The sequence below is a fragment of the Nonlabens sp. genome (assembly GCF_039941875.1).
GTDB lineage: Bacteria > Bacteroidota > Bacteroidia > Flavobacteriales > Flavobacteriaceae > Nonlabens.
This window is the reverse complement of the sequence record NZ_JBDVDQ010000023.1, coordinates 1-219271: the sequence shown is the minus strand read 5'-3', so window position 1 is coordinate 219271 and position 219271 is coordinate 1. Positions and strand designations below refer to the sequence as shown.

The window sequence follows — 219271 nt, the reverse complement described above, 5'->3', positions numbered from 1 at the left end:
AAATCTTATCGCAAATCTTCACGATTTACTAACTGATCTTTTAACCTATCTGAAGAACATTTGCCTTGTTAAACATTTAGCTGTTTTCCTAAGCGGCTGCAAATATACAACCCCTTTTCTCTAACTTCCTAACTTTTTATTAAAAAAATCGAAATAAAAATGAAAGAATTAATCAACCATTTAGCAAACAACAGTTTACATTATGTTTAAATTTAAGAAAAAACTTTATTAAATAAAAAACCTATTCAAAATCATATTCTCCTACCATACCAGTTGTCAGCAAATACCTATATCGATAATACATTAATGCGAATGAAAGTGTTAAACCAGTTAATAACCCTATCCAAATCCCTTGCAAGCCTAAATCAATATATTGACTTAGCACATATGATATAGGTAAACCGATTACCCAATAAGATACAAAACATATAAGACTAGGAATCCAAACATCCTGTAACCCTCTTAGAGCACCTAACATTACTACTTGAAAACCATCACTAAGCTGAAAGAAGGCAGCTATTAAAAGAGCTCCTGCTGCTAGTTGCACAACCTCCCAATCATCAATATATAAGTACGGAAGCTGGTTTCTAAATACAATAAAGCATAATGCAAAAAACAGTTCCACTATAAGAGTCAATAAAAATATAGACTTAACAATCCTCTTCAATTCGTCAAATTGATTCAATCCTTTTTGATTACCTACTCTAATAGTTGCCGTCACACCTAACCCTACTCCAACCATAAACGTTAGTGCTGATAGATTTAAAGCTATTTGATTTGCGGCCTGACTACTAGTCCCTAGTAAACCAGATAAAATTATCGCTGCTGTAAACAACCCTACCTCAAAAAACATTTGTAGTGCGGTGGGAAATCCTAGATTTAACAATTTAGAAGTTATACCAGTAGATTTGACTTTTATGAAAACGAGATACTGTTTTAATTCCTTTTTAGTTAACAAGAAAGCTAGAACTATCAACACCATAACTATTCTAGAGATAAACGTACCAATCCCTGCACCTTCTACCTCTAATCTGGGAAAACCGAACTCTCCATATATAAATAAAAAATTCAAAAACACATTTATCAAATTAGCTATTATTGAGGCAGTCATGGAGTAGACCGTTTTTGATAAGCCATCGATAAATTGTTTAATAGCCTGGAACATCATTAACGGAATTAATGATAACGCAACCCATCTCATATAAGGAATAGCTAATTCAACAACTTCCTTAGGCTGATCTAACATGGATAAAATAGGTTCACAAAGAAGAACCACCAATGTCAAAAGAACACCTATGATCGTGGACAAAACAAAACCTTGCTTAAAAATTGCACCTATTCTACCCACATCTTTTTTGGCATCTGCTTCTGAAACAAGTGGAGTTATCGCAAATGAAAAACCTATACCTATAGAGAGCGCTATAAAAATTAATGTATTCCCCAAAGATACAGCCGCAAGTTGTGCCTTACCCAACTTACCAACCATAACGTTATCTGCTAGCGCCACTAGTAAATGCGCTATTTGCCCTACCATAATCGGTACAGCTATTTTTAAGTTTGTAGAAAACTCTCTTGTATAATCTTTTAGTGCCATCTTGAATTGTAAAGGGGCACAAAAGTAGTGAGATTCAAGATCTATACAACCATCTAATCCATGCTATTATCAACCACTCCATACTGGTCAAAAAGATATATTAAGCTAGTCATTGTAGCTGCCCCTAATTCTAATTCTCTTTTATTAACAGCATCAAAAGTATCATTTGCCGCATGATGAAAATCAAAATATCTTTGAGAATCGGGACGCAGACCTGCTAGTACTGTTCCACTATCTTTTAGTGGACCTACATCTGCACCACTGCCGCCTTTTTCAAAATAATGAATTAGGTAAGGTTTGAAAAGCTCTTTCCAAGAATGAACAACCTCCATTTGATCATCTGTTGCATCAAAGCTAAAACCTCTAGGTGAAAAACCACCTGCATCACTTTCTAAAGCAAAAATATGTTGTTCATTTTTTGCCTTAGCCTGTTTTGCATATTCTCGAGCTCCTTTTAATCCATTTTCTTCATTCATGAATAACACAACTCTAATCGTTCTCAAGGGCTGGTAATCTAATTTTTTCAATGTTTCTAAAACCTGCATAGATTGCACTACACCAGCACCGTCATCATGACTACCATCACCTAAGTCCCAAGAATCTAAATGACCACCTACAACAATTACTTCATTAGGATACTTAGCTCCCTTGATTTCTCCTATTACGTTGTAACTCTCTACGTCTCCCCAAACAGTACAATCTTGTTTTAAGAAAAACTGAAGATTCTTATCTAAAGCTAGGTAAGTATGTAATTTTTCAGCATCGTTTGTACTTATTGCTGCAGCCGGAATATAATTCTCTACATCTAAATCGCCATAACTCATTGAGCCTGTATGAGGATAATCGTCGAGTCTTAAATTCATAGATCTCACTATAACACCTACAGCACCATATTTACCAGCTTCTTCTGCGCCACTGTATCTTTGATCTACGCAGCCACCGTAAGCCTCAAACGTTTGTATTTTTGTAGGATCCATAGGTCTGTTATAAAACACTATTTTACCTTCTACTTCTTTTCTCCCTAACTGAGCTAATTGCTCTAAAGAAGTAACCTCTACCACTTCCGCTTTTATGCCTGCTTCTCTAGTAGGAATAGAACCTCCTAATGCACAAACATTTACATTAATAGTTGAAAAATCATTTAATTGCATGTATGCAAATTCTGGTGTACCACGTGTCCATTTAGGCACCATTACCGACTGTAATTCTGTGCGAGAAACAAATTTTGCCATTTCCTTCTCTGTATACTCAACAGCTCGTTGGGCCTGTATAGAACCAGATAATCTTCCTCCTATATTATTAGAAAGATAATCTAACCACTCATAACTTTTGGACTCTGTAAGGCTGTAGTCATAAATACTCTTAAGCATTAATGAATCTGCTTGAGATGTTTGTACTAGTTGCGCTTTCGCGAAAGCGGAACACAACAAAATAAAGAATCCAATAGTATGTAGTTTATTCATTTTCTAGCTCTTCAATGTATTTTTTAATATTTCCTGAAACCTCATCATCTATTTGAGGTGGCTGAATGTACTCTTTTTGAGTAAGAGCATCCACCAGTATTTTTGCGACTAACAATCTTGCCATAGGTTTATCATCTGCCGGGATGATGTGCCATGGGGCAACGTCCGTATGCGTGTGTTTAATAGCCTGTTCATAACAGTACATGTATTTATCCCAAAGTTTACGTTCTTTAAGATCGTCTTTTGAAAATTTCCAATTCTTTTCTGGTGTTCTTAATCTTCTTAATAAGCGTCTTTTTTGTTCTTCTTCGCTTAAATTAAGGAAAAACTTAAAGATAAAAGTCCCGTTTTGAGTTAGTTCTTTTTCAAAATTATTGATCTGGTTGTAACGCATTTGCCAAAAGTCTTCTGTAGCATCTTCTGGACTATTAAAATCAGGCAAATTTTCTGCCATGAGATATTCTGGATGCACACGAGTAACTAAGACGTTTTCATAATGTGTTCTATTAAAAATACCAAAATGCCCCTTAGAAGGTAGTGCTATATAGTGTCTCCATAGATAACCATGCGACAATTCTAAATCTGTAGGAACTTTAAAACTGTGCTGTATAACGCCTCTTACATTAAAATCTTTAAAAACCTCTCTTACAAGGCTGTCCTTTCCAGACGTATCCATCCCTTGAAAACACACCAGTACTGCATGTTTATCATGTGCATAGAGTCTTGCTTGAAAATCTGCAAGTTCTCTTCTCACTTTTTCAAGTTCCTTTTTGGCTTCTTTTTTTGGTAGCACCTCATTAGGTAACGTAGAATGTTCTTTAAGCTGGAACTTTGTAGATGCTTTGAATTCTTCTGAATGAATTTTATACATATTATTTACTTGCAAAAAGTTTTACATCTGTCTCACTAATTTCTTCACCTCCTAATATAATGAGTCGTTCTACAACGTTGCGCAACTCACGTATATTACCTGTCCAATCGTATTCTTGTAACAGTTTAAATGCTTTGTTCTCAAATTTCTTTGCGGCATTCCCTTGCTCTTTGGCAATTTTTGCCGCAAAATGATTAATCAGTAATGGAATATCATCACGTCTATCATTAAGAGCAGGTACATTAATTAATATTACTGCTAGTCTATGATAAAGATCTTCTCTGAATTTTTTATCTTCTATCTCTTGTTTAAGATCTTTGTTAGTTGCTGCAAGAATTCTTACATCTACCTTTATATCCTTATCACTACCTACACGTTGTATTTTATTTTCTTGAAGAGCCCTTAATACTTTGGCTTGTGCTTTGGCACTCATATCCCCTATTTCATCTAGAAAAATAGTACCACCGTTTGCTGCTTCAAATTTTCCTGCTCGGTCTTTATTTGCACCAGTAAAACTCCCCTTTACATGACCGAATAACTCACTTTCTATTAACTCACTAGGTATAGCCGCACAATTCACCTCTATGAAAGGACCTTTTGAACGGTCACTTTTTTCATGTAACCAGTGTGCAACAAGTTCTTTACCAGTACCGTTTTCTCCAGTGATTAAAACCCTAGCGTCTGTAGGCGCTACTTTTTCAATGATATTTTTGATAATAACGATTAACTCGCTTTCTCCTATCATCTCATAGTTTTTACTTACTTTCTTCTTGAGACGTTTATTCTCTACGACTAGCTTTTTATTATCTAGCGCATTACGTACGGTGTTTAAAAGTCTATTTAAATCTGGCGGCTTTGAAATGTAATCAAAAGCTCCTAAACGCATCGTATTAACAGCTGTGTCTAGATCTCCATGTCCTGAAATCATGACAATAGGGATTTCTGGCTTTATTTTCTTAACAGCCTCTAAAACCTCAACGCCATCCATTTTAGGCATTTTTATATCGCAAAGAACAAGATCATAATCGTTATCCTTTAGCAACTCTATACCTTCTAGTCCATCTACTGCCTCTACGACATTGTAATCTTTACTTTCTTCAGATAATATTTTACTTAAAACGCGACGTATCGCGCCTTCATCTTCTATAAGGAGAATATTTGCCATTATTATATTTTAAACTTTATTCCTATTCTAGAATAAAACGTATTAGTATCATTAAGTGTTACCACGTCATCACCATTATCATCTCTAAGTCTGATGTCATTGATAAATGTGTAACCTGCATAAATATAAGCCGAAATATGCTTAGTAAAATTATGCTGGTAACCAGGCCCAAACATTGCCACTGTCATTGAAACATCTTCTGCAACACCTCTTGTGGTAGGTTCGTCATTTTGAATATTTGCATAAAAACCATCTAGACGTGCATATAATTGTACATCATTTTTTTCATTAAATCTATACTTAAGATTCATTTTAGGTGCCCCTAAAGTAAAACTCCAGTTTTCATTAAGTTCTCTATAGTAATTAAGATATGGTAATGGGAAAGGCCTACCAGCTGTGGTAGAGTATTGCACTCCTACCACTAGTTGCCATGGTTTACCGCCATCTTCTCTTTTCTTCTCGTTTTTAATAAAGTAAACACTACCTACAAAAAAGTAGTCATCGCTACGTGCTTTTCCTTCATCAAAATTTGATGCTACTAAAACACCAGTCCTAGATCCAAAACGCCAGTTATTTTTCATAGGAAATGTATAACCCAGCGCGACTTGAAAACTCTCGTATCTATCAGAGCCAAAATCTGTGGCTCTAAAATTATCTTTAACTATATATTCTACGTTTCGGTATTCTAGGTAAGGAACAAGATAATTAGCTTCTCCTACTTTAAGCGGTACATTTACAAAAGTCCTGAATCTTCTAAAACTGTTATCAGAATTACTTTGAGGAAAGTATGTGTACTCTGCTCTAAAAAGATCTGTTCCTTGTGAGTACGCTTTCGCGAAAGCGAAAACACAAAATACTATACAACTAGTTCTAATTATTTTATTTAATCTAGTCATTGTTCCTATTGTTAGATTCTTCATTTGCTGAAGATGTATTTATAATATGAATATCTCTTTGCGGGAAAGGAATACTCACGTTGTTTGCTCTGAATGCTTTATCGATGTCAAATCGTATAGCACTTTTAATACGAGGCTCTGTAAAAGCATCTCTTACAAAAAAGTAAACCGAAAAGTTTAATGAACTATCACCAAATTCATTAAACATAACAAATGGCTCTGGACTGAGCAGTACACCTTTTTGATTACTGACACATTCTATAAGTAATTTTTCTATTAATCTCGTATCGCTACCATAAGCGACACCTACATTTACTTGCTCTCTAGTCTTGGGATGGTTTTGAGTATAATTATAAACTATTTCTGACATAAAAAGATGATTAGGTATAATCAATATTTTATCGTCACGAGTAATTATCCTAGTACTCCTTAATTTTACTTCAAAGACACGACCTACTTTGTTATTAATTTCTATAACATCATTTACTAGAACAGACCTGTCGGTTAAAATAGTTACCCCAGCAATTATATCTTTAAATAGATCTTGCAGTGCAAAACCTAAACCTACAAATAAGGCGGCACTAGCAGTTAAAAGCCCTGTCAGGTTTACACCACTAGAATGCAAGACTGATATAATTACAATTATATAAACTATGTAATTAAAGAACTTAAAGGCACTCTCAAATTTAAGTTTATCTGGAATATCCATCTTGCGTGTAACTACCTTTCTAATACCTCTCAATATCAGTGTAGTTAATAAAATAGCGACTATAGCAAGAATAAGCATCCAGGTATCAAAATGGAAGCCTCCATTTTTACCAGATGGTATAATCTCATAAGTGAGAAACTCTTGTATTTTATCCCAGTTTAAACTCATAATTAGTATCGCAGCCATTTATACAACTCTTTCCAATTGGTCTTTTTACCGTACATTAAAATTCCTATCCTATAGATCTTTGCAGCTAGCATTGCTACACCTATTATACTGATATATAATAATAACATACTTAATGCTATTTCCCACCAAGCAATCTCACCAAAAGGGATTCTCATTAACATCACTATAGGTGAAGTTAATGGAATGTATGAAAATATTACTGCTACCGTTCCATGAGGATTATCCATTACCGAAAAGAAACCTACATAAATAGCTAGCATTAATGGTAAAATTACTGGCAACATAAACTGTTGTGTATCTGTTTCATTATCTACCGCAGCACCTATCGCTGTATAAATAGAGGCGTATAAAAAGTAACCTCCCATGAAGTAAATAAAGAAACAAATCAATATTTTGAGAATAGGCAGTTGTGCTAAGTCGTTTGCAATTAACTGAAACTTATTAGGATCTTGTGCTTGAGCAAGCACATCTGCATTGGCAGGTGTAGAAAATGCATCTACCCCAAAGAAGGTCGTCGCAACTATCATTAATATAAAACCGACTATTACCCAAATTAAGAATTGAGTTATTCCTGCTAGCGAAGTTCCTGTTATTTTACCTATCATAAGATAGATAGGTTTTACACTACTTACTATAATCTCTATAATACGATTTGTTTTTTCTTCTATTACAGATCGCATCACCATATTACCATAGATGATAATGAACATCATCAATAAATAACCAGCGATACCACCAGCTGCTATTTTAACCCAGCCAGACATTTTACTGGTCTTTTCCCCTGTAAAATTCTGTACTTGAATCACCTTAGTTACTTTACGCCTATTGATCACATTAATATCCATACCTGCATCTTTCAAATTATTAGCGGTAGCCTCTTTATTAATTTTATCTTCAATAGATTCTAAAAAACCTTGTGATGGAGAGTCGTCAGAATAGAAACTTAAGTCAGCTAGTTGCCCTTTCTGCGCTTCTATTAATATCAAACCGTAATAATCTGCTTCTTTACTTGCAGTTATGGCAGCTTCTTTAGAAATACCATTTAATTTGATATACTCGTTGCGCTCGTTTGATTCAAATAAAGAGATGTAATTATCTTCTGTTTGATCTAATATGGCAATTTTTCTGCTCGTATCTGAATTTATACTAGTAAGCCATCCTATGAGTAAAGCGACACCTACGAATATTAATGGACTCACAAAAGTCATGATAATAAAGGTTCTGTTTCTTACCTTATTAAGGTATTCTCTTTTTATGATAAGCCACAGTTTATCCATTTTGCTGTACAGTTTGAATGAAGATATCATTAACACTAGGTATCACCTCACTAAAATGTGTTAATTCACCTAATTGGGTTAAGCGATTTAATGCACTAGGTACATCTATATGAATAGGTATTTGTATTTGCACATCTAGCGTGTTATCTAATCCTGATAATACTATAGGTTGCGCATTAAATTCTATCGGTATTTGTTGGAAAGCCAAATCATTATTTTGACAAATTAAAGACACCGCATATTTACGATCTCTGTAGCGCTGTTTTACATCGCTCAATTTACCTTGTAAAACAAGGTTAGACTTATTAATAAGTGCTATATGGTCACACATCTCTTCTACACTTTCCATACGGTGCGTAGAAAAAATGATAGTTGCTCCATCATCTCTTAGTTTTAAAATTTCGTCTTTAATAAGATTTGCATTTACTGGGTCAAAACCAGAAAATGGTTCATCAAAAATCAATAAACTAGGCTCGTGCATGACAGTAACTATAAATTGTACTTTCTGCGCCATTCCTTTAGAAAGTTCTTCTAGTTTTTTATTCCACCAGCCTTCTATACCTAATCTATCAAACCAGTATGTAAGTCTATCTTTTGCCTCTGCCCTTGAAAGACCTTTAAGTCTAGCTAGATAAATGCACTGCTCACCTACCTTCATAGATTTATAAAGCCCACGCTCTTCTGGCATGTACCCTATATCTTCTATATGATTAGGTTTTAATTGCTCACCATTAAGAAGGATCTTCCCTTCGTCTGGCATTGTAATTTGATTTATGATTCTTATAAGTGACGTTTTACCAGCACCATTGGGTCCTAATAAACCATAAACACTTCCTTTGGGTACTGAGATAGATACATCATTTAATGCTGTATAATCCCCATATACCTTTTTTATATGTATTGCTTCTAACGCGTTTCCCATCAAAATATTAATTGTGCTAAATTAACAAGAAGGATATGGTATTGCTAAGGATTTAGAATAAATTAATAGGAATGCGAGTTAAAAAAAATTACAGATCATAATAATATGTAGGTTCTTCAATATAATACCCTAATAGTTACAAAAGGTCATAAAAAAACCCACCTCCCTAAAATAGGGAGGTGGGAAAAATTGCTATGAAAAAGAAAAATAACAAATGGTTGGTTGACCATTCGTTGGCATAAATATATACTATTTTTTCTAATTCATTAAGTTTTCTTTAAGAAAACATGTCTTTCACTTTTTCAAAGAAAGATTTATCTCCTTTTTCAGGTGCTGGATCAAAATTTGAATCTGTCATCATGCTTTCAAAAAATTCTTTTTGCTCCTTAGTTAAATTACGAGGTGTCCATACATTTACATGTACTAATAAATCTCCCGTAGCATACCCATTAAGATTAGGCATTCCTTTACCACGTAACCTTAAAATCTTACCACTTTGTATTCCTGCTTCTACCGGTATGCGCACTTTCCCTGTTACTGTTTGGATTTCTTTAGAAGTTCCCAGAACAGCTTCAGGTACACTTACATATAGATCATAATGAAGATTATTTCCCTCACGCTGTAATTCTGCATGTGGTTTAACTTCTATATCTACCAGTAAATCACCACTTACACCATTACCTGGTGCATCGTTTCCTTTTCCTGTAACTTTAAGACGCATGTCAGACTCTACACCTGCTGGTATTTGAATAGTTACTGTTTCTTCAGTAGCTATCATACCTTGAGCATCTGCTCCAGCTGGTTTATTATTTAAGATTTGACCTGCACCACCACATGTATTACAAGGCGCAGCAGTTTGCATACGACCTAATATTGTGTTTTGAATTCTAGTTACCTGCCCACTACCATTACATGTAGTACAAGTTTTATAAGAAACTCCAGGAGCTTGCTTTTTACGTTTTACCTTTACTTTCTTATCAACACCATTTGCAGCTTCTTCTAGAGTAAGAGAGACACGTATACGTAAATCTTTTCCTTTAACTCTGCGCTGGCCACCACGACCAACGCCGCCGAAACCACCAAAACCGCCGCCACCGCCGCCGAAAATATCGCCGAACTGACTGAAAATGTCATCCATGTCAAAACCACCTGCGCCACCGCCGCCGCCAAAACCTCCTGCGCCACCAGAAGTATATGCCTGGTGACCTAACTGGTCATAACGAGACTTTTTTTGTGGATCACTTAAAGTTTCATAAGCCTCTGCAGCTTTTTTAAACTTCTCTTCTGCAGCGTCATCTCCAGGGTTCTTATCTGGGTGGTATTGGATCGCTTTTTTTCTATAAGCTTTCTTTATCTCTGCAGCTGTCGCACCTCTTTGAATATCTAATATGTCGTAGAAATCTGCCATAATTATTGTCCTATAACTACTTTAGGAAAACGTATGATCTTGTCTCCTAGTTTATATCCTTTTTCTATTACGTCTACTATTTTACCTTTCATATCATCACTAGGTGCTGGTATTTGAGTAATAGCCTCGTGTACGTCTGCATTAAAGGTATCTCCTGCTCTCACATCAAATTCTTCTAAACCTTTACTATTTAAGGTATTAGTTAATTTATTTGCTATTAATTTTACACCACTTGTCAGTTGCTCATCTTCAGATTTATTAATCTCGACCATTGCTCTGTCAAAATCGTCTAGAACTGGCAGCATGTCTCTTAAGACACCTTCTCCTGCAGTTTTAAATAACTCGATGCGCTCCTTTGCAGTACGTCTTTTAAAGTTCTCAAATTCTGCAAACAGACGTAAGTATTTATCTTTTTCTACTTGTAATTGATCTTCTAAAATTTCTACATCACTGCGCTCGTCTTGCACCTCTTCAGTTACTTCTTGCTCCACAACCTCAGGTGCTTCCTGATCTTTCAAGTCTTTTTCGTTTTTATTCTTTGCCATCTTCTGACGATATATTTTAAATAAATTCAACACTTTTTTATCGAGGTGTTTTTTAATGGTTACGCTTTCGCGAAAGCGAGATAGCCACAATAATTTTCACCTACCTAGACGCGATAAGGCAAAAGTGTTGCCATTTAAATATGTGTGTCAAAATGTCACCGAGAATAATTAATATAGATTTAACGATGTTATTTGTATATACATTTAGTTTTGTGATTCAATCTAATTTAAGAATAATGAAACGTAATTTTTTAAAAATCGCAGGTATGGCACTAGTTGTTGCTTTTACCGTAGCTTGTAAAGAAAGTAAGAACGAAGTAGAAGCATTGGATAGTGAAGAAGCTGCTGTTGCAACTGTTGAGGCTGTTACTTATAATGTAGACACTGAAGCTTCTAACGTCGCATGGATAGGTTCTAAACCTACTGAAGATCATACTGGTAACATATCTCTTAGTAGTGGTGTGGTAAAGGTAAATGGTGATGTTGTTGAGAGTGGTGAATTTATTATAGACATGACTTCTATCGAGGTTACAGACCTAGAAGGAGATGCTGCCGGTAATCTAAAAGCACACTTAGAAGGTACTGTAGAAGGTAAGGAAACTGATTTTTTCAATACTCCTAAATACCCTACTGCAAAATTTGTAGTAACTGGTCTTAATACTATGGAGAATAAAACGACTCTAGAAGGTAATCTTACTCTTAAGGATGTGACTAAGAAAATCGCTTTTGACGTTACTGTAAAGTATGATGGTGATAAAATGATGCTTACTAGTGAAGACTTTACTATAGACAGAACAGACTGGGGTATCCAGTATGGCTCTAGTAACTTTACTGATATAGTTGCTAACAAAGCAATATCTGATGATATTACATTAACTCTAAACATAGTTGCTACTAAGTAATTATTAGTTTAAAGTTTTAATTTTAAAAGCCTTGTAATCTACGATTGCAAGGCTTTTTTATTTATGGGTAAGATGGTATTTTTACTCTCTCAACTTCTTACATGAAAAACTTTCTACTCTCCACGCTTTCTATACTTTTCTACTTCACTACTACTGCACAAGAAGTAGAGTTTATGGATGCTGATTTAATCAACACGTTATATGATTATGAGCAGGTAGAGATAGATTCTATTCTTTCTATACAGTTACCATTTGATTTTTTTGAAAGTACCGAAAGTGAAGATGGTATAGAGTCTCACTACTGGTTCGGTTATGGAGAGAACGACGAAGTTTTCATGGTACATCGTGCTAGAATAGATGAAAGAATATGTTTATCTAATAGAAGAGAGATGAAAAGTTATTATGATAATACCTTAAATGACTGGACCAAAGATGAGGAAATCAAAGTGGTCAAAGACGAACGTGTTGTAGAAAACGACGTATATCAGGCTTATTACATCTATAATGAACTGGATGAAGACGGAGAAGAAATGCTCCAAAACTCTTATAGATTAATACAGATTAAAGAAACTCTTTACCAGATAGGTGTAACACAACCTTTAAAAACTAAGGACAGATCTGTGGATGAAGATTTTTTTAATAGTATAGTGATACAACCAGATTTTGCCTTAAAAAATCAATATACGGCATGTGGTACTTTTGATCTAATTTTTGGCGATGAAGATGACGACTCTTCTACTACCGCTTATGAAATAGGTGAGATTTTAGGTGGCTTTGCTTGTGTTGCTATATTCTTATTACTATTCGGTCTAGTAATATTTTTTATGGTTAGAACTAATAGAAAGAATAAGCAAAAAGAGTGGGATCAATTTAATAGTTAAGCTACTGCCCTAATCTAAATAATTTTTTAAAGCTCCTTCTAATTCTGGATATTTAAAAGAATAGCCTTTTTCTTCTATTTTTGAACTACTAGCATGCTGACTGGCAAGAACTATAGAAGACATTTCACCTAGCATTAATTTCATAATAAATTCAGGCACATTGGGAAGAAAAACTGGTTTACCCATGACTTTTCCTATGCTATTCATCATAGGTCTATTTCTTACAGGATGTGGAGCCACACCGTTATAAACACCTTCTAGCTCATGATCCAGTATGTGTATAAATATGCCTGATAAATCGTCTATAGCGACCCAACTTTGCCACATTTTACCGTTTCCAAATCCTGATCCTGCATAAAACTTAACCGGTTTAGACATTTGTTCTAATGCACCACCTTTTCCAGACAGTACTATCCCTATACGCACGATGCCATGAGTAAGGCCTAGTTCTTTGAATTGAGTTCCTATTTTTTCCCACGCGATACAAACATCTGCTAAGAAATTTGTTGCCGTAGGTGGTATATCGTCTTCTCTCAGTGCTTTACCGTTTTGATCATCTGGATAAATACCTATCGCACTTGCTGTGACCACATGCTTTACTTGATGTTCATTTTCTTTAAGTAAATTTAAAAGCAAATTTGTACTGTCTATACGACTATTGAGAATGCGTTTTTTTGCAGCGTCTGTCCATTTTTGAAAAACAGTCTCACCTGCTAGATGTACAATAGCATCTACACCATCTATACACTTTGCATCTATAGTCATCTCATTTACATTCCATAAAAAGCCTTTATGATTATTGCTGCTTTTTATGGCGCTCTGTCTGGTAGTTAAATAATGAACCGTATGTCCTTGAGATAGTAAATCTTCTGATATTTTTGAGCCTACTAGGCCAGTCGCTCCTGTAATAAGTATAACCATGCTACGAAGTTAATTCTCAAACTAATGCGATACCATTATGTTTTAAATTAATTAACAACAAATAATAATCCTGACCCAATGCGCTTTAATAAAAGTAGATGGGTCAGGTGTAAGAATATTATAATCGTACTGCAATTTCTTTATCGCTTTCTATAGTAATTTTTGCATCATCCCAAGAAGGTGGACCATAACTCATAGGGTTATTACTCATACCATAAGCCTCTTTAGGCATTCCTTGATCTGTAAAATCCATTTGATTATTACCGTTTTTATCGTGTAATACCATGATCGCATATTCTCCTGCTGGTATGTTTTCAAATATCGCAACAGCAACACCGTCTTTAATTTCTATAGTTGCAGATTGCAATGGTGCAGCTTTCATAAATTGGTTCTCTGTACTTAGGCTATAAACCATAGTACCATTATCACTTTTTGCATTATCAACAGTAACTTTTAAAGTAAAAGTTTCTTGTGCACTTAGAGCCATAGAGAATAATAAAACGAGGATACTAGTAAAAAGAGTTTTCATAATAAAGTATTTTAATTTGTTAGACAGGACAAATATGCAGCACTTTTCTAGTTAAGAATAATTGCAGTAACCCAACTGTAATATTTTACTACTCAATTGTAAAATATATGTTTCTATCATTAATTGTATAAATTCCTTAACATAGAAACCGGTGTAGGAATGGTCTTTATTATCTTTACCTTATGAATAAATATGTACTCGTTTTACTTTCGTTTTTTACTTTGATCTCCTGCCAGAATCAAGAACAGAAGATAGATACATCTACTGTATTTAGGTATAATGAGCATGCCAATGTGACCAGCCTAGACCCAGCTTTTGCAAAGGACCAGCGTAACATATGGGTATGTAATTTGCTTTATAACGGCTTAGTAAAATTAGATAATCAGCTAGAAGTGGTTCCCGATCTTGCTAGCCACTGGCAAATCGATAGTACTGGTACTTCTTATAAATTTTATATTAAAGAAGGTATTTATTTTAATGACGCTTTCGCGAAAGCGAGAACAGTAACAGCAACAGATTTTAAATATTCTCTAGAACGATTAACAGATCCCACCCTAGCTTCTAATGGTGCATTTGTAATGAAAAATTTGACTGAAATTAATGTATTAGACACACTAACTTTAGAAATAAAATTAAAGCAACCGTTCCCTGCTTTTCTAGGCTTGCTCACCATGAAATATTGCAGTGTCGTACCAGAAGGAAGTTCTAATTTAAGAGAGCAACCCATAGGTACGGGACCTTTTTATCTCAAAAAGTGGCAAGAAAATGTAAAAATGGTATTGCGTAGAAATAATAACTACCATGAAAAGGATACGGATGGCAATTCTTTACCCTATCTAGAAGCCGTTGCGATTACCTTTAAAACCGATAAGCAAAGTGAATTTCTAGAATTTGCTCAAGGCAATTTAGATTTTATAAACGCTATAGACCCAAGTTACAAAGATGAACTATTAACTACTAGTGGAGAATTAAAAGAAAAATATATCTCTAACGTAGAGTTAAAGAAAGCTCCTTTTTTAAACACAGAATATCTTGGCTTAAAGATAGATTCTAAAACCCCAGAATTACAAAGTAAGAAATTAAGACGTGCTATAAACATGGGTTTTGACAGAGAGAAAATGATCAAATACCTACGTAATAATATAGGAACTCCAGCTGTACATGGTTTTATACCCAAAGGAATACCAGGTGGCGGCATAGTAAAAGGGTATTCTTATGATCCTGCACAAGCTAGAAAACTAGTACAAGAATACATAGCGGAATCTGGTAATCCATCCCCATCGATAACTATAAGCACTGGTGCAAATTACCTAGACTTATGTGAGTTTATTCAAAAAGAATTACAAAAAATAGGAATAAACACTGCCGTAGATGTGATGACACCATCTACATTAAGAGAAGCTAGAAAAGCTGGACAGTTGGACATTTTTAGAAGCAGCTGGATCGCAGACTACCCTGATGCCGAAAATTACCTATCACTCTTTTATTCTGATAATTTTACTCCTAACGGTCCTAATTATACGCATTTTAAAAGTAAAGCTTTTGACTCCTTATATAATGTAGCATTATCTACCGGAAGCGCTTCAACTAGAAAAGAGTTATACATTAAAATGGATAGTATCATTATTAAAGACGCACCTATTGTACCATTATACTATGATCAAAGTGTCCGTTTTATATCAAAGAATGTAGAAGACCTAGAGAGTAATGCAGTAAATATGCTCGATTTAACTAGAGTGAAAAAGAAATAATTATAAATTACACAATCTATAGGAAAAAACGTACACGTCAACCGTTCTCATAAAGTTATGATAACTATAAGCATCTAATCATTTAAAATTTAGATATTTATAATATTAGTGGTATTCTACAAACTTACTTTTAAACCATTTAAAAATCTTAACCTTACCGATAGCAGGGCTTAAAGAGATAAAAATGGATAAAAAAGAGCTTAAAATAAGAAACTGTAAAGCAATCTATACCTTATCTTTCCGCCTATGATGGTCAACAATGTATTATTTGATTTTGATTCTAAAAGCGATTTAGAAAATTGGAGTGTCTTAAACGATACAGTAATGGGAGGTACTTCAAAAAGTTCTTTTGAACTTAATGAAGAAGGTCATGCCGTTTTCAGTGGTAAAGTTACTCTTAAAAATGACGGTGGTTTTGCTTCGGTAAAATACGACTGTCCAGACACTAAATTAGGAGACACATCTATTGCAGTCCTAAGAATCAAAGGTGATGGTAAAAATTACCAGCTACGTTTTAAAGAAACAGAATCGGACTACCATTCTTACATTATCGCATTCCCTACTACTGGAGAATGGGAGACTGTAGAACTAGAAGTAGATGAGATGATACCATCTTATAGAGGCCGTCAGTTAAATATGGAAAACTTTCATCATACCATGATAGATGAATTAACGCTTTTCATAGGTAATGGTGAAGAAGAAACTTTTGAACTTCTTATAGATAAGATAGAGTTTAAGTAAAATCAGTTTGAGAGATTTATTTTATAACACATTATATAACTATACTAATGATATAGATTATATAAATGAATGCTATAACTATATCATAAATCAATACAACTCTAGTTCTAGATTTTATCATAATAGAAATCACTTAAGATTCATGCTCAAGGAATTAGCTCAATCGAGTATTATTCCTTTAAACAGTGATGCGTTAATTTTAAGTGTTTTTTACCACGATGTTATTTATAAGTCTACTAAAAAAGATAACGAATATCAAAGTGCACTGATTCTTGAAAAGCACCTTTCTAAAACTGATTTTAAACATATAGAGCTATGTAAAAATCAGATAAATGCCACTAAGAATCACGCAACGAGCTTAACAGATCCGGATACTAATCTTCTTATAGATATCGATCTGGCCATTTTAGGTCATAAAAACAACGTTTATCAACTATATACTGAAAACGTAAGAAAAGAATACAGCATCTACCCTAACTTCATCTATAACCCTGCACGTAAAAAAGCTATGCAGCATTTTTTAGAACAAGATCGCATTTTTAAAACCGATGAGTTTTATAACCTTTATGAATCTAAGGCTAGAGATAATATCACTAGAGAAATAAATAATTTATAAGAGTCCATACTGAGACAGACTCTTATAAATTTATCTATTATAATTTAAGGCTTAAAGCAACAATAATTTGCTCTGGTCTAGTATCTATAGTTACCGGTCCTCCTATGGATATATTATTATTTATAAAAGAAACCTCGTTGTCATTAAAACCACGTTCATATCGCACATCTATACCTAGATTACCTATATTAACACCTACACCAAATTGAGCTCCAACAGTAAAATCTTCTGACACATCACTTAATTCTACGTCTTCTAAATCTGTATCAAGTACATACTGTAAAGACGGACCGGCAAATACATGAAGTGGACCTATAACATTAAACCCTACTAAAATAGGAGCATCTAACTTCTGTAAGTCAAATGTTACTCCATTATACTCATTACTCAATTTTGTATATTGTATTTCTGGTCTTAAATAAATAGGTCCTAAATCTAGTTTACCGAATACTCCTATGTGATATCCTAACTTTTCATCTGGATTATCAATAATGGTTCTTCCATTCTCCTTTAAATCACCAGTAGACCCATAATTTAATCCAGCTTTGATACCAAAACCGTCATCCGTTTGTGCTACACCCATCGTCCCAATAAGTAATAAGCAAATCATTAAATACTTTTTCATAGTCGTTTAGTTTTAATTATAACGTTTCTAACATCTCTATTATTGAGTAAATGTCGTAATCAAATTACGCAATATTTCTTAACATTTTTGTAAAATCAACTTTAACATTTTCATATCATTAAATCAGTAAATCTTAAATATATTTGTACCAACAATTAATACAATAGTAAATAACTAATATGAGTATAGATGATTCTTCTATTCCGCTTTCGCGAAAGCTAATAACTACTATCATAAAGAAAGGAGCCAAAGTCACTGAGACCATAAGCTCTACAGTTAAGGAACAAGGTATCACTTTACAACAGTTTAACGTTTTACGTATTTTAAGAGGTCGCAAAGGGAAAGCTGCAAGTTTACAAGACGTGAGTAAAGATATGATTCACGCAAATTCAAATACAACAAGAGTTATCGATAAACTAGTCGATAAAAAATATGTAGATCGCAAACAGTGTCCTAATGATAGAAGACAAATAGAACTTACTATAACAAAGAAAGGGCTAGATGTACTAGCCATTCTAGATGATAAAGTTAATACCGCCGAAGCCGAAATAACTAAAGACTTAAATGAAGATTCTATGACCGCTTTAATTAATGAATTAGAAAAAATATAAAACATTTACCCTAATACTTGTACAAACAAATAACATATAAACAATTAATTTAATACCTATGAACATTATTTTTAAATCAGCTATGATACTTGCCGTTGTTGCAGGAACAAGCTTAATCAACAAAGAAGTTAAAACAGTAAATACCGAGACGAGTACTGCTATATGGACCGGTAAGAAATTTGGTGGTAGTCACAACGGTACTATCGACTTAAAATCTGGACAGCTAGAATTTAATAACAACCAGCTTACTGGTGGAGAATTTATTATAAATATGAGCAGCCTAGAGGTAACAGATCTATCTGGTGATAATAAAGCAAAGTTAGAAGGACACTTAAAAAGTGACGACTTCTTCTCTACTGCAACACATGACACAGCTACTTTAAAAATAACTAAAGTAGATAATACAAGCTCTCCATATAAAGTTAGTGCTGACTTAACTGTAAAAGGTATCACAAATTCCATCACCTTTGACCTTACTACTGCAGAAGACACTGCCACAGCACAAATAATAATAGATCGCAGTAAGTATAATGTAAAGTATGGCTCTAGGAGTTTCTTTTCTGGATTAGGAGATAATTTTATATATGACGATTTTGAAGTAGACGTTACTTTAAAGTTCTAATAATTATAAAAACTCATTAAAAATCTCAAAAGCAATTTTGAGATTTTTTTTGTTTAGTGCTTACCTTTATTTTAGAATACCTCTTCCCTATCTTTGATGTTTAACCTTAACTATGATTCCGTTTTTATTCTTTAGTGGAATGGCTGCATTGTATTTTTTAGGCACTGCTAGTCGTAATGCTTTTAAAAGAACCAACAAGAAACGAGATTATGAGAAGAGATTTTATAAACGACGCAATGAAAATATATACTAAGACAGGAGACAAAGGTACTACAGCACTATTCGGTGGTACACGAGTACCTAAGCATAATTTAAGAATAGATAGTTACGGTACTGTAGATGAGCTCAACTCATGGATGGGACTTATAAGAGATCAAGAAATATCAGCACATACTGGTAAAATTATCAATCTCATTCAACATCATTTATTTACACTAGGCGCTATTCTTGCTACTCCACCAGAAAAGGAAACGCTTAAAAATGGCAAAGACCGACTTAACATCTCAAAAATTAGTGATGAAGAAATAAACATGTTAGAAACCGAAATGGACGATATGGATAAGGAATTGCCACCTATGACTCATTTCATACTACCTGGCGGCCATCCATCTGTGTCATATTGTCATATTACAAGAACGGTTTGTCGTAGGGCAGAACGCTTAGCCTCAGAACTTAATGAGATCACGCCTATAGATCCACAAGTTTTAAGATATCTCAACCGACTATCTGACTACCTATTTGTATTGGCACGTAAATTGTCTAAAGACTTACAAGCCGAAGAGATAAAATGGATCCCAAATAAATACTGATTTTCATTTTATTCAGAAACTGTAACTAGCGCTCGTAAGTCGCGATAACAGTAACATCTGTATAAAAGAAAATAACAATGTGGGGCAACTGATGAGCATTTTCAGCAAACATTTTGATTTTCAAAAGCTTAGACGCTCTTGTAAATCTTGAAATCAAAGTAAAAATAACTTGCATAAATCGACGAGAAGTTTATTTTTGCAAAAAACTTAACGAGTAAAAATATGTATTGGACACTAGAACTGGCATCTTATTTAAGTGATGCGCCTTGGCCTGCAGAGAAAGATGAATTGATTGATTATGCAATTCGCACTGGAGCACCTTTAGAGGTAGTGGAAAATTTACAAGCCATTGAAGATGAAGGTGACTTATATGAGTCTATTCAAGAGATCTGGCCAGATTATCCTACAGACGACGATTACCTCTGGAATGAGGACGAATACTAACGATCATAGTATCGGATAAAAAGTCTCCAAAAGAGGCTTTTTTTTTGCTTTAATTTCAGATATTAGCACGAGCAGTTTGTATTTTTTAAACTGTTATAAATCAAATAAATAAAAACCATGGGACTATTAGATTCCGTTTTAAAAGTATTCGTAGGCGATAAGTCTAAGAAAGATATAAAAGAATTACAGCCTATTGTAAACAAAATTCTCAAATTTGAGCCTCTTCTAGAGAAGCTTACCATTGATGAATTAAGACATAAAACGGTAGAGTTTAAAGAAAAAATTGCCGCTGCAAAGGCTGACACGCTTTCTAAAATAGCTTCACTTAAAGAAACTGCAGAGAACGAAGAAGACATCGATAAACGTGAAGAAATCTATAATGAAATAGATCAATTACAAGATGTAGCTTATGAGCAAACTGAAGCCGTTCTTAACGAGATCATGCCTGAGGCATTTGCTGTAGTTAAAGAAACTGCAAAACGTTTCTTCCATAATTCTGAATTAAGAGTAGCCGCTACCGCTAGAGATCGTGAATTATCTGGTACAGTAGACTATGTTAGCCTAGATAACGATCATGCTATATGGCAAAATTCTTGGGATGCTGCTGGTAAAGCAATCACTTGGGACATGATTCATTATGATGTTCAATTAATAGGTGGTGCAACTTTACACAGTGGTAAAATAGCCGAAATGCAAACTGGAGAAGGTAAAACACTTGTTGCCACCTTACCTGTTTACCTTAACGCACTTACTGGTAATGGTGTACACGTAGTTACCGTAAATGATTACCTAGCAAAACGTGATGGTGCATGGATAGGACCTCTTTTTGAATTCCACGGTCTTTCTATAGACTGTATCGATTATCACAAACCTAATTCTGAAGAAAGACGTCAGGCATATCTTGCAGATATTACTTACGGTACTAACAACGAGTTCGGTTTTGATTACCTACGTGATAACATGGCGCATGCGACTAAAGATTTAGTACAACGCAAGCATAACTATGCGATTATTGATGAGACCGATTCTGTTCTTATAGATGACGCTCGTACTCCATTGATTATTTCTGGACCAGTACCACAAGGTGACCGTCAAGAATATGATGTATTAAAAGCTCCAGTAGATAACATCGTTAATGTACAGAGAAAAGAACTGGTACAAACTCTTGCACTAGCTAAAAAGCTTATTGCAGACGGCGATGCAAAAGAAGGTGGTAAACAATTACTACGTGTTTTCCGTGGATTACCTAAAAATAAAGCATTAATCAAATTCTTAAGTGAAGAAGGTATCAAAACCTTACTTCAAAAAACAGAGAATTTCTATATGCAAGATAACAACCGTGAAATGCCTAAAGTAGATGAGGCACTTTACTTTGTTATAGATGAAAAAAACAACCAAGTAGAACTTACTGATAAAGGTATAGAATTCTTATCTGGTGAAGACCAGCCTGATTTCTTTGTTATGCCAGAAGTTGGTATGGAAATTAACCGTATCGAGAATGCAGGCCTATCTGCAGAGGAAGAAGCTGAGAAGAAAGAAGAGCTTTTCCGTGAATTTTCTGTAAAGTCAGAACGTATTCACACCCTTAACCAATTACTTAAAGCCTATACTCTTTTTGAAAAAGATACAGAGTATATCGTACAAGGTCAAGATATCAAAATTGTAGATGAGCAAACTGGTCGTGCTATGGAAGGACGTCGTTACAGCGATGGACTACACCAGGCTATTGAAGCAAAAGAGAATGTAAAAATTCAAGATGCTACCCAAACCTTTGCCACTATTACTTTACAGAATTACTTCCGTATGTATAGAAAGTTATCAGGTATGACTGGTACTGCGGTAACTGAAGCTGGTGAATTCTGGGAAATCTATAAACTAGATGTAGTAGAAATACCTACTAACAGACCTATCGCACGTGATGATAGACAGGATCTTGTTTACAAGACAAAACGTGAAAAGTACGGTGCTGTTATAGAAGAAGTAACTAAGTTAAAAGCAGCTGGACGCCCAGTACTTATAGGTACTACTTCTGTAGATATTTCAGAGCTTCTTAGTAGAACATTACAAAGAGCAGGAATAGATCATAACGTATTGAATGCAAAGCAGCACAAACGCGAGGCAGACATCGTTGCTGAGGCTGGTAATCCAGGACAAATAACTATTGCAACAAACATGGCTGGTCGTGGTACAGATATTAAATTATCCGACGAGGTAAAAGCAGCTGGTGGTCTTGCTATTATAGGTACAGAGCGTCATGACTCTCGTCGTGTAGACAGACAGTTACGTGGTCGTGCTGGTCGTCAGGGTGATCCAGGAAGCTCTCAATTCTATGTATCTCTAGAAGATAACTTAATGAGACTATTTGGTTCTGAGCGTATGGCTAAGACTATGGATAGATTAGGAATGAAAGAAGGTGAAGTAATTCAGCATTCTATGATTTCTAAATCTATTGAACGTGCACAATCTAAGGTGGAGGAAAATGCCTTCGGTGTTCGTAAAAGATTATTAGAGTATGATGATGTAATGAACGCGCAACGTGAAGTAATTTACAAGCGACGTCACAATGCATTATTCGGTGATCGTCTTGCGGTTGATATCGCAAACATGATTTATGATATATCAGAGAACATTACTAACGGTAATAAACAAGCTCAAGACTTCAAAAACTTCGAGTTTGAATTAATCCGCTATTTCTCAATGAGTAGCCCAATATCAGAAGAAGAATTTGCTGCCAAAGATGATAAGACGATAACAGATATTATATACTATGCCGCTTATGAACACTATAAGCAAAAAATGGAGCGTACTGCTTCTGAGGTATATCCTGTCATCAAAAACGTAATGGAAAATGACGAGCGCAACTATGAGCGTATCGCGGTTCCTTTTACAGACGGTATTAAAACTCTTAATGTTGCGACTAATTTACAAGAAGCATATGATTCTGAAGGACGTTCTTTAGTAACTGACTTTGAGAAAAATATCACCCTTGCCATTATAGACGAAGCGTGGAAAACGCACTTACGTAAAATGGATGAGTTAAAGCAGAGTGTACAACTAGCTGTTCACGAGCAAAAAGATCCTTTACTTATCTATAAGTTTGAAGCTTTTGAATTATTCAAAGTAATGATTGACAAAGTGAACAAGGACGTAATAGGTTTCATGTTTAAAGGTGATTTACCATCTAGAGATGCCGCAGCAATAAGCGAGGCAAGACAGAAACAAGTTGAAAAGACTAACACGCAAAAAGAAGAAGTTCTCAATAGTGACGAGCAGGCTGCTAAAGCTAGAGCCGTAGGAGCTGGTGCGAGTCAACAGCAACAACGTCCACAAGTAACAGAAACTATCACTCGCGACCAACCTAAAATAGGTCGTAACGATAAGGTGATTATCAAAAACGTGATGACAGGAGAAACTAAAGAAGCAAAGTATAAAGCTGCGCTACCTTTAATCAATTCTGGACAATGGGTTTTAGATAAAAAAGCTTAGTTGGAATAGATTTCCGCTTTCGCGAAAGCGAGAACAAAAAATGCCTCTCTGAAAAGTGAGGCATTTTTTTTTATAAAGAAATTTAGAATAATCTAACTTACTTTTTTCTTAAACAAACCATCTAATGACCAGCTATTCAAATGTAAAAACCAAATTAGAAATGCAAAAAATGCGGCGTGGATCAATTGCGAATTTATAACTACCCAATTCTCTACAAGACAACTGCCAAAAATTAAAGAGATCATTACCACCATACCAGCTACCGAAGCTTTTTTAGTAAACAAACCTAGAACTAATAGAATTCCTATAGCAAACTCTGCAACGGTAAGTGCATACCCAAAAGGAGAAACAATAAAATCCGGCAGCATAGAGTCGGCAAATTTCTTTGCCATTCCTTCACTAAACTGGGCGATTTTAGGCAAGCGTACCAGCCCATGGCCTAGCATACTTACTCCTATTGTTATTCTAGTTAAAACGTAAACAAGGTTTTTATTTTCCATCATATTAAAATTTAAACAGCAACATTACTTCTATTTGATCAAAGCTGATAAATATCTCTGTTATATGACAACCGAGAAACAGCCTTTGTCTTATTCGATAATATGTAAAACTGTTTTATCAATTCATAAAGTTAAAACAATAATGGTTTTAAGGTTTCATGATTAACATTTTGGTATGATTTTATAACAGTTCGTTCTGTCATCGCCTTTTCTAAGGCAAGGAGCAATTAAAACTCTAGATACTCAAAAGCTCCTTTCCTTAGATAAGGAAAGGTGGGTCTCGGCAAAGCCGAGACTCGGAAAGGATCGGCGCGATGTTTGAAATGATTCTAAGACCTTTCTAAATACAAACACTTTTCAACCACTCCTGATTGCATCACGGCTGGTGCCGCGAGGCCAATCTGTCCTCGCCTTTTCTAAGGCAAGGAGCCATTTAAACTCTAGATACTCAACAGCTCCTTTCCTTGGATAAGGAAAGGTGGGCAAAATGAGCAGTAGCGAGTTTTGGTCGGAAAGGATAGACGCGATCTTTGAAATAGTCGTGACGATTTTATTATATTCATATCATGAAGCAAAGAAAACCTATTCATGATTTACCACATCTTAAAAATCATCGTAAATCTTTGCGTAAAAGCTTAACACCGGCTGAGGCATTTTTATGGACTCAGCTCAAGACTCAAAAGATTCATGGTCTAAAATTTAGAAGACAACATTCTATCAAAAATTTTATTGTTGATTTCTATTGTGCAAAATTCAAATTGATCATCGAGTTAGATGGTAATTATCATGATGAACCTAATCAATTTCAGAAAGATGAAAAAAGAGATGCTGATTTAACCAATTTGGGTTTCACTATTTTAAGGTATGAAAATAAGTATGTCTTTGAAGAATTAGATCATGTACTATCAGATATTAAGAAGCATTGTCGTCTAGAATGAACTTAGTTAGTGATTTCCATCATCCTTCAACCACTCCTGATTGCATCACGGCTGGTGCCGCGAGGCCCATCTGTCCTCGCCTTTTCTAAGGCAAGGAGCCATTGAAACTCTAGATACTCAAAAGCTCCTTTCCTTAGGTAAGGAAAGGTGGGCAAAATGAGCGGTAGCGAGTTTTGGTCGGAAAGGATCGACACAATGTTTGATATGATTCTAAGACCTTTCTAAATACAAGCACTTTTCAACCACTCCTGATTCCATCACGGCTGGTGCCGCGAGGCCAATCTGTCCTCGCCCTTTCTAAGGCAAGGAGCAATTAAAACTCTAGATACTCAAAAGCTCCTTTCCTTAGATAAGGATAGGTGGGTCTCGGCAAAGCCGAGACTCGGAAAGGATCGACACGATGTATGAAAAGAATCTAAAACCATGAAAAAGAAAAGAGCTATTTTTAAATCCTAAATCAACTATTATGAAACCTCTTTTTAGAAATATTATCGCCATTATCACAGGCTGGCTTATAGGTAGTGCCGTAAATATGGGTTTCATTACTCTCGGTCATAAGATCTACCCTATAGAAGGTTTAGACCCTAACGATATGGAGGCTTTTGCACAGATTATGCCTACTCTAGATGCTCAATATTTTATATTTCCATTTCTAGCACACGCACTGGGTACTCTGGTAGGTGCTATCATTGCTGCACTTATTGCGGCAAATCATAAAATGAAATTTGCTTTAGCTATCGGTGTACTGTTCTTATTGGGCGGTATTGCCGTAAATATCATGTTGCCTGGACCGCTATGGTTTACCGTGCTAGATGTAGTAGCAGCTTATATTCCTATGGCTTTTATAGGTGGGAAAATCGCTTTAAGTTTTACTAAAAAATAAGAACATAACTCTTATTAAGAAAAGGATGATTGTGATCTCGCTTTCGCGAAAGCGGAATCTAAAAACTCTTTTAAATCAATAAAAACTTATTAGGTAGATTAGGCAAATTTCTCTTTCAACTTAGAAATATTCCTAGCCAGTTTTGGAGTAAACTGGGATTGTGCATATTGGGTGTAGAAATGATGATTTTCTAAAAAGGATAGATTTAAATCTAACCATTCCTGATCTGTGAAATTTAAAGACATCGTGTGCTGCCACTCTGCACGTAAATTGCTGTTTAAATCCATAAAATTCACGCTACCTAAATGGCTCAAATCAGAATCACACATGATTTGTTCTAAGTGGTTTTGTGGTGTTTGAGATAGTTTAGTCACCTTAATTAAATTCTTTATGATAAGGATTTTATCTTCTGGATAATCATGCTTTTTTAGAAATCTCTCGGCAAATGTGCAACTCAACTCTTCGTGACCTTCTATAGTTATCGCGTTACCTGTATCATGAAAATAGGCCGCGATAATAAGTAACTCTCTAGAGGTATCATCCATTTCTTCTTGCTGTGCAATTTGAGAGCAAGCAAGAGCGACATTGCGAGTATGCAACCAGTTATGAAAAGAATAGTTTTTACAATGACTATTTTCAATTAGATTTTTACAATACTCTTTTACTATTTTTATTAATTTAGAATTCATGAAAATCCACTTTATAAATAAGTCTCTATTAGTAATTGATTATAAGACCAAGTTTTTAACAGCCATTTATGGTGTATATTATTTGAAACAGCAGATTTTATCGTAAGAATTCCCTCCAGTTATATGTAATATACCCATAAGTATTTCATAGAAAATTTAAAGGGCTTCTTTAATTTCTATAACTTCACTTAAATTTGTGAATCAATCAGCCTTTAAACACCACCTACTTGTCTCAAAATTCTCATATCAATCCTAATTTAAAACGTAAAAAAGAAGCGGTAAATGTGGAGCAACTTTTTAGCGAGCTACATTCTGGTCACGTAAGTGCATTGAGTCGTGCGATTACTTTAGTGGAGAGTACTGCTGGTGGTGATTCCGCTTTCGCGAAAGCGATTATACAACAAGCCCTACCCTATTCAGGAAAATCCTTTAGACTAGGAATAACAGGAGTGCCAGGCGTAGGAAAATCTACCTTTATAGAATCAATAGGAAGGCAGCTCATAGAACACGGCAAGAAAGTAGCCGTGCTAGCCATAGATCCATCGAGTAACATATCACGAGGCAGTATTCTAGGCGACAAAACAAGAATGGAAGAATTGGTTAAAAGCGACCAAGCTTTCATAAGACCTAGCCCTGCAGGAACAACTTTAGGCGGCGTGGCACGCAAGACACGTGAGGCAATCATACTTTGCGAGGCAGCAGGATACGACTTTATCATAGTAGAAACTGTAGGTGTGGGACAAAGCGAGACCGCAGTCCACTCCATGACCGACTTTTTCCTACTCCTCAAACTCGCAGGCGCAGGCGATGATTTACAAGGTATAAAACGCGGTATTATGGAAATGGCAGACGCCATAATCATCAACAAAGCAGATGGTGATAATCAACTTGCCGCAAAGCACGCCAGACGCGAATTCAAAAATGCGGTACACCTCATGCCACAAAAAGACCATGAGTGGCCTACACAAGTATTTACCTGCAGCGGATTAAATGGAATAGGTATTACAGAAGTCATAGAAGAAATCAACAATTACAAAGCACACGCAACCGATAACAAAAGCTTTACAAAAAAACGCAACGCACAAGAACTCTACTGGTTCCATCAGACCATAGAAGACGCCATTAAAACCAACTTCTATAACCGCCCAGAAGTGATCTCAAAACTCGTAGTTCTAGAGAAAGAGGTTTTAGGTAAAGTAAAAAGCCCTTTTGACGCGGCTGGAGAATTGTTAAGGTTGTGATTTGACTTTTATTGAAAAAAGGAATCACAAGTGTTTAACATCCAAAACTGGATAATTTAAGATTTAAATTTATTGATATGACAATTCTAGAAAAACTAATAATGTTATTACTTGTTGGAATTATCATATACATATGGAATAAATATGTCGTAACCACTGTGATTAAAAAAGTTCCTAAAAAAAATCCAGATAATAAGCGTATGGCTGATATCCAACCTATATTCATAAAATGTTTTCAAGCATTTTAATGGCTTGGCTACTTGGGATTATGGATTGCACTTTTTACCGAAAATGTAATAGCCCTTTTTTGAAGAGAACTAAGGTCTTTAAAACATTCCACGTATGCCACGCACGTATTAAACCTAGCATATTTAATATGACATCATACATTTAAGAAAACGTAATCTTATCTTAGCACTATCAAAACCTCACAAATGAAAAATACCTTTTTTCTATTTCTAGCAACCCTATTCATAATTACAAGCTGTCAAGAAAATAAACAATCCATAGAAGTCATCAAGGAAGCAAAAACCTACCTAGAAGAATCCCATTCTTACGCACAACCTAACGATGCCGTGACGACACATCTAGATCTAGATATTAATGTAGATTTTGATACACAAATAATTAGCGGTACCGCAACTTATGATGTTATAAATAATGGTAGTAATCAAATCATTCTAGACAGTAAATTTTTAGAAATTGAAAGCGTAACCGCAAATGGTGTAGCGACTACTTTTAAATTAGGTGAGATGGATGCTACTTTAGGGCAGCCGTTAACTATTGCCATTAAAGGAGACACTCAGAAAATAGCGGTTACCTATAAAACCACTGCAAAAACAGAAGCTTTGCAATGGCTCACTGCTCAACAAACGGCAGACAAGACGAATCCGTTTCTATTTACACAAGGTCAAGCCATTTTAACACGTACCTGGATTCCTATTCAGGACAGTCCGCAAATACGTATTACATATGATGCGACTGTAAAAGTTCCTTCACGGCTTATGGCAGTTATGAGTGCTGAAAATCCTAAAGAGAAAACAGCAGATGGCGTTTACAAATTCAAGATGGAACAGCCTATACCAGCATACCTCATTGCGCTTGCCGTAGGTGATATAGAATACAAAGCGATAAGCAAACGTACTGGTGTTTATGCTGAGAAATCAATGCTGGACAAAGTACACGAAGAGTTTTCTGATATGGAAAAAATGGTTGTCACGGCAGAGAATTTATACGGTGCTTATGATTGGGAACAATTTGATGTGATTGTGCTGCCACCTAGTTTTCCTTTCGGTGGTATGGAAAATCCTCGATTGACCTTTGCTACGCCTACAGTTATTGCAGGAGATAAAAGCTTGACTTCTCTTGTGGCACATGAGTTGGCTCATTCTTGGTCTGGAAATTTAGTAACTAACGCAACTTGGAACGATTTCTGGCTCAATGAAGGTTTTACCGTTTATTTTGAAACTAGAATCATGGAAGCGCTTTACGGTAAAGATCGCGCAAATATGCTTGCGTTAATCGGTCGTCAGGATCTTGAGGACGAGTTAGAAGCATTGAGCGAGTCACCTAATGACACAAAATTAAAACTAGATTTAAAAGGCCGCAATCCAGATGATGGTATGAACAGCATCGCTTATGATAAAGGTTATCTGTTTTTACGCACGCTGGAAGAAAAAGTAGGTCGCGAGCAAATGGACGCTTTTCTAAAATCATATTTTAAGAAGAACGCTTTTTCCACCACTAATACAGAAGACTTTATCGTTTACCTCAATGAGAACTTAATAGATAAAAACAACATCTCTTTTAATACGGAAGAATGGATTTATCAACCAGGCATTCCAGATAATGCAGCTGTCATAGAATCTGATGCATTTTTTAATGTAGAAAATACACTAGAGCAGTTTTTAAAAACAAATAAAATAGACACTGCTGCAACACAAAACTGGACACCACAAGAATGGGTTCATTTCGTACGCAATTTCCCTCCAAGTATAACTTTAGAGCAAATGAAACAACTGGACGACAGCTTTGATTTTACCAACTCTAGCAATTCATATATCAGTATGGTATGGTTTGAGCAGTCTATTTTAAACGGTTATGATGGTAACGATGTTGATTCTAAAATTTCAGAATTCTTGAATACCGTAGGAAGACGTTGGTATGTTACTACTCTTTTTAACGCTTTCGCGAAAGCGGACAGAATAGACGAAGCCCTAGAAATTTACAAAACCGCTAGAGGCAACTATCACAGTGTGACCGCAAATACGGTGGATGAGATTTTGGGAGTAAAATAGTTTAATTCTAAATTCACTACTCATTCTAAAAGCTCCTTTCCTTATTTGAAGAAAGGTGGATACGGTGTTGGTAATTAGATCTAAGTATTTTCTTTTTACAAACATCTTTCAACCACTCCTGATTCCATCACGGCTGCCGCCGCGAGGCCAATCTGTCCTCGCCTTTTCTAAGGCAAGGAGCCTTTCATATCCTTAATACTTATTGAGCACCTTTCCTTAGGTAAGGAAAGGTAGGTAAAATGAGCAGTAGCGAGTTTTGGTCGGAAAGGATAGGCGCGATATTTGAAATGATTCTAAGATCTTTCTTAATACAAGCACTTTTCAACCACTCCTGATTGCATCACGGCTGCTGCCGCGAGGCCAATCTGTCCTCGCCTTTTCTAAGGCAAGGAGCCTTTCATTTCCTTAATACTTATTGAGCTCCTTTCCTTAGGTAAGGAAAGGTGGGCGAAAGGAGCGGTAGCGAGTTATGGTCGGAAAGGATAGGCGCGATATTTGAAATGATTCTAAGATCTTTCTTTTTACAAACATCTTTCAACCACTCCTGATTCCATCACGGCTGCTGCCGCGAGGCCAATCTGTCCTCGCCTTTTCTAAGGCAAGGAGCCTTTCATATCCTTAATACTTATTGAGCTCCTTTCCTCAGATGAGGATAAAAGAACTCTACTCATAGAATACGTTAAATATTGGTGCATAATTAATTTTTAAAGTATCTTTTATCATTCTTAAAAAAGCATTGATAATTTAAAATTAAAACCATGTCAGTTTCCATACAAGATCCCTTATTACCATTTTTACCTTTATTATATATTGCATGGGCTGATGGTATTCTAGAAGAGACCGAAATAAATTTTATCAATAAAAAAATTAATGAGAACAAAACCATAAAACCAGAAACCAAAGATATGGTTTGTAAATGGTTGAATCCTCAAAATCCGCCGTCTGCTCGAGTACTGGCTTATTGGAAAAATTACATAAAGCAAAATGCAGATCTATTAAATCCGTCTGAAAAATCAGATTTATTTTCCATTGGTACACAACTTGCAAAGAAGGAAGACACAGAAGATTGGGTAAATGATGAAACTAAAGAATCGCTTCATTTAATAGAAGATTATCTGGGAATAGTAAGTCGTGAAGCATTGCGATCTGTTTATGAAAACGATCCTGTAACTTCTACCTACTTACCTACAGAAGACTTATCTAAAAAAGCGTATTCTGAACCTTTAAAAGCTCTTTTACAACATGGGCATCCAGACATTAAATCTAGAGTACAAAGTATTCTTGATCTTCATAAAGAATCTATAGAAAGTTATGATGACGATTTAAAAACGCGAAAAGAGAAAGTACTAAAATGGTGTAAAGAATTAGCAAACGCAGGTTTAGGAAATCTAGCCTATCCACCAGCTTATGGAGGATCTGGCTCTATGCCAAAATATGCTGCTGTTTTTGAAGAGATATCTAAGTATGATTTGAGTCTAACGATCAAGTTTGGGGTTCATTTTGGATTATTCGGTGGTAGTGTAGAATCGTTGGGTACTAAGATGCATCATGATAAGTACTTAAAAGATATAGGTACGATGGCATTGCCAGGTTGTTTTGCCATGACGGAAATGCATCATGGTAGTAATGTAAAAGCATTACAGACCACAGCTATATATCAACCGGATGATAAAACCTTTATCATAAACACTCCATCTCAACACGATAGAAAAACTTACATAGGTAATGCTGGCATGCATGCTCAAATGGCAACCGTGTTTGCTCAACTTATAGTGAATGAAGAAGAGCATGGTATTCATGCTTTTCTAGTCCCTATACGAGATAGTAAAGGAAATACCTTAGATAATATTACCATAGGTGACAACGGTCATAAGATGGGATTAAACGGTGTCGATAACGGTACATTACATTTCAAAGCGGTAAAAATTCCAAAAGAAAATTTACTGAATAAATTTGGAGATATTGATGAAGACGATAAATACACCAGCCCTATAAGCAGTTCTTCTAAACGTTTCTTCACCATGCTAGGAACTCTAGTAGGTGGAAGACTTTGTGTACCTATAGCAGGACAATCTGCTGCAAAAAAGGCTTTGAATATGGCTGTTTATTTTGCACTAGATCGCAAACAATTCGGACCACCAGGGAAAGAAGAGCAATCTGTTATGGATTATCCTACACATCAAAAGAAATTGATGCCGTTAATTGCAAATGTCTTTGCTTATGACTTTGCTCATGATTTCTTATTAAATGATTATTCAAATAATAAAGAAGCAGATAGCCAGCAAGTAGAAGCACTTGCAGCAGGATTAAAAGCTCTGAGCACATGGAATACTACAGAAACTATACAGATATGTAGAGAATCTTGTGGAGGAAAAGGATATTTAAGTGAAATGTATTTTGATCTACTTAAAGCAGATACAGACATATTTACCACATTTGAAGGAGATAATACTGTGTTATTACAACTCACAGCTAAAAGTCGTTTAACCTATTTTAAAAAGCAATTTGGTAAAATGGACTGGTGGGATACTCTCAAATATATATCTAGTATTGCTTCTACTAATTTAAGTGAGTTGAATCCTATCGTAACTAGAGATACGTCAGAAGATCATTTATTAAGCAACGAGTTTCAGACCGATGCCTTTACATATCGAGAAGAGTTCTCTTTACGCTCACTTGCTATGCGATTAAGTAAAAAAATTAAAAATGGAATGGATAGTTATGACGCCTTCCTAGATGTTCAAGTACATTTAATTGATATGGCAAGTGCCTATATAGATCGAGTGGTTCTAGAACGATTTATTGTTACTATTGATGAGCAAAAAGATGACAGCGTAAAAGAAGTACTGACATCTCTTAAAAATTTATATGCATTGCATCTCATAGAAAAAAATAGAGGATGGTATCTAGAACATGATTACATATCAGGATCAAAATCTTTAGCCATAAATAAGCTTGTTGCAAAACTTTGTAAAGAGTTAAAAGAAGAAAGCCAGCAATTAGTTGATGCTTTTGATATACCTAGACACATGACAGAAAGCGCTTTGAAGTTTTATTAAAATCAAAAAATCCATCTTTAAAAACGAGATTTAAATCTTGTTTTAAAGATGGATTTTATAATAAGTAATTAAAGATTATTGTTCGTTTTGTAATGTCTTTACATCTGCTATAAGATGGTTAATCGATGTGGTGTTTAAACCATTATAAATACCTCGTATATGACGATTTTTATCTACTAGAATAAAGTTCTCTGTGTGTAAAAAATCATCATTACTTTTTATTTCTCCCAGATCTTCTTCTACAAAGTACTCATTTCTTCCTAAATTATAGATTACTTCTTTATTACCTGTAACCAGATGCCATTTATTAGGATTCACCTTTTTTCTTTCTGCATATTTCTGTAAAATCTCTGGCGTATCAAAATCTGGAGTTACGGAATGAGATAGTAACATAACATCATCACTCTGTAAAAACTCCTCTTGAATACGAGTCATATTTTCTGCCATTTTAGGACATATACCTGGGCATACTGTAAAAAAGAAATCTGTAATGTAGATTTTATTATCAAAGGTCTTATTAGTAACAACTTCCCCATTTTGATTAGTCAACTCAAAATCTGGGATTTTATGAAAGTCTTTTAGAGAATCACTATCACTAGAAAACCAGTGTGGAGTAAAACTAGCCTCGCCATAATATGGTAATGCTTCTACTCTACTTTCATTTTGTTGTACTCTTAATGTCGTTGTTTCTTCCGGTTCTGTTTTACAACTAGAAATAAATAAAACACTACAAAGTATCAGACACCACAGACTGGTTCTCGAGGTTAAAGCAAAGAGTTGCTCTTTTAAGACCAAAGATTCTGCCATTTTTTGCTTCATAATTATTGTAGATTTTTCCGTTTTTGCGATAAGCGGTTTGCATACCATCTTCACGTCCATTGTTAAGGTTCATTTCCTTAAAAATAGAACCTGACTTGTAATATTGGGTTTGTTTACCGTGTGCTATACCATTTTCAAATAAAGCTACAGATCTCAAATTCCCATTGCTCCACCACGATCTGGTTGTACCGTCTTGTAAACCGTCTTTATAATTAGATTCAAAACTGAGTAATCCAGTTTCAAACCATTTTTTATAAATCCCATTACGCTTGCCATTAAGGTAAGCGATCTTCTCTGCCATTACATCATTATGATAATATTGCACAGCATATCCTGTAAAGGGCTGCTCTTTAAAAAGAAGAAGCCCTTCATTAGGTTTTAAAATCAATTCCTTTTTATCCACTTCTACTAGCTGTATTGAATTCTCTATTTGAGAATCATTTTTACAACCTATCATTAAAGCGATAAAAAATAGAACTAAACTACTGTATGTTATTTGCTGTACCTTGATAATCTCCTGGGAATATAATGTAGTATTGACTTAAATATAACTCGTTTTGAATATGGTAATGATATTCACCATCTGCATTATGAGGTGTTGCCCCAAAATGTCCACCAGACGCATCTAAATCTGTTGGATAATTTCCAGAAGGATAATCTTTTCTACCATAGATAAAGAAACCATCGCTTATAATACCTATTAAGGCGTCATCATCATCAGAAAAAGCTTTAGGCTCTAAATGATAGTGATAACTCTGTGGGCCTGTATGTGCAGCTGTATAATCTAGAGAACCTACTGCATTATCCAGAGGTACATTGGGACCTTCTTCGTCATTATAAATAACAGAACCACTTACTGCGATTCCTATTGCTCCTAATCCTGTAGCAGATGAGTTAGAAGCTAATGCTGGAGATGCAGGAACTGTTAAAGTATAAGAACCATTAAAGTCGTCTATATTTCCAGGGGCCATTTCTGCCTCACTCGTTACCGTAGGGTCTACATATAAGATATGGTCTGCAGCTGCTGGACCAGTTACAATAACGTTTCCATCTGGACCAGTTAAAGAACGTGTGTTTGTATTAGACCAATAAGGTGAGGTATGATTAGGTAAACCATTAGTTTCTATTACAAAACTAGAACCGCTCACCATAGCAGTCACATTATTTGAATCAAAGTCTGCAAAGGCTGGGTGTAATTCTGTGGTTGCAACACCACCATCATCGTCTGTTGTGGTTGCAGATCCTTCATCGTCAGAGCCACATGAAGTTAGTAATGCTCCAGAAGTTAACCCTACAAGCATAAGGTTCAACATTATTTTTTTTGAGGGTAGTTTCATAGTCAACAATTTAAATTGATAGAAGTACTTCGTGCACCTCTTCACATCTTAAGACTAGAAGATTTTTAAAAAGTTTAATCAACTCTTAAAAAAATCATAAAATTTTAATTTCTGATTGAATTGAGATTTCAAAATTAACTGAATTTGCGATAAAACAAAGCTGGTGTGCTTTGTCATGCAGACGTATAGCTAGTGTTTTTTGATTCTTATTTTTAATGGTAACTACAGGATTTAACTGTACTGCTGTAAAACCACCGCTAGAGTCTGCACGTAATTCTAGTGTACCCACTGCGGTATCTTTATAATCTATAATTTCTATGCCTTGCTGCTGGCATACATAAAAGTAAGACATCATATGACAGGAAGAAAGTGCACTAAGTAATAAATCTTCTGGATTGCGTTTATCTGGCTCTCCTTTAAATTCTCTAGCGGCACTTACGTTCATACTTTCCTTTCCATCAATGGTAGAAGTATGAGTTTTAGGATTAACAAATTGATCTTTTTGCCATTGGGTATGGACTTCAAAATGGAATTTACTTTTCAAAAATGGTTAATTTATAGTGGTAGATATTCCGTATCTCGCTTTCGCGAAAGCGTACAACCATACAAATATTAAACCTAGAATAAGCCCCATAAACGCGCCCATGAGCACATCACCTAGATAGTGAACCCCTAGATACACACGGCTATAGGCTACTAATACTGACCAGACGATCATAACGATACCTATCGTTTTATGTTTTCTCTTTAATAGAAACCACAAGAATGTGGCTAGCGCAACGGCGCTGCTGGCATGACCGCTATAAAATCCATAAGTACCACCACTCTTACCTACTTTAGAAATAAGTCCTTCTAACGCTGGCTCTCTAAAAGGACGGAATCTTTCCATACTATCTTTAAAAAAACTAGCTAGTTGGTCGCTACAAGTTATTAATAACGCGATAGCTATTAATGCAATAATTAGATTCCGTGTACCCAGTTTCTTATATAATATATATAAAACAAAGAGATATAAAGGAATCGCATACAACTTATGAGTAACAACGTTGAAGAATAAATCTACAGCATCATTACCCCAATCGTTAAGAAAAAGCGTTGCGTCCCAATCTAATTGTTTGATATCTTCCATTTACTTTTCGTAAAGTTCCATTTGCTCATCGTAGAATCTGCTTGCTTCTTCGATAAGGTTTTTAGTTTCTTCTTCTAGCTCTTCGGCATCTTCTTTAGTCACCTCTTCTAGAAACTCTACCTCATCATCTTTGAGGTTGATGATAAATCTTGGGTAATCTAGGTGAATGACAAAAATATCTTCAGGATAATGAACGTTATCGCCCATAAGAAATCTAGGAAGTTCCATTAGTTGTTTTTATTAGGTAAAAATATCGTTTTAGTATCGAATAATCTCTTCTTAAACTGGCTTTACCTTATTTAATGATGCAATCTAATAAATTCTGAATATAGAATTCACTATATAGAATTGAAAAAACTAAATTTGTTCCATGCGAAAGAAACTAAGAGCTGATAATTTACAGAAATCCTATAAAGGTCGTCCGGTAGTTAAGGGCGTGTCTTATGAAGTGAATCAAGGAGAAATAGTAGGATTACTAGGGCCTAATGGTGCTGGTAAAACCACTTCTTTTTACATGACCGTAGGACTGGTAAAACCTACTGGTGGTGACGTGTGGCTGGACGATAAAAAAATCACACAATACCCTATGTACAAACGTGCACAGAATGGTATAGGTTATCTAGCGCAGGAGGCTTCTATCTTTAGAAAACTAACTGTAGAAGAAAATATATTAGGGGTATTACAACTGACTGACCTTTCTAAGAAAGAACAAAAAGAACGTTGTGAGAAACTTCTAGAAGAATTTAGTCTACAAGACCGTCGCAATAGAAATGGTGATTTATTGAGTGGTGGTGAGCGACGCCGTACAGAAATAGCTCGTGCGCTAGCAACAGACCCTACTTTTATATTACTAGATGAACCATTTGCAGGTGTAGATCCAGTCGCGGTAGAAGATATACAGAGAATAGTTGCACAACTGACTAAGAAAAATATAGGTATTCTTATTACTGACCATAACGTACAAGAAACGCTCGCTATTACTGACCGCACGTACTTAATGTTCGAAGGTAAGATCTTAAAACACGGTTCTCCAGAAGAACTTGCTGAAGATGAAGTGGTACGTCGTGTTTATCTAGGACAGAATTTTGAGTTGAGAAAGAAGAAGATTTTTGAGTAGGGTTTTGTTTAGTATTTGATAACTTATTAAAAAAGTATAAATCAGGAACTGCACGCTAACTCCTACTTGTATAAATATTAAACAAAGATGGATGGTACTACTAGAAAATCTTAAATTGAAATAATCAACAGTAAATATGGATAAAGCTTATCACCGCGGCCATGGTAAGCATTAAAATTAAACCATAATCTTTAATGATTTTTGTCTTTAAAATGATCTTATTTGGTTGTTTCTCTCCAAACCATTTCAACCATCGTACGTGAATAAACATTACGATAAACGCAAGGCCTAGAAATATAAATGGTAGATATAACTCCAATTAGCTGCGCTTCATCACATTATTCACCACACTCATCAAAATATAAATTACAATAATACAAGGTACTGCATAAATTTGAAGTGTTCCTATTAATGTAATACACAAAGCGATAAAGATCCAGCGTATTTCATTTCCTTTCCAGCCGAAGCTTTTAAACTTTAAAGCAAATAGAGGCAATTCTGCATTAAGAATATAAACACTGAAAATAGTGATAATCGTTAATACATAAGGATTAGTCAGCGCCTCTGTCACCCAGCCTGCGTTGTAATCTTGTGCGATAATACCTAATGAGATGATTAAAATGGCATTTGCCGGTGTAGGAACTCCTATAAAAGAGTCGGTCTGTCTGGTGTCTATATTGAATTTGGCCAGTCGGTAACAACTACCTAAAGTGATTAAGAAACCTAAAATAGGAATCCATGTGTAATTAAACAATTCATGATTACCTATAAGTTGATTTCCATTTAACTGAATAATATTATTACCTATTGCATCGCTCAACATTTGATACATGACAATTCCTGGTACAAGACCACTAGTAACCATGTCTGCAAGCGAGTCCAGTTGTTTGCCTAGCTCGCTAGAAACGTGGAGCAATCTCGCGGCAAGACCATCAAAAAAGTCAAAAAATATTCCTGCTGCTACAAAAATACCAGCCAGAATAAGCTCGTCATTAAATGCATAAATAGCTCCTATACATCCACAAAGCAGATTCAATAATGTAATAATATTAGGTACCCAATTCTTCATGATACAAATATGCAGTTTTTTACTGATGTGTTTTGCCTACTTTTGAGGCAATATCCACAGATTATCATAGTTATTAACTCAGAAACTAAGATATTTGCGACTTACTAAAATTTGTACTTGAAAAATTATTACTTTTTACTATTTGCTTTATGCTCTGTATGTGCCCAAGCGCAGACATCTAGAGCATATTCTAACGAATTTCTAAACATAGGAGTAGATGCTGCAGCTCTAGGAATGAGTAATGCGGTAGTCGCAAGTACAGATAATGTAAATTCTGTTTACTGGAATCCTGCTGGATTAATAAGAATGGAAGAGCAAGAACTATCTTTAATGCACTCTAGCTACTTTGCAAACATTGCCCAATTTAATTATGGAGCATATGCCATGCCTATAGATGATCAAAGTGCTTTTGGCTTTTCAGTGATACGATTTTCTGTAGATGACATTTTAAACACCACACAGCTTATAGACGATCAAGGAAACATAAATTACGATCGTATTTCTACCTTTTCTACTGCAGACTGGGCTTTTACGTTCTCCTATGCCAGAGAAGCAAAACTAGATGGCTTTTCTTATGGAGCAAATGCCAAAGTTATACGCCGCGTCATAGGTGAATTTGCAAACTCTTGGGGTTTTGGATTTGATGTAGGATTACAATTTAAACGCGGCGACTGGCAGGTAGGTTTCATGGCGCGCGACATTACGACTACCTATAACACATGGGCTATTGACGAAGAGAAGTTTGCAGAAATAAGTGGTGCTGTAGAAAATCAAAATCAGGAATTACCAGAAACTACCGAGATTACATTACCTAAATTACAACTAGGACTCGCGAGAACCTTTACATTTCACTACGATCATGTTCTAACTGCCGAGGTAGATTTAAACATGCGTTTCATACAGACTAATGATATTATCTCCAACAGTGCTGTAAGTGCTACACCAGCGCTAGGTCTAGAATATGGTTTTACAGACTTAGTATTTGTACGAGCAGGAGTAGGTAATTTTCAAAACGTGCAACAACTAGACGGCAACGATAGTGTCACCTTTCAGCCTAATATAGGTATAGGTTTTAAATACAAAGGCATCGCCGTAGATTATGCCCTTACCGATATAGGAGACTCTAGCGAGGCGCTGTATTCTAATGTCTTTTCAGTGAATATCGACCTATCTGTTTTCAGTAATTAAAAGATTAACTTTATATCCATTTTTAGTTGACTGCAAAGACCTTAACTTAGCATCAGATTAATTTATACATGAAACTTACCAGTATATTACTAGCCGTTTTATCAGGAATTCTATTATGGTTAGGGTGGCCTACTTATGGGTTTGCAGGGTTATTATTTGTTGCATTCGTCCCATTACTTATTTCAGAACGCAAATTGCGTTTAAGCGACTGTAAAAAAATCGCAGGAAAAGTATTCCTTCACTCCTATCTCACTTTTTTTATCTGGAATATCGCAACGACATACTGGTTGTATTTTTCTACACCATTCGGTATGTGGTTTGCTGTTTTAGTAAATACAGCCTTAATGAGTCTGGTTTTTTTAGGATATCATTACCTAGCTAGAAAAGCAACACAAGGCGCAGCACTCACCTTTCTAGCCTGTTTATGGATCAGTTTTGAGAGATTGCATTTGGACTGGGATTTTTCGTGGCCTTGGCTCAATTTAGGTAACGGTTTTAGCGAGACTACCTCATGGATTCAGTGGTATGAGTATACCGGTACATTTGGTGGTTCTTTATGGATATGGCTGGTTAATATATTTATTTTTGTTGCTGTGTTACGCTTTCGCGAAAGCGGACTTACCATAAAGCGCAAATTCATTATCAAACGCTCTCTAGTACTTACAGCTATAGTCATAGCTCCTATAATTATTTCACAAGCCCTAGTCATAGATATCATACCTTTTCAAAAAGGTGGTGGTACTAACGTAGTGATCGTACAACCTAATATTGATCCATATGAGGAGAAATATAACCTCACTAACGATAGTATTATTCATACTATTATGAGTCTGGCAAAACCAGAAATGGATCAATCTACCGATTTAATTATTACACCAGAAACCGTACTGGCAGATGACGTGCGACTGAATAATCTCACTCAGCTTAAATTTCACCCTACCGTACTTTCCTTAAGACAAGAATTATACGATTACCCTAATGCCAATTATCTAGGTGGGATTTCTATAGATGAAGTGTTTACAGATAAACGTAGAGCGACCGGTCAGACTAATTTATTTAGAGATGGGAGAACGCTTTACAATAGTTACAACAGCGCTATGTTTCTGTCTGCTAGTGGGTCATTAGGACTGTATAATAAGTCAAAACTAGTCGTAGGTGTTGAAAATTTCCCCTACAAGAGTATACTGCAACCTATACTAGGTGATGCTATGTTAGATTTAGGTGGTACCGTTTCAACTAAGACCACTCAAGAAGACAGAACTGTATTTACGACTATAAATTCTACTGTGGTCGCTCCAGTAATATGTTATGAGTCTGTTTATGGAGAGTATGTAACTGATTATGTAAAAAACGGAGCACAAATTCTAGCTATTATTACTAATGATGCATGGTGGAATGATACACAAGGACACAAACAACATTTGAGTCTGGCTAGATTGCGAGCCATAGAGAATAGAAGATGGATAGCGCGCAGTGCAAACACAGGTATAAGCGCTATCATTGATGACCGTGGTGCGATTAAACAATCACTAGGTTATGAAGAGCAAGGTGTTTTAAAAGGAACATTACTGCCCAAAACAGAACTCACTTTTTACACTACTCATGGAGATTACATTGCTAGAATAGCTACAGTGATGGGGTTGTTTGTACTTCTCTTCAGTATTTTTAGAAGAGGAAAAATGAAGCGAAAATAATTACTGACCTTTAAAAAAGATTACCGTACTCAGTGTTTTTACTATTATTCTTATATCTAAAAACACACTGCGCTTTTTGATATAAAATAGATCGTACTGTAGTTTTCTTAAATGATCTTCGTCAGTAACGCCATATTTAGTCTTCACCTGTGCCCAACCTGTTAAACCTGGTTTTACGACATGGCGCGTTTCATAAAAAGGAATTTTTTCTGACAGTTGTTCTACGAAAACTTCTCTTTCTGGTCTAGGGCCTATCACACTCATATCCCCTTTTAGAATATTTAAAAACTGAGGGAATTCATCTATACGAGTGGCTCTTAAAAACTTACCGAATTTTGTAATACGTGCGTCATTCACAACAGCAAACTGTGCTCCAGATTTTTCTGCATCGGTAACCATTGTTCTGAATTTAATAATCTTGAATAATTTCCTATTAAGACCTACTCTTTCTTGTGTATAAAATAACGGACCTCTATTACCAATTAAATTCCCCAAAAAAACAAATGGAACTAATGCTAAACCTATAAAAATACCCAAGATAGAAGCAATCATATCAAATAAACGATGGTATACTAAATACAATCTATTTTGATTATTACGTGCAAATGGAAAGTACCTATAAAAATCTTTACCTACATATTGTACCGGTACTCTATCTGTCATTTCTTCATACACTTGAGTGTATTCTCTAACAGAATAGCCATTTTCTACCAGTTCAATAAGCCATTTATAAAGATTAGAAGTTATCCCTTCTACCTCATTACTCGCCACAACTACCTCTGTCACAGACTGATCATGTAATAACTCATGGGCGTCTTTTATACATATAGATTTCACACCTACTATATGACCTTGCTCTATAGCAGGACCTGTGTTGATAAAGCCGCTAATATTATAATTGGGATCTACGTCCTGCAATGTTTGAGCAACCATAGCCGCATCACTAGCGTCTGCAATGATTATGATATTCTTATTAAATCTAGAACTAGCAAATAACTTGATATAAAGAGCCCTCCATAAAAGTAATGGTACAGTAACCGCTAGATAAAAGTAAAGAATCTGTATTCTATTTTCTGGTAATACTGGTGTGAAAAACGGTGTCAATAAATATACTAAGGACGTTACCGAACCTGTACTTACAGCACTTCTTAAAGTACCAGTAATACGACTGGCTCTTTGAAGGTTATACATTTCAAAAACTGTGGCAAAAAACAATAAATAACCTGCAAGAATCACAGACCACATCCATTGCTGCTCATTAATCAAAAAATAATCAAATTGAAAAATGACTCCTAATAAATACAAAGCACTTAAGACCACAATAACATCTATGATACGCAGCAGTATTTTGCGTTCAGACATTTCAAAATGAATAGGCTTTGACACTTTGGTTAAGTTTTAAGCATGTAAATATACATTTTTATGCGTCTAGCAAGGCATTCCAATCTTTACTTACTTCGCTCCATGAAAATTGATAAGCGTACTTTCTTGCTGTTTCAATGATGGTGTTACACTCTAACGGACTAGTTATCAATTCATCTACCGATTCTACCATCGCATTAACCTCATTATCAGGAATTAATTTACCATTAATTCCATTATCAATAAGGTAAGAAATACCACCTACATTAGTAGATATGATAGGTAAGCCTAGAGCCATAGCTTCTATTAAGCTTACTGGTAAGTTGTCAAAATGCGTGGTATTGATAAATATGTTGTGTGATTTACTTAATTCTATCCATTGCTTTTTAGATAACAATCCTGTAAAAGTCACCTTTATATCCAGACTATCAGCTAATTTTTTACACGCCACTTGAGTACCGTCTTTATCTGGACCTACCATGGTTAGACTAGCATTAGGATATTTTTCTTTAAGTTCTTTTAAAACCATTACCGCCATTTGCGGATTATAAATTTCGGCAAATGAACGTACCCAAAGTAGCTTTGGTTCTTCAAATGTTCTTTCTAGAAAAGGGTAATTTTCTAACTCAATAAAGTTATTGATCTTAATAATATTATTATAACCTGCATTTAAAAAAGCTGAACTTAAAAAATCACTCGGGCTTACCACCTTGTAGGCATTATCTAAAAAATGTTTAATCGCTTTAGGATTTTTGTCTAGTCTACTAGGTAAATTACCACCATGCAAAATGGGGATATATTTAATATTTAAAGACTTACAAATACGCGAGATAGTAATCGCATACCAAAAGTTTTTAGTGCTGTACGTATCTATCAACACTACGTCTGCCCATTTTCTATTCAAGTAGGTCATGCGCATCATGTGCAACATACGCTTACTTATATTTTTAATAGAAGAGGCATATCTAACCTGATAACCTTCTTTTTGTAATAGTGGCCCTAAGGTGTCTATAGTGGTGGCTGTTGCACCATGCTCAACTAGTTTATTACCTATGTAAAGAATATTCTTCATTAAGCAACTGCGATAATGGGAGATTCTAACTCGACTTTTTGTTTTTTCTTAACCTTAGGTTTAAACACATAAAGTAATGATAATCCATAGAAAAAAGCAGGTGCCGCAATACGCATCGCACTGTGATTAATAGTCGCAATCCAGAAAATAAGAAACCCATAAAAGTAAATATTGCCTTTATGTGATAAGCGAAATATAAGCGGTGTAAATATTAAAACTAATAAAGACATGATACCTATGCTCCCATGTTCAGAAAGCAATCTACTCGTCTCATTATGAGAAGCTGCTAGAATACCATCTTTTTTTGCCCTATAGTATTTTACCTGTCCCGCACCTATACCTGCGATAGGATTTTCTAAAAAAGCCTCAATTTCTACCGATATTAATTTTGCCCTTCCAGTAGATAAATCAGACTTTGCCCTTCCTGCCGCGTCTTCATTTGCATATCGTTTATCTATAAGACCATTAGTTACAAGAGAAGTAAAACCCCATGCTAGTAATAGCCCTAAACCTATTACCGCTAACTTGGGTAAAAATGAAATCCTAAACTCTGATCTTTTTAAAATAAATAAGGTTCCTATAACGGCTATAATCATTAAGAACGCCGTAATAACTCCACCACGTGAAAAGGTAACCCATCCCCTATATGTCATTCCTAAAAAAAGTGTAATATCCATGACATTGTACCACAAATTTTTAATACGTAAAAACCGTACAAAGCATATAAACATACCTATACCTAGTGCGGTTGCTACCTGATTAGGTCCATAACCACCAGAAGCTGCAAAGTTAGATGCGGTATCTGTAATTACATCACGTATATCTGGTGTGACTACAAATAGATAAAACATAAGCATAACTATGGGTCCTACACTTAGCTTTAAAATCTCGTCTAGTCTATCAGTACTTATCCTACGCTGGAAACAGTAAATTGCAACTATACCTAGTGTTACGGGACCACTTAGATTAAATGCTACCGCTTTTCTTAAAGATTCTGATATAGGTATATTTTGTGACGCGACTACGATACTGGGGACCAGGAGCAACAAATAAAATACATAAGGAATGGATTTAAGTGAAAAACCACGCAGTAAAATACCAGCCACCATAAAGGCTATCACTAGATATTTAATCATCTCGTAGAAAAACAATGCGCTATTCATACGCAAGAATACCTCTAAGCAAGATAAATAACAACAGGCTAGTATCACCTCCATGTTTTTATCTGCACTAGTAAATAATCTTAAAGTAAAATATACAATTGCTCCATAAAAAAACACCTTAACTAAAAATGGAAAAGCGATCATGAAGATCGTGATCAGAATATGTCCTGCTATTAAAATAGGATAAGGCAGTTTCTCAAACTTGATCATTAAAAATGGTAGAAATTAAGTGTCATCTAAAAACGCAAATTTACTGTAATAAAAGTAAGGCTTGCTATTTTTGATAAATCAAGATTATAACTGTGCTTTAATTTTAAGCAACTCTGCTTTTACATGCTCTAGTTTACTTATTATTTCAAAGGTGTTGAGCTCGTTCTTATGATTCTTCATATAATCCTGAGCACCGTCTAGAGTAAAACCTTTTTCCTTCACTAGGTGATAGATGGTTTTAAGATTTTCTATATCAGTTTTAGAAAACTTGCGGTTACCTCTTGAGTTTTTCTTGGGCTTTAAAACATCAAATTCTTTTTCCCAGAAACGCACCAAAGATGCATTTACTTGAAATGCTTTGGTTACTTCTCCCATGGAGTAGTATAATTTTTCTGGAAGTTCTATATGCATAGTTTACTTATAACGTGTTTAAATATACTTTCATATTAATCTAGAGAAATATTTTCTTGTTGCGATTTTTGTAGCAACGCATTAAACTCATCTGGTGTTAGATTACCATAATAAAAATTAATAGGATTAATACGTTCTTTGTCCTTAAACACCTCATAATGTAAATGTGGCGCTTGCGACCTACCAGTACTACCTACATAACCTATAATATCTCCTCTCTTCACCTTTTGTCCTGGACGTACATTATAAGGTTTAGATCTTCTTAAATGTGCATAAAGCGATACATAACCAAAACCATGATCTATCCTTATATGATTTCCATAACCAGAGCTATTAGCATCTGCTCTTTCTACTACACCATCACCAGTTGCAAATACTGGTGTCCCTCGAGGTGATGTAAAATCCATCCCAAAATGAAATTTTCTAGTCTTATTAAAAGGATCTGTACGATAACCATAACCACTCGCCATACGAGTTAAATCCTGATTACGCACTGGCTGTATAGCAGGTATAGACGCCAGTAATTTTTCTTTATCTTCTGCTAGAATTGCTATTTCTTCTAGCGATTTTGACTGTATAGCTGTTCTTTTTTTAAGCCTATCTATAGATTCTCTTAACGCAATAATCTTTTTTGCACTAGGTTCTCCCTCATATTCCTTGTAACGATTCACACCACCGAAACCTGCCTGACGCTGCTCTGCAGGAATAGGATTTGCATCAAAATAAATGCGGTAAATATTATTATCTCGATCTTCTATATTTTCAATAACCGTAGACAGTCTAACCACATCTTCCTGTACATCATCTAGTTGTAGTTCTAGATATTCTATTTTATCACGTGATTTTTTTAATTCTGGAGATTCTAAGAAAGCATCAGCAAAGAAAAAACACCCCAAACCGAAACAAAAACTCACTACTAAAAACAGCAAGCTGCGGAAAAAAAACCTCCTTTTCTTAGTCTCTACCTTACGGTAAGAAAGCGTTTCAGAATCGTAGTAATACTTGACCTTTGACATATGGTTTATTATGCTATTTTTGTGACACTCTACGAGATAAAAATAAGTAGAAAAAAGTTAGTAATTGTTCCGCTTTCGCGAAAGCGAGATCATAACCTACTTTATCACGTATAGCAAAAATAAGAAAATTGAATTAACCGCTAGTATAGCCAGAATGAAGTCAAAACAAATACGCCAAACATTTCTTGAGTTTTTTGAAAACAAAAAACACCAAATCGTTTCAAGTGCACCCATGGTGATCAAAAATGATCCTACCCTGATGTTTACTAACGCCGGTATGAATCAATTTAAAGAATACTTCTTAGGGAATTCTGATCCTAAAAGTAACCGTGTTACAGATTCTCAAAAATGTTTGAGAGTAAGTGGTAAACACAACGATCTAGAAGAAGTAGGTGTAGATACTTACCACCACACGATGTTTGAGATGCTGGGTAACTGGAGTTTTGGCGATTATTTTAAGAAAGAAGTAATTTCATGGGCGTGGGAATTATTAACTGAGGTTTATGGCATTGATAAAGACTGTCTTTATGTAACCATATTTGAAGGTGATAAAAGTGAAAATCTAGATCGCGATACAGAGGCTTATGATTACTGGAAAGAACTCATAGCCGAAGACCGTATTCTTAACGGTAATAAAGCAGATAACTTTTGGGAAATGGGTGCGCAAGGACCTTGTGGACCGTGTTCTGAAATTCACGTAGATATAAGAAGTAAAGAAGAAAAAGCAGCAGTAGATGGTGCTACTCTTGTTAACATGGATCACCCTCAGGTGGTAGAGATCTGGAATCTAGTTTTCATGCAATACAACCGCATGGCAGACGGTTCTCTTAAAAACCTACCTAACCAACATGTAGATACCGGTATGGGCTTTGAGCGTCTTGCTATGGTATTACAAAATGTACAGTCTAATTATGACACAGACGTTTTTACACCTCTTATTAGAGAAATAGAGACTATAACCGGACATACATATGGAAAAACAACTCAAGAAGATATCGCAATACGTGTTATTGCAGACCATTTAAGAGCTGTATCTTTTTCTATTGCAGACGGACAACTACCTTCTAATAACGGTGCAGGTTATGTAATACGTATGATATTGCGTCGTGCGATACGTTATGGATTTACTTACCTAGGTAAAAAAGAACCTTTTATTTACCAGTTAGTAAATACACTTTCTAAGCAAATGGGTGATGCGTTCCCAGAGCTTAAATCTCAAAAGAACTTAATACTTAATGTGATTAAAGAAGAAGAAGCTTCTTTCTTAAGGACACTAGAAAATGGACTTACTCTTCTAGATTCTATGATCGCAGGCATGAAGTCTGACGGTTCTAAAACTCTAGATGGTAAAAAAGCATTTGAGCTTAATGATACTTATGGTTTTCCTAAAGAATTAACGCGTCTTATATTAAGTGAGCAAGGTCTAGAAATGGACGAAGAAGGATTTTCCATCGCTCTTAAAAAACAACAAGACGACTCTCGTAAAGCTAGCGCGACAGAAACTAGTGACTGGACTGTTCTAGTAGATGACGATACTCAAGAGTTTATAGGTTATGATAAACTAGAGGCAGACGTGCGTATATCTCAATACCGTAAGGTAACGAGTAAAAAAGATGGCGAATTATACCAGATTGTATTTAACATGACTCCGTTTTATGGGGAAAGTGGTGGACAGACTGGTGACAAAGGTTATCTAGAAAGTGCTAGTGGTGACACCGTATACATCGTAGATACTAAAAAAGAGAATGGACAGACCGTACATTTAACTAAGAATTTACCTAAAGAAATAGGTGGTACTCATAAGGTAGTCGTAGATGCTAATCAACGTGCGCGCACTGCTGCAAACCATACAGCGACTCACCTACTACACCAGGCGATGCGTAAAATATTAGGTAAACATGTAGAGCAAAAAGGTTCTATGGTAAGAAGTGCTAGTTTAAGATTTGACTTCTCACACTTTTCTAAAGTAAGTCCAGAAGAACTAGTAGAAATAGAAAACTTTGTAAACGCACGTATTAGAGAGCAATTATCTCTAGAAGAAAATCGCAATAACACTTATGACCAGGCTATAGAAGATGGCGCTATAGGGTTATTTGGTGAGAAATACGGTGACGTAGTACGTACCATTAAATTCGGTGAGAGTAATGAACTTTGTGGTGGTACTCATGTAAAAAATACTGGAGACATCTGGCATTTTAAAATTACAAGTGAAAGTGCTGTCGCATCTGGAATACGCCGTATAGAAGCGATAACTAGCGATGCGGTTAAAGATTTCTTTACAGAGCAATCAAAAAGCTTTGAAGAAATCAAAGCCGTTTTAAAGAATCCTACTAAAAACCCAGCAGAATCTATTGTTGCGCTGCAAGATGAAAATGCTTCTTTGAAAAAGGAAATCGAGCAACTTCTTAAAGCAAAAGCAGGAAACCTAAAAGGTGATTTAATAGCTAGTGCAAAAAGCATTAATGGAGTGAACTTTATCGCTACAAAAACCGATCTAGATGCAAAATCTGTTAAGGAACTTGCTTTTAATATCGAGAAAGAAGTGGAAAATCTTTTCTTAATCATCGGAGCAGCAAATGGAGATAAAGCAACCTTAACGGTAATTCTAAGTAAGAATCTAGTTGAAGAAAAATCACTAGACGCTGGTAAAATAGTTAGAGAACTAGGTAAGCATATTCAAGGTGGTGGCGGTGGCCAGTCTCATTTTGCTACTGCTGGTGGTAAAAATGCTGCTGGAATCGATGCCGCGCTTGCTGCTGCTGAGGAATTGATATAATCTCCCTTTTAAAGTTACAAAATGAAAGAAGTAGAGATAAATTATAGAGTTGAAAAGAAGGAGTTTGTTAATCATAGGATGCGCATGCTCTTAAAACCAAGAACTATCATAATTTTCGGTTTATTTATAATACTCCTACTATCGCTTAAATTTATCGTACCGTTAATTAACCCAGCGCAAAATGTGACATCTGAAGAAGATTTAATGTCGATAATTATAAGTGTTTTACCACTTATTATCGTACCTATTCTGATTGTTCTATATTTACGGTATCAGTTTAAAAAAGTTTACGATAATAACGCAGACTTTCATCATGACGTAAAGGTCGTTATGGATGAGAACGGTTATTTTGGAAAGTCTGCCTCTTCAGAAGGAAGAAAAGATTGGAGTGCTATCCATAAAATTGTTCGACAAAAAGAAATGCTAGATATATATTTTTCTAAACAACTTTGTTCTTCTATTCCTATGAGATTTGTGAGTTCTGAAAAAATTAAAACCTTGAAAGAAATTCTCAATAAAAATCAGGTAAACAACAACCTATAAAACAAAGGGTCTATTTTTAATTAAATAGACCCTTTATTTTATCACGTCACAGGCTGTAACATTTCTTCATTAAAAGCTACTCATATTATATGGGAGTAGCCACTAAACATTTACTAGATAAAATAGACCGCATACGTGCAAAGGGTGACCAGCGTAGAGCAGACCGTATACATGATGCTCGTTTTGCTACTACATCATTGTACAAAACAGCTGGTACATGCAAGGTTTTTACTCCACAAGAAGTAGCTGCTGCCAAAAAAGCGTTTCAACAAAAATTACAGAAAAGTAGAAGAAAACACAAAATCGCCTGGATTTTAACCATAATCCTAACCCCTGTGTGCTTTTATCTAGGCTATCTTTTTCTATTCATGTTTCACTTTTAAAATTATAGATTATGGGTTCTTTAGCATTTATTACAGCCATTAAAACTAATGCAAAACAGTTAAAATCTAGATCTAAATTTAAAGGACTAGATGCTGACACTGGTATCTATAAAGGAAATATTAATGAAAAAGACTTTACACCAGAACAAATACAGACCGCAAAAGATACCTTTCAACTACAGGTAAAAGCAGAGAAAAAGAAAACTCTTATAGTACTACTGCTCACCATAGTTTTAGTCCCAATATTGATATACGGACTCATAAAACTCTATTTATTTACATTTGTTTAAAGCTTAGATTAAGATCGTACCTTTGAATGAATTGATCTTAATATCCCATGAAACTTAGCACACCTGTTCCTGTTTTAAAACTAACTAGCCCGATAGATTATAATTCTAAAGTAGTTCTACTAGGCAGCTGTTTTACCGAGAACATAGGTTCTAAACTTTCTTATTATGGCTTTGATACGACTATAAATCCTTTTGGGATTATTTTTAACTCCACTAGTTTGAGAGTATTAATAGATCGAGCTATTCATCATATTCCGTTTACACGAGAAGATATAGAGGGTGACTATTCTTATCTAGCCCATTCTGATCTTAATAACAAAGATCAACAACAGCTTCTAGATCAATTAAACAACGCATTAAAAAAGCTGGAAACAGATTTAAAACAAGCTTCTCATCTATTTATAACTCTAGGTACTGCATGGGTTTATCGTCATATAGATAAAGATATAATCGTTGCTAACTGTCATAAACAACCGCAACAATTATTTACTAAAGAACTGCTCACTACAGAAACCATAAATACCGATCTAACCAGTATTTATAACTGGATTAAAAAGGTGAATGCAAAAATTAATATCACCTATACCCTATCGCCGGTGCGTCATATTAAAGACGGTTTTATAGAAAACACACGTAGTAAATCGAGATTACACGACGCGATACAGACTCAAGTAGATTTAAATAAAGCCACTTATTTCCCTGCTTATGAAATTGCGATGGACGAGTTAAGAGATTATAGATTCTATGCTCGTGATATGGTACATCTTAATGAGATAGGTGTAGATTTTATATGGTCTCGCTTTCGCGAAAGCGGACTTAACAACAACACTCTAACACAACAAAAAACGGTAGAAAAATACAGAAAATTATCTCAACATCGTGCTACAGATGTAAAAGCACATCAACTGCAAATAGAACAAATGCGTGCTAAAATAAACTCGCAGTACCCTGAAATAAAATTATAATGAAAGACATTTTTAAATACATAATCAGTGGTGTAATAGCGGTGGGTATATTTTATTTCGGATCTATGTTCCTAGATAGAAATGAAGATCGTGAGTTGTTACTAGCACAAACAGCACTGATACAAAAGGAGATTAAGAACACGAGTAAACTGGTCGTCACAGAAATGAAATATGCTAAGGTTTATACCTATGAAAGCACTAAGTCTTATAGTTGGGACTTTTTTAAAAGTCAAAAAAGTGCAATTATAATTTCAAATGCCGAGGCTCAAATATCGTATGACCTTAAGCAGTTGAAACATGAACTAGATCCTGAATCAAAAACTATTTTTATTACTTACATACCTCAGCCAGAAATTAAGGTTAATCCCCATCTAGATTATTTTAAAATGGACGATGGTATATTAAATAAATTTGAAGCTAAGGATATCAATAAGATAAACAGACAGATAGAGGCAAAACTCAAAGATGATATTAAAAAAGATGAAGTTATAAAAAATGCTCAAAACAGATTATTAACTGAATTGAGCAATATTTATTTATTGAGTAGTTCTATGGGCTGGAAACTGGTTTATAATGACACAGAGATTAACAGCACAAAAGAAATGAATTCTATTTTATTCTAGAAGTATTATTCTGTGATCTCATAAGCCTCTGCAGCTTTATCAAATTCTGCTTCTAGTAATTGGTAATATTTATTATAGATCTCTTTTTTAATATTACACAATTTACCATTGCTCTCTAATGCGGTAGAAAATTCTTCTTGTGTAATTTTCTTATTCATAAAGTCTGTAGTTAACTGTGGACGTTCTTGTTTACAAGCTGCATAATTGTTGTACGCCTGTACATATAACTTATACGTTTCACTGCTTTTTATAGGATCTTGTGTATCAGTTTGAGAATCTGAAGGTGCTGTGTTACAGCTAGCAAATAATGCAATACAAAGAATGATAAGAACTCTTTTCATAGGTATAGTTTTATGTGTTAAAAATAATGACTTGTTATTTTTAATCAAAATTAGAACAACAAAAAATAAGTCCTAAAAGCGAAAATCCCTTTCTGTATTAACAGAAAGAGATTTTCTAAACTAACCAAACCAAATTTATTTATTACGTCTACGTTCTTTGTATTCTCTAATCATCTTACGCCTGAAATCTAATTCCGCCTTTTTTAATTTAAGAAATCTCTTTGCGCCTATTACTTGTATTATTTCATTATGATTATAATCTAAGTTAGTAGCACCTATTTTTTGATCTAATTGAACCATTTGATCTACATAAGATATTGCCTGCTTTTCAGTCATGGAATCAAATTCTCCCTCTAACTTATTGATAAGCTTTCTTTTTTCCTTTTCTAGGCGGTCGCGTTCATCTTTTACTTCATTATATAAAGGCCAGAATTTTTCTGCTTCTTCAGAAGATAGATTTAATTCTTTATTAATGTATGCTATGGCAAGGGTTTTAATCTTATCATGCATTTCTTTATTGCTCTGTCTACTGCGATCCTTTTCTGGACTTTGTGCTTTTACCATAAAGGAGAAAAGCAGTACGAATACTAATATTAAATTTTTCATTCTCTTATAATTTGATCTAATGTTGTGTCTTCCATAAGGTAGTCTAACAACTCGTTATCTGTAAATTCTTGTTCTATTTCAGTATCGTTAAGTATGCTATTATCGGCATATAATATTTCTACAGACTCTTCATCTTGTAAAAAATTAACGTCTACTATGTAATCTCTCAACTCTTGATCGTTAAGGTCTGCAAAAGTAACTTCGTCTTTAGAAAACAGGCTATTAATAGTTACAAAACCTATAAATACAGCTGCCATTGCTAGTAATGGGTACAACCATGTATTATTTTTTGAAGTTTGAAGAGTTACAACTTTCACCTCTTTTTCATCTTCTTGTACTTCTTTTAAAATACGATCTTCTAGAGTAGAAAAATAATCTTTAGGAACACTAAAACCAGCGTGTTCTACGATCTCGTCTTTTTGTGTGTTTTCTAACACACGATCTGTAAGTGAATCAAAGTAACCTTCTGGTACTTTAAACCCTGCTTGTGTATGTTGATTATTGTTTTTCATATCCTTATGACTGTGTTTAAGTCAATTAGTTTAATTCACTTTAATAAATTGTTCTACTTTCTTTGCTGCTATGTGGTACGTACTTTTCACAGCACCTTCACTTAGGTCCAGTATAGTTGCAATATCTTTAAACTTAAGGTCGTCATAATATCTAAAGTTAAAAACCTCTCTCTGTCTATCTGGTAATTGTGCTAGTGCCTTTTTAAGCGCTAGTTCTATCTCATCACTTGTAAAATAAACATCTGCCTCTAATTTTTCAGTTAAATGATCTTGTAGTTCTTGAGAAGATATTTGTAAAGTCTTGCCTTTCTTAGTTAAAAAAGTCATGCTTTCATTATAGGCTATCCTAAACATCCATGTAGATAATTTACTATCTCCTTTAAAGTTTTTTACTCCTTTAAAGATTTTAATAAACACATTTTGCAATACATCGTCAGCGTCATCATGGACTATGACTATTTTCCTAACTTGCCAGTACAACTGTTCTTGATATTGAGATACCAGCAGCCTGAACCCTTTATTAGCCGTAGCCTCATTAAGGATCAAAGAAATTATTTCTTGGTCTGGTGTTTTACTCATATATATATGACTCGCGCAAAGTGCAAAGGTTTAACAACCATAAAAATAATTTAAATCATTCATTAACATAAGGATAAAACAATATAATTATCTTCACGTTTTAATATAACTATGAATCAAGACCACACACCACATTACGACACCTCTTTCCAGCCACTATCTATAGTGAATGACGAGGCAAGAGCTATTTTTTATAAGAAGACTTATGGACATGTTGCTATCGCTACATTACTATTTGTCATAATAGAAGCTGTTTTACTGCGTATAGATCCTCTAGTTAACTTTATGTTTAGTCTAACACAAGGCTGGACATGGTTATTAGTATTAGGCGCATTTATGATGGCTACTTCTTATGCAGAAAAGATGGCACATAAATCACATGACCGCACGCAACAGTACCTAGGCCTATTGTTATTTGTAGTCGCAGAGGCTGTTATTTTCCTGCCACTTATTGCTATGGCATTACAATATCAGGCAGCTCTACAAGGTGGAGAAAGCAATTTATTAAGTCAGGCAGCCATACTTACATTAGCACTTTTTGCAGCATTAAGCGCTGTAGTTTTAATTACAAAAAAAGACTTTTCTTTCCTTAAAAGTATTTTATCTGTAGGTTTTATTATCGCAATAGGATTAATAATTGCAGGTATGATTTTCGGATTTGACTTAGGGCTTTTCTTTAGTGGTGCTATGGTAATTCTAGCTGCTGGTTCTATACTTTATCAGACATCTAATCTGGTACATAAATACCATACAGACCAATACGTAGGTGCTGCATTAGGTTTATTCTCTTCTTTGATGTTACTTTTTTGGTACATCTTAAGAATTTTCATGTCTCGCGATTAATTTCTTAAACCTCATATCGTTACAGGCAAACCCTAATAGTGAAACTTTATGGATGGGCCCTTATGTCATAGCAGGTATGATTATAGGGCTATTTCTGGTTATAATTCATTTAAGTCTACGTGTTCTTCAAAGAAAGCGAGACTTTATATGGTATAGACAGTTATGGAGTAATGCACGGTTACCGCTTTCGCGAAAGCGAGTCCTAGAAACATATCCTTTTTACAAACATCTATCTGAAAAATATAAAAAGCAATTTGAACATAGAGTTGCTACTTTTATAAAACGAAAAGATTTTAAAAACAGATATCAAGACGCTGTAACTGATGAGCAAATCGTTTTAATAGCCTGTGTTGCATGTCGCTTAACCTTCGGACGTCGTAATTACCTTTTCCCTAAATTAAACACTTTATTGCTTTTTCCCGAACCTTTTTTAAGTCCTGCTACTCAAGAATATCATAAGGGAGAATACAATCCTATAGCAAAAGTTCTAGCTTTTTCATGGCCCGATTTTAAAGAAGGAATGGATATCGTAAATGATAACCTGCACTTAGGCCTACATGAATTTACACACGTACTTCATATAGAAAGTGAGCGCAGTAGCGAGATAGATGCTTTACGTTTTAAAAAATTTACACGTAATATTCTTAAAGAACTCATGAAGCCGGCAGTGCGCAGCAAACTAGACAACACAAAGTTTTTCAGAGATTATGCGTTTACAAATCAGTATGAATTTATGGCGGTTCTAGTAGAATACTTCTTTGAATCAAATAAGGATTTTAAAGAACAATTCCCTTTAATGTACAATCATCTTACTAAAGCATTGCTTTATGAAGAAGAATGGATTATCAATTAATACTTAAAACATATAGAGGCACAACTAACCGATAACTGATAATCTGCTCTGGTAATTTTCTAAGATAACGCATTAAAAAACCCCAAAGGTTTTAAAAACCTTTGGGGTAGTTATATAATTACTTAGAAAAGAACTAGTCTCTAGTTAATTTCTTGTAACGTATTCTCTTAGGAGCGTGATCACCTAAACGTTTTTTCTTATTCTCTTCGTACTCTGTAAAACTACCTTCAAAAGAATAGATTTGAGAATCTCCCTCAAAAGCAATGATATGCGTACAAACTCTATCTAAGAACCATCTATCATGCGATATAATTACCGCACAACCTGCAAAGTTATCTAGACCTTCCTCTAGTGCTCTAAGAGTATTTACATCTAGATCGTTAGTAGGCTCATCTAGCAACAGTACGTTACCTTCTTCTTTAAGAGTCATGGCTAGGTGTAAACGGTTGCGCTCTCCACCAGAAAGCGTAGACACCTTCTTATTTTGCTCACTACCTGAGAAGTTAAAACGACTTAGATATGCTCTAGAATTGACCATTTTACCACCCATCATGATCATGTCCTGACCATCAGAAAAGTTTTCCCAAATAGATTTATTTGCATCGATATTAGAGTGCGATTGATCTACATAAGCCAGTTGTACTGTTTCTCCTACCGTAAAAGATCCTTTGTCTGGTTGTTCTTGATCCATGATCATTTTGAAAATGGTCGTTTTACCAGCACCGTTAGGTCCTATAATACCTACTATACCATTTTGTGGCAGTACAAAGTTTAAGTCTTCGTAAAGTAATTTATCACCAAAGGCTTTACTTACTCCATTTGCTTCAATAACATTTGTACCTAGACGTGGACCATTAGGAATGTAGATCTCTAGTTTTTCTTCTTTTGCTTTTTGATCTTCATTTAAAAGCTTGTCATAGTTGCTAAGACGTGCTTTTTGTTTTGTCTGGCGACCTTTTGCTCCCTGACGTACCCAGTCCAGTTCTCGTTTAAGAGTTTTTTGTCTCTTAGATTCAGACTTTTCTTCTTTTGCAAGACGGTCTCCTTTTTGCTCTAACCAGCTAGAATAATTCCCTTTCCATGGAATACCTTCTCCACGATCTAGTTCTAGAATCCAGCCTGCAACGTTATCTAAGAAATATCTATCGTGAGTTACCGCAATTACAGTTCCTTTATATTGAGCAAGGTGTTGTTCTAACCATAATACAGACTCTGCATCGAGGTGGTTAGTAGGTTCATCCAGTAATAAAATTTCTGGCTGTTGTAATAATAATCTACATAATGCTACGCGACGTCGTTCACCACCAGACAGGTTTTTAATTTCTGCCTCTCCTGGAGGAGTACGTAAGGCATCCATGGCTATTTCTAGTTTAGTATCTAGCTCCCATGCGTTTAATGCGTCTATTTTATCTTGAAGAACAGCCTGACGATTCATCAGTTTCTCCATTTTATCGGCATCAGTATAAACCTCTTCTAGGCCGAAGTCATCGTTGATCTTATTATACTCATCTAATACAGCAACAGTCTCTGCCACACCTTCACGTACTATTTCCATTACGGTTTTAGTCTCGTCTAGTTGTGGTTCTTGTTCTAGGTAACCTACATTATAACCTGGTAAGAAATTAATATCACCTTGATAGTTCTTTTCTATCCCAGCGATAATCTTCATCAGTGTAGATTTACCAGAACCGTTAAGTCCTAGAATACCTATTTTTGCACCGTAGAAAAAACTAAGGTGAATATTTTTTAAAACTTGTTTTCCAGTACTTTGATAGGTCTTTGAAAGACCTGACATGGAAAAAATTACTTGTTTATCGTCGCTCATTTGATGTGCTTTTTTCTTGTAATATTTTATGTAATTGGGTTAAGGATTTGTCTTGGTATCGCTTTCGCGAAAGCGTAACCGCATCCATCCCTTTTGATTTAATATAAAGACCTTTTTCAGAAAGATCTAGTTGTTCTAATTCTTTAAAGGTAAAGCCAAAAGTTTTTCTACCTATTAATTTTACAGTGATCGATCTGCGACTGTAAGAAACAGAATTGCGTGTTGTAAAACCATCAAAATTAAGGAGGTAAAATAACGTTACAGCTATAAGTGCTGTTATAGAACTGTAAATTCTTAAATCATTAAAAAAAAATACCGCTGCGCAAATAAGCATTATAAAGGCCAAGCCTAAAATAATCCTATGTCGCAAGGTGTTTAAATCCTTAAAATGGATAACTTCTTTATTCACTTACACTCTTCCTTTTAGTGCATTAAAAACCCAAGCAATAGAAAAAAATCCAACACCTACAGCTGCAAAACCATATCCAGCAACTTCTTGATATTTAAATGCGCCTAAACATATAAGGCCTATACCTACTATAATCATAATTAAAGTAGCCCAGCCTAATACTCCATTCTTATTCAATGCCATAGTTCAAAATTAGTTTGCAAATATACACAGTAAACGGAAGCTTTACATCTTTTAACGTGCCGTTAAACGGTAATTTATATCGATTAAAGTGGTCTCATCATTTTAAAATAAAAACATGTAATTAATTGATAAACAGCTAATTAGGTGTTTAAAAACATTAGCCTTATGTTAAAACTAATTAAACAGTTGTAAATTAAACTACTTTTTATCGCTTTAAAATGTATTTAATCGGTAGTTTAACAAAATATTAATAAAATAATATGTCTAATTAAAATTACAGCCCTTGAAACATACTACTCTATATAAAAAGACTGTTTGCTTAATTTACTTACTTATCGGCTCTATTAGTTATTCTCAATTAATTAATACCTCCACTAACTTACCAGTGGATCAATTAGTTTTACAATCGCTAGGTAATGATTGTGTAGAAATAACAAATGTTACCTCTAACATGAATGGTAGTGTGGACGGCCTGAATAGCTTTGGTAGTTTTACTCAAGGCGCTTCTTCTTTTCCATTTTCTAGCGGATTCTTTTTAAGTACAGGTAATGGAAACCGAACAGGAAACACTTCTATTACTACAGATTTGAGCGATGGAACTACCGCATGGACTGGAGACAGTGATCTTGAAAACACATTTGGTATTGCTAACACGGTAAATGCAACGGTAATTGAATTTGACCTTATCAGTACAGCAAACATGATCAGCTTTAATTACATTCTAGCATCTGAAGAGTATCAACAAAATTTCCCTTGTAATGTAGGTGACGGATTTGCTTTACTTTTAAGACCACAAGGTGGTACTTACCAAAATATAGCTGTTTTACCTAACAGCTCTACGGCAGTAGGAATAGATACCGTCCACCCAGAGGTAGTAGGACAATGTCCTGCCGTAAATCAAAATTTCTTTACAGGACAGTCTATAGGTGATACAAATTTTGAAGGACGCACAGTAGAACTTACGGCAGCAGCGGCTGTAATTCCTAATACGGTTTATCATCTTAAAATGGTTATTGCAGACCAGTCTAGCTTTGATCCCACAGCATATGATAGTGCTATTTTTATAGAAGCTGGCAGTCTACAAGCTGAAGTAGATTTAGGACCAGATCTTTTTCCATGTGTAGATGCTACCCTAGATGCCGACATAGGCAATAATATAGCTACCTATAAATGGTTTAGAAATAATACAGAATTAATAGGTGAAGTAAACAGTACTATTCTAGCAAATGTTACTGGTAATTACCGCGTAGAAATAACCGTAGCGCTTACTGGGACTAACTGTATTATAACAGATGATGTAGTTGTTACTATAGACCCAAACCAGCTTAATATCACTATCGCAAACCAATCGTTATGTGATGACGCTAGTGCAGACGGTTTTGAGACCTTTGATTTACAAGCTATAGGTAGCAATGCTTTGAATCAACTTCCTACTGGTAATTATGATTACAAATTTTACATGGATCAAAATGATGCTCAAAGCGATGTAAATGAATTAGCTAACATGTACACAAATCAAAGTAACCCTCAAACAATTTTTATACGCGTCATTGATTTAAACACTGGTTGCCAAAACATAAGACCAGTTGTACTAGAAGTAAATGATGTTCTTCTAGCAACGGACTATACTTTTACCACTTGTGATGAAGATCTAGACGGTAGTACAACTATAAATCTATCACAGTTTGATAATGAAGTTGCTATGACAGCTAATAATGTGACTGTTTCTTATCATTCTAGTGCAAATGCAGCTATTAATAACACAGGCATATTATCTAACTCTTATACTAATAGCGCAAATCCAGATACAGTTTATGCCAGAATTACAAATACGTTGAGTAATTGTTTTGCTACTAGCGAGGTGACTATAAATATTGTAATACCACCATCATTAAACAGCGCTCTAGAAGAAATAGACGCTTGTGATAGCGATGGAGATGGTTTTGCCACCTTTGATATAACTAGTGTCGTTCCTGAATTTACAACAACAGCTAGTGAATATAACATAACCTACCACCTATCTGAATTTGATGCGGTTGATAATTTGAATCCTATTTCTAATCCTAACTCTTTTAACAATACAACACCTAGAATACAGAGTGTGTTTATAAGATTTGAATCTATAGCTACAGGTTGTGCAAGCACTGGAACTGTTGTTTTATATTCTAATCTTTTGTTGGATAGAACTAATATTCAAAACGTACAGATATGTGACGACATTAGTAATGATGGTTTTGAAACTTTTAGCTTTGATCTTATTGCCATAGGCTTTATTAACGGTCTTGAAAATGTAGATATAGAGTTCTTTGAAACTGAGGTAGATCAAATGGGAGATGTAAATCAAATTGATACTTCTATCGGTTACACTAACTTAACTAACCCACAAACTATCTACATAAGAATAAACAGCCCTACGTGTACAGAGTTTTCAGATTTTGAAATATCTGTCGCACCGTCTTTTCAATCAAGTATTATTGTGGATCAAACGTATTGTGATGAAGATCAAGATTTAATTACCACCGTACCACTTAATGAATTTGATAATGCGGTGAGAGGCTCTTTTGGTAACGATCATGCGGTACTTTATTACTTAACGCAAACAGATGCTGATAACAGAGCAAACCCTATTACCACAATTACAAATACGGTAAATCCATTTACGGTATTTGCAGAGTTAATTGCACCGACAGGATGTAGTGATAACCAAGAATTACAAATCACTATTTTACCAGCACCTGTTTCAGGAACACCTATAGATATTATTATCTGTGATAATGATCAAGATGGGTTTTCTGTGATAGACATTACTTCTCAAGAGTCTCAAATAACAACAGATGCAAATAGAGCGATTACTTATCATCATAATTTCTCTGATGCTGAGATAGGTGTCAACCCTATAAACAATTCAACTGGTTATAATGCACAGACAGAAACTATTTTTGTAAGAGTAGAAAACTTAAATAATGGCTGTGAAACCGTGGTACAACAATCTATTATAGTAAACACATTACCTGTTTTTACTAACATAACTACCTATCAACTATGTGAAGCAGATGGTAATGAAATAGAAGATTTCTTTCTATCTACAAAGGATAACGAAATCTTAAATGGACAGACTGGTAAAAGCACTTCTTATTACCGCAGTTTTACAGAGGCAGATACTTCTACAAACAGCATAAATAAGCTCAACGCATTTCAAAACACAAGTAATCCACAAACTATTTGGGTGCGCGTAGAAAACGATTCTGATCCTTCTTGTTATGGAGTAGATTCTTTTTTATTGCAAGTAGATGAATCTCCAGTTTACAATGTTCCTGCAGACTTAAGAATCTGTGATGACAATAATGATGGAATCTCGACCTTTGACTTACAACAATCTATTGATATGATAAGAAGTGGAATTAGTACAAATCTCACTGTTTCTTTTCATGAATCTGCCCTACAGGCTAATTTAAATAACCATCCATTACCACTTGTTTTTACTAATACTATAAACCCTCAAACTATTTATGCTCGTATAGGTAACGACGTTAGTTGTTATGAAGTAGAAGAGATACTTTTCAACGTTATAGACAGTCCGTTAACTAACACGGTAACACCTTCTATCTCTTGTGATATGGATCAAGATGGCTCTACCTCTTTTGATTTAACCTCTAGAGAAGCAGAGCTAGTAGGGACAAGACCTTTTAACTCTACCTTATCCTGGCACACCAGTATTATCGATGCTCAAAATGATGTAAATCCCATATCAAATGAAACGGACTTTATAAATACTACGAACCCACAAACGGTATATTTAAGATTCTATAACACCGTATCCAGATGCTATGATGTAGGCAACTTAGAACTAATCGTTAATTTGCCACTTCAACTTAACCCTGTAAATGATCTATTAGTTTGTGACAACCCTATACAAACGGCCAATTTAAATGAGGTTGTCCCACAATTCATAGATCCATTACCAGCTGGTTTTTCAACTAGTTTCTATCGCACTAACTTAGATGCTATAAATCAAACTAATGAACTGAACAGTAATTTTAATTACACAGCAAACAACACGACTATTTTCATAAGACTTGAGAATACCGTTTCTGGTTGTTTTTCTATAAGTAATTTTAATTTAAAAATTCAGGCAGCACCACAAATAGCCACTCCAGGCAGTTATGAATTAAGATCTTGTGATACTGATTTTGATGATCAACATAGCTTTGATCTTTCTACTAATAATAGCATTATATTAAATGGTCTAGACCCTAGCATGCATACCATACAGTATTTTACATCATTATTAGATGCAGAAGATGATATCAATCCACTAACTAACCATACCGTAAGTGTTACTGTTCAAGACACCTATTATGTAAGAGTAACTAATATAGCTTTAGGATGTTTTAGTGTAGGAGAATTTGAGGTAATCGTAGATTCATTACCCATAGTTCTAGTTGATCTAGAATACGTAATATGTAACAACGGCTTTGTTACCGTAGATGCATTTTCAGAAACATCTGGAGAGAGCTATCTGTGGTCTACCGGAGAAGTCTCAAGTTCTATAGATATTAATGAACCAGGCAGCTATTCTGTACAGGTAACTAGTTCTCAAGGTTGTGTATTTAATCCTATAAACTTTACAGTCTTTGCATCACAAACACCAGCGGTAGAATTTATTACATCCACTAACTTTGGTGACCCTAATACGATTACCGTTACCGTTAATGGCACAGGAGATTACCAGTATGTATTAGATAATGGTGTACCACAAAACAGTAATGTCTTTGTAGATGTATCTAGAGGCTATCATGAAGTAAGAGTTATAGACCTTAATGGCTGCGCACCTTCTCCTCCACAACAAGTGCTCATTATAGACTATCCAAGGTTTTTTACTCCTAACAATGATGGATTTAACGACACTTGGTATGTAGATCAAATCAATACTTTTGATAGTGCTACATTTTCTATTTTTGATAGATATGGAAAATTATTAAAAAGCTATGACAAGGACCATAATGGATGGGATGGATTATATAATGGCAGCCCTATGCCGTCATCAGATTATTGGTTTTTACTAGAAATTAAAGATTCTAGAGGTGATATGGAAATTAAAGGACACTTCTCCCTAAAACGGTAAATGACACTTTCATAGAATAAAAAAATCCCTTAATAGTATTAAGGGATTTTTTTATGTCCGCTTTCGCGAAAGCGGAATTATATCAATTTTCTTACCAACTACCACCAGCACCACCGCCGCCAAAACCGCCGCCGCCGAAGCCACCAAAACCTCCACCGCCGAAGCCACCTGAAGAACCGCCACCGAAGCTACCGCCGCCAAAACCGCCGCGCCCCATATTACTTAAAATAATAATATCTAGTAATGAACCACCAGAACCTCCTCTACCTCCATTATTACCGTTTCCTTTGTTTTTAACATTCATAATAATGAAAAATATAAACACTCCAAAAACTAATAAAACACTCCATGGAAATGGTTGTGAACTGCCTGCCGTACCTTGAAATTCACCTTGTAAGGTTTCAAAAATAGCATCTGCTCCTAGATTTAAACCGTTGTAATAATTGCTGTTCTTGAAATTAGGAATTAAAACCCTATTCACTATACGCTCTGCATCTCTATCAGACATTCTAGATTCTATACCATAACCTGTATTGATATCTACCTGTCTATCATTTATAGCGAGAATGAGTAATATTCCATTATCCTTTCCTTCCTGTCCTATACCCCATTCTTGTCCCCATCTAGCACCTAAAAGGTCTAACTCTTCACCATTTGAAGACTTAATGGTTGCAAAAACTAGTTGAGTAGAAGTAGTGTCTGCATAGCGTTTTAATTTGTTATTAAGAGATGTTCTTTGAACAGGTGTAAGCACTTGTCCAGCATCATAAACATATGGTGTTTGCGAACTGTTACCTGGCTTTTCTGGAATGGTGAACTGTCCAAAAGCAAGATTTGAAAATCCTATGAATACGATTAAGATTTGGAATAAATACCTCATTAACTTACAGAGATTTCGTCAGGTAGTTCATTTACATCATTCACATCCCATGGAAAATAAGTCGCAAGTTTTTCACCCACGAGCTCTATTCCTTGAACAAGTCCGTTTTGGAATTCGCTTTCGCGAAAGCGAGACAAAACAACATCTCTTACAGACGTCCAGAAGTCATCTCCTACTCTAGCGTGTATACCTTTGTCACCTATGAGGGCAAATTTCTTATCATCTACGGCAACATAGAAAAGAATTCCATTCTCTTCTTTAGTATTATCCATTTTTAATAAATGAAACAACTCTTGAGCGCGAGTGACAGGCTCTTCACAGCGCGATTCTAGATGCACACGTATTTCACCACTGGTCAGTGATTCTGCTTTGCATATGGCTTCTACTATTGCTTTTTCCTGCGCAGCTGTAAGGAAATCTTCTACTTTTACTGACATGATTAATCGTCGCCAAATAAGTCACCTACATCTGGAGCTTTTTCTGAACCTGCGTCTGCCTGATAGAATCCTGAAGGATTAAAATCAAATATGCCTGCTAGTAAATTACCAGGAAATCTTTTTATATGAATATTATAAGATCCTACAGCACCGTTATAGCGATTACGCTCTACGTTAATGCGGTTTTCAGTACGCTCTAATTCATTGATCAACTCAAAGAAATTCTCGTTTGCTTTTAAATCTGGATAGTTTTCATAAGTAGCGAGTAGTCTACTTAAACCAGAACTCACCTGGCTTTGCGCCTGAGAGAATGCCGCTAGATTTTCTTCAGTAAGATTAGTTGCGTCTACATCTATGGCTACTTGAGTAGCTTTGGCTCTTGCTTCTATAACACCTATTAAAGTTTCCTGCTCAAACTCAGCATACTTTTTAGCTGTAGAAACGATGTTAGGAATCAAATCATTACGACGTTGGTAACTGCTCTCAACATTTGCCCACGCGCCGCCCACGTCTTCACTTAAACTTACAGCACTGTTGTACCAGTAAATACCATAAATAACTATTAATCCTAGTATTATTCCTGCTAGACCTAATCCACCACCTATTTTTTGCATCTATATATTTTTTAATTCTTTTATTTATTCTAAAATCAAAGTTACATGAAAATTAGAAATTTGTTTTTCTTAAATAGTTAAGTCGGTATTTTTAGGTTGCAATCCTTTAAGGTATTCTGGTGTTTTTAATAATCTAGAACCATACCAAGAGAACAACTCACCATCTACCACTTTAAAATCTGGTGTAACGTTAGGTTTTATTGGGTCTTGAGATGGCGCTGTTAGAAAGGCTAGTTTCATCTCGGCAATATCATCTGTAGTAAATGGATAAGGCTCTGAAGATAAGAAAACAGCATCTGGCTGTAACTTAATCATCGCTTCCATGTCTAGCTCTGGATATCTAGTAAGATCTAGAGCTGCATTAGAAAAACCTGCTCTAGCCAGCATGTCATTAATAAAAGTACCTGTACCGACTGCCATGTATGGCTTTTTCCATATCAGGTAAAGTGCTTTATGGTTTACTTCTGGTTTTGGCAAGGTCTTAAATGCGCTAGAAATATTGCGTATCAGGGATTTTGCTTTGAACTTAGTTCCTGTTATCTCTCCTACATCTGCTATCATCTCTAGAGCTTGTTCCAGAGTATCGATATCTGATACATAGGTAGGTGCTATGTGATCACAAAATTCAACGATCTTTTGGTTATTTTCTTCTCGATTACAAATAATAAGATCTGGCTGTAATTCTATTATGCGAGATTCTACTATTTTTTTAGTTCCACCTACTACGGTTTTTTCATCTATTAATCCTGCTGGATGTATGCAATAGCGAGTGACACCTACGAGTCTATCTGCTAGACCTAAGTCTATAAGCAATTCTGTCTGAGATGGTACAAGTGATATAATACGTTGTGGTAGCTGATCTAACTCGATCATTCTACCTAATTGATCTGGTATTTTACAAAACATTAATCTAGTGCGTTTTTAGTTACCCATAATTTGTATCCAAAAATTGCCATTTGCAATTTACTTGCTTTAGCTAGATCTAATCGCTTTTTTGTAAAGCTGGGTAAAACCGCTTTATTTAATCGAGCTAGTATTTTGAATACATCTTTCTTCATACATCAAATGTAAGGTTTTGTAAGCCTTTACTTAAGTATTAAATAGTAAAACCCATTCTAAAGGCTAGAATGGGTTTTACAGGTAATCCAAATGAAGTTTTAATTACTTAAACGGCACCATGCTTATAGATGGCGAGTCTGATCCATTTTTAAAGACAATTTTTAATTCTTTATAACCAGCAGTAGATTGATATGCATATTGAGAACCATCGATTTCAAATTTTAATTTAACCAAGCGATCGTTTTTCATACGATGCGTTTTTAATTTAAAAGTATGCCCAGCATCTTCTAGATCTTTTTTAAGATCATCAAATTTCTTTTCAGAAACATCGGTAAGGTAAAATGTTTCTACATCAGTGTTATCAGTATCTGTCTGTGGAAAATCTCCTTGAACAGAGTTCTTAACAACTCCTACTTCATAAGTATATCCTCTTTCTGGTCTTAAAGCATTGAGCACCTCTTTAGGAGTTTCTCGCATTATAACAGGTTCATTTATCACCTCTGCTTTACCATTGTAATAATTACCATCTTTATCAGATAAAGTAATGAAGGCGTTATGCACTTTTACGTTTAAAACTTTATTTTCTAGAGTTATTGAATCAGAAATATCATTTTTTCCATTCATTACACCATTTATAGAAAATATTTTAATTCCCCAACGATTGTAAATTTCGGTACTTTTCCCTTTTACTTGATAATAATGAACTTGACCATTTATATAAGCATAACTTGAACCTTCTGGTTTATTTACATCATTACCTGAAGACTGATACTGAACATCACTACTATATTCAACCTTACTTTTCTTCATTTCTGCTCGCTTTGCTTCCATCTCTGCACGTCTCGCTTCTTTGATTTCCGATCTTTTATTAATTAAAGAATCTCTTCTTTGTTGGTATTGTGACCTTCTTCCTTCTTTAATTTCTGTCCTTTTACTTATTAAGGAATCTCTACGAGCCGCATAACTAGTTTTCATTTCTTCACGTCTCTGAAGCATTTCTTGTTTTTTAGACATTATCGCCGCTCTACGATTATCCATATCGGCATTTTTTGTGGTAATAAGAACGACACCATTCTTTGCCCCATTTCCATAAAGAGAAGTCGCTTCTTTATCTTTTAATACAGTTACACTCTCAATAAGCTTAGGGTCGATAAGGTTGGCTATTTCTGCAGCGGTCTCTTTTCCATTAATTATCATTAAAGGTGGATTTTCACCTAAATCTAACTTTTCAATACTAACATTTTCTGTTATAGTAGTAGAAACACCGTTCTTGTTCGTGTGCACAGTTTTTGGTAAATCAAAATAGATAACATTTAAAGAGTCCAAATGAACGTTTTTCAATCGTGCTTGTATCTTATTTTTAAGAGAATCTACATCAATAAACTGAAATGAATCACTGTTTAACAAACTATCTATATTTTTGCCATTAGTAGATTCCATCATTGAAAAAATAACTGCATTCCTTGCTTCTTCTAGAGCAATCAGCTCTTCCATTTGTGCTAGAGTTATTAAGCTATCACCACTTTTTACTAAAGAATCAGAATCTGATGAATAGGTGTAAGATGAAGTAATTGTAGAATAAGAGTTTTTATTTGCAACACCAGTGCAATCACCCATGCTCCAGGACTTAGAATCTCCCTTAATCACTCCTTTAACACAAATCGATTTTATACCACCTGTAGCACTGTATTCCTGAGAACCTTTATAACCGTTATTGTCATCTATAGAAATCTTGATTCTTACTATTTTCCCTCTTTTTATTTTCAACTTACTGTAGTCAAAATCTACATTGTATTCTTTCTTTAAATAGGTTTTCTTTTCTTCAAGATAATCTTCTGTAGAGGTAGGTTCTATTGAGAAGTTTATGGTGTGATCAAAATCTAAAATAGGATCTTCATTCCACAATTCTTGTGCTGTTTCCACCTCTTCTTCTGCAGTAGTTCTTGCGTTTTTAATTGCATCAATAATAGAGGAATCATCATTATTATTTGTTACAGAATCCATTTGTTGAGCATTTTCATTTTTTACATACTCTATCTCTTCCACCACGTTAAAACTGTAGAGAAAAAGTACGATTACTGGTAATATCAATGCATATTTATAAGCATTCCAGTTGGCTGAAGCTTCTTTTTGTAACATAACAATTCGTTTTTTTATAAAAGGTGTGAAAAAATTATTAGCCAGTGCTGGTTGCATATGGCTTGCGGCGGTACTCAATAATGTGCGCTCGTAGCTTATTCCTGTGGTGTTTTTAATCTTGGCTTTTGAGTCGGCAATAAATTCTAGGTTTTCACCTATCTGCCTCTTTAACAACCACACTAATGGATTGATCCAAAATAAGGCTTTAAAGAGATGCGACGCTATTAAATCTACAGAATGCCATTCTCTCGCATGGACTTTCTCGTGTTCTAAAATCAAATCCAGTTCTGGTGATTGCTGGTCTGACGTAGAGTAACATATATAGTTAAAGAAACTAAAAGGTGTCAGCTTTCGCGAAAGCGTAACTATAACAAACTTACCAGATCTCTTTTTATCACCAGAGCTTATTAAGCTGCGCAGCGAACTTAATTCTACCGTCATTTTACCTATGAAAAATATAGAAATAGCGATGTATAGATAGAAGAATAGCATGGCATAGTCAAAGGTTACTACAGTTTCTTCTACAAAAGGCTGCTGTAAAACAGATGCCATGGGTGTTGCTAGTTGTTGAGGTAAATAAACTATTTGCTCTGGCTGTTCTACATAAACGGTTTGGGTAATTTCTACTAGTGGAAACAGTATACTTGCTGCAATACCTGCTAGCAAAAACCATCTATTTGCGTTAAAAAATGTGAGCCTGCGTAGTAAGAAATGATAAACAAGTACAAATATGCTGAGTACTCCAGCGCTTTTTAAAAGATATTCTATAGCTGTTTCCATCTTATTTTTCTTTAGATTCTATCATTTCTAAAATCTCTCTCAGCTCTGTCGCGCTTATTTTCTCTTCTTTGGCAAAGAAGGAAACCATGTTTTTATAAGAGTTATTAAAGTAACTGGTCATGGCGTTATTTACAAACTTGTTGCGATAGTCTTCTTTTTTAACCACTGGAAAATAACGATGTGTTTTACCGAATGCTTCATAACCCACATACTTCTTCTCTTCTAGCTTGCGCACGATAGTAGAAACGGTGTTATAATGATTAGTTCCCTTTAAATGAGGCACTATTTCTTTTACAAAGGCTTTTTCTAGATGCCAAAGCGTCTGCATTACCTCTTCTTCTTTTTGCGTTAATTTTTCCATTTCTATAAGATTTACCTTGAAACTACTTTTATTGATGAAACAAACATATAACTATTATTATAGTTATCAAACTATTTATGTAGTTATTAAACTAATCGTATAGTTAATTATTGTTATTGACTGTTTATTTTTCTTTTAACAACTTACAATTCATTTAACTTTGCATTAAAATCAAGTATCGTGCGCATAGACATTATAACCGTATTACCAGAATTAATAAGAAGTCCCTTTGAAGCATCCATTTTAAAACGTGGTATAGAAAAAGGTCTTGTAGAAGTACACATGCATGATTTAAGAAAATACGGACTTAATAAATATAATCAAGTAGACGACTATCAATATGGTGGTGGCGCTGGTATGGTAATGATGATAGAGCCACTGGATAAATTAATACATGAGCTTAAAGAAGGTCGTGAGTATGATGAGGTTATATATATGACACCAGATGGTGTGACTCTTAATCAAGGAATGGCCAATCATTTATCGCTCAAGGAAAATATCATGATCATATGCGGTCATTATAAAGGAATCGATCAACGTGTAAGAGATCTTTATATTACTAGAGAGATTTCTATAGGTGATTATGTGCTGTCTGGTGGTGAGTTAGGTGCAGCAGTTTTATGTGATGCATTGATAAGATTAATTCCTGGCGTGATTAGTGATGAGACTAGTGCATTAACCGATAGTTTCCAAGATGGCTTACTTGCTCCACCGGTTTACACGCGTCCTGCAGATTACAAAGGACACAAAGTACCGGATATTTTATTAAGCGGTCACTTAAAAGCGATAGAAGAATGGAGAGAAGAAAAAGCCTTTGAAAGAACACGTGAACGAAGACCTGACCTTTTAAATGAGGATTAGTATCAAAAATTGGTTAAAAAGTTTTAACTTTACGATACAATATTATTATGAATAGAATTTTACTCTTTATTTTATTAAGCGTTTTTACGTTATCACAGAGCACTGCTACTTCACAAAAAGACAGCAATGACTCTACTATTACTGTGAAAACAGATAAGGAAAAAGAAAAATTGACCGTTCTTACTAATCCTGTAAAGGATGGCTATTTAAAAATAACTTTTACTAGTACTCATAGTAATGACATTACTCTTACGATAATTAACTCGTTGGGAAAACAAGTATATAATGCAAAAAGAGGTGTAAACAGCGATGTACAAACCTTTGATGTTTCTAAGCTTACTGCTGGTATATACTTTTTAAGAGTGAGTACTTCTTCTTCTAACTTTGTAAAAAAGCTGATCATACGATAATTGATATTTAAAAACTCTAGTTTTTATTTGTCAGTTTATAACAAGTTTGTATTTTTGCAGCTCGTAAAAATTAACCTCTGACGATAATCGTGCATGTTATTCATTACTCAATCTAATTAATTCCTATTTAAATGGAAAAGTTAATAAAATTCGTACAAGACGAATTCGTAGAAAAAAAAGATTTACCTAAATTCTCAGCTGGTGATACGATCACTGTATTTTATGAGATTAAAGAAGGTGAAAAAAGTCGTACTCAGTTCTTCCGTGGAGTTGTTCTTCAATTAAGAGGTACTGGAGCTACAAAAACTTTTACAATTAGAAAAATGTCTGGTAACATAGGTGTAGAACGTATCTTCCCATTAAACTTACCAGCTATTCAGAAAATCGAAGTGAACAAGTATGGAGCTGTACGTAGAAAGCGTATCTTCTACTTCAGAGAACTTACTGGAAAGAAAGCACGTATCAAAGAAGCGCGCAGAAAGTAATCTTTCTACCACATATATTAAAAAGCTGTCCAGATCGGGCAGCTTTTTTTTGTGCTCAAAATTTAAAATTGGTAATCAACTAACTCACCTTGACTTTTTATCACATAGTTCTAGTATGAAAGAAATTGCGTTTTTAATTCAGCATCGAGCTAACAAACTTATAAAATCACACATCGATAAAATACAGAGGAAAAATGCGTTCTTATTTTTAAATTAATAAAATAACAGCCCTGATTTTATCAATCTCATAATTCATATCACATTACTAAGGATAAGCTAAATCAGTTTTAAAAACCTTACCAAAACCTTATATTTGTCTACTGCACATTTACATCGCAAACGATTGAATATGCTACATTAATTTTTAACCTTAACCCTATACAACATGGCAGATCAACCTAAGATCATATATACAAAAACAGATGAAGCACCAGCACTAGCAACTGCTTCTTTCTTACCTATCATTAAAAAATTTATCGCTCCTGCAGGAATTGATATTGAGACTAGAGACATCTCACTTGCTGGTAGAATACTTGCTGTTTTCCCAGAAAGATTAAAGGAAGATCAAAAACACGATAATGCTCTTGCAGAGTTAGGTGACTTAGTAAAACAACCTGATGCAAATGTTATCAAATTACCTAACATATCTGCATCTGTACCTCAACTTAACGATGCTATAGAAGAATTACAGGCAAAAGGATATGATATTCCTAACTATCCTGAAGATCCACAAACGGACGAGGAGAAAGATGCTAAGTCTCGTTATGATAAAATAAAAGGTAGTGCGGTAAACCCAGTATTACGTGAAGGTAACTCTGACCGTCGTGCTCCTAAACCTGTAAAGCAATACGCTAGAAATAATCCACACTCTATGGGTGCGTGGAGTAGTGATTCTAAATCTCATGTTTCTACTATGACAGCAGGAGATTTTGCTCACAATGAAAAAAGTTTTACCACTAGCAAAGCTACTACTGTAAACATACAACTGGTAGATAAAGCAAACAGAACTCACGTACTTAAAGAAGGTCTTGAATTATTAGAAGGTGAAATTCTAGATGGTACCTTTATGAGTAAAGATGCTTTAATAGAATTTCTAGAAGAACAAATAGATGACTCTCTTGAGAAAGATGTACTTTTCTCTTTACACATGAAAGCAACTATGATGAAGGTTTCTGACCCTATCATCTTTGGACACGCAGTAAAAGTATTTTTCAAACCTTTATTTGATAAATACGCTACAGTATTCAATAAATTAGGAGTAGACGTAAATAATGGATTTGGTGATCTATTAAGTAAACTTCATGAATTACCTGAATTAGAAAGAGAAGAGATTCAAGACGAAATACGCAAAGTATTAGAACACAGACCATCTCTTGCTATGGTAAATAGCGACCATGGTATTACTAATCTACATGTACCTAGTGATGTAATTATTGACGCTTCTATGCCAGCAATGATTAGAAACTCTGGTCAGATGTGGAATAAAGAAGGTAAATCTCAAGATACTAAAGCCGTTATTCCAGATAGCTCTTATGCTGGTATTTATGACGCAACTATAGAGTTTTGTAAAAAGAACGGTGCCTTTGACCCTGTAACAATGGGAACAGTACCTAACGTAGGACTTATGGCTCAAAAAGCTGAAGAATACGGTTCTCACGACAAGACATTTGAAATCGGTTATGGTGGTAAGGTACAAGTAGTAGATGCAGACGGTACTGTATATCTAGAGCACGATGTAGAGGCTGGAGATATATGGAGAGCATGTCAAACTAAAGATGCACCTATCCAAGACTGGGTAAAGCTAGCTGTTTCTAGAGCTCGCGCTACTAATGATCCTGCTATTTTCTGGTTAGATGAGAACAGAGCTCACGATGCAGAAATCATTAAAAAAGTAAATCTTTACCTTAAAGATCACGATACAGAAGGACTAGACATTACTATCGCATCTCCTATTAAAGCTACAGAGCGTACTTTGAGAAGAATGAAAGATGGTGAAGATACTATCTCTGTAACTGGTAATGTATTGAGAGATTACAATACAGATTTATTCCCTATTCTAGAAGTAGGTACTAGTGCAAAAATGCTTTCTATCGTTCCATTAATGAATGGCGGTGGGCTTTTTGAAACTGGTGCTGGTGGTAGTGCTCCTAAGCATGTACAGCAGTTTGAACAAGAAAATCACTTGCGTTGGGATTCTCTAGGAGAGTTTCTTGCTCTAGCGGTTTCTTTAGAACACCTTGCTATTTCTAATAAAAATGAAAAAGCACAAATCATTGCTGACGCGCTAGATAGAGCTACTGAAAAGTTCTTAACTAATAGAAAATCTCCATCTCGTAAAGTAAACGAGCTAGATAATAGAGGTTCTCATTACTACCTTGCAACATACTGGGCACAAGAACTAGCAGACCAAGATCTAGATGAAGAACTTGCTGCACAATTCTCTCCTCTTGCAAATAAACTTGTTGAGAATGAAGAAACGATTACTAGCGAATTAATCGCTGTACAAGGAAAAGCGATGGACATAGGTGGTTATTACCTACCTAATCCAGAAAAAGAAGAAGCTGCGATGAGACCTAGTGCTACATTAAATGCTATCATAGACTAATTATAAAGGCACAAAAGCTTTATATAATTATCGGTTTTAAAAATCCCCAAGCTTCGCTTGGGGATTTTTTTTATCTCTCGATATGACAATTGAGTAACCTATTTATACAAGTCAGACCATTTAAAAATATTAAAGCTGCTTAACACATCTATATTTGACAGAAAACCTAGAACATGCAAGATCACTACTCTACGCTTTATTATACATTAATGTACATACATTTACTCACAGTAATTCCGTGTGTATTTATAGGCGCCTACCTTTTACTCTTTAGCAAAGGAACTAAATGGCATAGATCGTTAGGTAAATATTATATGATCTCTATGATGGTAACTGCTATTGTTTCCTTGTTTATGCCAGCTATGGTAGGACCACAATTTCTCAGTCATTTTGGATACATTCACTTATTCAGTATTCTTACTTTATGGTCTGTACCTACGGCATATATAGCGGTTAGAAAAGGTCAAATCAAAAAGCATAAAATTAAAATGGTTTTACTTTATATAGGCGCTTTAATGATAGCTGGCGGCTTTACATTCGTACCTGGTCGTTTTATGTACGAGGTCTTTTTTGGGTAGTATGATTCTGTAGATCTCGCTTTCGCGAAAGCGGAATAAACATCATTATCTTACTAAAAATACTGTCCTATCCCAAAGACAAAACCCTGCGTAGCATCTGGCGTGACACCTACTCCATAATCTATTCTAAAAATAGTATTGAAGATACGTTTATGAATAAAACGCAAACCTATACCTGGATATACTCTTATATTTTGAGACTCGCCAAAATCGGTTAATTCTCCTCCTGGATTTCTCCACGTCCCAGCATCTAAAAAGGCATTACCCTGCAGTACAAACCAGTCCTTATCTATAAAAGAATGACGGTATTCTGTATTTAAAACAATTGCCGCCGTACCTCTATCGATGGTATTACCGACACCGCGTATATTCAAATTGTTATCTACCGCAAATGGCGCAAAAGGAGAATCGTCATTAGTAGAAAAACCTACTCTTAAACGATTTGCCCAGTTACCACGCTCTCCTATTCTATGAAAGTACGTGAAATCATTTCTCCATATAGTAAAACTAGGCAACGCACTATCAGAACTATCTACGTATTGTAAATTAAAGAGACTCTTAAACCCTTCATGATACTGGTAGTAACTATTTACACCATTATATTCGTAAATAAACTTAGCTAGAAATTTACTTACTTCTAGATTTTGTGGAACTGTAGTAGATGTAGCGCCGCTTAAGTAATTGTATTTCTCAGTAAAGGTGCTCAAGGCTACCTCGGCACGATGGTTTAAACTTAACTGATGTAGAACTCCTGCGGTAAAAGAGACATTATTATATTTATACTGTGCTACCTCATTATTAAAGAAAACAGGTTCTTCTGTTGTGAGCGATTGTGCCATAAAGGATAATCCCCACTTTTTATTAATTAAATAAGGCGCTCTTATATTAAGACCATAAGAATCAAAAATGTCTTTTTGATAGAAAATACCTAAAGCAATGCCTTTTCCTAAAGTATTAAATTCGGTAACACCTAGTCGGTAAGCCACCTCATCTTCATCTGTGGTATAAAAATTAAAATATGGGATAATGGTAAAATTCTCTTGTACACCGTACACTATTTTATAATCGCTTTCTACTTTATGCACTTGATAATAAGCATGTGCAATCCCAGCTTCACGTTTTAGTCTTATGATATCATTTTCTAATAGCGTGCTATCTAGTTGCTGTCCTATCTTTAAATTAATGATAGATTTTATATAAGATGTTTTAGTCTTTTTATTATCCTGTATTACTATTTCTTGGATAATCTGACCATATGAAAAGACACTTACCAATAGCAACGCTAGAGTGATAAGTGTCTTAAATTCTTTATGAAACAATGTTTCTTTTTTTAAAGTACAAGTCGCAAACCTAAATTAAAAGTCTCTCCTAATCCTGTATTATTACCTCTTACAAAGTTAGTATAAAGTGTCTCTACATTAAGCTCTTTAGTTAATTGATATTTAAGACCACCACCTAATGCAGTAAAATCTTGTTCAAAATTATTTCCTAAATCGATACGCTGCGAGTGTTGCGCTAGTGCTAGAATAGTAAATTTAGAAGAAGGGAAATAACTTAAGAATATTCCTGGTGTCAAGTTTAAACTGTTATTTGCAAAACTACCATCTACTTGTACTCCATCGTTATTAAATTCTGCATCTTTACCTAAACTGAATTCAGAATTCAACTCAGCAAATATTTGCCAGTCCTTACTTGGGAATGTGTAATCGTAGAAAAATCTATTCTGAATACGAAAACTTTTCTGAGCTAGAAACACACCATCTTTCACCTCATCTTTAACTAGCGGTATAAAAACAGAACTCTGAATAGAAAAATTATTTATAGATTTAAAAGGAACAAATTTTACAGACGGTGCAAAAGCTGTAAGACCAGACGCTCGCTCACCTTCTATATTTTGAAAACGCAAAGCCTCTAACGGCCATTTATCACGTATAACATTACTACGCAACTCTAGAATAACACCTACATTCCATTTCTTATTATTACCTACTCCGGTATAAGCCTCTAAAGTAGAAGTGAAAAATGTCTGTCTTGCTTCTCTCCCATCACTGAAGGTACTTTCTGTTTGAGTATAAAGGTTATTGAACCATTTAATATCATACTGCCCTTTACCTATCAACTTTGACGGTGTTAGAGTTTGTATTACAGATCCTTCTTCTTCATTATCTTCTTGTGCTTGTACTGTGCATAATGTAAGTACAAATGCTGCTAGCAGCCATAGGTTGGTTGTTTTAATCTTCATGGTTTTACTTTTTATTGATTTTCCAGTTGTATGGATAATATTTGATTTTAGTATTTGCTGTAAATGGTACTTTTCGATATTTATTTATAAAATCTATAGTTTTGCCATCTTTCTCAAAGTCTGCTTTGTACCATTCAAATATTTGGGATACCGCTACTTTTTTACCTGGCTTAATAAATTTATCGTTATTAATAGCAAGCTTAGTCTGTTGCTCTAATTGAGCATTTAGTGTAGATGGTAAATAAGCTTTAGATATTAAAGGTGGACAGCCCACTGCTCCACATACTAATACAAAATGAAATCTTGCATCCTTAAATTTTGCACGTAACATCTTATTCTCGATATCATTTAAAGTAATATTCTCACCAGCAATAGAGTATTTTGTTTTATCAAAAAAACCAGCTTTATCTAGTGGAGAAGAAATAGGGTAATTATCTACCAAACCTTTTATCACATGCAGATTATAAGCATTTATCCAGAATGCCTGGAAATCATTTGCGCTAGATGAGCTTACTCTTATCTCTTGAGATAAAGTAACTAATTGATCTAATTCACTTCTATCAGCATGTATAGAACTGTAATCTACTTTACCACTTTTCACATGTTTCCCTAAAAAGGAATCTAATTTATTGTGAAAAGAACTTAAATTCTGTGCGGTTCCTATACTTCCTATTAGTAGTATTATTAAGAAACTATATAATTGGTTTTTCATGTTTTTAATTTTTATCAAAATTAGACTTGTTTGTTATTACTAGCATTCTTTAAGTTATCATTTAAACTTCAAGTATTATCACAAGAGTATAACAGTTAACTACCATCTTACTAGTGACGCTATGTTACGCTGCAAACATAGTTTCATATACCTGTTTCTATTTGACATATTATGCCTTTACGATGCTATATTTTTCCCGTTTAATGGATTCATGGAGTGTAATTTTAAGATATCCGCTTTCGCGAAAGCGAGAACAACACCATCTACACCTCATTTTAAGACATAAAAAAAGAGAAATACCACTTGAGTATTTCCCTTTAGATTAAAAATATGTAAATCCTTGATTATTCCGTAGCTGCTGGATACCAGTTTAAAAGAGTTACCTCTATATCACTGTTGGTATCATTAATCATTTGTTTGAATTTTTCCACATCTTGAAATCCTTCTGTACCACGGTAATGATAAGGTACTACTTCTTTAGGCTGGAATTCTAAAACAGCATTTGCTGCCTGATCTATATCCATCGTGTACGGTAAATTCATACATACGAAGGCTTTGCCTATGTTCTTCAAGGCTCTCATTTCTGGAATATCTTCTGTGTCTCCAGATATATAGATACGGTATCCGTTTTTCTCGAGTACATATCCATTACCTCTTCCCTTTACATGTTTATCTAATCGACCTTCTGTAAGGTTATACATAGGTATCGCTTCTATTGTTAAATCATTAACCGTAGTGGTCTCTCCATTATTGATTACAAATGCAATTTGATCTTCTTTAATCTTTTCATTAACAGCACTAGGAACAACTAACTCTGTTTTTTCACCTCGCACAGCGGTCAAAGTTTCTGCATTTAAATGATCTCCATGAATATCTGTTACTAGAATAAGATCTGCAGCAGGCATTCCCTCAAAGGCAGCGGCTCCACCTATTGGGTCTATATAAATAATCTGCCCATTCCAGTCTATTACAAATGTGGCATGTGACACAGGCATTACCTTTACGTCATTAGTCGCAACAGCATCTTTAATATCTACTTGTTCTGTTGTAGAGCTCGCGTCTTCTATAATAGTCTCTTCCTTGTTTTCTTTACAAGACATCGCCATAATAGAAGCGGCGGTTAATGTGATCCATACTTTTTTCATCGTTCTTATTTTAATTAATCCAAAATTAAGAACACCACAATAGGTTTTACATAAAAAAAACTAAAATGATTGATTTAACAACTAACACTTTAAGATTAAGTAAGATAAACACATTTCATAAACCTTAAATTAAAATAGATAACCATTCTCTAACTTAAAATCACGCGATCGATAACAAATTTGTAAAACAAGCTTCATCTTCAGTTCTCATGTTTTAAATCAGTTAAAAATAAATTTGGCCAACTAAAAAACAACTAATAAAATGAAAACAAAATCTTTACTTTTTGCAGCTGCAGGAATAATAGGGCTAACAGCATGTAACGATGACGATAATCAAGTTATTAATCCGCAGGCTGAAAATGTAGAATTAAGAGCACATTCAGTTACACCTAATTTCTTAAAAACTACTTCAGAATTTTCTTCTGTAAACGTTTACCCTATTCTTTCTAGTCAGGATCAATTGAGTGAAACTCCAGAATTCGTTTACGGTTCTATGGCAGACGGTTTAGGATTAATTTATAATGCAGACCAGCAAGACTACACTCTAATTAACAATATTGAGGCAGACTATTCTATCGCTCGTTTAACTTTAGATAATACTTTTAAACCAGTAGCTGGAGAATACATATTAAATGAAGAAGCAACAGGTTCTACAGCACAGTGTTCTGGTTCTTTAATTACTGTAGATGAGCATGGTTTCGGCCCACTTTACCTTTCTGGTGGAGAATGGGGTGGCGCTTCAAAAGGTGTTTTTGCCACTGAAATAACTAAACACACCTCTTCTAGAATGTTTCCAGAAATGCTTACAGCTATGGGACAGTGGAGTACAGAAAATGCCGTTGCTATAGGTAAAGATGCTTATAATGATAAAACAGTAGTATTTATAGGTGATGACCACTCTGATAACAATATCCCATCTGGACAGTTAGGTATGTATGTAGGTGATCGCGGTGATTTATATAATGGTAGTGTTTACGGTTTAAAAGTAGATACTGCAGGAATCAACTTTGAAGTTGATATGGTAGAAGGACAGTCTTATGATGCCTCTTTTGTAGAATTAACAGAAAAAAACATAGACCTACTAGATGCTGAAGCTAAGAGCAAAGGAGTTATGGGATTCTCTAGACTGGAAGATATAGACTGGAGACGTGGCGATAGTGATAATCAGAGAGAGATTTACTTTGCAGTAACTGGACGTAAACAAGACGCTCTAGTAGGTAAAGGCTCATTATACGGTCGTGTATACCGAGTAGAATTAAACGATACAGACCCTACTGGACCTGCAAAAATAACTTGCGTTCTAGATGGTGATAAAATAGGTGGCGCTGCATGGGGTTTCCATAGTCCAGATAACATTCTTGTGACAGAGAACTATGCTTATATTCAGGAAGATCCTAACGGTTATTATGATGATGCTGTAAGAAATCACTACGCTAGATTATATCAGTATAATTTAAACACAGGTGAACTTAAAGTAGTCTTAGAATGTGACCAGGTTAGTGCAACTGCAGCAGGAATAGGTAGTGAAACAAGTGTATGGGAAATAACCGGAATGATAGACGTATCTGACCAAGTAGGAATAGATGGCACTTTTATGGTAGTTACCCAAAATCACGGTTGGGAACCTGCAGACGGTAGCGCTTTCTCTGACCCTAATGCAGTAACTAACATGGCTAGCAGTAGAAAAGAAGGAAGTATTTTATATGTTCTAACTGGATTAGATAGATAAGATGACATTATTATATTTAAACATCATAAAGAAGACCTGCTTTGCCGCAGGTCTTCTCTTATTAATGATATCTTGCAAACAAGAGTCACCTCAATACGTTACACAAGTAGAGCTGCAGCCCTCTTTGCAACTGCAAGATTTATTTATCAATGACCTTATCTCTTGCGATAGCTATATAGATTCTCTTAGATCTACTAGTAACGTAGACAGTTTAAAATTTTATTATAAAAAAGCACGTGTAGAATTCAAAAAGATGGAACCTATACTGTCGTTTCAAGATTTGAACAACTATAATTTCTTAAACGCTCCTAACATTATTAAAGTAGAAGAAGAAGATCTTACAGATATAAAAATTAGCAATCCTAGCAGTTTTCAGACACTAGAAGAAAACATCTTCAGCGACACACCAGACGTTGTATTTATACATAAAACAGCTGGTAAATTACAGTCTAGATTACAGGTTCTCATTAGAAATACGGACATAAAATTCTTTAAACCTTACCATATTTTATGGTTAGTACGTAAACAATTTATACGCACTGCCACTACAGGTGTTACTGGTTTTGACTCACCTGTATTAGAAAATAGTTTGATGGATGCTGTTACCGCTTTCGCGAAAGCGGAACAAATATTAAACCTCTATGATCATAACTTTAAAAACGATCAATTAAAAAATACTTGGAAACAAAAATTCCATGACTCAAAAGAATTTCTAGAAACTAGTAATTTTGAAGAATTCAATCGATACGAATTCATAAAATTACACATAGATCCAATGTTGGTTTTATGGAACAAAACCGCAAAAGACTGGCAGGTTAATTTCCCTTTACAAATGGCTATCGATAATAACGCAAGTAGTTTATTCTCTAAAGAAGCACTGTCTATAGATTATTTTGCAGGTCATAAAGTAACACCGTTAACAGAGGATAAAATAGCTTTAGGAAAACGCCTTTTTAATGATAATAATTTGTCGTCTTCTAAAGAAATAAGTTGCGCTACCTGCCATAAAAGTGACCTAGCCTTTTCTGACGGACTAGCCATACCCAAAGGTCTTACTCGCAATAGTCCTAGTCTCACATACAGTGCATATCAACAAGATTTTTTCTATGATAAAAGAGCCGGTAGCCTAGAAGGACAAATAGTATCTGTTATTAATAATACACAAGAATTTCATTCAGATTTAAAAGGCTTTACAAAGTATATCCATGAAGACTCTGATTATATAACAGCCTTTAAAACAGCTTACAACACTACCATTAATCAAAATACGGTAAGAACAGCAATTGCAAATTATGTACGCAGTCTTAATTACTGGAATTCAAAATGGGATCGCAACATTAGAAATGAGGTCAACACACTTACCTATTCAGAGATTAATGGTTTTAACCTCTTTAATGGTAAAGCAAAATGTGCTACTTGTCATTTTGCCCCTATATTTAATGGTACCGTTCCACCAGATTTTATGGAAACCGAATTAGAACATCTAGGTGTACCATCAAAGTCTGTCACAGAAAATGCCATTATTGATGAAGATCTTGGAAGATTTAATCTATATAAAACTGAAAATAGAAAACACTTCTTTAAAACGCCTAGTCTTAGAAATGTAGCATTAACTGGTCCGTACATGCATAACGGAGCATACAAAACTCTAGAAGATGTGATAGAATTTTATGATCTAGGCGGTGGTTATGGTATAGGTATTACAGATCAAGAATACCAAACGCTACCGACAGACCCATTAAACTTAACAGATCAAGAAAAAACAGATCTTATTAACTTCATGAATACACTTACTGACCAAGAGTTTCTAAAAGAAACCTACACCGCTAAGTAAATTAAACTTATTTAAGAAGCGCAGTTTAAAAAATTGCGCTTCTTATCTATTGTTTTAGTATAAAGTAAACAGCTATATATAAAAGTGTACCGACTATAAAAGCAATTATAGAACGCCATATATATTTCTTCTTTAAATCCTTGAGCAGCAACACACCTAATTCTGAAGATCTATCTCTTCTCTCCATTTTTTGAAACTCTTTTCTAAAAGAAGACAAGTTTTTTAAAACATAAAGCAACCAGAAGACAATTAAAAAAACTGGCAAAAACATAAACTGCCATTCTTCTATAAGCGTAGTAGACTTCATCATATTATGGAAGGTCATTAACTAGAGTAGCAAGCGCTTTACCTACCTGATTTGGATAACCATACTTAGGCGCTGCCTCACAAATATGAATGTATCTAGGTAATCGATTTGCTTGCTTTATTATTTCGTTAATTAAACTTCGCATTTCCTGAAAAGAATATCCCACAGGTGATTGTGCACTGGATGGAAAATTTGCAACAGCGTCCATATCTACTTCTAGAGCAAAATAATTAGAGTCTATATGCCTTAATGCCTTTTCTACTTCTCCGTTTACATCTAGATATTGGGCGTTAAACCTACTGTAATTAACAGCATCACTCTTACTTATAAAATCAATCATAGGCTGACTCAAATAATTCTCTTGAATTCCTACCATAAAATAAGATTTCAAATACCCTTCTTTAATCGCATGACTAAAACCGTTACCGCTATGTCTTCCTTTTGCAGCTCTCAAATCTGTATGAGCATCTATGTTGATACAGTCTATAGGTTCTGTATAACCACATGCTCTCAATAATGGATAACAATTATTATGTCCACCACCCATGACTACCGGTATTTTACCTGCTTCTATAATTTTTATGGCAATTTCACTCACACGTTGGTCCAGCACCTGTACAAGATGACTTAATTGAATCCTATCCCTATGTATGGAAGAATCTAGACCTGCAGCCTGTGACATAAGATCTTCGGTAATAACATTTCCTAAAACGCAAAATCTACTCACAGCGTTAAAAGATGTATTCTGTAAACCTAAAAAGGAATTTAAAAAAGAAGACCATGCCTCACTCGCTCCTGCTCTACCCAGATTTGCTCGCACTCCTATATCTTCAGGTATTCCTATTAGAATATAGGTAGCTTTTAAATCACTTAGATTTTCTAGACCATCACTCAACTCTATTTCTTGAGCATAAGTTCTAGAACTATCTTCTAAATTAGAAACACTGTTTTCATTAAGATCAAATCGTTTAGAAATATATTGATTTAATTTCTCCCTTGTAAAAAACTCAAAATGCGACTTCATAGACTTTAAATAAATTCACCATCAACAACCACCTGATCAATAATTACTTGACCAAAGTTATATGGAACAGCAGCTATGCTATCTATATTCTTAAAAATCATTAAATTAGCTCTTTTGCCTACAGTGATACTACCCAACTCATCATGAACTTCTAACGCATGTGCTGCATTAACAGTCAGCGCATTAAAAGCACGTTGTGGTGTCATTCTCATTTTAATACAAGCTAGAGAAAAAACAAAATTCAAATTACCTGACGGTGTACTACCAGGGTTATAATCACTGGCAAGCGATACCGCAACACCTTTATCTATCATTTCATTTGCAGGAGCATAATCCAGACTTAGAAAAAATGAACAACTAGGTAAAGCTGTAGCTACCGTTTTAGCACCACTTAAAGCTGTAAAATCAGTAGACTCCATAACCTCTAGATGGTCTACGCTTACTGCACCTGCTTTAACTGCAGCATCTATGGCACCTAATGATGTGAATTGATTCACATGTACCTTAGACTTAAGACCATAAGCACTACCTGCTTCTATAATACGCAGCATTTCATCTACAGTAAAATAATTTTTCTCACAGAATACATCTATATAATCTGCCAGTTGCTCCTCAGCTATTTTAGGCAGCATCTTTTCGATTATTAGTTTGATATATCCTTCGCGATTTTCTTTATACTTTAATGGAAAAGCGTGCGCTCCCAAGAATGTAGCTTTAATAGGTATAATATGATTACTACTTGTACCACTTTTTTTCAATCGTGATATGACTCTTAAAATTTTTAATTCGCTTTCTACACTTAATCCATAACCACTCTTAATCTCTATAGCCGTGGTCCCTTGTGCAACTACATTATCTAGCCTCAAGCGTGCTTGTTCAAAAAGCTCATCTTCAGTCATTTTTTCTAATGAGGCAGCACTATTTAAAATTCCGCCACCTCGAGCAGCTATTTCTTCATAAGTAAGACCATGGATTCTATCCTCAAATTCTCGCTCACGTGTACCTGCAAAAACTAAATGGGTATGACTATCCACATATCCAGGCGTTATAATTTTATCTTTACAATCATAAACTTCCTCAGCAGGATGTGGTAAAAAATCATCCATGCTACCATAATCCTTTATCAGACCATCTTCTAACCATAAATAGGCATTTTTAATAGATGGTAAATCATCCATTTCTTTCCCACGTAAAGGCTCAATAGTTGATTTTCTAACTTGGACTAATTCTTTGATATTTGTAAATAGTATGCTCATACTGTGAAGATAATTAACTCTTCAATAAATTAGGGAATATTATACCAGCTTTTCTTTGCAAAATTTCGATTATATATTTCACTTTTAATTTACATTTAACAAGAACTATGTTATTAATTTCGGCAACATGAAAGAAAAACACAATCATAACTACCTCTGTGTTCACGCAGGTCAGCTTAAAGATGACGTTTACGGTGGTGCAACTGCTCCTATATATACCTCAACTGCTTATGATTACCGCGGCGAGGGAACAAATTTATATCCCAGATATTTTAACACACCTAATCAAGTAGCGCTAGGTAAGAAAATGGCAGCATTAGAAAATACTGAGGCCGGTATGATATTCGGTAGCGGTATGGCAGCTATTAGTGCCGTTTTCTTGGCATTTCTTAAAACAGGTGATCATGTCATCATTCAACGCGCTATTTATGGTGGTACAGCTCATTTCATCACAGCCGAATTTAAAAATCTAGGCATTGAGTACACCATGATAGAACATGTAGATCAACAGAGTTTAGATGCTAGCAAGCAGCCTAATACTAAAATGATCTATATGGAGACACCTAGCAACCCTTTATTAGAGGTCACAGACATGGATTTGGTTTCCGCTTTCGCGAAAGCGAACTCTTTAACCAGTGTCATTGATAATACATTTGCCTCACCAATTAACCAGAATCCTGCAGATTTTGGAATCGATATCATCATACATAGCGCAACCAAATATTTAGGTGGTCACAGCGATATTTGTGCTGGTACCGTTAGTTGCAGTCAGTTAAATATGGATAGAATATGGAATACTGCAAAAAATTATGGTGGCAGTTTAAGCGATCAAACAGTATGGTTATTAGAACGTAGTATAAAAACTCTTGCATTGAGAGTAAAAACACAATCTAAAAACGCTAAGAAAATTGCTAAGTTCTTAGAAAAACATCCAGATATTAAAACGGTTAATTATCCAGGTTTAAAATCTCATCCGCAATATCACTTGGCCAAAAAGCAAATGAGAGCCTTCGGTGGTATGATGTCTTTTGAATTAAAAAATCATATTAATCAAACTGAGTTTTTAGAAAACTTACAAATTATATTTCCGGCACTTAGTCTTGCTGGTGTAGAAAGTACCATTCTTGCTCCTAGTACAACATCTCATAGTTTATTGACTCCACAAGAAAGATCCGAACAAGGCATTTCAGACAAATTGCTTAGATTTTCTGTAGGTATTGAAGAAGTCGATGTTCTTATAGATGACTTAGAAAGCGCTATGGAAAAGAGCCGTAAAAAAAAATAATATGAAATTAGATATACTCGCCATAGGTGCGCATCCAGATGATATAGAATTAAGTTGTGCTGGTGTATTACTTAAAGAACAGTCTTTAGGAAAAAAAACAGGAGTACTAGACCTAACGAGAGGTGAATTAGGTTCTAGAGGTAGCGCTGAAATAAGAGATCAAGAGGCTGCCGCTGCTGCAAAAATTCTCAAACTATCTGTTAGAGAAAATCTAGCTTTTAAAGATGGATTCTTTACTAATGATGAAGCACACCAATTAGAGATCATAAAAATAATAAGAAAGTATCGTCCAGAAATCATACTTTGTAATGCTATTAAAGACAGACATCCTGATCACGCTAAAGGTTCTGAATTAACCAGTGTCAGCTGTTTTCTATCAGGATTAAAAAGAATAGAAACCACTTTAGATGGCGTCGTACAAGAACACTGGAGACCTAAACATGTCTATCATTATATTCAATGGTTAGACGTAGAACCAGATTTTGTAGTAGATATATCTGGATTCATGGATCAAAAAATGGCATCGGTTCAAGCTTATGGAACACAGTTTTTTAATCCTAATGATAATGGCCCTAAAACACCTATCAACTCAAAGAACTTTTTAGATTCAATAATGTATCGCAGCGCAAATTTCGGCAGGCTTATTGGAACTGAGCATGCAGAAGGCTTTACATCTGAAAGACATCCTGCAGTAAATAGTATTTTTGATTTGAAATAAATTTCAAAAAAAAAACAAGAATTTCATTCACAGTATTAAGAATTGTATTAAATTTGCATCCGCTAAACGCGAGTGGTTGAATTCTAGAGTTCCACTTTAAAAAACTCACATTGATATGGTGGTTGTAGCTCAGTTGGTTAGAGCGCTGGTTTGTGGTGCCGGAAGTCGCGGGTTCGAATCCCGTCTTCCACCCTAAAAGGTCTTAGTTTTTACTAAGACCTTTTTTTATTTTATATATTTTCGAACTACAACACCCTATCTCTACTCTTTAAAATAAACAAATTGGAACCTAACGCAGTTCTTTTATTATTTTTAAAATACTAACTTCTCTATTATCATACCCTCAACATTATCTGTCAAAATCAAAATATTCTAAAAGTGCCTACTTGATTAAATAAACGCACAAATGATTATTAATAAAACGATTTATTATAAGTTAATTCAAACCTACCACTTACTATAAATTAACATTTATTCAAAATACACAAATCCTGATCATGTTTCTAACTAAGAAAAGACTTAAAATTCATACATATTTATCAATATCTAAACTCTGAGTCATATAGATTAAGCGCTTATTGACGGAATTATCAATTCAAATATTTTAAACCCTACTAAAACGATAGGGTTTTAGTTTGAAATCACTTAACCATAGATAAATTTTAACATGCTTATCGATCGTGAATTTTATTCATAAAAGGTACTTCATCGAAAAAAAAGCATGTTTAAAAGTCACAAAAACCACTTGAATCTACTATGCTTATTAGGAATACGGCAATAATTCCGTTAAATATTTCAATTTCAAGTTTTCTTCAGATCTTAAAAATTCATAAGAAATTTCCTATAATTTTAAATCACCAAATAAATAATTTTATAAACCCTTAATTTTTTTATTATGAAAAAATCACTAATCAAACTTTCATTAATCGGACTAGCATCCTTTGCAATGATCTTAACTTCATGTGAACAAGATCAAGAACTTAAAGCTGATCAAACAACGAGCACATTAGAATTAGCTAAAAAACACGCTGAAAAAATAGGCTATAATCCAAATGACATTGACATACGAGATTTTCATTACCCAGATGGAACTACCGAAAAAAGAATCTATATAGAAGATGATATAGCGCTATTAGAAGAACAGTTTTTTGCTCTAGAACAAATTAACAGTTTTACAAAGCAGTTCAGAACTAACAACCTGGTAACAGGTAATAATAAAACTATTGATATAGTTGGGTATACTGGAAACAACCAATACGGTCTTTCTAGCAAAGCTCAAACTGGTCTTAGATGGGCAGTAGCTAACTACAATAGACTTAACAATGTGACCTTAAATTTCAGATTAACTTTCGGAACCAATTTAAACAATGCTGACATGTATGTTTACGACACTTCGTTTAACACTTCTGATCAGGGTGGTGTTGCAGGTTTTCCTGATTCTAGTGGTAGACCTCATGACGCTATTCAAATTTACAACCTGGAAAGCTTTTCAACTAATGTAAATGAACACGTAATCACTCATGAAATAGGTCACTCTATAGGGTTTCGTCACAGTGACTGGTTTTCACGACAGTCTTGTGGTCAAAGTGGTGAATCTGCAGGAACAAATGGTGCTAACTACATAAGTGGTACTGTGAATGGATGGGATCCTACTAGCTTAATGAATGCTTGCTTCTCTGCTCAAAGTGACGGAGAATTTAATTCTAATGATTTAATTGCATTAAATCAAATGTATTAATCCAAAAGAAATCAACTGTCAGTTTGTTAAAAGCTCAACCTTCATAGGTTGAGCTTTTTAATTCTATAGATTCAAGTTAAGCACAATAGTCTCCATATTTCATTTCTGAAAATCCAATTACTAGCTATTTAATTTCAAAATATTACTCAAAAACAACCTACTCTAATTCGTCCGTTATCACACTAAATAACTTTTTTAACAATACCTTATGCGTTAAAGGTTCGGTTTGTTCCGAACTTAATTAATACTTTTGCACCGTAAACATTGAACTTATAAATAAGTTTTAAAAAATGGAAAATCAAGTTTGTAAAAAAAGAATGGATTTAGTTGAAAAACTAGGCGTGCATTTAGAAGGCAGAGAGCAACTAGCTCCTGTTGCAGCACGAATTTTATCCTACATTATACTTACTGGCAAAAAAGGAACCACATTTGAAGATATGGTGATTACACTTTGCGCTAGCAAAAGCACAGTTTCAACACATTTAAATCATTTACAAGATTTAAATAAAATTAAATACTTCACCAAAACTGGCGATCGCAAAAAATATTTTGTGATTAACAAGGATACCATTATACAACACATTGATAAGATGGTTAAACACTGGCGTGAGGAGCGTGAAATTCATGAGGAAATTAAAGAGTATAAAAAACTACAAAATATAAATAAAATCGAAAATGAAGATGAAAAGTTTGACTTGAGTTTTCATGATGATTATATAAACTTTATAGAAGAAGCAAGCGCCTCTATTCAAGCTTTAAGAAAAAAAATAACTGAAAATAAAATCAATATTTAAATATAAATATCCATGAAAAAGAATAATATATATGTCATTCTAATACTTAGTGTGTTTTTCACTTTGACAAGCTGTGGTAATAAAGAAGAACAAGCTCTACCACAAGCTCCGCCTCCTAGCCTGCCGGTAACTTCTTTAGAATTAAAAACGGTGACCGGCTACACGGATTATCCAGCAACTATAGAAGGTATTGTAAATAGTGATGTAAGAGCCAAAACAACTGGATATATCGAAAAGGTATATGTAGACGAAGGTCAAAAAGTTCGCAAAGGACAGCTTCTTTTTAAACTAGAGACTCAATCTTTAAGTCAGGATGCAAGTGCCGCAAAAGCCCTTATCAATGTAGCACAAGTAGAAGTTGACAAACTTATTCCTCTTGTACAGAAAAACATCATTAGTCCTGTACAATTGGAAACAGCTAAAGCAAATCTCGCTCAAGCCAAAGCTAATTATAGTGGGGTATCTGCAAACATTGGATATGCTACTATTAAAAGTCCTATTGATGGATATGTAGGTTCTATAAATTTTAGAGAAGGTGCTTTAATAAGTCCTAATGACGTAAATGCATTAACCACGGTAAGTGAAATTGATCAAGTTTATGCCTTTTTCAGCTTTAATGAAGCACAATACATAGATCACCTACAACGATCTGAAGGCAAGAGTAAGGAAGAGCGTATTAAAAACTCTCCAGACCTTAGCTTAATATTAGCTAATGGTAAAGAGTATTCTGAAAAAGGACGTATTCAGACTAGCACTGGTCAGATTAATCAAAACACTGGTACAATTCAGATACGAGCAGCATTTGACAATCCTAACGAAATATTGACCAACGGTAATAGCGGTAAGATAAGATTCCCTATAGAATATAAAGATGCAATAGTAGTCCCACAAAGTGCAACTTTTGAGCAACAAGGCGATATTTTAATATTTAAGTTAGATGAAGACAACACAGTTTCTACTGCTATATTAAAAATACAAGGAAGTGTAGACAATTTGTATGTTGTTGAATCTGGATTAGAATTAAGTGACAAGATTGTTATTTCAGGTGCTAGTAAATTGAAAAACGGAATGACCATTTCTCCGGTTGAAACGTCTTTTGAAGAAGCGACTAAACCTGTACCAACCTTATTTAGAAATTAGATTATAACTAAACATATTTATCATGTTAAAAACATTTATTGAAAGACCAGTACTTTCAACAGTTATTTCTATAATCATAGTTTTGTTAGGTGCTATAAGCATCGGCACATTACCTATAGAAGAATACCCAGATATTGCTCCTCCGACTATTAAAGTAACTGCTAGTTACACAGGAGCAAATGCCGAAACCGTATTAGAAAGTGTAATTATTCCGATTGAAGAACAAATCAACGGTGTAGAAGGGATGACCTACATCACCTCTACAGCATCTAACACAGGAACAGCAGAAATCACTGTTTATTTTGATCAAGAAATAGATGCAGATATTGCTGCGGTTAACGTTCAAAACCGTGTTGCTAGAGCAACACCTTTATTGCCACAAGAGGTTACTCAAACAGGTGTAATTACTCAAAAACAAGAAACGAGTGCATTGATGTTTATATCAATGTATTCTGACAGTGAAAACTACGACGCTACATTTATTCAGAATTATCTAAAGATTAATGTAATTCCTGCTATGCAACGTATTAGTGGTGTTGGTGATGTATCTTTATTCTCACAGCAAGATTATGCTATGCGTATATGGTTAAACCCAGAAAAGCTAGCGTCTTACAACTTAATCCCTTCTGATATTTCTGCTGTATTAGCTGAACAGAATTTAGAAGCTGCAGCTGGTTCATTAGGTGAAAATAATGGAGCCTCATTCTCATATGCTCTAACCTATAGCGGTCGTTTTAAAGACGAAAGTCAATACAGCGACATTGTAATAAAAGCACTTGGAAACGGTGAGTTTTTAAGATTAAAAGATGTTGCAACCATAGAATTAGATGCACAATCTTATTCTTCAAATGCAATGAGTTTAGGCCACCCTGCAGTTTTCATGGGAATTTTTCAAACTAAAGGTTCTAATGCGCAGGAAATTATAGAAAACATAAAAATAACATTAGACGGGATTGAAAAAGATCTTCCAGATGGTTTAAATATTTTTGTCCCTTATGATACCAGTTTATTTTTAAATGCATCCATTGAAAAAGTAATTCATACATTATTAGAGGCATTTGTACTTGTATTCTTAGTAGTTTTCTTATTCCTACAAGACTTTAGATCTACTTTAATACCTGCGATTGCCGTACCAGTTTCTATAATAGGTACCTTCTTCTTCCTAAATGTTTTTGGTTATTCAATTAACTTACTGACGCTATTTGCATTAGTCCTCGCGATAGGTATTGTGGTAGATGACGCCATTGTTGTAGTAGAAGCGGTTCATGCCAAACTAGATGAAGGTGAAAAGAATCCTAAAAACGCTACTCTAACTGCGATGAATGAAATCTCAGGTGCTATTATATCGATCACATTGGTAATGGCTGCTGTATTTATTCCAGTAACGTTTATAACTGGTCCTACAGGTGTATTCTATGAGCAATTTGGTGTTACTTTAATTATTGCAATTCTTATTTCTGCTGTAAATGCATTAACTCTTAGTCCTGCCCTTTGTGCGCTATTATTAAAAGGCCATAATGAAGATGAAGAACTGAAAAGCAAAGGTCCGGTAAAACGTTTTTACGCGTTATTTAACCGTGGATTTAATGCTACTATAGAAAGATATGGAAGATCAATTCAGTTCTTATATAAAAAGAAATTCATATCTGGAATATTATTAATCATTGCTGTAGTAGGAATCTATTGGGCAGCAAATACTACACCTTCTGGTTTTGTACCTAATGAAGACAGAGGTATAATCTTTGCCAATATTGAACTTCCAGCTGGAGCATCATTAGACAGAACAGATGCTGTAGCGAGACAACTCTATTCAAAAATTGAAGGTTTAGAAGGTATAGTAGGTGTTAACTTCATTAAAGGTAGAAGTATCATTAATGGTTCTGGAAGTAATTATGGTTTTGGAATAATTAAATTAGAAAACTGGAGTGATAGAGAAGATCCGTCACTTTCTGCACAAGCTATTACTGGAAAATTATTTGGAATTTCAGCAAGTATTCCTGAAGCAAATATTATTTTCTTCTCACCACCTAGTATCCGTGGATTTGGTAATGCATCTGGTTTTGAGGTGAATTTATTAGATAAATTTGGAGGTGAATTCAAAGACCTGGATCAAGCAAATAAAGATTTTGCCGCTGCGTTAATGCAACACCCAGAAGTGAAGTATGCACAATCTGCATTCAGCACTAACTATCCACAATACGAAATGGAAGTTAATGTACCATTGGCTAAAGAAAAAGGAGTATCGGTATCCACTATATTCTCTACATTACAAGGATATATCGGAGGTGTTTATGCATCAGACTTTTCAAAATTTGGTAAACAATTCAGAGTATACATTCAAGCATTACCAGAAGACAGAGCAGATGCTAGTGCATTAAATAGTATGTATGTTAGAACAGACTCCGGTCAGATGACACCTATAACTCAGTTCGTAAATTTAAAACGTGTTTACGGTCCACAATCGGTAACTCGTTTTAACTTATTTAACTCTACAAGTATTACCGGTGCCACTAACGATGGTTTTAGTACAGGTGATGCCATTAGAGTGATTGAAGAAGAGGCTGCAAAATTACCGAGTAATTATACGATTGCCTATTCTGGTCTAACTCGTGAAGAAGTGAGTGCTGGTAGTCAGACCATTTTCATATTTATATTAAGTATCGTATTTGTTTACTTCTTGCTTAGTGCACAATATGAAAGTTACTTACTACCATTTGCAGTTGTGCTATCCCTTCCTTTTGGAGTGTTCGGAGCGTATATAAGTACAAAGGTTTTAGGACTAGAAAACAATATCTATTTTCAAATAGCACTGATCATGCTTATTGGTTTGTTAGCTAAAAATGCCATACTTATTGTGGAGGTGGCTTTACAAAAACGTAGAAATGGGGAATCTATAGTGGATGCGGCTATAGATGGAGCTAAATCTCGTTTACGTCCTATATTAATGACATCATTTGCTTTTATACTAGGACTGATGCCTCTTGTACTAGCATCTGGTGTAGGGTCAGAAGGAAATAAATCAATAGGGACTGGTGCAGTAGGCGGATTGCTTATAGGTACCTTAATTGGTGTATTTGTTATACCTATCCTATTTATATTATTTCAATGGTTACAGGAAAAAATTTCTGGACAACCACAGATAAAAACTATTGAAGATTAAGAACTATGAAATTTAATATATCACATAGAAGTATAAATAAAGGCCTTTTATTATTAATCGTTATGGCAACACTGCAAAGCTGTTTTGTTGCCAAAGATTATGTAAGACCTGAACTCACTAAAGAGACAGAAGCTCTTTACCGAACTGAAAACTTACCTACCGATAGTGTTTCCATAGCAAATCTATCTTGGAAAACCATGTTTAAAGACCCATACCTTCAACAATATATTGAAGATGGTTTAAAAAACAACATGGATGTACGTATCGCGATACAACAAATGATCGCTGCACAAGCCTATGCAAAACAAGGTAAAGCAGGATACTTACCTACATTGAATGTCGGTCCTAATTACACGAGACAGGAGTTTTCTGAAAATAGTCAGTTTGGTTCTATTTTTACTGGTGGGCTAGACACCTATGACGTTACTGCAAATCTATCATGGGAAGCAGATATATGGGGTAAAATAAGAAGTAACAAAAGAGCCACACAAGCATCTTATTTACAAAGTGTTGCGGCTCACCAAGCAGTTAAGACTCAGCTTATATCTAGTATTGCCAATACATACTATAATTTATTAGCACTAGATGCTCAGTTAGAAATAACTAAAAAGACTATTGAAACGAGACAAAGTGGTGTAGAAACTATAAAAGCATTAAAAGATGCTGGACAGGTAACGCAGGTTGCTGTAGATCAAGATATTGCACAATATAATAATGCAAGAGCATTACAAGTGGATATTGAAACAGCTATTTTCAAAACTGAAAACATGCTTAGTATTTTGTTAGGTAGATCACCTCAACAATTTGAAAGAAGCTCTCTAGATCTTCAAAAACTAGAACAAGAAACCATGTTAGGCGTACCAGCAACACTGTTGAGTAATAGACCAGATGTAATGGCAGCAGAGTATAGTTTAATTCAATCTTTTGAGTTGACTAACGTAGCTAATAGTAGTTTCTACCCATCGTTAACACTAACTGCATCTGGAGGTTTACAAAGTTTACAGCTAGAAGATTTATTTAAAACAAATTCTTTATTTGCCAATATAATAGGTGGTTTAACACAACCACTCTTAAACCAGCGTAAACTTAAAACTCAGAAAGAAGTAGCCCTAGCAAATCAAGAAAGCGCTCTTATCAATTTTAAGAAAACGCTATTGACCGCTGGTAATGAGGTGTCAAATGCTTTATACAGTTATGAAAATGAAGTCAAAAAATTTGAGTTCAGAAAAAACGAAGTTGAGGCATTGAGAACAGCCGAAACAAATTCTGAAGAGTTACTCAAAAATGGGTACGCTACCTATTTAGATTTATTAACAGCTAGAGAAAGTGCCTTAACAGCAGAACTTAATGTAATCGACAGTAAACTATTACAGCTTACATCTATAGTAGATTTATATGAAGCTCTAGGTGGTGGATGGAGATAATAAGCAAGTGAGTAGTATATTTATTGTACTAGCTAACAATATAAAAGGAGGATTGGGTATGATTAGTCACACCAAATCCTCCTTTTTTTTACTTTATTCCAAGTTTTATAAGATCACTTATATGAAAGAGCATGGCTTACATTAAAATAATCACTCAATTCCATTAAATATTACATAACAATAATTCCTAGAATCAAAATTCAAGACATAAAAAAAGACTTATCATTTAACATGATAAGTCTTTTGTTGTGACCTCGACAGGATTCAAACCTGTAACCTCTTGAGCCGTAATCAAGTGCGCTATTCAGTTGCGCCACGAGGCCATTTTTAATTACTTTAAGGTAGTAATCTAAAATAAGTTTTAAACTTATCACCTTTGCCTCCAAACATATGATTCTTTAGCGGCTGCAAATATAGTTTAATTTAAAAATACAACAAGGCTTTTTTCTAAAAAATTTGAAAAAATAAATTTCAGAGTATTAATAACCTCTCCTACCTCTAATTAAATACCACTTCATAACCTTATACCGTAAACCCTTTTTTATATTTATCGCATGAATAATACAACTCTCTCTAAATTTATTAAAGACATACCTAACTTTCCTAAAGAAGGAATCGTTTTTAAAGATATCTCTCCACTTCTAGCCTCAAAAGAAGCGAGAGAATCGATGACTCAATCTCTTATCGCTCCTTTTAAAGATAAAAATATAGATGTAGTAATAGGCATAGAATCTAGAGGTTTTCTTTTTGGAATGTTAATGGCCGATGCTCTAAATGCAAAATTTGTAATGATGCGTAAACCTGGTAAATTACCAGGCCAAATCATATCTCAAGAATACCAATTAGAATACGGTACCGATACTCTTGAAATACAAAAAGGCAGCTTATCATCACAAGATAATGTTTTAATCCATGATGATGTGCTTGCTACCGGTGGTACTGCAGCAGCAGCTTTATCTTTAGTAGAACAAACTGGTGCTGCAACAGTAGGCTACAGTTTTATAATAGAACTAGACTTTTTAAACGGTAAGGATCTTTTAAAAAACCCTCACGTTCATTCTATTTTACACTATTAATCATTAGTTAAAAACCAAACTACTCCAGCTAGATTTAAAGTCTTTATCAAACAAGACAACTTTGTGCTTTGTAGTTCTTAATCCTTTATATCTTTTAAACTGTTTAGGGCTTAAGAACTGTATCGCACTTTTATTCATTCCTAATGCGCTATTAATTTTGGTACGTTGTAAATCACTTAACGGTAAATATTTATAATCGCTATGCTTGAGGTAATAGTCTTCATCTTTGCTAGATGCATAGTAAGATTTATCAACACCTATTAATTTCATATCTCTACGGCTGGCAAATTGATCTAGCTGCGCATTACTAGTCACAGTATTATCATAAGTTACCTTTACTACCTCATGTCCTTTCATAAAACCAGCCTCTGTATTCAACACGCCTAGTTGTGAACCCAGTTCTTTCTCTCCGGTCCAGAAACAGTACATACTATAATAACGATCTTGCTGACTAGCACTACTCACATGTAGCTCTTCTCCTAACAATTTCATATAAGCAGGCACTTCTTTCTTATAAATAACTAGTGCCTCTTCCATAGCTGTGTAAAGCCCTTTTGCAGTATAATTACCTGCTACACGCTTCACCATTTTATCACCTTTATCGTTTACTATATTGACCACTGGATTATTCCAAGCGCTTTCTGTATACTTTTCTAGAATTTCACGATCCTTACCACCTTTATTATTATAAATAGCAAGCGGTATAAATTCGTTCTCAATAACCTCGGTCATTAAAGGATTACTTAATACATTCTTACCATAATTTTGGCAAGTAGAGCAGCCGGGCACCTCTTGAAACAAAATTAAAACTGGCTTTCCAGACTCTTTAGAACTTTTAAGAGCCTGATCATAATCTCTATACCATGAAACTTTACCTAACTCTGTAGGTTGATTAGATGGATTTGTACGTGTTTGCGCTGTGGACGTTGCTACACCAATTAATAAAAACGCGCAACATTGAATTGTCTTTAAAATATTCATATCTTTTTCCTTTGATTTAAAGGTAAATGAAGAATATATAAGAAGTATCACGGTAGTATAAACTTTGTGCTATCTATTATGTTTATTGGGTTTCCGCTTTCGCGAAAGCGAGAATAAATCTAACCCTATTCATCTAACACTTCTGACGCCCACCCGATAGCTTCTAAAACAGTAGAAGCTACCATAAACCTCTTTGCATAGAATTTACTTTCAAAAAGTGCTGTTTTCTTACCTATTAAGGAAGTAGTGATAATACAAACTCCTATAAGGTTATCAATTTTTGAAGTTTCTAAGTAAGTTATAGGATTTACAGTATATTCCATTGTGCGATTAGAAATGTACACCCATTTTTTATCTGTAAAATGGTTCAAAATAATATCCCGCATTTCGTTATTATTCTCAGGCTTAAGAATAACACCTTCATTTATTTGAGCTATTACATAATTCTCAAATATGAAAAGCTCACCATAATCTAGATTATGATATAAAATTCGTGACATAAATAGGCTGGTTTATTGATAACAAAATTAGCATTAACTTTTTTACCAACCTCTTCTATTGCACTTAATAGCAATTAATTAACATTTAATATTACCGTTATCGATCTTTTTCAATGACACGATCCATACAATTAATCCCATCTATCCCAGCACTAATAATACCACCGGCATATCCTGCACCTTCTGCACAAGGATACAACCCTTTAACATCAACATGTTCTAGACTCATAGGATCTCTAGGTATATTGATAGGTGAACTGGTTCTGCTTTCTGGGGCATGCAATACAGCATCATTTGTATAATACCCTTTCATCTTTTTACCGAATGCTACAAAAGCTACCTTTAAACGACTCGCTAGCATATCTGGCAAGATTTTATTTAAATCTACACTAGTTAATCCAGGATGATAAGAAGTTTTAGGAAAATCTGTAGACACCTTTCCTTCTACAAAATCCATCATGCGCTGGGCAGGTACACGTTGTGTTTTTCCTGCTGCTACCCAACAATCGTATTCCACTTGTTTTTGAAAATCTAGTGACACAAATGGATCGTTAGGATTATTAGGATCGTAATTAGGAAGATCTTCAGGAGAGACACTTACCACTATCCCACTGTTAGAATATGGATTATTACGTTTACTAGGGCTCCATCCATTAGTAACTACCTCTTCTGTATCTGTAGCACAGGGAGCAATTATACCGCCAGGACACATACAGAAAGAATAAACACCCATTCCATCTACTTGCTCTACTAGGCTATAACTAGCTGGTGGCAAGTAAGGATTTTGATCATCTCCATGGTATTGAATCTGGTCGATAAGCTCTTGTTGATGTTCTATCCTTACTCCTATGGCAAATGGTTTTGCAAGAATTTTTACATCTCTTTTATGTAGTAAATTAAATATATCTCTAGCAGAGTGTCCAGTAGCTAGAATCACATTATCGTATTCCTTCCACTCTGCATCATTAATTTGTATCGCTTTAATTTGATTGTTCTCATGACGTAGGTCGGTCATTTTTGACTCAAAATGGACCTCTCCACCAGCCTCAAGAATTGCCTCTCTCATAGAGGTAATAATTTGTGGTAGTTTATTAGTCCCTATATGTGGATGCGCATCTACTAAAATATCTGGTGTCGCACCAAAATCTACAAACCATTCTAGCGCTTTAAGTACGTTACCTCTTTTCTTTGATCTGGTATACAGTTTACCGTCACTATAAGTACCTGCTCCACCTTCTCCATAACAGTAATTTGATTCTGGGTTTACAGTATGATCCTTATTAATAGCTGCAAGATCACGTCTTCTAGAACGCACATCTTTACCTCTTTCATAAACTATAGGTTTAAGGCCACCTTCTACAGCTCTTAAAGCGGCATATAACCCAGCTGGTCCAGCACCTATTATAGCTACTTCTTTTGCCCCAGATACATCTTGAATTTCATAGACTTCTCTTTCAGGAATTTCTTCTCCTGTAAGCCACAATTCTATTTGCAAGTTATACTTTACCTTCTTTTGTCTCGCGTCTATAGATCTTTTTCTAACGTTCCATTTTTGAACGTCATCCATCCGCAGGTCTATTTTTTCAAAAACCTTATGTAGTATATGATCTTCGTCTTCAAGGTGATGCGGTAAAACAGAAATTTGCACTAGTTTGCTCATGGGACAAAGGTAATAGAGAACATACCAATAAAAGGAAAACATATAAATGAAAAAAAGCCTTTCCCACAAATATGAAAAAGGCCTTTCTTACAATAAGTTATAAATCTACTTACTGTATTTCTTTAAATTCTCTATTTGTGTTTCTATGGCTGTTTTAAATTCGGCCTTCATTCTATTGAGCAAATCAGTTACTGGCACAGAATCTTTAATAGTAGCACTACCTTGTCCTGCGCTCCATATGGTCTTCCACGCTTTGGCCTCGGTATTCATTTCTTTACCAAAATCGATCTTAACCTTGGCTTTCATTTGTTCTTCTGTAATACCAGCTGCATTTAAACTAGCTCCTAAAAAGTTTGCATTAACTCCAGAAATAGCAGCCGTATAAACTATATCGCTACAACCGGCCTCGATAATCATCTCACGATAATCATCTGTCGCCTTAGACTCATCTGTATTTATAAAACGAGTACCCATGTAAGCGAGATCTGCACCCATTTGTAATGCGCTAGCCACATCCTGACCAGAACTCATGGCTCCAGAAAGTAAAATAGTCCCTTTAAAAAACTCTTTAGTCTCTCTTATAAAAGGCATAGGATTATTAGTCCCAGCATGACCACCTGCTCCTGCACAAACTAATATTAATCCGTCCACACCAGCTTCTTGAGCTTTTTGAGCATGACGCTTCTTTATTACATCATGAAATACAATTCCTCCATAACTATGTACAGCATCTACCACATCGCTTACAGCACCTAATGAGGTGATAATAAGCGGTACTTTATGTTTTACACACAGTCGTAGATCTGCTTCTAATCTTGGATTACTACCATGTACAATAAGATTAACACCAAATGGCGCCGCCGTCTTCCCTGTTTCCTTCTCCCATTGAGATAACTCTTCTTTTATCTGTATCAACCATTCTTCAAAACCTTCACTAGAACGCTGATTAAGTGCTGGAAAAGTACCTACGACACCATTTTTACAGCAGGAAATAACTAATTCTGGTCCAGAAATTAAAAACATAGGTGCTGCCACAACTGGCAACGATAGTTTATTTGTGAGTTGTGAAGTAGTCATATAATTGTTTTCATCAAAGTTAACAAAGTATTACTATGTATGCATAACAATTTAAACAGATCTTTAAAAAAACTACCTTCCGTACGAACTAATCACAATAGACATTACATTTGTAACAAATTGATTGTGCCTCCGTTATTTTAAAAATTGTAACCTCTAGCCATTGAAAAAGTTTATATTATTAAGTGTTTTTAGTGTTCTCGCTTTCGCGAAAGCGTACTCACAAAAAGCCACACTTTCAGGAACCATTATTGAAGATGTATCTGGAGAGACCATGCTTAACGTAAATGTTATCATCACAGATTTACAAACCGGTACAATAACAAATGAATACGGCTACTACTCCATCACGCTGCCTGTAGGAATCTATAACATACAGTTTACCAGTATAGGTTACGCTACGATAGAACGTACAATTCTATTAGAAGAAAATCTCAAATTAAACATTTCGCTCAAGGAACAAGGAGAGGAACTCGATGCGATAATACTAACTAACGATGTAGAAAAATTAAGCACAAAATCACCTCAAATGAGTGTGAATGCTCTTTCTATAGAGACCATAAAAAAAATACCTGTCGTACTAGGAGAGACCGATTTAATTAAATCTCTGACTCTATTACCTGGTGTTACTAATGCTGGCGAGGGCGCTAGTGGTTTTAATGTACGAGGTGGCGCTGCAGACCAGAACCTAGTGCTACTCGATGAGGCTACTCTTTACGGAAGCGATCATTTATTTGGTTTCTTCTCTGTATTTAATCCAGACGCGATAAAAGATCTTAAACTGTATAAAGGTGGTATACCGGCTAGATATGGTGGTCGAGTTTCTAGTGTGCTGGACATCTATCAACGTGATGGTAATAAAAATGAACTGAGCGGTACTGGCGGTATAGGACTAGTGGCAAGTAGGCTACTTTTAGAAGGTCCTATTATTAAAGAAAAAGCATCGTTTTTAATAGGTGGCCGCAGCAGTTATGCCCATTTATTCTTACCGTTATTTGATGTAGATAATGTCGCTTATTTCTATGATTTAAATGCTAAGGCTAGTTTTAATCTAGACGATAATAACCGTTTATATATGTCCAGTTATTTCGGACGTGACGTCTTTAATGTAGATAATCTTTTCAGCAACACCTTCGGTAATAGTTTTGTAAACCTGAGATGGAACCATCTTTTTAATGATAAATGGTTTTCTAACGCATCACTTATTTACAGCGATTACAATTATGGGCTAGAGTTGGATTTTGTAGAATTCACCTTTGACAGTGGTATTTCTAATCTTAATGCAAAGTACGATCTCACACATTTTGTAAATGATAAAGTTAAAATGAAATATGGATTCAATACCATTTACTATGAATTTGACCCAGGAAAAATTAAACCTACCAGCTCTACCAGTGGTATAAATAAAAGACAACTCATTAAAAAATATGCTTGGGAAAACGGTATCTATGCAGACGGTGAGTTTACCCTAAGCGATAAAATCAACATCAATGCTGGTTTAAGAATAAGTAGTTTTAATAGACTGGGTCAGGAAAGTCTCAATATTTATGAGAATAATGAAGCACTTTCTTATAATGAAGAATTAGAAATCTATGAAAGTGAAGATGCTATAGATACCTTTTCTAGCAGCCGCAGTGAGACACTAGAATCGTTTGTTAATCTAGAACCTAGATTTTCTGTTGCCTACTCCATAGATGACGACACTAGTATCAAGGCCAGTTACCAGCGCATTAATCAATACATACATTTAATTTCTAACACTAACGCACCTACACCATTTGACTTATATGCACCTAGTGGTACCTTTATTAAACCTCAAAAAGGAGATCAAGTAGCTGTAGGTTTTTTTAAAAACATAGGCGATTATTCTATTGAAACAGAAGCATTCTATAAAACAGTAAAAAACAGACTGGACTACATAGACGGTGCAGACCTTATTGCAAACGACGCTGTAGAACAAATACTGTTAGAAGGTGAAGCGAGAGCTTATGGTCTAGAATTTTTATTTAGAAAAAACGAAGGTAAATTACAAGGCTGGATAGCCTACACACTTTCTAAAAGTGAACAGCGCACTCCTGGAAGAACAGCCGTAGAACCAGGTATCAATAATGGAGAATGGTATAATGCTGCATGGGATAAAACACACGACCTTACCATAACAGCAAATTACGATCTGAATAAAAAATGGGATCTAGGCGCAAATTTCACTTTACAGACAGGACAGCCGGTCACTTATCCTAACGGACAGTATGAATTTAATGGCTTATTTGTTCCCACATTTGAATCTAGAAACAGTAGCAGACTGCCTGTTATTCATAGACTGGATTTTTCGGCAACTTACACACCTCAACCTAATAAGAAGAAAGGATGGCAATCCAGTTGGGTTTTCAGTTTATACAACGCCTATAATAGACGCAATGCAGTAAGTATCTCATTTGCCGAAAATGAAGATACCGATAGAAACGAGGCTACACGTCTTTCTATATTTGGCGTAGTGCCTGCTGTTACTTATAATTTTAAATTTTAAGAAAATGAAAAAGTTACCTTATTATATTCTTGCTTTTATTTTTCTAATATCTTGTTCTGATGTAGTAGAACTCGATCTTAATAATTCAGACCCTAGACTGGTTATAGATGCTAGACTAGAACTGCTGGAAGACGGCACCACTAGTTCTATTGTAGAATTAAGTCGTACAGCAGGCTTTTACGTAGAAGAAAACCCTAGCGTTACTGACGCTACCGTTTTTATTACTGAAGATAACGGTACGGTACATAATTTTACAACTACTGGTAATCTAGGTATTTATACTAATAACACTATAAACCTACAGGATAACAATACATATACGCTAACCATTATTGACCAAAATAACACCTATACGAGTAGTGAACAGTTAGTTCGCACCTCTACTTTTACAGGTGTAGAACAAGAAACTTTTGACGGTTTTGACGATGAGTTTTTACAAATAACAGCATCCTTTGATGACCCTGCAGGACTAGGTGATTTTTATCTATTTAAATATGACGATATAGATAACGACCAAATAGATATAGGTGATGATGAATTTACAGACGGTAATAATGCTGACACTATTTTCTTTGTAGAAGATGCTGTACCTGGTACCGTTGCAACCATAAAAATTAAGGGAATAAACCAGAGATGCTTTAATTTTTATGAAGTATTGTTACAACAGGCTGGCGATAGCGGTAGTCCATTTGCTACTCAACCAGCTATAGTTAGAGGTAATATAATAAACACTACAGATTCTGCTCGTTACCCATTTGGATATTTTAGAATATCCGAAGTTTTTGAAGTAGAATATACGATCCAGTAAGCGCTACCATAGCGTTCCTATTCCATCTATCAAAACAGCGCAAAACAAAAAAAGAGTGACTCTTTAAAAGTCACTCTTTTTTATATTCGTAAATATGTTATTACAATCTAAAAATAGATTTATTCTCATCCATAAAACGCCAGTGATAGCGTGGATCATCACCACTAAAACGCTCTACTCTATTACGCTCAGAACCTCTATAATCTAGAGCGATTATCGTCGGATACTTTACTTTATATTTATCTGATAGTTTTTTATTCGTCTTTTTCTCATTCTCTGAAATGATATCATCACGATAAGGGTTATCTAAATACACGATATGATATTTTGCAGACTCTTCTACAAATTTATCGGTGTGAAAAAAGTATTTTTCTAGTTTTACACATGGTGTACACCAGTCGCTACCTGTAAAATAAACCAAGATAGGTTTTTTAGTTTTTCTAGCCTCTTTTTTTGCCTCATCCAGACTAGTTAACCATTGTAAATCATAAGTTACTTCCTCGTTACTAGCAACTTGAACATCGTTAGACGCCTCGTCTTGCGCACTAACGGCTATGGAAAAAAGTAAAAACGGAAGAATAAAAAGTAGTCTCATTTGTTCAAATTTTCAATTCAAAGGTATATTAATACTCTGTAACAGACAATTATCTTGCCAATTTCTAAACGTATGAAATCATTTCTTGTTGCGGCTTGCGCACTTTTTTAAGTTTTGCCATAAAATCGTCATTAGAGCGATGCCCGACAGGAAGCAACAGTACACTTTTTAATCCTTTACTTTTAAGATCTAAAAGCTCATCCATTTTCTCTGGCACAAACCCTTCCATAGGACAGGAATCTATCTGTTCATGGGCACAAACTGTAAGTAGATTACCTAAGATAAGATAAGCCTGATTTCTTGCCCATTGCTCAATTTCCGAAGTGTTTTTATTAGAAAAACTATCTATTAAAAACTCCTTAAACGGATTCAAAACCTCGTCTGCAGTATTGCGCACTTTTTTTACCAGCTTAAAATAAGAATCGATAAACGGTTCATCTACCTCTGTAGTACAGATAACCAGTACTGCTCCAGCATCCTTAACTTGCAGTTGACCATAAGAATGCGCCACCATTTGGTTTTTTACCTTTTGATCTGTCACGATAACTAATTTACAAGGTTGCAACCCATAAGAAGTTGCTGTTAAGTTAAATGCCTGTGCGAGTACATCTATCTGTGCAGACGATAACTTTTTATCAGCATCAAATTTCTTTGTTGCATACCTCCATTGTAAACTTTCTATACTATCCATATGTATGATGCGTTATATTTGTGATCTAGAGATGGATGTTAGTTTCGCTTTCGCGAAAGCGGAATCTACATCAAACATCTTCCATATTTAAACGTAAAAGTAACCTACGGAAAACATCTTTTATAAGCTTTCCAATAACTTATTTCAATGCAAGACATCGATACACGTATTAAAGAATCAGAAACAAGTATTTTTAAAGCCGTTTTTCCTAATACGACAAATCATTACGACACCCTTTTTGGTGGTACTGCATTGCACCTCATGGACGAAGTTTCTTTTATATGCGCCACGAGGTTTTCTAGAAAAAAGGTAGTGACTATTAGTACGGATAAGATAGACTTTAAAAAACCTATTCCTCAAGGTAGTATTATTGAACTGGTAGGAAAAATATCTAAAGTAGGTAACACGAGTTGCGTGGTAGAAACTAGTATTTATATGGAAGACATGTACAGCTATTCTAGAGAAAAAGTAGTAACAGGTACTTTTACATTTGTCGCTATAGACGATAATAAAAACCCTACCTCTATCCTATAATATGCGCAGACTCTTAAACATTCTAGTATTCGGTGTCATCATAGGTCTAGCTGGTGTACTTATTTTACAATTACATGTAAAACGTACATCGAGAGAGGTTATAAAAACTGATGTAAGCGAGTTAAAAACAGCTTATACTGGTATCGTTCTAGGTGCTAGTGTAAAACCAGACAAAACACTTTCTCCTATTCTCCAAGATCGTGTAGACGCTGCACTACTAGCCTATGAAAATAAAAAGTTTAAGAAATTTTTATTGAGCGGTGATCATGGCGAGAAAAACTATGACGAAGTTAACGCCATGAAAAATTATCTAAATGATAAAGGTGTACCAGACGAAGATATCTTCTTGGACCATGCAGGTTTTGACACTTATGACACTATGTTTAGAGCACGTGACGTTTTTAAAGTAGACAAGGCTATTATTTTTACCCAAGAATTTCACTTACCACGAGCTGTTTACATCGCAAAAAAAATGGGGTTGGATGTACAAGGCTATGTTTCAGATAATCGTGAATACCCTGGCAACAGTCATTTTGCTAGAAGAGAATGGCTTGCTAATATAAAAGCATGGATAGAACTCAATATAGATAAATCACCTACATACACAGGCAAAGTGATCCCTATTACAGGAGAAAGTAGCTTATCACACGATAAAAATTAAATTTCACGTTTTTTCATCCTTATAAGTAAGTAAGTTAAGAATCTACCGCATCTATTTAAACAAATTACCTAATTACAATCTTTTGATTATCAATCCGTTAATAATGAATATAAATTAAAACACTATTTTTTATTTTAAAAATAGCCGATTTATAAAAGAATAAGTATATATTTGCAACCGCTAAAACAAAAAGCTTTTTGTTTTATGAGACTGGAGAAGTGGCAGAGTGGTCGAATGCACTGGTCTTGAAAACCAGCGAGGGTCACACCTCCGGGGGTTCGAATCCCTCCTTCTCCGCTGCAACCCTGATAATCTTTTGATTATCAGGGTTTTTTATTTACTATCCATTTACAATTTATTTAGACATTCTGCTTTCGCGAAAGCGGAACAAACATCTATCTACTTCTAGGGGAAAAACATCTTCTAATTATCTATCTTTAGAACAACATATTCTAAAGAAATGAAAAACAAAGATTACGACCTTATATGTGTGGGCGCAGGTATAATGACTGCAACACTCGCTTTAATAAGTAAAATATTAAAACCAGATCTTAACATTTTAATTCTAGAACGTCTAGATGACGTAGCATTAGAAAGTAGCGCCGCATGGAATAATGCAGGTACTGGACATAGTGCTCTATGCGAACTTAATTACTGTCCAGAAGAAAACGGAAACGTAGACATAAAAAAAGCGATAGACATTTGCACTCAATTTGAGATGTCTAAGCAATTCTGGAGTTTTCTAGTAGATCAAAATCTTATTAAAGACCCTCAATCTTTCATCAATCCTGTGCCACATAATAGTTGGGTCCATGGTAAGGATAACGTAGAATATCTAGAACATCGATTTAAAAAGATGAAGGAACACTTCATGTTCAATACCATAGAATACAGTACATCTATTGAAAAGATGAAGGAGTGGTTTCCGTTAATTATGGAAGATAGAGATGCTAGCGATATTATGGCAGGCTCACGTATAGACCGTGGTGCAGAGATGAACTTTGGAGCGCTGACTAGACATTTATTTGACATTTTAGAAAATGAATATGGCGTTACAGTAAGCTGCAATGAAGAGGTACAAGATGTAGATCCTGATAAAGAAATAGAATGGGATGTGATTACAAAGAATACCGTTACTGGTGACGAGAGACATTTAAGCGCGCACCATGTATTTATAGGTGCAGGTGGTGGTAGTTTATTGCTACTACAAAAAGTAGAAATAGACGAGAAAGAAGGTTATGGTGGCTTTCCTGTTAGTGGCGCATGGCTGGTCTGTAAAAATGAAGAAATTATAAAACAACACTTAGGTAAAGTATATTCTAAGGCAGGACCTAACGACCCACCTATGAGTACACCGCATCTAGACACTAGGTATGTGAATGGGAAACGCGAGTTGCTCTTCGGACCATTTGCTGGTTTTAGCCCTAAGTTTTTAAAGAAAGGCTCTTATCTAGATCTCTTCAAATCCATTAAAACAGATAACATAAAACCTATGTTAGATACCTTTTGGGACAACCTACCTCTTACCCAATATTTAATCCACCAAGTTTCCATGTCCTTTGATGACCGTATGGATGATTTGAGAAAATTCTATAAAAATGCAAAAAATGAGGACTGGGAATATAAAGTTGCCGGACAACGCGTTCAAATAATTAAGAAAGACGATTATAAAGGCGGACAACTACAATTTGGTACAGAAGTAATCTCTAGTAAAAACGGTAGTATTACTTGCCTACTAGGTGCCTCTCCAGGAGCATCTACATCGGTAAAAATAATGCTAGATGTTCTAGAAAAAGCATTTCCAGAAATAGTAGAAGACCCTAAATGCGTAGAAAAACTACAACAAATGATTCCGTTTTACAAAACAGATGTTACTGAAGAATTGTTCCATCAAGGGCTCGTTAAAGCACAACAACTACTAGATCTAGATAAATCAATAGTATAGATTCTTACCTATCTTGATTTAATTATAAAAAAGGAAAGCTGTAATTAGCTTTCCTTTTTCTTTAACCTTTTCACTCATGCTCGGTACTAGTTACAAACTAGCACTAGCCGTCGTGAATACTCGCGCCAGCAGGGGAAAGCTATCTCTAACTTTCCTTTATCTCTCTTAACTCTTATTGTGTAGAGCTTTAACAAACCCTTATTTTAAGCCTACTAAAGAAGTTTGTCTTTAATCAATGTATCCATAAACGATAAAAACCAGTAATCAAAATATATTTTGATTACTGGTTTTCAATGACTTAATTTCTCAAAATTGTATATGACCTAGTTTACTACATTACCTCTACTTATTTAATACATTATATGCTTTTCTAAAATAGATTGGAATTTGTTATTGCTATCAAGTTGAATTAAGATAAATACCTCTTCTGAGACTAAAACCTGATCTTGAATTGATTGTAATAACAGTCCACGTTTATCTTCATCTATAATCTCTGAAATATACAATATAAGATTATTATTATTATTACTATCTGAATATTTGCTATAACCTACATCCAAAACTTTAATTCTAGATTTAAGACTATCATTACAATCCTCATTCAGTATATTTTCAAAGTTACTGTTTTCCAAATAACGCTTGAACATACATTTTTCTAATTGAGAATTATTCAATTTAATAGAAATTATATCATTGCTTTTAGGAAGAAGTTTCTTAGCTATTTCTAGAGTTTTAACCAAACTTACAATTTCTAAAACTACTGAAGGTTTCTCTTCAAAACGAGAAGACCTACAATTACATAAAAAAAATAAAAAAATAAAAAAATAAAAAATCTTTGAAAGCTTCATACTAGTTTGTATTAATAATTTGGTTCTTCCTAGTTATTAGGCCTTTATTTTTTTTCTTTCCTCGAGAATTAAGAATCGTAAATTTTACCCTTGCTTTTGTATCATATAGATTTCCGGCTAACTTATCATTAGGATTAATCGCATAACTACCAGTATAACTAGCTCTTTGTCCAAATTGATCTCCTCCTGACAATACTCTATTGAGAGGGTTTACATCTAGTTCAGATCTTATTTTGTTCATCTGAATCATATTCCCACCAAAATTAGATCCATTTGTATCTTTAAGATTACCGTTAGAATCAGCATGTCCTAATTCATGAAGAAAGGTCATACCATATCCAGCTGTTTTATGATACAAACCAGATGAAGTTGTTGAGGATTGTGAATCTATTTGCCTATAATCTAATTTCATAGTATTAGTTGAAGGAGTGAAGTTTGAACCATAAAGATCTTTTCTTTCAACTTTAATAACCGATTCGTCATCAATTGAATCAGTCAGAAGGTTTCTAGCAGTATTACTTCCTAATGTTACACCATCTGCGTAATTTGTAACGGCTGATCCATCTTCATTTTTTAAATAATCTAATTTCCCACCACTACTGTTATAACTTAATGACAACCCAGTCAATTCAGATAAATCCAATAATAATTGTATTCCATTTGCTAGATTCTCCGAATTTTCAAATATATCAGAAATATCTATTTGCATACCATCTGGGTCTAAAAATAGAATTGGATTATCAAATGCATAGTTATACGGACTGTGACGCCTCATCAATTCAGCCAACGGATCAATATTCATCCAACGACCAAGAGCAGGATCGTAATTCCGAGCTGAGACATCGTACCAATCGAGTCCAAGCTCTTCATTAAATTCTTTTCCACCGAATTTGTAGGGATGGTTTGATGTACTTGCTGGTCCGTACCCTTTATGTTCAAGTCCAAAAGGATAGTAGTTATTCTCTTCTACGATTTGCAGATTAACGCCTATTGTGCTGGTGTTTTTATATGAGAGTCTCACGTTACCTAAGTGGTCTTTATATTGATATACATAATTCAAAGCCATCAAGTCTTCTGCTTCTTCTTTCTAGCGGCAGGGAACAATACATTATTTAATATCAAGCGATATCCTGGACTGTTAGGATGCAAACTTAATTCTGTAGGTGGATCTCCTACTCTATGCTGGTAATCTTCTGGATCGTGACCACCGTAAAAGGTAAAGAATCCTTTACCGCGTATTCCATGTATGTATTTTGCTTCTTTGTTGGCCCTATTTTCTCCTAGAACGAGTACATTCTTCTTTACTTCAGGTCTATAAAAACTAGTGGTTTGCCCCATAAAACCTTTAACCAGACTGGTGTGATTTTGATTTAACATGGTAGGAATAGGATCCCATTTTGCGCTAAAATCCATTAAAGAGAAGTAATCTAACTCTCTTTTAATATCACGCTTTGTAGTCATGTCTATAGAGCTAAATTCATACACCATAGGAGAGCGCTCTAGTTTATAATCGGTAAAAGCAAACGTCTTAGAATAGTCTATCTTATTTTGATAACCAGCCTCACTTGCATCGCCATCAAACATAGGCTCTGCAATATCGACACCTTCGGCACCTAGTGCTATGTCAAAACTGTCTGTTGCACTACACATCGCAAACATAAAACCACCACCTACTACGTAATCTCTAATTTTAAGAGCTACATCTCTCTTTTCTTCACTTACTTTATTGTAACCTAATTTTTGTGCTAGTTCTTCAGCCTTTTTCTTTTCTTCTATATACCATGGTGCCGCTCTATAATTGCGGTAAAATTTACCATACTGACCAGTAAAATCTTCATGATGCAGGTGCAACCAGTCGTACAACAACAGCTCGTCGGACAGTACTTCTTCATCATATACCTTTGTATACGGTATCTCTGCATAGGTAAGTACCATGGTTACCGCATCGTCCCAAGGCAATTTACCGTCAGGAGTATAAACAGCTATTTTAGGTGCTTTTTCTAGCAAGACTTCTTGCATATTTTGCGATGGACTGGCGACTAGTTCTAGGATAGAACTTACCTCTGCCTCAGACATTTCTTCATAACTTACACCTCTCACTATCAGCTCGTTTTTAATCTCTTGCACGTTAGGTACGAGAAAAGAACCACCACGATAGTTGAGCAACCACTTCACTTTGGTCCCTTTAGAAAGTACCCAATAAGAAATCCCATAGGCCTTTAAATGGTCCGACTGTGTGTCTGCATCCATTGGGATAAATAAATATTGTGCCTGTGCAAATAGCCCACTTGCACATAGTAATAACAGTAAAAAATATCTTTTTAACATTCTTGATAATTATTGTGATCTCGCTTTCGCGAAAGCGGAATTATAACCCACAAATTTCTAAATTATAAAAGTAGTGCACTAATATAAGGATTGAAAACGAGATGTAAAGCAATAATTAAACCAAGTCTTAGAACTAGAAAGGCATGTCGTCATTAGGGATATCAAAAGCATCTCCAGGACTTGCAGCCTTAGGAGAGTCAAATGCATCTGGTTTAAAGGTATCGTCGTTTGCGGCATTCATTTTAGAACCAAATTCTTCTGGAGCTCCAAAAAACTGATCGAGGTTATCAAACTTACCGAACTGACCCAAGAACTTTAAACGTATAGAGTCCGTCGCACCGTTACGGTGTTTTGCTACTATAAATTCACCTTGATCCTTAGTCGGGCTGCGGTCGTCATCATCCCATTCTTCTAGACCATAATATTCTGGTCTATAGATAAAGGATACAATATCTGCATCTTGCTCGATCGCTCCAGATTCACGCAGGTCAGATAGTAATGGACGTTTAGACCCACCACGAGATTCTACCGCACGAGACAGTTGTGATAGTGCAATTACTGGCACAGAAAGTTCCTTAGCTAGTGCTTTAAGGTTACGCGAGATAGTTGATATTTCTTGTTCACGGTTACCACCTTTGGCACCTGTTTGCGCCGTCATTAACTGCAGGTAATCAATCATGATTAATTTGATACCATATTGGGAGGCAAGTCTTCTACATTTTGCACGCAGGTCAAAGATGGAAAGCGATGGTGTGTCATCGATAAAAATAGGAGCACGTTCTAGATCTTTCACCTTTACGTTTAACTGTTCCCACTCATGCGCTTCTAACTTTCCTGTTCTAAGTTTTTCTGAACTTAGTCCAGTTTCTGAAGAAATTAAACGTGTAATTAACTGTACCGAACTCATCTCTAGAGAGAAAAATGCTACTGGTATATTACTACCTACAGCAACATTACGAGCCATACTTAAGGTAAATGCTGTTTTACCCATACCTGGACGTGCAGCAATAATAATTAAATCTGACGGCTGCCATCCACTCGTTAATCGATCTAGATCTGTAAAACCAGTAGGAATACCAGACAGACCATCACGATTTGCTATTTCTTCAATACGTTCTTTTGCCTGACGTACTAAGTCCATGGCAGTTTCTGTACTTTTTCTTATGTTACCCTGCGTTACCTCGTATAGTTTTGATTCTGCTTTATCAAGTAAATCAAATACGTCTGTAGACTCTTCATACGACTCATTTATAATCTCTGTAGAAATCTTAATTAGACTGCGCTGTATGAATTTTTGAAGAATAATTCTTGCGTGAAATTCTATGTGAGCTGTAGAACTTACTAATTGAGATAACTGTACTAGATAATGGTCACCACCAGCAGCCTCTAGTTTTTCAATTTTACGCAATTGAGCACTAACGGTTAATAAGTCGACTGGTTTTCCTTCTTTAAAGAGTAAATCAATGGCTTCAAAGATAAATTGATGGCTTTTTTGATAAAAAACATCTGGAGACAGCAGGTCGATAACCTCATCTACTCCTTTTCCATCAATCATCAACGCTCCTATCACAACTTTCTCTAAATCAACTGCTTGAGGCGGTATTTTACCTTTCTCTAGGGTGACAACAGAGGTGTTTCCTGATACATTATTAGCGCGTGCTTGAATTTTTTCCATAGAACTCAAAAGTAGGTTTTAAATAAAGGTTATTAGAATAGGGTTATGATAAGGTAGTCAACAATCGCACCAAAAAACACGTTCATAACATGTTGATAACCACGATTGTTTTTTGAAAGCTAGCAAACTTCACTACTACCAAAAAATAATTATTGATTTAAAATACGCTTGTTAAGTTGATAAGTCTTTTGACTTTAAAATTAAAAACAAGCGGTTAAAAAAGCTACAAAATTATAAATATAACTTTGTAGCTTTATGATGTAATAAGGTATTCAGAAGGTGCATTAACCTTTATAAACACCCATGTTTGCATATTTATCCATACGACTCTCTACTAACTCTTTTGAGTCTAGATCTTTAAGGTCGTCATACTGTCTTAAAATACAGTCTGCAACAGATTTAAATATAGTATCTCTATCTTTATGTGCACCACCTTGTGGCTCGCGTAAGATCTCATCTACTAACTTCAACTTTTTCATATCAGTTGATGTCAGTTTAAGAGCATCGGCTGCTTTTTCTTTGTATTCCCAGCTTCTCCATAAAATAGAAGAACAAGATTCTGGTGAGATTACAGAGTACCATGTATTTTCTAACATAACTACCTTATCTCCTACACCTATACCTAGTGCTCCACCACTTGCTCCTTCACCTATAATCATAACGATGATAGGTACTTTAAGACGTGTCATTTCAAGAATATTCCTTGCAATAGCCTCACCTTGCCCACGCTCTTCAGCTTCTAGACCTGGATAAGCTCCTGGAGTGTCAACTAATGCTACGACAGGCACACCAAATTTCTCGGCACTTTTCATTAATCTAAGTGCTTTGCGGTAACCTTCTGGATTTGCCATACCGAAGTTGCGGTACTGACGTGTCTTTGTGTTAAAACCTTTTTGCTGACCTATGAACATGAAACTTTGCTCACCTATTTTACCTAGACCACCTATCATCGCTTTGTCATCTTTAACATTGCGATCTCCATGTAGTTCTAACCACGTATCACCACATATAGCTTTTATATAATCTAAGGTATATGGACGGCTAGGATGACGTGACATTTGCACACGTTGCCACGCTGTAAGGTTAGCATATATATCTTTGCGAGTTGCTTTAAGCTTTTTCTCTATTTGTTTAATGGTTGCACTAACATCTACATCACTTTCCTGTCCTATTGCTAGTGTTTGCTGAAGCTTTTCTTCCAGCTCTTTAATCGGTAATTCAAATTCTAAATACTCCATATTAGGGAATTCATATTTTGGGTCAACAAATATAGTGATATGAGTTGAAGTATACGTCTAATTGATTTTGAAACTGTCCCTTATTCCAAAATAATCATCATCGCTACGCTACAAAAAAACACACTAAAAAACTGATTTAAAGATATTTAAACTTTAAAACAAAAAATTTCAAAACGATTTAAAATAGTAATGAATTCTTTAATTAAATCGGAACAACTCTACGTAAAAAATTCAGCTCAAAATTCACTAAACACATAAAGCCTTCTACTAGAAACGAATACTGCCTGCGTATATCTTTAAATAATATCTATTTCTTAGCTAGTCGCGTTTTCAATATTCCATTGCTAATGATTACCGCTAGAATAACTAAGGCACCTATATAGAATTGCGGCGTCATTTCTTCAGAATCTCCTAGAATAAGAAAAGCTAGAAAAATTCCATAAACTGGTTCTAAATTTGTGGTTAACATAACGGTATAAGCACTCAGTACCTTCATCACCTTTACACTTGCAATAAAAGCGTAAGCTGTACATACCGAAGCAAGAATACCTAACCACAACCAGTCCATTTGAGTAAGCGCTGTAGGTAGTACAAAATCTACTGGCAGGAATATAAAAAAGGTAGATAGTAATACCACACCGCTAGACAATTCATAAAATGATATCAACGATGGTGGATGATCCTTTGCCCATTTCACATTCATAATAGAAAATACAGCACTTAAAAAAGCACTTATCAATCCTAAAATCATACCAGTCACATACTCCGTCTCTATCTGGAATATATAATACAAGGCTCCTATGATTACTGCTCCAAAGATAAGCTCGTACCATACAAATTTCTTAGAAGTAAATATAGGCTCTAGCAAAGCAGTAAAAAATGCTCCCATGCTCAACATAGCGAGTGTTACAGAAACATTAGATTCTTTTATAGCACCAAAGAAAGTCACCCAGTGTAAAGCTATTACCACACCGGCGAGTAAAAAACCTAGAATACGTTTACGCGGTAAAGCTCCTTTACCTACTAGCTGTAATGGAATTCTTTTCCATTGCATGTAGATAAATATAAGTACCACTGCAATACTCATACGCCACCATACTAGTGGTATAGATTCTATACTTATTAACGCACCTAGAACTGCGGTAAAACCCCAGATAAATACTATAAGATGTAAGTGTAGGTAATTGAGTAATTTATCGTCTCGCATTTCTTATCAGGAAAAGTGCTACTATAGCAAAGAATATATTAGGAAACCATACGGCTATCCATGGATCAAATGTACTTTTCTCAGCTATCGTACCGAATACTTTATCTAGAAAAACGTAAGTCATCGCTATGACTATACCTATAGCAAGGTTAATCCCCATACCACCACGCTTCTTAACAGATGAAACTGCTACTGCTATTATGGTAAAGATAAAAGCACTTACCGGTATAGAAGTACGCTTGTACTTCTCTACATAGTAAATATTCATATTTGCATTACCACGCTTTTCTTCTAACTCAATAAATTCATTGAGCTTAGAGTATTGATAGGTTTCTGCTATGTATTCTGACGGTGTAAGTTCTGCAATGTCAAAATCAAAGAGCGTGTCTTTCTTTTGTTCACGTTCTATCTTCTCGCCATTTTCAAGAATGATTCTTTTCTTGTAACCACTTAAAGTGTAAGTACTATCCTTAAACTTTATACGGTTGGCATAGATTTTATACTTCAACTCATCCTCTTCAAAATGTTCTAGTGTAAAATCAAAACCTGTCTGACTAGAAGACTGATAATTACTTACATAAATGTAATCGTTATCATTGATTTGTCTAAAAACATTGGTCGTTTTTTTATCACCACCACGTTTAAAGTATTTGTATTGAAACTCATTAAACCCTGCGGCAGAGTCTGGCACAAATACAGCACTGAAAATCAACGCTCCCACACAGACTATACTCGCACCTATTATATAAGGACGTAAAAATCTGTTAAAAGAAACTCCTGAACTCAAAAAAGCAATTATCTCTGTATTCATCGCCAGTTTTGATGTAAAAAACATGGTAGAAATAAAGAGAAATAATGGAAATAAGAAGTTAGAAAAATACACAGTAAAATCTAACAGGTACACAAAAACCTCACCAGCAGGGACATCCTTACTTATGATTTTACCCACCTTTTCTGCAATGTGCACTGTTACCATAATAGGTAAAAACAATGCCAGTAACAGCAAGAATGCACCTAAGTACCTTTTTAATATGTATTTATCTAATATACTTAACACTAGAGTCTGTTATCTAATTGTTTTACCATTTTATCCTTCCACGTAGAGAAATCACCAGCAAGAATATGCTTGCGCGCCTCTCTCATTAACCATAAATAGAAAGAAAGATTGTGTATGGTACAAATTTGCCTACCTAACATTTCATTAACTGTGAATAGATGACGCACATAAGCCTTAGTATAAGCCGTATCTACCCATGCATAATTTGCAGGATCTAGTGGAGAAAAATCTTCTTCCCACTTCTTGTTCTTCATATTCATAGTACCGTGAGCCGTAAAGATCATACCATTACGACCATTACGAGTAGGCATTACACAATCGAACATGTCTACACCTAACGCAACGTTTTCTAATAAATTAATAGGCGTACCTACACCCATAAGGTACCGTGGCTTTTCTTTAGGTAAAATAGCCGTAACCACTTCAGTCATGGCGTACATTTCTTCAGCAGGCTCACCTACAGACAGTCCACCTATGGCATTACCAAATTGTTCTGTTGCAGCAATAGCCTCGGCACTTTGTTTTCTTAAATCTATATAAGTACTACCTTGTACAATAGGGAAAAGTGTTTGCTTGTGTCCATAAAGATCTGGCGTCTCGTTAAAACGAGTGATACATCTCTTTAACCATCTATGTGTCATATGCATACTACGGCGTGCATAATTATAGTCACAAGGATAAGGTGTACACTCATCAAAAGCCATGATTATATCTCCACCTATGCTGCGTTGTATATCCATCGCACGCTCAGGAGTAAACGTATGGTAAGAGCCATCAATGTGAGATTTAAACTTTACACCTTCTTCTTTTATTTTTCTATTGGAACTCAAAGAATACACTTGGTAACCACCAGAATCTGTTAGAATAGGTCTATCCCAATTCATAAACTTGTGCAGCCCGCCAGCTTTTTCTAGAATATCAGTTCCAGGGCGCAAGTACAAGTGATAGGTATTACCCAAAATTATATCTGGATTAACCTCTTGTTCTAGCTCACGCTGGTGAACTCCTTTAACTGTACCTACCGTACCTACCGGCATAAAAATAGGCGTCTCTATTTTCCCATGGTCAGTGTGGATTACTCCAGCTCTCGCCTGACTCTTTGGATCGTTTTGTAGTAAATCAAATTTCATGAACGGCAAAGATACTATTTGTTAGTTATGAGTTAAGAATTAAGCGTTAAGAGTTTTTGATATGTTTCGCTTTCGCGAAAGCGAGAACAACATCCAGCCTATTATCTACCTTATAATAACCTTACTTTTTACATATTTACGTTCTATTGTTCACAAAACCCATCATATCGTTAATAACTGCCTAAAGTAATAAACCGTGTTATAAGTCAATAGTCTTATTTTTGAAGGATCATTTAAAAACTCCAAAATGGCTGATACACAGCACTTAAAAGATTTAGTAACGCAAGTACGTCGCGATATCGTTAGACAAGTACACGCCGTAAGTAGTGGACACCCAGGTGGATCGCTAGGTTGCACAGAATTTCTAGTAACTCTATACAACGAGGTTATGGATCACGACCCATCTTTTAATATGGATGGTGTTAATGAAGATTTATTCTTCTTATCAAACGGTCACATTTCTCCAGTTTTCTATAGTGTATTAGCTCGATCGGGATATTTTCCTGTAGAAGAGCTAAGTACTTTTAGAAAGTTAAACACAAGATTACAAGGTCACCCAACTACACATGAAGGTTTACCTGGTGTGCGTATAGCAAGTGGTTCTTTAGGTCAAGGAATGAGTGTTGCTATAGGTGCCGCTGCTGTAAAGAAATTAAACGGAGATACAAAAACGGTCTTTACTTTACACGGTGATGGTGAGTTACAAGAAGGTCAGATCTGGGAAGCTGCTATGTATGCTGCGGCAAACAATGTAGATAACCTTATTTCTACTATCGATGTAAACGGACAGCAAATAGACGGTAGTACAGACCAGGTACTAGCTCTAGGTGATCTAAGAGGAAAATTTGAAGCCTTTGGGTGGAAAGTAGTTACGGTTACAAAAGGTAACGACGTAGACGCAGTTCTTGCAGGTATTAAAGAAGCTCTTACTCTTACAGGTAAAAAGCAACCTATATGTATTTTATTACACACAGAAATGGGTAATGGAATAGACTTTATGATGGGATCTCATGCATGGCACGGAATTGCTCCTAATGACGAGCAACTTGCTGAGGCATTAAGACAAAATCCAGAAACCTTAGGCGACTATTAATTTAAAAGAGCATCTGCCCAGCAGATTTTAGATATGAAAATTTACGAAAACACAGGAAGTAAAGACACAAGATCCGGATTTGGAGATGGACTTACTGAACTAGGACAAAAAAACGAAAACGTAGTAGCACTTTGTGCAGACCTTACTGGATCGCTTAAAATGAATGCTTTTGCAAATAATCATCCAGAGCGTTTTTTCCAAGTAGGTATTGCCGAAGCTAATATGATGGGAATGGCTGCTGGTATGACTATAGGTGGTAAAATACCTTTTACTGGTACGTTTGCAAACTTTTCTACTGGTCGTGTATATGACCAGATCAGACAAAGTATCGCTTACTCTGACAAGAATGTAAAAATATGTGCTTCTCACTCTGGATTAACGCTAGGTGAAGATGGTGCAACACACCAGATTCTTGAAGATATAGGTTTGATGAAAATGCTACCAGGCATGACAGTAATCAATACTTGTGATTATAATCAAACTAAAGCGGCAACTCTAGCTATTGCTGAACACCACGGACCGGTTTATTTAAGATTCGGTCGTCCTAAGGTAGCTAACTTCACTCCAGAAAATGGAGAGTTTAAAATAGGAAAAGCTGTCTTACTACAAGAAGGAACTGATGTAACTATTATCGCTACTGGACATTTAGTATGGGAAGCGCTAGAAGCTGCAAAAGCTCTTAACGAAAAAGGAATAAGTGCAGAGGTGATTAATATTCACACGATCAAACCTCTAGACGAAGAAGCAGTAATCAAATCTGCTAAGAAAACAGGTTGTGTAGTAACTGCTGAAGAACATAACTTCTTAGGTGGTCTAGGTGAAAGTGTTGCGAGAACTTTATCTCTTAACCACCCTACTCCACAAGAATTTGTTGCGACTAACGATACTTTTGGTGAGAGTGGAACACCAGCACAACTACTAGAAAAGTATGGATTAAATGCTGAAAACATCGCGCTTAAAGCTGAAGCGGTGATTAAAAGAAAGTAATCTACTTACACTCATAAATCAAAAGAGTCTTTAATATTACTTTAAAGACTCTTTTTTATTTGCTTTATTTTAAAAACGATAAGCAATTTTAGGAACTACTGTAAACGAGTTTAAATCTCTAGTTACTGCTCTTTCCATCTTAAATGGCGTGTACTGAACATCTATAGAAAATTGGACCATAGAATCATCGTTAAAAGTATGATCCAAAAATAGACCTGGTGCTACTAAAACAGAATTGACACTATCATAATCTAACGATTGTGCTCCTGCAGCGTCTAGAGGATCTACAAATATGGAAGCTATTCCTAAAGCGATCCCTAAACCCAGCTTACTATTCGGCTTTTTAAAGAAATACTTATTAAATTTTAAATAACCATTTACAATAGATGTAGCTTCTACCTCAAATTGCTCTATTCCATCTGTTATTAAAAAAAACTCTTTTTGCTGTGGTACAGCTAGCTGTATCCCTATTTCAAAAGACCTATTCTTGTTTGAGTCTGGAACAACGTAAGCCAATTCAAACAGAGGTGAATTGTCAATAAATTGAGATAACTCTCCATTAGGCATCCAGTAACCTACACCTATTTTTAAAAATGAATTCTCTAAATAAGACTCTAGGGTATCCAACTCTTTATAATCGTAATAATCTTGAGCAGATAAGGAACATGCAGCTAGTATAGCAATGGTAGTGATAAAAAAAGCTTTCATAAGTTGTGATTTCATAAATCAAACTTATAGTGATTATCACATTAATATTTGCAATAAACAAAGGCTAAAGAAATATAATTTGCGAAAATCACAAATACACTAAAATAAAAAAAGGAGCTTCATTTTAAACGAAGCTCCTTTTTCCAAGTATTATAAAGATCTATTCTCTATGAATCTGCATCCAGATAATCAGGGATACCATCACCATCAGAATCTAAAGCGTCATCTGGATTACCATTACCATTAAGATCTGCATTTTCTAGAGCTGTAGGTATACCATCACCATCGTCGTCATCATCTAGATAATCTGGGATACCATCACTATCTGTATCTAGTGCATCATCAGGACTACCATTACCGTTAGGATCTGGACCTTCAAATCTATTCTGGATACCATCACCATCTATATCGATATTTACTTCATTAGAATCTAAATAACCTGGAATCCCATCACCATCTAGATCTTCTGCATCGCTAGGGTCACCATCACCGTTAGGATCTGGGTTCTCAAAAATAGTAGGTACTCCATCTCCGTCATCATCTATATTTAGATAATTAAAACCACCTATTAAATCTTCATTAGTATTATCTCTATCATCAGGAGATTGTAAATCTAAATCTCCATCTAGATCTTCATAAAGAGATAGAATTCCATCACCATCATGATCTGAAAAATTAACTTTTCTCAATTGGTAAGTAAAAATAATAGGAGAATACGCAGGTATACCAGTTAGAGAAGTACTAAAATAACCTAATCCAGAAGGCATAAATACCGCTCCTACACCAGAATCTGTATAAGAAAAAGTTCCATCTACATTTGCAGTAATATTAGTAGCTTCATTTAATTCTGTAACACCAGCTGCAAAACCATCTACCACTCCACCGAAAGCACTTGCTCCTGGTAAATCAAACCATATAGAGTTGATAGAACCATCAAACACACTGTTATCTAACAACAATCCTTCATAAGAAACTAAAGTACTATCTGCAAACGTAGGACGTAGAGCACCACCACCTTGACGTACATTTAAAGTAAAGTAAGTATAATCTATACCATCTCTAGTTAAAACCCTAGAATTCACCTGGCTAGCAAGTGGTGTTTTACCAGCATTTGCATCTGCAATGGTGTCAAAAACAATATTAAAATCTGCACCAGCTGGGTTTGTTGCAAATTCTTCATAGTTATAAAAATGAGTATTTAAATACTCTTGCAACTCTGCAAGATCTTCTATATACACCTCGTTCCTATCTCTTATTACAACACCATTATCATCGTCAGACCCACAAGAGATCAATACCATTCCTATTGCAAGAAAAGAGAATAAATACTTAATTTTTTTCATCATCATTTTTTAAAGCGATCAAAGATAGTATTTTCAACTATTTTTGTAGTGATGTGATAACGTTTAATAACAAAGCTTCTTATGCGAGTAGACAAATATTTATGGAGTGTACGATACTATAAGACCAGAAGTAAGGCTACAGATGCCGCAAAGAAAGGTCGTATTAGAGTAAATGACTCTATCGTAAAACCTGCTAGAGATGTATATCCTGGCGATATAATTCAATTGCGTAAAGATCAAATAGAATATAAGGTAGAGGTCTTAGACCTACCAGACAGCCGTGTCGGCAACAAAATTGTTAACCTATATAGACTAGATCGCACTCCTCAAGAAAACTTTGACGCAAAGAAACTCATAGCCCTAAATCAGGATTATTACAGAATTAAAGGAGAAGGAAGACCTACTAAAAAGGATCGTAGAGATTTAACTAATGTCTTAAATCAAGAGGAAGAAGAATGAAGCACGGTAAAAATTACTGGGAAGACAGATATAAGAACAACTCTACCGGTTGGGATCTAGGCCACCCATCCTTACCTCTTACTTACATTATAAATAATTTGCTTGACAAGAATAGTAAAATATTAATTCCAGGAGCTGGTAATTCTTATGAAGCGATCTATTTAATAGAATCAGGTTTTACAAATGTAACTGTACTCGATATTGCTAGCCAGCCTTTAGAGTCGATTAAAAAGCAGTTTGAACTTAATAATAATATTAAAACGGTGCAAAATGATTTCTTTCAACACACTGGGAAATATGATCTAATATTAGAACAAACGTTCTTTTGTGCTTTAGAACCTCGCTTTCGCGAAAGCTATATAGAAAAAAGTCATGATCTATTAACTGAGAACGGTCATGTAAAAGGTGTCCTATTTGATTTTGATTCTCAAAGAACAGAACCGCCATACACAGGAAATAAAGAAGAATATATCAAGTTGTTTGAAAATAAATTTGATATTATTGAAATGAATCGATGCCTAACATCAGAAGATTCTAGAAAAGGAAAGGAACTCCTAATAAATATGAAAAAGAAATGATTAAAAATGAAATTCTAGACCATAACCAGGTACAGCATAAAATAAGAAGAATTGCTTATCAAATAGCCGAAGTATATTTAAGTCACGACCGCATTATTCTAGCAGGAATAGTAGGCGGTGGTTATACATTTGCAAAAGAGCTAAAAAAAGCCTTATCTAAAATTATAGACACAGAGATTATTCTATGCAAAGTCACCATAGATAAAACCAACCCACTTGCCGCTATTCAAACCAGTATACCGACTAGTGACTATGAAAACAAAGGGGTTATTATTTGTGACGATGTCCTTAATAGCGGTACTACTTTAATATATGCTGTAAAGCATTTCTTAAATGTACCACTAGATCGTTTAAAGACAGCTGTATTAGTAAACAGAAATCACAAGAAGTATCCAGTAAAAGCAGATTTTAAAGGCCTCTCTCTATCTACTACTATAGAAGAACATATAGAAGTACAGTTAGAAAAAAAGCCATTTAGTGTGATGCTAGAATAAACTAGCCGCTATTTGCTGTGCAACTTGCTTTGCAGTTTCTTCACCTACTTTTATTTTTAAACCGGCCTGATTATAGAATGGTCTACGTTCAAATAAATGCTTTCCTATAAACTCTAACATCTCTTCTTCTGAATTTACATTCTTAAGAAGAGGTCTTTGATCTTTCTCCCTCATCAACCTATCAGATAATATAGGTATAGGAATATCTAAGTAAACCGTTTTTACTTCTTCTAGATTATTCAGATAATTCATAGAATCAAAATAACATGGTGTACCACCACCTAATGATAAAACCATGTTTTTATCTAAACTCATTAATTTTTCCAAAACTTCTTTCTCCTTCTTTCTGAAGTAAATTGCACCTTTCGTCTGAAAAATTTCAGAAACTTTAATTTTTTCTTCTTTTTCTATTTCTAAATCTAAATCTAAGAAATCAAAAGAAAGATCGCTCGCAAGACACTGACCTACAGTTGATTTTCCCGACCCCATGTATCCTAATAAGATTATTTTAAGCGCCATTTTTTGTATTTTTTAAATTAAAAATAAGATTTTTTAAAAATAATCTAAAAAAAATTAGGTTGGAACAAATAAAAAGCGGTATATTTGCAGCCGCTAACACGAAGATCTGGTAGCTCAGTTGGCAGAGCATCTCCCTTTTAAGGAGAGGGTCCTGGGTTCGAGCCCCAGCCAGATCACAACAATTGTTAACGAGAAAGTCCTTAATTTATTAAGGACTTTTTTTATTTACCTGGGTGCTGAAATTGGTAGACAGGCACGGTTGAGGGCCGTGTGTACTTTGTACGTGTGGGTTCAAGTCCCATTCCAGGTACAACACAAAAGCTAGATAATATTTATGTTATCTAGCTTTTGAATTTTAAGACTATTTCTTCATTGCTTTAAGATCAAACACAAACATCTCTATTTCTCTTAATGCTAAGAAAGTAATCTCAAAACACTTGAGAGACTCTAAAACACAAATTAGACAGACATAGTAAATAAGAGTAACATATCTGAATAAAACGCTTAAAACGTCTTAAACACTCCTTACTGGATTCGATAAATTCATCACCGAACAAACTTGCTTTAACCTATAACCTTTGTAACATAGGTTACCCATAAAGTGGAATCCATGCTTTATTTTTGTTAGGATAAAACAAATTACCATGGATACAGAAATTCTTGCTAGAATCCAGTTCGCCTTCACCATTTCTTTCCATTACATATACCCACCGCTCAGTATAGGTTTGGGATTAATTATGGTTATCATGGAAAGCCTATGGATACGAACTAAAAATGAAAAGTATCACATCTTAGCAAAATTCTGGACTAAGATATTTGCATTAACATTTGGTATCGGTGTGGTTACAGGAATAGTCATGGAATTTGAATTCGGTACGAACTGGGCAACGTACTCTAGATATGTAGGTGATATTTTTGGAAGCGCACTCGCTGCCGAAGGTATTTTTGCCTTTGCCCTAGAAAGCGGCTTTTTAGGTATTCTCCTTTTTGGATGGAATCGAGTAAAACCTTGGGTTCACTTAGTCTCTACCATAGGAGTTTTTTTAGGCTCCATGTTCTCTGCCGTATGGATAGTGGTAGCAAATAGCTGGCAACAAACTCCTGCTGGCTATCACATCGTTGGAGAAGGACTCACAGCACGTGCAGAAATTACAGACTTTTGGGCTATGGTTTTTAATCCCTCTAGTATAGATAGATTAACACATACCTGGTTTGCAGCATTTCTAGCTGGCGCCTTTCTGGTATTAAGTGTTCATGCTTATTATTTAATAAAAGGAAGATATGTAGAGATATCAAAAATGGCATTTAAAATAGCTCTAGGTGTCGCTACTATATTTTCTCTAGCACAATTAGTAACCGGACACAGCTCTGCAGACGGAGTTGCGGTAAATCAACCAGCTAAACTTGCTGCTATGGAAGGGCATTATGATAAAAATGCTCCTGCAGATTTATACCTATTCGGCTGGGTGGATAATGAAACTCAAGAAGTAACAGGACTAAAACTACCTGGTGGTTTATCCTTTTTAGTTCATCAAGACTTTGAAGCACCTATTACAGGCCTTAATGCTTTTCCAGAAGATGAGCGTCCAGGACAGATAAATGCTGTTTTCCAATTTTACCATATCATGATAGCTATAGGAATGTTCTTTATAGCACTCACTTTATACGCATGTTATTTGTGGTGGCGAGGTAAACTGTTTGATAAAAAATGGATTTTAAAAACCTTTGTTTTTTCTGTTATCCTAGCACAATTAGGAAATCAAGTAGGCTGGTTTGCAGCAGAGATGGGTAGACAACCTTGGGTGGTTTACGGACACTTAAAAACTTCTGAGGCTTTTTCACAAGCCGTTACCGCAAATCAAATTCTATTTTCTCTTATATTATTCTTTGTGGTTTATGCACTGTTGCTTTTCTTATTCTTATACCTATTAACTAAAAAGATTAAACATGGTCCCTATGACGAAAGTGAAATAGATAACGACCGTCCACTTACAAAAGAACTCACCAACGAAGTAGCAAACACCTTAAACGCATAAATATGGAAACTTTACTAGGTATAGATTACCCAACACTATGGTACCTTGTTGTAGGTGGTGTTTTTTCAGGATATGCCATATTGGATGGATTTGATTTCGGTGCTGGTGCATGGCATTTATTCTTTAAGAAAGAACACAGTAGACGTATAGCACTTAACGCAGTAGGTCCGGTCTGGGACGGGAACGAGGTATGGCTAGTAATAGGTGGTGGCGCTTTATTTGCAGGATTCCCTGTGATGTATGCTACGTTCTTCTCTGGATTATACATTCCATTTATGCTCTTTTTAATGTTCATCATTTTTAGAGCTATCGCGATAGAATTCCGTAGTAAGGAAAAAATGTTGTGGTGGCGTAAGATGTGGGACATTGCCTATAGTGTCAGTAGTATTATGCTCGCATTTTTATTGGGCGTGGTTCTAGGTAATGTATTACAAGGTATACCTATAGGTCCTGACTTAGAGTATGATGGTAGTCCCTTTTTAGGTTTCTTAAATCCGTATGCTATTATTACTGGTTTTACCACATTATTTTTATTCATGTCACATGGTGCCATTTATTTGTTACTTAAAACAGAAGGGAAACTTTTTGATAAACTAGAAGGACTACTTAAAAAGGGAATTATACTATTTATAGTTTTCTTTGTATTAACCACACTATATACTCTTATCTACATACCTCATCTATCAGACGATTTTAAGGCAAGCCCAATTCTATTTATATTTCCTGTACTTACTTTTTTAAGTATTGCAAACATTCCTAGACTAGCACATAAAAAACGTTTTAAGATTGCATTTTTCTTTTCTGCATTAACGATTTCATTGATGATGGCACTCGTTGCGATAGAGCTTTATCCTACATTGCTCTACTCAACCATAGACCCTGCAAATAGTATCACTATATATAACGCAGCCTCTTCAGATAAATCACTAGGCATAAGTCTTACCATGGTAGCCATAGGAACACCTTTAGTACTAGGTTACACCTTCTTTGTATATAAAACTTTTGCCGGAAAAGTACAATTAGATGACCATAGTTATTAATTGAGTTACGCTTTCGCGAAAGCGAATACAAAACCAACACAGCACCTTATACTTAAGTAAGGTGCTTTTTTATGCGTCATAAAATAGACATATGTAAAAGCTAGAAAAACAAGAAAATAGACTGTATAAAGTTTATCAAGCAAATAGTTTATTAGTTAATTAAATATCAATTTAGTTCATGATAACTAATTTTGTTTAACTTTACCGAGTAATAAGTAAACAAATTTGTTTTGATAAAAAGTAAGTTCAGTATTAAAGACCTAGAGAATTTGAGTGGAATCAAATCTCACACCATACGAATTTGGGAAAAACGATACAATTTATTAGAACCAGATAGAACTGAAACTAATATAAGAACTTATGATCTTAGTGCATTGCGCAAGATTTTAAACGTGAGTTATCTTAAAAATGCTGGTATTAAAATTTCTACTATAGCTAGTTTAACTAGTAGTGATATTGAGACTCAGGTGCGCAATCTAGCCATAAGAAACAATAAAAATGATCATGCTATACAAGAGTTAAAACTTGCGATGGTTAACTTTGATCAGACCATGTTCAGTAGAGTATATGACTCTGTGCTGCAAGAGGTAGGTTTTACAGGTGTTTTTTATGAATTGTTCATCCCTTTTTTAGAAGAATTAGGTTTCTTATGGCAGTCTAAAACTATCAACATTGCTCATGAACATTTTATCAGTCATTTGATTAAACAAAAGGTTCTTATCAATTTAGAGAAAGTACAATATCGATCTAAAAATGATAGCGACAGTGTTTATGTTCTCTTTCTACCTGAAAACGAAATGCATGATTTAGGCTTGTTATTCTTAAATTATGAGTTGTTAAAAAGAGGTAATAAAACTATTTACCTAGGTGCCAGTATGATATTAGACGATTTACCTTTCTTTAAAAACAAAGGTGTCACTCCTACGTATATAACCTACGTAACTGTACAACCAGTAGAAAAAGAGTTGCCATCATTCTTAAAGAGATTTAACCGCAAAGTAAATCGAGATAGCGATATAGAACTTTGGATCTTAGGACAAATGGCTCAAAAAATAAAATCAGAACAGTTATCTGATAATCATAAAGTCTTTAAAGGCATATCAGACGTTATTAATAATATACCTCAATTAGTAGAAGCATGAACAAAGTAGCAGTTATAGGGTCTGGGTTTTCATCACTTGCAGCAGCTTGTTATCTCGCAAGAGATGGTTATGAGGTTACCATGTATGAAAAGAATGACACGGTAGGCGGTAGAGCACGTAGACTTGTTAAGGATGGTTTCACCTTTGACATAGGTCCATCATGGTACTGGATGCCAGATATATTTGAGAGATTCTTTGCAGATTTTAATAAGCAACCATCTGATTTTTATCAGCTAGATAAACTTAACCCTGCATACTCTGTAGTTTTTGAGGATGATAAAATTGAAATAGCAGATAATCTAGAAGACATTAAATCTACTTTTGAAAAAGTAGAAAAAGGTAGTTCAAAACCTTTACAACAGTTTATGTCAAAGGCTGAGGAAAACTACGAGATAGCTATTAAAAATCTAGTTTATCGACCGGGAGAATCTCCACTTGAATTGATAACACCACAAACTGCACAAAAAGTAGGTGCTTTTATAGGTAACGTTTCTAAGGATGTAAGAAAGAAATTTACTAATCCTAAGTTAATTAGTATTTTAGAATTCCCTGTTTTATTTCTAGGGGCGACCCCACAAAACACACCTAGTTTTTATAACTTCATGAACTATGCAGACTTTGGTCTAGGTACATGGCATCCTAAAGGTGGTATGTATGAAGTTATTCTAGCAATGAAAAAACTTGCAGAAGACTTAGGTGTAGTAATTAAAACAGAGAGTCCTATAGAAGAAATTCTAGTTGATGATAAAGGAAGAGTAGAAGGATTAATTACTAAAGGACAAAAACACCTTTATCCTATCGTACTTTCTGGTGCTGACTATCACCACTCTGAAACACTATTGCCTAAAAAACACAGACAGTACTCTGAATCATACTGGGATAAAAAGACTTTTGCTCCTAGCTCATTGATCTTTTATGTAGGTTTTGATAAGAAGTTAAAGAATATAGATCATCACAATTTATTCTTTGATACTGATTTTACTCAACATGCAAATGAGATCTATGAAGATCCTAAGTGGCCAGAAGAGCCATTGTTTTATGCAAATTTCACTTCTTTAACAGATCCTTCTACAGCACCAGAAGGTTGTGAAAATGGCTTTTTTCTTATTCCGTTAGCGCCAGATTTAAAAGATACTCCAGAATTAAGAGAAGAGTATTTCAATAAAATCATGAAAAGATTTGAGTTGAGAACAGAACAAAATGTAACAGATCATATTATATTTAAGGAATCATTTTGTGTCAACGATTTTATATCAGAGTATAATAGTTACAAAGGGAATGCTTATGGAATGGCAAACACCTTATTACAAACTGCTTTTCTTAGACCTAATTTAAGAAGTCGCAAAGTTAAAAATCTTTATTTCACAGGTCAGTTAACAGTACCAGGTCCTGGAGTGCCACCGTCACTTATATCTGGAAAACTAGCCGCTGAACTTATTAAAAAAAATGACCAATAATGAAAAGTTTATTCGATAAAGTTTCAAGGGAATGTAGTAGAGCTGTCACACATAATTACAGCACCTCATTCTCACTAGCTAGTAAAATGTTAGGACCTAGCATACGTCAGGATATTCATAATATTTATGGATTTGTAAGATTTGCAGACGAGATCGTGGACACCTTTCACGATTATGATAAACGCACGTTATTAGATCGTTTTGAAGAAGATGTAAAAAGGGCTATCGATGATAAGATTAGCTTAAACCCTATTCTTAACTCGTTTCAAGAAACAGTTAATAAATACGATATCACGCCAGATATGTATGGTGCTTTTATTCACAGTATGCGTCTAGACCTAGATAAATCTATTTATTTAACTGACGAAGAATATAGAAATTACATCTATGGTAGCGCAGACGTGGTAGGACTTATGTCTTTAAAGGTCTTTGTAAAAGGTGATATGGAACAATACAACGATCTTAAAGATGATGCTATGAGACTAGGTAGTGCTTTTCAAAAAGTAAACTTCTTAAGAGATCTTAAAGCAGACCTTGATACGTTAGAAAGAAGCTATTTCCCAAACACTGATCTTCACGATCTAAGTGAAGAGGATAAAGCTAGACTAATTCAGGAAATAAAGGAAGATTTTGATGCAGGTCTTAAAGGTATTCAAAGACTTCCTATAGAAGCAAAATTAGGAGTTTACACGGCTTATACTTATTATAGAAGACTTCTTACTCGATTAGAACGCACTCCTTCTAAAGAAATTAGAAATGCTCGTATACGTGTACCTAACTACGAGAAGATATTTCTACTCTCTAAAGGTTATATGAGTTATAAACTCAATTTGATTTAAATATGGATGTATTATACTGGATAGCTATATTTATTGCCACATTTTGCATCATGGAATTTAATGCCTGGTGGATGCATAAATATGTCATGCATGGCTTTTTATGGAGCTTACATGAAGATCACCATCATAAAAAACACGACAGCTGGTTTGAGAAAAACGATTTCTTTTTTGTGTTTTACGCAGCGATAAGTATAGGGTTAAAACTGGTTCACAGCTTTTATGATATCTGGTGGACGCTACCTTTAAGTGCTGGTATCTTAGCATATGGTATTGCATACTTTGTGGTACATGATGTTTTTATACACCAGCGTTTTAAATGGTTGCGCAAAGCAAATAACAAATATGCCAAAGGATTGCGTCGTGCACATAAAATGCATCACAAACACTTAGGAAAACAAGATGGTGAAAACTTCGGTATGCTTGTAGTTCCATTTAAGTATTTTAAATAATTTATGAAAACAGCCATAGTTGTAGGCTCTGGAATAGGTGGTCTTGCCATAGCTCTAAGGCTTAAAAAACAAGATTATCACGTCCTAGTAATTGAAAAAAATAACTACGCAGGTGGCAAGCTTCATGCTATCGACCTAGATGGTTATCGTTTTGATTTAGGTCCTTCTTTATTTACATTACCTCATCTTATTGACGATTTATTACAACTGTTTCCAGAACAAGAAAACTTATTTTCTTACCATTCTAAGCAAGTAGCTTGTCATTATTTTTGGGAAGACGGCACCGTTTTTAAGGCAAGTACAGATTCACAAGAATTTATCAACACAGCAGCAACTATATTTAATGAAGATGAAAAAACACTGAGCAACTATCTTCAAAAAAGTAAAAAAAAATACAAACTTACTAAAAGTCTATTCTTAGAAAAATCATTGCACAAAGCATCTACTTACCTATCCATGGACACGGTAAAAGCTTTAATCAACACCCCTTTTTTAGGAATTTCAAATACGCTAGATCAAGAAAACCAAGTTTTCAAAAACCCTAAACTGACCCAGCTATTTAATAGATATGCCACTTATAATGGATCTTCTCCTTATCAGACACCTGGTATCATGAGTATGATTCCTCATTTAGAATTGGGACTTGGCACCTATTATCCAGACGGTGGTATGCATCGCATTTCACAATCATTGTTTGAAATGGGTGAAAAGGTGGGAATAGAATTCCGCTTTCGCGAAAGCGTAACCCAAATCAATCATCGCGATAATAAAGTAACCGGTATCACAACCGATCGTGCAACTTATGAAGCAGATCTCGTTATTTCCAACATGGACATCTATCCTACTTATCGCAATTTAATAAAGGATATTAAAGCACCAGAAAAGACACTCCAGCAAGAGCGATCTAGCAGTGCTCTTATTTTTTATTGGGGAATCGATCGAGTTTTCCCAGAACTAGACCTGCATAACATTCTATTTTCTGAAGATTATCGTACAGAATTTGAACATATATTTGAGCACAAGACCTTGTCAAAAGATCCTACTGTTTACATTAATATAACTAGTAAAGAATCACAAGAAGACGCTCCTGTTGGACATGAAAACTGGTTTGTGATGATTAACGCGCCAGGAGACTATGGTCAGGATTGGAAACAAATCGTGCAAGAAGCAAAACAGGAGATTATCAAGAAAATTGAAAAATGTCTACACATAAACATTTCAAATCATATTAAAACAGAATATATACTGACTCCACAAGGTATCGAGTCTAACACCAGTTCTTACAGAGGTGCACTTTACGGCGCAGCTAGTAATGATAAATTTGCTGCATTCTTGAGACATCCTAATTTTAATAAAAGGGTTAAAAATCTGTATCATGTAGGTGGGTCTGTGCATCCAGGTGGTGGTATTCCCTTATGTCTGTTAAGCGCACAAATCACATCAGACTTAATCTCCAAAGCTCATTCATGAGAATAGCAATCATCTTTTTATGGATCATTCATATAGCTGCCACTATAGGTATTGCTATAGGCTATGAAGATTTTTTCTTGCCTAAGTCACCGTTTACTATGGTTTACTTGTTATTTCTATTGATATTCTTTTTCAAGATAGAATCACGCAAGGCAGTGCTGTTATTTATCGGTTTTATGTTCACTGGTATTCTAGTAGAATGGATAGGTGTGCATACAGGTAGCTTATTTGGCGATTATTATTACGGTATTAATTTTGGTCCTAAGCTGGATGGAATCCCAGTATTGATAGGTGTTAACTGGGCTTTACTTACATTTACCACACATGTGATTGCTAAGACATTTTTTAAATCTTCTATAGCTATTATAGCTAGTGGTGCGGCACTTATGGTAGGGTTAGATTTCTTTCTAGAACAAATATGTGATTTTGCTGGTTTCTGGCATTTTAAAAGTGGAGCAGGCTGGTATAACTATATTTGCTGGTACCTTATAGCTGCTATTTTACATGCTGTAGCGTTACATTTTAAACTTAAAGGAAATAAAATTCTATCTTATCATTTATATGGTGTTCAACTTCTTTTTGCAATAGGTCTATGGATAGTCATTACGATATAGCCATAATAGGCATGGGTTGTGCTGGCAGCCACATTGTGCAAGAATTACTGCGCCGTAAAACCGATCTTAACATCGTTATTATAGATGATTTTAAAGCGGCATCATTAGATAAAACTTGGTCTTTTTGGGAAAAAGGTAAAGGCAAATGGGATCATTTAATCTCTCATAGTTGGAAAAAAGGCAGCTACATCATGCCTGATGATTTTATACCTCTCGATCTCGATCCTTATGTGTATAAGACTGTTGAGAGCCGTGATTTTATCGCTTTCGCGAAAGCAGAATTACAACAAAATCCTAATTTCACTTTAATTGAAGAGAAAGTAAACAACGTAGAATATGATGATGAAAAAGGGCACAATAAAAAAATCCACATAAATTACTCCACTGGAACCCTAAGCGCTTCTATAGTTTTAGACAGTCGTATAGATCAAAAGTTTTTTCAAGATACCAAAGCCACAACTCTACAGCAACATTTTAAAGGCTGGGTGATTAAAACCGAGCAGCCTACTTTTGATCTAGAGGTGTTTACCATGATGGATTACAGATTAAGAGATGCTGGTACAACTAGCTTTACCTACGTTTTACCTTACTCTACTACAGAAGCTCTTGTAGAATTCACCTATTTTTCTAAAGACGTAGTAAGCGATGATACTTATGAAAGGTATCTCAAGGAATATATTACAAACTACCTGAACCTCACCAACTATTCTATCGAAAAAACAGAGCAAGGTGTTATACCTATGACCTCCTATAAATTTGAGCAGCACCATAGAAAAAACCACTTAAAAATAGGCACCGCTGGTGGTTGGGTAAAACCATCTACTGGTTATAGTTTTAAAATGAGTGAGAAAAAAGCAGCACAATTAGTAGATAATATTATTTTAAAACGAGAACTTACACATGGTATGATCTCTAAGAAATTCCGCTTTTATGATGATATTATGCTAGACGTATTGCACAGTGATAATGCGCGAGGACCTGAGGTTTTTCATACTTTATATAGAAAAAACAAGATACAGACTATATTCAGTTTTCTAGACCAAGAAACTAGTTTAAGTCAAGAGCTAGGTATTATGCTGCCCATGACATCGGCACCATTTTTAAGTGCTTTCTTTAAAAAGTTATTTTAATTATTTTAAGCTTTGAGGTATTTCAAAGTCTGCCCATGTTCCTTTAATTTTATAGGGTTGGAATCTAGTAAATAGCTCTTCTTTATACCATTGTAACGCCTGTGTTTGCTGTACTGCGTGTCTATGATTTTGACTGCGGTAAGCAAATTTCTTTAAAGCTCTTGCGTCATTCCATAGACTGAAAGTAGCCATTTGAGTTACTGGTCGCTCCCCTACTCCTGCGGTGAATAGTAGATTAGGGTTATCTATTAAATCTAGCTGAGAAGTAGGCACGGCATTCCAGAAAATTTTTAATTTACTCAACTTTATAGTTGCACGAGTTATTACAGAAATGTATTTATTATCCTCATTTAAAGAATCGCTAGTCTCAAACGGATTTTTTTTAGACCATAATCCTCTAGCTTTTACACACTTCATATAAAAAGTAAGCTGATTAGAACTGTGCTTTAGGTATCTACTGTATAATTTAGAATTGGCAAAAAAGCTTTTTGCAGACTCTTCATTTTCCCAGACTTGTAATAATCCATAAACACTCCAGTCTGGTTTGGGATCAAAATTCTCCTTTCCAGAACCTAATAACTTATAGAACTCTAGTCCAGCTGTCTTTTTTAATGGACCGTGCGCAAATTGCATCATTCCAAAAGCCCAAACCTTTTGTTTAAAGCTAGGATATTTAAAAAAAGTAAGTGTTGTTATTTGTTGAGACATAATAAACAAAGATAGATGCGTCTTTCTTTAAAAGGATAAAATGTTATCGTAAATTAATATTAGAAAACGAAAACTTATAAAATCGTCTCTTATCAGTTTTTGTTTTCATTAGTTGATAATCAATTGCTCTAATACTTCTCGTATTACTGTACTATTCCAGTCTACCGCACCTTGTTCTTTAATTATAACTTTACCTGTTCCATCTATCATATAGCTAGTAGGTATGCTAGATTCATAAAGTTCTTCAGGTGTATTCATTTGTGGTAATACAACTGGTATATCAAACTCTTTTTCTTTTAAAAATTGTTTTACTATTTCTGGATCTTCATTAGTAATTAAAAGAAAATCTATTTCATCACCATAGTCTTTAAACAATTTATCGATGCTAGGAAACTCTGCTATACAGGGCGGACACCATGTTGCCCAATAACTTATAAAGGTAACACGTCCTTGTCCTATTTTAACTCTTTTGGAAATTCCATCGAGCGATTTTACATGATAAGTAAAAGACTCTAACTGTTGTTGATCTTCTTTATCTAACGTAGAAGGAGAAAACAACTGTACTTTTATTTTTTGAAGAGCTACCTGAATAGGCTTTCTAGTTTGAGGAATAATAAGCAATGCTATTACAACAACAAAAATTACATTACTGAGAGAAAGCTTTTTCATAAACTATTGTATAGATTACTAGGATCTAGCTATCAAAGATAAATGCCTGTAAAATTAAAATCGTTAATTTACTGTTGTAAATAAGAACCATCCTTTTAAATAATGAAATACTTCCTGTTAGTAATAATACTGTTTTTAATTTCTTGTAAGCAAACCACTAATGACAACGAATCCCATTCTGTTATACAAGAAACTGTTGTTATAAAAAAAAATGTGATAGCAGAACGTAAGAAATCAATTTCTGCTGCTATTCATTTTGATTATCCAGTAGGGAAACCAAATGCAAAAGGATACTACAATGCACAATCTTTTGGTAAAAACGATCATTTAGGAGATGACTGGAATGCAGTAACAGGCGGCAATTCAGATTTGGGAGATCCGATATATTCAATAGCACGTGGTCAAGTTACTTTTGCGGAAGATATAGGCAGCGGTTGGGGTAATGTAATTAGAATAACACATAAATTACCTGACAGTACTTTTATAGAATCACTTTATGCTCATTGCGATAAAATTTTAGTTTCAACAGATAGCATTGTTAACCGTGGAGATCAAATAGGTACTATTGGAACCGCAAATGGCGCTTATCTAGCACATCTACATTTTGAAATTAGAGATGATTTAGAATTACCAGTAGGTGGTGGATATTCAGAAAATACGGAAGGTTATTTGAATCCAACTAAGTTTATTAAGGATCATCGTTGATATTAAGTCAGGTTGTAAAGCATAGTGAAAGCGAAGGCAAAGACAACAATCCACAAAAAAGTCTTTTGGTTTCTCAAAAAGCTTTTTTTAGCGCTCGTTTCCAACGCGTACTCAACAAGCTGAGCATTTGTAATGCGATTCACAGTATGGTTGGAACTGGCAAGGTTTTGAAGTTTTATTTGAACAATTGAAATCTAACCAACAAGAATCAGCAAATTAAAAATTTGATGTTTAAAAAAGTATATAAAATTATTCCGCTTTCGCGAAAGCGGAACTACAACAAACAAAAATGCCTCTTGAAATCTCAAGAGGCATTTTAATATAATTGAAAATATGCTTTAATTATGCTGCGTTATCTTCTTTGATTTTATTCAAAGCACTTCCTTTACGGTACCACTCTATTTGAGCAGCGTTATAGGTATGATCAACTTTAATAGTGTCCATAGAACCGTCTGCATGAGTTATCTCAATAGTTAACGGAACATCTGGTGTGAACTCTGCAAGGTCTACAAAGTTGAACGTGTCATCTTCTTGAATCAAATCATAGTCTGCTTCGTTTGCAAACGTAAGCCCTAACATACCTTGTTTTTTCAAGTTAGTTTCATGTATACGTGCAAATGATTTTACAATCACTGCTACTACACCTAGGTGACGTGGCTCCATTGCAGCGTGTTCACGAGAAGATCCTTCTCCATAATTGTGATCTCCCACTACTACTGAAGGAATTCCTGCAGCTTTATAAGCTCTTGCCGTTGCTGGCACGGCTCCATACTCACCATCTAACTGGTTCTTAACAAAGTTAGTCTGTTTATTATATGCATTTACGGCACCTATTAAACAGTTGTTAGAAATATTATCTAAATGACCTCTATAACGCAACCATGGTCCTGCCATAGAAATATGGTCTGTGGTACATTTACCAAATGCTTTGATCAATAATTTTGCTTCAGAAACATCTGTTCCGATAGGTGTAAATGATTCCAATAACTGAAGACGATCTGAGTCTTCACTTACTTTTATCTCCACACCACTACCGTCTTCTTGTGGCGCAAGGTAACCATCGTCTTTTACTTCAAAACCTTTAGGAGGTAATTCCCATCCTGTAGGCTCGTCTAGCATTACTTCTTCTCCATCTTCATTGATCAACTTATCAGTGATAGGATTAAAATCTAATCTACCTGCAATAGCAATGGCAGCAACCATTTCTGGTGATGCTACAAAGGCGTGTGTATTAGGGTTACCATCAGCACGTTTTGCAAAGTTTCTATTAAATGAATGTATGATAGAGTTTTTAGGTGCATTTTTAGGATCTTCATAACGTGCCCACTGACCGATACATGGTCCACAAGCATTGGTAAAAATCTTAGCATCTAGGTTTTCAAAAATCCCTAAAATACCATCACGCTCTGTCGTATAACGTACTTTTTCTGATCCTGGATTTATACCAAAATCTGCTTTAGTTTTTAATTTTTTATCTATTGCTTGTTGCGCTATCGAGCTTGCACGAGAAAGGTCTTCATAAGAGGAGTTTGTACAAGAACCTATAAGTCCCCATTCTACCTTAAGTGGCCAATCATTTTTAGTAGCTTTTTCATTCATAGAACCTACCTCTGTCGCTAAATCTGGAGTAAATGGTCCATTTAAATGTGGCATTAAAGTATCTAGATCAATTTCAATCACTTGATCAAAATATTGTTCTGGATTTGCATAAACTTCATCATCACCAGTTAGGTATTCTTTAACTTCATTTGCAGCGTCTGCAATATCAGCTCTATCTGTTGCGCGCAGGTAACGTTCCATCGAGTCGTCATACCCAAATGTAGAAGTCGTTGCTCCTATCTCTGCACCCATATTGCAAATTGTTCCTTTTCCAGTACAAGAAAGGTTTGCAGCACCGTCTCCAAAGTATTCTACAATTGCACCTGTACCACCTTTTACGGTAAGGATCTCAGCTACTTTAAGAATCACATCTTTCGGCGCTGTCCAGCCTGATAATTTTCCTGTTAGTTTAACACCTATAAGTTTAGGGAATTTTAATTCCCAAGCCATTCCTGCCATAACATCTACAGCGTCTGCTCCACCTACACCTATAGCAACCATTCCTAATCCACCTGCGTTTACAGTGTGAGAATCGGTACCGATCATCATACCACCTGGAAATGCATAGTTTTCAAGAACTACCTGGTGAATGATACCTGCTCCTGGTTTCCAAAACCCAATACCATATTTATCTGATACTGACTCTAAAAAATTAAAAACCTCGTTAGAAGTATTCATAGCATTTTGAAGATCAGAACTAGCGCCATTTTTGGCTTGGATCAAGTGATCACAATGTACTGTGGTAGGTACGGCAACTTCTGTTTTACCTGCCTGCATGAACTGCAATAAAGCCATTTGTGCAGTGGCATCTTGACATGCGATACGATCTGGCGCAAAATCTACGTAATCTTTACCTCTAGTGAAGGGTTTCCCTGGGATTCCATCCCATAAGTGAGAGTACAAAATTTTCTCAGCTAGTGTAAGAGGCTTACCAGTAAGTTCTCGAGCTTTATTAACGCGAGATGGTATCTCATTATACACTTTCTTAATCATGTCGATATCAAATGCCATAAGGTATATTATTAATTTAATTAGTGTTTTAAATGTACAAAATTATAGAAAGACTATTTATAATATAAATATAAAATTGAATGCCGAGCCTATGAATCAAACGTGCACCAAGTGTAAATAGCGGCACAAAAAAAAGCCTGAGTCATAGGACTCAGGCTTTAATTCTATAAGATAGTTTGTTTATTAAGCTACTACTAAATTCTTTGTAGATGGCTTAAATTTAGTTAAAACTATACCTTCAACTGCTGCTTCATATTCTTCCATTGTTGGAGTTCTACCTAAAATTGTAGATAATACAACTACTGGTGTAGAAGATAATAAAGACTCTCCTTTTTTACCGTCGGTATCTCTTACTACTCTACCTTGAAATAAACGCGTAGAAGTAGCCATTACCGTATCACCTGGCTCTGCTTTTTCCTGATTACCCATACACAGGTTACAACCTGGACGCTCTAGGTATAACATGTTTTCATACTTAGTACGTGCTAATCCTTTAGGTGCATTATCATCAAATTCAAAACCTGAATATTTAACTAGAACATCCCAGTCTCCTTCTGCTTTTAATTCATCTACGATATTGTATGTAGGAGGCGCTACAACCAAAGGTGCATTAAACACTACCTTTCCTTGCTGTCTCTCGATATTCTTTAACATCTGAGCTAAGATTTGCATATCTCCTTTGTGAATCATACAAGATCCTACAAAACCTAAATCTACTTTCTTAGTACCACCATAATAAGATAGTGGTTTGATATTATCATGCGTATAACGTTTAGAAACGTCTTCGTTATTTACATCTGGATCTGCTATCATAGGCTCTACAACCTTGTCTAGATCGATAACTACTTCAGCATAATACTTAGCATCTCCATCTGGTTTTAAAGCAGATTTTACACCTGTTTTAATCTCAGTAATACGGTTATTTGCTTTATCCACTAATCCTTTAAGATCTTGTTTTGGGTTATCCATACCCTTGTCAATCATGATCTGAATACGATCTCTAGATATTTCTAACGATTCAATTAAAGTTTCATCTTCAGAAATACAGATAGAAGCCTTTGCTTTCATCTCTGCAGTCCAGTCTGTAAACGTAAATGCCTGATCAGAAGTTAACGTACCGATGTGTACTTCAATAATTTTTCCTTGGAAAACATTCTCTCCTTCAAATTGATCTAACATTTGCTCTTGAGTAGCGTGTACTACATCACGGAAGTCCATGTAAGATTTCATTTCTCCTTTAAAGGTAACCTTTACTGATTCTGGAATAGGCATAGTAGCCTCTCCTGTAGCAAGAGCTAAGGCAACGGTTCCTGAATCTGCTCCAAAGGCAACACCTTTAGCCATACGAGTGTGTGAATCTCCACCAATAATAACATCCCAGTCATCAACTGCAAGGTCATTAAGTACTTTATGAATAACATCAGTCATGGCATGATACTTCCCTTCTGGGTGACGTGCTGTAACTAATCCGAAGTCGTTCATGAACTTCATTAATCTAGGGATATTAGCTTTAGACTTATCATCCCATACAGAAGCTGTATGACAACCAGATTGATAACCACAATCAACGATAGGTGAAATAACAGTCGCTGCCATCATTTCTAATTCTTGAGAAGTCATTAAACCAGTAGTATCTTGAGAACCTACAATGTTAACTTCTACTCTTACATTAGAACCAGCGTGTAACGTTTTTCCTGGTGTTGATCCTACTGCATTTTTATTGAATATTTTTTCAACTGCAGTTAAACCTTGACCTTCTATAGATACTTCTTTTGCAGTAGCATATACTTGAGGCACATCTATATCTAAAACTTTACAAGCAAAAGTTTGTAATTTTTTACCAAAAACAACAGCATAAGAACCACCTGCTTTGATAAACTCCATTTTAGGTGGAGTTAAAGCTGCAGAGATATCTTTTAACTCTTTGTCTCCGTTATATAATTTCTTTGTTTTTGTATTGATAGTAAGAACCGTACCAGTAGCTACAGAATATTCTTCTTTAAGAATAGCCTCACCATCTTCATCAACGATTGTATTACCGTCAGCATCTTTTTGCTTTACCCAGTTTTTTAAATCGATACCTATACCACCAGTTACTCCAACTGTTGTTAAGAATATAGGTGCAATACCGTTAGTACCTGCGATTACTGGAGCATAGTTAATAAATGGTACATATGGACTAAAAGGAACACCTGTCCATAATGCAACATTGTTCACACCAGACATTCTTGAAGAACCTACTCCCATAGTTCCTTTGTCAGCGATTAACATCACTCTTTTATCAGGATGTTGCTCTTTTAATGCTAACAATTCATTTTGCATGTCTTTATTGTGCTCAAACATACACTGACCGTGTAATTCACGATCTGATCTTGAATGCGCATCTGCACCAGGAGATAATAAATCTGTAGAGATATCACCTACACCAGCAACAAAAGTCACAATTTCTATCTTTTCATCTACATCTGGTAATTTAGTAAAGAACTCTGCTTGTGCATAGCTTTCAATAAGCTCTTTAGCTATAGCATTACCCTCGTTAAAAGCTTTTTCTAACTTTTCAGTATCTGCTTCATATAAAAATACTTGAGTTTTTAAAACTTTAGCAGCTTCTTGAGCAATCTGAGCATCACTACCTAGGGCAAGATCCAATAAAACCTCTACAGAAGGTCCACCTTTCATATGAGCTAATTGTTCAAAAGCAAAAGTTGGTGTAATTTCTTTTACCGCTTCCTGACCTAAAATAATTTCTTTTAAAAACTTAGCTTTAACAACAGCGGCACTAGTCGTACCTGGTAAAACATTATAGATAAAAAAGTTAAGAGATTGCTCTCTAAACTCGTTATTAACATCTTTAATTTGCGATATAATTTCGCTTAATAATTCAGCTCCATCTATAGGTTGTGGGTGAAGTCCTTGCTCTTTGCGATCTTCAATTTGCTGAAGGTAGTCTTTATAAGTATTCATATAGTTTGTAATAGTATTCGGTTCAATGTAAATTAAGATATGTCTTAATGATGTAAACTTTTTCTTACTGACAGTCTATCATCAGAAGCCATAATCATAAAATTAATTTATCATTTTTTATGGATTGCGAAGCTACAAAAATGAGCCGTTAAATGAAAGTTTAACACACTATCACAGTAGTTTAGACATTATCAAAATAGCGAGGTCTTAAAAGGATAGATTTTATCAAATTGACAATTTAAACAGCGTTAAATTATCAATTTAATAAATAACTATATCGATAGTAGTATTTTAGCTTTCGCGAAAGCGTAATTGTTTATGCTTATACTGCTATTAAATAATTTTTAATACAAAAAAACACCTCGTAAAAGGTGCTTTTATATAATTTGAGTCAAAAAAGTAATTATAGAATCTGCGCTATGATACTTTCTTCTGTGTGACCTTCAGCTTCTGCTTTATAATTTTTAATAATTCTATGTCTTAAAATACCTGTAGCAACCGCTTTTACATCTTCAATATCTGGACTGTATTTACCATTTACCGCTGCATGTGTTTTTGCTGCGAGAATCAAATTTTGTGATGCTCTAGGACCTGCGCCCCAGTCTATATATTGCTTTATTATATCTGGAGCCTCATCACTTTTAGGTCTAGTTTTACCTACTAATTTAACTGCATATTCTATAACATTATCTGCAACAGGAATACGTCTTACTAGTTGTTGAAAATCTACTATTTCCTTTGCCGTGAAAAGCGCATTTATCACCGGTTTTTTATCACTGGTAGTCGCCTTTACTACATCCACTTCTTCTTGATAAGTAGGATATTGTAAAAAGATAGAAAACATAAATCTATCTAACTGTGCTTCTGGTAATGGGTAAGTACCTTCTTGCTCAATAGGGTTTTGTGTAGCCAGTACAAAATAAGGTGCATCTAGCTTATACTTATGACCAGCCACTGTAACCGACTTTTCTTGCATCGCCTCGAGAAGTGCAGCCTGTGTTTTAGGTGGCGTACGGTTGATCTCATCTGCAAGGATTATGTTAGTAAACACAGGTCCTTTAATGAATTTAAACGTTCTATTCTCATCAAGAATTTCACTTCCCAAAATATCACTAGGCATTAAATCTGGTGTAAACTGTATACGCTTAAAATCCAATCCTAGGGCTTGCGATATCGTATTAACCATTAAAGTTTTAGCCAGTCCTGGGACACCCACGAGAAGTGCATGACCACCAGAGAAAATAGAAATCAATATTTCATTGATTACGTTCTCTTGACCTATTATTACTTTGGCTATTTCCTTTTTAAGTTCCTGATGTTTTTTTACCAGGTTATCAATCGCAGCTACATCTGACATGTGATGGGGTTGGTTTATTAACTATTTAGTTCCAGGCATTCAGAATATCACACTCATTATATTCTGATCCTATTTTAATATAAGTATCGGCTATTTTTTCATTACGCCATTTCTTGATAGCTTTTACTTGCTTATCCTTTAATGCAAGATCCTTAATCTTTAAGTAATCTTGAGCATAATTTGCTTTATGGTCTGGGATTTTATCGATCACATAAACCAGCTTATAAGATGTTGTTCCTGTTTGACTTTTTTCTTCAATGATACCACTTACATCACCTTTTTCAAGAAATTGTAATGTGGATGCCATATCAGACTCTAGTCTAGTTATTTCTACTCTACCAGTCCCTGTGTTAGGATTAATAATTTTACCACCATTTTGAGCTGTTCTTTCTTCGTCACTTATTTCTTTTGCAGCCTCGCCAAATTCAATCTCCTTAAGAATGATACGATCACGCATAGCATTTAATTCTGCTTTTGCTTTCTCCATCTGACTTACCGATATGTATGGTATCAATAAAATGTGTCTTACCTGTCTTATCTGTCCTATCACTTTCTCTACATAAAGAATGTGCCATCCGAATTGAGTCTCAAAAGGTTCACTGATTTCTCCTTCTCTCAAAGAAAATGCTTGGTCTTTAAATTCTTTTACAAATGGACTTGATCTTTGTAATTCTAATACACCACCGGCACGTTCTGTCCCAGTATCATCAGAATAAAGAGTTGCCTTTGCAGCAAAATCGGCACCGTTATCAAGAACATCTTCTCTATATTCCTTAAGTTTATTAACGACTATATCTATTTCACTTTGTTCAGCTTCAGGAATAACGACTATTTGCGCCATTTCTACTTCTGTATTAAAAAGCGGTAATTCTTCTTCAGAAATTTTACTAAAAAACTCACGTACTTCTTCTGGTGTAATCTCTACCTGCTCCGTAATTCTTTCTTGCATGCGCTGCGCTAGCAATACATCACGATTTAATCTATTAAGAGCTTCTCTTACCTGACCTATATTATCCTTTTTATAGAATTCGGCTACTTTTTGCTCATCAGTAGTCTGTAAACCATTCTTAAAATATTGAATAGTTTGCTCTGTTCTACCTTCTATCTCACGATCGCTTATGGTTATACTATCTTGAATCGCATGGTGGGCATACATTTTTTCTGACAGTAGGCTTTCCATTAATTCACAATTTGAAATATTAGCAATTCCAGACTGTCTATTTGCTTGCTGCTTGGCACTTACAATATCCGATCCTAAGATTACATAATCTCCTATCACACCAGCAACACCTTCTATAAGGAATCGTTTCTTCACAGGTTTTACACTATCCATAGCGGCTAGAGTTTCTGCAACGATCTGGTTATCCACATCTACAACATCATTATCTGTCGTAGTTGTTTGTGCGGTTACCGCTTTCGCGAAAGCGAGAACGATAAAAACACCTAGGTATTTAATTGTTGATTTTAAGTTTATCACTGTTAATAGCGTCATTTAATAAATCTTTTTCTAATTTTTTAATATATGTAAGCTTGCTTTTATTGAGCAATACTTGTTTTACTGTAGGCTTAACGTAAGATAAAGGCGCACGATCACCGCGTTTGAGCACTTTATTGAAGCGCACCAAATATACACCAAGACTATCTTCTAGCTTCCAAATTTTATTCTCTTTTATATATAACTTTTCATTTACAGGGTTGATTACATTCATGGCGTCAAAAAGATGGCTCTTTTTAACCCATATGCTATCATTTAAAAAGTAATTGCGGTACGATAATTTTAAACTATCGATCTTTCTCAACGAAGGTACATCTCCTTTATTGAACCATTTAGTTATTTTTTGCAAATCAGTGTTAAGAGGATCTAACTGCAGGTATCTAAACTGCACTAAATCTTCATTTAATTTAAAATCTTCTTTACGCGATTCATAAAATGCTTTAATTTGACTTTCTGAAATTATAGTATCAAGATTTTGCTTAGTTAGATCTTTTAAATACTCTTGTGCATATAATTCTACACGGTAGTTCTCTACTAACTCATCTAATTCTTGCTGGCGATCTTGTCCTATATTATCTCTGGCGTTATCTAACAACAGATAATCTGTAGCCCATTTATTGATATAAGCATCTATAATTCTTGTACTATCTGCCGCTGTATAATCAGCCGGTAGGACACGTATTATATCACTTTTATCTAGATAATGCTTTCCTAAAATAACTACAGCATCTGGCTCTGTTTCTTTTTCAAAAAACTGACAGGATGCAAGACTAGCTGCTAATAATATGTATATAAATCTTTTAATCAAGTTGATTTTCTATTGCTTTTTTGACTTTCTTAAACACTTTCTTACTCACCTTAATTTGATGACCATTTCTTAAATTATCTAACCAGTTTTTTTCTAGTTCTTGCTGGTAATCATTTACCACACTACCTCTAGCCTCTTCTAGTGTTTTATTTGTAGGCTCTTTAATTCCTTTAACATCTATCACTTTATAAAAGTTATCGCCTGCATCGTGATAAACTGAAGAAACTCCCAGTTTTATTTCAAAATCATCTGGTAATCTATTATAAGTTTCTTCTACCTCTCCACTAGAAACAATGACCTGAGTCTTATTATCAATATTTAAATTGCTTTTTATACTATCTATTGTTACTTTTTTAATGAGTTGCTCACGTACATTTTCAGCTATATCACGAGACACATTTTGAGTTAATACGATGTCTAGTCTTCGTTTCCATTTATAATCCTCTCGGTGATTATTAAAATATTCATTTAAACCTATAGAATCGTTTTTTGCCTTGTTCCATATTTCTGTCTCAATGAGATCAAAGACTAGAAAACCTTCTTTAAATTCATTATACAAAAATCTAAATTCTTTGTTATCTCTCTCCAGATTTTTATCGTAGTACGACATTAATTGGTCATTACTATAATCTGTATAATAAGCATCTAACTTTGCCTTTTTTGATGGATAAGGTTGAAAATCCTTAGCCATTTTAGTCTCTACATATTTTAAGAAATCGCTTGTTTTGTATGAAGCCTCATTAATAGTAAAAAGCTTTTGATCCACATCCTTTATTTGATCATCAAACTTATATTTTCCTGAAAGTAGTAACGTATCGTTCACCATCGCATATACGTTTTTTGGTAACGTATTTTGATCTTCCATGTTATATAGAGCTTTCAACTTATTGATAAAGCCTTCTGTTATTTTTCTAGATCTAGGAGATTTTTTAATTTTATTCTCTAACTCATGTTTTAAATCCTCATATGATTTAACAGGATGCTTTTCTAACAACTTAATAATGTGCCAGCCAAATTTAGTATTTATAGGCTCGCTATAATCACCTACATTTTTCAATGCAAATGCAGCGTTTGCAAAAACCTCGTCCACACCACCTGTGCCAAATTTATTCAATTTACCTCCACGAGCAGCGCTGTTACTATCGTCAGAGAATTCACGTGCTAATTGTTTAAAATCTTTGCCCGATTCTACCTGTTTATAAATCTCTAGAATACGCTCTTGTGCATTTTTACTGCTCGCGTCTTTTTTATCAAAAGCCATGATATGCGCCACTGTTAACTCACCAGGATTAGGCCTCGTATCATTAACATAAACTATATGGTAGCCAAAGTCTGTTCTAAATGGTTTTGAAAAACTGCCTTTCTCTGTATTAAACGCGGCATTTTCAAATTCATATACCATTCTAAAAGAACCGAACCAGCCTAAATTACCTTCATTACCTGCGCTAGGGCCTTCACTTTTAGTTCTTGCTATAGAAGAAAAACTAGCCCCATTTTTTAATTCTTGTTCTATATCATGAATTTTATTCCATGCCTTTAACGTATCTGCAGGTAAAGCCGCACGATCTACTTTTATGAGAATATGACTTGCATTTACCTCTTTATTACCACGTGCATATGCCTCTCTCACTAACTGATCTGAAACCTCATTATCAGTTAAATACGCTTGTGCGATACTAGCACGAGTGCTCTCTATTTCTTTAAGATAATCTTCTTTTTTATGTAAACCTAAGCTGTAAGCCTGTTGCAATTTAAGGCGGTAATCAATATAAAGATCTAGATAATTATCAATGTTTTTTTGATCTTCATCTTGTACAATATCTATGTTTTTAAAGTAAAACTTCATAAACGTACCAGCGTCATAGTCTGTACCATCTATGGTAAGCAATGTTTTATCTTCTATGTCTTGTGCCGTTGCTTTTACGGTTAGAAAAAAAACACTTATCAATAATAGACCACTTATATACTTCATATAGTTCCTTTTCAAAGATTGCAAAAATAGTTATTTAAGATTGCCTTTCAAAACGCTAGAAACGAGCAATTATTTTAAGGTTACCGTATAAGTTTTGGATCCATTTTACGACTGCTCTTCTATGATAAAAAGTGAGAATGTAATCGAGATACTTTTACCTATTAATCAGGTGATGGAACTATTTAAAAATGAAGACTTTTTTCAATACTGGCAGAAAGGTCTAGTAAGTTCAAAGCCTTTATCTGTCGACGCTGGAAAAGTAGGTAGTACTCGTGATATGAAAATTAAGGTAAGCGGTGCCGTTATCACCATGAAAGAAGAGATTACCGCTGTAGATTTACCACATCTTTGGGAAGCTACTTACCGCACTAATGGTGTACTTAATTTACAGAGTAATCGCTTTCGCGAAAGCGAAACTTTCATAAAAAATAAAGTGGTAAAATCTACCTTATGGAACGCCACTAGCATTTTTAAATTTACAGGTATGATGAGAGTCATAGCTAAAACAAGACCACAACTCTTTACTAACCAAACCTATCAACACATGAAAGATTTTAAGATATTTGCAGAGAGTAAAATACCTGTAAATCAATAATATTTTTCATGAGAAAGCTAAAATTAATATGGGACTTTAAAGGTCCAGATGCTCAAAAAACTGCAGCTCACCATCTTATCCATTTAGATGAATATGTAAAGGATAATAAAGTAGTATCTCTAGCAACTGGTACGGAGCAGATAAATGATAATCATTTTATAGCATTTCTAGCACTAGAAGAGTTATTTATGCCAGCTGTGCGAGATACATTAAAACCACACCGAGGACAATTATGGCAACCGTCTAATTAAGTTTATTCACTTCTAATATAGAAAAACGCTCTACTGCACGTCTACCCAATAAGTGAATTAAAGATGTCCATACTAAAAGATAGAAGATACGTGTGAGGTAATAAAAGTCTATAATATCGCTGTAAAAGGCCACTAGAAGAAAAGTGTTAGACAGTAAAAAGCCGAATGATATATATAGATAATTACCATTTCCTGTACGATCATCTACTTGTAAATATGATATTACCGTAATTGAACAATATACCATTCCCGCTATCGCATAAATATTATAAATATTTAATAACCAGTTTTCTATATCTAAAACTACAATTTCTAATAAGTAGTTTAAGAAATAATACAAACCTGCATTAGTTAAAATTAAAAGTAACATGGTAATTTTACTAATTGTTTTCCAATTAATAAATTGATTAATAGAAATTACAAACAATAAAAATGCAGCTGTAGAAGCTATTAAATATAGTAGATGCGGTATGGTAAAATTGAGATAAATGTAAAATATATCGGTAAGTACTAGTAATAACGTGCCTAATAGATATCTAGGAATTAAATATATTTTATACCTAGCCACCAAATAACCGCACCCAACAACACTTGTAAGTAACCTACTCCATTTTATTAAAGATAAATTTTCAATATAAATCGAAACAAAGTTTAATAACAACAAGGTTGCTATTATCGCTATAAACTCTTTATATAAAAACTTGCTACGCAACTATCAGATATTTTATGCAAAAATAAATCATTAATCATAAGAGTCATCATTTACATCTAAAACCAGAATTAAATACCGTTTAAATACAATTTTAATAGATTAAATGATTTTATAAAAAATTTTTAATGAAAATATCTATTAAAGACATAAGATAAAAATCCCTTACTCTTTACAGCTCAATTTAAATTCACCTATAGTTCTTTACTAAGAGGTTCATTTTAATTAATAAACTATAGATTTGAAATCTACATATATTTTTAATTACTATTCTCAAATGTCTGTTACTTCCTTATTCACTTCAGTTTTAAAATCAGAACAGATTCTAGGATCTGATAGTTTATCACATCGTTATCATCACATATGGCACATGGACCAACCATTAAAAGCTCTATGCGTTCTCCTACCAGAAACAACACAACAAGTAAGTGAGATTATGAAAATTTGCTATGCACAAGAACTCCCTATAGTTGTTCATGGCGGTTTAACTAACCTAGTAGGAAGTACAGAAACAAAAGGTGATGAAGTAGTTGTTTCTACAGAAAGATTAAATAAAATTGAAGAAATAGATATCGCAAGCCGAACAATGACTGTACAGGCAGGTGTTATTCTAGAAAATATCCATAACGCAGCTACAGAAGAAAGCCTCTTATTCCCTTTAAATTTTGGAGCTAAAGGTAGCGCACAAATAGGTGGCATTATTTCTACTAACGCTGGTGGTTTAAGAGTTCTCAAATACGGCATGACTAGACAACTTGTATTAGGCCTTGAGGCAGTAACCGCAGAAGGGACTATCATCTCTTCTATGAAAAAAATTATAAAGGATAATAGTGCTTATGATTTAAAACAATTATTTATCGGTAGTGAAGGGACACTAGGTATTATCACAAGAGCTATTCTTAAACTAGAAGAAGCACCACGAAGTCGTAATGCGGCTTACATCGCATTTAATGAATACGATCATGTGGTGAAATTTCTTAAATACATGGATAGCAATCTAGCAGGTAAAATGAGTGGCTTTGAACTGATCTGGAAAAACAGCTATCAGCAAATGACTAGTGTAAGTGATGCTGTAAAACCACCATTACCTTATGATTATAACTATTACGTATTAGTTGAGGCCTTAGGTAGTGATCAAATAAAAGATCAAAATGAGTTTCAAGAAATTTTAGAAAATGCATTAGAAAATGATCTTATTCTAGATGCGGTAATGGCACAATCTCCTAGTGATATAGAATGGTTTTTTAGAATTAGAGAAGACGTAAATAATCTAGTAGACTTCATGAAACACGATCAACATTTTGATATAAGTCTTCCTATACCATTAATAGGTTCTTATATTAAAGAAAGATATAAGAAACTTGCTTTAATAAATGGTGTTGAGCAGGTATATGCCTTCGGTCATGTGGCAGATGGTAATATACATTTTATGATAGGCAAAGAAAATCTAAGCATACAGCTTAAAAAGGAAATTGATCATTGTATCTATGGTGGGCTAAAAGACATAGGCGGTTCTGTAAGTGCAGAACATGGTATAGGAACACATAAAAAAGATTACTTAGAATTGTGTAGAACAACAGAAGAAATATCTCTAATGAGATCGCTTAAAACTTTAATGGATCCTAAAGACTTATTGAATCCTGGGAAGATTTTTTAAGTATCGCTGCCGCTCTTACTGCTTCTTTTTGCAAATATGCCATATAAGCATGTCTTACTAAAAAGAACAGTGCAAACAAATAAGCTGCTCTATCGATTAAAAAAAACAGTTTGGGCTCAATTTTATAATAAAAGGCAAGCATCGCGACAAAATCTGAAAAGATTAAACCAAACAAAGCATACATAAAATAGGCTGTCCTAAAGCTTAGACGCGTTGCATTCAAAAAAGCGGAAAACAAACAAGAAATTAAGCCGGTAAAACCAGTCAATTTTATTAGATAATAAGCGAGTTTACTTTCAAATAACTCACTTATATCAGATATAGTAAAATGAAGTATATAAACGTTAAAGAGAAAAACTAATAAAAAGACAACGTAATCTAAGTTAGTAACACGTCGCCATTGTATTTTTCTTAAAGCAGAAATACTTAACGTTAGATAAATAGCTATAGACCATAAAGCATAAGTTATTAACCCAAAATGATGCTCATAAAACACCATTGAAACATCAGAGCAAACCAACATTATAAAAATACTGTAGATAATCCTATTTTTATAACTAATGTTAAAATGAAAGTATAGTAATGCTGTTATTGAGGATAGGAGTCTAACTAATCTAAATTCGATAAGATCAAAAAAATATACAGTAACAACATTTAAAACAATGAATATCATTGCTATATAAAGCATCTGTTTATTTTTAGATAGTCTCGCTATTCTATTCATGGACATCAGTCTGAAAAGCAAACATAGTCATAAAGTGATATAAATTACTTGAATACAAAGTGCTTATTTAACCTTTAAGATTATTAAGAAACATTCTAAACCTAACACTGTATTATACTGCTTTTCCACCCAAAAATAGTTTTTTGGCAATTTACCGTTTATCCGACTTTGTGTTTTTAGGCGATAATAAAAATCAACTTTAGACACATAAACAGCAGTAGTTATTAGATAAAAAAAAGGATGCTTTTTAGTTAAAAACATCCTTTTCATAATATAAAAATCTATCCGTTAAAACCTCTAAGCTTTATAGCTGTAAGAACCTTCTTTGTGTATAGAGGAAAATCTGCATTCTGAATCCAGCTATAATAACCAGGTTCTTTTTCTAGAACATCTACGATTCTTTTTCCTTTATGTTTCCCAAAGTTAAAACACTCTTCTCCTTGATCATTAAATGCTAGCATCCCAGCAAAATCTACAGGTTTTCTACGTGTAGAGAACTCTGCAAGAGATTTCATATCATTTTCCAATTCTGGATAGCGATCTAACTGTCCTTTAAGAACCTCATAAGTTGCGATGGTATCGGCTTCTGCACTATGCGCGTTAGTAAGATCTTTATCACAATAAAATTTATAAGCAGCCACTAGTGTACGCTGCTCCATTTTATGAAAGATATTTTGCACATCTATCGCATTACGATTACCCATGTCAAAATCTACGCCAGCACGCAGCATTTCTTCTGCAAGAAGCGGGATATCAAATCTATTAGAATTAAAACCTGCAAGATCAGAGTCTTTTATAATATTATGAACTTCGTGTGCTCTTTCTTTAAAAGTAGGCTCATCTTTAACCATATCATCACTTACTCCGTGTATAGCCGTAGTTTCTGCTGGAATAGGTATGGTAGGATTAACCTTAAAAGTATACGTTTTTTCTTCTCCATTAGGAAAAACCTTATGTATAGAAATCTCAACGATTCTATCTTTAGAAATATTGGTTCCTGTTGTTTCTAGGTCAAAAAAGCAAATAGGTCTGTTGAGCTGTAAATTCATAATAATACTAGATATTTATTTTAAAGGATCCGCTTTCGCGAAAGCGGAACTACCACTAACACTAAAACAGAAATTAACTAACTTTACAAATATAAGTTCGTGCATCGCAGCTAGGCACAAATTTTGAATGCATTTATTAAAATATTATCATGAAGCTTATTTCTATTCTTTTTTTACTCTTATTTATCACACCTGAACAGAATTCGCATAAAGGCATAGACATTACTGTGCGCAATGAGCGTAAAAGTATAGTGTACGTAGCAGAAAATACGACCGATAAGGATATTGATTTGTTTTTTAGAGTAGAGAGTTCTGGTTTCAGACGTAGTGCAGACAGACCTATGATTACTACCATACCTGCAAAAAAGAAATTAGATCTTATAGAATTAATTCCGCTTAAAGGAGCTGACACTTTACATTCTTACATGGCTATAGTTACAGAAAAAGATAACAGCATGACATTTAAAAAATCTGACACCGTGGTTAAACAAGTACGACGTGAGGCTCCTAATGGTAATTAAGCTACTTTCATTTTACTAAACAGTTCTTTGCGCAGTAAAACTAACAAAATGACTAGGTAGAATAAATAATTACCTAAATAGGCCATTACCACACCTTCTTCTTGAAAGGCAGGTATAAGAAATATGGACAGCAAATAAAAAGATAAAATACTTAAAACTTCAGAAATTAAGTAACGCCACAAATCGTTTATGGCAATAAATCTAAATGCTATGACAGTAGTGATGACTCTTATAAAATCACCCAATAATTGCCATTTAAATAAAGGTTGTGCACCATCAAATTCATGACTAAAGAGTATCGTTAAAATTAAATTTCTAGAAAGATAAATAGTCACCAGTCCGGCTATAACTATAGGCAACATCGTTTTATAAAAATGAACGATAGTCTCTCTATAGTTTTTAAGACTACTGTTTTTACTTAAATTAGGTAATACATAAAGACTTACTAGACTGGTCACAAAAAGCATATAATAACCAGAAACGCGTACTACTGCTTCCCACCATCCTGCAGCTACATCACTAACCTCTACCTTAATTATATTACGTACAAGTATATTTATAAAAGGTATGAGTAAGGCGCTAAATAACGCCATGGCACTGTATTTTAATAGTTGCCCACTTGTACTCTTATCAAAATTAAAAACTAGTAATTCCTTAAGTGGTACTTGAGCTTTTAATCTCGTGAACCAAAACAAAAATCCTACGACGCATTGTACAAACGGAACTAGCGCAATAGCATAAAGTGCTCCAGTTAAATTATATTCAAAGCTTAAATAAGCTGATATAAAAAAAACAATTAAGCTAATTATAATATTGAGCGTTATGAATTTCTTATACCATTCATATCCTTGCATTAAGCTAGTGATAAAAATAAAAAGAACATAAAATGGCAACCCTACTGCAAACAATTTAAATATTAAAGAAAAATCTGCATCTATAGCGATAAGTTCCTTATCTAGCCATCCTGCTGAAAAAAATATAACAATAGCAGCAACAATACTTGTTACTATAGACATGGTCCAGCTAGTATTTATAATCTTTTTTAAAGCTACTGGATTCTCCTTATGTTCTGCAGTATTTTTAACGAGTCCATTTTCTAAACCAAGAGATGCAAAACTCCATACTCCTTGTGTAAAGTTGCGTAGGTTACCTAGAACACCCATTCCTGCTGGCCCCACATAATTAGCAAGAATCCATGTCATAATGGTTCCTGTTCCTATTTTAATAAGTATATAAATAGAATTAAAGCCAGCTACTTTAAGAAGTAGGTTTTTATTAAGTTTATTGAGCAGTCTTCTCATTTAATAAGCATTTACTGCTGTTATAATAAATTCTACATCTTCATTAATCAATAAGGGATGGCATGGTAAGCTTACCTCGGTACGATGCAATTCTTCTGTTACAGGAAAAGAAAGGTGATTCAATTCTTTGAAAGCTGCTTGCTGGTGTGGCGGTATTTCATAATGCACACTTGTACCTATACCTATATGATCGAGATAATCCATGAATACTTTTCTATTAGCAACATATACAGGAAATACGTGTGACACACAGTTGTCCAAAAAATCAGACGGTAATAATTTTACTTTTTCGTTATTGATATGCTGGTAATAATAAGTAGCTATTTCTATTCTTCTGGCATTATCGGCATCCAGCATTAGTAACCTGTTAGATAAGAAAGCCGCTTGCAATGGATCTAATCTAGAATTAACACCTATAATATTATTTACAAATCTACTCTCTCTTCCGTAATTAGCTACTTTGCGACACATGGTTGCTAGCTCAAAATCGTTAGTAGTAATTGCACCTGCATCACCTAGTGCACCGAGATTTTTAGTCGGATAAAAAGAAAAGGCACTAGCTCTAGCTAGATTACCAGATTTTTTACCATCATTATTAATAGCACCATGAGATTGTGCGGTGTCGCAATAAATATTTATATGATTTGCTTTTGCAAAAGCGTACACCTCATCCTCCACTAACTTACCATAAATATCTACAACTATAATGGCGTCGTAATCCTGATTTACTTGTTTTATAGAATTCACTTTCAAAGTAAGTTCTTCCACATCTACAGGCACCGGTATCATTCCCGCATGAATGATACTTAAGAATGTGGCGATATAGGTGTGCGCAGGTACTAGTATAGAAGCGTTTTGCGGTAAGTTACCTAGAGCAACTTCGGCCTTTAAAATAATCGTTAAAGCATCTAACCCATTCCCGGTACCTATACAATGATTTGTACCACAATAGACTGAAAATTCTTTCTCAAACCTATTTACATATTCACCTCCTATGAATCTGCCAGAGGTATGGATTTCTTTAAATAATACGAGATCTTCCTGAGCAAACCTATCATTTAAAGGTTTAAGGTCTAAGTATGGAATGTAAGGTGGAGTCATCTCATTCATGGATATTTAACGAATATATCAAAACAAAAGTGCTTTAACTAAAAGCATTTACTATGTCTACCAGATTACCCAATAATCCTATGACTAGTAAAATAAAGAAAAATGTATTGATCCCTATTCCTACATACTTTTTCCAATGGTACTTTTCTTTAATACTCAACAAGCTTAAAACAAAACCCATAACCACAGTAACAAAAAACAAGGTCATCAAATAACCTGTAATATCATTGATATTATTTCCTGTAGTTCTAGTCGTATAAGATAGTAAAGTAAAGACTAACAGTAGCACACTAGAAATAATGGCCATGTGAAAAGATCGCTTTGTATTCTTCATTTGTTAATATTCTGTTGCAAACATAACTGCTTTTTTAAACTTATCGATAACACTACTTAACAATGCTTAACGGCTCATTAGCATCTTAAACTTGGTCAATGCACTAAATTTGTACCATCATAAGATTAGAAGTTTTTGTTTAGATTATTGAATTAGCCTTTAATTAATTATAAACATCTCAAGATATTATGAAAAAGAAAAATAAGTTAAGTTTGGTTGGTAAACCGCTAGTGAATGAGTGTCTGATAGCACCTTTTTACTAGTGGTTTTTAACTTTAATAAAGTTTTTAAAACTCTATTTCCCATCTTTGCCACTCTTCTTCTACACAACCTAATTGCTTTTTAAAACGCAACAACCCTTCATTAACAGATCCATCACGTTCATTTACCGGCCCATAATCCATTATAGAAAATCCTTTTTCCTTAAACTCTTCCATCGCCTCCATATATAAAAAACCCACTGCATCGGTTTTCATACCTTTTAATGAACTCGCTGCATATTGCGATTTAACTACTTTATTTTTTATAAAAAATGTAATACCAGCCAGCAATTCTCCATCTCGCCATGCGTTATGCTGAATTATTTGTTCAGGAAATCTAGTGTGTAATAATTCTATCTCTTCCTCATTATGTACTGGCTTAGATGCATGTCTAGATTCCAATTGTGGTATGAGTACAAGATTCCAAAAAGATTTAAAATCATTACTTTTTTCAATTCTTATACCATCAAATTTCCCATTGCGGTATCCTATACTCTTTTTAGGAGAAACATTAACCTCTTCCTCTAGATTCACATATTGATTATGTAAAATACGATTTATCTTAAACCCATATCTTTTTAATGAAGTTGCTATTTCAATATTTATAGCATTATAAGATAAAGGTGGTGGTTGTAATTCCGCTTTCGCGAAAGCGGACTCTTTAAAATACCTTAAAAAAGAACCTACTATATCATAAATAAAAGAACTTCCTTCTAGATTTAAAATCAAACCACCATAGCTCAAACCACGATGGCTATAAATAGAATCCTTAACCATATGTGCAGGAATACAACAAATTAGTGAGTCCTCATTAAAAACCATCAGACTATGATCTTTAAACCGATCTTGATGATAGTCCATAAAATCTCTATGCAATAGAAATGTCCCATTAATAGAATGATCTATAAAGTCATTCCATACTCGTTTAAGATCAGGATGGTATTGCTGCAGGGTTAAAGTCAAAAACTAGTGTAATTTAATGCTAAGATAAGAGAATGCTATAGTTGCAAACAAGCTTAATAGTCAGTAAAAGTATAGAGCAAAAAAAAGCAGATTCTTGAGAATCTGCTTTTTCAATATCAATAACTTAATCCGTGATTAAGAAAGTTGTTTTCCAGCACGTTTACGTGCATTTTCATCAAGTAAAATCTTACGTATTCTCAAGAAGTTAGGAGTAACCTCGACATATTCATCTTTCTGGATGTATTCTAGAGCTTCTTCTAGAGTAAATTTCACTGGTGGAGCAATCTTTACTTTATCATCATTACCTGCACTACGCACGTTAGAAAGTTTCTTAGTTTTAGTAAGGTTGATTGCTAGATCATCTGGTCTAGAATTTTCACCTACTACCTGACCACCATAAATCTCTTCACCTGGTGCGATAAAGAATCTACCACGATCTTGTAATTTATCCATAGAATAAGGAATAGAAACTCCTTTTTCCATAGAGATCATAGAACCGTTAATACGACCAGCGATTTCACCTTTATAAGGTTCAAAACCTACAAAACGGTGATTCATAATAGCCTCACCAGCAGTAGCAGTGATCAGTTGATTTCTTAAACCTATAATACCACGAGAAGGGATTTTAAATTCACAAACCATACGTGCACCTTTAGGAGCCATACTAGTCATTTCACCTTTTCTCAAAGTAACCATTTCAACAGCTTTACCACTTACCTCTTCTGGTAAATCGATAGTAAGCTCTTCTACAGGCTCACATTTAACACCATCTATTTCTTTTATGATAACCTGTGGCTGTCCTATCTGTAATTCATAACCTTCACGACGCATCGTTTCAATTAATACAGAAAGGTGTAATACCCCACGACCGAAAACCATAAACTTATCTGCACTACCAGTATCGTGTACTTGTAGAGCAAGATTCTTTTCTAATTCTTTAGTAAGACGGTCATTAATGTGACGAGATGTTACAAATTTACCATCCTTACCGAAGAAAGGAGAATCGTTAATTGTAAATAACATACTCATTGTAGGCTCATCGATAGCGATAGTTTCCATCGCTTCAGGATTTTCAAAATCAGCAACACTGTCACCTATTTCAAAACCTTCTAGTCCAACTATAGCACAAATATCACCAGCCATTACTTCTGTTACCTTGGCTTTTCCCATACCATCAAAGACATAAACTTCTTTGACTTTAGTTTTAGTTTGAGAACCGTCACGCTTACAAAGAGTCACGTTTTGACCTTCTTTTATAGAACCTCTTTTAATACGTCCTATCGCGATACGACCTGTATAGTTAGAGAAATCTAAAGAAGTAATTAATAATTGCGTAGTACCTTCTTCTACTTTAGGAGCTGGTACATGCTTTATAACCATATCAAGAAGAGGCTCGATGTCAGTCGTCTCATCTTTCCAGTCATCAGACATCCAGTTATTCTTTGCACTACCATAAACAGTAGGGAAATCAAGTTGCCATTCTTCAGCACCTAATTCAAACATTAGATCAAAAACAGACTCATGTACCTCATCTGGAGTACAGTTTTCTTTATCTACTTTATTTACAACAACACAAGGCTTTAAACCTAGGTCTATTGCTTTTTGTAATACAAAACGAGTTTGTGGCATCGGTCCTTCAAATGCATCTACTAAAAGTAGCACACCATCGGCCATGTTTAACACACGTTCTACTTCACCACCAAAATCGGCGTGACCAGGAGTATCAATAATATTGATTTTAGTTCCTTTGTACATTACCGATACGTTCTTTGCAAGGATAGTAATCCCGCGTTCACGCTCGATGTCATTGTTATCAAGGATCAATTCTCCAGTGGATTCATTCTCACGGAAAATCTCACAGTGGTGTAAAATCTTGTCTACTAACGTAGTCTTACCGTGGTCTACGTGAGCAATAATTGCAATGTTTCTAATGTCTTTCATAAAAATAACGCTTGTTAGCGGCTGCAAAAATAGGCTTATTTATTGGTTTTTAGCGGTTTATTAGAATAATTAAGCCATTTCTCTCAAATACCTGATTTTCAACTAGATTTATTGTTTTTAGTTTCGCTTTCGCAAAAGCCTGAAAGATTGAGCATCTTCCATTAAATAAAAGATCTTACTAGTTTAATTTTCTCTCTCAATTGATAACTCAAAATAAAAACATTCATTAAAAATAAGAGCTGAATTAATAAATTTAGTTTTAATAAAAAAGAAATTGAGCAATAAAACAGGATAATCAAGGAAGATCACAATGAAAGTTTAGATACAAAATGATCTATGTTGACTTAAAAATGGAAAGTAATTCACAACCACATAGTCATTTATTTTTGCGGAATAATTATTAAGGTCATGAAGTAACAAAACGGTCAGCGATCATGCAATTGATGAAATACTCCTTAAATAATTATTTTAAATATAAAAAAAATAGCATAATTTTAACACATATTAAAAACTTAACTAAAATTATGAAGAAATTAATTCTTACTACACTATTTCTATTTATAGGTATAGTAAATGCTAGTGCTCAGGAAAAAAACTTTGATGGTCTCTGGGAAGGAAACATAGACACTAATAGTGGTGAATCTGTTTTTATAAGATTATACATAGACCATAATAATGTATATATGACCGAAACCGATGAAGATGGGGATCTTGCCAAAGATTTTGATAAAGAGGTTATCATGAGTAAAGGCTTTGGTGGTCAGCTTAATGCTTTCTGGATGGATAGTGGCGGTGTGTGGACAGAAACTCAATTCTACTCTTTGTCTTGGACATCAGAAAATGAACTTTCTATTTTCCATACTAGACATGTTTCTAATGAAGAAGGCGACGGATATACAAACTGGGGATATAACGGTTCTGGAAGTTTAAAACGTAACGAAGATTATTAAACAAACATACTGAATTGAACTACAATTTTTCAACGTTGTATGTAGCATGAAACACCAGTAGTAAAAATAAAGAAAAGGAGCAAGTAAGCATATAATTCAAAAAAACAATATCACTTCTTAAGGTGGTAGCTATACGTGCCAGTATGCACTTATGTTTTTTTAAGCACAGAAACGCTTGCTCCTTTTACATTACTATATATTGCTTTATTCGGCATAAAAATTATCTTTTAAAGATCACACAACTTTATCTTATCAATTAAAAAAGAAAATTTCCCTCCACTATCATATGTCAACACAACGAATGAGTGCGGTTTATCCCATTGCTCGATGGAAATAGCAAAAATCTACAGATCTTCATTATTGTAGAGGACAGATATCCATACCCCATCACCTACTACTACCTAGCTGTAGAAAGTTCTAATAAATTATTTCACCAGAATTATAACCGCAAATTAATTCTATAAATTAACAGGTCTTACTAGCTAGTAATCGCTGCACTTTATAAACATCTACGCCTTTTGAAAACTTCTTACTTACACTAGGTATATTTTCACTGCTTATCCATATTTTAAGTTCGGCATCTAGATCAAATGTACCAGCCGTTTCTAGCGAAAACCTAGAAACACTCTTGTAAGGCATGGATTTCATTTCTATTTTCTTACCAGTTAACCCTTGTTTATCAATCAATATTAATCGGTGACTGGTAAACATAAATACATCTCTCATTAGAACAAATCCCATTTCTATAACCTCTTCACTGATTAATAAATGTCCATATTCTTGCACTAATTTATCATGATTTACCTCTCCCGCATTTCCTAAAATCTTATCAAATAATCCCATTTTAATTTTATTTCTAATCTACTATAAAATCAGGATATTCCACACCCATTATTCTCATAAATAACACCTAATCGTTAAGTCTTTATTAATCTAAGAAGATTGTATGCAGATAGTTTTTCTTAGGTATTTGTAAATCATACCTTTGCAGCTGATACAAAAATATCAATTTTTATGAGTCAAGTTAAAGCAGATGACACTATCAAAGTGCATTACACAGGGAAATTAAAATCTACCGGACAGGTATTTGATAGTTCTTTAGACAGAGAGCCACTAGAGGCTCAACTAGGTCAGGGAGCGTTGATACCAGGTTTTGAAAAAGGTCTTGTGGATATGAAGGTTAATGAAAAGAAAACTATTGAAATCCCTAAGGAAGAAGCTTATGGAGAAATTATTCAAGAGCTTTTTCATAAAGTACCTAAAGACCAGCTACCTCAGGAAGTAAAGCCAGAAGTAGGTATGGGATTAATTTCTCAAAATCCTGATGGCTCTGAGCGTCAGTTACGTGTTGCACAAGTAGAGGAAGATCACATCGTAGTAGATGCTAATCACCCACTTGCAGGTCACGACCTTGTTTTTGAATTAGAAGTTTTAGAGATTAACTAATTCTCTTTGTTATTTCATAAAAAATCCCATCGAGTTTATTCTCGATGGGGTTTTTGTTTTTATTTGTTTCTTTTGTTTTAAAGTTATCTTTTCTAAAATCTCACAGTTAAATGAATTAAACTTTCAAATGATGGTACGTATTCCGCTTTCGCGAAAGCGAGATCGCAACAAAAAAAGTCTTAATAGAAATGCATCAAGAACACATTTCTATTAAGACTTTAAGTTAGGATTATTGAAATTAATCAATAACCGTTGCTCTTGTTATAGGCGTATCGCTTTTTACGACTACAAAAGAAGAAATAGGATAAAAAGACTCGTCTGTAGTAGTGTTAGTCCAGTCTTCAAAATCATATTCAAAAGTAAAGGTAGTCCCAGCCATACTCGATGTAAAGTTATCTATTCTAGTAGGCACTTCCATACCAGGACACCATCCTGCTCTATCTGGCATCCAGTTTCCTGGTGCCTGGTTATTCACAGGATTACTGGCACAGCCTAATGGCGCTAGATCATGTTGAAACATATTTGCTCCATTAATTAAAACATCATGAGTTCTAAAACACCACTCAGCACAAGTGCGACCGTCTGCATCTCCAGATGCTGCCTGTCCCCAACCTGAGATAATAGTTCTTAAATGTGTGCTTTGCGCATTTGCTGGCACAGTAATAGACCTAGTTAAATCCTTAGTATGCGTTACCCCATAAGGAACTCCTGCTGCAGAACCGTTATCATAATTCAACACACGTGTAATACCATAATAAGCATAATCTGGAGTACCTTCTATATAATCGAAATCGATACTTACCTCATAACCTCTAGCATTCCAGCATTCCGTTCTTATTCTTAATTCCACATTACCACTTAATAGGGATTTAAAATCTGTAACATCAAATTCAAAACCTCTAGCAAGCTGGCTATTATCGTTCCAATAAGGAGTAATAAATCGAGCTAACTCATAGCGCTCTCCGGACGCTACATCAGTCACTTTTACATTTGCATAAACATCCCACTCATCACAACCACCTGTAGGACAAGTTAATTGTACATACATTTTAATCGCCTCTATATTAGTAAGGTCATCATGTAAGTTATATGACTGCACAGAAGTTTGTGAAAAACCACCACCGAATGCTACGCGTTCTCTATTAAAGGTTTGATAATTATGGATAACCGGTACACCATTACCACTCAACGATACTTGTAAATCAGTAGAAATATCTACACTTTGAATGGTCACAACACCTTGAAATGCTCCTATTGCATCAGGAAGGAATTTAACATAAATCGTATTAGATCCATTTACATCTGTAGCAAGGATACTGAGGCTGCTAGAAAAGTTAACCGCATCACTAGAAATCTCAAAATTTCCAGTGGTAGAAAGATCTATTTGTGACACGAGAGAAGATCCTGTTAAAGAGAAAGATCGATCTTGGGCTGTTTCATTTGCAGCTGTGTCACTAAAAGTTAGTTGACTTACTGATGTGTTTAAGGTTACACTATCGGTAGTGCCATCACCTGCAGTATCATCATCACCACTACAGTTTATGATTATAAAACAAACGGTAAGTAAGCTGAGTAAATTAAAGGCTGTTTTTAAAGTTTTCATTATAGTTTTTTAAGTTTCTGCAATATACACAAAATAAGGTTTTTAACATTTATTCTAACTATTCTTCAATTATTTAAGGATGCCATCTACTTTTCAAAACTTACTTATTTTAAATAAAATCTCATCAAAAATTACTAGTTTAATTAAGATGAATTTATACTCGCAACAAAGGCATCTTATTCTCTTTTATTTCATTGATAACAAAGCACTTTAAAACCTTGAACATAAAGGCATGAAATAGTATCTTTGCTATCTTCTAAAATTGAGTCAAAAAATATGTTTGATAATTTAACTGACAAACTCGATAAAGCCATGCACGTCCTTAAAGGACATGGAAGCATTACCGAAGTTAACGTTGCAGATACTCTTAAAGAAATACGTCGCGCTCTTGTAGATGCCGATGTTAACTATAAAATCGCAAAAGAATTTACATCTAGAGCTAAAGAAAAAGCTATAGGTCAAGGTGTATTAACAACTCTTAAACCAGGACAGCTACTTACAAAAATTGTAAAGGACGAGCTTACTGAATTAATGGGTGGTGATGTTGCTGGAATTAACTTAAGCGGTAATCCTAGCATTATTCTTATGTCTGGTTTACAAGGTTCTGGTAAAACTACTTTTTCTGGTAAACTCGCAAATTTTCTTAAAACTAAAAAGAGTAAAAAACCTCTTTTAGTAGCCTGTGATATATATCGCCCGGCAGCGATAGACCAGTTGCACGTAGTAGGAGAAAGTGTAGGCGTAGAGGTTTTTTCTAATCGTGAAGAAAAAAATCCGGTTAAGATTTCTGAAGCAGCTATCGCATATGCAAAACAAAACGGCTTTAACGCTGTAATTATAGATACAGCTGGACGTCTAGCTGTTGACGAGCAAATGATGACCGAAATTGCTGATGTACACGCAGCGATTAAACCACATGAAACTCTTTTTGTAGTAGACTCTATGACAGGGCAAGATGCTGTAAATACAGCAAAAGCCTTTAACGATCGTCTTAATTTTGATGGTGTAATCCTTACAAAGTTAGATGGTGATACTCGTGGTGGTGCTGCACTTTCTATTAAATCTGTAGTAGATAAACCTATTAAATTTATAGGTACTGGTGAGAAAATGGAGGCTATCGACATCTTCTACCCAGAACGTATGGCAGACCGTATTCTAGGTATGGGAGATGTTATCTCTCTGGTAGAACGTGCTCAAGAACAATTTGATGAAGAACAAGCTAGAAAGCTGAGTAAAAAAATCGCAAAGAACCAATTCGGTTTTGATGATTTTCTTTCTCAAATCCAGCAAATCAAAAAAATGGGTAACATGAAAGATCTTATGGGTATGATTCCTGGTGCAGGAAAAATGCTTAAAGATGTAGACATAGATGATGACGCATTTAAAGGTATTGAAGCTATTATACATTCTATGACTATAGAAGAGCGTACAAAACCACAAGTGATCAATGGTTCTCGTAAAAAACGTATTGCAAAAGGTAGTGGTACTACAGTTACAGAAGTAAACCAACTGCTCAAACAATTTGACCAGATGAGTAAAATGATGAAAATGATGCAAGGTGGTAAAGGAAAAGCTATGATGAATGCTTTAGGAAAAATGAAATAAACATCATTTTTTCACACCTTATCAAATAAAAATCTAATCCCAAGTTAACGCTTGGGATTTTTTTATCTCATTTATATAGTAACGCAAACCTTATCGTTAACAAGTAGATAATAAGTGTAGACGATTAAATTTCTTAATTTCACTCTTATTAACCAATTTTACAACGGAATTAACCATCACACACAACTTATGATTATTCTCGACGGAAAGAAAACAAGTAATGATATTAAGAACGAGATCACAGATACCGTTCAAGCAATGAAAGATAACGGTGAGAAAGTACCTCACCTAGCAGCCGTTATCGTAGGGAATGATGGCGCAAGTCTTACATACGTAGGTTCTAAGGTACGCGCTTGTGAACGTGTAGGTTTTAAAAGTACTATGGTGCGCATGCCTAACACAACTAGCGAGACAGAGCTACTTAAAGAAATTAAAAAGTTAAACGATAATCCTGAGATAGATGGGTTTATCGTACAGCTTCCATTACCTAAACAAATTGATACTCAAAAAGTATTGATGGCAGTAGATCCAGATAAAGATGTTGATGGCTTCCACCCTACTAACTTTGGTAGAATGGCGCTAGACATGAGTACTTTTATTCCTGCAACACCATTCGGTATTCTAGAATTATTAGATCGTTATGGTGTAGACACACAAGGTAAACATACCGTAGTAATAGGTAGATCTCACATCGTAGGAAGACCTATGAGTATCTTGATGGGTAGAAAAGGTTTTCCTGGTAATTCTACAGTTACACTAACACATAGTCATACAAAGAACATTACTCAAATTACATCACAAGCAGATATTATCATAACAGCATTAGGAGTTCCTGGATTCTTAAAGGCAGAAATGGTAAAAGATGATGTAGTTATTATAGATGTAGGTATTACTCGCGTACCAGATGATTCTCGTGAGCGTGGTTACTATATTACCGGTGATGTAGATTTTGAAAATGTTTCTAAAAAAGCTAGTTACATCACACCTGTTCCCGGTGGTGTAGGTCCTATGACTATCGCCATGTTATTAAAAAACACGTTGCTTGCTAGAGAACGCCATAGAGCTGCAAACAGATAACCAATAAGAAAATAATACAAAGTGCCTGTCTAGAAAACATTGTAATTCTAGACAGGCACTTTGTATTATTATAACTTATTATGTGAATTTAAGACACTGAATAAAACCTCATCATACCCATTAACGTGATTTATCAACTCTTTATCGCTATAACCACTACTTATACCGATTAACAGAATAAAAAGAACAAATACTCACCTATAGTGCGTCATTAAAATTATTTTTGTTTTCAACACATTTATAATATGAAAAATACTTTTAAACTTATACTAGCTTTATTATTAGTAACCACTCTTGCCAGCGCGCAGAAAAAAGAATCTTATCAATCTCTAATGATGGAATATTTTTCTGTAAGTGGTATTGATGCAGAATATGAAGGTGCTTATGATGGTATGGTTAAAATGGTACAAGATGCTTACCAAACGCAAGACGTACCAGCAGACACATGGCAAAAATTCTATGCCAACAAAAATGCATCTGTTTCAAAATTTAAAGGAATTCTAGCATCAGAATACCGTGCTGTTTTTGAAGATAAGGAAGACTTGCGCAATTTGATTAAGTTCTACTCTTCTAGTACTGGTGTTCAATATAGAAAAAACAGAGAAGGAATGACTGACGCTCAAAGAGCCGAATTACAAACCTTTAAAAAATCTAATACTGGATTAAAACTATTCGGTCGTATTGCTCAAATTAATAAAGCAAAAGAAAGTGCTAGTGTATACTGGTCTAGAGAGTTAATTTGCTCTGTTACTACCCAACTTAAAGAGCAAGGTTATCAAAGCTCTATGCACATGCCTAGCTGTAATTAATGGAAGATTTTCTTAAGAAACTGCCACATCTAGCGCAGCAAAACAAAAAAGAAAACACAGATTACTTTAAAAAACTACGCAAGAAAAAACCTAAAGGTCTAGACGGCGCAGTTCAAGAAATACACAACGAGATATTTGAAGAAGTTGATTGTTTAAAGTGTGCCAATTGTTGCAAAACTACTGGCCCACTTTTTACGCATATAGACATCAACAGAATATCTAAACATTTCAGGATGAAACCTAGTGACTTCATCGACCAGTTTTTAAAGATAGATGAAGATCAAGACTATGTCTTACAACAAACCCCTTGTCATTTTTTAGGAGCAGATAACTATTGCTCTATCTATGAAGTAAGACCTAAAGCCTGCAGAGAGTACCCACATACTGATAGAAGAAAAATATATCAAATAGGAACTCTTACCGTTAAGAATACGAGTATTTGTCCAGCTGCTTATAAGGTTGTAGAACTTATGAAATCACGTATTAAATCCTGATTACAAGAAGTTTCTGACATATAAAATGTTATATTTTTTTTAAAAGACAGCCAAGAATAGTTAAACGACAACTAATTATCTCACTACAACGTTATATTTGTTCAAATGAACAAGTTACTATCTCTTTTTGCATTAATCATTATTTGCACAGCTTGCGATAACAGACCTATAGCAACGGTCACAGCAATAGGACAAGATGGCCTTAGAGAAACTGTATCACCTAACGATAAGATTAAAGTTATCAATTTTTGGGCTACATGGTGTGCACCATGCGTCGAAGAATTACCTCACTTTGAAAGTGTAGGCAGTTCTTATCTAGAAGAAGTAGACATGATCTTAATCTCTCTAGACGAGAAGAAAAATATTCAAAGCGCGGTAGATCCATTTCTTAAAGAAAATAATATCAAGTCCAAAGTTCTCCTATTAGATGACCCATATGCTGCAGAATGGATACCTATAGTCGACCAGCATTGGGACGGTGCAATACCAGTAACTTTAATCGTTTCAAAAGATAAAAAACAGTTTTTTAATAAAGCATTATCCAAAGCAGATTTAGAAAATGCTATAAAGGAATTCTTATGAAAACTTTAAAAATTTTAACCGTTGCGGTGGTAGGCGCTATTGCCATCGCGGTAGTATCAGGAATGTTAGAGACGCACGAGCGTACTAATCTTTTTGCAGAGCGCCCTGTACCTAATGAAAATAAGAAACAGTCTCCTGCAAAGGAAAAAACAGCCGTTCTTGTAGGATACCACATAGGTGATGCAGCTACAGACTTTTCTCTTAAAAATATAGATGGAGAAAAAGTATCGCTTAAAAATTATGACGATGCAAAAGGTTTTATGGTTATTTTTACTTGTAACCACTGTCCTTATAGTGTTGCTTATGAAGATCGCATCATCGCACTAGATAAGAAATACAAGAACCTAGGATATCCTGTAATAGCTATTAATCCTAATAATCCAGATGAATATCCTTCAGACAGTTATGATGCCATGAAGGTTAGAGCAAAACAAAAAGGGTTTACCTTTCCTTATTTAGTAGATACAGATCAAAATATATTCCCTCAGTATGGTGCCACTAAAACGCCACATGTTTTCTTACTTAAAAAAGAAGGAGATCAAAACATCGTTAAATATATCGGTGCGATAGACGATAATTATCACGATGAAAATGCTGTTAAAAATAACTACTTAGAAAACGCACTGCAGTCACTCATACGTGGAGAAGAAATTGCCGTTACCACATCTCCAGCGATAGGATGTCGCATTAAGTAAACAACTATAATTAATTTCTATACTAGCTCATGATGTACTCATGGGCTTTTTACATTTCTGAGCGTTATAAATCGTATTTTTGCATAAAATTTAACTAATGATTCTTGAACAGTATTATACAAAGTGTCTCGCTCAAGGAACCTACTATATCGCTTCAAACGGTGAAGCTGTAATCATAGATCCTTTAAGAGAAGTACAACAGTACATTGATCGTGCGGCACAAGATGGTGTTAAGATTAAGTATATATTCCTTACTCATTTCCACGCAGACTTTGTTTCTGGTCATGTAGATCTAGCAGATAAAACAGGTGCAACTATTGTAATAGGACCTAATGCTGTTACTAGTTACGCTTTCGCGAAAGCGGAACACCTACAAACATTTAATGTAGGAGACATAACGCTTCAATTGCTGCACACTCCTGGACATACTATGGAATCTTCTTGCTATTTATTAAGAGATGCCGAAGGAAAGGAACAAGCAATTTTTACAGGCGACACTCTATTTATAGGTGATGTAGGAAGACCAGATCTTGCTGCAAAATCAAATTTAACTACAGAAGATCTAGCAGGTCATTTATATGACTCTCTTAGAAATCATATCATGCCTTTACCGGACGATGTAATCGTATATCCAGCACATGGTGCAGGTAGCGCATGCGGTAAAAACATGAGTAAAGAAACTAGTGACACGTTGGGTAATCAAAAAAAGACCAACTATGCTCTTAATCCACAACTAGATAAGCAAGGATTTATAAAGGAATTAACCGATGGTATTGCACCTCCACCAGGTTACTTTCCCAAAAATGTATCTATGAATAAAGGAGTAAATTCTAGCATAGATGAGATTATCGCTAGAGGAACTACGCCTCTCAAATTGAATTCTTTTAAAGCGCTTGCAGAAGATGATGACTATCTAGTTCTAGATGTGAGATCACCACAAGAGTACACCGCTGGATCTATTCCTGGATCATGGTTTATAGGTCTAGATGGACAGTTTGCACCATGGATAGGTGCCCTTATTGAAGATATAGATCAAAAAATTATTATTGTAGCCCCTACTGGACGTGAAGAAGAAACCGTTACTAGACTAGCTAGAGTGGGATATGATAACGCTCAAGGTTTTCTAGAAGGTGGTTTTGACACTTGGAAAAATAGTGGAAACGATATTTCTAAAATAGAAAATATTACGGCTCAAGATTTTATAAACGGCCTAGAAGATGGCAGTATTAAAAACCCTATCGACAGTCGCAAACCTGGAGAATATGAGGCTGGTCACATATGCAGTGTACCTATGCATACTCTAGACTTAGTTCATGAAGAGGTAAAAAAACTTAATTCCCAAGATACCTATCACGTACATTGTGCTGGTGGGTATAGATCAGTAATTTTTTCTAGTATTGCTGTAGCTAATGGTATACCTCATATGGTAAATGTAGAAGGTGGATACGGAGCAATCAAGAAAACAAATCTAAAAAATCAAAAAATAGTTGCTACGAGCAGCTGTTCCCTATAAATTATGACAAATCTAAATAACCAAGAGTGGAAAGAGCAAACAGCTCAAGATGATAATTCTATTATACTTGATGTACGCACCGATGATGAGGTGAGTGAAGGTATGATTCCTAATGCACTACATTACGACATCTTTAAACCGCAAGAGTTTATGGAGGCAGTTAATGGAATGGATGCAGATAAAAATTATTATGTGTACTGTCGTGCTGGTAGCCGCAGCATGCAAGCATGCCAGATTATGGAACAACTAGGGATTAAAAATACATTTAATCTAACAGGAGGTTTTAGTAACTGGGATGGAGATACTGCAATGAAAGCATAATGAAAAAGTTACTCAACTTCATTATCGTATTACTGCTAGCGCTGGCATTTCACAGCTGTAAAGAAGAAAAAAGCGGTACCATTAATAAAGTGTCTATACAACAAGCTGAAGAAATTATCGCTGTAGAAGGTGTAAAGGTTGTGGATGTAAGAACAAAGTCAGAATTTACTGAGAAGCACATTAAAAATGCAGTAAATATCGAGGTAGAAAATGACGATCTTAATTCCTATCTAGATACTATGGATAAAACCCAACCTCTATTAGTGTATTGTAATAAAGGTGGTCAAAGCGCTAGATGCGCAAAAATCTTGCAGGATAAAGGTTTTACTCTCATATATGATATGAAAGGCGGTATAACCAAATGGGAAGAAAGCGGTAGAGAAGTTATCGTTAAAAACTAACAAAAAGCATTTATGGAACTTAATAAAATACCTAACATAAAACATACAGATTCAGACAATTTCTTTTTACTTGCTGGACCTTGTGCCATAGAAGGTGAAGAAATGGCACTGCGCATTGCAGAGAAAGTCTTGAAAATTACAGACGACTTAAAGATTCCTTATATTTTTAAAGGAAGTTTTAAAAAAGCAAATCGCAGTCGAATAGATAGTTTTACTGGAATAGGTGATGTAGAGGCTTTAAAAATATTACGCAAGGTTTCTGAAACTTTTGATATCCCTACCGTAACAGACATTCATGAAGTGAGTGATGCAGCTCTTGCAGCTGAGTATGTGGATGTATTACAAATACCTGCTTTTTTAGTTAGACAGACAGACCTAGTGGTTGCAGCAGCAAAAACTGGTAAAGTAGTAAATCTTAAAAAAGGTCAGTTCATGTCTCCTGAGGCAATGAAACATGCAGTACAAAAAGTAAAAGATTCTGGTAACGAGCAAGCATGGATTACAGACCGTGGTACTATGTTCGGTTATCAAGATATGATCGTAGACTTTAGAGGTATTCCTACCATGAGAGAGTATGCTCCTACTGTACTAGACGTAACGCATAGTTTACAACAACCTAATCAATCCAGTGGTGTTACCGGTGGTAGGCCAGATATGATAGAAACTATAGCAAGAGCCGGAATTGTAAATAACGTAGATGGGCTTTTTATAGAAACTCATTTTGATCCTGCAAATGCAAAGAGTGATGGTGCAAACATGCTAGACTTAAAACATTTAGAAGGTTTATTAACTAGATTAGTTGCTATTAGAAAAACAATTCATTCGTTTTAATAAAAAATCAAATTTTATAAAGCGGTGCTATTTACTTGTTAAGTAGCACCGTTTTTTTATGCTTATTATTCTCAAAAAGTAAGATTAAAAATTATGTTAAATAGAATGGAACTAGCTTAAATCTGCCGTTTTGATAGTTTTCTATCACCTAAATGCGCTGAATTTTATTATAAAAAAGAAGTGTAAACCGCATATTTTAAACATTTTAACAACTTTTAACAAATCGCTTGAGCCTCAATGAAATAAGGTGTTTAACATTTCATTTGTTGCTAATTTCACATAATAACGTGAACAAATTGTAAAGCTCTTACAAAACGATGAAACAAAATAGATATTTGCATGTCTATTAAGTAAGCTATTAACACTTAAAACTTTAAAATATGAAAAAGCTAATTTTATTAACCGCTATTCTTTTTGCAGGTATATGTACTGCACAATCTATTCAAGAAGTAAAAGACTTCTCAAAAATCAAAATTGATACCGATGCACAGGTAGAGATAGTTTACTCTACAAAAAATCAAGTTGCTATCAATAAAGATACTCAAGATCTAAGTATTTCAACAGAAGGTAAGTCCTTAACAATAAAGCAAAATTCTAATGCTAAAATTGAAGACTTAAAAATCAGAATTTACACAAATGATTTGACAGCTCTTTCTGTTACAGGAGATACTCAAGTAACATTATCAAAATTCAAGTATCAAAATAAAATGGTAGTTTTAGTAAAGCAAGGTGCTATAGTTGATACTGGAGATACCGAAATTAAAGATTTACAAATCATACGTACTGACGACAGTAAAGTAATTGCAACAAATGCAAAAAACACAAAAGAAACAGTAGATGGTGTTCTAGTTGCATTCAACTAGAAATAAACTCTTATTCTTAATTAAAGGCTTCTTGTAAACTCAAGAAGCCTTTTTTATTTATATGAATTGAACTTACTTAAACTATTGTATAATCAGAAAGTCATAATAATAAATTCATGTTATGAAGCTCTCCCCTATTTTATTATTATCGATTCTATTCTTAGCTATATCTTGTCAAAATGATGACGAGGAATACATCGCAACAGATCAATCCATTCTCAACGCTGTTTTTGGTGATAATATAAATCTAGAGCATACAGCAGAATATCAAAACTTTAATATTCCTTCTTATATCAGATTTACTGCTAGTGGGAATACAATAGATAATAAAAAAGCCCTGTTAGGTCGTATTTTATTTTATGACCAACAGCTTTCTGTTAATAACAGTATTTCTTGTGCAAGCTGTCATCACCAAGAAAACGCTTTTGGAGATACCGCAACCGCTAGCATCGGTGTAAATGGCACCACTGGTAGACATAGTATGCGATTAATAAACACTGGTTTCCAGCCTAGCACAAACTTTTTTTGGGATGAAAGAGTTACATCATTAGAAGAACAGGTTACACAGCCTATAAGAGATCATACCGAAATGGGATTTAGTGGTGAGCAAGGCAGTCCTGGTTTTGACGATTTGCTTTTAAAATTATCACTTATAGATTATTATCAAGTTTTGTTTAATGAGATTTATGGAGATCAACTAGTTACCGAGGCTAGATTACAAGAAAGCTTATCACAATTTGTATTAAGTATACAGTCATTTGATTCTGAATATGATGCTGGTTTAATGGCTACAGGAAATTTAGGAGGCATATTCCCTAATTACAACACATCAGAAAACAGAGGTAAATTTTTATTTACGACCACTCCACAAAACGGCGGTGCTGGTTGTGTAAGCTGTCATGTCCCGCCAGAATTTGCTATTAAAGATAATATTCAAAATAATGGCGTTATTGCTACTATACAGGATGCAGCTGTTTTTGATCACACTAATACTAGATCTCCTAGTTTAAGAAATATTACAAATCCTGAAGGAGCGTTAAATGGCCCACTCATGCATAACGGTTCTTTCACCACTATTATGGATATGATAGAACATTACAATGCTATCGATTTAACAAACCAGCAGTCCATAGACCCTATTTTACTTGAAAACAATGGAACTACTGGGCAACAATTACGCTTATCAGATACCGATAAAACAGCACTGGTAGACTTTTTAAAAACATTAAGCGGTGATGATGTATATACTAATGTAAAATGGAGCAATCCCTTTCTAGAAGGATAAATTTAAGGAACTAATAAACGGTTAAATCTATTTAAAGACCCTTTAAAAACGTTGGCATCTACTAGCGTTTCTACCCCATTTATAGGCATTCGATCTGTATACTGCCAGAAATCCCAGTCTGCGTCAGGTAGATCAATGCGGTTATAATTTGCAATCCACAAATTAGGATACGATTTAAAATAACTATCTGGTTCTAAAAACGAATGGTAGAAACTATCGCCCGTGTAAATAATGGGTTTTACTCCATAATGATCTTCTACCAGCTGTATCCAGTTTTTCAATCCTTTTCTTAACGAGGTCACATTTTGAATAGAACTTATATCTTCTATATCTAATACTGGTGGTAAATCTCCCTTTACTAGTTTTACCGTTTCAATAAAATGTTTTGCTTGCTTGGTACTATTTACATCGCTCCAGTAATAGTGATAGGCACCACGAGATAATAGCGCATCACCTGCTCCACTCCAGTTTTCTTCAAAGCGTTTATCTTTATCTATCCCTACAGTGGCTCTTATAAATACAAATTTTAATTCTTGTGTAGTATCAGGATGTTTTACTTCTTCCCAGTCTATATCACCCTGGTGATGAGAGATATCTATTCCTTGTATTTTATATTTTTTAATACGGCTGTGTAAATAAGCATTAGTTGGTTTTCTAGAAGAATTGTGGTATAAGTAACGCTCCATAACTACTATCGCTGTAATAGTCGTAAAGATTAAAAACACAACTACCAGCAAGATCCATTTACTTCTACTCATTTCTTTTTCATGGATTTGCGTATTACAATTAACTCTTGTAATGTCTCAATAATAATTGAGTCATTTATATCTTCTAGATTTTTAAATCTTAGAGATCTCAACATTTTTCTTCCTTCTCCAGCTATTAAAACACCGTGCTGATTACTCAACCTATCTCCATAACTTAGCCCTAAATCGACAAAAGTCTTTCTGAAATTAAAAAAACAGAACATCATTTTATCCTCTAGATAATAAAAAGGCATGTGCCATTTATACTTCAGTTGCATCTCAGGAAAATTTGATTCTATTAAAAACTGCAAGTGTAGCATTACCGCACGATATGGCTCTGGTTTATTATTGATATACTCTTCGGCTGGATTCATGGTTTAAAGTTAGAAGTTATTCCGCTTTCGCGAAAGCGAGATCTCAACAAACTTTACTCCACTTAAAATAAATAAAAAAAAGCTTTCATACTATCCTGAAATACATTTACTTTGTATTTCAAAGTACTTTAATTATGAAAACAGATAAATATCTAGACGACATTAAAGAGATTAAATCACTCATGAATAAATCTACTAGATTTATATCCTTATCAGGAATGAGCGGTGTAATGGCGGGAATATATGCATTGATAGGTGGTGTATTTGGGTATTTCATAATTGAAAAAGCAAGAGAAAATGGTACTAGAGATACTCTGGATAGACTCACTACTACTCCATGGGATCAAAATCCATCACTACAAATACTAGTCGTTGCGGCTATCGTTTTATTTATGGCTGTACTAACTGCATTTTTTCTTACTAAGGCAAAAGCCTCAAAACATAAACAAAAAATATGGACCAAACAGTCTATAAGACTGGTGGTTAATTTTATGGTACCTCTTAATATAGGTGCGTTATTTACACTGGCTTTATTACAATATCATTTAATAGGTCTAGTAGCTCCAGCCATGCTGGTTTTTTATGGACTAGCCTGTATGAATGCTGCACAATTCACTTTGGGTACGGTTAAATATTTAGGTTTAAGCTGTGCAATTCTAGGATTAATCAATACTCAATTTATAGGTTACGGACTGTATTTCTGGACAGCTGGTTTTGGGTTATGTCACATCATTTATGGTGCAGTGATGTATTATAAGTATGATAAATAGTGGTGAGTGGTTCGTCTTTAAGTTTTTAGAATTAAAAATTACAAAATGAAAAAACATCTTAATAATATAGTATTGATTCTTTGTACCGCACTGTTACTGATGTCTTGTGATTCAGAGCAAAAAACTACTGTTGTCATAGACGATACTGTAGAAAATGCAGAAGATTTTACAATAAAAAAGGACTCTACAGCTATAAAGGTTTTAAAACTACCTGTACATATAGATAGCACTCAGTATTTATATCATGCTATCGCGATAGAACGCGTAGCTATTGATGACGATTTTTCTATTAGTAAAAGTAGGTATGGATCCTATGGAGCGGCATCCACTTCTTATAACAATTATACTTTTTCTGGTGAATATGCAGGGTTTATAGTAGAAGATATACAAACCGGTAATAAAATTAATGTGATCAATGAAGAGATTACTATTACTAGCGCTACTATTTATAATAAGTTAGAGAACAATCCTCGTGTAGAATTTGTTTTGTACAATGGTCATAATCTAGATACTAATAAAGATCAACAACTCGATTACAATGATTTATCAGCTTTATTTATAAGCGATCTAGATGGCACAAATTTCACAAAATTAACGGAAGATTTTGAGGAGTTTAATGGTCAGCGATTTATAATAGAAAATGATAAATTATATTTTCAAACTCAAAAAGACGTGAATGGTAATGGTATTTTTGACAGCAGTGATAACTACCGCAATTATGTAGTAGATCTAACCGCGTCTGTAAAAAAAGCCGTACGTTATGATGAGCAGTTAATGAATATTACAAAGCAGTAAATCGACTCATGAGTCTTATAAACAAACTAAATAAAGCATTTGATCACCGTATACGACTGGGCATTATGTCCGTGCTCGTAGTAAACGATCATGCCGATTTTAAAGAACTCAAGGAGTTGCTCGATGTGACCGATGGAAACCTAGCGAGTCACACTAAAGCTCTTGAAAAGGAAGCCTATATAAGAGTAGAAAAGAGTTTTATAGGTCGCAAACCGAACACTAAATATATCGCTACAGATGTAGGTAAACTAGAGTTTAAAAAACACATCGAGGCGCTAGAAAAATTAATAAGTGGCTAGAATCATATGAGTATTAAAAGCAGGTACCTAACCCATAACATTGATCAAGGATATACCTTAAAAACTAAAAATTAGAAATAAATCTTATTAAATTTTACCGCTCGTAAGACTCGGATTAAAAAACGATAACTCCAACTAAAACAGCATGAAGAACCCATCACACATACCCAAAATAAAGAAAACCTTTTTTTTACACCTTTACTTTGAAATTCAAAGTACTTTAATAACTTTAAGAGAAGTGTTCGTTAATTTTTCCTTTGAGCTAGCCAGTTCGGTTTATATAAAATTTAAAACAGGTGCGTCATGGAATGTGCATACTAAGCAACTACTCTCCTATCCACCAGATAGTTTAGGATATCATTTAGGCTGCTTTTTAATTCAACATAAATTAGAACCTCAACCTAGATGTGAAGATCACGATGTTTTTCATGTTCTTACCGATTATAAAATAGATACCGCTCAAGAAATAGCCATGCAATACTGGTTATGGGGCAATGGAAAACGCAGTCCCTTTGTACTCCTAGCCATGCTAGTAGGTGTAATTCTTTATGTAGATCAATACAGCTTATTCCTTCATGCCATCGAGGCAGGACACAAAGCATCTCCTGTTCATGATATAGATTTTAAACAACATTTATATTCTCCTATAGCACTTATCAAACCAATTACTATCACTTCAAACTAAAACCATGAAAAAAACAATTATCATCATTCTAGGTGGGATCGTATTCTCAACCTTATTCTACACACAAGATTTAGGAATTAACGCCTTCATTTATTCCCTATTCCTCATTATTGCATTGGCTATTTCTAGGCATCAAATAATATTAAAAAGCACCATTATATTAAGTGCATTAGGAATGCTTGCCAGTGCATGTGCAATAGCTGTTCATGGCTCTGCATGGAGTATAGTCGGTTATTTTTTAAGTACCTTGTTATTTATAGGTTACGTTGCCAGTCATCAAACGAGTATATATTTGAGTTGGCTCAATGGACTTTACAATACCGTTCTAGGTGTCTTTCATTCATTTTTTTATCAAATAGAAACACCTGAAACAACTACACCTAAAAAAGCTGTAGATGTAGGACAAATAGTTAAAGTGATTGTTATTCCCTTAATTCTAGTCGTAATCTTCACTCTTTTGTACAGTACAGCAAATCCTGTTTTCAGTGAATTCCTTACAGCAATAGACCTATCGTTTATTGATATATTCTGGATCTTTACAGCAGCTGTAGGTGCTTTAATAATGGCCAATATTCAATCGCCGCAACCTATCATCGAGATTACAGATCAGGATATTAATTACCCAAATGAACTGGCTCCTAAAAAATTAAACGACCTACAACTGCTCACCGTAAAAAACGAAAAGCAAATAGGTTTTATCTCTATCATCTGTCTTAATGTCCTACTGGTAGTCGTTTTAATAACTGAGGTTTTATTTATAACCAATATGTCTGGTTCTAGCAAAGCGAGTGTACTATCCGACGCAGTACATCAAGGTGTTTATGCTTCTATAGTCAGTATTATACTCGCTATAGGTGTAATAGCATTTATATATCGCGGTGACTTAAATTTCATCAAGAACAATGAAAAACTAAGAATACTTACCTACAGCTGGATCGTTCTTAACGCCTTGCTAGTAATTAGTATTTTTATTAAAAACTATGCCTATATCACAGACCATGGGTTAACCCATAAACGTATAGGTGTACTAGTGTATTTACTACTTACTATTATAGGATTAGCAACTACTTATTTAAAAGTTAGCTATCGTTTAAACTTTGTTTATTTAATAAGACGCAACATGGCCATAGGATATACAGTCATTGCGATCTACGGACTCATCAACTGGTCTGCTATCATTACCGACCACAATATTAACGTACAACAGGTAGACCGTCCTTATCTAGAGAGTCTATTGCCTCAAAATGCACTAGTCCTTAAAGATCATGGTCTTTATGAAGAGTACACAAAACAAGTATACCGCAGTGGTAGCAGCCGCGATAGATATTATGAATCAGGGTTCATAAATCGCAACTGGCAAGAGTTTAATTATATCGCTTATAAAATCAAACAAGACCAGCATGAGGTTGCCCAGTAAACTGCACACCACCTGTCGGTTATCGATACAGTTTGCTCTGGCTTCATTTACCTTAGGCACCTTAATCCTAGGATTGTATTTAATCACGGCAAATAGTGTATTTGCCGTGATAGGATTTGGTTTTCTAGTAATAGCAGTTCCATTTAATTCATTAATACTATTAAGCGTTTTTATACAATTATTGACAGGTAAGTTAAGTATCAAAGAATTCTTTTTCAGTAGTTATGTATTATTACTTAACGTACCTATCGCCCTGTTTTATTTTCACATAGTCACCACATACACACGTTTATAAAATGAAAGAATTTATTTCACATCGGTTTACAGAGTTTAAACAAGTTAGTTTACTCACCTTATTAAGTGTTTTTCTACTCGCATTGCGCATGAAAATTACACACGACTTCTTTTTGCTTTTCTTAATCTGGAATTTGTTTCTTGCTTTTATTCCTTATTTGATGGTCATTAGGTTACGCTTTCGCGAAAGCGTATCTACAACAAACATCATTCTAACAGCCATCGTGTGGATTGCTTTTTTACCTAACGCGCCTTATATCGTGACCGATTTAATTCATGTGCGACATGCGAGTAGTGAGTGGATGGTTTATGAGGTATTGATGTTAGCTAGTTTTGCCATTACAGGTTTATACCTAGGACTTTTGAGCCTGAGAGATATGAGCACAATTCTCCAGCAAAAAGGCTGGATAACCTCTTCAAAATACCGCACCCTTTTTGAATATACCGTTCTCGCACTTTGCGGTTACGGCATTTATTTAGGTCGCGTGTTGCGATGGAATAGTTGGGATATTATACAGCAACCAAAAAAACTATTTTATGATATGGGAAACCTTTTCATACATCCTTTTTCTAATCAAAAAGCATGGTTACTTATTATAAGTATGAGCTTATTTTTAATCGTTATATTTTCACTTTTTAAAAACAACACCATTGTTACTAAAACTACACCGTAAACAAAAAGCGCTATACATAGCTGCTGCCGTATTATTATTAATCATAGAAATACTTATAGAACGCTATGCGCACGATAATTTTGTAAGACCCTATTTAGGCGATTTACTTGTGGTGATATTAATCTATGCTATAGTCATGGCGTGTAGTAAAATTAAAGTATGGACAGGTGCGGTAGCCACCTTACTATTTAGCTATGCCATAGAAACAGCACAGTATTTACAAATAGTAAGTTTATTAGGTCTAGAAGGAAACAAATTTGCCCGTATAGTGATAGGTACTAGTTTTTCCTGGTGGGATATGTTAATGTACACTTTAGGTTTTATAACGGTTATTATACTGGAGAAAATTATAACTGTTAAGAACAACTAGAACGACACCATTCAAATGGAATCAAAAAAAGCGAGTTACCTAACAGTAACTCGCTTTTCAAATATCTTAAAATTATAGCTTTAAAACTTAGTTTGCTCTCCGTACACATAATCGTGTAAGTAAGAGAAACGCTCTGTTAGTTTACCATCGCTAGTAGTCATTTGTGCTCTCTCTAAAATACCATCTTTGTCACCATTAAAAAACGACGGAATTACATGCTTTTCAAACATCTCGCCAAAACCTTCGCTCGCATCCTTAGGTAATTCACATGGTAAATTATCTACCGCCATGACCGTAATAGATCCTGGAGTTTTAAATGCGACCTCATTTTCGCCTTGAGCGTCATAACCATAAATTGGGTCGGCTATGGTGCTAGGTCTCAAAGTAGATGCTATAGGACCATCTATATCACAACTCACGTCTGCCACAAGGCTTATTTTAAAATCAGGTGATTTTGCATCCTCTCTAGTAAAGAAATATGGTGCGTTATTGCCATAGAAATGCCCAGTGATTAACATATCAGTCACTTTGGCAAATTTCATAAAATCACTTGCCAGTAACTCAGGATTATTATAACACTCTGTTTTAGTAGGCTGTAAACCGTCTTTACGAGTGTAATAATCTTCTACGTCTAGTATAGTAAAAGTGGTTTGATCATTTTTAAACTGACCGAGCTGCAAATATTCTTTAGGTTTTAATTCTTTAATTTCTAGCTCTTTTAAAATCTCTAGAATACCACCAGCGACCTTTCCATTACCTGTCATTGCTATATTAATAGCTGGCAATAGATTCTTAATATTTTTCAATTGTGCTTTAAGAGCTGCATAATCTGGCAAAGATTCTACCTTAGGTAAGTTATATAAACCGTCTCGCAAACCTAGAGCTCTAAAACCGTTGTACGCTCCTACTATACCAGCATACCTACCAAAACCGATTAATCGCGCACCATTTTCTCTAGTAATGGTTTCATGATCGTACAGTTCTATTTTTTTATCCAGTATGGTTTTAAGCAACTCTCTATTATAAGGTTGCTTTTTAATAGTATGGGAAAAGAAAAAATACTTTTTATTGGGTATCAACGCCTCTTTAGGCACTTCTTTTACACCTATCATAACGTCCGCTACCGTTACATCTTCTTGCACAGCGATACCATGAGATGCATACTGACTATCTGGAAAGATTCTTATCGGTGAGGATTCTACTATAAATTCCGCTTTCGCGAAAGCGAGATCTAAACGACTCAATTGCTCTGGAGTAAAGACTACTCTTCTATCCGGCGGACTCTTTCTTTCTCTTATAATCGCAAATTTCATGGGCTTGGTTTTATTGCAGCAAGATAAGGAAATAGCTCAAAAATTGCGAGTAGGGAAAAAATGAATAGTAGTAGGGAAAAAAGACCCAATATCCAACTGGTAAAGCATCGCATCTTTGCCATGTAAATAAAAACAAAAATTAAAATAAATAAATCATGAAAAAATTAATCGCACTGGTAGTAATCGCTTTAGGAATGGGTATGACATCACAAGCTCAAGATAAAATGATGAAAGACAAAATGATGGACCAAACGGTTAAGACCATCGCTCTAGAACAAGTAACTGGAGAATTTGTGCAAAAACAAATTACAGTAGATGCTGGTACTTATGTTTTTGACATTAAGAACAACAATGTAGGTCACAATGTAGGTTTTGTACTTGTAAAAAAAGGTCAGGATATTTCTAACCCAAAGAACCACATTAAAACTGCTTATGTAACAGAGCAAGTTGCAAATAATGGAACGCAACATTCTAATGCTACAAAATTAGAAAAAGGTGAATACGTATATTTTTGCCCATTAAACCCTACTTCTACAGATAACTTACTTATTGTAAAGTAAGTAAGAGTAAAGTAATAGCTTTCCCCTCGATTGAAACTATTAGTCTGTTTAACTAGTTTCAATTGTAAATCCCAGTTTTAATTAACTGGGATTTTTTTTTATGTTCGTATTTGGCATAGTTTTTACAATAGTATGTGTGGTAGATTCTTATATTTGCCATCCGTGTTTTGAGATATTAGTTTTATGCAAATGTTTTAAATAGCGGCAATTCATTTTCTTTACATTTTATGGAAAGAAATTTAATGGGGTCGACTGGTTTTGACAGCGAGACCGACTTGATTGTAAGCATGTAGAGCGCTGGGAAACAGCTCTTAAATCTCATTTTTCAACTTTTTTAAACGGCGAGAATAACTACGCCCTAGCTGCATAATCTGAATTATAGTAAGATAGTGCCTCGGTCTACTAGGTAGACAAGCAGGAAATCTCTCGGGAGCCTTGATTTACGGCGACTGATTTTGAGATTTCGTAAAAGTAAATCTATTCTCATCAGGGCTTTGATGGTGAGAAGAAACTCAATTGAAGACAAGCGTAAAATTGGTAGTTCTTGACCGGCTTTACGACTGAAATTAATTAAGAACTAAACATGTAGAAAGCGATGAATTCGCTCGTTTGGACGAGAGTTCGATTCTCTCCGACTCCACGATAAACCTCCTAATTATTTAATTAGGAGGTTTTTTTAATTACCACAACTGCACGATGTATAAGCGGCAACATGTTTTCAAAGTATCGTTGTAACACCTAACATATTTTATATAATTATTAAACTTATATCTTATTTAATAATAATATTTAGGACACAACAGTAAGGTTACGGTAAGGATCAAGTAAATTATTCTTCTTAAAAAGTCTCTACACTACTGTTTTATTTTCAACACATTACACTCTGTTTCTATAAACACTAATCGATTGTTTTTAAGTTAAAAACGTACATTCATATCGATATATTTAGATAAATACGCAACTTATTTATTTAAAACCCCATTTTATGATAACTTTTGTAACAGTTGTTAAAGATTCACTAAATGTGGTCGTTAAGCTAGTTTTGAACACACACCGTGCTGTATGAATATATATATTTGCTTTTCTCAAAAAACAACCAAGTAATTTATTATCAAAGTTTTACGCTTTAATATAAATTAAAACAGCCGATATGAAAGCCCAATTCCTAAACTTTACCCTGTCATTTTTACTGTTATCCTTAATAGGTGCTTCTACTTGTTTTGGCCAGGAAGTAAAAAGGTATGACGGTACTTTACAAATCGTATCTTATGAAGGAAATGCCTATTACAATTACATTCTAAAAAATGGTGATTCTATTAAAACAGGTCCTTTTTTATTCAACAATAAACTGGGAAAAGAATTAGACACTAAGCCATTTATGATAAGCGGCTCTTTTAAAGAAGGTGTGCCAGATGGAAAGTGGGAATTTAAGTTTGGTAATTATTCGCTTCAAGAAGAAAAAAAATTCGTCGATTATCAATATGTGGTTCAGGTAAATGGAGTACAACGACATATAACAGGTTCTTTTAAAAACGGAAAACCTACGGGAGATTGGTTTATAGAAATAGACAGTCTCAAAAACTCTGCAAAAACCGCTTCTCTTTTTAAAAGTAAAGTTTCTTTTAAGGACGGTATCCCACAACAATCTTTCCGTATAGAGAATACAGATAGTTATATGATCGGTAGATTGTTAAGAAATGGTGATGCCCATGACTCGTGGTCTTTATTTACCAAAGATGGTATAGACGAATTAGAAAATTGGAAATTTGATGAAGGCACACTGCAAGAAATGACACAGTATCGTGATAGTGTAGAAAATAAACTATCCATCCCAGTAAATATAAAAGTTGCCGAAAAAAGCATTAATCTAGACCAACATTATATAGAAGTATTAAAGTTGAGCTTACTGGATAAAAACAGTGGACTTAAACTAGACGCTGGTCTTAGTGAGCTATTAAAAACTAATGCACTACACTACCACCATGTAGAAGATATATTTAAAAATCTAGATCTTAATGTCTTGTTGACTAACATCGCTGTAAATGTCCCAGAATATCCTATCGCTGAGCAGGAAGAACAACAGCTTTCAAAAATCAACACTAACTATAAACAGACTAAAGAAATAATAGATCTCCTATTATCAGACACTCAAGTAAACTTGCTAAAATTGAGGGATTCTGTCATTAAAAACGAATATGGATACATAGGTCATTTACAAGAACACTATGTAAATCCTATGGAAAAACTAATGGTTTACCATAATGAAAGCATCACTAAACACATTAAAAGACCTGTTTTAATAAAAGGACTATTTAAGGATCAGGAATCTCTAGCTTCTGCCATGATTATGGAAGATATTGAGCTGCCTAATCTTAAATTAGAAAAATATGACCTTACCGAAGTCAATGATTTGAGTGATCGATTACTAGAAACATTACGCATACTTCAGCAAAAAATGGACGGTCAGGTTTTAAAAACCAAAAAAGAAGACAAATACATCCACCAGGAAAAAGGACTTATTGAACAAGCAAATTTGGTTAAAAATGCAGTCGATTCTGTGCAAAACAAGGACCATTCTAAGGACGTCAGAAAAGCACTGAAATCAGTAAATGAATTTATAGATCAGACCCTAACCGATTACTCTGTAATGTCAGAAGGTGACGATAAAATAAGAAGATCTGAAGAATTGATCTCCTGCTATAAAAATACTATAGAGCTTACTCATACCTTATCACAGTTAGATCAAGAGCACAAAAAGATAAAAAAACTCTATCAAGATCAAGTATGGAATCCATTTACCGCTACCATAATGGATGAGGACGTAAAGAAAAAAATTACCAAAGCTTATTTTAAAGAAATATCTCCCTATTTAATTTCTATAGTAAAGAAAGACATGTCCTGCGAGGACATCATTATGGTAGATAATACCTTTAAAGAACTCGACGCTCGTTTGACTATTTTGAGAGAAGAAGATACCCAGCGACTAGAGAGAAAAATAAAAAGAACTAAAGACCCTACTAGCCTACTACAGCTTTTTGGACTTTCACAGCAACAACCTTAATGAAAAGTATCTTTTATATGCACACAAAAAACATAATGGTCGTGATCTTGTTGCTATGTTTTGCTTTCGCGAAAGCGCAAGAAGAACAAATTTCACCGACAGAATCTAAGTTTAAAGAGCCTAAAACTAAATACTGGGTAAACACCTATGGGAACATGAGAATATCCAAAAGACTTTTTTGGGTTGCTCAAACGCACTTTAGGTTTGAAGAAACTAAGGACACTCCATTTGTAGGACAACTTGGACAAATTTATAATCGACATGCCATAGGTTACATCTATAATAAGAAAGCAAACTTTGCACTCGGTGGTGTATTAAGGCTTAATTTTAATACCAGTGAAGATGGCAGCGGACCTAATATGATACCAGAATACCGTATCTGGCATCAATACCAGTTTGCCGTTCCATTATGGACTTCTATGGCTTATCACAGACTGCGTGTAGAACACAGATGGACGAAGGGATTTGATGAAGGTGATGAATTTATCTTTAGAAATAGATGGCGTTACATGTTCCGACTTAAAATACCACTCAATTCACCTAAGTTACAATCAAAAACATTGTACATAGCTCCAGAGTCAGAATTGATCTTACAGAGTGGTAAATCTGTCGTAGGTAGCCCGCTAGAAGACCTACGTCTCAATGCGACAATAGGTTACATTATAAACCCTAGACTTACGGTTGCTGCTGGATTTATGTATTCCTTTGGACAAACTCTAGAAGATGGAGGTTTATATAATCAAAATTATACCGCACGTATGCACATTTACTTTTCTCCAGATTTACGTAAAAGAAAAAATAAACTGCCTGAAATCCATTTCAGAGACTAAGAAACTATGAAGATGAAGAGATTATTGCCTTACCTATTAGTACTCGTATCCATTTCTATTGCCATTTATTACATGATGCGATCCAGTGATTTGCAGAGTGCGCTGGATGAAAAAGAAACTACAACTAACATTCAACCGGTAACTGACCAACAGCCAGAACTAGAAATAGCAGATTCCCTTCTAGCGGTAGGTAATTATCGAGAAGCTCTAGACATGTATAGCAGCATGGATAACACCACTGGTACAGATATAGAACTGAGAAGAACTGCCTCTACAGCATTATTACAACTACAGGAAGATAAAAATAAGAATCAGGCGGTAAACACACAAAGTACAAGATCTTCAAATGATGAAAAAAACAGGGTTTCCACACCAGAAATCATGCAGTACGACTCACTATCTTATGCCTTAGAAAAAACACAATTACAGCTTAAAAGTATAAAAAACCAGTTGCGTCAGAAAGCCTTTGGTGAATACCTAACCTTTAAAAGCAAAAAAGGCAACCGACTCCATTATGTAGGTCAGGTAAAAAACAAAAAAGCAAACGGACAGGGAATTGCTATACTAGATTCTGGTAGCCGTTATGAAGGCGACTGGATGGATAATATGCGTCACGGACAAGGAATCTTTTACTGGATCGATGGAGAACATTATGAAGGTAGTTATGTTAACGATCAACGCAGCGGTCTAGGAACCTATTACTGGACTAATGGAGAAAAATATGAAGGCAACTGGAAAGACGACCAGCGCAATGGTCGCGGTACCTTTTATGATGTAAATGAAAAAGTAGTCACCAGCGGCATCTGGAAAGATGATAAACTTGTTGAAGAAGATTGATACTTTAATACTTCTCTAGTCTGTAAATAATTGTTTAAAAGTTTTGCTTTCGCGAAAGCAAAATAAACACCTGCATTCCTGATATTTTACAGTCAGTCAAAAGCTAGAAAATCATCACAAAAAAGTTCAGGTTTAAAAATATGCAGATGTTGAGTCGATCTGATTTATAATTTATGCACTCCAGATTTTCATTAAAATAATTTGAAATCTAAGACTTAAAACCAAAATTAACGCCGCTATCTAGATGATAGCGGCGTTTTTATTATTTAGCAGTTAAAACGTGAACTTTAATTATTTTACAAAAACCTGGAATCACGACGGAAGTTATCTTTATTCTCATAATCTGAATGGAGTATAGGATATCTCATCGACGTTTTACCAAAGCTATTCTCTCCTGTTTTATGGCAGTAGTTTTCAGAATAATACATGTTCTCCCATTTGTTCCATTCATAGTAAGCATCTTTAGACAGTGGTTGCGCAGGATTAAAAGGTATTTGCTTTCCCGTTCTAATACAGTAACCTATTCGCCATACTCTCATAATATCATATTTGCACATCTATTTGGGTTAATTGTTTTCACTATACAATACTCAACAAACAGTCAATAAATTATTTATACAAACCAATTTATTTTATTAAAATCTTGTATCAATTTTTTATTAGCTTCCTGGTTAACTGAGTTAATAAAACATAAATGACCGTAAAGCCAATTATGAAATTGAATGTTGTTAAAATCAGGAAACTCTTTTTTACGTCTTTCTAGATGCTTATTCACTCCGTGTTTTCTACAGTAATATATATGCTCTGATATACTCTTACGATATTTTTTAGAAACATTGACTCCATTTGTAGTTGTTAAACCTGTAACATACTGTTTACAACCCTTTTTCATGTATCGAGTTTTCTTAGAATTAATAAAAAAGCCCTCATCAGAAATGATTTCGGTAATTAACTTCAGAGATGGTAGTTTACCTTCTTCTTTAATTGAAAAGGTTAAATCATCTGCATACCTCGAATACCTACAACCTATTTTTTTAGCTAGTGCTTCAAATCGATAATCCATTTTAGTTGCAAGAATATTTGATATCATAGGACTTGTCGGCGAACCTTGAGGTAATATTGCAGGTTTTTGGACTGTAAGTTCTTTTAAAACCTTCTTAGAATTAGCATCAAAATTTCTCCAATAGTGATCCCGATGTTTTGCTGTTGTTATTTTTGCAAATGAATAAGCAAGATTAGACACATAACCTAAAGATTTAAATAAACCATAGACTCTCTTTTCAGTAATCGTGTCGTAGAATTTAAGTAGATCTACTTTTAAAATCATCTCCGAATTTTCATGAACCTTGGCGTTATCATAAATTGATGTTTTAGCCCTAAAACCTTTACAACTATCTGCCAACTGGTATTTATTAAGAATATTTACCAGTATCCATTTTTGTATAAACTTTAAATCTTTTGCAGGTGACATTATTTCTCTAAAACCACCAATTCTTTTCTTTAATTTAAAATAATTGTACCTCAAGTATTTACGCTCAAAATCATAAGTAATTCCTTCTTTAGAATCACCTATTAGACTTCTTAAATAATCTGATTGAACACCTATTTGAATAGCTAGATGCTCTAATGAAAAAGTTACTGGAAGATCTTTCTCCGATAATTTAGTGGCATAAATAACACAATTTTTAATAAATTTTTGTGACTTATTTTGCTCTTTAGCTTCTTTAATGAATTCTTCAAATGGAAATGACATAGTTATTGTTACTCTTTCTTGAATGCTAAATTGATTTTCTTGAAAATATGAAGAAGAAAATAAAGAAATTATCACACAAAAGTAATTACCTCTTATTTGTTTATTTTGTTTTTCATATTATTAATAACATAAAGATTATATTATCAAGTAGCTTTAATAATTCTCAATGAATTACACTGAGAAAACCGTATTATGGTTATCTGCTAACAATAAACTATGTCACCCATTAAACTGACTTGGAATATATAAACTTTCTTTCACTCTTAAACTATATTTTGTTTCTTTTCTAAAATTCTCTTGTCTTGTTTTTTTCTTTAACTCTGTAAGAAAATTAATTCCTTCAATAGTCAAATCAAATCTGGTATTAAGAAACTTTAAATTTCTAGCCTCATTACAAATAACTCGTAATTCTTTTCTTGTTATACCTAAAAGATGACAGATGATTATGTTGTCATAGTTATTCTTCTTTAAAAATAAAATCGCAACTACTGAATGATCAAGTTTACTATTATGTTTTCTTTCTCTCACATATTTATCTTGTTTTTTAATAATTATAGATTTACCAGTATATAAATCAATACCTAATTTATTGCATATACCGATGTAGAAAGCGATTTCGCTTTTAAATTGACGCGCTTCATCCATTCTTAATCGCGCTTCTCTAGGAAAAAGAGGTTGCCATTCTTTTGATTTCCCCCAAATAATTGGTAAAGTATTATTTGGAGTGCAATGAAAATAAGAAACTAAAGACTCACTTAAACCAAAGCCAAAAGGTGCTACAAATGGTGGGAAATTAAAAACAGGAATCCTATCACCGTGCTTTTTCGTGATTTTTTTAATTTTATCTGTATCAGAAATTACGCTTAATGGAGAAAATTTTTTATCAAAAATCTTGTTCCTTTCTTCAGAATATATTTTTATGCTAGGGAATTTAGACAGGATGAAGTCTCTTCCTTCAATCATTATAATTGTCGATAAAATATAAACATTTTTAATTTCTTTCTCTTTTAACCAATCTTGAATGTTATCTTCTTTTTTTGAAAATTCTTTGTAAAATGTTTTACCACTGCCTATAAAATCATCAAGAAATATAATATGATTATAGGATTCAGGTTTTTCGATATTTTTATAATCATGAGTTAGTATAATTACTTTTTCTCTCCGTTTAAATGCTGTTGTGTTTTTTAAAGGGTAAGTAACTAATGTTCCACTTTTACCAACTTTTCCATACGGAAATATAATTATCTTATCCTTTATAGGTATACTTCTAAAAAGCTCATTTAGTAAATCATTTAAACGAAACATAAATTCATTGAATGGAATATACTCGTATACACTTAGTAGATCTATAGCTAAATCAACTTCATCTTGATTATCAAAATTTTCAAACCAATTTATTAATTTAATTGGTTCTACGGCATGTTTTAATCGAGGTAATAAGTTACCTATTCTTGTGATCGTATTTTTGTCAAGTTTTAAAGTATGTCCCATTTTAAATTAATCTCTAGCTCTTTCTTTTTTTATATTTAACTTCACTCTATTCACAATTACCTAAACCTTCATCAATAAAGCCAGTATCACCATTTCGTATTTGCATTTTGAAGTATCTCATTCCATTAGTTTTTAAATTCAATCTCAAGTTCTTTCAATCTGTTCTTTATTCTTTTTCCATTTCTCTTTAGGAATGAACGACAAATCCAACTTTTAATACTTTCACCATCAATTAATGGTTTTATATCTGAAATAAATTTATGGTGATTTGCAATTCTCAGTTGCAAATCAGAATGAATTTCCTTTCTGATTAATTTTTGCTTTCTAGAAGAAATTTTATCCGGACTGGATAATAATAATCTGTTTTTCTGTCTTGTAACAAAAATATCAGCTTTACCTGTCCAAATATGCAATATTCCATTTGCTTCTAACTCTTCGTAGGTTTTGAAGATTTTTTTAAATCGATAAATTTTTCCTTGTTCTAAGGCCTCGATTGCAAGAGTTTTAATTATTGGCTCTATATCTTTTATAAAGGTGTGATAGGATAAAATATAATTTGCGTAAGCAACACTTATTTGGTCAAAAGTTGGTTTTTGAATTGCAGTTAAAACAATAAGAGCTTCTGGATCATCTTTATAAGTTTTGAAGTATGCTTCCTCTGCTTTATCATAATCTACAAAACCAGTTAAAGAAGGTATTTCTGAGGTAGAACTCTCAATTAGAAAATACTTACTTCTTGGTAAAACTTCATGCCATTGCTTTTTTACTTTTTCATTATTTCTACGGAAAGTTTGAGATAGTTTAGAAATAAAATTAGTTTCATGTAATAATTCATATACTTGATTTGCCTGAACTTTTGATAATTCCAAATCGCTAGACATTAAGGCATGAAATTCTCCGAACTTCGGATTATTTTCATATCCAAGTTCTTTTAATCTTGTACCGTATAATAAATCTGTAATTTCAACGAGTGTAGACCAATTATGAAAATCTCTAGTTCTTATCTGAATTTCGATACGTTTTCCAAATTGTTTGTCCTTTACATAAACATGAATTCCTTTATAACCTATTCGTTTAGGATCTTTAATATAATCTCGAATTTTCCCACTGATTTCAAATTCAGTTTCTATTAATTTTAAAGCCTTATAAATCTGGTTTTGATTTTCAAGAATCAACCTTATCCCTGCGATATCTCCCATACGGTTCAATTGCATGGAAGGATTGCGTAACACTTTATTAATAATTGTACGTATACGCTTTAATCGAAAGGCTATAATTCCATCTCTTCCTACACTATTTTTAATTTCCACTAATTGATTGAAAGTTGCACTTAGTGGCTCTGTATATGATTTACGATAATCTTGAAGTAAATCAAGTTCATCATCGCTGATAATTCCGTTGTTTTTGACAATGGTTTCGCCTAGCCGTCTTATATCACCATTTGTATACTTCATTTTTATTTAAATTTTCTGAATGCTTGAACAGTTTGATAAATTCCATAACCAACAAAGATTCTTCCTAGAAAATCTAAAACATATGCTATTCCAAGACAAGGATTTAGATCTTTAATATAATCCATTTTATGAACTGGATTAAGGAATGAAACGAAGGTTTCGATAGTCCATAGAAATGTAGTATAGTCGAAATCGCCACCTATATTTGACCAAAAACTACCTGTGCTCATTAGAACAAGTAAAAAAGATGCTATCCCTACTATTAGAGTAAACCAAATTCCATTTCTGAAATCTGAACGGTAATGGTTAGACCATCTATTGAGCCATAATATGAAACGGTCGCCCTTAGTGGTATGTTTAAAATCATCATCGTTTTTACGATTTGATGTTAACTTTTGTAACGCTTTTTTTTCTTCTCGACGCATGTCCGTAGAGTCAGCATAATTACCTGACTTCTCAAATTGATTTTTTAAAATCTGAAAAGTATGCCTCTTATTTGTCAATGGTATTGCTAATTTCTCGACATATCTATCATCTTGCCCCTTGTTTCTGCTTATTTTACCATGATCGATGGCAGCTTGATAATCTTCATTATTATTACCATAATAACGCGTCTCAAAATTATAATTCTCAAACTTTAAATCCATTAATTTTAATTGCCCAGAAATAATGGCTTGCGAGATATCGAGTCCTTGAATAAACGTGGTTCTATTAAAAATTGATTTTCCTGCAAGGAGACTATAAGTAAACAAAACATCTTTATTAAAAGTAGACATACTAAAAACAGCTGTTTCATTAAAATCAGTTTTATAAAAAATGACTTTATTTAAAAAATTAGTTGCCCAAAAGTCTGCTAAGTCTTTAAAAATTGCATTAGATGGAATAAACTCTTCCATTTCACAATCGTGAAATCTTACTTTTTTTTCAAATGTACAGTCAGTAATAATTAATTGCTTTTCGATTTTACAATCGATCATTCTTACACGACAACTGTAAACTTTATTAAAAAAGGCATTTGCAGGTATAGGAGGATTAGAAAAAATCACACCTTGTTTAAAATGACAATTCTCGAATGAACAAGCATTAGCTGTATGTTCTATAAATACTCTCTGTTCAAAAACAGTGTTTTTAAAATGATATTTTCTTTTATTATTTGGTGTTTTTGTCAACCTGTCCCAATCCGTACCATGAGTTAATTGGACATTAGAGTTAGTTAATTCAATTTTAAATCCCATCACTTCCCCTTTTTATACTCCATCCCACTCTCAGCAACCATACCCAAACCACCATTCACATCACCAGCATCACTAGAGTTCACTTGCACCTGCCCATTCATTAACATAGGCAACAACAAATCTTGTAAATATTCTACCTTTTGTTTATCCATCATTTTACACTCTTTAAAAATTCATCAAAATGCGAAATCCCTTTAAACGTTGTCAACTTTTTCTTCAATGGCTTTCTTATTGTCTTTTGCCTCAATAATTGCAATAGGAATGTTTGATTTATAGTAAAGTATATAATCAGCACGTTTGCTTTTACCACGAGTATGGAGATTACCTTGAACTATAATTCGACCATCTGTAAAAGAAACTTCTTCTCTTACTTGCGTGCGCATATTCCATCCTGCATTTTCAAGCGCTGGATTAATGAATTTAGTGCAAATATCTCTTTCTGATAAATTCTTTTTATTCATGGTGGATGGTTGTTTCTCGCTTTCGCGTAAGCGAAACACTTAAAATTAAAAACCCTAAAACACACTTATCCAGCATTATAGGAATAAGTGTGTTTCAGGGGTTTGTGAAGATAAGAATTTATAGTATAAATCCTTTTCCATAGATCTATAAAACCCATGCTTGCAGGTGCGGTTTTAATAGTACAATGTGATAGAAAATATGCCATGGTTTTAAACTCTTGTTCTTAAAAGAGTTTAAAATTAAACCATCTGTTTACCTTTTCATTGAGGGAAACCGTAATGGGAAGGGTTTTTAAAATGTTGTACAGTAGCAAAGACCCTATTTAAAATAGTGAAATTCTTAAAAAACAAGTAGCCAAATTATAATTTTGATTAAAATCTGATTCATATCACAGAATATATGCAAATATCGCAATACATTAACAATTCTATTTATCGAGTGTTACTTCTAGTATTGCGCCGTGTTTTCCCTGACCTTCTGTAGAGATATATAAGGTACCGTCTGGTGCAAATGTGATGCCTTCTGGCTGTGGGAAATTCTTTTTATCTAGCTTATAAAAGTTCTTTATTGCACCTGTTTTATCCATTATAATAAGTCTGGGTGTTTTACCTTCTAGGACATAATAATCTCCGGTAATGGGATGTATCGCCACGTCTGACGGATTAAAACTTTTATAGGCTTTTTTCTTTTGGTATTCCTTTAAGGCGTCGTCCTTCATGCTTATTTTCATGATAGGATTCTCGTCCATTTCTTTAGTGTCCAACGGTATTTGATACAGTCCTTTATAGTCGTCGCTGTATGGATCGCGATCTTTGGTAATAGTGATTAAACGATTGTTTTTACTATCCATAGTAAGGCTTTCCATATTATTCTTAATGCTGAAAAGGGTTTTAAAATGGCTGGTTTCTTTTCCGCTTTCGCGAAAGCGAGCCACCTGAAAAATAACTCCGTCGCTTCTCAAAATATAAGCATCTTCTTTATCTATTGCTATACCTTCATAATCTCCTGCAGTGCCAAATTTGATTTGCTCCACAATCTTCTCAGTCTTAAGGTCATAAATAAAAATGATTCCATCCTCATCTTCTATACATGCCAGCTTATTATTAGGCAACCATGCCATGCCACTTATCTCTTCTAGAGTATGAGGTAACTTCCACTCTCGATTAACGGTATACTTTTTTTTACCTAAATTTTCAGAATCGTCGATAGCTCTTTTACAAGAAATCATAGCAAGCATAATGGTTAACACTGCAAAAAACCCAATGATGTATTTCTTAATATGATTCATGATCGTTGATTTTTAAATAATTTTTTAACTATTTAGTTCGTAAAGTTACGAACTAATGTTATCTTTGTCTCGTAACTTAACAGTACTTTAAATTTGAAATTAGGGGATTTTATATTTATAACCTATAAGTTACTTTTAAAATTAGTGGTTTGAATAAAAGAAAGTTCTTAAGGTCTTCTTTATTCTTACCACTTTTTATTTTTTATAACAGTTATTCTAGCCATTATCTCACCGTCTAGATGGATCTTTGTCATAGTTATAAAAAAAACGCAACACCTTTCTAATTATTTTATGGAAAAGAAATTGAGCAATTCTCTATTGTACTTAATGAGTACATCTGCAGGTCTAGTAGTTGCAAACCTTTATTACAATCAGCCCCTACTACATAAAATGTCTGTAGATTTACAAGTAAGTGAGGCGGCTATTAGTAATGTAGCGCTAGCGACACAATTAGGATATGCAGCTGGTTTATTTTTTATCATACCTCTAGGCGATAAGATCTCTAACAAGAAAATATTAAAATTTGATTTTGCGTTAATGATTCTTTCCTTAATCGCAGCGTCCATTTCTAGCTCACTAATGCTACTAATTATAAGTAGTTTTTTTATAGGTTTTTCTAGTGCGATACCTCAGCTATTTGTCCCCATGGCAGCACAGCTCTCTGATAATGAGAATCGCGGCCGTGCGATAGGTATCGTTATGAGTGGATTACTTATAGGTATTCTAGGTAGCCGCGTTATAAGCGGTCTGGTAGGTGATCAATATGGCTGGAGAGTCATGTACTATGCCGCCACCGTGCTCATGGCATTATTATTTATACTCTTGCATTATAAGTTGCCTAAATTATCACCTACCTATAGTGGCAGTTATGGTAGTTTACTTAAATCCATAGGGTTTTACTTCAGGACAGAGCCTACGGTAAGACTCGCAGCATTGCGTGGTGGTCTGGCCTTTGCCGGCCTCAGTGCTTTCTGGACCACTCTTGTTTTTCTTATGGAGGACAACTTTGGTTATGGTAGTACGGTTACAGGTGCCTTTGGTTTAATAGGTATTCTAGGTGCGCTTACTGCAGCGGTAGTAGGTAAATTAAACGATCGTATGAGTAAGCATAAAATAATAGTATATGCTGCTCTTAGTCTAGTAGTTTCCTGGATTATCTTTTATTTTTCTAGTTATTCTATACCAGGTATTATGATAGGTGTCGTTCTCGTAGATCTAGGTGTGCAAGCTTTACATATTACCAATCAAAATATCATTTTTTCTAAAAATCCTGAAGCTAGAAATAGAGTCAACACTATTTACATGGTAAGCTTTTTTATAGGTGGCGCTATGGGTACGACTCTAGGCGCCTATGCTTGGGAACATTTTCAGTGGACTGGCGTTTCTACTCTGGGTATCACGCTATCCATTGCTATTATCGTGGTGCATTTTATGTTTAGAAAAAAGGTCTTTTAAGAAAATGCTCTATTATTAAGTTATTGGATCGTAAAAGAGATGGATGATGTATTCGCTTTCGCGAAAGCGGAACAACCACCAGCCGTCTACTTTAATAACCTAAATAGTAATAGTTCTTAAGGATTGAGTTCGCTACTTGCCGAACTAGATGTATATTAGCTTTTTTAGAATAAAACGATTTTAATGTCAGAGCAAACTGAACAAGAACTACTCATTGAGGAATTAGGAATAGGGATTCAAGATTTATTGAGTCTATCACCTCTAGCCTCTCGCATTTATGCATTGCTTATACTGTGCTCATATGAAGGTCTCACCTTTGAAGAAATAAGGACCATCATTAAAGCCAGTAAAAGCTCTATATCTGTAAACATCAATGTGTTAACACAGTTAAACTACATCTCTTACCAGACTAAACCTGGTGATAGAAAACGTTACTTTAAACTGGCTCGCTACTCTTCTATCATATCATTAAATGCCTATCACACAGCGATAGAAAAGGAAATAAAAATACTAGGCGAGGTAAACGCGTTCAATAAAAGATACCATCCTGAGAAATTTAATAATGAAGAATCTCTAGGGATTATCTATCAAGACTACCTTAAAGAAAAACTACAATTAGTAAAAAAAACAGCCGATAAGATGACTCGTTTCTTGGAAAATGAAAAATAGAGTCCTGTTTTAAACTGACATCTAGCGATACTACACAAATTATGGAAGAGTTTATAACTACGTATAAATCACAAATAATCTGGATACTTTCTGTAATAGGTATGGTCATTCTATTACATTTCATAACAAAGTTTTTATACCGCTGGTTACTGAAAAAAGAGCGTGAGCGTTTTCCTGGAGAGAAGCCTACTTCTATTAACCTTGTGAGAGTTATACTTAATGCGCTATGGATCGTATTAGGGGCTATTTCCATAGGATTTGTTTTTGTAGATAAAGAGGATAATGACGCCATGGTGGCCAATTTTAAACTAGCTCTATACTTAGGACTCTTATCTGTCATTACTATAGTTATCGCTGCTACTATTAACATGTGGTTTCTAGGTACTATCAGAAAAAAAATAAGACTCCATGAAGACCCTACGAGTTATAAATTCTTCAGGTACCTGGTCGTTATTGTGATTTACTTTACTGGGACTCTTTTTGGTCTGCTCGCTTTTCCTTCTTTAAGAGGTGTAGCACAAACCGCATTAGGCGGTGCTGGCATTCTAGCTCTAGTTGCTGGTATTGCATCTCAAGAAGCACTCTCTAATCTTATAGGTGGAATTTTTATCATCTCCTTTAAACCTTTTAAAATAGGTGACATTATAAAGGTTACCGACACCATGGTAGGTACGGTTACCGACATTACTTTGAGACATACCGTAATACGCAATTTTGAAAACAAGATGATCGTTATTCCTAATGCGATCATCAATAAAGAAAAGCTGATTAATTATGATCTAAGAGAGCATAAATGCTGTGAACATGTAGAGATGGGTATTTCTTACGACAGTGATGTACAAGTTGCCAAAACTATTATGAGCGAGGTGTGTGAAAACCACCGATTGAGCATCGATAACCGCACACAAGCCGAAATTATGGATGGTGTGCCGATGATAAGAACTGCGATGACCAAAATTAACGACTCTACCTTAACTATAAGAGCCTGGACCTGGTGTCGTAATTTTCAAGACTCTTTTGACCTGAGATGTGATGTAAATGAAACGATCAAAGAAAAATTTGACGCAGCTGGTATTGATCTAGCTTACCCTACTCGTACGGTTATATTGAGTGACAGTGAGTTAAAAATTAAAGATAGAAATGTGTCTGTAGCTAAGGATGAAAAATAAATGATTCCTACTTTATAAGCATTTAAGTAAGAAACAGAACCTTGAAAACAACTAATTGTTTATTAGGCCAAAGCAATGTAGCATACGAACCCTTTACTAGGTAACAACTATTACGTAAATATAATTGCTATGTATAATCCACTGGCAATACCATAGCTCACGATAGTATTTAATGAATAACTGATTCATGAAACATTACAAGTATATTATTATAGGTGCCGGACTATCTGGTCTTACCACAGCTTTTCAATTAAAAAGATTAGGCGAGAATGATGTTCTTATTCTAGAATCTCGTGAACGTATAGGCGGTAGAATTCTTACAGAAAATGGCATAGATCTAGGAGCCACTTGGTTTCAAAGTTATCATACTCATGTACAAGATATTCTTCAACTTTTAAAAATACCAGCTTTTGATCAGTATGTAGATGGTAACAGTATACTGGTTTATAACGCCATGGTACCAGCGCATTATTTTAAAAGTGATCCTAATGCTCCTGCTTCTCAACGCATAGTAGGTGGTAGTACTTCTATAATAGACGCTCTGTCCAACTCCATTAAAGATCAAATTAAGACCAATACCACAGTTCATAAAGTTATAGAAAAAGACAGCCTTCTAGAGGTGCATACGGCAAATGAAAATTTTACAGCTAACAAAGTCGTAGTAACTATACCGCCGCGCATTGTGTCTCAAATAGATTTTAAACCGCAATTACCTGAAAGCTTACAGACCGCTATGAACGCGACGCATACCTGGATGAGCCATGCTATAAAAGCTGGAATAACTTTTAAAAAGCCTTTCTGGAAAGAACGAGATTTATCTGGTATGCTCATAGGACAGATAGGCCCCATGACAGAACTTTATGATCATTGCGATCCATCTACTGGAATTTATTCTTTAATGGGTTTTGTTAATGAAGGATTAAGAGAACTCCAGCCGGCAGATAGAAAAGATATTATTCTAAAACACATAGCGACTTACTTAGGTCCAGAAGCATATGATTATCTAGAATACGTAGAAAAGGACTGGTCTATGGATTTCCACACATCTTCTAGAACTCTTAAAAACGATGGATTAAACCCAGGTTATGGCAACCCTATTTATCAAAAAGAATACTTCAATGGTAAACTGATATTTTCTGGTACAGAAACCTCTCCCATAAATGGCGGCTACATGGATGGCGCTATTTATTCTGGAGTAAATGCCGCAAATAAAGCTTTTGCTTCTTAAAAAATAACTAGAAAACGCATTCCTACCTCAGATCATTTTATTGTATAAATGCTAGAACACATTTAGGTATTACTTAAATATTATAGAGATAGATGGCTTTTTCTCGCTTTCGCGAAAGCGGAATCACATCAAACTCTAACTATTATTCTTCTCTCTTATTCTTTTATATAATTTAAAAAGAAGCATTAAAATAACTGCAAAAACAAGAAGGCCAACTAGTCCATACACCCAATTGACAGCGCTTTTTAAGATCACTAAAAAGACGACTGCAAACAGTATTAATGTCGCACCTTCGTTATAAATACGCATACCATTTGAGGTCCACTTTACTACATCATTTTGTAACTCTTTCTGTATAAAATGAGATTTAATTTGATAAATAACGAGCAATACCACAAAACCTAATTTTACTTGCATCCACGATTGTTCTAAATAACTAGGCCTTAAAATGAGCAAGTAAATAGCAAAACTAATAGCTAGAATAGCGCTGGGCCAAGTGATGATAAACCACAACCTGCTGGTCATAATTTTTAATTGTTTAAGCAAGATGCTTTTTTCAGGTTCTGGTTTTGCATGAGCTTCTATCTGATAAACAAATAATCGCGGTATGTAGAACAAGCCAGCAAACCAAGTGATGACAAAAATGAGGTGCAATGACTTTATATATTCGTATTCCATAAACTGGGTTTGATACAGCAAATTTAGGTATTAAAGAATACATTTTAAGTTAGTTTATGGCTTATTGCATGTATGTGTAATCCTTTATTTGATACTATGAACAACCGTAAAATGAAGATGAATATTAAGATGTGACTTATAAACGGTTATATTGCGGCTGCAAAATTAAAATATGGAATTCGGTACAGAAACATTAGATTTAGTAGGATATGCAGCGAGTGCAGTTGTATTAATATCCTTTTTTATGAAAAACATCAATACATTGCGTATTGTGAATTCATTAGGTTGTGCGATATTTATACTTTATGGTTTCTTATTTGATACCGTTAACATTCCTATCATTATTACTAATTTAGGAATTTTACTGGTAAATGGATATTATTTATTTATTAAGAAGAACGACGAAATAAAAGAAGTAAAAGAATAAAATTAAATGAAAATAGGTATTGCACTTTCTGGAGGTGGTGTTAGAGGTATTGCTCATGCCGGTGTTATAAAGGCACTGCAAGAGAAGAATATTACTGTCCATCAAATAACTGGTACAAGTGCTGGTGCGCTTGTGGGTGCTCTATACGCTATGGGAACAGATGTGGACGATATATTTAATTTCTTTCAGAAATCTAATCTTTTTCATCCTAGAAAATTTGCTTTCAGACAGGCAGGTTTTATAAATTCTTCTGTATTTATGGAGAATTTATCGCATTACATTCCAGAGAACAATTTTGAATGCCTAAAAACACCATTATCTGTTACTGCTACAGACTTGAACACAGGTAAACTTAAGGTATTTAAAAAAGGAGAAATTTATAACGCTATTCTAGCCAGCGCTGCTTTTCCTGGTATTTTCACTCCTATAGAAATAGATGGTAATATCTATGTAGATGGCGGCGTAATCAATAACTTTCCCATTGATTTATTAGACGATTGTGACCTTAAAATAGGGAGTTATGTAAATAAGGTAGACCTAAAGAGTCGTAAATTAAAGCATTCTTATGATGTGGCTAGTAGAGCTTATGCGATTAATCAATACCATCAGGATAAAATAAAATTCACACAATGCGATCTTCTTATAGAACCAGATAAACTATATAACTATGGGTTATTTAATTTTAAAGCGTTGCGAGAAATATTTGATATAGGTTATGAAACTGCATCTCTAGAACTAGAAAAAACAGATATATTTAATTTATAAAAAAAGTGCCTTTTACTATTGCAAAAGGCACTTTTTAATAAGTTAGAATTAGGCTATAGTTTTATTAATAAAAATCTACAGCACCAGTAGCAACATTATACATTGCTCCTACTATTTTTATATCACCATTATCTTCCATTTCTTTAAGAACTGGACTTTCTTTACGTATTCTAGCAATCGTTAATTCCACATTCTTTGCAGAGACAGCATCCACAAATTCTAGATTCTTTGAATTACGTTTATCTTCTTCTTTAGGCTCTTCTACAGCATCTACTGCTGGTTCTATCTTCTGTATTAATTTAGTAAGATTACCTAGTCTAGCATGATCACAGGCTCCTTTAATGGCACCACAACTTGTGTGTCCTAAAACAACTATCAATTTAGTACCTGCTAGTTTAGAAGCAAATTCCATACTTCCTAGAATATCTTCATTTACAAAGTTACCTGCGATACGTACACTAAAAATATCACCTAGACCTTGATCAAAAATAAGCTCTGCAGATACTCTAGAATCTATACAGCTCAATATAGTAGCAAAAGGAAACTGTCCCTCACTAGTATCATTAACCTGTTGTAACAGGTTGCGATTTGCTTTTAAGTTATTTTGAAATCTCTCATTACCTTCAGATAAAAACTGAACCGCCTTTTCAGGTGTCATTGTAGATTGAGACTCTTTAGTATGTGCTTTCATTCTTCTACCTTTTAAATTTTAATTTGTCTTGCTTAGGTCTTAATTTAAAAAACTCTAAGAAGCTTTCAGGATTCTCAATAATACCTCTTTCAGATATCAATTTGATATTAATTTTACGATTTTTTGCTTTTTCTCTAAAATCATCGAGTATCTCTATAACATCATGGTCTAGATAACTTGTTTTTCTAACGTCTAATTCTAGAAAAGTATTTTCTGGCAAGTTATCTAATTCTTTTAAAATTGTTGCTTTATTAAAGAAAGTCACCTCTTCTGCAAGGACCATTTTCACTTCATTTCTACCATCTTCATGGCTTTGTGTCGCATGAAGAAAATGAGAGTTTTGAAAACTCTGATAAAGTGTAACTATAATTCCTATAGCAAGCCCTACTCCTACTCCTAACAAGAAATTAAAATACAACAACACAACCGTTACAATAAATGGTATAAACTGTCTCCAACCTGCTTTCCACATTTGTTTAAATGTCGACGGCTTTGCTAGTTTATAACCTACTACTAAAAGTATGGCTGCAAGAACTGACAAAGGTATTTTATTCATTAAAGTAGGAATCAAAATTACTGATGCCAGTAACAAGAATCCATGTAAAATAGCACTCATCTTTGTTCTACCACCAGACTGAATGTTTGCACTACTTCTTACAATAACTTGTGTGATAGGTAAACCACCTACGAGACCAGAAAGTATATTACCGGTTCCTTGTGCTATTAATTCTCTATTAGTAGGTGTCACTCTCTTACGCGGATCTAATTTATCAGTCGCCTCTACACATAACAAGGTTTCTAAAGATGCTACAAGGGCAATAGTAAAACCAACTAAAATAACATCACCTCTTAAAGCCTGAGAAAAATCTGGAAACCTAAACTGCCCTACAAAAGAATCAAAATCTTCTGGTACGGGAACTTTTACTAAATGATCTGTAGAAATACTCCAATATCCTGCATCCATTGTAAGAACATAATATATAATTCCCAAAACCACGGCAACTAAAGGTCCCTGAATAATTTCAAAGATCTTTGACTTACCATTCAAGACATTATTCCAAAGTAATAGTATCCCTAGACCTATAAAACCTACAAGCGTAGCTCCTGGACTTATAAACTCTCCTATCCTTAAAATCTCAGTAATAGTATTCTCTCCATCTTCTTGGAAGAAATCCCAAGCTCCTTCATAATTTTCATCTAGCCCAAAAAAATGAGGAATCTGTTTAGATATAATAATCACACCTATACCAACTAACATCCCTTTAATAACTGATGATGGAAAGTAATAACCAATAATTCCTGCTTTTAATAAACCTAGAACGATTTGTATCACTCCACTCATCACCACGGCGACTAATAAAATTTCAAAACCTCCATTATCTAGACCACCAAAGTCCTTAATCGCAAGGGCTACTATAGAAGCAAGTCCAGCAGCCGGACCACTGACACCTATATTAGAGCCACTTATAGAGCCTACAACAATACCACCTATAATACCAGCTATGAGTCCAGCAAATGGTGGTGCTCCACTTGCTAGTGCTATACCAAGACATAAAGGTAAAGCAACAAAAAACACCACGACACTAGCCGGGATATCGTTTTTAAAATTCTTAAACGGATTTGAATAATGCATAAAATATGTGTTGTCCCTCATAAATAAAGGAACTTTAAAAAATTGATTCAACTGTAAAACCAATTTGTTGAAAAATATAAAATTTGAGATATTATCTCTACGGATGTTATGCTAGCATCCCTTTAGGCGGCGGTATAAGAATTTCTTGAGAATGACTTTCCCAAACTAAATCGATTAAATAATTTAAAACGATTTTATTCAGAATCTCGTCATTTGAAGCTAAAAAATAGAAATCATTAAAAGTTGACTCGTCCTCTAGTTCTTTTTTTGAATTCTCTTCTACATCAAAGTCACTGTCTACATCTGTATCGATAACGGAAATATTATTATCAAGTTTTACAAATACCTCAATCACTGGCTGACTTAAAACCAAAGCGCATATAATTATCATGCACGTATGCATGAAAAAATTAAATCGTTTTGTAGGTATTGACATAAGTTATGTAAAAGGAACTATTGTATAAACAAATATAATATGGTTCTTCATCTATTTTAAACAATGTTAAGGAATTTAACATAATCTACCTTAAGAAAATTCCAAAAAAAAAGTCACTCCCATAAGGAGTGACTTTTAAATAATAACATTTAAGTCTTAGTTAGACGGCATAGGAATACCTAATTCTCTAGCTACATCCTGACTTATGTTAGTATCTTCAGTTGCATAAGCTATAGAATTAATATCTACTACTACTTTATAACCTCTCGCAAGAGCTACTTTTTTAATCGCCTCATTCAACTTGATGGTAAGCGGAGTGATTAATTTGTTTTGTTTCTCACCTAGTCTTTGCTCTGCGATTCTTTTACTATTCACTAACTCGCTCTCAATAGCAGCTGCTTGTGTCTTGTAAACTTCTACTTCTTTATTAAAAGCAGCTTCGTCAGTTGCCGTTTTAGATAACTCTTGTACTTTTTGTTGCAACTCTGCCATTCTAGTTCTGGCATTGTTCTCTGCTTTTGCATCATCTGCTTTAATAGACTCTGCATATTTAGTGATTTCTTGTTGTGCTGTTTGAAATTCTGGCATAGATTGAAGAAGAGCTTCAGATGCTACATATCCAGTTTGTGCCATTGCTGTTCCAGCAGCTAAAAATAATACTAAAAGTAATTTTTTCATTTTCTTTAAATTAAGGTGTGCAATATAGTTAAGTCCTCTTACACTTTTGGACATATTCTACCATCACTTTTCAACTATTAGACCACTTTTAGGTCGTTTAGTGTTAATTAGTGTTATGGTTGTTGAAATTCCGCTTTCGCGAAAGCGAACTTATTAAAATAATCATTTCTAATACGGGCGATAAATTGATCCACCGTCTTAACGTTTTACTGCAAAGAATCCCTTTTCTAAAACTGTAACTCCATCATAGGTATATTCAAAACTATACCAATAACTAGAAGATGGCAATGGGTTATTATTATAGGTAGCGTCCCAGCCTGGACCATCGATAGAGAGTTGTTTAAGTAATTTACCGTACCTATCAAAAATATAGATATCACTGAATTGAACGGACGGTTCAAAAACCTCTATTTGCCAGTAATCGTGATACCCATCATTATTAGGTGTCATGTAATCTGGCACATGAAACAACTCTATCTCTGGCTCTGGAATAATTACATCTTCTGTTATCACCAGGTTAAAACTAATCTCATCACTACAGCCTGACGCATTTACATCATAGGCATAAATAGTAACTGGATAACTAGCAAACTCTATTCTATCTATTACATCTCCAATAGCATAAGCTGTTCCTAAACCGTCTGGTTGTGTAAAGAACATCTCATTACCGCTCAAGTTCATACCTGTGATATTAGGAAATGTAAATGTGGTGGTACTATTTTGATTATTTATCACATCAATAACTGGCACATCGATTACATTAATTGTAATAGTTGATGTTGCTGTATTATTAGTAGTTAACCCACTATCTGTCACCGTACATTCATATACAGTATTTACTAGTGGTGTTACCGTTAGTGTATTGCTTATAGATAATACGGCCGTTGTGCCTTGCTCCACCCATTGATAAGAATAAGCTCCTTGCGCCATAGCAGGATTAGGTGTGGCAGTTAAATTTGTTATTTCTCCGGCACAAAAATCATTTGCGGTAGCACTGATAGAAACCGTTAACGGTAACGGTGTATCAAAGTTGAGTACAAAACTCTCTTCGTCCTCACATGAACCGTTAGTGTCATAGATGTAAAGGGTTACCGGTAGCGATGCGAAATCTGTTGCATTCACTATATCACCTGCATCATATGCAGTTCCCATACCATTGGGTTGTGTATAATAACGTTCTCCAGCGGTTAATCCAGTTCCATTAATAGTTGGAAAAGTAAAAGTAGAAGTCGCTGTTTGATCAGCTATAGCTGTAATATCTACTGGTGTCAAGACATTAAAATCTGTCATATCAAATCCCATATCTACACCATTTTCTACACCAGAGTCATTTACCATTACCGCTACCGTAGTATCTACTGTTGCCGTAAAAACTATAGTATCGGTGTTAGGATAAACCGTGTTTTGAGAATCTGTCCAATTATAGGTGTAAGTTCCGTATGCTGTTGCTGGTGTAGGTGTGACTGTTAGAGTCACTGTTTCACCTGCACAAATATCTTGTATACCGCCTGGAGTTATTACTAGTTGCACATCTACAAATTCTAGATCAAACTGTCCTGTTATTTCACAACCGTTAGTCTCATCTCCATAAATATATAAAGTGACAGGATTAGTTATAAAATCTAGTTCGGTAACTACATCACCTACGTTATATAGTGTCCCTGTTCCATTAGGACCTGTATAATAAGCACTGTTAGCAGGCACGTTAGTACCGGCAATTCCAGGTAGTGTATAAGTTGAGTTTGCATAAATAGCACCTAGTGGCACCCATGTAGGCATAGGATCTACAATTATAGTAATCGCGTCTACTGCAAAGTTATCTGGTGGTGCAATACCGCTGTCTGTTATAGTACATTCATAAACAGTAGTTGTATTAATCATTATAGGTAATGTACTGTTAGTTCCTATAACGGCAGTACTACCCTGCTCTCTCCACTCATAAGAATAGGTTCCTAATGCCACAGCAGGATCTGCATTTGCGCTTAAAGTTGTAGTTGCCTGACTGCAGTATGAGGTAGGGTCAGGACTCATGCGTGTGGTATCGATAATCTCTACATTAATAGGGCAAAGTATGTCTGACGTTACCTCTGCAGCACCAAATATATCTGAAGGTGCAAAATTAGTACAGTTATTAGTGGTATTACCGTTAGTTACGTCTACAAATTTAGTGGTACGTCCACCTGTTGCAACTAGCTCTATGGTAGGTGTAGCAGAGCATGGATTTGCTGTTATAATAGTTACAACACCAAAAACATTTCCAAAACCACTACTTGCCATACTACCTATTAAGAAAGATGCACTTGGGTTTGCTACGTTAATTTGTACCAGTTCACTATTAGTCGCACTTAAATAAAGATCTCCATTAAAATAAGTTAAATCTCCTGCGCTATTGAAACCTGTTGCTCCTAAATTAGTAGCAGTAAGTGAGGCTACATTAATTCTAAAAAGCTCACCTTGACCATTTTTATTCACACCTAGTAAAACACCATTTTGCTCTTTTACCAGTGAATCTACTCTAAAACTACCACTATATCCTATAATATTAAGACTACCTAGTAAGTTAAAGTTTCCAGTATTAAGATCTATTAAGTACAACTCTGTATTACGTATTCCATAAAGAGTAGTAGCTGTATCACCTTGTGCTATGTCAAACATGGACTGACTGTTTGTAGCAACTACTGTAGAACTACAAGAGCTTAGATCTGCAAGAACCACATCTCCATTACTTAAACACAAATATGCCGTGTTTACCGCTTGTGCATTTACAAACGTTGCACTAAGAATTATGAAACAAAAAAATAATAGCTTCTTCAAATTAATTTAATTTTTCGCGAAAATAAGATTTTCAGACGCTTACATAAGTAGATACCTACATTAAGAAATTGTTACCAGACTTCTAGTACCACTTTGAAAATGTAAATTGGTATCAATAAATAAAGAATAAAATGGACTCTAACTAGACTACTTTTTACGACGTCTGTTAGCTCCTTTATCACCACGAGTTTTAGGTTTCTTATACTTTGCTGCTATGATGCGACGGTAACTACCACCTTCATTGGTTTTAGAATTCTTTTCGCTTTTTTCATGAAAAGCTGCTCCACGTTGTTCTTCTATTACTTTATGAGGATTAAAAATCTCACGTACTACAGGTTTCTCTTCTGGTGTTTTTTGTTTTGAAATCTCTACTTCTTCTGGAAATTCTAATTCTGGAATTTTATAACTCATTAATTCCTCTATGTTCTCCTTATCTTCTCTTTCTTTTTCAGTGTAGAATAAGATAGACCTACCCTTTTCTTCAGCACGACCGGTTCTACCTATACGGTGCATGTAGTTTTCAGGAAACGCAGGTACGTTTAAGTTGATAACATGCGATATTTTATCTAAATCTAGTCCACGTGCCATAACATCTGTAGAAACTAGAATACGGCTCTCACCACTATCAAAAAGTTCAATAGAACGCAATCTATAATTTTGTGTCTTGTTAGAATGTATTACAGATATCTCTCCACCGTAATGTGGACTAAGTACTTCTTGTAGTCTATCGGCACTTTTCTTATTACCCACAAAGACCAGTACTTTGTGAAATTTCTCTCTATCACTCACTAAATGCATGAGTAAATTTGCTTTAGTGTAAAAATTCTCTACAGCATAAGCAGTCTGCTCAATATTCTCTAAACGTGTACCAGAAACAGCAATAGAAATCTTCTCAGGATTATAGAAGTATTCTTTTATAAAACCTTCTATCTGATCTGTCATCGTTGCAGAGAACATAATATTCTGACGTCTATTAGGTAAGTGATCAAAGATATTAGTAAGCTGAAATCTAAAACCTAAATCTAGCATTACGTCTACCTCATCAATAACTACTTTTTTACAGTTCTTTAAATTTACCGTTTGACTTATAATAAGATCATACAGTCTACCAGGCGTAGCGACTAGTATATCTACACCGTCAGCATATGCCTTTTTCTGTGTATTTATATTTGTCCCTCCATAAATCCCTAACACGCGTAAATTAAGATACTTCGAATATTGATTTATATTTTCAGTTACCTGTACTACCAGCTCTCGCGTAGGTACAAGAACTAATACTCTAGGGTCATTAACTTGAGCATATTTAAGTTCATGAAGCAATGGCAACATGTAACCTAGCGTTTTCCCAGTACCTGTTTGCGCAATACCTATCATGTCACGTCCAGAAAGAATAACTGGAAAAGCCTCTTCTTGAATAGGCGTCATAGTCTCAAAACCTAATTCTTCTAATCCATTAATTAATGGTGTTTTAAGATTCAGATCTGCAAAGGATTTCATACTAGTAATTTTTTGCAAAGGTAGTTTATTCGGTTGAAGAGAGCAGTATGAGAACTGCAGTTACATTTATAGCACATTCAGTAACTAAAGCATTAAGTCCTACCTTAATTAAAAGAGCTCTGAACAACCATAACTTTGAAGTTCTTAATAGCTATTAATATCTTACTTAAAGTATCTTTGCATCATGCATTTAAGAAACATACATAGATACGGTTACGACTTTAAAAAACTAACTGAATCACACCCAGAATTAGAACAACATATAATTGAAAGTCCTACGGGAGCGGCTACTATTGATTTTAGTGACTCACAATCTATACTGGAATTCAATACCGCTTTATTAAAACATCATTATAAAATAAAATACTGGAAACTTCCAGAACAATCATTATACCCACCTATTCCTGGTCGTGCAGACTATATACACCACATTTCTGATCTTCTTGAAAAAGGGGATAGAACTGGTCTAGATATAGGTTGCGGTGCTAGTGCTATTTACCCAATTTTAGGTAATGCTATTTACGATTGGAAAATGGTAGGCTGTGATGTAGATGACGACAGTGTAGGATTTGCAAAAAAGAATACCTCAAAAAATGATGCCATAGAAATACGTCATCAAATTGATAAAGGAAACATTTTTAAAGGTGTTATTCTAGAAGGAGAAAACTATGATTTTACGATGTGTAATCCTCCTTTTTACACTAGTGAAGAAGAAGCTATAAAAGCAAATATCACTAAGCAAAGAAAATTAGGTACTAGAGAAGAAATACGCAACTTTGGCGGTCACTCGCACGAGCTTTGGTGCAACGGTGGTGAAGCACTTTTTATAAAGCGCATGATTAAAGAATCTGTAGCTTTTAAAAATCAGGTAGGATGGTTTACGTGTTTGCTTTCGCGAAAGCAAAACCTCATCAAACCTCTTAAACAACTTAAAAAGCTCAAGGCAGACGTAAGAGTTGTAGAAATGACTACTGGAAACAAAGAATCTCGCTTTGTTGCATGGAGATTCAAAAACTAAGAACTCTCCTATTTGAAAATCTATTGAAGAAAATAAATGGACGATAAGACTATTCAGAATTTAAGAGAAGCACTAGAATTCTCTCCAGATAATATCCCATTAAGATTACACCTGGCCGAATCCCTGCGACTAGCTAACATGCTAGAAGAAGCTGAGGAAGAATATGAAATTATTTTACAGTACAAGGCAGAGCCCAAAGCTAGAATAGGTCTCGCTCTTATTTCTTATAAACAGAAAAATTATTCTAAGGCTATAGTTATTTTAGAAAGCCTGATTCAAGAAGGTAATAAAGATCTAGATACTCATTTATTCTACACGCGAGCATTAGTTAGATCTAATGACACCCATCAGGCAATAGATGCTTATCAGGATTTATTGAAATTTCATCCCGATTTTAGTGATGACGAGTTAGATAAACAACTAAGAAGACCATCTACTAGTGAAGGTGATTATGAAGACGGTGATGAATATGATGACGAGTATGACGATGGATTTAATGAAGCAAGTGTCTTTATAGAAAAACCAGAAATCAGTTTTAAGGATGTAGGTGGTATGGATAATGTGAAGCGCGAGATAGATTTAAAGATCGTGCAGCCTTTACTACATCCAGAAATTTACAAAGCTTATGGTAAAAAAATAGGTGGTGGTATTTTACTTTACGGTCCTCCAGGATGTGGTAAAACTTATATCGCAAAGGCTACTGCTGGCCAGATTAACGCAAAGTTTATATCCTTAAGCCTCAATGACATTCTCGATATGTGGATAGGTAATTCTGAAAAGAACCTACACCGCATTTTTGAAGTTGCTAGAAACAATACGCCCTGCGTTTTATTTATTGATGAAATAGATGCTCTAGGTGCTAGTCGTAGTGACATGAAACAAAGCGCAGGTAAAAATTTGATCAATCAGTTTTTACAAGAATTGGATGGTATTTCTAATGATAATGAAGGTCTACTTATTTTAGGAGCGACTAACATGCCGTGGCATCTAGATACTGCTTTCCGACGTCCAGGAAGATTTGATCGCATATTATTTGTGCCGCCACCAGATGCTCCAGCACGTGAAGCCATTTTTGACCTAAAATTAGAAGAGAAACCTACTAAAGATATAGATACTAAAGCACTCGCAAAGAAATCTCCAGAATATTCTGGTGCAGACATAGAAGCTGTGATCGATATCGCAATAGAGAACAAACTAGAAGACGCTATTAAATTAGGAGCGCCACAACCGCTGGTCACAAAAGATCTTTTAAAATCTCTTAAACAACATAAACCTAGTACTAAGGAATGGTTTACCACTGCAAAGAACTTTGCTGTATACGCAAATGAATCTGGGCTGTATGATGATATACTGACTTATTTGAAGATTAAAAAGTAATGATAGAAGCCTTATACGAAAGAGCCTATTTACTTTTCCAGCAAAGACGCTATCCACAGGCAGAGCAATTGCTTAACCAGGCATTAACACAAGATCCCAATAGCATCGCGTGTCTGCATTTACTGGCCGAGGTGAACCTAGCTCAAGACGATCCTAAAAAGGCTAATCATTTTATAGATATAGCTATAGGATTATCGCCATCTACCGACTTATTATACGCTACTAAGGCTAGAATAATGCTAGATGTAGAACGTTATGATGAGGCCGAGGAACTACTTAAAGAAGCGATAAGTTTAAATCCTCATGAGCCACAAAACTATGGGATGCTGGCTCATATATCGCTTTCGCGAAAGCGGTATAAAGAAGCAGAACAACTGGCTGAAAAATCTTTATCTCTAGATCCAGCAAACTTGCTCGCTTTAAATGTAAAGAGTACGGCACAATTAAAACAGAATAAAAAAGCAGAGTCTGAAGAAACTTTAAAAGGTGCGCTGGGAGAAAATCCAGAAGATTCTTATACCCATACAAATTACGGCTGGAACAAGCTAGAAACGGGACAACACAAAGAAGCGCTAGAGCATTTTAAAGAAGCTCTACGTTATGACCCAAATAATTCTTATGCCCAATCGGGAATGATGCAGGCCTTACAGGCTAAGTATTTTGTGTATCGATGGTTTTTGAGATACCAATTCTGGATAGGGAATATGGCTGCAAAATATCAATGGTATTTTATCATAGGTTTTTATGCAGGGACTAGATTATTAAGGTATGTTGCAGACTCAGTGCCAGCGCTGGAGCCTTTTCTATCTCCTATCGTAATTCTACTAGCATTAGTTGCTTTAAGTACATGGATTATAGGGCCGATTTCAAAATTACTTTTCAGCTTTAATAAATATGCAAAGTTCTTATTGAGCAAGAAAGAAAAGCAAGCCGTAATATTTACTGGCATATGTGTATTCACCTCACTTAGTGGTGTGGCTGCTTATTTTGCACTAGAAGATGGTAGGTTTTTAATGGTTGCCATAGCAGGACTTATATTAATGATTCCATGGAGCATGTTTTATATGGAGACTAAACCTAAATATATGATGCCGCTCGCTGCTGGTATTATGACTATTATCGCTTCTATTGCTTTATTTATAAGTTTTACAACTGGTAATGTGGACAACCCTTTTGTCATAGGTTTTCTAATTAGTTTCTTTGCTTTCCAGTGGTTTGTAAATGCTGTTAGTATTAAAAGAAGTAATATATAGACCTCACCTAAAATTAAGAAAGAGCAGTAAGTATATCTACACCTGATATTCTCACTGCTCTTTTTTTTATTGCAAAAAATGCAATAGAAAAACTTAAAAAGAAAGGTATAAGAATCATCACGACTACTTTTAAAACTACACACCATGTTCGGATTATTTAAAAAGAAAACAGAAATAGAAAAACTGCAGTCTCAGTATGAGAAACTCATGAAAGATTACCACACACTTTCCACAACAGATCGTACAGCGAGTGATAAAGCATATGCAGAAGCTGATGAGGTTCTTAAAAAAATGGACGCGCTACAGTAGTGCTGAGTACAAAACCTATACCCTATTTTCAAATCCTTCCTAGATATAAAAAAGTCTCTTCAAAAATTAATTTGAAGAGGCTTTTTAACGTTAGTAGATTTTTAAAATCTAGATACCAAATTCATATTTGACACGCAACCCTATCATATTAAGAGTCACTTTATCAAATAATGGTGTGTTACCTATAGTAGAATTTAAACTACTGTTATTGATAAAATCGGTAGGTGTGTTCTGGTTGTATTCTATCAGATTAGAGTTATTGTTCTCCAACAAATCGTTTAGTCCATACTCTGCAAATAAACCTATATAAACCCAATTATTAGAACCAAATTTTTCCTTCACTCCTATTTCTAGAAAAGCATTAAAACTGTTCTTAATATCTAGATCGTTTTCAGAAAATTCTATTTCATCAAAAATTCCAAAACCAGCAAATGCTGGCGCAGTAAGTACTGCGTTAAATCTTTCAAAGTAACCACTAGTAGTCAGTGAATTTGCTCTTCCTTCTACCTTAGGACTAAGAAAGATATTTACACTGGCACCAGCTTTAGAATAAAACCTAGTCTGACTTCCTTTAGACTCATACTGTATACCTACAGGTATAGATAGCATGGTACTTTTTTGAATTTCAGAATAATTCTCAAGCCTATATCTAAATTCAAAGTTTTCACCTTCAAAGTCTGTTGCAGCGGCCTGGTCACTATAATTGGAACTATTATTACTAGTTTCTATATAGCTTATTCCTATACCAGAATGCAAGCTCCAGCTTTCATTAAGTCCGTAGGATATACCTAGATTAAAACCTGCTCCAGGATCTGTAGAGGTATTTAACCTACTCTCATCTGCTCTAAGTTCTGAAAAGGACATTTGCCCTCCTACAGATGCTTTCCAGTCCGATTGCGCATAAGAACTATACATTCCTAATAATGCAATAGATAGTAATGGTAATTTTAAGAACCTTCTTTTCAACTGGCTCATAGGTACTATGGGATTTTGTTTGTTATACATAATAAGTCAGATTAGTTTTTAATGAAGTTTACAGATTCTGTTCTTTGTGATGTAATAAGAACTAGTCTATATAACCCCACAGGAAGACTCTCTGAAAGTCTAATTTGAGATTCTAAACCTTGAACACTAACCGCCTTAATAAACTGCCCGTGAGCAGAATATATTTGGTACATCGCATGGTCTAACTCTGCTGCAGGATAATCTGCTCTTACTTGTAATAAACGACCTTGTATCACAGGGTTTTCTATAACGGTAAGAGAGAATGTATTTCCTAAACTCACGCTAGAAACACAAGTCTGTAAAACCTCACCAGCATCTGTAGTCATTCTTACAGAATAAGTTGCTGTAGGATCTAAAAGATCAGAAGCGTTATCACCTTCAGAAAAGAACTGTTCTGTACTTACCAGTGTACCATTCTTAAACCATTCATAAGAAACGAAGTTATAACCACCATTGTTATCAAAATTATTATTAACTACAAGAGTGTTGTTATACTTCTGCTCCACAATCTCATTAAATTCAAACCTTCTTTCTACCGTAATGATATAAGATCTAGTATTGCGACCGTTATCTGCAGTAACCGTTACTTCTTGTGTGTAAATTCCTGGTCGTGGTGTTGCAATATCAAAGGTTGCACCTGGAGTAAATGTTGCTCCATCAGAATTTGATAAATTCACCTCAACAGAGTCTGTACCACTACCACAGTCTATAAGGTAATAGATCTCACTAGCTGGATTATTAGTTACCGTACCATCTATAGTAACGGCATCTAAATCTGCATTATCACTTAGATAAACTTCTAGAGTTTGTTCTACCACACTTGCAGGTAAGTAATTTGCATTACCAGCCTGACTTGCAGATATAAGAATCTCACCTTCGGCAAGTAAGTTTACAAATCCAGTGTTGCTTACCGTTGCAGCAGCTGTTGCACCTGTAAAACTGAAATTGTAATCTACCGGAAGTCCTGATGTACTGCTAGCTGTAAGCTGGAAGTCTGGATCTACATTTAATCTTCTACGTATTAGAGAATCAAAAGTAATGGTCTGTGGCGCTCTATCAATAACCATAGTAGCTGTAAGAACTACAGGATTACAACTAGAGGTAGCAGATGTAACTGTTGCAGTTACTGTATAAGTACCAGCGTCTACCTGATCATTATTAGTATAAACTACCGTAGCTGTCGCTGGTATATTTTCCACTAATATAGATTGAACACTACCGTCATAAGTAAAACTAGCATCGTTAAAAGTTGCTCCTAAAACATCGCTAGGTGTAATATTTACAACAAATGAAGTCTCGTCAGTACAAGCACCGCTTGCATCTTCTGCATAAACAAATATAGTTTGTGTTGCATCTATCACTGTACCGGCATTGATTACTGTACCGTTTCCACCAGGGAACGTGTAATAATCTCCGACACTTAATACTGGCAACACATATTCATCACAAATGGTAACATCTGCAATAGGGCTTATAACTGGCGACTCATTAATAGTTAACAAGAAACTAGTCTCGGCGCTACAACCTGTTGCTGCATCTACATCATAAGCATATAGTGTCACCGGATATACTGCAAAGTCTAGATAATTTAATACATCCGCTTCCGCGAAAGCGACACCATTACCACCACTTTGAGTATAATACATCTGAGAACCAGTTAAGAAATCTCCAGATATGTTAGGTAAGGTATATGTATCACAAACCGTAACATCAGAAATAGCATCCATAGCTCTAAGCTCTACCACCACAAGTTGATCTTGAGAACTTATGTTTCCATTGCCATCATCATAACTCCAGTTTACTAAAGTAGAAGACGTTAAAGGGAATATCACAGTGTTAGTAGCCGTAATAGTTCCTGTACAATTATCTGTAGAAGTAGGTGCTGTTAATGCAGTCACTTCACAGTTAAAATTAAGTGTAGGAAGAGCAGCAACATCTGCAACTGGCGCTGTAACGTCATCTATAATCACATTTTGTGTTTGCGTAGATGTGTTACCATTACCGTCGTTATAAGTCCAAGTTACTACTGTTGTAGTTCCTTCTCCTGTGATTGGGAATAGCGCATCGTTAGTAACAGATACTGTTGCGTTTGCACAGTTGTCAGTTGCCGTTGGTGCAACTAGACTTGTTACTTGACATTCTGCAATTACATCTGTAAGTAAAACAACATCTGCAACTGGTGCAGTAACGTCGTCTATAATTACATTTTGTGTTTGAGTAGATGTGTTACCGTTACCGTCATCATAAGTCCAAGTTACCACTGTTGTAGTTCCTTCTCCTGTGATTGGGAATATCGCATCGTTAGAAACAGTTACTGTTGCGTTTGCACAGTTGTCAGTTGCTGTTGGTGCAACTAGACTAGTTACTTCACATTCTGCAATTACATCGTTAAGTGTAGCAACATCTGCAACTGGCGCTGTAACGTCATCTATAATTACATTTTGTGTTTGTGTAGTTGTGTTACCATTACCATCATCATAAGTCCAAGTTACTACTGTCGTAGTTCCTTCTCCTGTGATTGGGAATATCGCATCGTTAGTAACAGATACTATTGCGTTTGCACAGTTATCTGTTGCCGTTGGTGCAACTAGGCTAATTACTTCACATTCTGCAATTACATCTGTAAGTAAAACAACATCTGCTACTGGTGCAGTAACGTCATCTATAATCACATTTTGTGTTTGCGTAGATGTGTTACCATTTCCATCATCATAAGTCCAAGTTACTACTGTCGTAGTTCCTTCTCCTGTGATTGGGAATATCGCATCGTTAGTAACAGATACTGTTGCGTTTGCACAGTTATCTGTAGCTGTTGGTGCAACTAGACTTGTTACGTCACATTCTGCAATTACATCTGTAAGTAAAACAACATCTGCAACTGGTGCAGTAACGTCATCTATAATTACATTTTGCGTTTGTGTAGATGTGTTACCATTTCCATCATCATAAGTCCAAGTTACTACTGTTGTAGTTCCTTCTCCTGTGATTGGGAATATCGCATCGTTAGTTACCGTTACTGTTGCGTTTGCACAGTTGTCTGTAGCTGTTGGTGCAACGAGGCTAGTTACTTCACATTCTGCAATTACATCGGTAAGTGTAGCAACATCTGCTACTGGTGCAGTAACGTCGTCTATAATTACATTTTGTATTTGTGTAGATGTGTTACCATTACCGTCGTCATAAGTCCAAGTTACTACTGTTGTAGTTCCTTCTCCTGTGATTGGGAATATCGCATCGCTAGTAACAGATACTGTTGCGTTTGCACAGTTGTCAGTTGCTGTTGGTGCAACTAGGCTAGTTACTTCACATTCTGCAACAACATCGGTAAGTGTAGCAACATCTGCTACTGGTGTAGTAACGTCGTCTATGATTACATTTTGTATTTGTGTAGATGTGTTACCATTTCCGTCATCATAAGTCCAAGTTACTACTGTCGCAGTTCCTTCTCCTGTGATTGGGAATATAGCATCGTTAGTTACCGTTACAACAGCACTACAATCATCTGTCGCAGTAGGCGCTACTAAAGTAGTCACTTCACATTCTGCAACAACATCTGCAAGAACCGTTACGTCTGGTGTAGGCGCTACATTATCTTCAATAGTAAAACTTACCATAGTCGATTGCGGGCAATCACCGTTAGTTGTATAAGTAACTAAATAAGTACCCCTAATAGAAGTATCTAAATCTACACTTCCTGTTGCAGCATCTATAACTAATCCAGCTGTAGATGTAAAAGTCCCTCCAGCAAGTCCTGTTATAGCAGGTGTAGGATCTATAGCACTAGGACAATATGTAGTAGCGTTATAATTAAATGAAGCATCATCTAACGGTAAGATAGTTACTGTAAAAGTCTCTTGATCTGTACAGTTTCCTGATACATCTTCTGCATAAACGAATAAAGTTTGCGTCGCATCGATCACCGTACCTGCATTTAACAAACTACCGTTACCACCTGGGAAAGAATAATAAGAACCTACACTTAATACAGGTAATACATACTCATCACAAGCCGTCACGTCCATAATCGGATTTATAACTGGTGTTTCTGTAATAGTCAACTGGAAACTAGTTTGTGCACTACAACCTGACATATCTGTATCATAAGCATATAGGGTCACCGGATAACTTGCAAAATCAGAGAAATTTATAGTGTCCGCTTCCGCGAAAGCGATACCATTACCATCACTTTGCGTATAATATGATTGAGAACCAGTTAAATAGTCACCGGTTATAGTAGCTAGGGTAAATGAATCACAAACTGTAACGTTTGCAATAGCATCTATAGCTCTTTGCTCAATAATTACTAATTGATCTTGAGAGCTCACGTTACCGTTACCATCATCAAACTGCCAAGAAACTACCGTAGATGATGTAATCGGGAAAGTAGCTGTACCAGTTACTATTCCTACACAATTATCTGTTGCTGTAGGTGCAGTTAAACTAGCTACCTCACAATTAAAAACTAAATCAGGTAGAGAAGCAGCATCTGCCACAGGTAACGTTACGTCATCTAAAATCACATTTTGGGTTTGTGTAGATGTGTTTCCATTACCGTCATCATAAGTCCAAGTTATTACCGTTGTACCTTGAACTGTAATAGGCAAAGTCACGTTATTAGTCACTGTTACCATATCTGCACAATTATCTGTTGCAGTAGGTGCAACTAGACTTGTTACTTCACATTCTGCAATTATATCCATTAGGGTTGTTGCATCTGCTACTGGAGCAGTCACGTCATCTATAATTACATTTTGTGTTTGTGTAGAGGTATTACCATTACCGTCATCAAAAGTCCAAGTTACTACTGTTGTAGTTCCTTCTCCTGAGATAGGTAATGTAGCGTCGTTAGTTACCGTTACTGTACGCGCACAGTTATCTGTTGCTGTTGGAGCAGTTAAACTTGTTACTTTACACTCTGCTGTTATGTCCATTAAAACTGTTGCACCTGCTACTGGAGCAGTTACATCATCAATGATCACGTTTTGTGTTTGTGTAGATGTATTACCGTTACCATCATCGTAAGTCCAAGTTACTACTGTTGTAGTTCCTTCTCCTGAGATAGGTAATGTAGCATCGTTAGTTACCGTTACTGTTGCTGCACAATCGTCAGTTGCTGTTGGTGCAATTAGACTTGTTACCTCACACTCTGCGGTTACATCGGTTAACGTTGCAACATCTGCCACTGGAGCAGTAGTATCTGCTACTATAACTACATCAAAACTACAAGAAGCAGTATTACCTGAACGGTCTGTTATAGTAAAAGAATTAGTAGTAGTACCTACTGGAAACGTACTACCAGAAGCTAAACCTGCTGTCTGATTTATAGAGAACGATTCTACCTCTATCAGATATCTAACAAGAGTTTGTGCTTGTATATCATTCCATAGTCCATTAGTTGTAAAACCTGTATAATCCTCTTCATTAGCATTATTAGGTTCAAAGGTATTCCAATTTGTATACGTAGAAGTTGAACCGTCTTGCCAAACAAAAGTACCTTCTGAGTTTACATCATTGAAACCAAATAATATCTCACCTCCTAAACTACTTACTTGATTGTATAAAAAGTCATTTTCTTCCAGATTATTTATAGTAACTAAATTATATCCATTTGTTGCTGCAGCTGCAAAAGCATCTACAGAAGAA

Annotated in this window: 206 protein-coding genes, 5 tRNA genes and 1 other RNA gene; 108 read left to right on the top strand and 104 right to left on the bottom strand. The window is 34.7% G+C overall.

The genetic code is table 11. The features are described from left to right. Positions 1 to 241: 241 nt before the first annotated feature. The 10 genes from ABJF08_RS14460 to ABJF08_RS14415 all read right to left on the bottom strand — a co-directional run bounded on the left by ABJF08_RS14460 (position 242) and on the right by ABJF08_RS14415 (position 11039). Positions 242 to 1594: an MATE family efflux transporter gene (locus ABJF08_RS14460; RefSeq protein ID WP_348116964.1), complete on the bottom strand. Its 1353-nt coding sequence runs from the start codon at positions 1592 to 1594 to the stop codon at positions 242 to 244. A gap of 53 nt (positions 1595 to 1647) precedes the next feature. Further along, positions 1648 to 3057 carry a M20/M25/M40 family metallo-hydrolase gene (locus ABJF08_RS14455; RefSeq protein ID WP_348116963.1) on the bottom strand — a complete coding sequence of 470 codons (1410 nt, stop codon included), beginning with the start codon at positions 3055 to 3057 and terminating at the stop codon, positions 1648 to 1650. Continuing rightward, positions 3050 to 3928: a PPK2 family polyphosphate kinase gene (locus ABJF08_RS14450; protein WP_348116962.1), complete on the bottom strand. Its 879-nt coding sequence runs from the start codon at positions 3926 to 3928 to the stop codon at positions 3050 to 3052. The genes ABJF08_RS14455 and ABJF08_RS14450 overlap by 8 nt, the downstream gene beginning before the upstream one ends. A 1-nt stretch (position 3929) precedes the next feature. Then, positions 3930 to 5093: a sigma-54 dependent transcriptional regulator gene (locus ABJF08_RS14445; RefSeq protein ID WP_348116961.1), complete on the bottom strand. Its 1164-nt coding sequence runs from the start codon at positions 5091 to 5093 to the stop codon at positions 3930 to 3932. Between the two features lie 2 nt (positions 5094 to 5095). Beyond that, positions 5096 to 6013, bottom strand: coding sequence for a DUF6268 family outer membrane beta-barrel protein (locus ABJF08_RS14440; RefSeq protein WP_348116960.1), 918 nt, complete (start codon positions 6011 to 6013; stop codon positions 5096 to 5098). After that, the gene (locus ABJF08_RS14435; RefSeq protein ID WP_348116959.1) at positions 5982 to 6884 is read right to left on the bottom strand and encodes a mechanosensitive ion channel domain-containing protein; all 903 of its coding nucleotides are present in this window, start codon (positions 6882 to 6884) and stop codon (positions 5982 to 5984) included. Before ABJF08_RS14435 ends, ABJF08_RS14440 begins: the two co-directional genes overlap by 32 nt. Then, a complete protein-coding gene (locus ABJF08_RS14430) occupies positions 6869 to 8164 on the bottom strand; it encodes an ABC transporter permease (RefSeq protein ID WP_348116958.1) in 1296 nt (431 codons plus the stop codon). The genes ABJF08_RS14435 and ABJF08_RS14430 overlap by 16 nt, the downstream gene beginning before the upstream one ends. Further along, on the bottom strand, positions 8157 to 9086 hold the full coding sequence (locus tag ABJF08_RS14425; protein ID WP_348116957.1) for an ABC transporter ATP-binding protein: 930 nt from the start codon (positions 9084 to 9086) through the stop codon (positions 8157 to 8159). The genes ABJF08_RS14430 and ABJF08_RS14425 overlap by 8 nt, the downstream gene beginning before the upstream one ends. 277 nt (positions 9087 to 9363) lie before the next feature. Continuing rightward, positions 9364 to 10497 (bottom strand): molecular chaperone DnaJ, encoded by a 1134-nt coding sequence (gene dnaJ, locus ABJF08_RS14420; protein ID WP_348116966.1) that lies wholly within the window; start codon positions 10495 to 10497, stop codon positions 9364 to 9366. Beyond that, a complete protein-coding gene (locus ABJF08_RS14415) occupies positions 10497 to 11039 on the bottom strand; it encodes a nucleotide exchange factor GrpE (protein WP_348116956.1) in 543 nt (180 codons plus the stop codon). The genes dnaJ and ABJF08_RS14415 overlap by 1 nt, the downstream gene beginning before the upstream one ends. Before the next feature lie 236 nt (positions 11040 to 11275). Between ABJF08_RS14415 and ABJF08_RS14410 the strand changes: the two genes are divergently transcribed. Both ABJF08_RS14410 and ABJF08_RS14405 read left to right on the top strand, forming a co-directional pair. Then, positions 11276 to 11941, top strand: coding sequence for a YceI family protein (locus ABJF08_RS14410; RefSeq protein ID WP_348116955.1), 666 nt, complete (start codon positions 11276 to 11278; stop codon positions 11939 to 11941). Positions 11942 to 12042: 101 nt separating this feature from the next. Continuing rightward, positions 12043 to 12822 carry a hypothetical protein gene (locus ABJF08_RS14405; RefSeq protein ID WP_348116954.1) on the top strand — a complete coding sequence of 260 codons (780 nt, stop codon included), beginning with the start codon at positions 12043 to 12045 and terminating at the stop codon, positions 12820 to 12822. Between the two features lie 9 nt (positions 12823 to 12831). On the opposite strand, the gene ABJF08_RS14400 is transcribed toward ABJF08_RS14405, so the two are convergent. Together ABJF08_RS14400 and ABJF08_RS14395 are read right to left on the bottom strand one after the other, a co-directional pair. Further along, complete coding sequence (locus tag ABJF08_RS14400; RefSeq protein WP_348116953.1) at positions 12832 to 13743, bottom strand: TIGR01777 family oxidoreductase; 912 nt, start codon at positions 13741 to 13743, stop codon at positions 12832 to 12834. A gap of 118 nt (positions 13744 to 13861) precedes the next feature. Further along, on the bottom strand, positions 13862 to 14272 hold the full coding sequence (locus ABJF08_RS14395; RefSeq protein ID WP_348116952.1) for a DUF2141 domain-containing protein: 411 nt from the start codon (positions 14270 to 14272) through the stop codon (positions 13862 to 13864). A gap of 182 nt (positions 14273 to 14454) precedes the next feature. Between ABJF08_RS14395 and ABJF08_RS14390 the strand changes: the two genes are divergently transcribed. The 3 genes from ABJF08_RS14390 (at position 14455) to ABJF08_RS14380 (ending at position 17380) form a co-directional block, all read left to right on the top strand. Further along, complete coding sequence (locus ABJF08_RS14390; protein ID WP_348116951.1) at positions 14455 to 16023, top strand: ABC transporter substrate-binding protein; 1569 nt, start codon at positions 14455 to 14457, stop codon at positions 16021 to 16023. 246 nt (positions 16024 to 16269) lie between these two features. Continuing rightward, entirely contained in the window at positions 16270 to 16764 is a 495-nt protein-coding gene (locus ABJF08_RS14385) for a CIA30 family protein (protein WP_348116950.1), read from the top strand. 7 nt (positions 16765 to 16771) lie between these two features. Further along, complete coding sequence (locus ABJF08_RS14380; protein ID WP_348116949.1) at positions 16772 to 17380, top strand: hypothetical protein; 609 nt, start codon at positions 16772 to 16774, stop codon at positions 17378 to 17380. 37 nt (positions 17381 to 17417) lie between these two features. Here the strand turns inward: ABJF08_RS14380 and ABJF08_RS14375 are convergent, their stop codons facing one another. Next, positions 17418 to 18005: a porin family protein gene (locus ABJF08_RS14375; RefSeq protein ID WP_348116948.1), complete on the bottom strand. Its 588-nt coding sequence runs from the start codon at positions 18003 to 18005 to the stop codon at positions 17418 to 17420. Positions 18006 to 18184: 179 nt separating this feature from the next. On the opposite strand from ABJF08_RS14375, the gene ABJF08_RS14370 reads away from it, so the two are divergent. From ABJF08_RS14370 to secA, 5 genes are all read left to right on the top strand, one after another. Further along, complete coding sequence (locus ABJF08_RS14370) at positions 18185 to 18616, top strand: MarR family transcriptional regulator (RefSeq protein ID WP_348116947.1); 432 nt, start codon at positions 18185 to 18187, stop codon at positions 18614 to 18616. Between the two features lie 58 nt (positions 18617 to 18674). Then, on the top strand, positions 18675 to 19238 hold the full coding sequence (locus ABJF08_RS14365) for a YceI family protein (protein ID WP_348116946.1): 564 nt from the start codon (positions 18675 to 18677) through the stop codon (positions 19236 to 19238). 236 nt (positions 19239 to 19474) lie between these two features. Beyond that, complete coding sequence (locus tag ABJF08_RS14360; RefSeq protein ID WP_348116965.1) at positions 19475 to 20047, top strand: cob(I)yrinic acid a,c-diamide adenosyltransferase; 573 nt, start codon at positions 19475 to 19477, stop codon at positions 20045 to 20047. A 222-nt stretch (positions 20048 to 20269) separates the two neighbouring features. Then, positions 20270 to 20491 carry a DUF2795 domain-containing protein gene (locus ABJF08_RS14355; protein ID WP_015360681.1) on the top strand — a complete coding sequence of 74 codons (222 nt, stop codon included), beginning with the start codon at positions 20270 to 20272 and terminating at the stop codon, positions 20489 to 20491. A 117-nt stretch (positions 20492 to 20608) separates the two neighbouring features. Continuing rightward, positions 20609 to 23977, top strand: a complete 3369-nt coding sequence (gene secA, locus ABJF08_RS14350; protein ID WP_348116945.1) for a preprotein translocase subunit SecA — start codon at positions 20609 to 20611, stop codon at positions 23975 to 23977. Positions 23978 to 24069: 92 nt separating this feature from the next. On the opposite strand, the gene ABJF08_RS14345 is transcribed toward secA, so the two are convergent. After that, entirely contained in the window at positions 24070 to 24477 is a 408-nt protein-coding gene (locus ABJF08_RS14345; RefSeq protein ID WP_348116944.1) for a DoxX family protein, read from the bottom strand. 566 nt (positions 24478 to 25043) lie between these two features. Between ABJF08_RS14345 and ABJF08_RS14340 the strand changes: the two genes are divergently transcribed. Together ABJF08_RS14340 and ABJF08_RS14335 are read left to right on the top strand one after the other, a co-directional pair. Continuing rightward, positions 25044 to 25415, top strand: coding sequence for an endonuclease domain-containing protein (locus ABJF08_RS14340; protein ID WP_348116943.1), 372 nt, complete (start codon positions 25044 to 25046; stop codon positions 25413 to 25415). 466 nt (positions 25416 to 25881) lie between these two features. Continuing rightward, positions 25882 to 26298 (top strand): hypothetical protein, encoded by a 417-nt coding sequence (locus ABJF08_RS14335; RefSeq protein WP_348116942.1) that lies wholly within the window; start codon positions 25882 to 25884, stop codon positions 26296 to 26298. A gap of 98 nt (positions 26299 to 26396) precedes the next feature. Here ABJF08_RS14335 and ABJF08_RS14330 read toward each other — a convergent pair whose 3' ends face one another. Further along, the gene (locus tag ABJF08_RS14330) at positions 26397 to 26987 is read right to left on the bottom strand and encodes an HD domain-containing protein (RefSeq protein WP_348116941.1); all 591 of its coding nucleotides are present in this window, start codon (positions 26985 to 26987) and stop codon (positions 26397 to 26399) included. Positions 26988 to 27214: 227 nt separating this feature from the next. Between ABJF08_RS14330 and meaB the strand changes: the two genes are divergently transcribed. The 3 genes from meaB to ABJF08_RS14315 all read left to right on the top strand — a co-directional run bounded on the left by meaB (position 27215) and on the right by ABJF08_RS14315 (position 33584). Continuing rightward, positions 27215 to 28228, top strand: a complete 1014-nt coding sequence (meaB, locus tag ABJF08_RS14325; RefSeq protein WP_348116940.1) for a methylmalonyl Co-A mutase-associated GTPase MeaB — start codon at positions 27215 to 27217, stop codon at positions 28226 to 28228. A gap of 434 nt (positions 28229 to 28662) precedes the next feature. Then, positions 28663 to 30525, top strand: coding sequence for a M1 family metallopeptidase (locus tag ABJF08_RS14320; protein WP_348116939.1), 1863 nt, complete (start codon positions 28663 to 28665; stop codon positions 30523 to 30525). A gap of 758 nt (positions 30526 to 31283) precedes the next feature. Then, the gene (locus tag ABJF08_RS14315) at positions 31284 to 33584 is read left to right on the top strand and encodes an acyl-CoA dehydrogenase (protein ID WP_348116938.1); all 2301 of its coding nucleotides are present in this window, start codon (positions 31284 to 31286) and stop codon (positions 33582 to 33584) included. A 75-nt stretch (positions 33585 to 33659) separates the two neighbouring features. On the opposite strand, the gene ABJF08_RS14310 is transcribed toward ABJF08_RS14315, so the two are convergent. The 6 genes from ABJF08_RS14310 to ABJF08_RS14285 form a co-directional block, all read right to left on the bottom strand. Then, positions 33660 to 34391 carry an SCO family protein gene (locus ABJF08_RS14310; RefSeq protein ID WP_348116937.1) on the bottom strand — a complete coding sequence of 244 codons (732 nt, stop codon included), beginning with the start codon at positions 34389 to 34391 and terminating at the stop codon, positions 33660 to 33662. Then, positions 34312 to 34860, bottom strand: a complete 549-nt coding sequence (locus ABJF08_RS14305; protein ID WP_348116936.1) for a toxin-antitoxin system YwqK family antitoxin — start codon at positions 34858 to 34860, stop codon at positions 34312 to 34314. Before ABJF08_RS14305 ends, ABJF08_RS14310 begins: the two co-directional genes overlap by 80 nt. Before the next feature lie 25 nt (positions 34861 to 34885). Continuing rightward, a complete protein-coding gene (locus tag ABJF08_RS14300; protein WP_348116935.1) occupies positions 34886 to 35704 on the bottom strand; it encodes a YHYH protein in 819 nt (272 codons plus the stop codon). A gap of 130 nt (positions 35705 to 35834) precedes the next feature. Beyond that, on the bottom strand, positions 35835 to 36284 hold the full coding sequence (locus tag ABJF08_RS14295) for an OsmC family protein (protein WP_348116934.1): 450 nt from the start codon (positions 36282 to 36284) through the stop codon (positions 35835 to 35837). Positions 36285 to 36290: 6 nt separating this feature from the next. Beyond that, positions 36291 to 36869 (bottom strand): phosphatase PAP2 family protein, encoded by a 579-nt coding sequence (locus tag ABJF08_RS14290; RefSeq protein ID WP_348116933.1) that lies wholly within the window; start codon positions 36867 to 36869, stop codon positions 36291 to 36293. Further along, positions 36870 to 37097, bottom strand: a complete 228-nt coding sequence (locus ABJF08_RS14285) for a hypothetical protein (protein ID WP_104516606.1) — start codon at positions 37095 to 37097, stop codon at positions 36870 to 36872. It abuts the gene before it with no gap. A gap of 142 nt (positions 37098 to 37239) precedes the next feature. Here ABJF08_RS14285 and lptB point away from each other — a divergent pair, with 142 nt between their 5' ends. Then, complete coding sequence (gene lptB, locus ABJF08_RS14280; RefSeq protein ID WP_104516607.1) at positions 37240 to 37986, top strand: LPS export ABC transporter ATP-binding protein; 747 nt, start codon at positions 37240 to 37242, stop codon at positions 37984 to 37986. 319 nt (positions 37987 to 38305) lie between these two features. On the opposite strand, the gene ABJF08_RS14275 is transcribed toward lptB, so the two are convergent. Then, complete coding sequence (locus ABJF08_RS14275) at positions 38306 to 39055, bottom strand: CDP-alcohol phosphatidyltransferase family protein (protein ID WP_348116932.1); 750 nt, start codon at positions 39053 to 39055, stop codon at positions 38306 to 38308. Between the two features lie 117 nt (positions 39056 to 39172). On the opposite strand from ABJF08_RS14275, the gene ABJF08_RS14270 reads away from it, so the two are divergent. Together ABJF08_RS14270 and lnt are read left to right on the top strand one after the other, a co-directional pair. Then, the gene (locus ABJF08_RS14270) at positions 39173 to 40243 is read left to right on the top strand and encodes a PorV/PorQ family protein (RefSeq protein WP_348116931.1); all 1071 of its coding nucleotides are present in this window, start codon (positions 39173 to 39175) and stop codon (positions 40241 to 40243) included. A 68-nt stretch (positions 40244 to 40311) separates the two neighbouring features. Further along, complete coding sequence (gene lnt / locus ABJF08_RS14265; protein WP_348116930.1) at positions 40312 to 41937, top strand: apolipoprotein N-acyltransferase; 1626 nt, start codon at positions 40312 to 40314, stop codon at positions 41935 to 41937. Here the strand turns inward: lnt and ABJF08_RS14260 are convergent, their stop codons facing one another. From ABJF08_RS14260 to ABJF08_RS14240, 5 genes are all read right to left on the bottom strand, one after another. Continuing rightward, positions 41938 to 43323: a sugar transferase gene (locus ABJF08_RS14260; protein ID WP_348116929.1), complete on the bottom strand. Its 1386-nt coding sequence runs from the start codon at positions 43321 to 43323 to the stop codon at positions 41938 to 41940. Between the two features lie 34 nt (positions 43324 to 43357). Then, positions 43358 to 44371, bottom strand: coding sequence for a glycosyltransferase (locus tag ABJF08_RS14255; RefSeq protein WP_348116928.1), 1014 nt, complete (start codon positions 44369 to 44371; stop codon positions 43358 to 43360). Then, complete coding sequence (locus ABJF08_RS14250) at positions 44371 to 45744, bottom strand: O-antigen ligase family protein (protein ID WP_348116927.1); 1374 nt, start codon at positions 45742 to 45744, stop codon at positions 44371 to 44373. The genes ABJF08_RS14255 and ABJF08_RS14250 overlap by 1 nt, the downstream gene beginning before the upstream one ends. An 84-nt stretch (positions 45745 to 45828) precedes the next feature. Next, a complete protein-coding gene (locus ABJF08_RS14245; RefSeq protein WP_104516615.1) occupies positions 45829 to 46155 on the bottom strand; it encodes a MerR family transcriptional regulator in 327 nt (108 codons plus the stop codon). A 35-nt stretch (positions 46156 to 46190) separates the two neighbouring features. After that, positions 46191 to 47171: a M23 family metallopeptidase gene (locus ABJF08_RS14240; protein WP_348116926.1), complete on the bottom strand. Its 981-nt coding sequence runs from the start codon at positions 47169 to 47171 to the stop codon at positions 46191 to 46193. Positions 47172 to 47325: 154 nt separating this feature from the next. On the opposite strand from ABJF08_RS14240, the gene alaS reads away from it, so the two are divergent. The 6 genes from alaS to ABJF08_RS14210 all read left to right on the top strand — a co-directional run bounded on the left by alaS (position 47326) and on the right by ABJF08_RS14210 (position 52751). Then, positions 47326 to 49947 (top strand): alanine--tRNA ligase, encoded by a 2622-nt coding sequence (gene alaS / locus ABJF08_RS14235; protein WP_348116925.1) that lies wholly within the window; start codon positions 47326 to 47328, stop codon positions 49945 to 49947. A gap of 21 nt (positions 49948 to 49968) precedes the next feature. Continuing rightward, positions 49969 to 50490 (top strand): YcxB family protein, encoded by a 522-nt coding sequence (locus ABJF08_RS14230; protein ID WP_348116924.1) that lies wholly within the window; start codon positions 49969 to 49971, stop codon positions 50488 to 50490. Positions 50491 to 50579: 89 nt separating this feature from the next. Continuing rightward, positions 50580 to 50873, top strand: a complete 294-nt coding sequence (locus ABJF08_RS14225; RefSeq protein ID WP_348116923.1) for a hypothetical protein — start codon at positions 50580 to 50582, stop codon at positions 50871 to 50873. An 11-nt stretch (positions 50874 to 50884) separates the two neighbouring features. Further along, the gene (locus tag ABJF08_RS14220) at positions 50885 to 51163 is read left to right on the top strand and encodes a hypothetical protein (RefSeq protein WP_348116922.1); all 279 of its coding nucleotides are present in this window, start codon (positions 50885 to 50887) and stop codon (positions 51161 to 51163) included. A 47-nt stretch (positions 51164 to 51210) separates the two neighbouring features. Then, positions 51211 to 52128, top strand: a complete 918-nt coding sequence (locus ABJF08_RS14215) for a GSCFA domain-containing protein (protein ID WP_348116921.1) — start codon at positions 51211 to 51213, stop codon at positions 52126 to 52128. After that, entirely contained in the window at positions 52128 to 52751 is a 624-nt protein-coding gene (locus tag ABJF08_RS14210; protein ID WP_348116920.1) for a DUF4230 domain-containing protein, read from the top strand. The genes ABJF08_RS14215 and ABJF08_RS14210 overlap by 1 nt, the downstream gene beginning before the upstream one ends. A 5-nt stretch (positions 52752 to 52756) precedes the next feature. On the opposite strand, the gene ABJF08_RS14205 is transcribed toward ABJF08_RS14210, so the two are convergent. The 4 genes from ABJF08_RS14205 to ABJF08_RS14190 form a co-directional block, all read right to left on the bottom strand. Further along, positions 52757 to 53092, bottom strand: coding sequence for a hypothetical protein (locus ABJF08_RS14205; RefSeq protein ID WP_348116919.1), 336 nt, complete (start codon positions 53090 to 53092; stop codon positions 52757 to 52759). 135 nt (positions 53093 to 53227) lie between these two features. Further along, positions 53228 to 53698, bottom strand: a complete 471-nt coding sequence (locus ABJF08_RS14200) for a hypothetical protein (protein ID WP_348116918.1) — start codon at positions 53696 to 53698, stop codon at positions 53228 to 53230. Continuing rightward, positions 53695 to 54210: a hypothetical protein gene (locus ABJF08_RS14195; RefSeq protein WP_348116917.1), complete on the bottom strand. Its 516-nt coding sequence runs from the start codon at positions 54208 to 54210 to the stop codon at positions 53695 to 53697. The genes ABJF08_RS14200 and ABJF08_RS14195 overlap by 4 nt, the downstream gene beginning before the upstream one ends. 30 nt (positions 54211 to 54240) lie before the next feature. Further along, positions 54241 to 54789 carry an RNA polymerase sigma factor gene (locus tag ABJF08_RS14190; RefSeq protein ID WP_348116916.1) on the bottom strand — a complete coding sequence of 183 codons (549 nt, stop codon included), beginning with the start codon at positions 54787 to 54789 and terminating at the stop codon, positions 54241 to 54243. A 111-nt stretch (positions 54790 to 54900) separates the two neighbouring features. On the opposite strand from ABJF08_RS14190, the gene ABJF08_RS14185 reads away from it, so the two are divergent. Further along, positions 54901 to 55632 (top strand): Bax inhibitor-1 family protein, encoded by a 732-nt coding sequence (locus tag ABJF08_RS14185; protein ID WP_348116915.1) that lies wholly within the window; start codon positions 54901 to 54903, stop codon positions 55630 to 55632. Between the two features lie 52 nt (positions 55633 to 55684). Next, complete coding sequence (locus tag ABJF08_RS14180) at positions 55685 to 56485, top strand: zinc-dependent peptidase (RefSeq protein WP_348116914.1); 801 nt, start codon at positions 55685 to 55687, stop codon at positions 56483 to 56485. Positions 56486 to 56618: 133 nt separating this feature from the next. Here ABJF08_RS14180 and ettA read toward each other — a convergent pair whose 3' ends face one another. The 3 genes from ettA to ABJF08_RS14165 are packed head-to-tail and all read right to left on the bottom strand — an operon-like array spanning position 56619 to position 58902. Beyond that, positions 56619 to 58310: an energy-dependent translational throttle protein EttA gene (ettA, locus tag ABJF08_RS14175; protein WP_348116913.1), complete on the bottom strand. Its 1692-nt coding sequence runs from the start codon at positions 58308 to 58310 to the stop codon at positions 56619 to 56621. Then, the gene (locus ABJF08_RS14170; protein WP_348116912.1) at positions 58297 to 58719 is read right to left on the bottom strand and encodes a hypothetical protein; all 423 of its coding nucleotides are present in this window, start codon (positions 58717 to 58719) and stop codon (positions 58297 to 58299) included. The genes ettA and ABJF08_RS14170 overlap by 14 nt, the downstream gene beginning before the upstream one ends. Then, positions 58720 to 58902, bottom strand: coding sequence for a CAL67264 family membrane protein (locus ABJF08_RS14165; protein ID WP_348116911.1), 183 nt, complete (start codon positions 58900 to 58902; stop codon positions 58720 to 58722). 283 nt (positions 58903 to 59185) lie between these two features. On the opposite strand from ABJF08_RS14165, the gene ABJF08_RS14160 reads away from it, so the two are divergent. After that, on the top strand, positions 59186 to 64027 hold the full coding sequence (locus ABJF08_RS14160) for a choice-of-anchor L domain-containing protein (protein ID WP_348116910.1): 4842 nt from the start codon (positions 59186 to 59188) through the stop codon (positions 64025 to 64027). 91 nt (positions 64028 to 64118) lie between these two features. On the opposite strand, the gene ABJF08_RS14155 is transcribed toward ABJF08_RS14160, so the two are convergent. The 7 genes from ABJF08_RS14155 to ABJF08_RS14125 all read right to left on the bottom strand — a co-directional run bounded on the left by ABJF08_RS14155 (position 64119) and on the right by ABJF08_RS14125 (position 70297). Next, positions 64119 to 64907, bottom strand: a complete 789-nt coding sequence (locus ABJF08_RS14155) for a TPM domain-containing protein (protein WP_348116909.1) — start codon at positions 64905 to 64907, stop codon at positions 64119 to 64121. Continuing rightward, positions 64907 to 65344 carry a TPM domain-containing protein gene (locus tag ABJF08_RS14150; RefSeq protein ID WP_348116908.1) on the bottom strand — a complete coding sequence of 146 codons (438 nt, stop codon included), beginning with the start codon at positions 65342 to 65344 and terminating at the stop codon, positions 64907 to 64909. The genes ABJF08_RS14155 and ABJF08_RS14150 overlap by 1 nt, the downstream gene beginning before the upstream one ends. A 2-nt stretch (positions 65345 to 65346) precedes the next feature. Further along, the gene (locus ABJF08_RS14145; protein WP_348116907.1) at positions 65347 to 65958 is read right to left on the bottom strand and encodes a LemA family protein; all 612 of its coding nucleotides are present in this window, start codon (positions 65956 to 65958) and stop codon (positions 65347 to 65349) included. A gap of 69 nt (positions 65959 to 66027) precedes the next feature. Next, complete coding sequence (locus ABJF08_RS14140; RefSeq protein WP_348116906.1) at positions 66028 to 66864, bottom strand: helical backbone metal receptor; 837 nt, start codon at positions 66862 to 66864, stop codon at positions 66028 to 66030. Further along, on the bottom strand, positions 66864 to 67016 hold the full coding sequence (locus ABJF08_RS14135; protein WP_104516637.1) for an SsrA-binding protein: 153 nt from the start codon (positions 67014 to 67016) through the stop codon (positions 66864 to 66866). Before ABJF08_RS14135 ends, ABJF08_RS14140 begins: the two co-directional genes overlap by 1 nt. A 103-nt stretch (positions 67017 to 67119) precedes the next feature. Further along, positions 67120 to 69936 (bottom strand): M56 family metallopeptidase, encoded by a 2817-nt coding sequence (locus ABJF08_RS14130; protein WP_348116905.1) that lies wholly within the window; start codon positions 69934 to 69936, stop codon positions 67120 to 67122. Position 69937: 1 nt separating this feature from the next. Further along, positions 69938 to 70297 carry a BlaI/MecI/CopY family transcriptional regulator gene (locus ABJF08_RS14125; RefSeq protein WP_348116904.1) on the bottom strand — a complete coding sequence of 120 codons (360 nt, stop codon included), beginning with the start codon at positions 70295 to 70297 and terminating at the stop codon, positions 69938 to 69940. 180 nt (positions 70298 to 70477) lie between these two features. Between ABJF08_RS14125 and trmD the strand changes: the two genes are divergently transcribed. The 5 genes from trmD to ABJF08_RS14100 all read left to right on the top strand — a co-directional run bounded on the left by trmD (position 70478) and on the right by ABJF08_RS14100 (position 75236). Further along, entirely contained in the window at positions 70478 to 71158 is a 681-nt protein-coding gene (gene trmD, locus ABJF08_RS14120; protein WP_348116903.1) for a tRNA (guanosine(37)-N1)-methyltransferase TrmD, read from the top strand. Positions 71159 to 71205: 47 nt separating this feature from the next. After that, positions 71206 to 71568, top strand: coding sequence for a T9SS type A sorting domain-containing protein (locus tag ABJF08_RS14115; protein ID WP_348116902.1), 363 nt, complete (start codon positions 71206 to 71208; stop codon positions 71566 to 71568). A 131-nt stretch (positions 71569 to 71699) separates the two neighbouring features. After that, entirely contained in the window at positions 71700 to 72053 is a 354-nt protein-coding gene (gene rplS / locus ABJF08_RS14110; protein ID WP_298956481.1) for a 50S ribosomal protein L19, read from the top strand. 385 nt (positions 72054 to 72438) lie between these two features. Further along, a complete protein-coding gene (locus ABJF08_RS14105; RefSeq protein ID WP_348116901.1) occupies positions 72439 to 74658 on the top strand; it encodes an NADP-dependent isocitrate dehydrogenase in 2220 nt (739 codons plus the stop codon). Positions 74659 to 74831: 173 nt separating this feature from the next. Then, a complete protein-coding gene (locus tag ABJF08_RS14100; RefSeq protein ID WP_348116900.1) occupies positions 74832 to 75236 on the top strand; it encodes a DUF2306 domain-containing protein in 405 nt (134 codons plus the stop codon). Positions 75237 to 75289: 53 nt separating this feature from the next. Here ABJF08_RS14100 and ABJF08_RS14095 read toward each other — a convergent pair whose 3' ends face one another. From ABJF08_RS14095 to ABJF08_RS14085, 3 genes are read right to left on the bottom strand one after another with little or no spacing between them, the layout of a single operon-like run. Further along, entirely contained in the window at positions 75290 to 76555 is a 1266-nt protein-coding gene (locus ABJF08_RS14095) for a POTRA domain-containing protein (RefSeq protein ID WP_348116899.1), read from the bottom strand. Between the two features lie 11 nt (positions 76556 to 76566). Then, positions 76567 to 77478, bottom strand: a complete 912-nt coding sequence (locus tag ABJF08_RS14090; RefSeq protein WP_348116898.1) for a hypothetical protein — start codon at positions 77476 to 77478, stop codon at positions 76567 to 76569. A gap of 4 nt (positions 77479 to 77482) precedes the next feature. Further along, positions 77483 to 78190, bottom strand: a complete 708-nt coding sequence (locus ABJF08_RS14085; RefSeq protein ID WP_348116897.1) for a DUF547 domain-containing protein — start codon at positions 78188 to 78190, stop codon at positions 77483 to 77485. A 182-nt stretch (positions 78191 to 78372) separates the two neighbouring features. Between ABJF08_RS14085 and ABJF08_RS14080 the strand changes: the two genes are divergently transcribed. Further along, a complete protein-coding gene (locus ABJF08_RS14080) occupies positions 78373 to 78516 on the top strand; it encodes a hypothetical protein (protein ID WP_348116896.1) in 144 nt (47 codons plus the stop codon). 18 nt (positions 78517 to 78534) lie between these two features. Here the strand turns inward: ABJF08_RS14080 and ABJF08_RS14075 are convergent, their stop codons facing one another. Then, positions 78535 to 79335: an MBL fold metallo-hydrolase gene (locus tag ABJF08_RS14075; RefSeq protein ID WP_348116895.1), complete on the bottom strand. Its 801-nt coding sequence runs from the start codon at positions 79333 to 79335 to the stop codon at positions 78535 to 78537. Positions 79336 to 79597: 262 nt separating this feature from the next. On the opposite strand from ABJF08_RS14075, the gene ABJF08_RS14070 reads away from it, so the two are divergent. Beyond that, entirely contained in the window at positions 79598 to 81064 is a 1467-nt protein-coding gene (locus ABJF08_RS14070; protein ID WP_348116894.1) for an alkaline phosphatase PhoX, read from the top strand. Between the two features lies 1 nt (position 81065). Continuing rightward, positions 81066 to 82898: a cytochrome c peroxidase gene (locus ABJF08_RS14065; protein WP_348116893.1), complete on the top strand. Its 1833-nt coding sequence runs from the start codon at positions 81066 to 81068 to the stop codon at positions 82896 to 82898. Positions 82899 to 82944: 46 nt separating this feature from the next. On the opposite strand, the gene ABJF08_RS14060 is transcribed toward ABJF08_RS14065, so the two are convergent. From ABJF08_RS14060 to hutI, 3 genes are read right to left on the bottom strand one after another with little or no spacing between them, the layout of a single operon-like run. Further along, positions 82945 to 83208 (bottom strand): hypothetical protein, encoded by a 264-nt coding sequence (locus ABJF08_RS14060; RefSeq protein WP_348116892.1) that lies wholly within the window; start codon positions 83206 to 83208, stop codon positions 82945 to 82947. Between the two features lies 1 nt (position 83209). Continuing rightward, positions 83210 to 84229, bottom strand: coding sequence for a formimidoylglutamase (locus ABJF08_RS14055; RefSeq protein WP_348116891.1), 1020 nt, complete (start codon positions 84227 to 84229; stop codon positions 83210 to 83212). Positions 84230 to 84234: 5 nt separating this feature from the next. Then, complete coding sequence (hutI, locus tag ABJF08_RS14050; RefSeq protein ID WP_348116890.1) at positions 84235 to 85485, bottom strand: imidazolonepropionase; 1251 nt, start codon at positions 85483 to 85485, stop codon at positions 84235 to 84237. 127 nt (positions 85486 to 85612) lie between these two features. On the opposite strand from hutI, the gene ABJF08_RS14045 reads away from it, so the two are divergent. The 8 genes from ABJF08_RS14045 to ABJF08_RS14010 all read left to right on the top strand — a co-directional run bounded on the left by ABJF08_RS14045 (position 85613) and on the right by ABJF08_RS14010 (position 95744). Further along, on the top strand, positions 85613 to 86770 hold the full coding sequence (locus tag ABJF08_RS14045; protein ID WP_348116889.1) for a PLP-dependent aspartate aminotransferase family protein: 1158 nt from the start codon (positions 85613 to 85615) through the stop codon (positions 86768 to 86770). Position 86771: 1 nt separating this feature from the next. Beyond that, positions 86772 to 87488 (top strand): bacillithiol biosynthesis deacetylase BshB1, encoded by a 717-nt coding sequence (gene bshB1, locus ABJF08_RS14040; protein WP_348116888.1) that lies wholly within the window; start codon positions 86772 to 86774, stop codon positions 87486 to 87488. A gap of 117 nt (positions 87489 to 87605) precedes the next feature. Next, positions 87606 to 87681, top strand: a tRNA-His gene (locus ABJF08_RS14035). 702 nt (positions 87682 to 88383) lie between these two features. Then, the gene (locus ABJF08_RS14030; protein ID WP_348116887.1) at positions 88384 to 89226 is read left to right on the top strand and encodes a M57 family metalloprotease; all 843 of its coding nucleotides are present in this window, start codon (positions 88384 to 88386) and stop codon (positions 89224 to 89226) included. A gap of 290 nt (positions 89227 to 89516) precedes the next feature. Continuing rightward, positions 89517 to 90020 (top strand): transcriptional regulator, encoded by a 504-nt coding sequence (locus tag ABJF08_RS14025; RefSeq protein ID WP_348116886.1) that lies wholly within the window; start codon positions 89517 to 89519, stop codon positions 90018 to 90020. A 12-nt stretch (positions 90021 to 90032) separates the two neighbouring features. Beyond that, positions 90033 to 91160 (top strand): efflux RND transporter periplasmic adaptor subunit, encoded by a 1128-nt coding sequence (locus ABJF08_RS14020; protein WP_348116885.1) that lies wholly within the window; start codon positions 90033 to 90035, stop codon positions 91158 to 91160. A 22-nt stretch (positions 91161 to 91182) separates the two neighbouring features. Then, on the top strand, positions 91183 to 94320 hold the full coding sequence (locus tag ABJF08_RS14015; RefSeq protein WP_348116884.1) for an efflux RND transporter permease subunit: 3138 nt from the start codon (positions 91183 to 91185) through the stop codon (positions 94318 to 94320). Between the two features lie 5 nt (positions 94321 to 94325). Further along, entirely contained in the window at positions 94326 to 95744 is a 1419-nt protein-coding gene (locus ABJF08_RS14010) for an efflux transporter outer membrane subunit (protein ID WP_348116883.1), read from the top strand. Positions 95745 to 95993: 249 nt separating this feature from the next. Here ABJF08_RS14010 and ABJF08_RS14005 read toward each other — a convergent pair. Then, a tRNA-Arg gene (locus ABJF08_RS14005) sits at positions 95994 to 96067 on the bottom strand. 231 nt (positions 96068 to 96298) lie between these two features. Here ABJF08_RS14005 and ABJF08_RS14000 point away from each other — a divergent pair. Then, complete coding sequence (locus ABJF08_RS14000; RefSeq protein ID WP_348116882.1) at positions 96299 to 96820, top strand: adenine phosphoribosyltransferase; 522 nt, start codon at positions 96299 to 96301, stop codon at positions 96818 to 96820. A 3-nt stretch (positions 96821 to 96823) separates the two neighbouring features. On the opposite strand, the gene ABJF08_RS13995 is transcribed toward ABJF08_RS14000, so the two are convergent. From ABJF08_RS13995 to ABJF08_RS13980, 4 genes are all read right to left on the bottom strand, one after another. Then, positions 96824 to 97801, bottom strand: coding sequence for a VPGUxxT family thioredoxin-like (seleno)protein, type 2 (locus ABJF08_RS13995; protein ID WP_348116881.1), 978 nt, complete (start codon positions 97799 to 97801; stop codon positions 96824 to 96826). Positions 97802 to 97926: 125 nt separating this feature from the next. Beyond that, complete coding sequence (locus tag ABJF08_RS13990; protein WP_348116880.1) at positions 97927 to 98301, bottom strand: hypothetical protein; 375 nt, start codon at positions 98299 to 98301, stop codon at positions 97927 to 97929. Between the two features lie 97 nt (positions 98302 to 98398). Continuing rightward, positions 98399 to 99961, bottom strand: coding sequence for an FAD-dependent protein (locus ABJF08_RS13985; RefSeq protein ID WP_348116879.1), 1563 nt, complete (start codon positions 99959 to 99961; stop codon positions 98399 to 98401). 105 nt (positions 99962 to 100066) lie between these two features. Next, positions 100067 to 101038 carry a nitronate monooxygenase gene (locus tag ABJF08_RS13980; RefSeq protein ID WP_348116878.1) on the bottom strand — a complete coding sequence of 324 codons (972 nt, stop codon included), beginning with the start codon at positions 101036 to 101038 and terminating at the stop codon, positions 100067 to 100069. Positions 101039 to 101201: 163 nt separating this feature from the next. On the opposite strand from ABJF08_RS13980, the gene ABJF08_RS13975 reads away from it, so the two are divergent. Continuing rightward, on the top strand, positions 101202 to 103565 hold the full coding sequence (locus ABJF08_RS13975) for a TonB-dependent receptor (RefSeq protein ID WP_348116877.1): 2364 nt from the start codon (positions 101202 to 101204) through the stop codon (positions 103563 to 103565). Between the two features lie 4 nt (positions 103566 to 103569). Next, positions 103570 to 104373, top strand: a complete 804-nt coding sequence (locus tag ABJF08_RS13970) for a DUF4249 domain-containing protein (protein ID WP_348116876.1) — start codon at positions 103570 to 103572, stop codon at positions 104371 to 104373. Between the two features lie 100 nt (positions 104374 to 104473). Here the strand turns inward: ABJF08_RS13970 and ABJF08_RS13965 are convergent, their stop codons facing one another. Beyond that, positions 104474 to 104968 (bottom strand): thioredoxin family protein, encoded by a 495-nt coding sequence (locus tag ABJF08_RS13965; RefSeq protein ID WP_348116875.1) that lies wholly within the window; start codon positions 104966 to 104968, stop codon positions 104474 to 104476. Between the two features lie 64 nt (positions 104969 to 105032). After that, positions 105033 to 105659 (bottom strand): NAD(P)H-dependent oxidoreductase, encoded by a 627-nt coding sequence (locus tag ABJF08_RS13960; protein WP_348116874.1) that lies wholly within the window; start codon positions 105657 to 105659, stop codon positions 105033 to 105035. Between the two features lie 147 nt (positions 105660 to 105806). Here ABJF08_RS13960 and ABJF08_RS13955 point away from each other — a divergent pair, with 147 nt between their 5' ends. The 4 genes from ABJF08_RS13955 (at position 105807) to mqo (ending at position 108799) form a co-directional block, all read left to right on the top strand. Continuing rightward, on the top strand, positions 105807 to 106193 hold the full coding sequence (locus tag ABJF08_RS13955; RefSeq protein WP_104516693.1) for an acyl-CoA thioesterase: 387 nt from the start codon (positions 105807 to 105809) through the stop codon (positions 106191 to 106193). A 1-nt stretch (position 106194) separates the two neighbouring features. Further along, a complete protein-coding gene (locus ABJF08_RS13950; RefSeq protein WP_348116873.1) occupies positions 106195 to 106854 on the top strand; it encodes an ElyC/SanA/YdcF family protein in 660 nt (219 codons plus the stop codon). A gap of 212 nt (positions 106855 to 107066) precedes the next feature. Beyond that, positions 107067 to 107151, top strand: a tRNA-Ser gene (locus ABJF08_RS13945). 163 nt (positions 107152 to 107314) lie between these two features. Then, positions 107315 to 108799, top strand: coding sequence for a malate dehydrogenase (quinone) (gene mqo / locus ABJF08_RS13940; RefSeq protein ID WP_348116872.1), 1485 nt, complete (start codon positions 107315 to 107317; stop codon positions 108797 to 108799). A 350-nt stretch (positions 108800 to 109149) separates the two neighbouring features. On the opposite strand, the gene ABJF08_RS13935 is transcribed toward mqo, so the two are convergent. The 8 genes from ABJF08_RS13935 to tgt all read right to left on the bottom strand — a co-directional run bounded on the left by ABJF08_RS13935 (position 109150) and on the right by tgt (position 118282). Further along, positions 109150 to 109647 (bottom strand): hypothetical protein, encoded by a 498-nt coding sequence (locus ABJF08_RS13935; RefSeq protein WP_348116871.1) that lies wholly within the window; start codon positions 109645 to 109647, stop codon positions 109150 to 109152. A gap of 1 nt (position 109648) precedes the next feature. Next, on the bottom strand, positions 109649 to 110713 hold the full coding sequence (locus tag ABJF08_RS13930) for an RHS repeat-associated core domain-containing protein (protein ID WP_348116870.1): 1065 nt from the start codon (positions 110711 to 110713) through the stop codon (positions 109649 to 109651). Beyond that, a complete protein-coding gene (locus tag ABJF08_RS13925) occupies positions 110713 to 111975 on the bottom strand; it encodes an asparagine synthetase B (protein ID WP_348116869.1) in 1263 nt (420 codons plus the stop codon). Before ABJF08_RS13925 ends, ABJF08_RS13930 begins: the two co-directional genes overlap by 1 nt. Before the next feature lie 133 nt (positions 111976 to 112108). Beyond that, the gene (gene dnaB / locus ABJF08_RS13920; protein ID WP_348116868.1) at positions 112109 to 113650 is read right to left on the bottom strand and encodes a replicative DNA helicase; all 1542 of its coding nucleotides are present in this window, start codon (positions 113648 to 113650) and stop codon (positions 112109 to 112111) included. A gap of 284 nt (positions 113651 to 113934) precedes the next feature. Next, on the bottom strand, positions 113935 to 114888 hold the full coding sequence (locus ABJF08_RS13915) for an acetyl-CoA carboxylase carboxyltransferase subunit alpha (RefSeq protein WP_348116867.1): 954 nt from the start codon (positions 114886 to 114888) through the stop codon (positions 113935 to 113937). A gap of 307 nt (positions 114889 to 115195) precedes the next feature. Further along, positions 115196 to 116095, bottom strand: coding sequence for a DMT family transporter (locus ABJF08_RS13910; RefSeq protein WP_348116866.1), 900 nt, complete (start codon positions 116093 to 116095; stop codon positions 115196 to 115198). Then, complete coding sequence (locus tag ABJF08_RS13905; protein ID WP_348116865.1) at positions 116082 to 117152, bottom strand: LptF/LptG family permease; 1071 nt, start codon at positions 117150 to 117152, stop codon at positions 116082 to 116084. Before ABJF08_RS13905 ends, ABJF08_RS13910 begins: the two co-directional genes overlap by 14 nt. Continuing rightward, the gene (tgt, locus tag ABJF08_RS13900) at positions 117152 to 118282 is read right to left on the bottom strand and encodes a tRNA guanosine(34) transglycosylase Tgt (protein WP_348116864.1); all 1131 of its coding nucleotides are present in this window, start codon (positions 118280 to 118282) and stop codon (positions 117152 to 117154) included. Before tgt ends, ABJF08_RS13905 begins: the two co-directional genes overlap by 1 nt. A 247-nt stretch (positions 118283 to 118529) precedes the next feature. On the opposite strand from tgt, the gene ABJF08_RS13895 reads away from it, so the two are divergent. Together ABJF08_RS13895 and ABJF08_RS13890 are read left to right on the top strand one after the other, a co-directional pair. Further along, the gene (locus ABJF08_RS13895) at positions 118530 to 119375 is read left to right on the top strand and encodes a transketolase (protein WP_348116863.1); all 846 of its coding nucleotides are present in this window, start codon (positions 118530 to 118532) and stop codon (positions 119373 to 119375) included. 33 nt (positions 119376 to 119408) lie between these two features. After that, a complete protein-coding gene (locus ABJF08_RS13890; protein ID WP_348116862.1) occupies positions 119409 to 120362 on the top strand; it encodes a transketolase family protein in 954 nt (317 codons plus the stop codon). A gap of 69 nt (positions 120363 to 120431) precedes the next feature. On the opposite strand, the gene ABJF08_RS13885 is transcribed toward ABJF08_RS13890, so the two are convergent. Together ABJF08_RS13885 and ABJF08_RS13880 are read right to left on the bottom strand one after the other, a co-directional pair. After that, entirely contained in the window at positions 120432 to 121085 is a 654-nt protein-coding gene (locus ABJF08_RS13885) for a hypothetical protein (RefSeq protein WP_348116861.1), read from the bottom strand. 152 nt (positions 121086 to 121237) lie between these two features. Continuing rightward, positions 121238 to 122413 (bottom strand): peptidylprolyl isomerase, encoded by a 1176-nt coding sequence (locus ABJF08_RS13880; protein WP_348116860.1) that lies wholly within the window; start codon positions 122411 to 122413, stop codon positions 121238 to 121240. A gap of 81 nt (positions 122414 to 122494) precedes the next feature. Here ABJF08_RS13880 and ABJF08_RS13875 point away from each other — a divergent pair, with 81 nt between their 5' ends. From ABJF08_RS13875 to ABJF08_RS13865, 3 genes are read left to right on the top strand one after another with little or no spacing between them, the layout of a single operon-like run. After that, positions 122495 to 122872: an RNA-binding S4 domain-containing protein gene (locus ABJF08_RS13875; RefSeq protein ID WP_348116859.1), complete on the top strand. Its 378-nt coding sequence runs from the start codon at positions 122495 to 122497 to the stop codon at positions 122870 to 122872. Then, positions 122869 to 123450, top strand: coding sequence for an SAM-dependent methyltransferase (locus tag ABJF08_RS13870; RefSeq protein ID WP_348116858.1), 582 nt, complete (start codon positions 122869 to 122871; stop codon positions 123448 to 123450). The genes ABJF08_RS13875 and ABJF08_RS13870 overlap by 4 nt, the downstream gene beginning before the upstream one ends. Next, entirely contained in the window at positions 123447 to 123944 is a 498-nt protein-coding gene (locus ABJF08_RS13865) for a phosphoribosyltransferase family protein (RefSeq protein ID WP_348116857.1), read from the top strand. The genes ABJF08_RS13870 and ABJF08_RS13865 overlap by 4 nt, the downstream gene beginning before the upstream one ends. Here ABJF08_RS13865 and ABJF08_RS13860 read toward each other — a convergent pair. Next, positions 123936 to 124463, bottom strand: a complete 528-nt coding sequence (locus ABJF08_RS13860) for a shikimate kinase (protein ID WP_348116856.1) — start codon at positions 124461 to 124463, stop codon at positions 123936 to 123938. The two genes, ABJF08_RS13865 and ABJF08_RS13860, sit on opposite strands and share 9 nt — an antisense overlap. A 103-nt stretch (positions 124464 to 124566) precedes the next feature. On the opposite strand from ABJF08_RS13860, the gene ABJF08_RS13855 reads away from it, so the two are divergent. From ABJF08_RS13855 to ABJF08_RS13805, 11 genes are all read left to right on the top strand, one after another. Continuing rightward, positions 124567 to 124639, top strand: a tRNA-Lys gene (locus ABJF08_RS13855). A gap of 51 nt (positions 124640 to 124690) precedes the next feature. Next, positions 124691 to 124773 (top strand) — tRNA-Leu (locus tag ABJF08_RS13850). 334 nt (positions 124774 to 125107) lie between these two features. Then, a complete protein-coding gene (locus ABJF08_RS13845) occupies positions 125108 to 126499 on the top strand; it encodes a cytochrome ubiquinol oxidase subunit I (RefSeq protein WP_348116855.1) in 1392 nt (463 codons plus the stop codon). A 2-nt stretch (positions 126500 to 126501) separates the two neighbouring features. Then, on the top strand, positions 126502 to 127539 hold the full coding sequence (cydB, locus tag ABJF08_RS13840; RefSeq protein ID WP_348116854.1) for a cytochrome d ubiquinol oxidase subunit II: 1038 nt from the start codon (positions 126502 to 126504) through the stop codon (positions 127537 to 127539). 230 nt (positions 127540 to 127769) lie between these two features. Next, positions 127770 to 128681, top strand: coding sequence for a MerR family transcriptional regulator (locus ABJF08_RS13835; protein WP_348116853.1), 912 nt, complete (start codon positions 127770 to 127772; stop codon positions 128679 to 128681). Beyond that, positions 128678 to 130138: a phytoene desaturase family protein gene (gene crtI, locus ABJF08_RS13830; RefSeq protein ID WP_348116852.1), complete on the top strand. Its 1461-nt coding sequence runs from the start codon at positions 128678 to 128680 to the stop codon at positions 130136 to 130138. Before ABJF08_RS13835 ends, crtI begins: the two co-directional genes overlap by 4 nt. Continuing rightward, positions 130138 to 130977, top strand: a complete 840-nt coding sequence (locus ABJF08_RS13825) for a phytoene/squalene synthase family protein (protein WP_348116851.1) — start codon at positions 130138 to 130140, stop codon at positions 130975 to 130977. Before crtI ends, ABJF08_RS13825 begins: the two co-directional genes overlap by 1 nt. A gap of 2 nt (positions 130978 to 130979) precedes the next feature. Then, positions 130980 to 131426 (top strand): beta-carotene hydroxylase, encoded by a 447-nt coding sequence (locus tag ABJF08_RS13820; protein WP_348116850.1) that lies wholly within the window; start codon positions 130980 to 130982, stop codon positions 131424 to 131426. Between the two features lie 3 nt (positions 131427 to 131429). Further along, a complete protein-coding gene (gene crtD / locus ABJF08_RS13815; RefSeq protein ID WP_348116849.1) occupies positions 131430 to 132896 on the top strand; it encodes a 1-hydroxycarotenoid 3,4-desaturase CrtD in 1467 nt (488 codons plus the stop codon). Next, positions 132893 to 133510: a carotenoid biosynthesis protein gene (locus ABJF08_RS13810; RefSeq protein ID WP_348116848.1), complete on the top strand. Its 618-nt coding sequence runs from the start codon at positions 132893 to 132895 to the stop codon at positions 133508 to 133510. Before crtD ends, ABJF08_RS13810 begins: the two co-directional genes overlap by 4 nt. Beyond that, on the top strand, positions 133489 to 134640 hold the full coding sequence (locus ABJF08_RS13805) for a lycopene cyclase family protein (protein WP_348116847.1): 1152 nt from the start codon (positions 133489 to 133491) through the stop codon (positions 134638 to 134640). The genes ABJF08_RS13810 and ABJF08_RS13805 overlap by 22 nt, the downstream gene beginning before the upstream one ends. On the opposite strand, the gene ABJF08_RS13800 is transcribed toward ABJF08_RS13805, so the two are convergent. Beyond that, positions 134641 to 135348: a DUF3291 domain-containing protein gene (locus ABJF08_RS13800; RefSeq protein WP_348116846.1), complete on the bottom strand. Its 708-nt coding sequence runs from the start codon at positions 135346 to 135348 to the stop codon at positions 134641 to 134643. 108 nt (positions 135349 to 135456) lie between these two features. Continuing rightward, entirely contained in the window at positions 135457 to 136017 is a 561-nt protein-coding gene (locus ABJF08_RS13795) for a TlpA disulfide reductase family protein (RefSeq protein WP_348116845.1), read from the bottom strand. A gap of 102 nt (positions 136018 to 136119) precedes the next feature. Here ABJF08_RS13795 and ABJF08_RS13790 point away from each other — a divergent pair, with 102 nt between their 5' ends. After that, entirely contained in the window at positions 136120 to 136722 is a 603-nt protein-coding gene (locus ABJF08_RS13790) for a M23 family metallopeptidase (RefSeq protein ID WP_348116844.1), read from the top strand. 342 nt (positions 136723 to 137064) lie between these two features. Here ABJF08_RS13790 and ABJF08_RS13785 read toward each other — a convergent pair whose 3' ends face one another. The 6 genes from ABJF08_RS13785 to ABJF08_RS13760 all read right to left on the bottom strand — a co-directional run bounded on the left by ABJF08_RS13785 (position 137065) and on the right by ABJF08_RS13760 (position 147928). After that, the gene (locus ABJF08_RS13785; protein ID WP_348116843.1) at positions 137065 to 139332 is read right to left on the bottom strand and encodes an aconitate hydratase; all 2268 of its coding nucleotides are present in this window, start codon (positions 139330 to 139332) and stop codon (positions 137065 to 137067) included. A 183-nt stretch (positions 139333 to 139515) separates the two neighbouring features. Then, positions 139516 to 142296: a bifunctional aconitate hydratase 2/2-methylisocitrate dehydratase gene (locus ABJF08_RS13780; protein WP_348116842.1), complete on the bottom strand. Its 2781-nt coding sequence runs from the start codon at positions 142294 to 142296 to the stop codon at positions 139516 to 139518. Positions 142297 to 142699: 403 nt separating this feature from the next. After that, the gene (locus ABJF08_RS13775; RefSeq protein WP_348116841.1) at positions 142700 to 143653 is read right to left on the bottom strand and encodes a MoxR family ATPase; all 954 of its coding nucleotides are present in this window, start codon (positions 143651 to 143653) and stop codon (positions 142700 to 142702) included. 25 nt (positions 143654 to 143678) lie between these two features. Beyond that, the gene (locus tag ABJF08_RS13770; protein ID WP_348116840.1) at positions 143679 to 145145 is read right to left on the bottom strand and encodes a peptidylprolyl isomerase; all 1467 of its coding nucleotides are present in this window, start codon (positions 145143 to 145145) and stop codon (positions 143679 to 143681) included. After that, positions 145105 to 145956, bottom strand: a complete 852-nt coding sequence (locus tag ABJF08_RS13765; protein WP_348116839.1) for a hypothetical protein — start codon at positions 145954 to 145956, stop codon at positions 145105 to 145107. Before ABJF08_RS13765 ends, ABJF08_RS13770 begins: the two co-directional genes overlap by 41 nt. Continuing rightward, on the bottom strand, positions 145949 to 147928 hold the full coding sequence (locus ABJF08_RS13760) for a peptidylprolyl isomerase (protein ID WP_348116838.1): 1980 nt from the start codon (positions 147926 to 147928) through the stop codon (positions 145949 to 145951). The genes ABJF08_RS13765 and ABJF08_RS13760 overlap by 8 nt, the downstream gene beginning before the upstream one ends. A 94-nt stretch (positions 147929 to 148022) precedes the next feature. On the opposite strand from ABJF08_RS13760, the gene ABJF08_RS13755 reads away from it, so the two are divergent. Together ABJF08_RS13755 and ABJF08_RS13750 are read left to right on the top strand one after the other, a co-directional pair. Next, complete coding sequence (locus ABJF08_RS13755) at positions 148023 to 148523, top strand: SRPBCC family protein (RefSeq protein WP_348116837.1); 501 nt, start codon at positions 148023 to 148025, stop codon at positions 148521 to 148523. An 8-nt stretch (positions 148524 to 148531) separates the two neighbouring features. After that, a complete protein-coding gene (locus tag ABJF08_RS13750) occupies positions 148532 to 148774 on the top strand; it encodes a hypothetical protein (protein WP_348116836.1) in 243 nt (80 codons plus the stop codon). On the opposite strand, the gene ABJF08_RS13745 is transcribed toward ABJF08_RS13750, so the two are convergent. Further along, on the bottom strand, positions 148767 to 149144 hold the full coding sequence (locus ABJF08_RS13745; RefSeq protein ID WP_348116835.1) for a hypothetical protein: 378 nt from the start codon (positions 149142 to 149144) through the stop codon (positions 148767 to 148769). The genes ABJF08_RS13750 and ABJF08_RS13745 overlap by 8 nt on opposite strands. A gap of 580 nt (positions 149145 to 149724) precedes the next feature. Between ABJF08_RS13745 and ABJF08_RS13740 the strand changes: the two genes are divergently transcribed. Continuing rightward, on the top strand, positions 149725 to 151140 hold the full coding sequence (locus ABJF08_RS13740) for an FAD-binding oxidoreductase (RefSeq protein ID WP_348116834.1): 1416 nt from the start codon (positions 149725 to 149727) through the stop codon (positions 151138 to 151140). On the opposite strand, the gene ABJF08_RS13735 is transcribed toward ABJF08_RS13740, so the two are convergent. Next, on the bottom strand, positions 151106 to 151864 hold the full coding sequence (locus tag ABJF08_RS13735) for a hypothetical protein (protein ID WP_348116833.1): 759 nt from the start codon (positions 151862 to 151864) through the stop codon (positions 151106 to 151108). The two genes, ABJF08_RS13740 and ABJF08_RS13735, sit on opposite strands and share 35 nt — an antisense overlap. 281 nt (positions 151865 to 152145) lie before the next feature. Then, on the bottom strand, positions 152146 to 152913 hold the full coding sequence (locus ABJF08_RS13730; protein WP_348116832.1) for an exonuclease domain-containing protein: 768 nt from the start codon (positions 152911 to 152913) through the stop codon (positions 152146 to 152148). A 149-nt stretch (positions 152914 to 153062) separates the two neighbouring features. On the opposite strand from ABJF08_RS13730, the gene ABJF08_RS13725 reads away from it, so the two are divergent. Next, a complete protein-coding gene (locus ABJF08_RS13725) occupies positions 153063 to 153434 on the top strand; it encodes a hypothetical protein (protein WP_348116831.1) in 372 nt (123 codons plus the stop codon). Here the strand turns inward: ABJF08_RS13725 and ABJF08_RS13720 are convergent. From ABJF08_RS13720 to typA, 5 genes are all read right to left on the bottom strand, one after another. Continuing rightward, entirely contained in the window at positions 153431 to 154735 is a 1305-nt protein-coding gene (locus tag ABJF08_RS13720; protein ID WP_348116830.1) for an O-antigen translocase, read from the bottom strand. The two genes, ABJF08_RS13725 and ABJF08_RS13720, sit on opposite strands and share 4 nt — an antisense overlap. After that, entirely contained in the window at positions 154736 to 155836 is a 1101-nt protein-coding gene (locus tag ABJF08_RS13715; protein ID WP_348116829.1) for a DegT/DnrJ/EryC1/StrS family aminotransferase, read from the bottom strand. It abuts the gene before it with no gap. A gap of 43 nt (positions 155837 to 155879) precedes the next feature. After that, positions 155880 to 156179 (bottom strand): hypothetical protein, encoded by a 300-nt coding sequence (locus ABJF08_RS13710; protein ID WP_348116827.1) that lies wholly within the window; start codon positions 156177 to 156179, stop codon positions 155880 to 155882. 287 nt (positions 156180 to 156466) lie between these two features. Beyond that, the gene (locus tag ABJF08_RS13705; protein WP_348116826.1) at positions 156467 to 157402 is read right to left on the bottom strand and encodes a hypothetical protein; all 936 of its coding nucleotides are present in this window, start codon (positions 157400 to 157402) and stop codon (positions 156467 to 156469) included. Positions 157403 to 157537: 135 nt separating this feature from the next. Then, positions 157538 to 159343, bottom strand: coding sequence for a translational GTPase TypA (gene typA, locus ABJF08_RS13700; RefSeq protein WP_348116825.1), 1806 nt, complete (start codon positions 159341 to 159343; stop codon positions 157538 to 157540). A gap of 524 nt (positions 159344 to 159867) precedes the next feature. Here typA and ABJF08_RS13695 point away from each other — a divergent pair. Continuing rightward, the gene (locus ABJF08_RS13695; RefSeq protein ID WP_348116823.1) at positions 159868 to 160293 is read left to right on the top strand and encodes a hypothetical protein; all 426 of its coding nucleotides are present in this window, start codon (positions 159868 to 159870) and stop codon (positions 160291 to 160293) included. A gap of 465 nt (positions 160294 to 160758) precedes the next feature. Here ABJF08_RS13695 and ABJF08_RS13690 read toward each other — a convergent pair whose 3' ends face one another. Further along, a complete protein-coding gene (locus ABJF08_RS13690) occupies positions 160759 to 161136 on the bottom strand; it encodes a PH domain-containing protein (protein WP_348116822.1) in 378 nt (125 codons plus the stop codon). A 171-nt stretch (positions 161137 to 161307) separates the two neighbouring features. On the opposite strand from ABJF08_RS13690, the gene ABJF08_RS13685 reads away from it, so the two are divergent. Next, a complete protein-coding gene (locus tag ABJF08_RS13685) occupies positions 161308 to 161739 on the top strand; it encodes a peptidylprolyl isomerase (protein WP_348116820.1) in 432 nt (143 codons plus the stop codon). A 238-nt stretch (positions 161740 to 161977) separates the two neighbouring features. On the opposite strand, the gene ABJF08_RS13680 is transcribed toward ABJF08_RS13685, so the two are convergent. Further along, the gene (locus tag ABJF08_RS13680) at positions 161978 to 163342 is read right to left on the bottom strand and encodes a peptide-N-glycosidase F-related protein (protein ID WP_348116819.1); all 1365 of its coding nucleotides are present in this window, start codon (positions 163340 to 163342) and stop codon (positions 161978 to 161980) included. Between the two features lie 276 nt (positions 163343 to 163618). Here ABJF08_RS13680 and ffh point away from each other — a divergent pair, with 276 nt between their 5' ends. From ffh to ABJF08_RS13620, 12 genes are all read left to right on the top strand, one after another. Beyond that, entirely contained in the window at positions 163619 to 164947 is a 1329-nt protein-coding gene (gene ffh, locus ABJF08_RS13675) for a signal recognition particle protein (RefSeq protein ID WP_104516469.1), read from the top strand. Positions 164948 to 165136: 189 nt separating this feature from the next. Further along, entirely contained in the window at positions 165137 to 166024 is an 888-nt protein-coding gene (locus ABJF08_RS13670; protein WP_348116818.1) for a tetrahydrofolate dehydrogenase/cyclohydrolase catalytic domain-containing protein, read from the top strand. A gap of 245 nt (positions 166025 to 166269) precedes the next feature. Continuing rightward, positions 166270 to 166833 carry an excinuclease ABC subunit B gene (locus ABJF08_RS13665; protein ID WP_348116816.1) on the top strand — a complete coding sequence of 188 codons (564 nt, stop codon included), beginning with the start codon at positions 166270 to 166272 and terminating at the stop codon, positions 166831 to 166833. Next, on the top strand, positions 166833 to 167327 hold the full coding sequence (locus ABJF08_RS13660; protein ID WP_348116815.1) for a YkgJ family cysteine cluster protein: 495 nt from the start codon (positions 166833 to 166835) through the stop codon (positions 167325 to 167327). Before ABJF08_RS13665 ends, ABJF08_RS13660 begins: the two co-directional genes overlap by 1 nt. Before the next feature lie 105 nt (positions 167328 to 167432). Further along, a complete protein-coding gene (locus ABJF08_RS13655) occupies positions 167433 to 167909 on the top strand; it encodes a TlpA disulfide reductase family protein (protein ID WP_348116814.1) in 477 nt (158 codons plus the stop codon). Further along, positions 167906 to 168604: a thioredoxin family protein gene (locus ABJF08_RS13650; RefSeq protein ID WP_348116813.1), complete on the top strand. Its 699-nt coding sequence runs from the start codon at positions 167906 to 167908 to the stop codon at positions 168602 to 168604. Before ABJF08_RS13655 ends, ABJF08_RS13650 begins: the two co-directional genes overlap by 4 nt. Before the next feature lie 97 nt (positions 168605 to 168701). After that, positions 168702 to 170117: an MBL fold metallo-hydrolase gene (locus ABJF08_RS13645; RefSeq protein ID WP_348116812.1), complete on the top strand. Its 1416-nt coding sequence runs from the start codon at positions 168702 to 168704 to the stop codon at positions 170115 to 170117. Between the two features lie 3 nt (positions 170118 to 170120). Then, the gene (locus tag ABJF08_RS13640; protein WP_348116811.1) at positions 170121 to 170438 is read left to right on the top strand and encodes a rhodanese-like domain-containing protein; all 318 of its coding nucleotides are present in this window, start codon (positions 170121 to 170123) and stop codon (positions 170436 to 170438) included. Further along, positions 170438 to 170839 (top strand): rhodanese-like domain-containing protein, encoded by a 402-nt coding sequence (locus ABJF08_RS13635; protein ID WP_348116810.1) that lies wholly within the window; start codon positions 170438 to 170440, stop codon positions 170837 to 170839. Before ABJF08_RS13640 ends, ABJF08_RS13635 begins: the two co-directional genes overlap by 1 nt. Before the next feature lie 12 nt (positions 170840 to 170851). After that, positions 170852 to 171670 carry a 3-deoxy-8-phosphooctulonate synthase gene (gene kdsA, locus ABJF08_RS13630; RefSeq protein WP_348116809.1) on the top strand — a complete coding sequence of 273 codons (819 nt, stop codon included), beginning with the start codon at positions 170852 to 170854 and terminating at the stop codon, positions 171668 to 171670. A gap of 380 nt (positions 171671 to 172050) precedes the next feature. Then, on the top strand, positions 172051 to 172533 hold the full coding sequence (locus ABJF08_RS13625; protein ID WP_348116808.1) for a DUF2807 domain-containing protein: 483 nt from the start codon (positions 172051 to 172053) through the stop codon (positions 172531 to 172533). A 121-nt stretch (positions 172534 to 172654) separates the two neighbouring features. Next, on the top strand, positions 172655 to 173818 hold the full coding sequence (locus tag ABJF08_RS13620; protein ID WP_348116807.1) for a cytochrome c peroxidase: 1164 nt from the start codon (positions 172655 to 172657) through the stop codon (positions 173816 to 173818). A gap of 2 nt (positions 173819 to 173820) precedes the next feature. On the opposite strand, the gene ABJF08_RS13615 is transcribed toward ABJF08_RS13620, so the two are convergent. Both ABJF08_RS13615 and ABJF08_RS13610 read right to left on the bottom strand, forming a co-directional pair. Beyond that, a complete protein-coding gene (locus ABJF08_RS13615; protein WP_348116806.1) occupies positions 173821 to 174576 on the bottom strand; it encodes a GH25 family lysozyme in 756 nt (251 codons plus the stop codon). After that, on the bottom strand, positions 174573 to 174938 hold the full coding sequence (locus ABJF08_RS13610; RefSeq protein ID WP_348116805.1) for a DUF1801 domain-containing protein: 366 nt from the start codon (positions 174936 to 174938) through the stop codon (positions 174573 to 174575). The genes ABJF08_RS13615 and ABJF08_RS13610 overlap by 4 nt, the downstream gene beginning before the upstream one ends. A gap of 134 nt (positions 174939 to 175072) precedes the next feature. Between ABJF08_RS13610 and ABJF08_RS13605 the strand changes: the two genes are divergently transcribed. The 8 genes from ABJF08_RS13605 to ABJF08_RS13570 all read left to right on the top strand — a co-directional run bounded on the left by ABJF08_RS13605 (position 175073) and on the right by ABJF08_RS13570 (position 180242). Beyond that, positions 175073 to 175708: a hypothetical protein gene (locus tag ABJF08_RS13605; RefSeq protein WP_348116803.1), complete on the top strand. Its 636-nt coding sequence runs from the start codon at positions 175073 to 175075 to the stop codon at positions 175706 to 175708. A 45-nt stretch (positions 175709 to 175753) separates the two neighbouring features. After that, positions 175754 to 176503: a hypothetical protein gene (locus ABJF08_RS13600; RefSeq protein ID WP_348116802.1), complete on the top strand. Its 750-nt coding sequence runs from the start codon at positions 175754 to 175756 to the stop codon at positions 176501 to 176503. An 8-nt stretch (positions 176504 to 176511) separates the two neighbouring features. Further along, complete coding sequence (locus ABJF08_RS13595) at positions 176512 to 176802, top strand: transcriptional regulator (protein ID WP_104516442.1); 291 nt, start codon at positions 176512 to 176514, stop codon at positions 176800 to 176802. 145 nt (positions 176803 to 176947) lie between these two features. Beyond that, positions 176948 to 177487, top strand: a complete 540-nt coding sequence (locus tag ABJF08_RS13590; protein ID WP_348116801.1) for a hypothetical protein — start codon at positions 176948 to 176950, stop codon at positions 177485 to 177487. A gap of 4 nt (positions 177488 to 177491) precedes the next feature. Next, complete coding sequence (locus ABJF08_RS13585) at positions 177492 to 178904, top strand: DUF4173 domain-containing protein (protein ID WP_348116800.1); 1413 nt, start codon at positions 177492 to 177494, stop codon at positions 178902 to 178904. Then, positions 178888 to 179199 (top strand): hypothetical protein, encoded by a 312-nt coding sequence (locus ABJF08_RS13580; RefSeq protein WP_348116799.1) that lies wholly within the window; start codon positions 178888 to 178890, stop codon positions 179197 to 179199. Before ABJF08_RS13585 ends, ABJF08_RS13580 begins: the two co-directional genes overlap by 17 nt. 1 nt (position 179200) lies before the next feature. Then, positions 179201 to 179872: a DUF1361 domain-containing protein gene (locus ABJF08_RS13575; protein ID WP_348116798.1), complete on the top strand. Its 672-nt coding sequence runs from the start codon at positions 179201 to 179203 to the stop codon at positions 179870 to 179872. Then, positions 179850 to 180242 carry a DUF2809 domain-containing protein gene (locus ABJF08_RS13570; protein WP_348116797.1) on the top strand — a complete coding sequence of 131 codons (393 nt, stop codon included), beginning with the start codon at positions 179850 to 179852 and terminating at the stop codon, positions 180240 to 180242. Before ABJF08_RS13575 ends, ABJF08_RS13570 begins: the two co-directional genes overlap by 23 nt. Positions 180243 to 180322: 80 nt before the next feature. Here the strand turns inward: ABJF08_RS13570 and ABJF08_RS13565 are convergent, their stop codons facing one another. Continuing rightward, on the bottom strand, positions 180323 to 181555 hold the full coding sequence (locus tag ABJF08_RS13565; protein WP_348116796.1) for an NAD(P)-dependent oxidoreductase: 1233 nt from the start codon (positions 181553 to 181555) through the stop codon (positions 180323 to 180325). Between the two features lie 155 nt (positions 181556 to 181710). Here ABJF08_RS13565 and ABJF08_RS13560 point away from each other — a divergent pair, with 155 nt between their 5' ends. From ABJF08_RS13560 to ABJF08_RS13540, 5 genes are all read left to right on the top strand, one after another. Then, the gene (locus ABJF08_RS13560; protein WP_348116794.1) at positions 181711 to 182115 is read left to right on the top strand and encodes a plastocyanin/azurin family copper-binding protein; all 405 of its coding nucleotides are present in this window, start codon (positions 181711 to 181713) and stop codon (positions 182113 to 182115) included. Positions 182116 to 182359: 244 nt separating this feature from the next. Continuing rightward, positions 182360 to 182758, top strand: a transfer-messenger RNA (tmRNA) gene (gene ssrA / locus ABJF08_RS13555). Positions 182759 to 183265: 507 nt separating this feature from the next. Continuing rightward, the gene (locus ABJF08_RS13550; RefSeq protein WP_348116793.1) at positions 183266 to 185176 is read left to right on the top strand and encodes a hypothetical protein; all 1911 of its coding nucleotides are present in this window, start codon (positions 183266 to 183268) and stop codon (positions 185174 to 185176) included. 17 nt (positions 185177 to 185193) lie between these two features. Continuing rightward, positions 185194 to 186006: a DUF2490 domain-containing protein gene (locus tag ABJF08_RS13545; RefSeq protein ID WP_348116792.1), complete on the top strand. Its 813-nt coding sequence runs from the start codon at positions 185194 to 185196 to the stop codon at positions 186004 to 186006. A gap of 12 nt (positions 186007 to 186018) precedes the next feature. Beyond that, positions 186019 to 186843, top strand: coding sequence for a hypothetical protein (locus tag ABJF08_RS13540; protein ID WP_348116791.1), 825 nt, complete (start codon positions 186019 to 186021; stop codon positions 186841 to 186843). Positions 186844 to 187139: 296 nt separating this feature from the next. On the opposite strand, the gene ABJF08_RS13535 is transcribed toward ABJF08_RS13540, so the two are convergent. The 8 genes from ABJF08_RS13535 to ABJF08_RS13500 form a co-directional block, all read right to left on the bottom strand. Beyond that, positions 187140 to 187382, bottom strand: a complete 243-nt coding sequence (locus ABJF08_RS13535) for a hypothetical protein (protein WP_348116790.1) — start codon at positions 187380 to 187382, stop codon at positions 187140 to 187142. 74 nt (positions 187383 to 187456) lie between these two features. Then, complete coding sequence (locus tag ABJF08_RS13530; RefSeq protein WP_348116789.1) at positions 187457 to 188596, bottom strand: reverse transcriptase family protein; 1140 nt, start codon at positions 188594 to 188596, stop codon at positions 187457 to 187459. A 219-nt stretch (positions 188597 to 188815) separates the two neighbouring features. Next, a complete protein-coding gene (locus ABJF08_RS13525; protein WP_348116788.1) occupies positions 188816 to 190087 on the bottom strand; it encodes a hypothetical protein in 1272 nt (423 codons plus the stop codon). A 125-nt stretch (positions 190088 to 190212) separates the two neighbouring features. After that, positions 190213 to 191541: a RelA/SpoT domain-containing protein gene (locus ABJF08_RS13520; RefSeq protein WP_348116787.1), complete on the bottom strand. Its 1329-nt coding sequence runs from the start codon at positions 191539 to 191541 to the stop codon at positions 190213 to 190215. Positions 191542 to 191543: 2 nt separating this feature from the next. Continuing rightward, complete coding sequence (locus ABJF08_RS13515; protein ID WP_348116786.1) at positions 191544 to 192776, bottom strand: hypothetical protein; 1233 nt, start codon at positions 192774 to 192776, stop codon at positions 191544 to 191546. After that, the gene (locus tag ABJF08_RS13510; protein ID WP_348116785.1) at positions 192776 to 192931 is read right to left on the bottom strand and encodes a hypothetical protein; all 156 of its coding nucleotides are present in this window, start codon (positions 192929 to 192931) and stop codon (positions 192776 to 192778) included. The genes ABJF08_RS13515 and ABJF08_RS13510 overlap by 1 nt, the downstream gene beginning before the upstream one ends. Positions 192932 to 192970: 39 nt before the next feature. Continuing rightward, positions 192971 to 193237, bottom strand: a complete 267-nt coding sequence (locus ABJF08_RS13505) for a type I restriction endonuclease (protein WP_348116784.1) — start codon at positions 193235 to 193237, stop codon at positions 192971 to 192973. A gap of 428 nt (positions 193238 to 193665) precedes the next feature. Next, on the bottom strand, positions 193666 to 194526 hold the full coding sequence (locus ABJF08_RS13500) for an SdiA-regulated domain-containing protein (RefSeq protein WP_348116783.1): 861 nt from the start codon (positions 194524 to 194526) through the stop codon (positions 193666 to 193668). A gap of 291 nt (positions 194527 to 194817) precedes the next feature. Between ABJF08_RS13500 and ABJF08_RS13495 the strand changes: the two genes are divergently transcribed. The 4 genes from ABJF08_RS13495 to ABJF08_RS13480 all read left to right on the top strand — a co-directional run bounded on the left by ABJF08_RS13495 (position 194818) and on the right by ABJF08_RS13480 (position 199047). Continuing rightward, the gene (locus tag ABJF08_RS13495) at positions 194818 to 195981 is read left to right on the top strand and encodes an MFS transporter (protein WP_348116782.1); all 1164 of its coding nucleotides are present in this window, start codon (positions 194818 to 194820) and stop codon (positions 195979 to 195981) included. A gap of 183 nt (positions 195982 to 196164) precedes the next feature. Further along, on the top strand, positions 196165 to 196650 hold the full coding sequence (locus tag ABJF08_RS13490) for a transcriptional regulator (protein ID WP_348116781.1): 486 nt from the start codon (positions 196165 to 196167) through the stop codon (positions 196648 to 196650). Between the two features lie 41 nt (positions 196651 to 196691). Further along, entirely contained in the window at positions 196692 to 197819 is a 1128-nt protein-coding gene (locus ABJF08_RS13485) for a mechanosensitive ion channel family protein (RefSeq protein ID WP_348116780.1), read from the top strand. 187 nt (positions 197820 to 198006) lie between these two features. Continuing rightward, complete coding sequence (locus ABJF08_RS13480) at positions 198007 to 199047, top strand: FAD-dependent oxidoreductase (protein WP_348116779.1); 1041 nt, start codon at positions 198007 to 198009, stop codon at positions 199045 to 199047. 135 nt (positions 199048 to 199182) lie between these two features. On the opposite strand, the gene ABJF08_RS13475 is transcribed toward ABJF08_RS13480, so the two are convergent. Then, positions 199183 to 199725 carry a CopD family protein gene (locus ABJF08_RS13475; protein WP_348116778.1) on the bottom strand — a complete coding sequence of 181 codons (543 nt, stop codon included), beginning with the start codon at positions 199723 to 199725 and terminating at the stop codon, positions 199183 to 199185. 172 nt (positions 199726 to 199897) lie between these two features. Between ABJF08_RS13475 and ABJF08_RS13470 the strand changes: the two genes are divergently transcribed. Continuing rightward, positions 199898 to 200152, top strand: a complete 255-nt coding sequence (locus tag ABJF08_RS13470; RefSeq protein ID WP_348116777.1) for a uroporphyrinogen decarboxylase — start codon at positions 199898 to 199900, stop codon at positions 200150 to 200152. A 6-nt stretch (positions 200153 to 200158) separates the two neighbouring features. After that, positions 200159 to 200917, top strand: a complete 759-nt coding sequence (locus tag ABJF08_RS13465) for a patatin-like phospholipase family protein (protein WP_348116776.1) — start codon at positions 200159 to 200161, stop codon at positions 200915 to 200917. Between the two features lie 64 nt (positions 200918 to 200981). Here the strand turns inward: ABJF08_RS13465 and ABJF08_RS13460 are convergent, their stop codons facing one another. From ABJF08_RS13460 to ABJF08_RS13435, 6 genes are all read right to left on the bottom strand, one after another. Continuing rightward, positions 200982 to 201608 carry a carbonic anhydrase family protein gene (locus ABJF08_RS13460; RefSeq protein WP_348116775.1) on the bottom strand — a complete coding sequence of 209 codons (627 nt, stop codon included), beginning with the start codon at positions 201606 to 201608 and terminating at the stop codon, positions 200982 to 200984. A 4-nt stretch (positions 201609 to 201612) separates the two neighbouring features. After that, positions 201613 to 203241, bottom strand: coding sequence for a SulP family inorganic anion transporter (locus ABJF08_RS13455; protein ID WP_348116774.1), 1629 nt, complete (start codon positions 203239 to 203241; stop codon positions 201613 to 201615). Positions 203242 to 203347: 106 nt separating this feature from the next. Continuing rightward, complete coding sequence (locus tag ABJF08_RS13450) at positions 203348 to 203677, bottom strand: hypothetical protein (RefSeq protein WP_348116773.1); 330 nt, start codon at positions 203675 to 203677, stop codon at positions 203348 to 203350. Between the two features lie 156 nt (positions 203678 to 203833). Beyond that, positions 203834 to 204355, bottom strand: a complete 522-nt coding sequence (locus tag ABJF08_RS13445; protein ID WP_348116772.1) for an OmpH family outer membrane protein — start codon at positions 204353 to 204355, stop codon at positions 203834 to 203836. A gap of 198 nt (positions 204356 to 204553) precedes the next feature. Next, a complete protein-coding gene (locus ABJF08_RS13440) occupies positions 204554 to 207169 on the bottom strand; it encodes a T9SS type B sorting domain-containing protein (RefSeq protein WP_348116771.1) in 2616 nt (871 codons plus the stop codon). 147 nt (positions 207170 to 207316) lie between these two features. Further along, the gene (locus ABJF08_RS13435) at positions 207317 to 208666 is read right to left on the bottom strand and encodes a DEAD/DEAH box helicase (RefSeq protein WP_348116770.1); all 1350 of its coding nucleotides are present in this window, start codon (positions 208664 to 208666) and stop codon (positions 207317 to 207319) included. A gap of 184 nt (positions 208667 to 208850) precedes the next feature. On the opposite strand from ABJF08_RS13435, the gene rlmF reads away from it, so the two are divergent. The 4 genes from rlmF to ABJF08_RS13415 all read left to right on the top strand — a co-directional run bounded on the left by rlmF (position 208851) and on the right by ABJF08_RS13415 (position 212623). Further along, on the top strand, positions 208851 to 209684 hold the full coding sequence (rlmF, locus tag ABJF08_RS13430; protein WP_348116769.1) for a 23S rRNA (adenine(1618)-N(6))-methyltransferase RlmF: 834 nt from the start codon (positions 208851 to 208853) through the stop codon (positions 209682 to 209684). Between the two features lie 36 nt (positions 209685 to 209720). Next, positions 209721 to 211061: an AAA family ATPase gene (locus tag ABJF08_RS13425; RefSeq protein ID WP_348116768.1), complete on the top strand. Its 1341-nt coding sequence runs from the start codon at positions 209721 to 209723 to the stop codon at positions 211059 to 211061. Beyond that, positions 211061 to 212314, top strand: a complete 1254-nt coding sequence (locus ABJF08_RS13420) for a tetratricopeptide repeat protein (protein ID WP_348116767.1) — start codon at positions 211061 to 211063, stop codon at positions 212312 to 212314. The genes ABJF08_RS13425 and ABJF08_RS13420 overlap by 1 nt, the downstream gene beginning before the upstream one ends. 144 nt (positions 212315 to 212458) lie before the next feature. Beyond that, positions 212459 to 212623, top strand: coding sequence for a Lacal_2735 family protein (locus ABJF08_RS13415; protein ID WP_348116766.1), 165 nt, complete (start codon positions 212459 to 212461; stop codon positions 212621 to 212623). A 108-nt stretch (positions 212624 to 212731) separates the two neighbouring features. Here ABJF08_RS13415 and ABJF08_RS13410 read toward each other — a convergent pair whose 3' ends face one another. After that, entirely contained in the window at positions 212732 to 213628 is an 897-nt protein-coding gene (locus ABJF08_RS13410; RefSeq protein ID WP_348116764.1) for an outer membrane beta-barrel protein, read from the bottom strand. Between the two features lie 11 nt (positions 213629 to 213639). Beyond that, positions 213640 to 219271: HYR domain-containing protein (locus tag ABJF08_RS13405; RefSeq protein ID WP_348116763.1), on the bottom strand; the 5632-nt coding region annotated here is incomplete at its 5' end.

What these genes read in the sequence shown, in the direction of transcription:
- ABJF08_RS14460 (WP_348116964.1), bottom strand. Translation starts at nt 1,594, where the DNA reads ATGGCACTAAAAGATTATACAAGAGAGTTTTCTACAAACTTAAAAATA.
- ABJF08_RS14455 (WP_348116963.1), bottom strand. Translation starts at nt 3,057, where the DNA reads ATGAATAAACTACATACTATTGGATTCTTTATTTTGTTGTGTTCCGCT.
- ABJF08_RS14450 (WP_348116962.1), bottom strand. Translation starts at nt 3,928, where the DNA reads ATGTATAAAATTCATTCAGAAGAATTCAAAGCATCTACAAAGTTCCAG.
- ABJF08_RS14445 (WP_348116961.1), bottom strand. Translation starts at nt 5,093, where the DNA reads ATGGCAAATATTCTCCTTATAGAAGATGAAGGCGCGATACGTCGCGTT.
- ABJF08_RS14440 (WP_348116960.1), bottom strand. Translation starts at nt 6,013, where the DNA reads ATGAAGAATCTAACAATAGGAACAATGACTAGATTAAATAAAATAATT.
- ABJF08_RS14435 (WP_348116959.1), bottom strand. Translation starts at nt 6,884, where the DNA reads ATGGCTGCGATACTAATTATGAGTTTAAACTGGGATAAAATACAAGAG.
- ABJF08_RS14430 (WP_348116958.1), bottom strand. Translation starts at nt 8,164, where the DNA reads ATGGATAAACTGTGGCTTATCATAAAAAGAGAATACCTTAATAAGGTA.
- ABJF08_RS14425 (WP_348116957.1), bottom strand. Translation starts at nt 9,086, where the DNA reads ATGGGAAACGCGTTAGAAGCAATACATATAAAAAAGGTATATGGGGAT.
- ABJF08_RS14415 (WP_348116956.1), bottom strand. Translation starts at nt 11,039, where the DNA reads ATGGCAAAGAATAAAAACGAAAAAGACTTGAAAGATCAGGAAGCACCT.
- ABJF08_RS14410 (WP_348116955.1), top strand. Translation starts at nt 11,276, where the DNA reads ATGAAACGTAATTTTTTAAAAATCGCAGGTATGGCACTAGTTGTTGCT.
- ABJF08_RS14405 (WP_348116954.1), top strand. Translation starts at nt 12,043, where the DNA reads ATGAAAAACTTTCTACTCTCCACGCTTTCTATACTTTTCTACTTCACT.
- ABJF08_RS14400 (WP_348116953.1), bottom strand. Translation starts at nt 13,743, where the DNA reads ATGGTTATACTTATTACAGGAGCGACTGGCCTAGTAGGCTCAAAAATA.
- ABJF08_RS14395 (WP_348116952.1), bottom strand. Translation starts at nt 14,272, where the DNA reads ATGAAAACTCTTTTTACTAGTATCCTCGTTTTATTATTCTCTATGGCT.
- ABJF08_RS14390 (WP_348116951.1), top strand. Translation starts at nt 14,455, where the DNA reads ATGAATAAATATGTACTCGTTTTACTTTCGTTTTTTACTTTGATCTCC.
- ABJF08_RS14385 (WP_348116950.1), top strand. Translation starts at nt 16,270, where the DNA reads ATGATGGTCAACAATGTATTATTTGATTTTGATTCTAAAAGCGATTTA.
- ABJF08_RS14375 (WP_348116948.1), bottom strand. Translation starts at nt 18,005, where the DNA reads ATGAAAAAGTATTTAATGATTTGCTTATTACTTATTGGGACGATGGGT.
- ABJF08_RS14370 (WP_348116947.1), top strand. Translation starts at nt 18,185, where the DNA reads ATGAGTATAGATGATTCTTCTATTCCGCTTTCGCGAAAGCTAATAACT.
- ABJF08_RS14365 (WP_348116946.1), top strand. Translation starts at nt 18,675, where the DNA reads ATGAACATTATTTTTAAATCAGCTATGATACTTGCCGTTGTTGCAGGA.
- ABJF08_RS14360 (WP_348116965.1), top strand. Translation starts at nt 19,475, where the DNA reads ATGAAAATATATACTAAGACAGGAGACAAAGGTACTACAGCACTATTC.
- ABJF08_RS14355 (WP_015360681.1), top strand. Translation starts at nt 20,270, where the DNA reads ATGTATTGGACACTAGAACTGGCATCTTATTTAAGTGATGCGCCTTGG.
- secA (WP_348116945.1), top strand. Translation starts at nt 20,609, where the DNA reads ATGGGACTATTAGATTCCGTTTTAAAAGTATTCGTAGGCGATAAGTCT.
- ABJF08_RS14345 (WP_348116944.1), bottom strand. Translation starts at nt 24,477, where the DNA reads ATGGAAAATAAAAACCTTGTTTACGTTTTAACTAGAATAACAATAGGA.
- ABJF08_RS14340 (WP_348116943.1), top strand. Translation starts at nt 25,044, where the DNA reads ATGAAGCAAAGAAAACCTATTCATGATTTACCACATCTTAAAAATCAT.
- ABJF08_RS14335 (WP_348116942.1), top strand. Translation starts at nt 25,882, where the DNA reads ATGAAACCTCTTTTTAGAAATATTATCGCCATTATCACAGGCTGGCTT.
- ABJF08_RS14330 (WP_348116941.1), bottom strand. Translation starts at nt 26,987, where the DNA reads ATGAATTCTAAATTAATAAAAATAGTAAAAGAGTATTGTAAAAATCTA.
- ABJF08_RS14320 (WP_348116939.1), top strand. Translation starts at nt 28,663, where the DNA reads ATGAAAAATACCTTTTTTCTATTTCTAGCAACCCTATTCATAATTACA.
- ABJF08_RS14315 (WP_348116938.1), top strand. Translation starts at nt 31,284, where the DNA reads ATGTCAGTTTCCATACAAGATCCCTTATTACCATTTTTACCTTTATTA.
- ABJF08_RS14310 (WP_348116937.1), bottom strand. Translation starts at nt 34,391, where the DNA reads ATGGCAGAATCTTTGGTCTTAAAAGAGCAACTCTTTGCTTTAACCTCG.
- ABJF08_RS14305 (WP_348116936.1), bottom strand. Translation starts at nt 34,860, where the DNA reads ATGATAGGTTGTAAAAATGATTCTCAAATAGAGAATTCAATACAGCTA.
- ABJF08_RS14300 (WP_348116935.1), bottom strand. Translation starts at nt 35,704, where the DNA reads ATGCTTGTAGGGTTAACTTCTGGAGCATTACTAACTTCATGTGGCTCT.
- ABJF08_RS14290 (WP_348116933.1), bottom strand. Translation starts at nt 36,869, where the DNA reads ATGGAAGATATCAAACAATTAGATTGGGACGCAACGCTTTTTCTTAAC.
- ABJF08_RS14285 (WP_104516606.1), bottom strand. Translation starts at nt 37,097, where the DNA reads ATGGAACTTCCTAGATTTCTTATGGGCGATAACGTTCATTATCCTGAA.
- lptB (WP_104516607.1), top strand. Translation starts at nt 37,240, where the DNA reads ATGCGAAAGAAACTAAGAGCTGATAATTTACAGAAATCCTATAAAGGT.
- ABJF08_RS14275 (WP_348116932.1), bottom strand. Translation starts at nt 39,055, where the DNA reads ATGAAGAATTGGGTACCTAATATTATTACATTATTGAATCTGCTTTGT.
- lnt (WP_348116930.1), top strand. Translation starts at nt 40,312, where the DNA reads ATGAAACTTACCAGTATATTACTAGCCGTTTTATCAGGAATTCTATTA.
- ABJF08_RS14255 (WP_348116928.1), bottom strand. Translation starts at nt 44,371, where the DNA reads ATGAAGAATATTCTTTACATAGGTAATAAACTAGTTGAGCATGGTGCA.
- ABJF08_RS14250 (WP_348116927.1), bottom strand. Translation starts at nt 45,744, where the DNA reads ATGATCAAGTTTGAGAAACTGCCTTATCCTATTTTAATAGCAGGACAT.
- ABJF08_RS14245 (WP_104516615.1), bottom strand. Translation starts at nt 46,155, where the DNA reads ATGCATATAGAACTTCCAGAAAAATTATACTACTCCATGGGAGAAGTA.
- ABJF08_RS14240 (WP_348116926.1), bottom strand. Translation starts at nt 47,171, where the DNA reads ATGTCAAAGGTCAAGTATTACTACGATTCTGAAACGCTTTCTTACCGT.
- alaS (WP_348116925.1), top strand. Translation starts at nt 47,326, where the DNA reads ATGAAGTCAAAACAAATACGCCAAACATTTCTTGAGTTTTTTGAAAAC.
- ABJF08_RS14230 (WP_348116924.1), top strand. Translation starts at nt 49,969, where the DNA reads ATGAAAGAAGTAGAGATAAATTATAGAGTTGAAAAGAAGGAGTTTGTT.
- ABJF08_RS14225 (WP_348116923.1), top strand. Translation starts at nt 50,580, where the DNA reads ATGGGAGTAGCCACTAAACATTTACTAGATAAAATAGACCGCATACGT.
- ABJF08_RS14220 (WP_348116922.1), top strand. Translation starts at nt 50,885, where the DNA reads ATGGGTTCTTTAGCATTTATTACAGCCATTAAAACTAATGCAAAACAG.
- ABJF08_RS14215 (WP_348116921.1), top strand. Translation starts at nt 51,211, where the DNA reads ATGAAACTTAGCACACCTGTTCCTGTTTTAAAACTAACTAGCCCGATA.
- ABJF08_RS14210 (WP_348116920.1), top strand. Translation starts at nt 52,128, where the DNA reads ATGAAAGACATTTTTAAATACATAATCAGTGGTGTAATAGCGGTGGGT.
- ABJF08_RS14205 (WP_348116919.1), bottom strand. Translation starts at nt 53,092, where the DNA reads ATGAAAAGAGTTCTTATCATTCTTTGTATTGCATTATTTGCTAGCTGT.
- ABJF08_RS14200 (WP_348116918.1), bottom strand. Translation starts at nt 53,698, where the DNA reads ATGAAAAATTTAATATTAGTATTCGTACTGCTTTTCTCCTTTATGGTA.
- ABJF08_RS14195 (WP_348116917.1), bottom strand. Translation starts at nt 54,210, where the DNA reads ATGAAAAACAATAATCAACATACACAAGCAGGGTTTAAAGTACCAGAA.
- ABJF08_RS14190 (WP_348116916.1), bottom strand. Translation starts at nt 54,789, where the DNA reads ATGAGTAAAACACCAGACCAAGAAATAATTTCTTTGATCCTTAATGAG.
- ABJF08_RS14185 (WP_348116915.1), top strand. Translation starts at nt 54,901, where the DNA reads ATGAATCAAGACCACACACCACATTACGACACCTCTTTCCAGCCACTA.
- ABJF08_RS14180 (WP_348116914.1), top strand. Translation starts at nt 55,685, where the DNA reads ATGGGCCCTTATGTCATAGCAGGTATGATTATAGGGCTATTTCTGGTT.
- ettA (WP_348116913.1), bottom strand. Translation starts at nt 58,310, where the DNA reads ATGAGCGACGATAAACAAGTAATTTTTTCCATGTCAGGTCTTTCAAAG.
- ABJF08_RS14165 (WP_348116911.1), bottom strand. Translation starts at nt 58,902, where the DNA reads ATGGCATTGAATAAGAATGGAGTATTAGGCTGGGCTACTTTAATTATG.
- ABJF08_RS14155 (WP_348116909.1), bottom strand. Translation starts at nt 64,907, where the DNA reads ATGAGGTATTTATTCCAAATCTTAATCGTATTCATAGGATTTTCAAAT.
- ABJF08_RS14150 (WP_348116908.1), bottom strand. Translation starts at nt 65,344, where the DNA reads ATGTCAGTAAAAGTAGAAGATTTCCTTACAGCTGCGCAGGAAAAAGCA.
- ABJF08_RS14145 (WP_348116907.1), bottom strand. Translation starts at nt 65,958, where the DNA reads ATGCAAAAAATAGGTGGTGGATTAGGTCTAGCAGGAATAATACTAGGA.
- ABJF08_RS14140 (WP_348116906.1), bottom strand. Translation starts at nt 66,864, where the DNA reads ATGTTTTGTAAAATACCAGATCAATTAGGTAGAATGATCGAGTTAGAT.
- ABJF08_RS14135 (WP_104516637.1), bottom strand. Translation starts at nt 67,016, where the DNA reads ATGAAGAAAGATGTATTCAAAATACTAGCTCGATTAAATAAAGCGGTT.
- ABJF08_RS14130 (WP_348116905.1), bottom strand. Translation starts at nt 69,936, where the DNA reads ATGGAAACAGCTATAGAATATCTTTTAAAAAGCGCTGGAGTACTCAGC.
- ABJF08_RS14125 (WP_348116904.1), bottom strand. Translation starts at nt 70,297, where the DNA reads ATGGAAAAATTAACGCAAAAAGAAGAAGAGGTAATGCAGACGCTTTGG.
- ABJF08_RS14115 (WP_348116902.1), top strand. Translation starts at nt 71,206, where the DNA reads ATGAATAGAATTTTACTCTTTATTTTATTAAGCGTTTTTACGTTATCA.
- rplS (WP_298956481.1), top strand. Translation starts at nt 71,700, where the DNA reads ATGGAAAAGTTAATAAAATTCGTACAAGACGAATTCGTAGAAAAAAAA.
- ABJF08_RS14105 (WP_348116901.1), top strand. Translation starts at nt 72,439, where the DNA reads ATGGCAGATCAACCTAAGATCATATATACAAAAACAGATGAAGCACCA.
- ABJF08_RS14100 (WP_348116900.1), top strand. Translation starts at nt 74,832, where the DNA reads ATGCAAGATCACTACTCTACGCTTTATTATACATTAATGTACATACAT.
- ABJF08_RS14090 (WP_348116898.1), bottom strand. Translation starts at nt 77,478, where the DNA reads ATGAAGATTAAAACAACCAACCTATGGCTGCTAGCAGCATTTGTACTT.
- ABJF08_RS14085 (WP_348116897.1), bottom strand. Translation starts at nt 78,190, where the DNA reads ATGAAAAACCAATTATATAGTTTCTTAATAATACTACTAATAGGAAGT.
- ABJF08_RS14080 (WP_348116896.1), top strand. Translation starts at nt 78,373, where the DNA reads ATGCTATATTTTTCCCGTTTAATGGATTCATGGAGTGTAATTTTAAGA.
- ABJF08_RS14075 (WP_348116895.1), bottom strand. Translation starts at nt 79,335, where the DNA reads ATGAAAAAAGTATGGATCACATTAACCGCCGCTTCTATTATGGCGATG.
- ABJF08_RS14070 (WP_348116894.1), top strand. Translation starts at nt 79,598, where the DNA reads ATGAAAACAAAATCTTTACTTTTTGCAGCTGCAGGAATAATAGGGCTA.
- ABJF08_RS14065 (WP_348116893.1), top strand. Translation starts at nt 81,066, where the DNA reads ATGACATTATTATATTTAAACATCATAAAGAAGACCTGCTTTGCCGCA.
- ABJF08_RS14060 (WP_348116892.1), bottom strand. Translation starts at nt 83,208, where the DNA reads ATGATGAAGTCTACTACGCTTATAGAAGAATGGCAGTTTATGTTTTTG.
- ABJF08_RS14055 (WP_348116891.1), bottom strand. Translation starts at nt 84,229, where the DNA reads ATGAAGTCGCATTTTGAGTTTTTTACAAGGGAGAAATTAAATCAATAT.
- hutI (WP_348116890.1), bottom strand. Translation starts at nt 85,485, where the DNA reads ATGAGCATACTATTTACAAATATCAAAGAATTAGTCCAAGTTAGAAAA.
- ABJF08_RS14045 (WP_348116889.1), top strand. Translation starts at nt 85,613, where the DNA reads ATGAAAGAAAAACACAATCATAACTACCTCTGTGTTCACGCAGGTCAG.
- bshB1 (WP_348116888.1), top strand. Translation starts at nt 86,772, where the DNA reads ATGAAATTAGATATACTCGCCATAGGTGCGCATCCAGATGATATAGAA.
- ABJF08_RS14030 (WP_348116887.1), top strand. Translation starts at nt 88,384, where the DNA reads ATGAAAAAATCACTAATCAAACTTTCATTAATCGGACTAGCATCCTTT.
- ABJF08_RS14025 (WP_348116886.1), top strand. Translation starts at nt 89,517, where the DNA reads ATGGAAAATCAAGTTTGTAAAAAAAGAATGGATTTAGTTGAAAAACTA.
- ABJF08_RS14020 (WP_348116885.1), top strand. Translation starts at nt 90,033, where the DNA reads ATGAAAAAGAATAATATATATGTCATTCTAATACTTAGTGTGTTTTTC.
- ABJF08_RS14015 (WP_348116884.1), top strand. Translation starts at nt 91,183, where the DNA reads ATGTTAAAAACATTTATTGAAAGACCAGTACTTTCAACAGTTATTTCT.
- ABJF08_RS14010 (WP_348116883.1), top strand. Translation starts at nt 94,326, where the DNA reads ATGAAATTTAATATATCACATAGAAGTATAAATAAAGGCCTTTTATTA.
- ABJF08_RS14000 (WP_348116882.1), top strand. Translation starts at nt 96,299, where the DNA reads ATGAATAATACAACTCTCTCTAAATTTATTAAAGACATACCTAACTTT.
- ABJF08_RS13995 (WP_348116881.1), bottom strand. Translation starts at nt 97,801, where the DNA reads ATGAATATTTTAAAGACAATTCAATGTTGCGCGTTTTTATTAATTGGT.
- ABJF08_RS13990 (WP_348116880.1), bottom strand. Translation starts at nt 98,301, where the DNA reads ATGTCACGAATTTTATATCATAATCTAGATTATGGTGAGCTTTTCATA.
- ABJF08_RS13985 (WP_348116879.1), bottom strand. Translation starts at nt 99,961, where the DNA reads ATGAGCAAACTAGTGCAAATTTCTGTTTTACCGCATCACCTTGAAGAC.
- ABJF08_RS13980 (WP_348116878.1), bottom strand. Translation starts at nt 101,038, where the DNA reads ATGACTACTTCACAACTCACAAATAAACTATCGTTGCCAGTTGTGGCA.
- ABJF08_RS13970 (WP_348116876.1), top strand. Translation starts at nt 103,570, where the DNA reads ATGAAAAAGTTACCTTATTATATTCTTGCTTTTATTTTTCTAATATCT.
- ABJF08_RS13965 (WP_348116875.1), bottom strand. Translation starts at nt 104,968, where the DNA reads ATGAGACTACTTTTTATTCTTCCGTTTTTACTTTTTTCCATAGCCGTT.
- ABJF08_RS13960 (WP_348116874.1), bottom strand. Translation starts at nt 105,659, where the DNA reads ATGGATAGTATAGAAAGTTTACAATGGAGGTATGCAACAAAGAAATTT.
- ABJF08_RS13955 (WP_104516693.1), top strand. Translation starts at nt 105,807, where the DNA reads ATGCAAGACATCGATACACGTATTAAAGAATCAGAAACAAGTATTTTT.
- ABJF08_RS13950 (WP_348116873.1), top strand. Translation starts at nt 106,195, where the DNA reads ATGCGCAGACTCTTAAACATTCTAGTATTCGGTGTCATCATAGGTCTA.
- mqo (WP_348116872.1), top strand. Translation starts at nt 107,315, where the DNA reads ATGAAAAACAAAGATTACGACCTTATATGTGTGGGCGCAGGTATAATG.
- ABJF08_RS13935 (WP_348116871.1), bottom strand. Translation starts at nt 109,647, where the DNA reads ATGAAGCTTTCAAAGATTTTTTATTTTTTTATTTTTTTATTTTTTTTA.
- ABJF08_RS13930 (WP_348116870.1), bottom strand. Translation starts at nt 110,713, where the DNA reads ATGGCTTTGAATTATGTATATCAATATAAAGACCACTTAGGTAACGTG.
- ABJF08_RS13925 (WP_348116869.1), bottom strand. Translation starts at nt 111,975, where the DNA reads ATGTTAAAAAGATATTTTTTACTGTTATTACTATGTGCAAGTGGGCTA.
- dnaB (WP_348116868.1), bottom strand. Translation starts at nt 113,650, where the DNA reads ATGGAAAAAATTCAAGCACGCGCTAATAATGTATCAGGAAACACCTCT.
- ABJF08_RS13915 (WP_348116867.1), bottom strand. Translation starts at nt 114,888, where the DNA reads ATGGAGTATTTAGAATTTGAATTACCGATTAAAGAGCTGGAAGAAAAG.
- ABJF08_RS13910 (WP_348116866.1), bottom strand. Translation starts at nt 116,095, where the DNA reads ATGCGAGACGATAAATTACTCAATTACCTACACTTACATCTTATAGTA.
- tgt (WP_348116864.1), bottom strand. Translation starts at nt 118,282, where the DNA reads ATGAAATTTGATTTACTACAAAACGATCCAAAGAGTCAGGCGAGAGCT.
- ABJF08_RS13895 (WP_348116863.1), top strand. Translation starts at nt 118,530, where the DNA reads ATGGCTGATACACAGCACTTAAAAGATTTAGTAACGCAAGTACGTCGC.
- ABJF08_RS13890 (WP_348116862.1), top strand. Translation starts at nt 119,409, where the DNA reads ATGAAAATTTACGAAAACACAGGAAGTAAAGACACAAGATCCGGATTT.
- ABJF08_RS13885 (WP_348116861.1), bottom strand. Translation starts at nt 121,085, where the DNA reads ATGAAATCACAACTTATGAAAGCTTTTTTTATCACTACCATTGCTATA.
- ABJF08_RS13880 (WP_348116860.1), bottom strand. Translation starts at nt 122,413, where the DNA reads ATGAAAAAAATTAAGTATTTATTCTCTTTTCTTGCAATAGGAATGGTA.
- ABJF08_RS13875 (WP_348116859.1), top strand. Translation starts at nt 122,495, where the DNA reads ATGCGAGTAGACAAATATTTATGGAGTGTACGATACTATAAGACCAGA.
- ABJF08_RS13870 (WP_348116858.1), top strand. Translation starts at nt 122,869, where the DNA reads ATGAAGCACGGTAAAAATTACTGGGAAGACAGATATAAGAACAACTCT.
- ABJF08_RS13865 (WP_348116857.1), top strand. Translation starts at nt 123,447, where the DNA reads ATGATTAAAAATGAAATTCTAGACCATAACCAGGTACAGCATAAAATA.
- ABJF08_RS13860 (WP_348116856.1), bottom strand. Translation starts at nt 124,463, where the DNA reads ATGGCGCTTAAAATAATCTTATTAGGATACATGGGGTCGGGAAAATCA.
- ABJF08_RS13845 (WP_348116855.1), top strand. Translation starts at nt 125,108, where the DNA reads ATGGATACAGAAATTCTTGCTAGAATCCAGTTCGCCTTCACCATTTCT.
- cydB (WP_348116854.1), top strand. Translation starts at nt 126,502, where the DNA reads ATGGAAACTTTACTAGGTATAGATTACCCAACACTATGGTACCTTGTT.
- crtI (WP_348116852.1), top strand. Translation starts at nt 128,678, where the DNA reads ATGAACAAAGTAGCAGTTATAGGGTCTGGGTTTTCATCACTTGCAGCA.
- ABJF08_RS13825 (WP_348116851.1), top strand. Translation starts at nt 130,138, where the DNA reads ATGAAAAGTTTATTCGATAAAGTTTCAAGGGAATGTAGTAGAGCTGTC.
- ABJF08_RS13820 (WP_348116850.1), top strand. Translation starts at nt 130,980, where the DNA reads ATGGATGTATTATACTGGATAGCTATATTTATTGCCACATTTTGCATC.
- crtD (WP_348116849.1), top strand. Translation starts at nt 131,430, where the DNA reads ATGAAAACAGCCATAGTTGTAGGCTCTGGAATAGGTGGTCTTGCCATA.
- ABJF08_RS13810 (WP_348116848.1), top strand. Translation starts at nt 132,893, where the DNA reads ATGAGAATAGCAATCATCTTTTTATGGATCATTCATATAGCTGCCACT.
- ABJF08_RS13805 (WP_348116847.1), top strand. Translation starts at nt 133,489, where the DNA reads ATGGATAGTCATTACGATATAGCCATAATAGGCATGGGTTGTGCTGGC.
- ABJF08_RS13800 (WP_348116846.1), bottom strand. Translation starts at nt 135,348, where the DNA reads ATGTCTCAACAAATAACAACACTTACTTTTTTTAAATATCCTAGCTTT.
- ABJF08_RS13795 (WP_348116845.1), bottom strand. Translation starts at nt 136,017, where the DNA reads ATGAAAAAGCTTTCTCTCAGTAATGTAATTTTTGTTGTTGTAATAGCA.
- ABJF08_RS13790 (WP_348116844.1), top strand. Translation starts at nt 136,120, where the DNA reads ATGAAATACTTCCTGTTAGTAATAATACTGTTTTTAATTTCTTGTAAG.
- ABJF08_RS13785 (WP_348116843.1), bottom strand. Translation starts at nt 139,332, where the DNA reads ATGGCATTTGATATCGACATGATTAAGAAAGTGTATAATGAGATACCA.
- ABJF08_RS13780 (WP_348116842.1), bottom strand. Translation starts at nt 142,296, where the DNA reads ATGAATACTTATAAAGACTACCTTCAGCAAATTGAAGATCGCAAAGAG.
- ABJF08_RS13775 (WP_348116841.1), bottom strand. Translation starts at nt 143,653, where the DNA reads ATGTCAGATGTAGCTGCGATTGATAACCTGGTAAAAAAACATCAGGAA.
- ABJF08_RS13770 (WP_348116840.1), bottom strand. Translation starts at nt 145,145, where the DNA reads ATGACGCTATTAACAGTGATAAACTTAAAATCAACAATTAAATACCTA.
- ABJF08_RS13760 (WP_348116838.1), bottom strand. Translation starts at nt 147,928, where the DNA reads ATGAAGTATATAAGTGGTCTATTATTGATAAGTGTTTTTTTTCTAACC.
- ABJF08_RS13750 (WP_348116836.1), top strand. Translation starts at nt 148,532, where the DNA reads ATGAGAAAGCTAAAATTAATATGGGACTTTAAAGGTCCAGATGCTCAA.
- ABJF08_RS13745 (WP_348116835.1), bottom strand. Translation starts at nt 149,144, where the DNA reads ATGTTACTTTTAATTTTAACTAATGCAGGTTTGTATTATTTCTTAAAC.
- ABJF08_RS13735 (WP_348116833.1), bottom strand. Translation starts at nt 151,864, where the DNA reads ATGAATAGAATAGCGAGACTATCTAAAAATAAACAGATGCTTTATATA.
- ABJF08_RS13730 (WP_348116832.1), bottom strand. Translation starts at nt 152,913, where the DNA reads ATGAATTTACAGCTCAACAGACCTATTTGCTTTTTTGACCTAGAAACA.
- ABJF08_RS13725 (WP_348116831.1), top strand. Translation starts at nt 153,063, where the DNA reads ATGAAGCTTATTTCTATTCTTTTTTTACTCTTATTTATCACACCTGAA.
- ABJF08_RS13720 (WP_348116830.1), bottom strand. Translation starts at nt 154,735, where the DNA reads ATGAGAAGACTGCTCAATAAACTTAATAAAAACCTACTTCTTAAAGTA.
- ABJF08_RS13715 (WP_348116829.1), bottom strand. Translation starts at nt 155,836, where the DNA reads ATGACTCCACCTTACATTCCATACTTAGACCTTAAACCTTTAAATGAT.
- ABJF08_RS13710 (WP_348116827.1), bottom strand. Translation starts at nt 156,179, where the DNA reads ATGAAGAATACAAAGCGATCTTTTCACATGGCCATTATTTCTAGTGTG.
- typA (WP_348116825.1), bottom strand. Translation starts at nt 159,343, where the DNA reads ATGAAAGACATTAGAAACATTGCAATTATTGCTCACGTAGACCACGGT.
- ABJF08_RS13695 (WP_348116823.1), top strand. Translation starts at nt 159,868, where the DNA reads ATGAAGAAATTAATTCTTACTACACTATTTCTATTTATAGGTATAGTA.
- ABJF08_RS13690 (WP_348116822.1), bottom strand. Translation starts at nt 161,136, where the DNA reads ATGGGATTATTTGATAAGATTTTAGGAAATGCGGGAGAGGTAAATCAT.
- ABJF08_RS13685 (WP_348116820.1), top strand. Translation starts at nt 161,308, where the DNA reads ATGAGTCAAGTTAAAGCAGATGACACTATCAAAGTGCATTACACAGGG.
- ABJF08_RS13680 (WP_348116819.1), bottom strand. Translation starts at nt 163,342, where the DNA reads ATGAAAACTTTAAAAACAGCCTTTAATTTACTCAGCTTACTTACCGTT.
- ffh (WP_104516469.1), top strand. Translation starts at nt 163,619, where the DNA reads ATGTTTGATAATTTAACTGACAAACTCGATAAAGCCATGCACGTCCTT.
- ABJF08_RS13670 (WP_348116818.1), top strand. Translation starts at nt 165,137, where the DNA reads ATGATTATTCTCGACGGAAAGAAAACAAGTAATGATATTAAGAACGAG.
- ABJF08_RS13665 (WP_348116816.1), top strand. Translation starts at nt 166,270, where the DNA reads ATGAAAAATACTTTTAAACTTATACTAGCTTTATTATTAGTAACCACT.
- ABJF08_RS13660 (WP_348116815.1), top strand. Translation starts at nt 166,833, where the DNA reads ATGGAAGATTTTCTTAAGAAACTGCCACATCTAGCGCAGCAAAACAAA.
- ABJF08_RS13655 (WP_348116814.1), top strand. Translation starts at nt 167,433, where the DNA reads ATGAACAAGTTACTATCTCTTTTTGCATTAATCATTATTTGCACAGCT.
- ABJF08_RS13650 (WP_348116813.1), top strand. Translation starts at nt 167,906, where the DNA reads ATGAAAACTTTAAAAATTTTAACCGTTGCGGTGGTAGGCGCTATTGCC.
- ABJF08_RS13645 (WP_348116812.1), top strand. Translation starts at nt 168,702, where the DNA reads ATGATTCTTGAACAGTATTATACAAAGTGTCTCGCTCAAGGAACCTAC.
- ABJF08_RS13640 (WP_348116811.1), top strand. Translation starts at nt 170,121, where the DNA reads ATGACAAATCTAAATAACCAAGAGTGGAAAGAGCAAACAGCTCAAGAT.
- ABJF08_RS13635 (WP_348116810.1), top strand. Translation starts at nt 170,438, where the DNA reads ATGAAAAAGTTACTCAACTTCATTATCGTATTACTGCTAGCGCTGGCA.
- kdsA (WP_348116809.1), top strand. Translation starts at nt 170,852, where the DNA reads ATGGAACTTAATAAAATACCTAACATAAAACATACAGATTCAGACAAT.
- ABJF08_RS13625 (WP_348116808.1), top strand. Translation starts at nt 172,051, where the DNA reads ATGAAAAAGCTAATTTTATTAACCGCTATTCTTTTTGCAGGTATATGT.
- ABJF08_RS13620 (WP_348116807.1), top strand. Translation starts at nt 172,655, where the DNA reads ATGAAGCTCTCCCCTATTTTATTATTATCGATTCTATTCTTAGCTATA.
- ABJF08_RS13615 (WP_348116806.1), bottom strand. Translation starts at nt 174,576, where the DNA reads ATGAGTAGAAGTAAATGGATCTTGCTGGTAGTTGTGTTTTTAATCTTT.
- ABJF08_RS13610 (WP_348116805.1), bottom strand. Translation starts at nt 174,938, where the DNA reads ATGAATCCAGCCGAAGAGTATATCAATAATAAACCAGAGCCATATCGT.
- ABJF08_RS13605 (WP_348116803.1), top strand. Translation starts at nt 175,073, where the DNA reads ATGAAAACAGATAAATATCTAGACGACATTAAAGAGATTAAATCACTC.
- ABJF08_RS13600 (WP_348116802.1), top strand. Translation starts at nt 175,754, where the DNA reads ATGAAAAAACATCTTAATAATATAGTATTGATTCTTTGTACCGCACTG.
- ABJF08_RS13595 (WP_104516442.1), top strand. Translation starts at nt 176,512, where the DNA reads ATGAGTCTTATAAACAAACTAAATAAAGCATTTGATCACCGTATACGA.
- ABJF08_RS13590 (WP_348116801.1), top strand. Translation starts at nt 176,948, where the DNA reads ATGAAGAACCCATCACACATACCCAAAATAAAGAAAACCTTTTTTTTA.
- ABJF08_RS13585 (WP_348116800.1), top strand. Translation starts at nt 177,492, where the DNA reads ATGAAAAAAACAATTATCATCATTCTAGGTGGGATCGTATTCTCAACC.
- ABJF08_RS13580 (WP_348116799.1), top strand. Translation starts at nt 178,888, where the DNA reads ATGAGGTTGCCCAGTAAACTGCACACCACCTGTCGGTTATCGATACAG.
- ABJF08_RS13575 (WP_348116798.1), top strand. Translation starts at nt 179,201, where the DNA reads ATGAAAGAATTTATTTCACATCGGTTTACAGAGTTTAAACAAGTTAGT.
- ABJF08_RS13565 (WP_348116796.1), bottom strand. Translation starts at nt 181,555, where the DNA reads ATGAAATTTGCGATTATAAGAGAAAGAAAGAGTCCGCCGGATAGAAGA.
- ABJF08_RS13560 (WP_348116794.1), top strand. Translation starts at nt 181,711, where the DNA reads ATGAAAAAATTAATCGCACTGGTAGTAATCGCTTTAGGAATGGGTATG.
- ABJF08_RS13550 (WP_348116793.1), top strand. Translation starts at nt 183,266, where the DNA reads ATGAAAGCCCAATTCCTAAACTTTACCCTGTCATTTTTACTGTTATCC.
- ABJF08_RS13545 (WP_348116792.1), top strand. Translation starts at nt 185,194, where the DNA reads ATGCACACAAAAAACATAATGGTCGTGATCTTGTTGCTATGTTTTGCT.
- ABJF08_RS13540 (WP_348116791.1), top strand. Translation starts at nt 186,019, where the DNA reads ATGAAGAGATTATTGCCTTACCTATTAGTACTCGTATCCATTTCTATT.
- ABJF08_RS13535 (WP_348116790.1), bottom strand. Translation starts at nt 187,382, where the DNA reads ATGAGAGTATGGCGAATAGGTTACTGTATTAGAACGGGAAAGCAAATA.
- ABJF08_RS13530 (WP_348116789.1), bottom strand. Translation starts at nt 188,596, where the DNA reads ATGTCATTTCCATTTGAAGAATTCATTAAAGAAGCTAAAGAGCAAAAT.
- ABJF08_RS13525 (WP_348116788.1), bottom strand. Translation starts at nt 190,087, where the DNA reads ATGGGACATACTTTAAAACTTGACAAAAATACGATCACAAGAATAGGT.
- ABJF08_RS13520 (WP_348116787.1), bottom strand. Translation starts at nt 191,541, where the DNA reads ATGAAGTATACAAATGGTGATATAAGACGGCTAGGCGAAACCATTGTC.
- ABJF08_RS13515 (WP_348116786.1), bottom strand. Translation starts at nt 192,776, where the DNA reads ATGGGATTTAAAATTGAATTAACTAACTCTAATGTCCAATTAACTCAT.
- ABJF08_RS13510 (WP_348116785.1), bottom strand. Translation starts at nt 192,931, where the DNA reads ATGATGGATAAACAAAAGGTAGAATATTTACAAGATTTGTTGTTGCCT.
- ABJF08_RS13505 (WP_348116784.1), bottom strand. Translation starts at nt 193,237, where the DNA reads ATGAATAAAAAGAATTTATCAGAAAGAGATATTTGCACTAAATTCATT.
- ABJF08_RS13500 (WP_348116783.1), bottom strand. Translation starts at nt 194,526, where the DNA reads ATGAATCATATTAAGAAATACATCATTGGGTTTTTTGCAGTGTTAACC.
- ABJF08_RS13495 (WP_348116782.1), top strand. Translation starts at nt 194,818, where the DNA reads ATGGAAAAGAAATTGAGCAATTCTCTATTGTACTTAATGAGTACATCT.
- ABJF08_RS13490 (WP_348116781.1), top strand. Translation starts at nt 196,165, where the DNA reads ATGTCAGAGCAAACTGAACAAGAACTACTCATTGAGGAATTAGGAATA.
- ABJF08_RS13485 (WP_348116780.1), top strand. Translation starts at nt 196,692, where the DNA reads ATGGAAGAGTTTATAACTACGTATAAATCACAAATAATCTGGATACTT.
- ABJF08_RS13480 (WP_348116779.1), top strand. Translation starts at nt 198,007, where the DNA reads ATGAAACATTACAAGTATATTATTATAGGTGCCGGACTATCTGGTCTT.
- ABJF08_RS13475 (WP_348116778.1), bottom strand. Translation starts at nt 199,725, where the DNA reads ATGGAATACGAATATATAAAGTCATTGCACCTCATTTTTGTCATCACT.
- ABJF08_RS13470 (WP_348116777.1), top strand. Translation starts at nt 199,898, where the DNA reads ATGGAATTCGGTACAGAAACATTAGATTTAGTAGGATATGCAGCGAGT.
- ABJF08_RS13465 (WP_348116776.1), top strand. Translation starts at nt 200,159, where the DNA reads ATGAAAATAGGTATTGCACTTTCTGGAGGTGGTGTTAGAGGTATTGCT.
- ABJF08_RS13460 (WP_348116775.1), bottom strand. Translation starts at nt 201,608, where the DNA reads ATGAAAGCACATACTAAAGAGTCTCAATCTACAATGACACCTGAAAAG.
- ABJF08_RS13455 (WP_348116774.1), bottom strand. Translation starts at nt 203,241, where the DNA reads ATGCATTATTCAAATCCGTTTAAGAATTTTAAAAACGATATCCCGGCT.
- ABJF08_RS13450 (WP_348116773.1), bottom strand. Translation starts at nt 203,677, where the DNA reads ATGTCAATACCTACAAAACGATTTAATTTTTTCATGCATACGTGCATG.
- ABJF08_RS13445 (WP_348116772.1), bottom strand. Translation starts at nt 204,355, where the DNA reads ATGAAAAAATTACTTTTAGTATTATTTTTAGCTGCTGGAACAGCAATG.
- ABJF08_RS13435 (WP_348116770.1), bottom strand. Translation starts at nt 208,666, where the DNA reads ATGAAATCCTTTGCAGATCTGAATCTTAAAACACCATTAATTAATGGA.
- rlmF (WP_348116769.1), top strand. Translation starts at nt 208,851, where the DNA reads ATGCATTTAAGAAACATACATAGATACGGTTACGACTTTAAAAAACTA.
- ABJF08_RS13425 (WP_348116768.1), top strand. Translation starts at nt 209,721, where the DNA reads ATGGACGATAAGACTATTCAGAATTTAAGAGAAGCACTAGAATTCTCT.
- ABJF08_RS13420 (WP_348116767.1), top strand. Translation starts at nt 211,061, where the DNA reads ATGATAGAAGCCTTATACGAAAGAGCCTATTTACTTTTCCAGCAAAGA.
- ABJF08_RS13415 (WP_348116766.1), top strand. Translation starts at nt 212,459, where the DNA reads ATGTTCGGATTATTTAAAAAGAAAACAGAAATAGAAAAACTGCAGTCT.
- ABJF08_RS13410 (WP_348116764.1), bottom strand. Translation starts at nt 213,628, where the DNA reads ATGTATAACAAACAAAATCCCATAGTACCTATGAGCCAGTTGAAAAGA.